The following is a 217576-nucleotide window of genomic DNA, read 5'->3' as shown; positions in this document are numbered from 1 at the left end:
TGACCCTGCGATCACGAAGCTCAAGGTCGCATTAGGGCGCAGAACGGCGACCTCGGCGGCGGCGCATTGCCGGGTCGTGAACGCGGCATTAGTCCGGGTCCTCCGATTTCGATCGGCGAAGTCGTGCACTGCGCTCGCGCGCCATCAGCAATCGGATCTCTGACGACGGAATTAGCCGTGGACATGCGATCGTGACCGATGGTGATCGCAGTCTAGCCCGAGCGGCCCGAGAATCAGTCGGGACAACGACGATTGCTCAATCGCATGCTCTCGAAATCCAGACCTGATCCTTTAACTCATCGAATTGCCGGCATCAAAGTGGAGGCATTATGCGCATCTGCGGTATCAAGCTGACGCATGACGGAGCGATCGCCCTGATCGAGGACGGTCGGCTCGTCTTTTGTATCGAGCAGGAGAAGCGGAGCAACAATCCGCGCTATCAGACGATAGACAATCTCGATGCAGTCGTCATGGCTTTGGCAGAGCACGGTCTGGATGCGCGGGACGTTGATCAGTTTGTCGTCGACGGCTGGCTGGGGCAAGTGGAAGCTCAATACCGACTCCGCAGCGGAGTAGCTCCTGTCACGCTCAAGGGGGCGTCCTATGTTGAACCTCATCCCGAGGCCCTCCTCACATCTCGCGATGGCTTTGGCCTTAGGCTCGACGGCAGGGATTTCCCCTATAAGAGCTATCCTCACGTGGCCAGCCACGTGGCGGCCGCATACTGCACCAGCCCGTTTGCCAAAGCCGGACAGCCTGCTTTCTGCCTCGTGTGGGATGGGGGCACCTACCCACGACTCTATCATGTAGGACGCGGAGGCGCTCGGTTCATCGACAGCTTATTCCCGCTGTTTGGGCACATCTATGCCGCTGCGGGCCTTCATTTTGGGCCATACAAGCGGGCTAATCGTACCAATTGGGACCTGGGTAAACCCGGCAAGGTGGATCCAGGCGGCGCCGGCAAGCTCGATCTAGGTGTCGCCGGCAAGCTGATGGCCTATATCGCCCTCGGCACCGTCGACGAAAACATCATCACGGTCTTTCAGGAGCTCTACAAAGAGCACTTTGAAGCTGACACCAAGCGCGAGAGTTACCGTACTGATCTCGGGAGCATGGAGTTTGAGCTTACGACCATTCACGACTTCTTCGACGCAAGTGCGCCGCGGTTGAAGGCCAAGGCCGCCGAGGATGTGCTCGCATCCTTTCATTGTTTCCTCGAGCGCCTGCTCGTGCACAAAATCGCGAATGCTTTGCAACGGCAGTCGGACTTTTCCGCTCGCAATTTGTGCATAGCAGGCGGCTGCGGCCTCAATATCAAATGGAACAGTACACTACGTTCGGCAGGGCTGTTCGATGCTGTTTGGGTACCGCCATTTCCAAATGACAGTGGCTCCGCGATCGGTGCAGCCTGTTGTGCAATGGTAGCGGACAAAGGCCTCATGCCGTTGCAGTGGTCGGTCTACAGTGGTCCGGCGCTGCAAGGTAGTGATGTGCCGCCTGAATGGGATGCTTCGCCCTGCAATATGCATGAACTGGCGACTATTCTCGCCAGCGACAAGCCGGTGGTTTTTCTTGCCGGCCGCGCCGAGCTTGGGCCGCGGGCATTGGGTAGCAGAAGCATTCTTGCAGCCGCAACATCGCCGGGAATGAAGGACTATCTCAATGACATCAAGCATCGCGAGCACTTCCGGCCAGTGGCGCCGATCTGCCTGGAAGATCGCGCGCCGGAAATTTTCGATCCAGGAACGTCGGATCCTTACATGCTTTTCGATCATCAGACTCGGACCGAATGGCGGGACAAAATCCCCGCGGTTGTCCATCTCGACGGATCTGCGCGACTGCAGACGATCAGCAGGACTTCTCAACACAAAGTTGCCGAGCTTCTGGTAGAATATGAAGCGCTGACGGGCATTCCGCTGCTTTGCAATACGAGCGCCAATAACCATGGGCGTGGGTTTTTCCCTCATCTTGCAGCGGCTTGCAAGTGGGGCCGCGTGGAGCATGTATGGTGCGATGGGATGCTATGGACGAAAACTCCTCAAGCCAGCGAGTCCTCCGTGAAGAACGCGGCTCAAGCGATGTTTTGAGCCGAGACAGTTTCAGCGAGCGCCCGGATAACGGCACGCAAGAGTTCTGCGAGCCATCGCAGGAGCAGGCCGAAGTTGTGGCCGGCCGCGGCGAGGACGGCATTGATGCAGTCGCCAACGCGGCCTTTGAGATAGTTGCGGTCCATGCGGTGCTCGGCCTTGACGTGGCCGATGACGGGCTCGACAGCCGCACGACGCTTCATCTCGCGCCGGATGGAAGCGGTGACGCGGCGGACCTGCCCCGAGATCCAGACCCTGAACCGATGCGGGTGGTTGTGGCCGCGGCGAGTCTCCACGCCGGTGAGCTTCTCCATGTCGGCGACCACCGGGCCGAGCGTGTGCCCGTCGAAGGGATTGCCGTGCAGGGCCTTGGCATGGAGCACGAATTGTCCGCCCTTCGGAGACGTCACGGGGGTGGCGATACTGACCTTGCAGCCGAACTCGTAAGGCGCAGGGGCTTTCCCGTTGCCGATGCACTCGACCTCCGGCGCATGTAACGCATAGACCTTGGGGCCGCGCTGATGCTGATCCTGGGTGCGCACCCTCTGCGCCAGATCGAGCAGCGAGCCGAAGCGAGCTTGCAACACCACATCGCCATCAATCTTGCGGCGGATGTCGCGGATGATCCGGCCAAGCCGCGTCCGCAGGAACTTGAGTTGGCGCCGGGCGCGCTTGAACTGGTGAGCGCGGGTATAGCGGCCGACCATGATGGCGGCGCGCTTCGCCAGGCGCAGATGGCTCTGGCGCAGCGGCACACGGTTGCGCTTGGCGAGCTCGACGAGCTTGGTGATGGCCCGATGCATCAGCTGTGCGTCGGTCGGATGCGCAACGGCCTTTGGCTGCACCGTGGAATCGACCGCCACTCGCTCCACGTCCTTGGGACCGATGGCGCCAGTCTTGTGCGCCACTGACAGACTTCCCTGGATCAGCGCGACGAGCTGCTCCTCACCGAGCCGCTGGCGCCAGCGCGTCATCGACGATCGATCGAACGGCAGCCGGTGGCAGAAGCTCAACTCGCCGCAGAAGTATCGGTAATAGGGGTTTTCGATCCAACGGGCGCACAGCACCTCATCCGAGAGATTGTGCATGTGCTTCAGAATGAACAGGCCGGCGACAAGCCGCGTCGGCAGGCCAGGCTGCCCCGGACCGGTTTGGCACACCGAACCAAAGCGGTCACCCAGAAACTTCCAGTCGATCAGCGTTGCCAGCCGCACCAGCGGGTGTCCCATGTCGATGATTTGATCGAGCGCAGGAAGCAACAGGTCCTTCTGGCGATCATCCCGCGGTTTGCTCATCTCTTTCCCCCATGCCGACGATCCGCCGTCAGGGAATCACGAATCGCTCGAAAGCAAAATCCCAAAACGCAAGAAAGCGCGGCCCGACACCTGGCTTTCCTGCAAAATCGAATACTTTATCGAGACAACTTCTGCCTATCTCTCAGGCCGATCTGCATTCTTCGCTGACGACTAACGACGTCGTCATCAGCAATGACGTACTTGTGCTTGGATACCCGTATCGATCGGGCTCGCGAACATTCCTCAAATAGACTACAAGCGTCCCCTGTTGAGGAAGGGACTTGTCGCAGGAAAGAACTCGAAGCTCCGAACCATCATTGCCGACTGCGAATCATTCCCCGGGATAGTGGCGGTCCGGTTGTCGAGGTTGAGCGTTACTTTGCCCAAAACAACCTCCGGGTGATCGGCTGATCAGCCAATTTGTTCCGTTTGATATAATTCTCGCATTCCTGGCTTGAGGAGCATTGCTGTGATGAACTCTGGATATTCCGTCGTGCCCCCGATGGACTCGGTCCTGGAATTGATCAGCGCCCGATAAAGTTGTCGCGTCTTAGACCAATTTTGCCATTGCTGCGTCGGCTGTCTTTCTGCGACTGGCTGCCTTTGTGTACCGTTCAACTTCCTCCAACGTCTGGTGTCCGGTAACAGCCATGATCTCGTGCGGCGGAGCACCGGACTCGGCGAGCGCGGTTGACGTGGCCTTGCGGACGCAGTGCGGAAGATCAGCCTGGCGGCACCAGGCTTTGAACTTGTTTCCAACCCGTTCGCCGTGAACGGCTTGCCGATTCGGCGATCAGGAACGTCATGTTGCCGCTCACCTCCGCCGCTGCAACGCTCACAGTAAGCGCCGGGTGCAACGGAATGTCGATGTCGATCGGATTCCGGTGCTCGCAATCGCGTCACGCCATGGATGGCTTCGCCTGGGCGGACAAGGGCATCGGCCGCAGCCTGGTCGGTCCGGCCGGGACCGACGTTTTGCATCCGCTGGCCGACGAAGTGCGCAGCTAGGTTGCGCGGAGCCTGTGACTCCGCATCAATGAGGGCGAATGTTCCGCGGAATCACGCAGTGATCTCGGATGCCGAAAATTGCTTTTCAGGTTTTGCACTGAAGAGATTGCAGATCATAAAGGCGGGCATACCCTCCCAGATTCGCCAATAACTGCTGGTGCGTACCCATTTCGACGATGCGCCCGCGATCCAACACGATGATGCGATCGGCGAAACGCACCGTTGCCAATCGGTGCGCAATAATCAGAGTGGTCCTGGCTTTTGCTGCCGCCGCGAGTGCCTGGATCACAGCCCGCTCTGAGACCACGTCCAATCCGCTCGTCGGCTCGTCAAGTACGAGGATTGGGCTGTTCCGCAGGCAGGCTCGTGCAATGGAAATACGCTGCCGCTGGCCGCCCGAGAGCGTGGTGCCCCCTTCGGAGATCTCCGTATCATAGCCGTCGGGCAGCGTGTGAATGAAATCGTGAGCTTTCGCCACGCGGGCTGCCGCGATAATCTCTTCGTCCGTCGACTCTGGTCGCCCGAATGCAATATTTTCGCGAATAGTACCGCTGAAAAGCAGTGAATCTTGCAGCACCATGCTGATCTGGCTGCGCACTGATTTAACAGAATGAGTACGAACATCCTGCCCGTCGATCAACACCGCACCCTGCACGGGATCGTAAAGCCGCGGGACCAGACTGACGAGGGTGCTCTTTCCGGTCCCTGTCGCTCCCACGATAGCCACGGTTTCCCCCGGATTGATAACCAGGTTGATCGATTCCAATGTCCGCGGCCTTCCGGGATATGCAAAGGAAACGTCCCGAAACTCGATTTCTCCCGCCCCAACCCGCAGGGGTTTGGCGCCGGGAAGGTCAGCGACGTCGCTGCGCGTCTTGAGCACCTCGGCAATGCGCTCAATTCCGACAAGCGCTCGCGCCGTCGAGTTCGACGATTTGGAGAGAGCTCGCATGGGACTGTAGAGATTTGTGACATATGCAAAGAATATTACGACGTCACCCGTCGTAAGCTCGCCGGCCATGACCCACGTAGCGCCAAACCACATAACGAGGCACAAACCGATCGCCGCGAGAATATCCACGATCGGCGCTACTGCGGCTTGGTATTTCACGCCATAGAGGTAGGCCTGCAAGCTTTTGGTGCTCTGGGCTGCAAAGCGTCTGTCCAGTTGGTCTTCCTGCGCCAATCCCTGCACGATGCGAATCGACGACAATGTTTCCTGGGCAAGTGAGGCGAGGTGTCCTGCGCTGCTCCTTGCCTGCCGCGAAGCGTTCTTGATGTGGCGTGTGTTATTATAGATGCTAAGGAACAGAATCGGTGCGACTGAAAGCGCAATCAATGCGAACTTCCAATTCAGCCATAACATCATGACGATCATACCAAGCAACAGAAACATGTTGCCCAGCAGTATGACGCTATTGTTTGCAACGACATCCTGGATGGATTGAACGTCGGACGTCAGCCGCGCGGTCAGGTCACCGGTGCGCTGGCGGTCGTGAAACAACAGTGACAGCCGCTGCATATGGGCGAATAGTATCTGGCGCAACGAGAACACATAACGTTGGGAAATCTCACCCATGGTCCGTGTATACCAGTAGGTGAGAAGCCCGGTGCCAATGGCAATCAGGATTGTCGTTGCGCAGGCACCATAAAGGATCGGCAGCCGTTCGATCGCTGGATCGCTCAACCATTCCCCGATGAAGGGTACGTGGATCGTCCTTGGTGACGGGGGAATGACGCGATCGATGACGACCTTCAATGGCCACGGTCTCATGACCGTTAACAAAGCGTCCAGCAGCATCGCGAAGACTGCAAGAGCGAGCAGCGGGACGTTAGCCGAGCCTACCGCCAGGAAATGCCGCGAGTCGGGAAGGCCAAGTTTCACCGCGCTGCCTCATCGTGCTTCGGCCGCGCGAGCTCGAGCCGGCCGACGCCATTCTCGACGCTCAACAGGGACCCGCTCGTGCCGGACACGTCGGCGAGACGGGCAAGACATCTCTCACTGGCTGCGCCCGTCATGAGCTTGGGCTGATAATTCACCCGAGGATCGCGATTCTTGATGTAGATCGGATAGAGCTCGATCATCGTCTTGAGCGACACAAACCGCACCGCAACCAAGAGACCTTCCGCCTTGCTGTTTCCTGACCCGAATGTGAAGTTGCCAACACTGTAGAATATGGCCCGGCTCTTGTAGACCTCGAACGGCTGAATGACATGAGGGTGATGGCCGATGACGAGATCGGCTCCCAGATCAATGGCCAGCCTGGCCTTCATACAGGCATCCGAGGTTGGAACCCGCTCGTAGGGGACACCCCAGTGGCAGGTGACGACCACCCGATCAACGATCTGCCGCAGTGCCTCAATATCCGATTTCAACCAAGCCGGAGAGTCAATTGCGCTGCCCGGTTGACGATGTGTCGCCGCCGTGCGCCTGTTCCAGTAGTAGCCGAGAATGCCGATCCGCACCCCCTCGGCATCGAGAATGGCTGGTGCGTGCGCCGATTTTTCATCCGTGCCCGCACCTATGGCATGGACCCCCGCTTCGGCAAGTGCATCGAATGTCTCCAGCACCCCCTGTCGTCCGCAATCCAGCAAATGATTGTTGGCAAGCGTGACGACATTGATGTTCGCGCGTTTGAGGGAAGATGCGAGCCTCGGATCGACCTTGTATGAAAAATTGCGGTCCTGGCGTTGCGCCTCGGCCGCGAACGGTCCCTCCAGATTCCCCAGAACAATACTGGACCGCCTGAGCAAGGGAAGCACGCCTGCGAAGGGGTAATCCTCTCCCCACCGATTGATCAGCGGCGTCGTCCGGTCACCGAGCATGATGTCGCCCGCTGCGATGAGCGAGAAGTCTCCATCGCCCCGGCGCGCGAGCTGGCTATCGAGCGCGGCTGACGGCAGGATGTCACCTGTTTCCGGTATCTCCTCCGCGGCGATTCGGCTCAGTCCTCCGCGCGATTGCGCAAGTTCACACCGCGGGGACACGTTCAGCGCGTCCGGTACCTGAAGGTGGATCTTGCGCTTTGCGAAGACGTCACGGATCAGTGCCGAATATTTCCCATCATGGAGCAACGCATCGGCCTTGAGGAGCTGCGAGAGCCCTGTTCGATAGTCGCTGCGCAGCCTGCGCGTGCGTTTAACATCCGGAACATCATCGTGGCAGGATCCGAGCAACGTCAGCATCTTCAGAACCAGGAGATCTGCGCTCCTCGCGCTGCCACCGTTGCGCGCGATCTCCGCCCGCATGTCCCACAGTGCGCTCCCCCAAATCGTTCCGTTCACATGAGGATCTGCCTTTGCCGAGGCGTTGAAGTCATCCATGGTCTTTTGCGAAACCAGGCTGCGTGGGTGCCAGCACTGGGTATCATGCCGCTTATGGAAGGCCCAAATATGAGGGGTGTCGAGCATCGTGGCTGCCCAATAATCGCAAGTTCCCTCATCGATGGCCGCTTTCCTGTTGTCCTGGCGCGCCGGGGGACGTAGGCGGTTTGTCCTGAAGTCGGCAGTGTGACGCGTGATGTGATGACCATACTCGTGATAAATAATGCCCGCGTTGTGCGAGGCATTGGCGCGGTAGGCGCTACCGATGTGTTCAACGAGGGCACCACCATCGAGTAGGGTTCTCCCAGGTCCCAGGTGGATTTCACCCTCCACTGCGATGGGATGATGCTCGGCGACGCTGTTCCGCTTGCAGGGCAAACGGTAATGTCCGCCTTGAAATGCGCAACAGAGATCATCCGCCTTGCGGAGGCCGTCCTTGAGGCCGTTGGTTTCCGTCACCCCGTGATGAGCATTTACGACGGTAATGACAGCTGGAAGCGGCGTTGCGCCCAATTCGCACAATAGCTCGCCGACATATTGTGAGAATTTGTGCAAGTGGTAGAACGTATTCACTTCGCCGAAATGTGCCGCCTGCACGTAGCGCCATTGAAAATCTTCGGGGGCAAACGGGTATTTGTCGAGCCGTCCACCGCCTTTGCCCGCTTCGAAGACAAAGTCGCCATTGCAGTCTGGCTCGGCGTTGCCGATCGCCACATCCTCGTAAGTACCGGCCTGCGAATCGCAGCGATAGCGGCGCCCTCCGTTGCGAACCTCGATCAGGTCGTTTCGTAACTGCGGCCGTCCCAACCCATTCAGCTTTAATGCGCCCAAGTCCACCATGCTTTTGGCGATGCTGCCGCCTAGCGGCAGGTTGGCATTGGGCGTCCATTCATAGACGAGTCCCCGGTTCATGCTGGCATCCGTAGCGGCGATGCTGCGTTGCGCGTTGACTTCCTGTCGAGCAGTGCATTGAGCGCCCCGTCCTTTATCTCCTTGGCGCGCAGGCAACTCACACCAGTGGCCGCATCAACTTCGCGGATGTTCAAGGAACTCATGGTCAGAGCGCCAGAAACGGCGATGGGCTCGACGCCCCATCCCCGCATCATGCGGACGCCGGATTCGGCAGCCATGGGATCGCCGCCGGCGAATATCCAGCTGTCGACGGTGCTGGTGAAGCTTGGGCTCTGCAGCAGCATGGCCGTTTCCCGCTGCAGCAGCCCATCGGCGATTTCAACGACCACGTACTCGGCAGATTGAGCGGCAGCGTAGCCGACCAGCAGGTGATGAAGCTGAAGGAGTTCGTCGTGTCCACACATGTAGGTTGACGGATAACCGCCGTCGACGAAGTCCAGCGCGACGGAGGCTCCGGCATCGAGCATGCTCCAGGTGTCTTTACCAGTTGCGGTGCCGGTCAATTTTATTCCGGCCACGTTTCGCCCCGCTTTGCTCAGGCCCTTGATAATGCTCATGGCGGTGTAGGTCTTGCCCGCGTTCATGGACGAGCCGCAGACGACGGCAATGTGAGGCCAGCGCTGCGCAGTCGCCGCTTTCAGATGATGGTCGCGCATTTTCAGCGGGCGACCGTGCTTGTCCGCAACGGCACCAAGAAGCCTCAGTCTCGTTGGCTCGGCCACCTTGCTGTGCTTGCTCTGGACGATCCCGCAAAGCCCGCCCATCGAAAGTAAATCGCAAGCATCTTCGTTCCTGCCCACCAAGCCTTCGAACTGCAATGTGGCGTAGCGGTTGCCAAACACTGCTGCGATAACGTCGCCCTCATGCAGCGAGGCGCGCCGTCCGTTATTCAATTCCAGTGTAGAGTTCTTGGCAACGTTTTCGACAGACGCCACGACGACATCGCCCGGCTCGGGCGACCGCGGAACATCCACGAGGCCATAGAGGCTGTCACATGGGACGTGACGGAGCGAATAGGGAATTCGCACCATTCTCATCAGTTGAGTTGCTGTCATTGGTTCCTCCAGAGCGTTATGTCTTGTCGGAGATTGGCTAAACATTGAATCAAGCGACATCATTTTCACGTCGATACGTTGCGGATCACGGTCACACGTGAACCGGCATCACCGGGAGGCGGCGTCCGCTAAGGGATCTGCCAGATGCGGAGCAACGACCGTAAGTTCCAGTTAACAGCGCATTTGCAAATGCGTGTAGCGTTTCAGCATTCTGTGCCCAGCCCTGCCCGAGCAGGTCCCCTGGCAGGTCACGCCCGATGAAAACAAGCCGTGTCTGGCGTCGCTCCCGCTCTTTCCAGAGACGCTGACTTCCGCCTTCAACGAGCATATGCACGCTCTGAACGACGAATTGCCGATCGTCATTTCTATTGATGCAATGCTCTTCATGCGCAGGATGTCCGTCCCGTAGCGTTGGGTGACATCCTGAATCCAAGACACGAATCTGTCGGGTTTCAGCGGTCGATCCGCGACAAGGGACAGGTCTAGTCCCAAGACCGGGGCTAGATCGATGTCGCAGCGGCTCGGTTCTATGAACCCTTGCATATGGATTAATGGCTCGGATCCGCCGTTCGGCTATCGCGAGGCTTCCCGCATCGACAAGATCGACCTTGTTGACGAGCACGATGTCGGCGAACGCAAGTTGCTCCTGCACTTCCGGGGCCCGATCGATCTGCTCCAGGAGATGCTTGGCATCCGTGACAGTGACGATGGCGCCGAGCTTCGTCTTGCGGCGAACGTCATCATCGACAAAGAACGTCTGCGCCACGGCGGGATCGGCGAGCCCCGTCGTCTCGACCACGATGCCGTCGAAGGCTCGGCTGCGCCGCATCAGCCCTGCGATGATACGAATAAGATCGCCCCGGGCGGTGCAGCAGATGCAACCGTTGTTCATTTCGAAAATCTCTTCGTCCGTGTCGACGATAAGATCGTTGTCAATACCGCCCTCTCCGAATTCGTTGACGATCACCGCGAACCGCTTGCCATGCGGCTCGGAGAGTATGAGGTTTAGCAGCGTCGTCTTCCCGGAGCTGAGATAGTCGGTCAGAACCGTGACGGGGATCTGGGGTGCAGCGTCGGGCATCGTTCTATTTCCCCTTCGCGGAGCGACAACGCTTTCTCGTAACCTAACAAAGTGATGCGCAAATGCGCGATTGCCTCGTTGCCATCCACATTGGCTTGCGTAAACGCGAGAGTGGAGAGCGTCGTTTCCATCCTGTGAATGTTCAGAGCCGCTCCTTTCACTCCCCTCTCGCTAAAACCAATTGTCGCGACACGAACATCGGCGAGATTGACGGAAGGCTCGATCCCGGATCAGTTGCCCATCTGGACCTTGTAGCCCAGCTCACCAAAAATCTGGAAAGTGCCTGCGTCGTAATCTGAGATCGTTACCACTTATCCCGCCATTTCACATCATCACATCTCACATCAGGAAAATGCGGCAGGGCCTTGCTGAGACGACCCTCATCTTCGAGATGATTGGGTCCAGTCGCTATCAGGACCTCTCATGAACTGCCTGTTAGTCATTTGCGCCAACATGCCATTGCTAAGCTGCCGCATTTTCATGCTCTACAACCTGACGCGACGTGCGGTTCAAGCCATTTCAACACTAATGCACATTCGAACGATGGTTCACGAGCTGGAGCGGTACGTGCGTCCGGCATTCTCTGCGCTACAAGGCCATCCGTTCAAGCGCAACCATCTGGTCGCAGTGTGCCCACACAGATTACCATCGCCCAGGCCCGATCCCGCGACGCCGAGCGCGATCGCTGGCGTTGTCCGCAGGCTTTCGTGGACGCGGCAAGGATTGTAATGGGCCACGTACAGGCTCACGGCTGCACCGTAGTGATTGAGCTTTTCGAGATTGCGAGTCGCGCGACTCCCGCTCTTGGCTCATGCAGAGCGCAAGGTGCTGCGCGTAGTCTGTCGAAATATTTTAGGATCGCATTCGAGACGGATCCAAGCGCGTGGCTAAACAATTCACTCGGCAAAGCTCGAATCCGACCCTTATTCAGGCAGATGAAGGCTTGACTAGCCATGCCGTGTTGGGCGCGACGATCGGCAATATGCTCGAAGTTTACGATTTCGGGACGTATAGCTTTTTCGCCATCCAGATCGGTCACACGTTCTTCCCCGCGAAGGATCAGTTCGCCAGCCTTATGCTGTCGCTCGCGACCTTCGGAGCGGGTTTCGTGACCGGCCCCATCGGGGCCATTGTGATCGGCTCGTACTCGGATCGAGTCGGACGTCGGCCCGCAATGACCGCCAGTTTTGTCATGATGAGCGTCGCGATAGTTGTGTTGGCTGTGATGCCCTCGTATGACACGATAGGGATCTCCGCTCCGATATTGGTTATTTTCGCGCGTTTGGTGCAGGGCTTCGCCCTGGGAGGCTAAGTCGGTCCGACGACCGCCTATCTGATGGAAGCGGCCCCGGGCGGACGCCGGGGCCTTGCCGTCTCGTTTCAGCCTGCCAGCCAACAAATAGCTGCAACGGCCGGCGCGCTGGTCGGAGAAGTACTCTCGCTCACCATGACAAGCGAGTCGCTGGATGCGTACGGATGGCGGATCACGTTTCTGCTCGGTGCCTGTACGCTGCCGTTCTGACTTTGGTTGCGCAGGGCCCTGCCCGAAACGCTGCATCGACCTGAAGCGCCGGCTCTCGCCGTCGAGCCCGCAAGGAAATTGCGTGCCAGCCGCCGCATGATGAGCTTCGGATTGGTCATTTTAGCCAGCTGCACGATTTTTACCTGTATCACGGAATATATGACGACTTATGCGCTGAACACCCTGCAAGTTGCTGCGCCTCTCGCCTTTGCGACCACTGTCGTCAGCAATGCGGTAGGCATTGCTGGGGCACTCCTGGGCGGTTGGCTCGCAGATCGGGCTGGACGCCGGCCCATCATGATATGGCCGCAAATCGCCGCGCTGCTGATGACCTATCCGGTATTCTTGTGGATCGTAGAGAGTCGCGGTCCCATGGCGCTCCTCTCAAGTCTCGGCGCGCTCACCCTCGTCGGAACGATTCCGTATAGCGCCTTCTATGTCGGTATGGCCGAGGGGCCCTGTGATGGGCTGGTTGCCTTGAACCTTTCCTGCGCGCTGACGTGCCCTCGGCCGCGAAACCTGCCTCAGTATCGGCCGGCTTCGCAGTCGCCGCCTCGACTGTCGGCGAACCGATGACCGAACTACGTTATGTTCAACCGGCCAGACAGATATCGAGCTCTCATCGTGCTATTTGATTGATGGACTTCGGCCCGATCTCGGCAAACCATCACTGACGCCGGAGCTGATCAAGATTTCAGCGTCGCGCTGCGGAACTCCAGTGTCAGCGGGCCGCCACGGCATTGTAGAAAATCGTATCTCGATCGACGTTTGTCGTTGGCGCGCTTGTTCGACACGAGTGATGCCCGTAATTCAAGACCTTGATGCTACGAGGGTGACCATCTCCTGGCTGTGCCAACTCCCCCACCGCCGGGACTTCAGACGAGTGACTGCCCGTGCTCGCGCCGCAGGAAACGCTGGTAGGCAACCCGGCTCTGGCCGAGCGGGAATCGCCTTTCCGTTGGATCACGCCCTCCGCTTCGAGCTTGCCGATGTAGGTGCGGCTGCAATCGACGTGCAGCGCCAACGCTGACGCTCTGACGGTCGCACGGTTCTTAGATAGCGATCGAGAGGCGGGATGAACCGTCTCAGCCATGTGTTCTCCTGTTACCATCCCCGCTTCATGTACATCCGGGATCGCCGAACGTTGCTGTCGTGTTGGCGACGTCGGTCTAATGAACGCTTCCCGCCAACGGCGACACCGTGCGGTGATCAAACACGCGCACAGAATGGCCTGTTGATCACCCCGTCGGGGTCTGCACGCGTCGCCACACGGAAGCATGGCACGTTGCGCAGAGGCCGCCCCGCAAATTCCGCGCCAGCAGGCCACTATTGGGCGCTGGCTGCGCCGAATGTCGGGATTGACACACGACTGTCGGGATTGAGGCAAATGTCAGTAAGTTGAAGCTACACCGCAACGAAGTGCCTGCGAGCCTGTCGAGTTCACTTTGGCGCGCGGTTTGCTCTGTTCACGACATCATCACCAACCGCAGCGCGATGATCTTCGGGACGGACTCGGCGCGCGCCGCCGTTAGCGTCTGGTCCGCCACGACGCTTTGCTGCGGCGATAACTTAAGGCACTCGGTTGTAAACCGAGCAAATGCGAGGAAGCATCGGATGCGATTTAGAGCTCTTTTGGTAGCCGGTACAATTGCGCTCGTTGCAAGGGGTGCAGCGAATGCAGCCGACCTTGTGCCAGAAGTGAGGCTGCCGATTGCCGTGTGGAGCTGGTCCGGAGGCTATATTGCGGGGCACCTCGGCGGCGGCTGCGGCCTAACCTCTTCAGCAATCCCTACGGTCCGTCGATTTATGGGGGCGCCGTCGATACCCCAGCGTTCTTGGCAAGCGGCCAGATCGGTTACAACTGGCAGAAAAATCGCTGGGTGTCTGGCATCGAACTCGATGCCAACGGGGCCGTCTCCGACGGTACAAATACCTGCCTTGCGGCCTCCGGCTTTATCTTGAGCTCAAACTGCAAGGCAGGCCCCAACGTCTTTACCACCGGGACGGGTCGCGTCGGTTACGCTTTTGGCGCGCTGGGCCACACGCTGGCCTATCTCCAGGGAGGCGTTGCCTGGTAAAACAATCGCGGCGACGTCGTCAACAATTTTGAAGGCGGCGAGCCACAGGAGAAAACCCATTTCGACTATGGTCGCCTCGGCGGCACCATCGGGCTTGGCGTCGAGCAAGCGCTTAGCCCTGTATGGTCGGTCAAAGCCGAGTATGATTACCTTATTTCGGTGGGCCAAGTGTCGCCACTCCGCCGACGGTGCAAAATCCTCCGTTCGCAATTCTTCCCGCGAACACAACGTCCCTGTCCAGCAACTATCACATCGGAAAAGTCGGATTGAATTACCATTTTGGCGCCGACCCGTGGACGCAATCGTCGGATGCACCGCTGTACGCGAAAGCACCCGCCGGCGCGCCGCCGATTGCTTACGCCGCTGGTTGGTCGTCCGAAGGCGGATCGCGGCTCTGGCTCAGCGGGGGACGATTCCAATGGAACACCGTCGGCTCGGCCCTAGATCGCAACATTCTTATATCGAGGCTCACCTATCATGGTCTCGACGGGCTTTCCGGAGAAGCATTTGGCCGTCTTGACAGGCCGTGGGGAATACTCCTGAAGGGCAATATTGGCCTCGGTCGCTTCAACAAAGGAAACATAAACAATGAAGATTGGGGCGTTTCGCACGGTGAGCAACCGTTTTCCTACGTTAACAATATGTCCGGCCAGGCAACTCCGGTTTGACGATATCGCAACAAAAGTCTAGCGCCTTGATTTCATTGGGTCGCTGGAAGACCGTAGCATGAACGAGGGGCGGATTTATCTGGGCCCTGTATGCGCTGCGCCTTTCCGCCTGAGATAAACGCCACGCGTACACACGCCGTGACTAGGAGATCGTCTCCCCGCCTGCATTCCTGCAGCAAGGCGATCGACGCGCCCCTCACCTCTTGCGGGACTGTGATGACGTCGAGCAGGTCGTCCAAGGCCGCTCGTCTTAGAAAATCGATTGTCATCGAACGGACAACGAAGGCAAAGCCGGGCGCGCCGTTCTGCGTTTCCTCGAGCAGCGCTTGCTGACTGGTTCCGAGTAGGCACAAGTAGTTCGTTCTGCCGCGTTCCATGAAGCGCAAAAATTTGCGTGATAAACAATCTGGCCGGCGTCGGTTCCTCGAAATAAACGCGGACCTGCATATGATGGCGGCCGTCGCGAATTTGGCCATCAAGAGAGGCTGTCACAGAATGGTCCCCGTTAATGCGCATCTGAGACCAATTGTCTTGCACAGAGGCACCTTCCTCAGCAAGCGCCAATCGTCTTGGGCTTGGGCGGCGCTATCCGCGCGCGAACCGAAAACTTCAGTTCTTTATCATTCGCGCGAATAAGCAATGCGGAGAAAATCGTCGCCGAGTGCAGCCGAGCAACTGACAATGTCGATCAGAAGCGCGCTTGGCTCAGCGATGTTCCCCTCGGTGTTTCAGCCGAGATCAGCGCAGCTCCACGGCAGCAATCGGCCTAGCCAAAGAGAGAGAGCATCTGGTTGGTTGGGCCGCCTGTCGCCACGACAGGTATTTAAGTCTCTGGAGGGGATCGCTTCGATCGCTTGGCTGAGCAGGCTGAACGGTCGGACTGCTACTCTAGGATCCGCAGCTTCTTGATTTTGTTGTAGAGGGTTTTTCGAGAAAGCCCGAGAGAACGCGCCGTCTTTCCGCGATGAAGCCTGTTTCGCTTCAAGCCTTCGATGATCCACTCCCGCTCCGAGAATGCATTTTTCGGCTTAGTCGGTGCGGGCGTATTCAACAGTGGCCTCAGGATGCCTGCGCTGATATGCGCATTCGGAAGCGTCACCAGCTGGTTCACGATCTGGCGCAATTCCCTGAGGTTGCCGGGCCAATCATGGCCAGCAAGCGCCAAAAATGCCGAATTTTCGAGCGCGAGGGTCTGGGCGTTCGAGTCCCCCTTTGCCTCGACCGTGAAATGCTGAACCAGCTGTGGAAGGTCCTCCAATCGGTCTGGCAAGGCGGGGAGCTTGATGTCGAACCCCGAGAACAAGCCGAGCAGGCGGGGACACAACACCGTTTGAAGGGCCGCTGCGCGTGCGATCGTGGCAGTTGCGATGATTCGAGCGCCAGAGCGTACAATGGATGCTCCGTTCAAGGGCGCGAAACTGCCGGTCTCGAGGTAATCGGCGAGCCGTTCTTGCCCATCACGCGAAAGCTGATCGAGATGCAGCAGCAATACAGTCGTATCGCTTGCACTTTCCAGCAGCGACAGTTGGCGTCTTCTGTTCTGGTCGCGCTCGGCCCCGAAAAGCGCACCGACCGTATCGATGGGCGGACCGGGTCGGCATTGAAATAGCGCTGCGTTCGCGTGCTTGCGATCGCTGAAGGCGTGGACCAGGCTGGCTATCCTTCGTTTGCCCGACCCGGGCTCGCCCCAAACGAGCACCGGACTTGAATGAGAGGCTAGACGCTTTGCGGTCTCAAGAACGCGTTTCATGACTGAGGACTGCGCGATGATGCCGTGCCTGAAGCCGCTCAACTGGAGCTGGCGCTCAAGGAGGTCGACCTTCTCCCGCAACAAGTGAAGAGTTTTAAATCCCGAGGTGATCTCAAGGACCGACATCTCCAGCGGGACGCGATCGAGCGAGGAGCCCCCGATGAAACCCTTGACGCCCGTCTCGCTGCAGATATCCAAAAGTTCGTCCGGCTTCGTTATCGGCCCGCCGCCAAGGAGGCAGATCACGTTTCGGTCGACGGATTGAGCCACACGCGCGACTGCGCTCGCGCGCGCTGCAAGCTCCGACAGGCTGATCGATGGGTCAGATGCGCTTTCAACGCCACGGTTGAGATTGAAATTGATGCAGATGGCCTGAGTACCGGCTTCAACCATGCGCCTTGCTTCGGACTGGGTCCGAGTATAGGCGATGGTCATCAGGCCACGTTTTGCCGCCTTCACCAGCAGCTCTATTTCGCGGGCGTAACCCAGCCCGGCCTTCTCAAGCAATGATCTCCTGTAATCATCAATGTGGATGACGGAAGGAAAATTAGTGACGCCCGCAAAACCCCATCTGCTGATCCGGTCGAGCCAACGATCAATGTCGAGCTGCGGATCAAAAGTACACGCACCGAAGAATACCGGCAATTTCGTGCTGGGCAGGATCTCGGTCCGACCGAAGCCGGCCACGAAATCGTTGGTATTGCGGATTGGCAGGATTGAAGCGGGCGAAGAGCCGCCCATCGCGCGAAATCGACCGGCATTGAGCGCGAGGACGAAATCCGCTCCTGCTCGCTCGGCCGCTCGTGCGGCCATGCCGGATCCGATGCCCGCCCCCAACACAAAGGAACGGGAATTCCGGAAGAACTGCTTGATACCGTCTCCCTTCACCTCACCCGCCCGCGTCTAACGACCGAGTTCGCTGCCGGCCAGCACCAGGTAAAATTAGCTCCATTTTCCAGGCGCTTGCAACCGTCGCAGCGCTTTTCCGTTCATCATGAACAGATGGCGGTCCGCCGGGGAGGCCGCAAGGCGAACCTTGCCGGATCCATTGAGCAGATCGGGGGCTGACGCTTTTGTCACGACAGACTCTTTTCCGACGCTGCCGTAAATGTGGGTGACGCTGCCGAGTCGAACGACCATCCCGAGGTTACGATCAGCCGCGTCAACATCGTCGACGACTTCATTGTCGATCAGCAACCGCCCACCGCCAATCCGCTCCAGCCCGCCAATCATGCGCAGCAGCGTCGACTTGCCGGACCGGGATGGCCCGACGAACACGACGAATTCGCCATGGTCGATTGTCAGGTCGATATTCCGCAGGATCCGGATAGTCCCGTAGGCCTTGCTGACGCCATCGAAACGACATCGGCCATCACGCTCTCCTCTGTCGCGGGGTTCCAACCGGCGCCGTCGGGACCTCAATCTCTGCCAAGCTCGATACGATGAAATCTGGTCGCGCGAGTGCGGGATCCTCTCGGGGCGGAACGCCGGTCGTGACCAGCACAGTCGGAAGACCAGCTCCCTTACCGGCCTGAATATCCGTCGCAATCTGGTCGCCGATCATCAGTGTGGCGCTGCGCACCGTCCCGAGGCGGGAAAGCGCAGTTTCGATCATGTGCGGTTCGGGCTTCCCAACGATCAGGGGCTTGGTCCGGGTCGCTGCGGCCACCGCGGTAATCATTGCTCCTGCCCCCGGCTCAAATCCATTGGCGGTCGGCACGAGGAGATCAGGGTTGGTTCCGATAAAGGCGGCCCCTTTTAAGATCGCCTCAACGGCGATCCGCATCTTCTCATGTGTGATGTGGCGATCGAGACCCATTACGACGATCTCGGGCTCTCGGTCAGTAACGTCCAGCCCGACCGCGGCGACCGCGTTCAAGAGCGAGGCCGCGCCGATAACATATACTCGTTTCGCGCCCGGGTAATTCGTTCGCGCGAGCTCTGCGGCCGCAATCGCGCTGGTAACCACTTCGTTCGGTCCTATCGCAATTCCAAACGCTTCTAGCTTGTGGACGACGTCCTCCGGCGTGTGCGTCGAATTGTTTGTCACGAAGCAGAACGGCAGTCCGGCCGCTTGCCATCGACCAAACGCTTCTATGGCATCGGCTATTGCGGCATCTCCACGATAGAGGACGCCATCGAGATCTGAAATGACCCCCGCGATAGGCGGCCAATTGAGATGAGAGCTTGGGCTAACCATTCATCAGCATCCCGCCGTTCACATGAACGATCTGCCCTGTCATGTAGGAAGCTGCAGGACTGGCAAGGAACACGGCAAGCCCTGCGATATCGTCGGGCACTCCAACGCGTCCCAACGGAATGCGGCCGCTGTGGCGCGCTTCGGTCTCCTCCCGCGGGCGACCGTGCATGGGAGTATCAATAATGCCGGGCGCGATCGCGTTCACATTGATGCTAAGGGGCGCACATTCGTAGGCAAGCAGTTTGGTCACGTCGTGAACGATTGCCTTCGAAAGACAATAGTCGCTTCCGCCAGCCTGATAGTTGAACACTGCGCCTTGCGAGGACAACGAGGAGCCGACATTGACAATACGGCCGCCCCTGTTTCTCATGAAGCGCTCAATAACGAGCTTTGAACAGCGCAGGACAGCGACCGAGTTGATCTGGATCGTACGTTCAATTTTCTCGGAGTTTCCACCGAGCAGCGCCTGGGCGGATTTAATGCCTGCATTATTGACCAGCACGTCCAGCCGACCAAAGTGTTTGGCAATGTCTTCCAGGACCCGCCCGATGTCTTCCTCGCGCGCGACGTCCATCGCCATGGGAAGTATGCCATTACCATAGGGCAGCCTTGGCAGAGTGTCTCTGAGGTTCTCTAAGTTAGCATCGGTGGCGACGACGTTCGCGCCCCCCTGGCGAAACGCATTGGCAATGGCAGAGCCAATACCGCCGCCGGCGCCGGTGACGAGCACCGTTCGGTCGGAAACTGAGAAGTGTTCGGTCATTCCAACTCCAAGATCGTTTGAGACTGAAGAAACTCGTCAACTGCCTGAGCCGTCGGCATTGAGCTTTGAGCGCCGCGCCGTGTTACGCACAAGGCTGCAACGGCTAGCGCCTTTCTAACCGCTTCCTTAAGAGGTAGCCGTTGAGCGAGCGATGCTGCGAATGCTCCGTTGAAGGCATCTCCCGCGGCCGTGGTATCGACCACCTTGACCGGAAAAGCTCGCAGAGAAAAGGAACCTGTACAGTCGGCATAGTAAGCTCCTTGCGCTCCGAGGGTGATCAGCGCGGCGCCCGGCCCGAGATCAAGCAGCTTTTCCGCCGCGCGTGCAGCGCTCTCGAAGTCGCAAACCTCAATTCCGGTTAACTCGAAGGCTTCCGTCTGGTTCGGCGTGACGAAATCAACGTTTCTCCATGCAGCCGATGGAAGACCTGGCCTCACCGGGGCCGGGTTGAAAATAAGATCGAAGCCTTTCTCACGCTTCATCTCGAACAGTCGATTGAGTGCGGGGATCGGCATACCCATTTCGGCGACGACGATTGCATCGCTCTCTATGAATTTGGTTGCGCTCTCGATCATGTCAGGCCCCACCTTCGAATTGGCGCCTGGGTCTATAACGATCATGTTGGAGCCGTCGTCAGCGACCATTACCACGGCCAAGCCTGAGACTTCGCCTGCACAGACCGTAATTGCCTCAGTGCGAACGCCCGCTTCCATAAGCGATTTTAAAAGCGACTGACCGGCATCATCATCACCGAGATACGTGTAGAAGTGTGGTTTTAGGCCGAGCCGGGCGGCCGCAACGGCTTGGTTGGCGCCCTTTCCTCCGGGGTGACGGGTCAACGCACCCATCAGGCTTTCACCCGGTGTTGGGAGCCGCTCGACATTGAAGCACAGATCGAGATTCGTCGTTCCAAAGAACATCAATGGTCTGGCGTTCATTTTACCGCACCGAAGGTTAGGCCGCGTTCGAGGTGATGCCCGTCAGCTTCTCGAATTCCGGCAACTGGGCTGCCACCGCGTCGGTATACGGATGAATGTTATAGGCCCAAACAATCGACGCGCCTTCAAACTGACGCCGGTTGATCTCGTCCGCCTTGACTTGGGTGAATCCTGTGACCGTTCCAGCCAAAGGCGCAACGCAGCTGAGAACGTTAAGGGCAAGCCCCATGTGATAACCGCGAAAGGCAGCGAGCTTCCTGTCATCATTCCCTCCTCTGGGCTCGTTGGCCCAAAAACCCGCGCGCCCTCCTCGCCCAAGGCCGAGGCGCAGGGATGCTAATCCGTCATTTTTTCGCCCTAAGCGGCTTTTCAAACGAATGTTGGGTAACATTGGGTAAGATTCAAGTTCGCGCTCAGTGCGGACGATCGACCCAATAACCGGTGTCTTCACCGCCTGCGCAGTGTGCAAGGGCCGGAATCGTCGAGATCGAGCTTGGCGGCGGCTGTCGCGTTTGCGTTGACCGTGACGCGGACGTTGAGGCACTGCAGCGAGTTCTTTAGCTGCTGCGGCGGCGATGATCCGCAGAGCGACAGTATTTCCATAAGTACGCAGAGTCGCACGGCTACCGCTGCTCAGGTAAATCAATCCAGATGTCCGGAGGACCATTCACGAGCACATTGTGGTCTGGAAGTAAATACTATCAAAGATCCTGGTGCCATAAGCCATTGCTGCACCGACAATTATGAAGGGGACCTTGACCTGCTCCAGATTTTCGAAGCTGTCAGCGTAAACGATCCGGACAAAATCGAGTTTGAATTTTCGGAAGGCTATCAGATCCCGCTCGGTCGCGGCGCGCGCTTTCGCCAGTGACAGACCTACCGCCGGCTAATTTGGAAACACGCGACCCACCGGCCGGCTCGTTGAACTCCTCGGCGTCGTGGACCACCTTGAGCATGGGCGTATCTTCCCGAGCCGTCGCTCCAACGCCGACCTGATCGGAGTGACGGATTGCAGATCTTGTTCGGAAGATGCGGCCGCTTCACGTCACCCCGCCGATGGCCGCCACAGGTTCTGATCATTGCTCCATCCTGCCGCGGCCCTACGTGGCCTCGTCAGCTTCTCGAAAGCTCACGCGACTAGGGGTCTGCTCAGGTGAGCTTGGAGGTGAGGCTAGCGTGAACCAGCAGAACTTTGTCCCATTCAACGTAACAGCTTGGTCGCAGGTGCAGCACGAAGTCTCGAATGAGCCACGGGCGGGCGAGGGCGGACAAGAAGGCTTTGAGCAACAATTGGCGGAGGCAAGTCAGGCCGCTCCCGCCGCCCCTAAGCCGGCTAATCGCGATGACCATCCGCATTTGTCTCAAGATGACCGGGACCTTATCGATAACGCGATTGCTCAACGGGCGGCTCAGAGGAATTTAAGTCCGTCCTCGGCTTCTATTTATACTCAAGCACTTCGCAAGCTCGTGAATGATCTCCGCGCTCGTGGCCAAACGACTAGTTTAAAGGACCATCAATCCCTGATCGATCACGTCAACACTTACTTTTCTAATCCCAGCACCCGAAGCACTATGTTGGTTGGGTTGAACGCCCTTGGTGCGTATCTCGATCCGGCCCGTAGTCGCTATCCACATTTGTCTGAAGAAGAACAGGACCTTATCGATAAAGCGATTGCTCAATGGGCGGCTCAGACGAATCTCCGCCCAAAAACAGCTGGCAATTATACTTCTGCACTTCGCCAACTCGTGAATGACTTCCGCGCTCGTGGCCAAACGACTGATTTAGGGGACCATCAGTCCCTGGTGCATCACGTCAACACTTACTTTTCCAACTTTCCCGTCGGAAAGACTATGTTGGCTGGGTTGAACGCTCTTGGTGCGTATCTTGATCCGGCCTATGTCGCTTGTCGCGCCGGACGGCCGACCATTGTCCCCTCAGCGGCCGACGCGCAGCTCTTGGATCGGCTTGATCTCAGCGGACTCACCACGAACAGCGTTGCTCTGTATGATTCAAGTTTTCGCAGATTCTCTAAAGCGCTTAACGTTGCGGGCCATACGATATCCGGGCTAGACGATGCTGCGCGCAAGAATTCGCTCGGAAGTTGTTCCCGCGAGACAGAAATCTAGTGCCGGCGCTAAAAAGGGTTCGGGATGCCGAGCACGATTCCGGTGCGGGCGCCTCTCAGGAGCCGGCCGGCCATGCTGTCCCGTCGCCCGAATTAGATGGGGTTCCCGAGAAGCTCTGGCTGCTGTTCGATGATGAAGCCGAGGAGTCGGCGACCGATCCATCGGAACTTGAGCGGCTGGAAAATGAGCTTCGCGGGGAAATTCAGAAAGAGCGAGATGACCGTCCCGTTCAGCCGCCCTTCCTCACGTTTAATCCGGAGGAGTTTCCTCCTATGAAAGTTCGCCGATTGCTGGATGATCAACCCGCCCAGCCAGCAGTCCCCGTCAGCCCAAAGGACCTCAATACAGGCGCTGGCGTGCTGACGCATGCTCCCCTCCACGAATTGGAGAGGCAGTCTACAATGCAGCAAAGCGGGCACGAACAAACTGCTGCACTGATCAGGAGCAGCGTCCTGCCGAGCGAGGACAGCCGACCGACCAGCTTGGTGATCGACACTGACCATTACACGGCGCTATTTGTGCCCGCGGGGATGACCCGGCTGAGCACCCCACTCTATCCGCCTAACGCCGCCAGTGAGTTCGGATCTCGATCGGAAAACGCCCCGCAGCCCGGCGCGCTGTCGGGGAAACAGGCCTCCCCAGCACTGCCTTCACGCAGGATGGAGCAAGCCGCCCCTGCATCCGACAGGGCTGAGGCAGTATCCCGAGCGCTCGGCGAGATTTTTGATGCGTCTTTGTCCGTTGATCTTCCTCCGGCTTGTCAGCGGCGAATTTGAGGCTTCACGACGCTCGCGCTCGCGAACCTCTCGGCACTGCCCGCAGGCATCGGGGTGGCTTTGCGATCGCCCACCAGTCTTCCATCAACTTGAACCAAATATATCGCATGCTGTTCTCAGCAATGTTCGACGACATTTCTGCCGGGTCGGCGCCCGGACGGCGCCAGACCTTGCTGGCGAGTTTCACTCTCTTTCATTTCGTTGATTTTCCCAGTCTCGAGAATTCATCACATGTATCTCAAGCTCATGATCGATGGCATGCCGCGTCGGCCATTCAGTGCAGTGACAATAGGGGTGTAATAGTGAAGCGTTTCGGATGTCGTTGCGTAAAGCGAATCACCTGATGTGCTTTAGGCATCACCAAAACTATTCCACAATCGGAGGATACTGCGACTGCGCACCAAGCTTGCGACGATCCCCTTTGTTGCCCCTAAAGCTGCCCGGGAGACCCATCAGTGCAGGAACCGCTGCTCGATTTGACCGTCGATGACGTTGCACCATCGGGCGCGAGTCTGACCGTCTATGACGAGGAGCACTTGGCTACATACTGGCGGCTGCTTGACGCTGATGCTGAGGGTACAGATTGGCGCGAGGTAGCGCGCGTTGTTCTTCACGTTGACCCTGCTCGCGACTGGGATCGGGCGCGTCGCGCTTTTGACAGTCATCTCGCTCGGGCAAAGTGGATAGCAGATGACGGCTATCGGCAGCTTCTCCGCAGTGGCGCTCGGAGCCAGACGAGTGTATCAACTCGCAACTCATGACGCGTCAAGCCGGCTGAACCGCAACATCGGCCTTTAAAGAGCATAACCCAATCAATTGAGCTCCAATAAGAACAACGATCGCTGTCCCCTAGGTTCGCCCTAGCACGGATCGGAATGCCCTTACTGTGAGCCCTTGCGGCCTGCACTAGGCACCTGTTCCGGCGGCATTGCGGATGACTGGATCCTGACAGGCTCACGGCTCGTGGCGGGCGTCGCCAAAATACTTCACGACGACCCGAGCCGATTTGGTCCGACTGTCAGCTACGCGAAATCCCGTCGATGTATCCGACGTCCGCTAGGCATATCGACGATGGCAACACGCTTGCCGCGACAAACTCATATGAGTCCGCACAGAAGAAGACGGGCCATCATTCGCTGAGGCGGACACGTTATTTTCCAGTCACCTACTAACCTTATCAATTGATCAAGAAGACAGACGCATGGCATGCATCCGCGTCTGTGAACCCCTCAAGAACGTTGAGCTCGGATTGGGTCGAGAAGAATGAAACTGCTGCTCTTGGGCACGATAGGCGTCATCTTGCTGGTCGCGGCTGTCGGCGGTCTGGCCGTGCGGCTCCGCGAGCGAAGCGGTTCTGATATCGGCCTCAATCGCGACGATGGCCGTCGATGCTGGGAATTCGTCGACGCCGGAAATGTGGTCCGTGCGCCACCGCCTGCCCTGACGTGTCCTGGTGCAACAGGAAGTCCGCTCGGCGGTGAAATCGGCTTCCGCTGGCAGATCGCCAAGTCGGTGCCTGGAATCGCGATGAACGGCAACTGCGCCAGTCCCGAGGGCTCTAACGCTAGATTCATTGTGCCGGGCCTTCTGGCTGCACGCAAAATTGTTACCCGCGGCCCCGTTGAGGACCCGCTCGGTTACGCCTGGAAGGACGTTCTGCTCTACGCAAAAGCCGCCACTGCGGCCGCCCGCAATAAATATCAGACCTGCGACCTCGCGACTCCGCTGCTGCTCGTCAACGCCAGCGACGGCCAACAGCGCTGTCCTGCAGGCGTGGACATAAAGGCTTCTTTCTGCCCAGCTTGCCGTCAGCGCTGAGTACGATTGCGTGCTCATCGGCCCTCCGATCGATGGCCTTTGTTCGATCGGAAGCGCAGGCTTTTCAACGAGCGGCCTCGTAGGAACTGCCCGCGTTGGGCAGAATATCAACGTCGGCTTGGTCCACGCGAAATAACGGCTGGATGTCGCGGGCGTCCTTGTTCGGTGTAAATCCATGTCGAGCGACAAGAGTCACTGATGTCCAGAATTTTGGCTGTTGGGACGGCTTTGCCACCGTTTCGGTTCTCTCAGGCCGACCTCAAGGCTCTAGCGGGTCACCACTTCGTCTCCAGAATGGAGAAGCTGAGGAGATATCTTACCGTATTCGATCATGCGCTGGTCGATCAGCGCTTCTTTTGCGTACCGCCCGAATGGCTTCTCGGCGAGCATCGCATAAGTGAGGCCAACCAGATATATTTGGATTGTGCGAAGGAGCTCGCATGCAAAGCGACGGTGAACTGTCTCGACCGGGCTGGCGTTAAGCCCGAGCAAGTCGATCGGGTTTTGTTCGTCTCGACGACAGGGATAGCGACGCCAAGTCTCGACGTGGACCTGATCTTCAAGGTCGGGTTGCGACCAGATGTGGGACGGACGCCGATTTTTGGCCTCGGATGCGCTGGCGGAGCATCAGGAGTTAGTTTAGCAGGAGCCCTTTGCCGAGCAACGAACGAACGCATTCTCCTCGTTGCTGTGGAGCTGACTTCCCTTACGTTCCAACCGAATGATCTCACGCCAAAGAACGTTGTCGCCTCAAGCCTCTTTGGAGATGGTGCTGCCGCGTTATTAATCGCTCCAGCTGAAAGCGGTGCTGGCAAGCTGGATATCGTGAGAAGTACGAGTTTGCTTCACCCGGACTCGACTTCTCTAATGGGCTGGCATTTTGGCGACGCGGGATTTGAAGTCGTGGTCTCCGAGCGCATTCCGTCAATGATTAGGAAATTGATGCCACGTGCAATGAACTCGTTGCTCGCGGAGGCTGGCATCCTTCCTGGCCAAGTAAGGAGCTTTATCTTTCATCCTGGCGGCAGGAAAGTATTGGAAGTCTGTGAGCGGGGCCTTGGCAGGTCCTCTGAGACTTTTTTTTCCAGCTATGAGACACTTCGACTTTATGGAAATATGTCTAGCGCAACTGTGCTATTCGTGCTGGAACGCGTGCTGGCGCATGAGGAGCAAGCGCCTGGATCTTACGGCATCTTAGGCGCCTTCGGACCAGGCTTCTCAGCCGAACTGACGCTACTGAAATGGGCTGACACGGAAGCACCACAGCCAAAGCCCTCCACCTCGAGCAGCTGGGCAACGAATTGAAGCGGGTTGCCTAGTCGTGATCGGCATCACCAAACTGACCGCTTGGTGCTGTCGAGCGCTCGCGTGGCCGAGATGCTGCCGCTGATCAGCTCTGTGCCACGGCACCCAGCAGCGTCCGCGAGACCGCTTGCAGTTACAGCATCGCTCCTGAACCGATCTGGCTGTCCCCTGTTAGGCAACCTCAGATGCCGATTCGATCAATTCGAAACTTCGCCACGATTTAATCGCTCATGCACTGCCCTGCTGGCCTTGAAGACCGCAAAGCGCTTTTGCTCGATTTTCAGGTACTCGCCCGTTCTTGGATTGCGGCCTATGCGAGCCTGCCGAGGGCTCACCGAAAATACTCCGAATCCCCTCAACTCGACCCGGCCACCGCGCGCCACCCCCTCGACGATCTCATCGAGGATTGCACAGTAGCAGCGTCCCGCCGAGCCAGGACAGCTGCCCCACCCGTTTCGTGGTTCACAATGACCGCTACACCGCGCTGTTCGTGCCCGCGGCGGAGATGAGGCGAACCACCCCGCTCAATCCGCCAGGCGCTGGCATTCGTCTCGGATCTCGGCCGGAAAACGTTCCGTGGCCCAGCGCGCGGCCTGCGAATCGGGCCTCGCCAGCGCTGCTTGGACGGTCGATGGAGCAAGCCGCTCCGTCGTCCGCCAGGGCTGCGACGACATCTCCGACGGCCCGCGAGATTTATGCTGCATCATTCGCCGTTCCCGAGGATTTTTCGCACGGCACCCAACCCGCCTCCGCCACGATGCTCTCGAAGCTGGGCCGCTGGGGCCTCTTGCCGGACGCGGCGCAACCGGTAAAACAATACGACATTCGCGGCGAGCGCTACTTCGCCATCATGGGGCCGGGAGGACCCAATGACGTTCGGCTCATCCATGAACCACGAATGGCGCCGACGGACGCTCCCGACGCTAGGAGCCCGTCCAGATAGCTTTGGTATCGGGCTTGTTAATGGACGATGGCTTGCTCCAGCGACTCTTACGAGCTTGGCGACCTTATGGGCGGTGCAGATGAGCGCTACCCGTCCCGATGAACTTGCGCACATCATCGCTCAGCGACTCCGCGTTCAACCGAATGGCGATTGCCTCTTGTTATCTAAGAGCCGGCCACCAAAGCTGCAAAGAAACGCCTAACGGCACGTTTGGCGGCATTACCCTTCGTAAGGCTCTCTCAAGCCCGGAAATATGGGAAGCATCCTCGGAGTAAAGAGGCTGCTTCCTACGTCCCATTGAAGCCCGGTCGACTGGTCGACTGAACTGGTGCTAACGGATGACGACGGGTCTGGTGGTCTATCAACCCCAGATGCCCATCCTGGTCGTGACCTTCCGCAGCTCCTCTGGCCAACGCCGTGTTGCGACGTCGTCGATCCGCCTCGAGTCTATCTGTGCCGTATCTTCGGGATCAGCAATGGCCGGGATACCGGGCGCGATCGCCATCGCTTTAGCGCCACCGATGACTTCCGCAGCTGAGCCAGTGCTGCGCCGACGTTGCCGCCAACACCATTGTCCTGATTATAGCTCTTGACATCAGCATCCAGCGCTTCCGCGGAAAGCCGGCCAGCAATGCCCTTCCCATTTTTTTGAGGCAGATAGTCGCTGAAACCTCAGAGAGCCGTTCATAGATCCTCCGAACTGCGCCACCGACGCTCGCTCAGTTCGCTGAGATCCTGATCCGACAGCAGCAACACCGAAAACAATCCAGAGATCGAAGAAAAATCGAACTTGTGGCGGAGGCGCGATTAAACGACCCTGCCAATTCTTGCAGGAGATTTGCGGTACTTAGGTCGGTTAGCTTGCTGGGTGTTAGTCACTTTTGGAGAAATTTCAGTGTTGATTGTTGAAACCATTTTGAAGCCAGACCGCTTTGGCGGCATCGGACTTTTCTCTGCTACTCTTTTACCTAAAGGCACATTAGTTTGGATTCATAATCCAATCGTTGACATTGCCGTGACGCCTGAACAGTACGAAGCCCTCCCTCCAACATTTCAAGCTCTACTTGACAAGCATGCCTATCCGAGAGACCGCGATGTTGATGATGGTGTCGTAGAGTACAATGCTGACAATGCCCGCTTCATGAATCACAGCAGTCAGCCAAACACATATCAAGACGATCATTGCCGAATTTTCACGGCCCGTGACGTACAACCTGGTGAAGAACTGACTTGCGATTACTTGTCTTTCGATGCAAGGTGCGACTTATCGTGGGTTAAAGAGCTCGCGCCGAATCCTGGAGCCGGAAGGCGCCAGCCGGCGTCGGGTTGACTTTGCGGTCTGGCGACGTTGATTCCGTCGGCGAATTTGCACCGGGGAGATGTTCGGAAGCGGTTGTCCCCATCGAGACGACGCGAGTTAAAGATCATCGTGAGCGCGGTCTTGTTCGACGTCCCTTGACGCGCACGAAAACGCTTTCGATGACGTTGGTAGCGCTCTACGTGGAGTTCACTACATCTGTTGCGCGAACCTAAGGCTTCGCCACTGACTCGATAATGTCCGCAACGCGTCCTGGCAGCGGAAACACTGGGCTGCTGTTACGATTCCTTCCCGAGTCTTTAAAGGAATTGGCGAGGCGCTCATGAAGAAGCAGATCGTGGGAGCGGACGCTGCAGCCACAATGCCTCGACGACTTGAGTGACGAGAGCAGCCCGGTTCACGTGATCGACGTATTTGTCGATGCGCTCGGCTGAGATTCCTGTCCGAGTTGTTCGCGGTCTTGAATTTGCTACCATCGCCAAGAAGGGCCTCAAGCCGCGATTCAAGTTGACCCCGCGGCTTCACCGATGCCAGAAACCAAACAGCCAGAACGCCTCGCGCCCCGGGCGACATCAAATCGAATTGGTGGGCGAGATCATCTCGGAATCCTGGGCGAGATCAAATCGGTACACTCGGGCGAGATCCTCGGCATCCGCAGTCAGCGTTGATAAACATGCTGCTTGCCCTCAAGAGATTCGCTCCGACATCCCTTGCGGACGTCAGCACCGGCGTTCAGGCAGGCTAGCTTCGATCGTAAGCGTCCCCCTCTTGTCGAGGAAACCTGGATTGAAATAACGTGATCTCATTGCTGTGCAGCACGCGGGACGAAATGCATTTTGTGCGTATCAGAACTTCACATTGAAGGTGGCATTCAGTCCGTTCTGGGTAATGCCTGAACCGAACTGACCCTGGTAGGCGATGCCAAGTGTGCTGTTGCTCGAAAGCTGGAAGTCCAAACCGGATTCGACGAGTGCCACGTCCTTTCCAATGGATAGGCCTGAAGCTGCAAAAGGGCTGGATCCAGCAGCAAAGCTAGCTGTCGACAGCGGAATAAGGTCGCCAATGGCATGACGCCAGCCAATATCGGCTCGCGCAGTCGTGGCGATCTCGCCAACTCGAAAGCGCGTGGTCGCGTAGGCGCCGAGAGTGGAGAGCGTCGTATCCATCGTGTTAGCGTGAACACTAAGCGCCGCCCCGTTGAATCCCCTTTCGAAAATTCCATCGGTCGCGACTCGAAGATGGGCGAGATTGGCATAGGGCTCGATGACGGAAGACTTGCCAAGATGGATTTTGTAACCCAGTTCTCCAAAGATCTGGAAAGTGCCGGCATCGTAATCCGAGATCAAGTTGTCGTTGAAGCCTGGGAACCGAACGTTGCGGCTCATCTCGAGATCGTGCCACGTATAGGCAAGGCCTGAGCGGAAAGCGATGGCTCCTTCCGGCACGGTCCACTCGGTGCCGGCATAGGTCCCGAACGTGTAATTGTTGCTGCGGCCTGACGAGGAAGCAGCGCCAACCTTGAAAGTGGAACGGCTATAGCCCGCAAGGACACCGACGCGCCAATCATCAAATATCGGCGTGTCGATCCCGGTCATGAGGCCGCTAATGGTGGATCTGGTGCTCGCCCCATTGCTGTCGCCCGATTGGGTGGTCCATCCGCCAAAGGCGGAAGCCCACGCTGCATACCCCTGCAGGTCATAGGAGGGCGGGCCAGAAGAAGCCGGGCCGACCAGGCCGGTTGCAGAGGCAGAATCGCGCGACCTCCTCTGCTCAGGACCATAACCCATCACCGCCATCGCCGAGGTTGGCGCGCCGCCAAACGCCTGTTCGAGACGGTTGTAGACTGCCGAACGCGCGTAGAAACTGTCGTTGACACGTCTGCCCTGCTCCGACGCATAGATGGACGGCGAAAGCTGACGCAGCCCAGATGTCACTGCCGCGCCGTCCGGCGCGGAAAAGTCGAGCGCCGCGACGAGTGGGTGCAGCCCTGTAGTCGCGTTGCCAGCTACTCGATCGAGCGCCGCGCCAACCTGGCGGCTGTTGGCGTCGGCCCCATAACGCGAATAGGCATCGGATGGGCGGGAGAGTGTCAAGGCGTAGGTGTTATCACCTTGAGCCGTGGCACTCGCCAGCAAGGTGGGTGATTGCAGGGCTGTCGTCACGTTCGCGAACGAGCCTGTGAGATTTGTTGCATTCAGCCACTGATCGGAGGAGACGTTAAAGCCTTTACCATACCAGCCACGCTGCGGGGTGATCGTGAGCGTACCATCGAGCGTCGCATTGCCATTCACCACAAGATGGCTGAACGCGCCAGCATCGTTTACGGCGACCTGCAAGCGACCGGTCGAGGTTTGCAGATAGTCGCCATACACCTTGATGCTGTTGTCAAGGCCGCCGATGAAGGGCGAGACAGCACCGCTGTTGGTGAAGCGACCACCAGCATTGAGCCGATAACTGCCGTTACCGGACAGGGTTGCAGCTTGCGCGACACTTGCGCCATACAACTCGTGATTGCCAGTTAACGTCGTGGCACCACCTCCGAACTGCAGCGAAAGATTGTTACGTCCGACGATATTACCGTCGTAGCGGGTTGCAAAATTTGCGTCGGGCTCCTGCGTTGAGTGACCGTTCGCATCAGGCTTCAACCCGAACGTCAATTTGGTCAAACGCGGAGCACCATTCTCGTCAACCTGGTTGTAGTCAGACAGGATGTGCCCCGACAGCATTGCGCCACGCATCACATTGATCTCGCCGACGTAACCACTGTTCGACATGTACATCGCTGCATGATTGCCAGCCAGGCGCCCGGTCAGATCGAACTTGCTGACGAGCGGACCGTCGATTTCGCTCAGCATCGGGGCCGGTTTGGTGCCAATCGTGCGAACATACGAACCACGATATTCATCGTCATTGCCCATCGTATTGTTACCAAAATCGAACCTTGTCGCGATGCCATGCTCTCCGAGAGCTTGTACGTCCCCGCGCTGAGTCAGCGTGTGATCCTTGCCATAGGCGAACATGACGCCGTGCCCATAGGCGCCGTCGGCGTAAACGCGGGTCCCAGGCGGAATTATGATCTGATTGTTTTCGCCGTCGACGCGGATGCCGGCGCCACCTGCTCCTTTCGAAAGCAGGTCGGCGCGCTGGACCACAGCGTTGCCGCTGCCATAGACGTGCAATCCCAGTCCGCGCGAAGCCATATTGTACGTATTTGGCAGATAGGCGGTACCGTCAGCATTCCGAGCGAAGAAGGGATTGTCGTTGACCAGATACTGGCCGTTTCCGTAGATGGAGTACCCGAACAGATTGCGCCGATCGATACTGTAACCTATATCTTGAAATGCGGCGATCTCCGCTTCCATTAGGGCGGTGTAGTTCCGGTATTGCTGATGGCTCATCAAACTGTTCTTCAGTTCGCTATGCGAGACAAAGGGGACATCCAGCCGGCCGTCCTCAGTCATCACTCGAACCGGAATACCTGGCATGGCACCGGCCAGCACTTCACCCACATGCTTCCCGGCAAAATAGCCCCGATCGTGGCGCAGGTCGAAAACGTCCTCAGCTGGCGGGTTCACGCACAGCGAGCAATAGATCGTCTGTCCAGGCTTGGCTTGTTTGCCGTTGTCGTCATGCAAATGCTCCGTCCAGGCGTTTAACTTTTCAGGGAAATGCGCTGATAGCGGCCCGTCGGGATATCCTTCATGGCTGATATTGCTCAGCATACCGAGCCCATGGCCGAACTCGTGGATCACAACGGGTGTACGACCAATCTCTGGAGTCCTTGGCAATTGCGAAGGAATGTATGCTTCGGACGAAAACCCCATCTGGCCGATTGTAACCACGCCGTGTGCGCCGTATTGCAGCTCGCCCGGCTCCTGCCCCGTGAGTGCCGCCTGAACCTTGGTGACGCCACTAGGAGACGTATCACTATAGGCAGATGCGTTGCGCTTGCTATTCCCACCGATGTTGACAATGGCCGGCAATTGCCCCGGAATAACCTTGATGATTTCCGCCCAATACCGAATCGCCGCCAGTGAATGATCTATTTCTGATTGTGGCAAGCTCCGCGTTGAACGCGTATCACCTTGCGCGTAAGCGCCATCGCCGGGACCAAATATCCGCGCCCGCATGAAGGGCATTCCATTCGGGTCCATGACGTCGTAGGTTTCAACCGCTCTACTGGGCGAATCCAGCAAGGCACTAGCCGCAAGCACGATAGTCGTAATTGTCTTCTTCATATTACAGATTCTGTTTGAGGTCTTGATTGCTGGCGTGCTTCGTCATCCAACTTGGCGCGCGCGTTCACGCAGATGCGCCAGCGAAGCGCAGCCGTCATTGATCGGACATCGGCCTCGCGCCTTCTTAGCCCGAGTCTGACGGTAGAACTTCAATTCGAAAGAAAGGCTAGTTCTCTGGAGGGAGGTCCGCCTTGATGAAGTCAAGTCAACTCACAAGCACGTCCCTCATTGCTGGTGACTTTGATTTCAACTTCCTCAAGCTCAAGCTCCGGCACCTCACGCTTGCCATTTGCGATCCGCCGAGCCGCGGTAGCCTGAGCGAAGATGACCGCCCGATGCTTCGCGGCCGTGGCCGATGTCGAGCGTTTTCATGGGCCCCGTTAACAATGCGAGCTCCTATTGTCTTTTGATCGCAGACAGATCCTGCATTCTGCCGCGCCAATCCCGACAAAGCAGGCGACTGCACGCAACTAACAAGCAGCGGAGCAAAAGTCGGGCCAAATCGCCTGATGCCTTCGCCGTGCGCAAACAGATGAACGCAGCAACGCCATGCGGAGGCCCTTCTGCGTGAAAACGCGCGATGCCTGTTCGTCGCCCGCCAATGTTGTCGCAAACTCGCCATTGCACAGGAGCAAAACGACTGCCCCGCCCGACAATTGCAGCGCGCCCCGTTCATCCTTGCTGGCGATCGCCGTGATCGGTTCAAGGTTTGAATGGGGCGCAAGAGGCAGGCGTTTTTGTTGCACTCATCGTCGTGAACTTCGCCCTGGCATGCGTCAGGCAGATGTAGAGCACCGGGACGTAAGCCCGGCCACCTCAAGCTAGACGACGCGTAGGGCAACTGAAATGCAGCGTGCGCGACCTGACTGGTCGAAATGCTCGGCCGGCGATTGAACTCCAGACGGATCGAGGATGGCTAGGCAGTCTACTGGGGAGAAGCCGGAACCCGTCCTCTTTTCCGGCAGACGAACGCTTGACCGGCCGCGCCGTGTGGGGAGCAACCATCGGCAATATTCTCGAGTTCTACGACTTCGGAACCTTTAGCTTTTTCGCCATCCAGATCGGTCATGCATTCTTCCCGGCAGGCGACCCGCCGATCGGGGCCATCCTGCTCGGCTCGTACTCGGATCGGGCCGGCCGCAGATCCGCGATGAGCGCCAGCTTCACCTTGATGAGGGTCGCCGTCCTCGTGTGCACCTACGCCCTCGTGCGAGACAATAGGAATTGCCGCTCAGCTGCTGGTCATTTCGCGCGTTTAATGCAGGGCTTCGCGCTGGGCGGTGAGGTTGGTCCGACAACCGCCTATCTGATTGAAGCGGCCCCGGCCGAAGCGCGCGGTCATGCCCAGGCTCTCGTAGCGCTGGGCTAGCGCCTTGGCCGGCATGCTTATCATCTGCGCGACCGCTTGCTCGCCGACCTGGGGCGTCTGCCAGACCTGCGCCAGATCGTGCCATACGCAATCTGGGTCGAACGCGCCCAAAAATATCGCTCGCCCAGGATCGTACAGGAGCGGGATAGTCCATTGTGACTCGCATGACATGTCCCCGCCCCAGTCTCCACTCTGAACTCAACAGTCTGTGACTTTGACGACCTCTCTACGTCTCCCAGAGCATCTGTGGGCTACATCTTCCCAAAAAGCCGGCCGCGGACGCTTGCCATTTGAATAATTCCTGTTGATCCTCCGACGCACGGACGCGTCACGCTGGGGCGAAGCTCTCGTTCAGCCGAGCCGCTCTTTTGGGCCTACATGCGAGCCGGCGCCTTCCACGATGCGCACTGCGTCTCATGGCTTGGAAACATCCCGCCAGTAGGATGCTTTGAAGGCGGCTTGCAGCGTATCCGCCGACATTGGCGCGATCCAGGGCAATCGCCCGAACCACCGCACCTGACCGATATCGCAAAATTGCTCTAACAACATCCGAACTGGTTTCGACAACGAAAGCCATAGAATGTCGATCTGGTGTCGTCGCAGCGCGTCTATGGACAGCAGTGAACGATTGATCGCTCCCAAGTTATGCTCGCCCAGAGCACGACAGGAAGTTACCATCTCTCCAAGACATCAATGTAAAGCGAACCGCAATTGAGCGGCTCCATGAGCCCGCCGGTCCCCGCGATCACTGGCGGCTGCCCTCCTGGGTCTCACACATTCTATATGCTGATGACGAAATCAAGACGGCCGACGGCGCTCACATGCGCGTGAGCGAGCCTTCGATCTCGCCTGCCTCGATAGCCGGGCATCTCGCTCGAAGAAGCCCTTGCCGAGATGCGCGTCGTACTGGACTCGGTTCAGTGCTGCTGTTCCCAACGCGACCGGCGCTTCCAGTAGAACAAAGCCGTCCGCCATTGTCTTGCACGAGCATGGCAGAGTCCTTTGGCAACTCCATTACTGTTGTCGCCGTGACAGCAGACAATGTCTCGGCGGACGGGCCAGAGCAGCGAATCTGGATCGCATTCGCCAAACCGAGCCAGGCCTCGACATTAGTGCTCACCGCAGTCCCCGAACGCTGAACAGCGGAGGTTGTGGACATGGAATTGATGGACAAACAGCGATGAACGTTCGAGGAAACTAACGTCAAGCTCGGCGATGTTTACAGATTGAGGAAGTATAGCCTGCTGCATCGCAGCTACCTATTCGACGCTTACGTCGTTTGCTCTCAGCCTGTTCGCGGCCTTAGGCTGGTCTGCGATGTGATCGGAGATGTCGCCTTCAGCTTGCAAGTCGGCCTGGATGTTCGGAAACCGAGCCCGTAATAGCGAGACTCAGCCCGTTCGTTGAATATCTCAAGTGCGGCCCGAATCGAGCTCCTCTGGAGCGATCGGGCCATCATAGCGGGAACTCCCTGAAGCGCGCGGGGCTGGCGTTGCTGGTAACCATGATCATCATCGGCGCGCCGATCATCGCGTTCCGGCAATTCTGGCGCCGGCGCCGCCGACGGCGATCATCGGCGCGATGATCGCGCTGTCGACATTGATACCCACGCCGACGATCCTCATCCTGCCGGTACCGGTGTTGGTCCGCCAGCGCTGGCCGGCTCGCACGCAACCCCTTAGGCTGAAAGTGTCAACGGTCGTTTATAAGACCGATGCGGCGAATAGCGGCGACTCTTATCGAGTCTGCCAATTTTTTGGGAAAGCCCTTCGGAAGGCCCTTTACCACTCTCGCAAAGGCGGCCTCGAAGTTTTCGACGAGATCCTCAAAGATTGCGTGGACTACGGCCGGCCCAACACCGGAGATTTCGGCGGTCTGTAGGAAATGACGCGGCAAAATATCAGTCATTCCATAGTGGCGATTTTTGCCGACCGACATTGCAAGTTTAAAAGCTTTGCGCTGAATTTGTCCGGCGTCGAGGCTTGGTTGCGCGCTCAAGACGTCATAAAGCGGCGTGAGTCGGAAGCGCCCACCGGGGCTCAGGAATAGGCTAAAATTCTTGGCGTGTCCGTCGGTTGCGCCGATGAGCCAGAACACGATGCTGGCCCGCAAAAATGTCGCGATGTCTTCGGTCGGTTCATCGCTACCCTTGAGCAGTTGCAGGATGTCTTTCACGCCGGGGCCGCCATCCGATTGATATTTCTGGGTGGTGGGTACGGATAGAGCCTGGCAGCAATCTTCCTGAGGAAGGCGCAGCAACCTTTTATCATTGGTCCAGCGCCTATCGAAGCGTTCGACAATCAACGTGCGGCGACCACCGAAATCGGCGATCTCGACGTTCGCCGTTGGCACGCCAAGTGCGGCCAGCAGCTTAAGGCAGAAATATTCGTTCTCGACGCTGTTCGAGAGATTGATCCCGTTCGGCAAACGACCGATTTGCGGTTTGAGAATGTGCGTCGTCGCTGTGGTACCAGTCGGCTTGTACCATTTGCCATCTCGCCGCAGCAGGGCGGTCTTCTCCTGGGCACCACCGATGGAAATCCGGAAATTGTCGTCTTCCCCCATCCCAAGTGGAGCGCTCGCAAGGTTCTTGATGATGGCGGCGACATCGCGGTCGGTGACAGCCTTCCCTTCGATCGTACCGGCAGGTGCAGGATCGACACGCTGTGGAAGAAACTGGAGTGCACCAACGCAATCATGCCCGAGTGCAGAGAGCATGCTGTAGGCGTCAGTACCTTTTGCCCCCACCCGCTCCGCGACTCGTTTGCGTATCTGTTCGCCATCGGGCAACAGGTTGTCAAAAACGGCGATTACAGGTGCGCCGATATAGCGGTCTTCGCGCAAGGGCAGCGATAGCGAGATTGGGAAGGTCGATTCCCAGGAGAGCCATTGCGGAGTGTAACGAAAATCGATCGCACCGCTGGACTCGCGTCGGAGCATGCCTGCCAGGCGTGCGTTGACGAACACATTCAGGGGCGCGTTTGCTGGAGGCCGGCCCATCAGAAAATGTCCTCGATGTCAGTCGAGGTGGCCTTGCTGCGGGTACGGACCACCAGTTCAAGATTGAGCGCGGCCAGCGCCTCCATGAGGGTGTGGAGCTGAATGGCAGGCTCGCCCGCTTCCAGTCGGGATACGGTGCCCTGACGCAGATGGATCTGCTTTCCTAAGCCTGACTGGGTAAGTCCGGCCTGTCGGCGGGCCCGCCGTAGAATGGCGCCGAGTTGCTTTTCCGTACGAGCAATATGCTGCGTCATGTGAATCTCCGCGTTCGATATACGCGAATCCGTATATATTATAAATATACGCAAATCCGTATATCATATAAATATACGCATATACGTATATAAGACGAATATACGCGATCGCGTATCGGCTATTCTCGATTGCGGGCCGTGCGGAGTGGTGCTTGGCAAGTCAGTGCAACATTCCAAAATGTCATCGATCGCCGCCATCAATGCTGCCGTACTCGAGGCGTGCTTAATCCGTCGTGCCAGGTGGTCGCAAAGAAGCATCCGCTGTTGGGATGGAAAAATGCGGCTTGCTCGTCCTTCTTGATCTCCTTGCGCGTGGCCCGAAGCAACTGAGCGAGACAGCGTCCCTCACCCGCATTGGCCAGAAAGTAGCCGGTCGGTTTGTCCTTGGGTTCGGGTTCGAGGACAGGAAATTGCAGCATTTCGAGGATGCGATACTGGCGGCGAGAACTTCGACTTCAGCCTTTCGAATTTGGCATCTTACGCGCATTCTTGGGCGACTTCTTCAGTTTGCCGCGCGGCACCATCACGACGGGCTGCGGCGGAGGTCTTGGTGCTGTTGTTTTTCTCCTTAAGGCTGAGTTTGTGCGCGGCAAAAAGCCGCCATAACCCCTGCCTCGCAGCGCGTAGCGAAGTGTGCAAGGCGTAAGGGCTGAAGGAAGTTGGAACAATTTTTTTGGGGCACCGCGGACCCTGGGGGAGCCAAAACCGAAGGCCTGTCCTTGCGCCGCGCCGAGGGGCGACGCCCCTAAGCTGCTGCTGCGGCAGCGGCCATACGATGCTTTATAGAACTAAAGGCGCGCAAGGCTTCCAAAGCCTCGGGAGAGTGGCGCTCCGGCCGCACCAGCCTTTGAGCGGCACCCGTCTGACGCGGCAGCGATAGCGACTGACCGCCGGGCCGCTTCAGCGAGTGCCCCGGCGAGGAGAACCTTATGTCTTGCGCGAGTAATCGTGCCCCGAGGCCGAGACAGCATGCTCGGTGAGCCGGCGCATAGACGAGGTCGTCACCGCGTGTAATGGCGATCCGCGCAGCGCCCTCAAGGTTCTCTTGCTCGTCAATGAGCAGTTTGAGCACATTCTAAACTGTTTGAACGCCAGATTGAACGAGCATATGCGGCGGCATCATCGACAGCAGGCGTTGCATGGCAGCGACAATCCCGACAAAGTAGGTGGTCGCACACAATTGGTAAGCAGTGGAGCAAAAGCCGGGCCAGTTGCCTGATCCTTTGCGCATACGCGCGCCGGCTGAACCCTGCGTGCATGCGCGGCCATCTACGTGAAAGCAGGCGCCTTCCGTTCGGTGCCCACCAATATTGTCGCAAACTCGCCATGCACAGAAGCACAACGAGCGCTGCGCCCGACAATTGCAACGCGCTTGCTCATCTTTGCCGACGATTGCCGCGATCCGGTCGAGCTTTGAAACGGGCAGCAAGAGGCAGGCATTCTTATTGCATTCATCGTCGTGAGCTTGGTCTGTCGGGACGCGGCCCAGCCCAGCTCGAGCTAGAGGACGTGCAGAGCAAGTGGAGTGCAATGCGCCTGAACTCGCTGGTCGAAATGCTCGCCGGCGATAGCGCCTCAGACGGATCGAGGATGGGCAAGCAATCTACTCGGCTGAAACCGGAGCCGGTCCTCGTTCCGGCAGACGAATCCTTGGCCCGGCGCGCCGTGTTGGGTGCAACGATCGGCAATATTCTCGAATTCTACGACTTTGGGACCTATAGCTTTTTCGCGATCCAGATCGGACAAGCGTTTTTCCCGGCAAGCGACCCATTCGCCAGCCTCATGCTGTCGCTCGCAACCTTCGGCGCGGGTTTTGTGACCAGGCCGATCGGGGCCATCGTGCTCGGCTCGTATTCGGATCGGGCCGGGCGCCGGCCCGCGATGACCGCCAGCTTTGTCCTGATGAGCGCCGCGATCCTTGTGTTAGCGCTCACCCCCTCATACGGGACAATAGGAGCTGCTGCTCCGCTCCTGGTCATTGTCGCACGTTTGGTGCAAGGCTTCGCGCTCGGCGGTGAGGTTGGTCCGACAACTGCCTATTTGCTGGAAGCGGCGCCGGCCGAGGGGCGCGGTCTTGCTGTCTCGTTTCAGCCTGCCAGCCAACAGATCGCTGCAACGGCCGGGGCGCTTGTTGGAGAAATACTCTCCCTGACCATGACAAGCGAGGCACTCAACGCGTACGGATGGCGGATCGCGCTCTTGCTCGGCGCCGTTACGCTGCCGTTCGGATTTTGGCTGCGGAGCGGCTTGCCCGAAACGTTGCACCGGCCCCAAACGCCGGCTCCGGGCGTTCACCCTGTAAGAAGATTGCCTGCCACTCGCCGTATTATGAGCTTGGGATTCGTCGTCCTGGCCAGTTGCACGATCATCACCTACGTCACGGGATATATGACCACCTATGCACTGAATACCCTGCAAGTTTCCGCGCCTCTCGCCTTTGGCACCACGCTCGTTAGCAATACGGTAGGAATTGCTGCCGCGCTGCTGGGCGGCTGGCTCGCAGACCGCGCGGGCCGCCGGCACATCATGATATGGCCGCAGATCGCTGCGTTGTTGATGACCTATCCGGTGTTCCTCTGGATCTCAGAGAGCCGCAGCGCCGTCGCACTTCTCGGGGGTCTCGGTGCGCTCACACTTATTGGAACGATTCCGTACAGCGCCTTCTATGTGAGCATGGCCGAAGGTTTGCCCAAGAATATTCGTGGTGGCGCCTTCGCGATCATCTACGCTTTTGCGATAGCGATCTTCGGAGGCACAGCTCAACCAGTTGTCACCTGGCTGATCTATCTTACCGGGAGCGCGCTGGCGCCCGCCTGGTACATGCTTATCGCTAGCGCGGCTGGGCTCCTTGCCATGCTCATGATGCCGGAGACGGCACCGCTCAAAATTAACAGCGCTGTAAACAAGCAAAGCACGCTATAGCGGGGCGAATGTGCTATTTTTCCAAAGTGCAGCAGCGCGTGCTGGGGCTATCTTCGGCAATGCTCAGCACAGCTTCTATACGTCGGAAATCTTTCGAAGCGTCCGTTCCAGCAACCGGCCTTACTTACTATTTGCGCGCCGCTGCAGAGCTTCCCAGCGTTTCATGAGCTGCTCAAACGGCTCAGGTTCGCCGAGAAGTAATCCAGCGTCGATCGTCTTTTGATAATCGGCCTCAAGGTCCTTACGCATCTTTTCGTCAGGAACTAACTGAAGCTTGCCGGATACCGCGGCATGATAGTCAATGACGTTGCCGTCGCGATCTTTCTCCCGGAAGAACTTGCTCTTCCAATCGGCGACTTCCTGCCCCAACACTTTGTCATCGAAGGCAGCTTGCGCAAATCCCTTATCATCGAGCTTCACGAGATCGTACCAATGGCGCGACACACGATCGCCCGCGATACCCTGAGCGCAAAGAACGTGGACGGCCGTTGCTTTCTCCCAAACGGTGCGCTTGGGAAGCATGATTTTTGGGGTCGCTACAGGAAACTCGAGTTCGGGCAGGGATTTCGCCGCATCGCAGGTGATCTTTCTCGTCTCGGACGGCTCACCGGTCGAGCGCGCACCGAATTCAAGCTTGATCCAGGGCGGAACATAGTCCGAGCCCTGGATCAGCTTTTCATAGTCGACATAGATGACATCGTTCTCAACACGGAACGTGACGTCGACTCCTGTAGCTGCTGCGTGTTTCTGTAGGGCAGGAAGGGTCTTGTCTTTGACCCAGTCGGTGAGCCGCTCGCGCGCAAGCTTTGTCCACTTGTCGGCCTGGCTTCGCGAAGCGGGTATGGGTGGGTCGCCCGTGGCAAGCTCAGGAATGATCCAGCGGATATCGTAAGTGAGATCGATATCCTCCGAGGAACGTTCGATGACGTCGTAACCTTTGGAGAGGGACGTACCTCCCTTAAAGACAAGATGCTCACCCAATTCAGAGTCAAAGAGTCCTTGCAGGGCCCAAACGGCCCAGATGTCCTTCTCCAAAAGATGGACCGGGCGGCCTGAGGCGGTGGCGGCAACGCCAAGTGCCTCAAGCCTTTCGTCACGAGAGAGCGTCAGGTAAAGTTCAGCCATGATTTAGAAGGGATTGGCTGACGGATTTCGACATCCACGGAGGCATCGCGCGACGCAGCGCGACGAGATCCTGCAAAGTGTCGTGGGGCAGCTTGCGCTTCAATACCTTAAGAGCCTCGCCCGCCTCTCGCTCGCCGAGCCAGGCAAGAGCCCGGATTGCCTGTCCAGCAATCGAGTCTGTCGGCAGAAGCATCCAGTGCGGTGCATGCCGCATCTCAACCGTCTGTGCTCCGAGACGAAACTGACGATCAGGACCGGAGGTCAAATAGACGAGCTTCGTCGGCACTTGCGTAGTGAGACCAAGTTTATTCGCGGCCGCGGCTCCGTGTGGAACGATCGTTTCCGCGTGCGTGGAAGCCAGCACTTCGATGACCTTTTCAGCAGCCGGCGCGCGTATGCCAAAGCGTGTTTTCACTGGCAGAGCGTAGAGCCCATGGGCAAGACGCATCAACTCGTCGCGTTTGGCGAGACGCTTCAAAGCTTGATCGACCGCAGCACGGCTTCCCAAATGCAAAACTTCCTTGGCACCGATCAAAGTGCCTTCTGGAAGTGCTTGAGCGTAACTCAAAATACGCTCGGCGACGGTTTGCATGGCTTCCCTCCGTTGTCAGAAACATAAGACAATTTCTGACAACACGCAAGGTTTGTCTAAACAACAATAAAAATCAATAACTTAGCCGCTGCTTGATATTACTTAGCAGGGGCCTAACGGCAAGTGAGCGTGTAGGGTCTCATTGCTCGAGGCATCGACGGTGGACTCAATCCTCAAAACCTCCGTCGGCAAACGAGATAGAGGCGGCAGAAGCGCGACGTGGAGGGCCAGGAAAAAACGTGATCGGACATCGCGAGCGCGATTCCGACTCTCCCTTGAACACTCTATTATGGGTGCTGGGTATCGAAGAAAACGACACTGAAAGATTGGCCGTTGCACACTTCAGCGGTTAGCAGGGCACAAACTACAGATCGCGACTACCTTAGCACCACGCCCGGCTTGGATACTCAACGGAGCCCTGCTCGTTCGTCAGCCCGGAGGCTTCCGTCCTCAATAGTTCCTCCCTAAGATCTCCGCGCCGACTACGGCCGAATAGCGGGGCTTTTTGTCTCATTGGACAACATAGCTTGCCGAAGTTCTTTGAACGGCTTGTCGACGAGCTCATCAATCGCGACACATATGCGCAGAATTCCGTCTGGTGCAGCCTGAATTCAGGACGAAGGAGCCTGTTCCGACCGCAAGCCCGCCGATCGCCAACTTAAGCCCGCCCCTGCCGCCTGGCGTCGCAGAGTGGCAATCGGCACCCTGGAATACTTCACAAGTACCGGAGCACAGGGCCCCGACTCCTTCATAGATGCCGAGGATGCTCTGTATGACGTGGGTAGCTTCTTGAACAGCGAAAGTATCTCGTCCGGCCATGCACCTTCTGTGCGGCGTCAACGCGCCGGGCCGATCATTCCCCTCGCCTATGTCACTGACAAGCCGCAGTCGGTCAGGTCGACCACGACGTCGCTTGTAGAAACGACGCCCTTGCGGTGAGTGATCGCCAGCACGGTCACATCTTTGGCTAGCGTACGGATATGGTTCATAATGCCCTGCTCGGTTTCTTCGTCGAGCGCGGAGCTCGCCTCGTCAAGAAGAAGGATCGCCGGCTCGCCATAAAGCGCGCGGGCAATAGCAATACGCTGGCGCTCCCCGCCGGAAAGCTTCAAACCACGTTCTCCAACCGCTGTATCAAATCCTTCAGGCAAGGCCTCGATCAAGGGGAGAATAGCGGCTTTTTCCGACGCAGCACGAAGGCGCACTTCGTTGCGGGGCCGCCCTAGCAGGATGTTGTCGGCTAGCGACTCATTGAGCAACATCACGTCCTGCGGCACGACAGCAACTGCGGCATACCAATCCGCGCGTTCGATGCCCGCTATATCGATTCCATCCACCAGAATACGACCGCGGTCCGGTTCAATCGATTTCAAGACGAGCCTAAAGATTGTCGATTTTCCAGATCCCGATTCACCGACAAGGAAGGTGATCCCACCCCGCCCAGCTACAAACGAGACGTTCGTAACGCCACGACCGTTGTCGTAGGCGTAACCAACGCCCTCGAAAGAGAGCTGGCCACCGGAGGGCGCGAAATCTTGAGCGTGAGATGGTCGCCGCTCTTCGGGTGCGGCCCATAGTCTAGCCAGAGGGATGAGGTCGGCTCGCGACCGCGCCGCGTCAGAGATGGCACGCGCAACCATCTCGAATGGCATATTGAGCTGGAGTAAAAGCGTGTTGAATAGCACCATATCCCCGATGGTGACCGCCCCGACCTGGTATTCAGGTATGAGAAGGAGAAACGTGACCGCAAATTGTAGCGCGACCGCTGGGCCGAGCACGGCGATGTAGGCAACGCGTTGCAACACATAGGCCCGCCAATTATCACGCACCTCCCGCGCCGTCATCGTAAAGCGCTGGCTCATCCAGGAATGACTGCCGAAATAGCGCAGGGTGTCCATGGAGCTCATGACGTTGCCAACGAAACGCGCATTGTTCTGTCCGGCTTCTCTGGCTCGTTCCAGGAACACGTACGCCCGACGCGTGGAACTCCACGTCAATGTAATCAGGACAGCCCCATAGACGACGACGATTGCAGCGATCTGCATATTGAGGAGCGCGCCGAGAGTAACGAACGTAAGTAGAAGTTGTGTTGCAGCAGGGATGAAGACCACGATCCCAAGCTGGACCAAAGCTGTCAGGGCGCTGCGCCCGCGCGCGGCCGCATTCTGTATTTCTACGGGATTGTGCTCAAGAAAAAAGGCTGCGGTTTTCCTCAGGATGCGATCAAAGAAGCCCGTTGCAGCGATGAAGCCCAGGTTCTCGGCTGTCATAAAGGACAGATACTGCAGCATGCGCTGCAATACGGAGGCTACCCCAAGTAGAACCGCATAGCCTGCGAAGCCCCACGCAAGCACCGACATGTCTTCCTCGCGCGGGAGGCGGTCAATGAGACACGAAAATACATAGGGCGTTGCGACGCTGGTCGCGCTTGAGATCAGCACTACTGCGACTACGACGAGAAGCAACCACCGGTCGGAACGCCAGTACGCATGCAAAATTTCGGAAACCGGTGATAACGTGCTGCCGTTCGACATATCTAGCGGATAGAGGAATGGGCTTTGCTTAGATTGGAAGAGCCGACATAGCCTTTTCGCACGATGATTCCATGCGAGCGCATGAAGATGCTCGATGAGGACTCGCCAGACTTTCCGTTTACCATTGCTTGGCTTCAAATCACTCGATCCAGCACGGTCATCAACTCACCAAGACTGGTAGGTTGTCGTCCGCCTTCCCACATGAGAAATCATGTTTTGTTGCGGGGCAGGCTAAAAGCCAGCTGCGAATTTTGCGATTCTTGTTTGGCGATTGCGAACTCGACGGAGCGCTATGGGATCCACCTTGAAGCGCGCCGAGGCAACGTTAGGCAGGACGTTTTAACTCAACGATTTTAGCCGCGGTTAGATCTCGTCGCGGCGTTGGTGACAAAGTGGACCTCAGCAGTGCTTCGTTGCCTAATCGTTGTTAAGCACCCTGTCCTTATCCGCGCGATGAGAAAGCTCCGGTGGCGAAACTAGAACAGCTTCAGAGACAGGAACGCAACGGCTTTGATCAAATCGCAATTGGCTTGGCCTTTGAACGGAGCCGGACGCACACACTACTCGGTAAGTTTTGATCTTTACCGGCAGGCGAGCCTTGGAGGCTAAGGGTGAGATAAATGTATTCGGGCGTTCTGAAGTTCGCGGCTATGTAGGAAAGTACGGCCCCCGGGGTGCTCAATCGGGAACGCCGAGTAGCGACGTCCGCCTGCCTCTTTGCCGAGTCGCCGGCGAGTCGAGACCGCTTTCAGCTTCTCAGATGGCTCTGCAGTGCCCGCCAATCGACGACGAGGTTCCTAGATTGAGGTCTGGCTGCGGACCTGCCGCTAATCGACTGACCAGTGCCCGGGTGCCATCAACCACGAAGACGCCGCAGTCATACTCATTTCTCCTGGCTTATGGGCGCGTCTTGCAGGTTGGCCCCGACCCGTTCAGCGATTGTTGCTGCAATTCTGTCGTTATATCCTAGAATTGAGTCATAGTGATAGGCAACCAGCCGGCCTCGTACGCGGCGATCCACCAGCAGAAACGACCAATGGGAGCCACGGCGATCGAGGTCTGTAGACCTAGCATCATTCACCGGCAAGAACAGGAAATCGGCTAAAGCCGGAGGAGGACGCGGCCGCTGTCCAGCGAGTCGCCGGCGCCTCTATCCTCGTTCTATTCTTGATTGTCTTCCGTCGTTAGTGCTGCACGCACGACGGATCGGTCAAACAGAAAAATAAGTCGCAGATACCATCCAACGGATCATCCGCGCATTGAGGATATGATGTATCGGCTACCTGCACCTTCGTGGCGACCGGTTGGGCGGCAACCTCCGCAACAAAGGTCGGCATCGCCGCCGTTCCGAGCGCGAGGGCGCTCGCAGTCACAATCACGAATTTTTTCATTCTAGAATCGCTTCCCCAGGTTGGCCCCAGCCCGTCCATCATGTCTATATGACCGCACCGCAAGTGGTAAAATTGATTTTCTTGATTGGGTCTATCTACGGAATGGATACGTTCAGATATCTCGGCAGGGCCTCGCCTTAAGTCGATCGGAGTCAGCGGAGCCATTTATGCTCAAGCTCTCGCCCAGCCATCGAAGCTATCGATGCAGCTGTCGAAGCAATCGAAGCACCCTCGTTTGTTGATCATGGCACACTGTGCGTTGCAATGGTTGGAACCGTGCGGGTTTCCCGACGACCCCTGCGTCCCCTTGCGATTAGTGAATACGCGATTTCTTCACGGACGACACGACGATTATGGGGATCGCTCTGGTTCCTCTTTGTTATGGCTTCGGTGCAGACACACCGCAAGGCTTGCTCGGCTGTAGTGCCAAGTCCGGTTGGCAGTTCAACGTCTCGATCGAAGCGCCTTAGTGGTGAGCGATACCCCAGCCGAGGAGCGCGAGGTATTATTTCTGGACGGGAATCTGGATGATTATCGGACCGCTAGCGAATCGAATCCGTAAAGAAAGTCAGAGACGAGAGGCTGAGGCTAAAGGGTGCGAGAAAGCGCGACATCTCTTGTCGCGCTGCTCGGAAGCAGCGTTCCGCAGCATCTATAATGCCTGATCTGGGTGGCCGGCGGGGGAGTTGATCGGGTAGCGCACGTCGACCATCAAAGTGTCCGCCGAGATCTGTACCGTCTTCAAATTCGTCGCACTTGTCGTCGGAGGAAAGCGAGGCATTTCGCTCGCCGATAGGCCACTATGCCCCCGTTATAGTCGCCAGAGCTTCCCGCTCGAATCCGCAAAGGCCAGCGGAGCACAACGAGCTTCCCGCCACGCCGACGCGGTCGTGGCCGTCACAGGATCAGTGTTTGCAGAGAAGCAGCTCCGCCCTCACCGGCTGGGACACTCCGAAGAACGAAAAGCCCTAGCACCTTCTGGGGGCCTGGAGGCCGGGATGCTAGGGCTCTCGTCGCCTTATCCAAGTGAAGCAAACGGACAGGCGGGCTCATTGTGCATTGCGAAGTCGATTCGTCAAACCAGAGCGCATGGTTTTCTTTTGGCATGCCAACCATCGAAGCAATCCCTCTGGAGGTTTACTTGTCAGTTGGCGGCGCACATGCCGGCCTTTCGCAACGAGCGCGACGGCATCCGGCCGTATCGTCTTCGGGATCACGCACATGTTTCTCCGGCTGCCGCGCTCAGCGGTTGGCTTTCGGCGCCACCAATGGCCTCATAGTGAGAGCTTACTTGCCCGTGATCGAAAATGATCCGGCTCTCCGGCCAACGAGCCTCTCGTGGATTTGGTGCGTGTTCTCTTCCTCCGAGCTCCACCCGTTGGGGAGGTGGAATCTGAAGAGCCCGGTGCGGCTCAGGCAATCCGCCGAGCCGACCTGGAGGCATGAAACCTGCCATCGAACGGCATACTGCCGCAAGACAAGAAGCTCACTAGATTCCCAGTCGCCCCATCTGCGCTGACACGTGCCCAGCATCGGAAAGGTGGTACAACGCCTGGCCGCCAGCTGCGGTGCTCAACAATGACTTGCAAAACGCAGGTGTGAGCTTGCCGCGGTGGATCACGACGTTATTGTGCCCCTCGGCGGCTCGAGCGTTCTGCCAGTGCCGATTATAGCCGCGCTGTTCATCGGACTTCACGTGGCAAGCGGCGAAGTCACGGTCCCCCAGCATTAGCAATTGCCAGGCATGTACCGGCCGCTTGGTATGGATGTGCAGCCACATCGGGCTTGGCCTCGCACCACTGCTCAGCGCCTTGGGCTGCAGCTTGACCTCGAACAGCTTCCCTGGCTCTCCCTGCAAGGCGCGCGGTGGATCGACTGGCGCCAACTCCCCCGCCCCCCGCAATTGTTCAAGGTACCTTTGCGACGGAAACCCATAGATCTTCATGCAATCGCTCGTTATTGCGGCCTTTCGCAAGTTCAATGAGTTTGCCTGCCCCTGCACCTCGGACCGCATCGCCTTGAGCCGAAATATTTTCTCGTGCACTTCGGGCACTTGCATCGGCGTGAGCAGGCCCCGGCGGCGAGGCTCCTCCAGCGCGACTACACAGGCCTCAATCTCGGCAGCCTGCGTCTGCAAGCGCTTGCTGACGAGATCCAAGACGTGGTCGGCGTCCTCGGGCTTCATCTGGCGCGCTTGCGAGATGGCACTTTGCTGAGCCGGTAGATCAAATTGCACCAGCTCGTCCAGTCGCTCGAGTAATCCCGCCAGCGCTTTCCTGGAGGGCGGAGCCTGCCACATCTGGAGGTGCTCGGTAGCAGAGGTTGACGCGCTCGCGCGTGCCTCCTCCGCGGTCGCGAGTTTTTTGGTACCGAGGTCCGAGAGCACGATAACCTTGCCGGTCGGGGCCGTGGCGGCATCGGGCCTGGCGAGTTGCGGCTCGGGCGGGCGCGCCGTCGAACTCCCCTCGCCTGCGGCCGCTGCGCGCTTTCCTTTGCCCTTTCTGCGCGCTCTGCCGCTTTCGCCCACCATGGCGGTATTTTCCGGCAGCGCAGCCCAGGCCGGCGGTTCAAGTGTGGCTGCCAATTTTGGCTGCACTGCCAGCAACCGCATGACTTCGTTCGCCGTAAGCCACGCACTTTCCACGATCTGGTCCAGCAACTGCAACGGAAGGTCAGCTCCTGATCCGCCTTCCCTCAGCGTGGCAACCATGGAACTCACCCCTGAAGCGAATTCCGAAAGCCGCTCCATGACACCTTCCAGAACGGCGCGATGCTCGGCGTCGAGCGGTGCCCCGTTGCTGTTCAGAACGGCATGGCCGGTCGAGACGAATGCTGGAAAAACATCTTCGATGAAGGTCCCGAGCAGACGCACCCGCCCGTTCTCGTCCATGAGGGCCTCGTGCGCGTCTGGTTCCAACGTGCTCGCTTGCGAGTCAATCAGGAGCTCCGCGAGAGCTATCCGGGTTTGCAGATACATGCACTTCGTATTGAGCGCATGACCGGTATGCAGCCTTAGCGCGGCCTCTTCGGCCTTGCGCATCGCGGGCGTAGCGCTTGGCAAGTCCGCAGTGGCTGCGCAGACAGATTGCATCCGCTCCAAGCGCACCGTCTTCTTTCCCCACCACTCCATGTGGGCCGCATAATGTTCCGCCACGCTTGTAACCGAGCGGCTCAGCTGGTGGGGCGTTGCGATGCCTTTCAACCTCTCGAGGCATCTCAACGCTTCTTTTCTCTTGTTCTCCAGTTGGTCAACAATCTGCCTGGCCACGGTGTTACATTGGGTGGCTGCGTCAAGCACGTCATCGCGGAGACGGCGGGCCCGATCGTCGGGCAGAATGCGACGCGCCAAATTTGGGGGCAGATCGGCGTAGTAGTCCAGAGCTGCTGAGCCTGCCCTGACGACTTGGTCGATCAGCTCTTGCGCCTCGGGCAAGTCCCGGGCACGCATGGCCGCTTGACGACAAGTTTCAAGCTCCTCAAGGAGACTCTCCAATCTTTGCTTTGCTGCTCTGATCTCGTGCCGCGTTGGCGCCACCATATCTGAATCTGGTGGCTGGCTCGCGAGCGGCACGGCCCGCTCCTCCGGCCCGGAGCGCATCCGCTCCACGACGGCGTCGAAGGATTGACTGCGTTCCCCCGGCACGACGCCGAGTTCCCCGGCGCTGTCGGCTGCTGCCGCCCCAACATGCGATTTCCCGGATCGGCCAATGCCCGTCATGCTTTATCTCCGATTAAGTCGACGATGTGCAGCCTGCCTGGATAGACCGCTTGGCTGACGAGTAGCTGACCAAGAGCGTTCTCCAGGGATACGCAAAAAAGCGTATGTCGCCTGTGGTTTCATTTCCCATCGCAGCTCCTGTGTTGCTGAAGTGGGGGATGACCGCGTATGTTGCCGGATAATCAGCTGAAGCACATGACCACGGACTGACCTGTGCTGGTCGTGATCTGCTTTTGCCGAATGCGATAGTACCGGCCGCGAGGCGATCCCTGATCATCCTGCCTCCTGGCCAGTGGTGTGTTCACACGAACTGGACGAAGCCATCCAAGTGCTGGAGAGCACCAGGCAACGCTGTGGTCGGGCAGAAATTGGCCAGCGAAGACTGATCAAGACCTACGGCCGCCCGGCACGCGTCTCACTATCCGGCAAGGAGACTTCGAGAAGAGTTTACGAAGCCAGCGGCCACGCACCGCCCCTGATGAAGCGTAGAAAGCCGATCAGCAACAGCATTAGCCCGGGCCGAAGCGAGCAGAACCGACGATGCGCAGGTCTTTTGCAACTACATCTCGGCGAAGCTGGTACCCATGCAGGCTCAGTCAGATCAGCCTCATAGACATACGGCAGCGAGCGTACCAAGCGCACCGAGCATCAACCCGATCAGCGAACCGGTCGTCGGAACGTCTCTAAAGAGGAGAAGAGTGAGTATCGGCTCCACCACCAGAATAGCTCCCACCGATATTGCGACAATGATCCAGATATTCTTCAGATGCATGTAGCCCAGCGCGTATCCGAAAACGAGAAGGATGCCACCGAAAGATATCAGGAGAAACATCGGCGGGAGCATTGTCACATCCCCGCCCGCCTTTCCAAACCGCCTTGAGGCAATCAACTCGGCGATGATCGAAATCGCTTCTCCAAGGAAAACCGCTGCCACCGCTACAATCTTCAATCTCAAGCTCGTCGGCTGTCCATGGCGGCCCGGATATGGGGAAATCGGAGCGCACCGTTGGCGTTGCTTTTTCGCTTGTCCGGCGCCTGCACGGCGCCGGGCCGGCTCACCTGTCGCTCCTTACGCGGGCTCGTCAACGCCTGCCTGATTACCGACAGGCTCGCGACATGCAGCGATTGTTTGGCGCCGATCACGCCGCTTTCGCTAGCGGCGTCAACGAATGCGGTTCAAGACGAGCCCAACCGCACCGCGTGCCGCCTGCCGCCGACGCGATCAGGGACTAGGCTGCAATCCGCACTGGGAGTGAGGAATAGCCGTGCACGAAATTAGATGCGATTCGCTCGGGTTCGCCGACAACGCTTACGTCTAGCCCGGCACGCAATATTTCGTCCCAGAGGATATTCAACTGCAGTTGTGCAAGATGCCGACCAACGCACCGATGGATACCAAATCCGAACGATAGATGCTGCCGCACATTCTTGCGGTCGATCACAAAGCTGTCGCCATTCTCGATGACTTCTTCATCCCGGTTGCCAGAGATATACCACATAACGACCTTGTCGCCTTTGCTGATCTGCTTGCCACCCAGAATGCAATCTGCCGCCGCGGTGCGGCGCATATGGGCGATCGGTGTCTGGTAACGAATAATCTCCGACACGGCGCTCGACACGAGCGCAGGGTTATCGCGCAGTTTTCGCAGCTCGCCGGGGTACTGATTCATGAATAAGACGCCGCCGGTCATCGAGTTGCGGGTAGTGTCATTGCCTCCGACGATCAGCAGGATTAGATTGCCGAGAAACTCATCCGGCTTCATATGCCGCGTGTCGGGCGAATGTGCCATCAAAGAAATCAGGTCCAGGCGCGGCTCGGCATTAATGCGCTCGTTCCAAAGTCGCGTGAAATACTCAAGACATCCGGACAGGATTGTCCTTCGCTTTTCCCAGCTGTCGATGGCATGGCCGGCTCTCGGAGGCGTAACAGCTACATCTGACCAATAGGTCAGGAGCCGTCGGTCTTCGAAGGGAAAGTCGAAGAGCGTGGCAAGCATCTGCGTCGTCAGCTCGATCGAGACCATATTCACCCAATTGAACGGATCATTGCGCGGCAACCCGTCCAGAATCACCCTGACCCGCGAACGGATCAGACTTTCAAACTTCACCAGGTTATCCGGTGCAACTATCGGACTTACGGTATTGCGCTGCCCGGCGTGTTTTGGAGGACCCATCTTAATGAAGCTCGGGGTCCAGTGCTCGTCAGGCACATCGACGATCGTGACACCCTGTTCTGATGAGAATGCCTTATGGTTTGTATCCACCGCGACAATATCGCGGTACTTCGTGACGGACCAATAGGGGCCATAGCCGCTGTCTTGGCAGTAGTGAACGGGATCTTCCCTTCGCAACCGCTCGAAGTACCCCCATATGCTATCATCCTGAAAGCGCTTGGCTTCGCTAACATCCAGCTTGCTCAGCGGGATACTCGACGCCTCATCGGCTCTACATGCCGATCTCGCTTTCATGATGGTCTCCGCAGATTTTGTTCATTCGAGAGCATACGGGTCCGCATAGTCGCTCTCCACGACCGCCCTGATGTGTTGGTTGCGAGCATGTCCTCGCTCCAACAGAGTATCTCAAACCGCGAGCCGGCCCCTCCTACCATTTCTGGCAGGACAGATCGCATTGACTATCCAAGTCGATCCAATCCAGTGGACCTTAGAACCATCACGGCAACGCTGGCATCGCCCGAGATCGACTATATCGTTGCTCGAAATCAAATAGCTGACTGCCACCATAGCTTTCCAGGTCTTGAAGATCTCAAATGCGAGCCTCTTTGCCTCCTCACGGCCGCATTGAAGCTATTTTTGGGCCGCAGCGCGTGCGGCGACAATCATTAGCGCTGCTCATCTTCCATGACACCACTTAGCCCTGCCCCCCTAGAGTACGCAAATGTTCTGTTCGACCCGACAAACGCCTGCTTGATCCAACATCCTGGCGGGCAGCCCAGCAACTGAACGAGACAGGAGCTCTCGACGACGATCGTCTCCGAGACTACGATGCTCAATCGCCATCCACCCAGTTCATGGCCGCGGAACCATTGGCAAGGACGATGGCTTGCGACAAGTAAAACGGATGGTCCGGACCCTGACACCGTCATAGGCAGAACTCCAAACAGCCCTTTCGCCCGTTCAGCTTCTGATCAGCATCGCCGCTGCTCGGCAAGCTCTGCGCGGACCATTGCGACGAGGAAGCCAGGCTTGGCACCCGGCTCACGCTAAAGATAGACGAGGATATCAGTGACAGCGAACGGTACTATGCGCAGTCAGCACGTAGAAAGCGGTATTCGCCCCCGAGAGATCGGTGCCACGTTCAGCAAGCGCGTTGTCGAACCCGGCGCATTGCCGAGCGCCCCTGCTCTCCTTCCAGCAGTTCCACCTGAAAGGATCAAAGAGAATGACGGCATATCCGACGACGTTGCAGAATCTGCGCGCGGCCGATCCTGGTAGCAAGGTATTGGAGATAACCACGACCACCGGCTGCATCGTCAGATGTTCTTATTGCTCCCAGGACAAGTTTGCAGATCGCCAAAGGCTCGTATCCCAAGCCAAGCATCTGGGTGTTCAGGATTTCAAGCAATGTCTCTCACGCGTACCGAGAGCTACCGGCATTAGTTTTGCCGGATATTCGGAGCCGTGGTTGCATCCGCATTGCAGCACAATGGTTGAGCATGCTTACGCACGCGGCCACGACGTCCGGATCTTCACGACCCTTGTTGGAATGAACGGAACTGACGTTCGGCGCTTGCAAGTGCTCCGGTTCAAGACTTTCGTCGTTCACGTACCCGACGACGGCACCTATATGAACAGCCGCCTCGTCGGAAAAAACTACATCAATGTCATGCGCCGATTGATTGAGGCAAACATTCCCTCAATTCAATTGGTGGTCCTGGGTAAAATCCATCCTGATCTAGCCGACGTAATCCCCGCCAAAAAGCTACAACGCTTGCGGCCGCTGAGTAGCAGGCGAGGACGTATAGATCCGAGAATGATCACCTCCCGGCAGCCGACCGCCGGCACTCTGACATGCAATGGGAAACAGCAGCATCGGAATGTCCTGCTTCCAAACGGCGATGTTACTTTGTGCTGCATGGATTTTGAGCGGCGTCATGTCCTTGGGAATCTTTTGCGCGACGAGTACGAAGATCTGTTCGAAGGACGGATATTTAGCGAAATCGCCGACCGCATGAACGGTACGGATGGCTTTCTGCTGTGCAGGACGTGTGAATTCGCCAAACCGGAGCCGGAATGAAGGAGCCCTGCCCGCGCGCTGTGAGAATGGCCATACCGATGGAAGCGCGCCGCACCAGCTGGACTAGTGCCAGAAGGCGGATCAGAGTCGCGCTTCGGCGAAATGCACGACCGGGGACCAGCCCTTAGGAGAGCTCCAAGAAATGTGTTGCGGGGGCCCTTTCCCCGCACAGAACAATATTGGCAATATCCGTCCCTCCATGGCCTGAGCTGTTTCAGCCACTTATCCGACTCGCCTTACGCTCCACTTGAGGCTGCGCCTCACTTGTGACTCAGGTACAATATGATGTCCAGGGGATGGACGCGGACGGGTGATGAAGGAGTTGATCCGAGACATCCAACGTTTGCTCGCACGCAAGTCCGTCGAGGTCGAGATCACTCGACTTTGCAAAAATAAAAACGTGTGCTGTCTCGATCGAAAAGAGACCAGCGACTTGATGATCCGCATTATCAGCACAGCGCAGTCAGTCACTCGCGGCTCCAAAATTGCAGGGTTGCCGACGACTGGAGCTCCGCGAGATGGATGGTTGGATAGTAACGGTCGCCATCGAGCATGACGACGACGACGACGCATTCAGGCACGTAACCTACGCGGTCGCGACTGCTGACCCTGCAGAAGCTGTGAAGCTGTGGCGCTGTGCGCCTGAAAGATTAGCGGCGGCAAGGCTGCAATGCTAATCTGCCCGATCGAAGAGGAGCAGGTGCAAAGGCTCGGCTTACAGCCCGGGGAACTAATCGCGATCCACGATGACGAGATTGATCCGATCAACTCGCGCTCGCAGCGGCACTAAGCGCGTTTGTTTCTTTGCCCGACTTCAATCATTTGCTTGCACGTGATGACGGGCATGTCCCAAAGCTGACACTGATTGACCGCGAGAAGCCTAGGGGCGCTGTGAAAGCACATCGTCTTCCCTCGAACATCCAATGACCGTCTGGCACGCAAGTTGCTGAGATATCGACGGCTTGGGTGCTTCTACGTTAGTGACCCTTACGAGACAACCAAGCCCTTTCGTAATCCAACTCGCACGGGCGGCGATCCACCCCACCGTCCGTGCGTCTTTTCCCGCGACAAGGCAGCCAAGCTCCAACTCGCGCGGGTGGTTCTTCCCGTAACCCCATGCGTCTTTTACGGTTGCTCGGTCTCAGCCATCCATCACAGGGAATCATGCCGTGGCCCGCGAAGAGGCTCTGACAAAGGCAATAGCGGCGCTTAAAGAATGGTCCGAGGGAAATATCCCGATGAGCGACGTGCTCGACGCGATTGTAGAGCTTCACGAGACTTTTCCGCCACCCGAGCCCCCAAAGCCAACAAAGCAGAAGAGTCATTCATAGCATTCCGCTCTCTATTGCTTGGGGGCGCACACACCAAGAGCGAGATGCAGCCGTGATCGCGCGCTCGTGCGTGCGGTTGTCGAAGAGCTATTCCGGAGAACCTGAACTCGCGACGTCCATCTTCATTTTGAAGGCTGGCCAAAGTACGTGATTTTGAATTCCGGGCTCGAGAACGGCGCAAGCGTTGCTCGACTAGCCGTTCTCTGGGACCTCAATCTCGATACTGGAGCGATTACACTGAACTCGAGCGGGGGCAATCTCGCGGTCGGCACCGATCGCGTCGCGCCGGAGGCTCTCCTCTCGCTCAAAGTGTATAACCCAGCCATCCAAGGTCAGCGGTGGGAATTTCTCAAGAGCTTAGCCTCCCGGATAACAGTCTGTGTATCGATAATAAGACTCGTGGCACGAGTGACGGCAACCCGGTTTGGCTGTTCAAGTTCAACGGCTCGCCCGCGCAGCAATGGAACTTCGTTCCCTTGATGAACCTGCGGGCCTTGGAAGTTGCGGAGAATGCGGCCTGACGCCGTTCGGCCGCATTCAACGCGACAATTAACGGTACGCGACAATGCGGCGGCGAGCATTCCGGTAGTGAATATTCGCCGCCACAGAACCGGACGCAGCGCAGCCGGCGACTCAACCCTAAGGTCGGCCGTTCGCGTGGTCACCAACTGTGTCGGTCTGCGCCCACCAACTCATTGACCTCTTCTCCGCTCGGAGGCGTCTGGATAAAGTTGGCTCCTTGTACTGCCATTGGCGGCGCGTTCAATGCTTTGGTGGCACACCACACCTCTCGATTGGACTAATGTCCCCGAACTCTTTCCGTCCGCGAGGCGCTCCAAACTCTCAAAGCCCGGGGTGTGAGGCTTGCACTGACAAGTTCCCTCCAGGACTTGCGCACGTTGATCCATCGGATTTTACGTGCGGGCAACGTATCAAGCAGCTTCTGCGCAAACGGTGCGAGGCGCGCAGCATCGGAATCGGGGTCATTCTTGGCATCTTCAACAACGCCTAGAGCGACCTTTTCGGACCGAGTCCACCCCGATTCAGTGAACCTGCTCTCCGCGAAATACTCAAAACAGCTCCGGAACGTCAATGCACGGCCAATGATCGTCTGGTTTGCTAGGTTCGTCTCACTCAGCCACTGCCGAAGATAATCACACCACGCTCGGCCGCCAAAGACGAGAAGATCATGACCTTCGAACACCAGAAGCGTCGCCATGCCGGCAGTCTCGGTTCGCACCTCTTCATCCTGTCGGTCGAACCAACCCCGGATTGCCTGCAATGGTGTTGCCGGCTGGCTCGCCATCGATATCTGTGTTGGGCCGGCGCGATGGAACTGGACCACGTTGTCCAACGGGGGTATGCGCGGCCAAGGCCTCCCCTCCGCGTCCCATAAGACCCAGCGCTCGGCGATCTTTCTTGCCTCTTCAGGAGACTGGGTTTGCCAAAGCTCCTTGAGTGCCTCGTTAACGTAGTGGGAGACGTCAGCTTTGAGGCCGCAGGTGCGGGCTATCGCTGCGAGGCGCCTGGCATCAATGAGCCGCGCCGCGAAGTTGTTCTCTGCGTTCATTTGTCGAAGCCTTTTGCGCCTTCTCGCCGTCCGTGTACCCTTCATGTTCATTCGGCTCGATGCAATCGAACCAGGAGCCCGGGGGAAATGCCGCGATACGCGTGGCAAAGAAGGATTTCGCCTCCCAATCCTGTCCCTCTCGTTTCTCGAATGCGATGACCCCGTGGCGGATGCAAAAATCGGGACCAGGGATATTGCAGTTCACCAAGAGCACAACGCACCAAGAATCACCTTTGGTGGTCTGCTCCTCATTGACCTTCGGCGAGTAATCCACGCCAACCGAGTCAACGATCGTACAGGAGCCGAGCCGCAAGAGATCGCCCAACTTGCCTTGTACCGCCGTCACGAAATTGAAATTGGCCTGATCGTGGAGGAAGCGACGGTTGACGTCCTTCTCGCTGTCTTTGATTTCATCAGCGATCAAGGAGAGTGCGAATGCACGCCAGCCTAGTTCTATCGGTTTGGCATAAGGCGAATCAATTTTAATCGTCCCGTCGGGCGCGGTCTTCCAAGTGATTGCGTATTCTTCGTGCGACCTATTGTTCGCGTGCCTGGTCCAGGAAAAGAGCACATATTCCGTTCCGTTGGCGCCTCTGGCGACACCCCACATGCGAGGGACGAAATGCGCCACCTTCGAGACGTTCGCGATAATTTTTTCAGCGCTCTCGCCATCTCGCGCTCGCCAGGTTGATTTAACCTTGTGCGCGAGCGGATCGTCGTGCACGAGCGGATCGTACTTGGCGCGAACAAGGCAGCTCATAATGGCCGGCTCAACCAGGCTGATCAACAATAGACCGAGACAGGACCAAAGCGCGGATCTTCCCACCATTTTCATCACCCCTGGGACTGTATGGCCTTATCAAGACATCTTAAGCCGACCAGCTCATACGATCCGAGCGTTGGAAGTTAGCGGCCGCCTGACCAGACGCCCGTCGGTGTCGGCCGAGCGGACGCCGTCCCGCGCCTCAAGTCACGCGCCGCTAACTCCGCTGGCCAGCCAAAGCTTCAACTTGCGATGGTAGCCATACCCAAGGGAGGGCGCCCTGGGTATGCCTGAAGAGCTGCATTCTTTGTGCCAAACAAAGCCCTGCAATTTGCACCGTAGTTGTGACAGCTTTGTCTGCTTTCCGACTTGTTTGTCATTCTTGTCACCTGGGGCTATCTCACGTGGCTTGATGTCAACGTCGCTCCTAGCAATCCGGCGGCGAGTACGTTCCGCCAATGCAAGCCGCCAACGCAAGGATCAATCAAGAAGGTTTGAGTTGCCGTTATCGACGCCGCTTGGGTCCGCGCCATTGCCACGATCTTCGCGTCCAAACCTGGTCGCGCTTTTGGCTTCTGGCCAAAGCTTCGAACGCAGCTGCTTGACGCTCCAACGCAAGCACGTTGCGTTCCTGGAGCTTGAGAGTGGCGTTCGCCAGTTCTACGTAGCGCCCCACATCCGCGATGATGCGAAACTGTTTTTCCAGGCGCTCCGTTTCAACATCGAGAAAGTCTTCGGCTTCAACCGGATAATCCGGTCCCGCGTTCGAACTTCTGCGCGGGCAATGGCACGTATCAACCTGCCATCTTCCCAATTCATGATTGGAGCACCCGCGCTTTTAACATCGCGTCGGCTATCGGGTGTAAGCTGTGGAACTCGCGGCGTTTGCTCTGTCCCGAGCCGGTCAATAATCTTGCGACCATTTGCCGGATAGTTTGACTCATGAACGGTTTCGCCAACCAGCCGAGTGCACCAACTGCAAACACATAAGTCGAAAACACACCGAGCGCACTCCAAACAGCGATTTTCATTCTGGTACTCCCTATTGCGTGGGCCGGTTCGATACGTGTGAGTAAACCCAATATGGCCAAAGGCCGTTCGCAGGGCTGCTACCGGAATCGGTAGGGACCTCGTTTTGAAGCGCCCACGCTGGTTCGCTGAACTCACCAGAAAGCAAATCCAGCGAGGTGTTCACACCTCGGTCAAACAGCTCGAGGCCGACATCCGTACCTTCATCGACCTGCACAACAAAAATCCGAAGCCCTTCAAATGGACCAAGTCTGCTGACCAGATTTTGGCTTCCGTCAAACGCTTCTGCCACAAAGCCCACCAGACTTTATGTGGTGAACTTTAGATTCACGTGACTAGCCTTGCCGAGTTTGATGCATGTTTCTTGGGTATCAGACGGAACCCAGCGGGGAATAGTGGCACAATGACACCTCCCTACGGTTCATCAACCAGTTTGCCGGAAACGTTAGAGCCGGCGTAAAACTGGCGAACGTTTTCCGGTCAAGCTCCTGACGACAAGGAGATTGGCACAAAGCCTTCGCGCAAAACCGAAATCGCACAAGCCTTCCTCCGCTGACCCGGACCTAAACACTCTACGATCCTTGGCCGCCAAAAACCCCGAAGTCCTCGAAAACTTTCACCAACTGGGGCGCCGGCTGGCCGGTGCGCTCATACAATCGGGCCACGTCGAACGCGCGGCAATGCTTTCGGTGTCCGTGGATCAATTCGAATAGTGAAGGTGGCCGCAGCGGTGCGCCCACCTCTTTTGACGCAATTGGCTTTCAATCTCGCAGTTGTCCGGCACCAGGTTCTTCGCATTTGACTGCCAATGTCGTTGCACGGACTGCCGGCGATCACCGTCATGTGCGTCAATCAGCTTAGCCCGCTCTGTTCAGTAGTGCCTGCCCGCTTCGCTTTTTGTCGCAGTCTCCCGTGTCTGGTTCGGTACTTTGAGGTAAGGAGTCGGACCTTGCCAGCATGAGCGACCCGAGTCTGGTGCTAACCAGATGCTTTCCTCGCGCTCGAATACAACTCCTGTGTGGCACACCGTTTGCTGAGTCAGCGACGGGATCAAATTCGTGCGGTCGTCAATGTCTCGCAATCGCGAGATGACACTCAAATGAGCCACCAGACGATGTGAGTATCATCCCTGCTCACACCTGGACGACCGACACCCACCAGAATTGAGAGGAACGTCATGGCCACCACAATCACAATCAACGTGCAGAACAACAGCCCTGCGCTTCAGAATTTCTTCTTCTTTCAGCAACCGGCGATCTACACCGGCGGTCCCGAGGTGTACACCAACAGCCTATACTCTCAAGCGCTGCTACCCTTCGAGACGTCAGGAGCCATCCTGACATTCTCGCTGGTGATACAAGACTACGCCGGCGTCCAACAACAGGTGACACCGCCGACCGTTGGCAAGCCGTCCGGACAACTCGCGGCCTCACAGGCAATCACCGTAACCCCCGCGGCCGGCGGAACGCCCACCAAGAACACGACGACCATGACCGTCAATCCCTCTCTTGGGCTATCGCCGCCGGTTTCCACGCCGGGCCCGCAGGCTGGCTCCTTCCGCATCATAACGCCGGTCTTTAACCCGACCTTGGAGAACTACAATGCCGGCTCTGCCTTACGAACTCTAACTGGCGGTGTCACACTCTCGAATTTCGTCACAGCCCAACCAAACACCAATTTGGACTGTCAGCCCATTCGCATTTTCTATGTTCAAACCGGCAACTATACGGCCGGCACGGTGATGAACTTCACCGCATCCTCGGCCACGGCGGCCGTTTGCGACGCCACGCCAGGATATTCAACCTTCAGCGTCGTGTACAATGCTAACGGTACGTGGACGGTCACGCCTTACGCGCTCGTCCGCGGGGCTAATGGCCGCGGTAGACTGGTCGAAGGTGCGACCGCTGTAAATGCCGAGGTCCTAAACGAAGCTGGTACAGCTACAATCTCGACGGGCTACGTTGCGGACAACGATTTCAGTCCTCCTATCCTCGTGCAGAATTTGAGTCACCCCGCAGTGATCAACGTGCTTGCCGACTATCAAGTTGGCCCTATCGGCGGCCCCAAACTTGGCACCACGTGCATCGAGAAGCAGGGAACTTCCGCTACGTTCGCCCCCTAGGCGGTCGCGCCGTATGAAGCTAGCGGAGAATTCTTGGCGGGTACGCTGCATGCGCCACTTGTTCAGCCGCACCAGGCTGGCTTGATCGGCCACATTGGGCTCACGATGCCAGGGACATTGAAGCACATGCCCTTGGTTGGACCACGTCAGAGCAAGGTACCGGCAACATCGTCTGCCGGTACCTATTTTCAGATACTACGCTGGCAAGGAGATCGTAATGACAATCGAAACCGAAATAAGTGATGAGATGAACCACGCATCCGACGCGTTTCAAGACCTCACTAGGCGAGCGATCGCAACGCAAACTGAGTTTTCGAAGAGATACCTCGAGACGTACTGGCACTGGCAAGAACGCATGCAGGCCGAGACGACGCAACTGACGGATCTCTACAAAAAGGTGTTTTCGACGCTTTCAACGGCCGATCAGATAGGCATCTTCCAAGTTTGGATGAAAGGTGCCACACAGCGAGCCGCGCGGGATTTGATCTATTCAATCGAATCCGCGAAGGCTATCGCGAAGGTCGAACCCCTGGCTTGAACGCTCCAGTCTGCGGATAGTACTTCCTCTACGCTCACCAGCGAACCGCGGTGGCATTTTGGCCTTTTGGCTACTCCGTTTGCTTTCAGTTGTGCGGCCAATGAAGCAATCGCCGTTAGCAAAACAAAGAAGCCGGCGGCGCGCTATCCGTCTGGGGCATCCGCACGGGACGAAACGGTGTTGCTTGGTGCGCCCGCATTGTGGGACATCAGTCGGAAGTTACCAGGGGAAGCCAAACGAAATGCCCCCTCCACCGCAGTGGAAGGGGCTGTCGTGGTTCAGACGGCGGATTGCCGCTGCTTCGATCAGTTTGATGATCACCATGTGGCCCTCGCGGGCCGCACAGATCAGCGCGGTGTCCCCAGAGTTGTCCCGGGCGTCGACGGCCGCACCTTTGGCCAGCAGGGCCTTACGATCGAGATATGACCGAACACCGCCGCTAGGATCAGGGCCGTGCGGCCATCGCTGTCACGGAGCTCGAGAGCGGTATCCTTGGCCAGCAAGGCCTCGACGATCGCGGGATGATCGCTGCAGGCCGCCCAGATCAGCGCGGTGTTGCCATCACTGTCCTGAAAGTCAGTTCTGCGCCTTCGGCGAGCATGGTCTTCACGGCCGCAAGGTTAAGGTCGTGGAAATCCCCGAGCGTTTCGACGGCCCAACGAAGAATTCGGATGGATCAACACTAGCCTTGCGGCCATCCGCTCGATGAGGTCAATCGTCGGGTTCTTCGATTCCCGCTCAAGACTGGCCAACTATCAGCGGTCAATCCCAGCGTTGTAAGCCAATTGCTCTTGCGAAATGCCGCATTCTACACGGATCCGACGCAAGTTCCAGGCAATGAGTGCGCAAACTTTCATGCAGCGAAGCATGCCGCTGCTCAAACAATCAGACCATTGGTTATGACCCAACGATTAGCATGGCTAGCGGGTGAGGAGTGGTAGACAAGAGCATACAGCCGACCGCAATCCAACGCCTCAACATCTGAAATCTTCGCCAATAAAGACGCGCAATGGTCGATCGCCCGCTTGACGCAGATCAAGGCAAAATCATCGATGCTGGAACAGTTTCGCATGGTGACGCAGATGGCTGTCGAATTAATACCCAGGGATCCATGATGAACAGCGAAGCTACACGTCAACCTGACGTGAAAGGTTTCTTCGATACCATTACGGGTACGGTCAGCTATGTCGTGTCGGATCCCGATACGCGGCGAGCAGCGATTGTCGATTCAGTACTCGATTATGACGCGAATGCTGCGCGTACGCGCACGCAATCTGCAGATGCGATTGTTGCCTATTTCAAGGAGAGACATCTTGTTCAGGAATGGCACCTCGAGACACATGCTCATGCCGACCACCTGTCCGCGGCGCTTTATCTAAAGGAGAAATTGGGCGGCCGGATTGCAATCGGCGAGAAAATTGCGATCGTCCAGGAGACCTTTAGGAGGATACTTAATCTCGAGCCCGCATTCGCGACCAATGGCAGCCAATTCGATCACCTGTTCAGGGACGGTGAGACGTTTCGGATTGGCGAACTGAAAGCTCGCGTCATCCACACTCCTGGTCATACGCCCGCCTGTCTGACGTACCTGATCGGCGATACCGCGTTTGTCGGCGACACACTGTTCATGCCGGATTGTGGAACCGGCCGATGCGACTTCCCGGGTGGCGATCCTCGCGAGCTTTATCGCTCGATCCGAAAGCTGTTCGCACTTCCGGCGCACACGCGGCTTTACGTTTGTCACGACTATCGGCCGGATGGGGGCGCTCCGCTCTGGCAAACTACGGTCGCAGAAGAACGCGAAAAGAACGTCCACGTTCATGATGGCGTCAGCGAGGAGGAATTTGTTGCGATGCGGCACGCGCGCGACGAGACGCTCGACTTGCCCGTGCTGATCCTGCCCGCCTTGCAAATCAACATGCGGGCGGGTCGGTTCCCAGCGCCCGAAGACAACGGCGTCAGCTATCTGAAGATACCGCTGAACCACCTATAGCGGGTTTGCGAGGGATTATTGGAATTTGCGTAAGGGCAGTGTTGACCCGAGACGAGATCCTCACGCAGGAATCAAGGCTAGCTGGCCCTAGACGGGCAGCACCTGCGACGACTCAGCTACGGTGAAGGGATAGTCCAGACTACGAACGCTCAATGGCGGCGGCGAAAGTCGAAGTAGTAAGAAAATCCGTTGGGGATTACCATGCCGGTTCGAGTCCGGCCGCCCGCACCATCACGGTAATCCGACCTCGAGACTACTTCCGAGACCTGGGCGTCCAGCTTTCGATCAAGTCAGACCATCACACGTCAGGACGGTAAGTGTTCGACCGTATTGACCAAGCCCCACAACATCTTCGTGCACTCGATAGATGCGGTTGCCTCCCATCCAATCGTTCAAGCGCCCATCATCACTATCTCGCTCGCCTACACGCGCGAAGGGAATGAGAGCTCCTAGGTTGGCGTACGTGAGAGTGCCGCTGGCAACAAGTCCCTGCAAACCTATGCCGACGGCATCTGGAAGGACGATCTCCTCGCGCTCAATGAGTGTTCGTGTCAATCGGCTTGCAAATGTGGCTCTGACGCAATTTTGGTGCAGCTCCGATTATTCTGCGCCGATTAGTCTCGCTTGAAGCAGATCGATTTTGCCGCGGCCGTACATTTGGCGTTTGATGAGCTTGAGGCGCGTGATCTGACCTTCAGTCTGGCCGTTAGACCAGGGCAAAGTGATTGCTGCTCGGACCGCCGTTTCGTCCCTGGCGACGCCGCTGGCGAACGAGGCGACGAGACTAGCGCGGGCGCGCTCGATCCACGTCATGAGACCCACCTCGATCTTGCGGCGGATCATCATGTGGAATTCGGCAATGATCTCGCGTGCCTCGACCAAGGTTGGCACGCCAGCTTCGATCGCCACGACCGTGACGGTCTCCGCTTTCGTGAGGGAGTCCCGCCCGATTGTCATGAGGCGCGCGATCGTCCTGGCCGACGGAATCCTCTGCAAGTTTTGTGTCGGCCCTTTCCGCTCGTCGTCTGCGGGTGGCCCACTCGCTGATGATGCGGAGCGAGCCTCGGAATCCAAGCCCTGATAAGCGGCGCCACAGTTCAGCTCCATTGCGGCAGCCGGACGCCCACTGCTCGTCCAGCCATGGCAAGTGCAGATCCAACGAACTTTGCCGGGTTCGGAAGACGTCGTGACATTCGCCGCGGACCACCTGTCGTATCAGCTTCCTGCTGTGGCCGGTCTGACGCACAATCTGCTTGATAGGTATGCCGTTCTTCGACAGTGCTAAGATGGCCGCGTTGGTCTCCTCGCGGCGCAGATAACCCTCATACTGAAGGCGTTCGGCGGCCGTGAGCAGCTTGGGGTTGATTGTGGTGGCGCCGATGACGGTGCGTATCTGGCGCATCGATTTGCGTACGGCGTCGAGGAAAGTCCGACTGGCGTTCTCCATCAGATCCCAACGATCGGCGACCTGTACTGCATGCGGTAGAGCCTTGGCTGCCGCTTCGCCATATCCGCCGCCGCGATCACGGGCGACGATTGCGATCGTGGGATGAGCAGAGAGCCACGCTTGGGCAGTTGCCGGTTCACGATCCGGCAGCAGGGTGACCACCCGGCGCCTTTCCAGGTTGCAGATGATGCTGGCGTATCGGTGATTGCGCCGCCAGGCCCAATCATCAACGCCGATAACCTTGAGCGGGTCAGTTGGACGACGGCTACGGCGCCGAACTACCCGAAGAAGCGTATCTTTGCTCACCGGCAGCATCAGCCGCTTTGCAAAGCCTGCTGCAGGTCGACCGCCAAGCGCCAGACCGAGGTGATGGACGATGGAGTCCAGGCTTGCCGTACGTCGCGCCGATGGCGCCAGTACGCCTTCGGCGAATCGCTCGGTGAAGATTTGGCGCCCGCATAGAACCGCGCCACAGCGAAAGCGGCGGGCGATTACCAAGAGCTGGACGATCCGCCCCGAGAGCGGCAGATCGGTCACGCGGCGTCGATAGCGGCGATGGACACTTCGGGAAACTGTTCCGCAAGATGGACACAGGCCGACGCTTCCGGACGCCCGAACCACCACCATGGCCTTATCACCCTCGTAGTAAGCACTCTCTACAACAAACCCACGCTGCACCAAACTGGAGCGGTGGAGTGCCTGCTGCATGGCGCTGATTCTCCTCCTATCCAAGCGCCAGTCGTCCCTCAAACTGCATCAAAAGTGAGTCAGAGCCCAATTTTGACCCCTTTGCGCGGCGAGCATTGCTGGTAGCGCTCGTCTCGTCGGAGCTGGCCGGGATAGCGGAGGCGAGACGAGCGCGGGTGGCGTGATCGTCGTCTCGGCTCTTGAATCGCCAACTGTCGTTGCCGGTCTCGACGATATCGCAGTGATGGGTCAGGCCACGTGTACGCGCGATTGCTGCTTATGCCGACAGATTAGAAACGGGGCGATTAAGTGGTTCCCGAAGAATGGGACGATTTGGACAAGAAGAACGGATCGAGCAGGTTACTTTCACTTTTCGCTTGAGCTTGCCCTCCGGCAAGGACGGGGGCTCAACGTCGGCTGCCGAGGAATGTCGAAACCCGTTGCATCTGAGCACTCGGGGCCCTAGCTAGAAGTCCGGGGATTTGCCCCGCTTAATGACCAGGGGCAGTGATCCGATTCACCAGATCCCCATGTGAGACTTGAGCGTATCGATCCGATCTCGGCACGGCGCAAGCGGCAGAAGAACGACTCGCGCCGTGCGTATCCCACGTCCGATAAGCAATGATACGCCCCCCCACTATTCCAGGGAGGGGGGCGAGCCCCAACCATGTGGCAGCATGAGCGGATAGCGTGTCCGATTCTCCGCCAGCGGTCCCGAGCTTCGGCTCACAAAATAGGAGTGGTTCATGACTCGCCGGATTACATGCATTGTCAAGCTACCCACGCATCAAGACCGCCATCGGCGCATTCAAGCCGTCGGCGGCTCAGGGTGGCAACACCCGGAAGAGACAGCCATCGCAAATGTCAAACGCGATCCGAAAGCTTATGATGTCAGCGAGCAAGGCAAGACGGCCTGGGTGATCGTCAGAAAACACGACGGTCGCGAGTACCTGAAGACCGAGAATGATCGTTTTCTCCCCGATAACCTTTTGAGCCTTGATGACTGCCTGCGACTAGAACGTTAAGGGGATTCAATCCGCGAGCCGTCGTATTTGCGGGGTCAGCGGCGCCCTGCTAACCGGCAATTCGACGCGATTGCGTACTAGCCCCCCCGCTGAGGCCCAGAACAATTACCGGCCGATTACTTAATCGAACTGTTTTGGCGCGGGACCATTAGGCGATGGTGGATGCGTTTCCCAGCCCCCAAGTTGGCGCATTCACTTTCGGGCCCAGCGCTCCTTCTGAGGAGCGCTGGGACTCTATTTGCCAACCGCTGTTTGGCCCGATCTCAGGACGAGAATCGGCGCCCCATCGGCTATTAGCCGGAGTCCGCGGGGCGGGCTGGCTATCCACGCCGGAGACTGATGATCATTTTCGCGGCGAAGTTGGTTACCGGACTGCCCCTCCAAGGACATAGCGCTGCGATCCCGGTTCACCTGCCTCTTTTTGCGCCCGGCTGATTCGACGAAATCTCGATCTCGCCCTTAAGCCCCGCCCCGTTCGTAAGCGCTCAGCCGGCTTTCAATGTAAGCGGCGAGCTGAGCTTTCAATTACCCACATCTGAAATCGGATTTGAACGGCGCGCGGCGGGCAAAATCTTGAATCGGCAGAATCTGTTGTGATTCGTTGTTGAGCACCTGATTCGAAGACGTGGGGTGCTCGATGGGCTTGGTGAAGGAACGCGCGGAGGCGCGTGCTCAGCGATTGACCGGCGGTATTGAGACTTAGGCGTGGGTTGATCGGGAAGCTGCGGGATGCGAGTAACGATGAGCGGCTTGGCCGCCGGTTCTGCAAATTGCTCGCACAAATCGGGAGCGACATGGGTCAAAGCATCCCGCTGGTTTGTCAGGACTGGGCCAACACGAACGCCGCCTATCGCTTCCTCTCGAACGAATGGGTCAACGAGGCAGATATTCTTTGCGGTCATTTCGAGGCGACGCGCGGGTGCGGAACGGCGACGAAGGGACCGATCCTCGCTCTCCATGACACGACGGAGTTCAGATTCAAGCGTGAGAAGCCGGATCTGATTGGCTTTACAGGCAAGACGGCGGGGCGCACGCAGTGCGGCATCCTGATGCATTCGAGCCTCGCCGTGACGACCGAGGGGCTTCCGCTCGGACTGGCGGCAATCAAGTTCTGGACACGCAAGAAGTTCAAGGGGACGACTGCGCTGAAGCGAAAAATCAATCCGACGCGTGTTCCGATCGAGCAGAAGGAGAGCATCCGCTGGCTGGAGAATTTACGGCAATCGACCAATCTTCTCGCGTATTGGCGATCGCGAGAGCGACATCTACGAACTGTTTTGCCTGGCCGAGGAGGTTGGAACGCATTTCCTTGTGCGAACCTGTGTTGATCGGCTTACCGGGGACGGCATTCATACAACTGCCGACGAAATGGACGAGGTTACGGTCAAAGGCCTGCATCGGATCAAGGTCAAGGATGACAGAGGCAACCCGGACGAAGAGCGTCTCGAAATTCGTTTCCGCAAGCTTCGGATTCCGCCGCCGATCGGCAAGCAGAAGAAATTTCCCGCACTCACTCTGACCGTGATCCATGCTCAAGAGCGGGGAACGCCGAAACGGCGAAAGAAGATCGAGTGGAAGCTCTTCCCCGATCTCCCGGTCCAATCGCGCAGGGATGCCATCAAGAAAATCGAATGGTACTCGTTGAGGTCGAAGATCGAAGTCTTGCATAAGATCCTCAAATCTGGCTGCAAGGCGGAGGACTCGAAGTTGCGAACCGCTGAACGTTTGGTCAATCTGATCGCCGTTTTTTGTATTGTAGGCGCGTCTTCTGGATGACGATGCTCAATCATTCCTCACCGAATGCCCTACCGCAGACGGCGCTGACAGATTCCGAACTCAGGCTTCTTGATCATTTGGTGAAAGACAAGGGTGACGATCGCCCTCGACGGCGTACGCTCTCGCACTATGTCGTCAAGATCGCGCGGCTCGGAGGATACTTGGCCCGAGCCAACGATCCTCCTCCAGGAAATACCGTCATCTGGCGCTGACTATGGCGGCTGACTGACATCGAACTGGGAGCCGCGATCGAGGCAAAGATTATGGGTAATTGAACAGTCTCCTTGCGGCTTACGATCGATGGCGTTCGAGAGGCCATCCAGGCAGTCGGAGCAAGCCTGCTCTATCTCCCGCCCTACAGTCCGGACTTCAACCCGATCGAGATGGCCTTCTCGAAATTGAAGGCTCTGTTGCGCGCCGCCGCAGCACGCACCATGCCCGACCTCTGGCAAGCAATCGCCAGCGCTCTCAAACGTTTCTCACCCGAGAAATGCCAAAATATCTCGTCGCAGTTGGTTACGACGCAAGGCGATCGGATGCTCTAGCTCATCGCTCCCTCTGACAGCATGATCTGGGGCTAGGCGCTGACGACGGACAGAAGTATGCGCTCGCGGTGACGTTCACTCGGAAGACTTGACATCATCGGGCAACACCAAGCCGGGTGGCAGTCATGGCACTAGCGATTTTTCGAGACTTCGATGTGACGGCGGTCGTGCATCTCGCTGGTCGGCGCCCGACCGGCAAACGCCACGCGTGAAGCTGTGGGCCGGAACTCCAACTATGCTCTCTGTCCGCGATCGAACATATAATTATTTAATGTGATCGCGCCTGCAGGATCTTGTAGTTGACCGGTATAGCATTCTCTGGATCAAATCGCGGTCAAACCCATCTTTGCCAGTCGTGAGCACTCAAAGCGCGACTGAAAGGAAGCAGAGCTAAAGCCATGTCTCCTCTAGAAGCAATTTGCCGCTGGCTGGGATCACAAGACTTAGACACCCAGCTCGATTTCGCAGCATACGCCGCACCTTCGATTTTTGAGGGCAGTGACATTCTCACGCTTGGCGGGCCGGAGCACCTCGACGCGCTTCTGCGCTGGTTGACCGAACCTGAGTTGGATCCAAGGGCCGCCGCAGGTCGTGCTCTGACCTTCCGAATCGTCTTCGAGTACTTTGCGCAGAGCAGAATCAGAGGGGATGGATGGAAACGAACCGAGGAACTAGAGCGCAAGATTCTGGAACAAGCTAAGTGCGACGGAAGGCTTGCGGCTGCACGCAAGACGCAAAGGAAGCTTCAACTGTTACCGGCTCGAAAAGAGAACTGGTATCGTGTTGTGAAATCCTGGAACAGACTGGCGGCGACTTATCTGACACGCGAGGCTCTCGCCAATAATGCCTCGCCACGATGGAGCCTAAGGGTCATTTCAACTGGCGACTGTCCTCCGACGGTTGCCCGCAGTCGCGAAATCTCAAGCGACCTAAGTTTTGTACGCATCCGGCGGCGCCGTCTTGTCTGACACGCTGCAATTCGCCAAGCGTGTGAACTTACCCGAGTTCTTCCAGCACACCTTCCCGCACGAGCGCCCGGACCTAAGCCATTGGCGCAAGCGGCTCGGCGACAAGCTGGAGCTGCTGCTGGCTGAGAGCCTGCGGGTGGCGCACGCGGCCGGCGCATTGCGGAGCCGGGACCTCAAGCGAGTCACAGTCGACACGACGGTGCAGCCGAAGGCTATCACCTTTCCGACCGATGAAAAGCTCTTGCATGCGGCCATTCAGGGGGCCCAACCGCCTGACGAGAAGGCTCGGCGTCAGGCTGCGGCAATCCTATTGTCGCGTGGCCAAAGCTGCGGCGATGATGGCGGGTCGCTACGCTCATGCAAAACAGTTCGGGCGGCATCAGCGGCAGTTGCGCATCCTGCGCAGCCGGCTAGGCCGGATCATCCGCGACATCCGCCGCAAGATCGAGGGCCAGCCAGCACTGGACGAAGCGTTCGCCCTGCCGCTTGACCGAGCCACGCAGATCCGCTTGCAGCAGCAGCGTCAGCGCGGATGGAAGCTTTATTCTTTGCATGCCCCAGAGGTGGAATGCATCGGCAACGGCAAGGCCGCTGCGCCTTACGAATTCGGGGTGAAGGCCTCCATCGTCACCAATAACAGCCGGGCTCCCGGTGCCTGTTCGTGCTGCACGCCAGGTCGCTGCCCGACAACCCTTACGACGGTCACACCTTGCATGACGTCGCACCGAGACACTCACTGGCTCGATCGAGCGGGCCTATGTCGACAAGGGTACCGTGGCCACGACGCGCAAAATGCCCGTCGCGTCTTCATCTCTGGTCAGAAGCGCGGCGTCTTCGGCATCATCAAGCGCGAACTGCGCCGCCGCCCGCGATCGAGCCCATCATCGGGCACATGAAAGCAGAAGGTCATCTCGGCCGCTGTTACCTCAAAGGCCGTGCCGGCGATGCCGCCAACGTCGTCCTCTCAGCCGTCGGCCACAACTTGCGCCGCATCCTCGCCTGGCGCAGGGAGCTCTTGCGCCCGTTCCTATGGCGAACGCTCGTCGGTTCCGCAAAGCTCAATCCGGCTTCTTAACGAACGACTACCCATTGTCCTTTCTTGACAAACACTGGACGCTTGTCATCGCAAGATGATGACGTCCACGTGGACGTCTCGGGCAATGCCTTCAAAGATCCTCGGAGCTTTTTGGAAAATACCGTTGGCTGATATTAGATTGACTCAAGTTACGCGTCGCATTCTCACGGCCACCCCTTCAAAATACCGCATTCAACCATAAGTTCCGGAGTTTGTTGGCCAGTGAGTATCTTCGCGTGAGAAAAGCCCCGGTCCAACGCTGATTGACATCCGTCGCACGTCTTCATCACCCGTTCCATGGATCAATCCACGACAGCCTTCCGTGAGTCGTTCCTCACTCATTCGCTCTCCTCGGCTATCCAAGAGAAGGCGAAGTTGGCCGCGGATCGAGCATCATCAGATGCAGACGAATTCTGCGCAGTTGAGACGTCGGACTTCTTCCCGCGGCCAAGTACCTACTAAGGGAGGTAGGCATGGACATGCTGGAGGTTGTGCTACCTTGAAATAGTTGATGATCGGAACTGAGCAAACAACCACGCGGGACATCGTCAATCCTTCTTCAAGTTAGGAGACACCGAATGCCCACGATTGCAACCGACGATGAGAACGCGAACGGCGAACACGCACAGCGCCCGTGCTGGCTGAGCCCTTCGTTTACGACGCATTGGCGCTGCGGAACCGGCCGCACCTGCGTCGCACATTTCGATTGGGTTTCTGGAATGGGCGACAACAACCCAAGCGACGACTAACGTTTTGGTTGCGGCAAGTGGTTCATCCAAGGCTCGACTATATTTGATCAGCTCAAAGTGCGGCCATCGTCTACAACGCGGTAATCAATCCGCCGAGCGTGAACAAGGAACGACAGCGCTCTATTCCCTCCGGAGAGCTCGCGAGATGCAGAGCCTGCACGATCTGCGACCTCGAACAGTGTGACCTTGCCGATCGCCGTCGTTATCAACTGTCTCGCATTCTAACGATCCAATTCATGTTCAACGTCTGACTGCAGTGTCACATTTGCTTGCCTCCACAAATTCGCCTCTAAGTTGCGCTAGAAAAGGCAGCTTGAATGTGATTGGAAGTCTCTCATGAAGCTCATACGTGTGGTCATTGGCTTGATCCTACTGGCCGGCGGCCTGTACGTCATCCTAGGTGAGCACTTCGCTGGGACTTCGGCTGATGCCACGGTAAATGCCCGACTTTACGTCGTGCGTGCCCCGATCGACGGCCGGGTAACGCTTTCCGTCAAGAGCATTGGAGCGCGCATTAATGCAGGAGAACTCGCGGCTGAGGTCTCCGATGAGCGATTTGATACCGCTCGGCTTCTTGAACTTGAGCGCGACCGCGACAATCAACGCATCGAACTCAAACGGATTGCCGGCCAGAGGGACGCGCTGTCGCGGTCGAGAGCCGGATTTGACGCGCAATCAACCGACTATCAGCGTGGCAGGATTCGACAGATCGAGGCGAGGATCGCTGAGACAAAGGCGGCGCAGGACGCAGCAGCCGCACGCCTGCGTGAGGCGGACGCCGAATTCAAACGCGCTAATGAGTTAAACAATCGCGGCGTTCAGACCGTGGCCAACCTAGATCGGGCGCGCGCGACATTCGACGTCACACAACAAGAATTGGAGAGTGCGCAGCAGCGGGTCAACTATTTCGAGACGGAACTCGCCTCAGCCCGCACCGGCGTCTTCATCGGAGAGTCCTATAATGATGCCCCCTTTTCGACGCAGCGCATTCGAGAACTAGATCAACGGCTTGCAGAGTCGTATGTCGAAGAGGAGCAAATCAAGGCGCGTATCGCTCTATTCGATCGGCAGATCGATGCGGAGCGTCTGCGCGTCAATCGGCTGACTTCCGCGACGCTCAATGCCCGGGTTCTAGGGCTTGTCTGGGATATACTGGTGGACAATGGCGAGTACGCCCGGCGCGGACAAGATCTGGTCAAGCTTGTCGACTGCAATAGCCTTGTCGTCACAGCGGGCGTAGCCGAATCGCTTTATGATAACTTATCCGCGGGGACGGCGGTGCAGTTTCGGCTGTTCGGCGACGAGCGAATTTTCGACGGAACGGTCACCCGGCTCGGCGGATCCGGTGCGGCGCCCCTCTACGCGAACCTGGCCGTTGGTCCGAGTCCGCAGCATCTGCAGCGCTTCGACGTGACAGTGACGGTGCCGGGTCTCGCACAACAACCCGATCTTGGCTGCGCCATCGGGCGCACCGGACGTGTTGTGTTTTCGAGCGGCCCGATCGCCCAATTCCGTCGCTTTTTCACACGGTACGGCTTCTGATGGCTCTGCTATCGCCACTCTTCGCCGCTCTAGCGGGAGCCGCCGTCATTATCGGGCTCCGCCTGACCGTCCTCCCGCTACTTAACCCGAACCGATGGTACTGGCGCACCCTTCTGCTTGGAACGGCAACACTTCTCTCGTGGCGCTACGTTGCGTGGCGGTTCACTGAGACCTTGGTGCCGCTCGACTGGACCCCGGATGCCGTGGTCAGTTGGGGCTTCGCAACGCTCGAGGCCCTGACTGTTCTCTCCTCTTCAATCGCATTCGTGATCCTCTCGCGGGTGAGAGAGCGCACGGCAGAGGCCGACGAACACGTAGGATGGTGGTCACCTGGAGAAGCGCCAAGCGTAGACATCTTCATCACGACCTACAATGAACCGCTCGAGATACTCGAGCGGACCATCATCGGGGCCAAAGCCGTGCGCTTTCCAAAGCTTGGCGTCTTTGTCCTTGACGATGGTCGCAGGGACTGGCTCCGACAAGCCTGCGAGCGGCACTCTGTCGGATACATTGCGCGCTCCGACAACGCGCATGCCAAGGCGGGAAACATCAACCACGCGCTTGCCCAGCGTGCCCTAAATCCAGATCGACCGGATTTTGTCGCCATCCTGGATGCGGACTTCATTCCACATGTCGATTTCATCGACCGCACAGTGGCACTGTTTTACGATCAAGGTGTTGGCCTAGTTCAAACGCCGCAGCATTTTTTTAATCCAGATCCAATCCAGCACAACCTCGGCATCAGCGCCGGGTACCCGGACGAGCAACGACACTTCTTTGACAATGTGCAATCGGCAAGGGATGCCTGGGGAATCGCGATCTGTTGCGGCACCTCATCCGTGATGAGAGTTCATGCAATCCAACAGATCGGCCTGCTTCCGACGCAAAGCGTGACCGAGGACTTCCTGCTCACGCTCAAGCTTGCCGAAAATGGATGGCAAACCGTCTATCTCAACGAAGCGCTGACCGAGGGCTTGGCTCCAGAGGGGCTCAAGGAATATATCGTCCAGCGCGGCCGCTGGTGCCTCGGCCTGATGCAAATTGCGCGCAACTGTTACAATCCATTTGGTTCGCATCGATTGGGTTTGATGCACCGGCTCAGTGTCATCGATTCCGTGCTCTATTGGCTAACCACCTTTCCCTTCCGCTTGGCGAGTCTGATCTGTCCGCTCCTGTACTGGTGGCTCGGCATTACGATCATGAATGCATCGCTCGTCGATATCACCAGATATTATATCCCGTACTACGTCATGGTCCTCGTGGCTCTGAATTGGCTCTCGAAGGGGTTGTTTATCCCCATCGTCAACGATACGGCGCAGCTGATTGCTGCGTGGCCGATTTGTCGGGCCGCGGCGCTCGGCCTCTTGACGAGAGGACCGCATCGTTTCTCGGTGACGGCCAAGGGCGGCGACAGAACGAGGATCGTTGTCCAATGGTCATTGATGCGACCTTTCCTGATCCTTTTTGGATTGACCGTTGGCGGCCTGATCGTGCCGCTAAATTCCGATTTCGTCTTCAATACCTCTTTAGCAGCCGGGGACGGCGTCGCCATCGTTCTGTTCTGGACCGTCTACAACGTTCTGGTCTTGCTGGTGGCGATCGCGGCGTGCATTGAACGCCCCCGATACAATAGGCCGCAGCGCCAGGTGCTTGAACCGATCACTTTGACGATCGGAGACGATCTGCACCGTGGCTGGCTCGTGAATCTCGGGCCGGAAGGCGCCCGCATCAGCGGACCGTTCGGCCTTTCGGTCGGGGCGACAGGCAATTTGACGATCCCAGCTATTGGCGACGTCGAGGCGCGTGTTCTTGCGTCAACTCGTGACGGTTACCGGTTAAAGTTTTCGCCGAGCATCGAGCAGCGGGCCCAAATTATCGAGAAGCTTCACACCGCCCGAGCTCTTCCCGGAGCCGATCGCGGGGACATCGTTCGCATCATCCGCGAATTGGCCCGGGCTCTTAACCGTTGAGGAGGCGTGATGGCGAACAGAGGGCTGAGCTTGCGCACGCTTGTGTTCGTCGGCGGCGCAACGTTGATGCTGGTGCCGGCGATCGTGACAGCCACACTGTACACCGCGGCCTTGGAGCAGCGCGGCGAGGAATTGCAGGTCGAGAAATTGACGACCCGCGGCGAACTGAGCGCGAACCTGCTGGCGCGGCGCCTCTACGGGGTTTGGATGGACCTAGCACGTATGGCCGACCTGATCGACCCCACCGACCCGGCAAATGCCCGTGAGCACATCCAATTCCTGAGCCGCTTGGATGGACGATACTCCTGGCTCGGCATAGCCGATCTCGAGGGCAAGGTACTGGCGGCCAGGGATGGGATGCTTGAGGGCGCAAGCGTTGCGCAGAGACCATGGTTCAGGCGCGGCCTTGATGCGCCAGCTGCGGTCGATGTTCACGAGGCCCAACTCCTCGCGAGCCTCTTGCCTGTATCCGCTGAGCCCTATCGCTTCGTCGATCTGGCCGCTCCCTTACGGCATGGTGGTTCCGTCGTCGGCGTAATCGGGGCACACCTCAATTGGAAATGGGTGCAGGAGGGGATGGCTGCTTTGCAGGCGCCCGGAATCGATGTGCTGCTGCTTTCGCGGGACCGAACCGTCCTTTTTGGTCCGACCGATCTCGTCAACAAGCGGCTAAGCGTCGGCTCAGCGCTTGCCGCCAGCCGCGTCACCAGAGCGTTTTCGAGCGAGCGGTGGCCTGACGGCAAGGACTATTTCACAGTGATCGTTCCGAGCATTGGTTTTGCTGACCTCCCGAGCTTCGGCTGGTCTCTCCTGATCCGACAGAACGCTGACGATGCTATGTCATCAACCCGAGAACTGATCCGATTGTTCTGGATCATTCTCGGCGCTGGCGCGGTTGTCGCACTCGCGCTACTCTTATGTGCCGCCCAATGGCTCAGAACGCCGCTGCGCCGGCTGTCGGAATCCGCTCAGGCCATCCTGCTCGATCCTGGCGCGCGTCCGCCGCACCAGGAGACCCGTTTTGAGGAAGCAGCAAGGTTGAGCGACGCGCTTGCCCACATGCAGTCCAAGCTGATGGGTCGTCGCTCCAATTCGTAGTTGCAGTCCCAAGAACGAGAGTGGAGCGCCGTGACTCGAACGATGATAGAAGTAATCTTCGTCAGGCGCGCCTGACATTGTGGGCCGCGGCTTTCGTTCGATTGCTCCGCATGGCGATCGTCGTGCTTAGCGACTGGAGGAGTCGTTTTCGCCTCGAAGCCGATCTGATCTGGCCAATCCGGCCTGCTCGCTTCGCTGACGCAGCACGCCGAAGGCACGTTCGAACCTACCGACGCCCCGCTCGGTGCCCAGTTCGAACTTGAGGGAACCCGGGCGCCGAGTCGGTCACCAAGACTAGCAGGCTGTTGAAAAAGGTGGTCGCCGCCGACCGACGATCATGATTCATTGGCTCCGACGAGATTCGGAGACGGTGCGTGCGCGGCGGCGACAATCGAACGGGCGATTTGTTCAGCTACGTCGACCTGGAAGCAAGGGTGCGGCGTGATCATCCGCTGCGAGGGATCCGGACGATCGTGAACGAGGCGCTGGCGGCGCTGGAGCACGATTTCGCCGCCCTTTATTCGCCGATTGGACGGCCGTCGATCCCGCCGGAGAAGCTGCTGCGGGCGATGCTGTTGCAGGCGTTTTATTCGATCGCTCGGAGCGACTTCTGATGGAGCGGTTGGAATATGATTTGCTGTTCCGCTGGTTTGTCGGAATCGGCGTCGACGATGCAGCCTGGGACCATTCGGTATTCTCGAAGAACCGCGACCGGCTGCTGCAAGGCGACATCGCGGCGAAGTTCCTGGCGGCGGTGCTGGCGCAGCCCAGGGTGAAGAAGCTTCTGTCGAGCGATCACTTCTCGGTCGACGGCACGCTGATCGGGGCGTGGGCCTCGATGAAGAGCGTCAAACCGAAGGATAGCTCCGGCGAGCCGCCGGCCCAAGGCGGCGGGCGCAATGCTGAAGCGAACTTCCATGGCCAGAAGCGCTCCAACGACACCCATGCTTCGACCACCGATCCGGAGGCCAGGCTCTACCGCAAGGGAAAAGGCAAGGAGACGAAGCTGTGCTTCATCGGGCACGGGCTGATGGAGAACCGCCACGGCTTGCTGGTCGACGCCTGCCTGACGCAGGCCGGTGGGCATGCCGAACGGGTGGCTGCGCTGCACATGATCGAGCCTCGTGCCGATCGACCGACAGCGATCACGCTTGGTGCCGACAAAGCCTACGATGCAGAAGACTTCGTCAACGAGCTGCGCTCGATGAACGTGACGCCGCATGTTGCGCAGAACACCAACGGCCGCAGCTCTGCGATCGACGGACGTACGACACGGCACGGCGGCTATGTGGTCAGCCAGCGCATCCGCAAGCGCATCGAGGAGGCATTCGGCTGGATCAAGACGATCGGCGGGCAAGACAAGACCCGCTTCCGCGGCCGCGATCGGGTCGGATGGGCCTTTACCTTTGCTGCCGCCGCCTACAATCTGGTGCGGTTGCCCAAGCTGATCGCGGAGGCCGGCTGATGGCCAAAGTGCCCGGCTTCGCCAAGGCTTTTGCCGGCCGCTGGCGCATCGTCGAAATGGACAACTGGGACAGCGACTTCCTCGATCTTGTCGGAGAGGCGCATCTCACCTTCCGGGGCAAGTCCGATGGCGAAATAGCGTTTGGGGCTCTCAAGGGCTTCCTGGATGCTCGCTACGGCACCCGCGACGGATCGGCCTGCGCCGAGTTCTCATGGGAGGGGCACGACGAGAATGATCCGTCCTGTGGTCGCGGATGGGCCATGATCGGCTCTGCCGGCAGGCTCGTTGGCCACTTCTACATCCACAATGGCGACGATTCAGCCTTCGTTTGCGAACGCGGCTGAGTTCTTCAACGGCCTGCTAGATGACGCCTTCGCAAATACGCGAACCTCGTGAAGTTTTGCACTCGGCAACACAAGTAAAGTGCCGCTTACGCTCGGGCAATTGCGCGGGACTATTCTCTTTATCGGGCGAGGTCGCGGACGCTCCTATCAGTATCAGGAGGTGATCTGCCCCCTATACGAGGTAACCTCGCTATCGCTGGTTTCGCGACTCATCTGCCTTGCTTGACGGAGGCTAATATGACAACGGTGGTAACGCTGGACGTGTTTTCGGGTAACGCGAACCCGAGTTGGCAGCTGACGGCCGCACAAGAGAAAGAACTTGACGAACGGATCAGAGCCTCATCGACGTTCACCCACTCGAGGCCGTCAGGGGTCGTCGGCGGATTAGGGTACCGCGGGTTTCATATCGCGCAGCACGTCGAAAGCTTGACCGGGCCGAAACGCCTGTTTGTGCACGAAGGCATCCTCGATCGAGGCCTTGGCCTTGCCAACTACGTTGCGGATTCCGACATTGAGGACTGGCTAATCACCACATCGGGGAGCGCCATAAACGACGAAGTCCGCCGGCACGTCACTTCGCGCACTGCCACCCATGCTCAGGCTAGGTTTGAAGGCAATTTGGCGGGCGCACCTTCATGCCCGCAATGTCGCGCCGTTGATGCGCCAGCCTACAACCCGGGCCTCTGGAATGTTCCCAACATTCAGCCTTACAACAACTGCTATAACTACGCGAACAACAACGCGACAAATACCTTCGCTCAGCCAGGTCGCGCCAGTGGACACCCCGCGACAGCCATGGCTTGCAGCAATGTGAGTGCCGCAGCTCAATCGGATGGATTGAAACCGGCAGCGAACTTCTCGAGTCCCTTGGCCGCAGGTTCCGGCTGGTACGTGGCTCTGGTCGTTTGGCCGAACAATGACTATCATTGGTATCGACAAGACAACGTTGGATGTTGGTCGCATAAGCCGGGCCAAACGGCAGCGAGGAACGTCGACAATGCTGGCGCTGCAATTTCGGATCCGAGGACTTGCAATCGCGGCCCTTATACCGATTTCTGTACTTACATGGTCACAAGCCGAAGCGTTCATATCCGATAAGGCTTGGCCCGAGCCCCGGCAAGCTAGGAACTCGATGGAACAGCTACCCGATCGCGCTCAGGTAGAAATTGACATTTTTTCTGGCCGTCCCAACCCAACGTGGAAGCTTGGACGCACAGATACGACTGCCCTTCTAAAACTGCTCAAAAAAGTAAGGAAAGTAGAGACTGCTGCCGGTGGGGCGGGCGAACTCGGCTTTCGCGGCTTTAAGGTGAGCTTTAAGACGGGGGGGTCTGGACGAGAACTCCGTGTCAAGGGCAACTCCGTGTCCGATGGCGCTCAACATTTCTCTGACGATCGTAGGATAATCGAAAAATTTCTTTTGGCGAAGATGCCGCGTGAGCTTCACGTTCGGTTTCTGAACGTCTTACCTCGTTAGCCCTCACTTCTCACGCCATCGATTGGCACGAAGTTGCTGTGCTAGCAGTCTAGTGGCGCGATGCGATACGCTGCGTCGTACACGCATGAATCGCCGGACGATCAATCTTCGTGTTTATTCCGGCAGGCTAGAACAATTTCCGATCACGTTACGTCGGCAGAGATCGAGCATAGTGCGCGCTGCGGCGACCCGCACGCCCCGTGACAACGTCGGTTAGGCTGATAGGAAAGTTTGTCAAGACGTTGCCCCCAAGCAGTGCAAACTTCTTTCGACATGCCGGGTACGCGTAGTGATCCACATACAGTTGAAAACGCTCCCAAGTCTCCTAAACTACCTCAATTTAATACACCATCAATTCAAACGGAGCACAGCTACGGCCTCGAACCTCTCGATCTCCGCCTCCGATGAGTGAGAGTATTGGAAGGGGGTCGAACATCTGGACGGCCCCGCCCTGTGAGCACACGTTGATGAAACCTCATCGTGCGCAGAGGATTTAAGTTACCCTGCAACTTCAACCTCGAGATCCGTAGCGCGCAGGCCCGATAGTGGTACCAAGTTCATAGACATACACCAAGATCGAGGCGAGAACGACGCCCTCAAAAAGAGCTATGGCATCTCTTGTGGCAGAACTACGCCAGTCGAACCAATCAGCGTGCAATACCCCTGATCGGGGCGTTCGCACACTCATGACAGCCGAACCTTCGCTGACCACGTCGTCGATATCGATCGTCGAGTGAATATTTTCCGCGTCCAGTCGACGCAGAAGTCACCAGAACGCTCCTCGAAACGAAGACTGTTGAATAATGCCGTACCAATCGCCGACATGACAACTCTCGGCAAGTTAGTGGTCCAATTCTAATATTGGCATCCTCCTGCGGCGAACTCATACGCGAATGTTGAAAATTGATGAATCACTAGCGAATGGCAATTTGAAGTCCTGGGTCCGAGTTGGAGAATGAAGCCGAGTAACTATCGTCACGGCGCGGAACGTCAGGGGCTACGCGCGTGAATGAACGATGGCCTACCCGACAATCACACGATTGCGTCCCTCAAATTTTGCGCGATAAAGCCGCTGATCGGCGACGTTCAGGAATCCGTCAAGCGTGTCTCCATCGCGCCCGAACTCCGACACCCCAACGCTGATGGTGACGCCAACCGACGGCTGGGCTCCGACGTCGAACGCAGCGCCTTCGATGGCTGATCGAAGGCGCTCGGCTACCGCGCAAGCGGCGTCGAGCGTCGCGCCCGGCAGCAACACCATAAATTCTTCACCTCCCACGCGCGCGACAGAGTCGTAAGGGCGGATCGCCTCCAGACACTTTCGGACGAATGCGCGGAGGACCTCATCGCCGACACTGTGACCACGTGAGTCATTGATATCCTTGAAATGATCGAGGTCGATCGACAGCAGAGATAATGGAGCTCCGCTTCGTTTGGCCCGCGTGATCTCGTTGCTGATTTGCTCGATGAAATGGCGCCGATTTCCGGCACCGGTCAGTGGGTCGGTGGCGGCAAGGCGTTCCAACCGTTGATTGCTCAGTTGCAATTGCTGGAGCGCCCTTTGCGTCTCGGCCATCGACTCGGCCAGGCGGGCAGTCATTTCTTCCTGGCTGTAGATGGTCGAGAATGATTGCGTCGTTCGGAAAGCCTGCGCAACGCCATAGCTGAGCAGGAAGAACCCGCCAGCGAAGATCGCGTGGGCGAGCCACCACATATGGTTCCAGGGCGCCGCCAGAATGAATGCGAGCGACGATAGGGCAAACCACGCGACCGAAATACCGAAAATGAGCATGAGCGGCGCCTGAATCCGTCGCATCAGCATGGCCGCAACGTTCAACGCGCTGAACACCAGTGCGCCACCTTCCATGGACAAGCGTACCGCGGCATGCCCCGCATAGGGGGAGTAGGCGATCAGGCCGACGGCGATGTCCATCGTCAGGAACAGACCGATCCACATCAGCCATGTGCGCGTATCGGAGCGCTTCTCGACCTCGTCTGAGGGCTGGTCATAGCTGAACAGCCCAACGAAGAGCAGAATCGACATCGCAAGACGCGACGCCGGCCCATAGAGAAGAAACAACCAAATATTGCGGTGTGCCATCCCGGTGAAGGCGCCGTGGGGCGAATAGATCAGCACGAAGCCGAGAAAACCCAGGGTCAACCAACGCAACAGAGGTTCACCTGAAGCTTGGTAGCAACGCCACGTCACATAGGTGACAAACAGCCCTTCGAGGGTGGCGACGGCAATCGCGAATTCGTGGAATAGGTGATTCTCGAATTTTAACGCGGGATCCTGCTGGAAAAACAGGTAGGCGATGAACTGGGCAGGCATCAGGGCGAAGGCGACGAGGAGAAGGCTCACGTACGCCTGTGTGACCAGCCGGAGCGTGTTGGTCGCTTCGTGCACCACAAGGTTGGTGCTCATATGCATATACCGTCTGTCATGATGCCTGCGGCCGTCTCATGAATTCTTGGCGTCTCGGAGAGATATGCTCCTCCCAGAGCACCTTCAGTCACTGCTGTACTTCCCAGATGAAAAACCATGATTCGTCGCGGCCGGAAGGCCAGTCAACAACTTGGCGCGCGCGATCACCGCTGCACTGTGCAGACCGATGGCAGGAACTCCAGCTTTTCGTCCATCTGTGCTGCACCCCGTCGAGCAGGCGGCGGCGCCGACAGGAGTGGCCAGCTCCCGCCGCCGTGGGATCAATGCGCCGTGGCCTGCGTTTACGTATACGCCCCCACCACGTTCAGGCCACCCGCTCCGCTGAAGGTCCGGTCGTCACGGTCTGTAAGGCGTTCGAGAACTCGCCATCGGAAGACGAGGAAATCACGAGCCCGTTGAGAAACGGACTCTGCGTAGCGTACCTCGACGGTCTGCCCGCCAGTAGCGCCACCGCGACGATCTGTCCGTTACTGATTCGGCTCCGGGCCAACACGCGTGATGAGCAATACGGCAAGCGTCGCAGCTTTGATTGACGATTTTTGTAGGCTCATCTGCAATCTCCTTAGTCTGGGATGTCCCCGCAGTGCTCGACCGAGGCCATTAGGATACTTAAGCTTGTTGTGTTAGCCGCCTGCCAACCCTTGTAGGTTGCCTGACGCAATCTGCAGACTTGAAGAAGGAGGAATTACTCGATACGGAATTACAACACGTTATGACGGAAAGTGCAGGATGGCGCGCAGATCCTCGGCCGGGGCATGAGTGGCTGGCAACACCATGTTTACGTGCGCGACTCGTCGTGTACCGATGATCAGGAGGCGCCGTAGCGTGCGTTCGCCCATCTTGGATGTTCCGTCGAACTTTTGCTTGCCACCTGTCGATCTTTGACGAGGCGTGAAGCCGAGCCAAGCGGTGAAGTCACTGCCCCTGGCGATGGTGTCGTCCGGCGGTGCCAGAGCGGCGATCGCAGTGGCAGAGATTGGACCGATACCGGGAACGGTCATCAGCCTGCGCAATACCTCGTCCTCGAACGCGTCGCGCGATCTCCTTGTCGAGATCTGCGATTTTACCGTTGAGGCCGGCGAGCAGAATAAGGCGTAGGCCGATTCGGGAAGCGAGCTGGCGTCGATCAGGTCGGCAAGCATCGCTACATGCGATGGACCTTGCGGGCGAGCCTCGCGCGATCCGGCATGATTGTACTAAGAACCTGCGAGACTTCGTTGTTCAGCACGACCGAGATGCCGCTCTTATGATCGCTCATGAGTCACTCGTCACTCAGCGATCCGCACGTCGCGCGCTCGCATCCGGCCCGATCGCGGGTCGAGCTTGACCTCGAACGAGACGCGCGCACCCACCTCGGGCACCGTGCTCAGCGGCAGCGCAGATGCATGGAGGAATACGTCAGCACCGCCATCATCTGGCGCGATGAAGCCAAAGCCGCGATCGTCAATCCATTTCTTAATCGTACCCATTGCCATCGTCGTTCAGTTCCTGAGTTGAAGTGGCCGCGCGTGTTGCAGTTCATCCGCGCTGACATCATGACACCGCGCCCGAATCGCGAAATATTCGCCGCACGGCGCATGTCGCGTCATCAGCCACGATTGCTGTCTGCTGCGGCGGAAGCTCTCATTCCGCCGATTTGAAGTCGCTTCACGAGCTCGACGAGCGGCGGCACCATCATCTTGACATTGTTGCCAAACCAATAGCGCGCCCCAGTCGCATCAAGTGGCTCACGAAGCAGGTCGTCATGCAGCGAGCTTAGATACAGCACCTGAACAAACCACGGTCTGGCTGCGCGCCCCCGCCTCAATCCGACAATTGCTGCGATACGCCGTCTTCGGCGGCGCGGATTTTGCACGACAACCCTTGAGCTGCTGGTGTTTGTCAATCGCCACCGAACGGAGCTCGACCAAGGCGCAACCGCGAACGTACCATGACGCAAAAGCAGATCAACATAACGGCCATCTTGGTAATGGCAGGCTGGACCGCATTCTGTCTCTATGTGGGCTGGTACTAACGTGAACTCCGTTATCATTCGCGATCCTAGAAGAGAATTCCGCTTCGCATGCCCGAGAGAGTGGCTGGTAACACCATGTTTACGTGTGCGACTCGTCTGATCTAGTCCCATATACGCCTTCAGGACCATCATGACTCCTTCTATTCTATCCGCCCCAACCCCTGAGTGCCCTGGGGTGTAAGCCTTGCACCAACCAGCTCTCTCGAAGACTTCCCCACTTTGATCCATTCGCTTTTGACCGGTCAAGTATCAAGCATTTTGGGCAATTGGTTCGAGACGCACCGCTGCGGAATTCGGGTCGCACTCGGCCTCTTGTGGCTATAGCCAGTGGTCTGAAGGGCTCCAAGACGCTGGCGAATGGTCGTAAACCGGAAATCATCATGCGCGAAGGCTGGTAATGTTCATCGCTTCACCGTCCAAAGCTACCGACGTCGTAGCAGGCCCAAGCCCAAGCCGTCGTATTGGGAGCAATTTTGCTCGCAGCAGCAACTGCTGCCACTCCAGCAATCCTGCAGTCTGATAGCGTCGCCATGTGGCCCTCTAGGATCGTTACTCTGCCATCCTCTTTCTGCATGTAGGCAACGATGCCTAACGCGCCCGACAACCCTTGCTGGAGAGTAGTGTCGTGGCAGACATAGGCGGCAGAAAAGCCGGGCTTCAATGTCGCAGCCTTGATCGCTGACTCGCCCATCTTCCGGCACTCATCTATATTTTCTGAGGGCTGAGCAGTGATGTTGATCGTGGCTAAAACGCCAAGGTGCGTCGAAGCGATGATTACGACGAGCGGCGGCATGGCGGACCTCACCTCAGTCATTTCGGCACGTTGGCGCTGAGCGCATTAGGCCGTCGAAGACGGATGGGGGCGGCCATTGCGCAGGCTTTTCGCCTTGGTCGATGTCTTCGACCGATCTATTTGACCGCATGTACAGCCGCCATGCTCTGCAGACCACATGAACAACAGAGACAGCCGCCTCCGCGATGAGAATGGTGTAACTTCGAGAGGTTGGGTTGATGATCATGGCCGTTGCTTTTCATGTGCGGCGTCGGAGATGATCGTAAGCAGCCTAAAGAGCGTGAGCGGATGCTTGCGTATGAGTTCGGTGCTCGCCACCGTAAACTCGTCAGGGCCGCCGCGCTCGCGAATGGTCTCTCGAAGTACGGCCAGTTTGGCGGGATCGGCAGAGCGAATGGCGGCCTCGAAGGCGGGTATGAATTTGAGCCTGTCCATTTTCTGCAGACCTCCCTGAGTGATTGTCAGAGCCAACCGAGGGCGTCTGTTCTGGTGGCTCGCTTCTCGCCATAAGCTCCGCGATCGTGGCAAGCGCTACGCTCATTTCGGTTCGCCCCTCAGACCATTCTCGCAGCACCGCAACAGCGTTCTCGAAGGCCTGCTCATAGGTCATGGCATGATCTCCGCGAAGGGCGCATTCAGCCGCGCGGGCATGTAGTCCTGCGGGGGACGCACGGACGGCTTAAAAGGCTGTCCGTGCGAACTTACGCTGGGCTCGGCGTCCCATGGGATGCGCGAAAGAAGAGCAGCCAAGCCCACGGCTCCTCAGCAAGCGCCGTGCCATAAGGTTAGGTGCAGGTGCGCGGCCGACTACTCGCACTTTCAGAAAAGCGCACGGACGACGTGAGGGCCGCCCGTGCGTGAAGTTGCTGTCGAGACCTGGCCGTCTTGGCGAGGGCATCACTCAAGCAGCCAAGCCCACAGATGTCTCAGCAACCAGCGTGCCAAATCGAACTAGAATGCAATGAAGGAAAGCAAATAACGAGATTGCAAGACTTCTGACGCGGATATCGTTCAAGCCGGCGTGATTGCGTTGGTCTTCTGCTTTGAGGGCCGTCTAGGTAGCGAAATGGTCCTTTGAAGCTCTGCAAGTGTATCAAGCACGTCGGTCATCGAGATGTTCCCTTCGCACCATTCGTCGAGCGCCTTTTTGGCTTTCTTCAAGGCCTCTTTACGGCTAATCACGGCAATTCCTCCGAGTTCGTACGGCTGAAGAAGATGCACGGGCGGCCGGGTCTAAAAACCGCCCGTGCGTGGCTGCGCTATGAAAGGCTTGGCTGTCCATGGGAGGTCAACGTATGAACATCCAGGCCCGTGCATGCCTCAGCAATCAGCGTGCCAAAGCCGTTGCAGGATGCATGCGGTAGGGATGGTGCACTTTCATCCCACGTCGGGCGCGGCTCACGGCCCATTCGTGACGAAATTCCGACATGGCCGTCATCAGTCGGACGCAACTGTATAAGATCGAACAACGAGACAGACAGAGAACTGTGCTCAGTGACGCCGAGGGCGCGGGATGATTGGATCAACCTCATCGCGGTTTAGAGCGATCAACTCACCAGGCTTTAAATCGAGCCGCTGCAACTGCCTCTCTTCGAGCGGGCAGTCTAGCATGGAGCTGCTGCCGGCTTCGTAGCCGCTCAGTTAAGCTAATCCCACCTTTCGCTCGAACTCAACCGGGCTGAGATTGCCGATCGCCGAGTGCCGTCGGGTGGCGTTGTAGAACCGCTCAATGTAGTCGAAGACATCTGCTCCGGCCTCATTCCTGGTTCGATAAGTTTTGCGTGCGGTGCGCTCCGTCTTGAGCGACGAGAAGAAGCTCTCCATCGCCGAGTTGTCCCAGACGTTGCCCGCTCGACCTCCTCGACCGAGCTTTCCCGCCTCCGGTAGCACTCGATAATCGCCGTTTTTGCAGGGCGACAACTAGAGTAGAAGCACTCTTTGTCGCGGCGACCAAGTCCCTCTTGGGAGTGCCAAGTCGCGCTGGCCCAGTCACCTGCTCAAGGACAGAACCGAATCGGCCCGTCGGATTCGGTGTGCGTGGCCGAAACTCATAAATGTTTGACCGCTCGAAGCAAGCCGGCAGATTTGCAGCGTGGTTAAAGTTAAAGCTAGTTCATGCGCCGGATCACTGCCTGGAATTTGATACCGTCGGTCCATATGGCATGAAGGATGACGGCCACTCTGCGAGCGAGAGCTTGGCCTTTTGGTACCGACGCATTTGGCCAGCTTGCTGCCCCAGTGGTTCAACTACCCATCTCTCCGTGCTTGCTGCGATATTGCCGTGATAGCGGCTTTCCCTGCACACTCGCTCCGAAGCATAACGCGATGGTTTTTGCGCTTACGTTGAACGTCACCACCTTCGGCCAGCTTAGCGCTATCTGCGCTGGCTTCAGTAACAGCAGTTCACCCCGCGCATCAGATCGCCCTCCAGGAGATGGTCGAGGCAGTTCGCTTCGAACGGGAGCGAGTCTAACATCTTGCGCAGAGTTGGTCGGCTGCCAGACTTCATGACGCAACAAGTCGGCCGGTAAGCGCCTCAATCGCGAGGCTGGCACGCAACTTGCTGCGCTACGCCATCACCGAATTCCGCTCAAACTACCACTCGCCCGGTGATGTAGGGCGAACTCGCGTCCGGCGAGTCCGCTTGTTCAAAGATGAATGCTGGTGTGTTCGCAATGAAACCACACGTTCGAGCTGCTGCGGCAGAAACCGCATTTGCGCACGGCCTCCGCCGGATATTATGAGCGTCTACGAGCATGAAACTCGTGGCTACAGTACGACGGGCGCCTCCGGACGCGGGATAGCGCGAACGTATTCGGCTACGATCCTTTTGTCGCATCGTTCTCCCAAAGGCGTGAAGCTCTAGCTTCTGGACGAATCCATAGCTCGGTCTCGCAGAAGACGACCGCAAGGTCCGCGGTCGTGAACCAGGATCAGGATGGGGTCTCGCGAAGATCATAACGGATGACCACTATCGTGCGTCCTCCGCGATCTCGCGAACTCCACCAAGCGCCCGCGGGGCGCTCTACCGGAGGATAATTAATGACTGAAATCAGAGGTATTCCGTTCGACGCGCCCCTTTATCACGGCGATGAAGAGCATGACAGCGCGTTTCTTAACTGCCAAGCCGTTCAAGCCATCTTCACAATTGCAAGCGACGTGGAGCGGCTATTACCAAAGCAGCTAGTTCCTGCAGCGAATCCCCCACTGGGCGTCGTAGGTATAGCAAGTTACGGCTCAAGCATCGTCGGACCATATCTGGAGCAGTATTCTGGAATCGAGGTTCGTGATCCTGGTGGGCAGACCGGCTTCTATATTCCTTACATCTATGTGACCGCGAACGATGCTGCCCTCGCCTCCGGACGAGAGGGGCTCGGAGCTCCCAAAAAGTTTGCACACATCGCATTGACTCGAGAGGGCGGCTTAATTCAAGGGACACTTGAGCGTCCGGCAGGCAAGCGTCTGCTGACCATAACTGCTCAGCCAGATTCGCGCCTGAGAACAGCAGCCCGACAGATGTGCTCGACACACACCAACTTCTATTCGATACGGCATTTGCCTCCAATAACGCCATCCGGAAAAGGAGCTGCAACACAGCTCGTCAAGTGGTGCACCGACCGAACATTCCGGCGAGATGAGTCGGGCGAAGAAGTACTATTCACGGGTCCTGTTTCTCTGACTTACGACTCTCCCTCCGTCATCGATCCCGTGCACAATTTGGCCGTTGGCCAGATCATGCTTGGCACTTACGAGGAGTATGATGCCAAGCTGCGATCTGTCGATCTCCTTTCGAACGCGTGAACCGCCCCCTCCCCTTCCGTTCAGAAGAAGCTCGCAAGATATGGCGAACTGAGTTCCGCCCGAGCTGCCGCTCGCTTCTTGCCTCCGTCTCAACCAATGTCCGGCTGAGCCCATGATGTCGGAAGTGTAACACGACGGCCGAGTGGGTCGCTGCGATACGATCAATGTAGCGGCCCGATTCGTCTAACCAATCAGCCTGCTTTTGGCATGCGCATTGCTCTTGTCGATTTGTTGCACATCGTTGGCAGCGCCGTACCAAGCTAACTGATCGATGGCCCCGGGCGAGGACCCTATCATGGGACGTGTGAACGAGAAGGTCATTCTGGTGACTGGTGCGGCGCGAGGAATGGGAGCGGCCCATGCCCGTTTGTTGGTTTCAGAGGGCGCGCGAGTCGTAGTCACTGATATCCTTGATGAGGACGGAGAGGCTCTCGCTTCCGAACTGGGAAATGCCGCCATCTATGTGCACCAGGATGTTAGCGAGCCGAAATCGTGGGCAATGGCAGTTGCGGCCGCAGAGAGCAAATTTGGCGCCTTACAAGGGCTCGTCAACAATGCGGGTGTCGCCAGCATGGCTCCGATCGAACAATTTTCACTCGATCAATGGAATAGGACTCTGGCGGTTAATCTTACCGGCGTGTTCCTCGGCATCCGGGCCGCTCTACCAGCAATCCGGCGCGCGGGCGGAGGTTCTATCGTCAACGTCTCATCGATCGAGGGGCTACGAGGCAGCCCCGGCCTTCATGCTTATGTCGCCTCCAAGTTCGGCGTGCGTGGTGTCACCAAGTCTGCCGCGCTGGAGTGCGCGGCCTCCGGCGTGCGCGTTAACTCGGTTCATCCTGGGCTCGTCGCCACGACGATGACTGAGAGATTGGACCCGGCCCTTTTCCCCATTCCATTGGGACGAGCTGCCCAGCCGATCGAAGTGTCTCAGGCGATCGCATTCCTGCTTAGCGACGAGTCAAGCTATATGACTGGTGCTGAGATAGTCCTTGATGGTGGCTTGACAATCGGCGTCCCGCATCAACACGCGGCGCCGGAGCACATGTTTTCATGACCCCCATGGACGTGCTGACCAAGCGGAGGAAACAAGCTATGTATTGCAGCAGCGGAAACTACGAAGCCTTTGCCCGCCCTCGTAAGCCCGTTTCTGTGGACAAGAAGACTGCTTGGTTCATCGGTGCTGGTCTAGCGGCACTTGCCGGTGCGGCGTTCCTCATTCGCGATGGACATATGCCAGGCAACCGAATCACAATTCTCGAACGGCTGACGTTGCCGGGCGGTGCGCTCGACGGCGCCAAGCAGCGAGAGAGAGGATTCGTCATTCGGGGTGGTCGGGAGATGGAGGACCATTTCGAGTGTCTATGGGATCTGTTCAGGTCGATCCCATCGCTGGAACTGGAAGGCGCCAGCGTGCTCGATGAGTTCTATTGGCTGAACAAGGATGATCCGAACTACTCGTTACAACGAGCGACTGTGAATAGAGGGCAGGATGCCCATACAGATGGCCTCTTCAGCCTGACCGGCAACGCGCAAAAAGATTTGATCGCCATCTTTCTTGCGGACCCTCGGGACATGGAGAAGAAACGCATCGATGAAGTCTTTGGGCAGGATCTTCTGAACAGCAATTTCTGGCTTTACTGGCGCACAATGTTCGCCTTTGAAGAATGGCATTCCGCGCTGGAAATGAAGCTTTACCTCCATCGATTCATCCATCACATTGGCGGGCTCCCGGATTTCCGTACACTGAAGTTTACAAAGTATAATCAGTATGAATCCCTTGTCCTGCCACTGTGCAACTGGCTGGCCAAGCAGGGGGTCAACTTTCAATTCGGCGTCAAAGTCACCGACGTCGATTTCGCGATCCGGCCCGAATACAATCAGGCCACGCGCATCAACTACAAAAGAGACGGGGCCAGCAACGGAATCGATCTCTGCGCCGACGATCTCGTTTTTGTGACAATCGGGTCTTTGACGGAGAACTCCGATACCGGCGATCATCACACGCCCGCCACGCTCAATGAAGGTCCTGCTCCAGCATGGGACCTCTGGCGACGCATCTCGGAAAAAAGCACAGCGTTCGGGCGGCCTGACGTTTTCGGCGGCAACATCCATGCGACTAAGTGGGAGTCTGCGACCATCACGACCTTGGACACGCGCATCCCAGACTATATTCGTAAGATCGCCAAACGTGATCCATTCGGCGGCAAGGTCGTCACAGGCGGCATCGTTACGGTGAAGGATTCGAGTTGGCTGCTTAGTTGGACGGTGAACCGCCAGCCGCACTTCAAGCATCAGCCAAAAGACCAAATCATCGTGTGGCTCTATTCTCTCTTTGTCAACAAGCTCGGTGATTTCGTGAAGAAGCCGATGCAAGACTGCACAGGCGCTGAAGTTACGCAGGAATGGCTATATCACCTTGGTGTGCCCATTGCCGAGATACCGCAACTCGCCGAGACCGGCGCAAAAACGGTTCCAGTCATGATGCCCTACATCACCTCCCTTTTTATGCCAAGGCGAGCGGGCGACCGGCCGGATGTCGTGCCAAAAGGAGCTGCCAATTTCGCGTTCATAGGACAATTTGCCGAGGCGGCCGAGCGAGATTGTGTATTCACAACCGAGTATTCGGTTCGCACCGCGATGGAGGCCGTCTACACCCTTCTCGACATCGAACGCGGGGTGCCACAGGTCTTCAACTCGACCTACGATGTTCGCACAATACTTGCCGCCATCGCTCGACTGCGTGACAGCAAGGAAATCCAAATTGAACCGGTGTCCTTCCGCAAGCTGTTGCAGGAGACGGTTGAGGCTCCCGTCCTGGGAGAATTGCTTAAGGGCATCAAGTGATCTCCAATTAGCGAGAGAAATAACGAAAGAAAAACAGTCGATTGTCTGGCTCAGGGCAGCGCTGCAGCTGGTAAAGCAAAGGTGAAGTTAGCCGCGGATCGAGCATCAGCTCGATGCGCCGGAGACAATCCGCCGCGGCAAGGACAGCGAACTCTGTCAGTGCCGTCATCCAAGACCTGCTTTTCGGTGAGTACCACGCCCCTATTCGGGTGGCGTCCATTGTCATCTAGGACGCGGACTCATTAAGGCGCAGCCATATCCTGATCGACGCGAGTTGAACGAAGGCAAGGTAGTTGGCGCCCAATCTGTCGTAGCGCGTCGCCACCCGGCGACATTGCTTGATCCTGTTGAAGAACCGCTCGACATGGTTGCGAGCGCGGTAGAGATACGGGCTGAAGCAGATCGGACCACTGCGGTTGCTTTTTGGTGGGATGTTGGCCCACGCACCCTTCTTCATGGCGAGCTCCCTGAGCCAATCGGCGTCATAGCCACGGTCGGCAAGCAGCATTGACCCGGATTTCAGACGAGACAGCAGTTTTCCGGCAAGTCGGACGTCGTGGGCCTCGCCGGGACTCAACGCCAGCCGCACCGGGAGACCATTGCTATCGACGACCGCATGGATTTTGCTCGTCAAGCCGCCGCGTGACCTTCCCATCGATTGGCGCCGGTTCCTGGTGATGCAGGCTCCATGCTGATGCACGCGGACAATCGAAGTGTCGATCATCTGGATAGCGGAATCATGGGCAGCGGCAAGCGCGTCAATGATGCGGCCCCAGACACCGGCTCGCCGCCACCTTGATGGCAGTCCATTCATAGTCGGTGAGTTCGTAGCGCATGATTCGAGCCCCGAGTTTCGAAGCTTGAATCATGGGCGTCTGGCAAAACGCAAACGCTTCCAGCTCCCGCTCGATATGCCGGGCAGATCCACCATTTAGTCTTGGCGGCGTACTCACTGTCGAAAGTGGACAAGAGGATTGGATGGTGCCGCTCGTAGCGGTCCAGATCCCACGCGGATTGCAGTAGTTGAAAATGCATGATGCGTTGATGCCTGTTTTATCGACCAGATATCTGATGGGACACGGCGGGCATCTATTTCAAACACTCAGGCCTTGTAGTAGCGTGGCCGTTCATTGCCCCGCTTAACCAACGGATCAACCAGTGACGCCGGATACAGCCACCCGCAGTCGGCTCAGCGCGCAGCAGGAAGCCATGCTTTGGCTGTCCATCGCGGCCATTCTTACAACCGCAATAGGTTTTTCCTGGAATCCAACTCCGTTCGCGCAAGCGCTCGCCGCAATATTTGTCGCCTGTGCGGGGATCCACGCCGTCATCGCCTATGGCACACAACAGGCCTTGATCCTGTTCATTGCTTGCAGTGCCATAGCATTCGCGGTGGAGAACCTTGGTACCGCTACGGGCTTTCCGTTCGGCGTCTATCATTTTGAGGTCGGCGCGGACCTTCCGCATATCGGCCTCATTCCGGTCATCGTCGGGCCGCTGTGGTTTGGCGCGGGCTATTTTTCGTGGACGGTCGCGTCAGTACTACTTGATGGCGCCGATCGTCAGCTCAATCGCCCCTTCAACTTCGTTGCCCTGCCTGTGGTCGCGGCATTCGTGATGACCCAATGGGACCTTGTGATGGATGCCCCCAATGCGACTATCGCCAAGGTCTGGATATGGCACGACGGCGGCGGAATGTTCGGCGTTCCTCTCTCCAACTATCTTGGCTGGCTACTTACGTCTTGGCTGATTTTTCAAGCCTTCGCGCTCTGCCTGCGCCGCGGCGGCGTCCGGCCGGATTCAAGGATGAATCTCAAGCTGCCTGCGACCGGTATCGTTTTCTATGTGGGCGCTGGCCTCACTCACATAGTTCCTTGGATAATGGGACAGACAGGTAAGGCTGTTGACGCTAGGGGGTACGGCTGGCAGGTCCACGACATCCGCGAGGCCACTGTCGCGATCCTGCTATTTACAATGGTCTTCACGGCGTTGCTGGCAGCTCTGCGCCTCCTGCGCCAAGCGAGTTCGAATAACGGGCCAACTACATCAAGCCAGGACGAGACCGCCTGACGTGGGGAGTCGGATTCGGCGACCTCATCCCGGCCGCTGCGTTCGGGGTTATCCCACTTGTCCCATCGTCGGTAAATTGCTCTTCGCGACTTTTGCCGCGTCCGCACAAGAGTGTTCGACAACGAATCGGACCTAGTCGAGATTTTATGAGTACACACCCTAATCTCGCGGCTGGTCCAGCCCCCCTGACTTAGCGTCATTTCCCCCAGACGATCCAATCTCGTTGTTAACGTGATTCCGCGGTGCGCTCGCGATCTGGCTATCATCGCCTGTGGCAGGAGCAAGCGAGCCGTCTGCTCGGACGACCATCTTGCGAGAGAGAGGCACGTCACGCGGCGGAGCAACTGATCGCTCGACTTTCAGCGGGCAGCAGCGAGCAAACGCTGCGATCAGGCGTTGGCGCTGGCGAGCCTTCTCGACAGCCGCCTCTATAGCCGCCTCTTTGGCACGTAGCGCGGCCCGGTGTGCCCTTTGGCGCTTGCGATACCAGACCTGTACTTCAGTTATCGGCCAATGCGCATCGCCGTTCAAAGCCGTCGCACGGGGAAAATTCGGCATTTGCGCCCAACGGGCGATCGTCGCTGGCGTCCTCCTAAATTGCGCAGCGAGCTCGGTCGCTGTCATGTACCCCCCCTCCAGGTCAATTGGAGGCTGTGCAACGTTCTTAGTCTCGATCCCGTCCGTCATTATGTGGATGCCATCACGCTTAACACGATATAAGAAGATCCAAGCTTGCGACGGAATGCACCTGATCGAATGCCACTACAAAGCGAGAAATCATGCTTGCAAGCACCTGGCGTATTAATCCAGACGACGATGGGATCGCCGTGACGGCGCCAGGGCATGCGGTGCGTCTCCAGCGAAGCGATTGGCGGCGACGTCTCGCATCCGACGTCAGGCGCTTGCATTTGACAAGTTCCGTAGGTTCCGGTTGATATCGTAACGAGCGTTAACGCCGCTGCTCATGCTGCCACTTCACCGCGCAACCAACGCAGACGGCCTCAAAAGCTTAAGTTGTAGCGATCCTAGAGGTAACTGCTTGTTCTGGTAGTAGGCAAGGCAGTCATCGCTTTGACCCGGCGCTTCGAACGTATGGTTGCGCGGTTGAGGGCTCAAGCAGCGATAGACGCGCCGAGTCTTACGGCCATAGCGTCAGCCTTCACGACGCAACAGGGCGTGAACCCGCCGATCATCTTGAGCAGCCTAAGGAGCGTAAGCGTATTCTTGCGCACAAGATGCTCGCCACCGTAAATTTATCAGGACCCCGCGCTCGCGGATGGCCTCTCGAAGTTCGGCCAGCTTGGCGGGATCGGCAGATCGAATAGCGACCTCGAAAGCGGGTATAAATTTGAGCCTGTCCATTGGCTGCAGGCCTCCCTGAGTGATCGTCGGAGCCAACCGATGAAGAGAGCGTCCGTTCTGGACGCCCTTCTCGCCATAAGCTCCGCAATCGTGGTAAGTGCGATGTTCATTGCGGTCTGCCCTCAGACCATTCTCGGAGCACCGCAATGGCATTCTCGAAAGCGTGGAACAGGTCATAGCATGATCTCCACGAAGGGGAGCTTTCGCCGTGCGGCTGACTACTCGCGCTTTCAGAAAAGCGCACGGACGATGGGGAGGTGCCGTCCGTGCGAAGTCTCCGGTCGTGACTTGGCCGCCTCGGCGACGACCTCACTCAGGAAGCCAAGCCACAGATGTCCCAGCAACCCACGTGCCATTCGAACTAGAATGCAATGGAGAAAGAGAACAGCGGCTACTAATCGCAGAACTTCCGACGTGGCTATCGTTAAGCCGGCGCGGTTGAGCTGGCTTTCTGTTTTCAAGACGGGCTAGGTAGCGATATGGTGCTTTGAAGCTCTGCAAGTTTGTCAAGCGCGTCGGTCATCAAGATGTGCCATTCGTCGAGCGTCTCTTTGGCTTTCGTAGAGGCTTCATTACGACTAATCACGGCAATTCCTCCGAGGACGTACCGCTGAAAAAAATGCACGGGCGGCCGCGTCGAAGAACCGCCCGTGCGAGGCTGCGCACAGAAGAGCTTGGCTGTCTCATGGGAGGTCAACGTATGAGCATTTAAACAATGCATGCCTCAGCAATAATCATGCTAAGCCATTGCAGGATGCATGCGGTAGGATGGTGCGCCTAATCCCGCGTCGGGCGCTGCTCACAGCCATTCTTTGGCGGCTCCGGACAGGCTGCCCGTCATCAGTCAGACGACTGAATGAGATCGCACGAAGGGATCGGCACTAAGCCGTCCCTCCTGGGCAGCCACGCAAGTTTGTCGAGGATGTTCTGCGGTGCTCCTTCTTTGATCTCTACGCCGTACCCGTAGACCAGCCCATCCTCGTTGGCGATCTCGTGTATAGTATACTCGATTTCATTTTGCTCATCGGGCTTGAGGTCGTAAGCGGCAAAGAGACCCCGTCGGGCGCAGGGGGTTGAGCAATCGGCTATCGGCTGCTGAGTTTGTGAGCCGATGAGCGCTTCTATGTTTACGCCTAGTTCTGGAACTAGAACCCTCCGTATGATCGAAGCGGTTGCCGACTGTCTTGAGGGAGCGCCGCGGCAGCTTCGCCGACGCTGGTCGTACGAGTTTAAGGCCCAAGTCGTGATTGAGGCGCTGGAGCCAAGCGCTAGCGTCTCGGCGATCGCCCGGCGGATCGGCATTCACCCGTGCAGCTGTTCGCCCGGCGTCGCGATGCTCGGCCCGAACGACATTATCGCTCGCGGCACTCGAGTTGCGAGGGTGTGGTGGTGTCTGCGACAGGCGCAGTGATCGAAATTGCTATTAGCGAGATGATCGTGCGCGCCGGCGCGGACGTCGACGAGACGCAGTTGCATCGGGTGATCCGGGCGGCCCGTTCGGCATGATCCCCTCCGGCGTGAAGGTGTACCTGGCCAGCCATCCAGTCGCCTTCCGCAAGGGAATCGACGGCCTTGTTGCGCGCTGGTGCGCGATGCGGGCTCAGATCCGTTCGACGGTGCGCTTTATGTGTTCCGGGCCAAAAAAAGGGCCGACAGAATCAAGATCGTATGGTGGGATGGCTCTGGCGTGTGCCTCTATTTAAAACGGCTTGAGAAGGCGAGGTTCTGCTGACCGCGGATCGGACATCATCGGGTGCAGCTGAATGCTGCGCGGTTGATGGCACTGGTGGATGGGATGGACTGGAAGCGGGTCCGGACCGCGGCGTCGAGCCGCCGGAGATTGTTGGGTAAAAGCACTGCGGCGAAGTGACCAGCGGCCTGAAAGGGCAAGAGAAGCGGAGCAAGATGTGCTCTGGTCGGGTTAATGACGCCGCCCGATCTCAGCCTCCCGAATGACCTAGAGACGCGCTGAAGGCCATGGTACTTGCCATGGCCGAGAAAGCGGCCCACGCCGCTGCTCTGGAGAACGAAGTCGCCGATCTCAAGGCCCGCAATGCCGATGTCGATACGCGCGAGCGACTGACGCAGATCCTGAAGGCTTTCGACCGCGCCCGGTTCGGCCGACGATCGGAAAAGCTCGGCGGCCACCGACGACGATGAACAACAGGCCTTCGTCTTCGAGAAGATCGAGACCGGCATCGCTGCGATCAAGGCCCAGGTCAGCAAAGGCCGTGCGCAAGCGGATAGTAAGCGTGCACCGCGTTGGCGCAAGGGCTTTGCGCTCCATCAGGAGCGGATCGAAACTGTCATTGAGCCGCAAGAGCTGGCGGAGCATGCCGGCAAGCAGAAGGTGCTGATCCGCGAGGACGTGTCGGAGCGCCTGGATGTGGTGCCGGCGAAGTGCCGAGTGATCGTCACGCGCCGTCCCAGGTATGCCTTCAAGAACGCGGACGGTGTGATCCAGGCGCCGGCCCCGGCCCACATCATCGAAGGAGGCATTCCGACGGAAGCGGTTCTGGCCCAGATCGCGGTCGCCAAACATGCCGATGGCCTGCCGCTCTATCGGCAGGAGGCTATCTACGCCCGCGACAAGATCGAGCTCGACCGCCAGCTGATGGCGCAATGGATGGGCAAGCTCGGCTTCATGGCCGACTACATCTCCAGCGAGGTCAAGAAGGCCGAAAGGTCTCTGCCGACGAAACCACCTTGCCGACGCTCGCTCCGGATCGACCAAGACGGCCTACTTATGTCGGGTGGACGCCCCGCCGACGGCATCGATGTGCCAAAGTGGAGTTGTTGAGAACCACTTAAGGGAGGCGCCCGTGTCAAAGGTTGTCACAATCGGTCTGGATATCGCCAAGCATGTTTTTCACGCTCACGGGGCGGATGGGCGGGGTTGCGCGATATTCAGCAAGCGGATCAGCCGGGGAAAGCTGCTGGATTTCTTCGCGGCGCAGCCGAGTTGCACGGTAGCGCTGGAGGCGTGTGGTGGAGCGCATCACTGGGCCCGTCAGCTTACCCAGCTTGGTCATAAAGTTCGGCCGATCCCACCCGCCTATGTAAAACCGTTCGTGAAGCGGCAAAAGAACGACGCGATCGATGCCGAGGCAATCTGCGAAGCTGCCCAGCGGCCGAGCATGCGGTTCGTGGCCGTTAAGAGCGAAGAGCAGCAGGCGGCCGGTCTAGTGTTTAGAACCCGAGACCTGTTGGTACGGCAGCGAACCCAGCTCATCAATGCGATCCGGGGGCATCTCACAGAACATGGCTGGATTGCGCCCAAAGGACCGTCGCATGTGGTGAAGCTTGCCGATTTGATCGAGGGGGAAGAGATGGCCAGTTCGCTTCCCGAAGCGGCCCTCGCCATGTTCCGATTGATGCTAGACCTGCTCGCGGGACTCATCTGCAAGGATTTTCACGGCTGCTTCTTTGGATCGCATCCACGCCGCTTCGGTGAACCTGCTCTCCGAGAAATACTCGAAACAGGTGCGAAACGTCAGAGCACGGCCGATGACCTTATGGTTTGGTAATCCCGTCTCACCGAGCCATCGGCGCAAATGGTCGCACCATTCCTTGTTGCTGAAGTCGAGAAGATTGCATTCTTCGAAAATCAAAAGCGCCGCCATGCCAGCGATTTCACATTGTACGTCCTCATTTTGTTTTTCGAACCATTCGCGGATTGCTTGCAAGGGCGTCCTCGGCATCTCGGCCGCGCCGGTCCGTTTGAACGGGACGACGTTTTCCAGTGGGGGCACGCGCGGCCAAGGCTTCCCCTTTGCGTCCCATAAGACCCAACGCTCTGCGATCGCTTTTGCTTCTTCCGGTGATCTGGTCCGCCAAAGCTCCTTGAGCGCCTCGTCGACGTAGTATGAAACATCCGTCTTCAGGCCACGTGTACGCGCGATTGCTGCTAGGCGTCCGGCGTCAAGGAGCCGGGCCGCGAAGTTGTTCTCTGCGTTCATTTTCCGAGGTCTTTCGCGCCCTCTCCAGCGCGTCCCCTTCATTCTGCTCTAACCGTACAAGCCTGCAATTCACCCCGTTGAAAGTTAGCGGCGACGTGACAAGACGCCCGCCGGTATCGGCCGAGCAGACGCCGTCTGCCTTATGTTACGCACTGCTAACTTCAGTGGCCAGCCACGGCCGCAACTTGCGATAGTAGCCATGCCCGGAAAGCCCCTGGGCATGGCTAGGGGTGTGCATTCTTTCGTGCCAAGCAATAGTCGACAGTTTGGATGACGTTTGAGTTGGGTTTGTCTGCTTCCCGACATACTAACGTCTCGATGCTAGCAGTAGAGCTTGTCCGCAGCGGGCTCATCTTGATGCTGCCGTCTTTGCAACCACGCGAGCGACGTCGCTGGTGGATCAAAAAGCCTTCTGTTTTCGCTTTTGGCGCTTTAAATCGGCACCCCTGCAACAGCGCTGGGTTCCCTCATGGTTAGTTTAGTCCGCCCAGTTCGTAAAAAATTCCTGCTCCAAGCTGGTTGCGGTCACTCTTAGCCGGAACCGCCGATCTTCCGATAACCGAGGTTTAATGAGGATCGATGGCCGTCATACGATACCTTGAGACAGCAAGTTCGTGCATTCGATGCGCTTCAGGAAAAGACGGCCAGAAACAATCTGGCCGCCTCTCACGATCGAAACCATCCGCCATGACCTGCGAAGGTGTTTGCACGGTTAAAGGATCAAGGTTTCGAAGCGCGTCCCCCTGCGCTGTTCTCTTCGTTTACCAGATGAACTTAGCGCCATCCGGCAGTTCGCAGATGAATTCGCCCTGGTTCACGAGTTCGGTGGTCCCGACGACAAGCTTCGAAGCCCGCACCGTGAGCCTGCCTTCGCGGCTCAGGCTATGGCGGATGTACTCGGTCACGGCATGCCCGGAGCTGTCCACCGTTTGGTGGGCGTTGGCGAAGCTAATGCCGTTCTGGGGGGTCACCCTGAAGGCATTGATGACCAGACCAGCCTGTGTTGCCGACGCAGCTTTGCCACCCTCCGCGGCTGTACAGTGGCTCATGTCCAGTACGAGCTTCACATTCTTGCCGGTCTGCAGGGCATGGAGCACCTCGGTGTATTTCGGCGAGGGCTCATCGGCTCTCGTCATCGTGCTCACGCCTACGGTCGAAAGCAAGGACAATACGATCGCCAGTCCTTTGCCACTACACTTCATACGCTCATCTCCCTCGATAAGTACCACAGATCGCACGTTGCAAGACGTCGTGTAAGCCGATTGGCGGATTTAAGACATCAAGCGTGCCTGCGACAAAGACAATTTGCCGCAACTAGGCGCAAGTGGTTGTAACGGCTATTCCGACGTCACAACCTCGTAGGTCAGGTTTGCTAAAGCGGCTCGCCCTCGTGCAAAATCGACTAGCTAGAACGATTCGATCGAGCGTCGGCCGCTTGGAAACTACAAAACGGTAACCGGTCGCGCTCGTCCATTGCAGGTCCGACGGCTCCGAGAGGATGCCGTTCTTGCATCTTTGTAAGCAAACGACTTGAAAAGAACACGGCGGCCCGTCGCATCCGCCAGCTTGTCCATGTGATAGCCGGGCAAGGACTGCTGCCCCAGAGGGCGTACCCGCAAAGAGGTGGTGGTGGAGCGAACCTGGCGCGGCGGTCCGAACGAGCTCAGTCAAAGGACACGATCTCGGCCCACTCGAAACAGCAACGACAGAGAGCACGAGACAGCGCCGACTTGTGATCCCTGGCTTTGCGCGTCTTCCTTCTGGCTGACGATCGCCTCACTGACCAAATCCATCCGGCTCCCCTCAAAGGCCGAGGCAAATGGCTTCTTTCCTGGTCCGTCAGCTTCTCGAAAGCTGCGCCTGCAATAGTTTGCGCCAATAGCCGGCACTCGAATGGAGACTGAAATGAATGTTGATCCCCGGAATGCCGCCGACACTCCATTCGGGGTTCACGACGTGCTGCAGCAGCCGAGCCGGATCGACAGGCAGGCTGGCATATGCGCGGCCAGACGACCACATCTGCCTTGGTATCGTTGGTCGAGGATCCGGAAACATTCGCCGTTTCGTGCGATACTTGGGCGAGAGCGATCGCCAACAATGCGGACGCGCTGCACACCTATACGGTACCGACGTCCGCGGTCTGAACGCCTGACGACGTACTGAGCAGCATCGGTCTTGGAATGAATGCCGACGATCCGGACCACATCGACGGGGACGTCTATTTGATGTGCTCACTCGGCAGAACTCCAACCCGAGAGACTGAGCGCCTGTTCCTGGGCGGCAACTTGGAGAGCTACCGGGCCGCCAGCGAAGCAAATCCCTACAAGCGCGGGAGTAATGCATCGATACTCTGTCGACCGCGCCATTTAGTATGGTTCGTTTTGGTTCATGCACCAAGACAACCACCTCATGGTAGACCTGGAGCACGGCACACCTCACGCGTAACAGTTTGAGCAGGCGTGGCGCGACCGATGTCTGATCAACTCGCCGATCGAACGGGGCAGCCCCCTACGCAATGCGCTACGGGCGGTGAGGGCTCCGAGAGAGAAAGTCGCACTACGACGGAGGAGCTGGCCGTTCGGGGCATCTTGGTATCTTGGCTACGTTCCGACATCGCACTGCATCAATTTGTTAGTGGCCATCACGCGTGGCCGGAGGCGTGACGAAGTAAACCTCTGAACGCGAAGTATCGCCCCTTTTAGCTAGCACGACCTGACATTGAAGCGCGATCAACGCTTTGGCCGCGACCGCTTCAGCTATTCACTCGTCTGCGACAGGCGATACTGTTGCAGCAGGGCCGATCCGTCACCTGGATGTGTTCCATCAAAACAATCGATTTTGCTGATCGCACCAAAGCCCCTCATAGTCGACCGCGATCTATGGAGGCAGCATTCAAAATGACGTCTGGCAATCGATTCTCTCCTCAGTTCCTTGATGATCAAATTGGCTCGCGCGATCGCTCGTCCGCATCTCGGCTGTTAGCCCATGCCCGTCACGCGAACGCATACCCGCCCCGGTCTTCCCGCAATATTGCCACGCATGAGGCGGATCCGTCGATCGTCCGATTGTGATGCCATGGCTTTGCCCAAAGCCTGGCACGAACGACTGGCTCTTCGTGCACATCCATGGCTCTGGCGCTAAGCTTGATCGGACGGCGAAATGCTCACGACCTGGATAGCGCAAGACCGCCATGCGCAGGTCGATGGTCTGGTCTAAACTGTATCGCCGCTATCTCACGAGGCTTTCGAGCCTGATGGCGCCGCTACAAGAAGTCGTCAAAGCGCTTGAATCTCACCTAGCGTCAGATTGTAGGATTTACGACAGTCTCGCGACAGAGCCCGCTCGCGTGAACTCTTCCTGACAGGTAGCAAGAATTGCGAACGTCTCAAAAACTCAATGCACGGCCGCTCCGCCTCGTTACACTCGATGGCTTCTCTTCAGAGCGTACATCGTGCATCGCTTCTGCGCACAGCGTAGGACGACTCGCCCCACGCGTAGCCAGGCCAGGATCCAGCGGGCGAGAAGAACGCGAGCAGTCACAATTTTGTCTGCCGGTCATACGCCGAGTTCCGGATCAGATCATTGTCTCGTGGTTTAGCCGTGTGACGACACGGAGCCTGGGCAACCACCTCAGGCGATGCGCGCTCGCAACGCCGGACTCGATTCCTCCTTCGTTCGCTGCATTCGCTCCGCGGCGGCATGGGAGGACTCCGGCGCGACCGCACTTTGGACGATTGGCACCTCGCGCGGCAATCACCGGCCAACGAGAGGATGTCTATCCAGCCAACAGGCGTATTGATCTTTCGTCGTGCATCTCGGCTTCTTCCAACACATCGGCCAGATGCACAGCGCGTGAACTGTCTTAAAAAACGCGAAAAACCTTGCATTGCCGTGGCTTGACGACACTACAGGCTCAACAGCCTAGCAGGACCGACCGCGGATTAAGACGAATTGAGGGAGTTTCAAAATGTCAGCTTCGCTAGTTTGTTCGGCCAATTCAGCCGCTCTCACTTGCGATTTCGTTTCACTCGCGCGGTTTGGCGTAATCGCTCCTGCCGGCGGCGGCCTCGGCCCACAGATGCATCAGCGCGCTGCCAAGGCTTTCAACCTTGTTGGAAATAGCGGAGCTCTTGCTGACACGCAGGGTCTTTTGAACGGTGTCGCCGGCGGACGCGATGCGCGGCAAGCCGCCTATCCGATGACGATAGACCGGCAAACATTGATCGCCTGCCACTATGCTCCATCCTGGCATTTCCGACTTTTCGAATTCACGTCAAAGCGGCCGCCCACCGAGCCACATGGTCAACCGTGACACGCTCAAGTCCTGCCGAGGATGGACGAGAGGCAATGAATGCGAATTCTCCTGGTTGATCATCATGCGGACTTTGGCCGCGCCGTGAAGGAAGCGCTCTTGAATTGCGGCTTCGCCGTCGATGTGACGCGCACACTGGATGAGGCGTCGGCCGCGCTGGAATGCGCGAACTACCACATGGTCCTGCTGGAATCTGTCTTGCCCGACGGAGACGGACTGGATTGGCTGAAGCAGTTGCGGCGCGAGCGACGATCAATGCCGGCGATGATGATGAGCAGTCTCAATGATCTCAGCCGCCGAATTGCAACTTTCAATGCAGGTGCGGATGATTTCCTGCCCAAGCCCGTGTCTATCGACGAACTCATCGCCCGCATGCGGGCCATCCTGCGACGATCGACGCAAATGACGGCGCCGGTGGTGACATTCGGCAATCTGCATTTCGACCCTATCGCAAGGCAAGTCTCGGTTGGCGGCCGGATACTGAGAATTGCGCGGCGCGAAGTGTGCATTCTCGAACATCTGCTCAACCGCGCCGGCCGCACCGTGCCGCGCACATCGCTGGAAGATAGCTTGTATGCGTTTGACGACGAGGTCTCGACCAACGCGCTGGAAGTCGGGATCTATCGCTTACGCGCGCATTTGAACCAGGCCGGTGCGACGCTCAGGATCAAGACCGCGCGCGGGGTCGGCTACACCCTTGAACTCGTCGGCGCGGCATCGGCTGCCTAGCAATCTAACTTGAAAGCAACAATCCCTTGAAGGTCGTCAAGAATGCTGCCGGCGCCAATCTGCCGCTCATGGTCATGATAGCGCAACGCTCTGCCGCTCTGCCGCGCTTGTGCTATGTCCTGTGCGGACTTGCTCTGCTATTTCCGCTTGCAGGCGCAGCCGAGACAAAACGGGACAGCAAAGGAGAGCCGCCACATTCGGCGCCTGGCAGCACCACCGGCACGCTCAATCTCACCTCCTCACAGGGCAAGACGGTTCATCTGAACGCGCCGGCAGCGAGCATTTTTGTTGCCGACCCGGCGATCGCCGACTATCAGGCGCCATCGAGCAGCACGATATTCGTATTTGGCAAAAAATCCGGACGAACCAGCCTGTTCGCGTTGAACGAAAACGGCGAGGCTCTCGCCGAGCTGCGCGTCGTCGTCACCCAGCCGATCGAGGACCTGCGTGCCACGCTGAAGGCTGAGATCGGCGATTATCCGATCCAGGTCAGCTATACCCCACGCGGCGCAATCCTTGGCGGCACGGCTCCCAACGCCGATATCGTCGAGACGGCCAGGAAGGTGACCGAGCAGTTTCTCGGTCCGGGTGCGCTGGTCGTCAATAAGATTCAGGTGGCAGGTTCGCTGCAGGTGAATCTGAGTGTGCGGGTGGCGGAAGTCTCCCGCAGTGCCGTCAAGGACCTCAATATCAACTTCACGGCTTCCGGTCCGAACGGCGCTTTCCTTGCCACGGGAAAAAGTGGCGGTTCCGGATCGGCCCGCGGCGGCGGCACGATCGGCATCGGGTACAGCGCTGGCAATATCAACCTGAGCGCTGTTCTCGACGCACTCGCCAGCGAGCACCTCGCCTCGATCCTGGCTGAACCGAACCTGACCGCCATGTCCGGGGAATCCGCAAGTTTTCTGGCAGGTGGCGAATTTCCGATTCCGGTGATGCAGGACAACCGGCAAGTCTCGGTCCAATTCCGACAATTCGGAATCAGCCTGGAGTTCATCCCAACCGTCCTCAGCAATAATCAGATCAATATCCATGTGAAGCCTGAAGTCAGCGAACTGTCGAAAGAAGGCGAGGTCAGCGTCAACGGAATATCGGTGCCCGGCCTCTCCACGCGTCGTGCCAGTACTGTCGTTGAGCTTGCCAGCGGTCAAAGCTTCGCCATTGGGGGGCTTATCAGGCGCAATTTCAGTACCGACATCGGCACTTTTCCTTGGTTAGGCGATGTTCCGATCCTTGGTGTGCTGTTTCGCTCCTCTTCATTTCAGAAGCAGGAGACCGAACTGGTCATCATTGTCACTCCCTACATCGTCCGACCGGGATCTAGCCCGGCCAAGATGAGCGCTCCAACTGATCGCATCGGGCCGCCTTCGGACGCAGGGCGCACCCTGACGAATACGCTGGCTGGTTCGTCGAAGGGCCGTGAGGCGGCGCCCGCCACGGCCAGATCGGGTGCAACCGTCGGTGCCGGCTTTATCATAGAATGAGGACTGCCAATGACCTTGCGACACCTATGTCTTTTGATCCCAGTTGCGGCGGCCCTTGGCGGATGTGCAAATAGTGCTGCGATTTCTTCCGGACCGGCTGGACAAGCGGCTCGGGTGGAGCAGAAGACCAGTGTCCTGCTGCTTCAAAATCTTCGTCGCAACGATAAGTACGGCCTGCGGGACTTCATTGCGAATGCCAGCCGCGGCCGGCGCGATGCACTCCAACTCGACGTCGCCGGCTCACCGCGGCTCGTAGCGCAGGTTGCCCATGAGGCGCGCGCGATGGGCGTTGCCCCCTACAATATCCGCCTGTCCGCCTCTCCCGTCGATCTACCCGCACATTTCGGGGTCCGGATCGAGGCAATTACCTACGAGGCACATCCTGCCGTCTGTCCGCCGCTCGCTGTCACGGGCCCTTCTCTAGGCGACAATTCGTTTGATCCAACGCTTGGCTGCTCAGTCCGCAATAACCTCGCCGTCATGGTCAACGATCCTGGCGACCTGCTAGGCAATGGCGCCGTCATGCCGACCAGTGGTGATCGTGCAGTGCTTCCCATCACAGCTCGTGGGCCCGCGGCGACCGGCAATCGCAGCAATTTGGAGGATGGAACCCAAAACAGGGGGGCGCCAGAAACCCAATAAGAGGCTCGCAACATCCGGGCAGGACGAACGACGCTGGACACTCTGGTTTCCATATCAGTCTTGCGATGGGCCGACGACGCTCCTGGAGTCCTGTCTTTGCTCAGCCGTCGTTTTTGGATCGCGCAGCTTGTACCAGGTTCTGCGACAATAGGGTCTTTGCGCGAAGGTCTGAGCGTATCGACACTATACAAAGCCGGCGGCAAACACCGCCTTTGCGACTCTCTCAAAACAATCCATCGGAACGGCCTTACCCATCCCACCTTTGCGGATCAGCTGCCGCGCCAACACATGATCCTCGACAATGCTCAGACGCTGGGCGCGCGCCTGCGCCAGTAACTGTGCCGCCACCGCGCCTTCACCACGGCACACCAGAACCGGGACGCCTGTCTCGCCCCGAACGTAGCGCAGGCCAATCACCGTCGCCGGTCCACTCAATATCAATGTTGCCCGGTGGATGCCGAGCGGAGACTCGTTCGCCGACTCGCGACGGATCCTGCGGTGTTGACCCTTGATGTGCGGATTACCATCCTGTTCCTTGGACTCGCGCTTGGCCTCGCTCTGCGTCATGCGCATGTCGCGCAGGAACAACCAACGCTGAATGAGCAGATCGGCCAGCCCACCAATCAAAAAGGCGCCGGCAGCAATCGTTATCAGTACTTTCAGCTCGTTAAAGACAACACCAAGGCAGCTCAAATCGCACACCGGCAAATAGACCAGTGCCCTCCAACCTGCGAGCACAGTGAAGAGGAACGTGGCACCAAGAACCAATACTTTGACGAGGGCCTTTCCAAGCTCGACAAGCGAGCGCTGGGAGACAATCCGCTTCAGCCCTTTCACCGGATCCAATTTCTCAAAACTGAGTTTCAACGGCTCGACGGAAATCGTCAACCCGCCGTTGGCCAAGACGCCGGCCAAGACGGCCGCAACCAACGCCGCACCCAGGATGGGAGCTACGGCTGCCATAGAAAGGTCTACCAATCCGACCAACGCCGGCCCGACCGCGCTGTTGAACGGCTGGCCCTGCAGCTTGTCGGTGAGCTGCACGGCTTCGCGCCATGCGTCTACGATCGGCCCCCCCCTGAGGCAAAGGCAGCCGAAACCAGCGCAAAGGCTTGCCGCGGTCACAAAATCGGCGCTGCGCGGGCTCTGCCCTTTCTTACGCGCGTCCCTCAGCTTCTTGTGGCTTGGTGGAAGCTTTTTCTCTTCACTCGTGTCGTTCATTTCAAGAACTTCTCGAGCCACTCCAGCACACCGTCGAACTGAACGATCTCGGCTCCCATATATTCGATCAGGAAGACGGCGTAGCTCACCATGATGATGCCAAAGGCGGCATTCTTGATAGTCGGAGAAAGATCGTTCAGCTTGATTTGCGGCGCAAAGCGCCCGAGCAGCATGAGGGATACGTCAATCAGAAGCAGCAGAGCCAGCACGGGCCCGGCGACCACGAGGGTCGTGTGCATGATATGGTCGAGAAGCTTGATAAACTCCATTGCCCCCTGCTCGGTCAGGGGCGGTAGCAGTCGATACACGGGCCAGATCAGATAACTTCCGTAGAGGCACCTGATCATTGTGTTCAGGCCCCCCGATACAACGAAGATCGTAACCGCCGCAGTTCCGAGAAAGAGCCCCATTGCGGAGGTTTGACTGCGCGTCGCAGGATCGTCTACGTGGCTTGAGATGCCGCGCTGGGTATCAATGATGTCACCAACTGCTTGGATGCTCCAAAGTGGTATGCTGAGCAGAAAGCCGAATAATAGGCCGATAAATATCTCCTTCACGCCGAGGAGCGCGACCGCAATCATACGGGTGCCGGGATCCAGCGTCTGCAAGCCGCTCTTGATTTGCATCAAGCAAGGCAATCCAATCACAACCGTCGCGCTTGCACGGATCATCCCGCTAATGTGCGGCCGGGTGAATACCGGATGAACCAGCATAATGCCAAGCGCCCGGGCCGCGCCAAGTCCGGCCGCAACGACGAATTCGACGGCAGTCTGAACCAGACTTTGCGTCTCGGTGGGTGACAACGCATCCATTTGAGTCCAGCTCGCCGCTCGCTTCAAGCCAATCTAATCGCCCGTGCCTCGCCATGATGCAAGGCGTCAAGCACTCTGCTGGTCATCTACCTCGTGTCCTAGCGGTTGCACAGCGACATACCTAGCGCCAGGCCAGGTCGTGCGCTTCAACTCTCAGCATCCACGGCTGTCGCCAATAAGGTATGACCATTTCAAGATAGGACCCGCCGAATAGCGCCGCTGCAAGGCCAGCAACCCAAGCTCCTTCGGGTCTCACTGGCCGCAGGGCGGTGCTGATGATCTGGCGCTTCGGAGCTTCCATCAATTCAACAGTTTGTGGCGATCAGTCTCGGGCGGCACCTTCATCGCGGCATGATCCATCAGAACGTCAAAGCCGTGCGGCCGCTTGAGATCAAAGCGGTTCGCCTGTCTCCTAGTTGATAACTCGCCAGGTTAGACATCGAGGGCCAGGCCTTACCGCAGGTCATTCCATCGTGAGCAAGATTTGAATCGAGTGGATGTCAATTTCAGATGAGATCATTCTTCCTCCGAAGGCCCATCGAGCCGAACAGGAAAGTTCGGATTCATCTGTCCCATGCTAGTGAGGCGAGCTTTCGGTAAGCTGACGAAACTCCCCTCTTCTGGTCACGGTTCACAATGAGGACAGACAAACGCGACGCCATAGCTTTAGGCTTGGTCAGCCTTGCGTTCCCGCACTAATACCTCGCTGTGAGCGCGGGGAACTCAGTGAAGATATGCTGGGCTTGTTCGATTAGCGGCGCGCTCAGCACCGGGGCAAACAGAACGAGCACCGCGACGACAACGAGGAGCTTGACTGTCAGTGGCAAGGTTTGATCCTGCAGCTGGGTTGCTGCCTGCACGATGCCGATACCCAATCCCGCCACGAGAGCTGCCAGGAGCGGCGGCAGAACCCAGATCATGAACAGGACAAGTGATCGGCTCACGTGGGTGAGGATGCTGGCTTCGTCCATCTCAACCTCCGGGCGTTGCGTAGCTTAACACCAATCCGTGCATGAGCCGCGACCAGCCGTCGATTGTGACGAACAGAAAGAGCTTGAAAGGAACGGATATCATTGTTGGTGACACCATCGACATGCCCATGGCCATCAGAATTGTCGTCACGATCAGGTCGATCGTGATGAACGGAAGATAGAGAAGGAAGCCAATCTCAAATGCACGCTTAAGTTCCGAGATCAAAAAGGACGGCACGAGAATTGCTAAATCATCGGCTGATGCGTTGCCGCGCATCTCATCCGACCAGATATGTTCCGTCGATGACAGGAAGAACGTGCGCTGTTCCTCAGTGGTGAACTTTTTGAGGTGGGCGCGCAGCGGCTCGCTGCCCTCCTTGGCGGCGATCACCCAGTCGTCGGCGGTCTGATAGCGAAGTTGCGGATCGGTCACGCGATTGTAAGTCTGCTCGAACACTGGAGCGCTTATAAACACGGTAAGAATCAATGCAGCGCCATACAGGACGATATTCGGCGGTATGGACTGAGTTCCGAGCGCGTTGCGAACCAGGAAGAGAACGACAGAAACCTTTATGAAGGCGGTCGTTGTGACGACTGCGAATGCCAGCAGGCCAAGGCCGACCGTCGCCGCGAGAAGCGCAAGGACGCTCGGTTGAATGTCAACCATTGACTGCCAACCTGCTACGTAGCCGGATCCCAAGCGCCTCACCGATGCGCACGATGTCGCCCCGGCCGATCAATTGACCGTTGGCTACAATATCGACGGGACCGTCCAGCGGCCGCCCAAGTTCGAACACGTATCCCTCGTTGATGCTTCTCAACGTACCCAGCGGGATAGGCAAGCGGCCGCATTCAAAGACAAGCGTGATCTCAACACTGTCGATGTCGGCTTCCGAGGGCAGGATTGCTTGTTCCGTTTGGGAGCGTATCGTCATATCTACATACCTTAGAGGATGGGGCTGCAGGCGGAATGGTCCGCGAAGGACAAGTTTGTCGTCTGCGGCCTGCGCCGGCGCCCACAACTTGTCCGCCGTGAGGATCAGCTGGCTATGGGCAAACGGAATGACGTCGGGCAGCAGTGCGTCGCCGGGCTGTGCTTGGCGAAGGAGCATGACAGGCGCCCGCAGCGAGCCGATCTCTCTCGCAATCACGACCGGCAATTCCGACGAAATCTTGCCTTGCTCTCGCGGTAATTGGCCAATCAACTCGCCCAACAAGCGGAACGCAGAAGGAATCAGACCGTCGAGAGGCGCGAACAAGAACAGGCGGGCTTTTCCTGCCAGCGCTCCGATGGCAACATCGAGCTCCAGATAGGGGCCTTTCGCCGTTGCGTCTTCGATGCGGATCAGCTGCACATTCGATGCGAGCACGTTCTCTAATCCAACGATCCAGGGTGCCAGCGCAAGCTCTAGAACGAGCGAGCAGGTTGGGTCGGAGGGTAAAGTAAGGCCCTGCTGGACTGTTGAAATCAGTGTCTCGACGAGAAGGCGAGGCAAGGACAAAACAGCTGTCTCGCCTCCGGCCCGAAATACGCAGTCGACCATCGACATGGCATATGGCTCGGCCTGCCAAACAAGCCGGCTCACGCGGATGGATAGCGGCTTGTCGCCAAGGCGGCTCTGCAGGACGCTGCGCCGTGCGGAGATCTCGTTGACCCACGAGACCACTTCATGTGCCAGCTTCACCGCTGGCTGAAAGAGTGCGGGTTCAGCCACGGCACTTACCGACAGGTTGCACGGGCGCAGTTCGCGACGTCATAACTGAACCAACCATTAGAATGCCCCGCCGATCGTCTGGCTGCGCGAACCACCCTGATATCGGAGCAAAACTTCATCGTCGGCGTCGATTTCGGCCGCAGACTCCGAACGGACGGCGGTCGCGCGCTGGATATTTCCCTCAATCTCTTGCCATTTCTGGCTCGCCGCCGAACGCCCGGCCCATAGTGCCCGCGCTTCATTCACCGCCCGCTGGGTCTCCTCGTGCGCGATGCGTGCCTGCACAAGCGCCTGACGCGCCGATTCGACCTTTGCTGCCAGTCGCCCAAGGACGAGATGACATCGTCGATCGAGTTCGGTCACGGACGTTGTCTCGAGCTGCGCCAGTTCCCAATAAAGTTCAGCTTCGACCTTAGCGCGATGCCTCTGCGTGGCTTCAAGATCCTCAGACGCCCGCTGCAGCGCGTCGGCTGCAATTCGGCGCTTGTGTTCCAAGCTCGACAATTCACGAAGCGCGCTTCGTTCCCTCATGTCTTTCACCAGCCGCAATTTCGACGCTTGCACGGGATTCAGGCCGTGAGACGCGACATCCATGAAACGGTCTCCTCAAAGCTGGATGGCTCGTCCTGGCCCTGACGCAAGAATGCGCGCAGTTCCTCGATTGACTCGATTGCCCGATCAGTCAGTGGGTCGCTGCCGGGCTTGTATTCACCGACCTTGATCAGGAACTCAGCTTCATTGTAGCGCGAGAGCAGATCGCGGAAGACGGAGGCCGCCTTGCGATGTGGCGCGGAGGCGACCGCATCCATGACACGACTCCGGCTCGACAGCACGTCGATAGCGGGAAAATGCTCGCGCGAAGCCAGTGCGCGCGAAAGAATGATATGACCATCGAGAATGCCGCGCGACTCTTCGGCGATCGGATCGCCCGTACCGTCACCTTCGACAAGCACTGTATAGAATGCCGTGATGGAGCCCCGCTCCCCCATACCGGCCCGTTCCAACAGACCGGGCAGCAGCGCAAAGACGGAAGGAGGAAAGCCGCGCCGGGTCGGAGGTTCTCCCGCGGCGAGGCCGATTTCGCGCATGGCACGGCTAAAGCGCGTCAGCGAGTCCATCATTAGGACGACCTGCAGTCCTTGATCACGAAAATACTCCGCGAGTGCGGTCGCCATATGAGCGCACTGCGCCCGCTCCATTGCGGATCGATCGGATGTCTCAACGACAACGATCGTGCGCGCAATAGCATCTCCAAGATGACGCTCAATGAATTCACGCACCTCACGGCCGCGCTCTCCTATGAGTGCAACTACGGTGACATCAGCGGCCGCCCCTTTTACAATTTGCGACATCAGCGTCGACTTACCGCACCCAGCATCTCCATAGATTCCGATCCGCTGACCTTCGCCACACGTCAGAAGCCCATCCAACACGCGAACGCCGAGAGGAAATGGTTGCTCGATGCTACGCCGCTTCATCGGGTTGGGTGCCCTGCCGCGGAGCGGACAAGCATGGACCGTCTTTATGGGCCCCTTGCCATCGAGTGGACGGCCGAAGCTGTCGATCACGCGACCGAGCAGGCCGGGCCCGACTGACACTTCCTGCATGCGCCCGGTTGGGACCACTTCCGCGCGGTGTGACAGGCCCACCATATCGCCGATAGGCGTCAGCAGAACCCCATCCGGCAACAAACCGATGACTTCGGCCTCAAGCGCCCATCCGGATGCGTGATCCTGCAACAGGCAAAGTTCTCCGACACGGGCCCCTGGTAATACGGCATGAAGTAACGTGCCGATCGCCCGCGTGATCCGTCCCCGCACAGCACGCGTATCGACGTCCTTTGCTGCGGACCTTACCGATGCCAGCGCCGCACGCAAATCTGCTTCTCCGGCCGCTTGATCATGGTCTGATCGTTGCATCGTCACGATTCGCCTTCCTGAGAGGACGGATCAAGCCTGAGACGTAATTTGCGGAGCTGTGCGGCAAGCCCTAAATCCACATTGCCGAACTCGCTCCACAGAACGCACTGGTCAGGCCCCATAGCCGGGTCCGGATCAATTCTGACTCTCGGCCGACCATCCGTCCCGTCGAACGCCTGGAATTCATGTCTTAGTGCATCAGCGTTCACAGGAGACACGTGAAGGCATACTTCTGCGCTGCCATATCTTTGCTCGACGGCGTGACGAATGGTTCTTACCAGCATCTCGCCGGGATCAAAGGAGCCCAACAGGTCGGTCAATATCTCAAGGACGAGCTGTGGCAACTCCTGCTGCAGAACGGCTTTTCGCCGAGCCACATCGGAAGCAGCTCGGGCGATCAGCTGTGCCATTTCGTCCGATCCTGACCTAAGACCCTCGCTGTGGCCGCGCTCCCGCTCTTGCTGATGGGCTTTGCTTGCCCAGCTGCGGACCTGCCGCAGATAGCGGTCGGCTCGCGCACGCGTCTGCACCGCATCGTACCAGATGCCCAGTTCCGCGGCTGGTATGAGTGGACCAAGCGGCCGTAACCGTGGGCTATCTGGCCGGGCTATTTCATCGGCCGTCATGCCGCTGGCGCCTCGCTGGTCAAGTGGGCTACCACCAATGACAGCAAACGACTCGCTGCGTTGTGGTGTTCGGCTCCTGGGGATTCGGCGGCGGTCCCCACAGGTAAACGGAAAAGGACCCGCACACGGTCAAGCTCTGATGCGTCCTTGAGCCAGGCACCAAGGCACGCATGTCCGTCATGTTCAATCTGGCTCGATAGTTTATGCGGATCGACAATCGATGTGGTCGCGACCGCGCCAGATAAGTGTCGGATTGAGAACGCATGCGCTTCCGCACCAATATTTTCGATCAGAATCGCCACATCATGCTTTGACACAAGCTTCAGCACCGAGCGGGCGTGCCAGATACTGCCAGCGAGCAGGGCCGCCCGACGCGGATCATGCCCGAGCAGAACGTCCCTGCCCCAGTCAGTTCCGTTCGAGGCCTCCTCACTTTTCAGTAGCAATTCGGCCAGTCGTTGCTGCAGCCTCGGAGTCTTCTGCAACTGCAGTACTGTGGCCTCCGACAAGAGCCCATCAAGATGGCCGGCCAAACGGCTGGGATGGATCAAGGCGGCAAGCTCGCGCAGGCGATCGGAATGCGCGTTGAGTAAATGATTTTGGTCGGGGGATACCATCGATACGGACCTGAATGCCTGCCTACTTCGCATCGGAGGGGAGCTTTTTGCCAACGGACTGGACCGATGGCTTGCTTGCACCACTGCCGCGATTCATCAGCTTGCGCCAGGATTGGCGAAGTTGGCCACCACGTACGCTCAGCAGTACGCAAGATAGGATGCCCAATACACCGAGCGCACCTCCTGCGCCGATCGCAATGGGAGCCGAGACGAACCTGGTTGACTCGTGCGAAGCCGCCGCTGGCGTAACCGAGACCTCATGCTGAGTCCGCTCAACGGGCACGAACACGACCGCCACCTTGTCGTATGATAGACCTTCGATGCTGTTGGCGACGAGCATCTTTATCTGCGGCAGCAAGGCCGAGAGCTTCGCGTTGGAAGCGTGCCGAATGAAAACCGACGCCGAGGACGGGGTTGCATCCTGCCGCAAAAGATCATTCTTCGGCAGAACGACATGAACACGAGCGGAGAGAACCCCATCAATATCGTTGATCGTGCGCGACAATTCTTCGCTGAGGGCATAGACGTAGCGAGCCCGCTCCTCGACCGGAGAGGCAACGAGCCCCGACCCCTTGAACACCTCGCCAAGGCTCTTGAAGGGCTGGCGCGGCAAGCCCTGGTCATTTAGCAACTCGATGGAATAGGCGAGCTGCTTTTCTTCCACCTGAATGGTGCTCGTCCCATCCTTGCCGATAACCCGGATGGCATCGACACCCCTGCTCAGCAGCAGCCCAAGCATCTCGTTGGCGTCACGCTCCTGAACTTTGGTATACAGATCGGTTTTGCAACCGGTGAGCATCGGTAAAAGCAGCAGCAGAACAAGAGCATGAAGCCGCTTGCTCGCGGGCCGACCGTTACCGATCTTGCCTTTCGTCAAGACAGCCACCGGCTCGCTCAGCCTGCCGATAGAAGCTTATTCAGAGATGAACTGACGGCACCTGTCCCTTTGGAGATGAGCGAAACCTGGACGACGCCGTTGTAAACATCGCGCAAGTTCGTCAGCGCCGAATCGAAATGATCCGCACCTTCCGGCTTGCCCGCCGAATGCACCTCGACTTGCTGCGGCCGAAGGAGCGATTGCGCGGCCGGCCCAAGCTGAAAACTCTTCGCGGGATCAGGGTCGCCGACGAGCGTCGGCGAAACTGCACCTCCAGGAAATGGTTTGCCCTGGTGGATAGCAGAAATGCCCTGAAGGACGCGATCGCCAAGCGGGCTCGCCGGCGTGACTGCGCGCTGCACTTCCGGCACCAATGACACCGGCGCGCGCTCGGTCACTGAAGAGGCCCCCCCCTGTTTCAAGGCGGCCTGCGCGAGACTCTCGTGAAACTGAGCGTGTGCCAGCGAACAGCCGCTGGAGGCACACTCGACGGGGTTGGCGGAGACCGACGCAATTCCAAGCCACATGGGAGAAATCATTTCTGTCACGTTGTGAGATTAGCCATTCGCTCGCATGAATGGGCAGGTACCCTAGAAAGGCAAGCTGACCAAAAGCTGACGAGCATCTGTCATCGAATGATCACGGTTGGCTTCCAATTTCCGGCGAAGCATCGTCCTCCAAATTTTGGGACAAATTCCAGTGCTTAGTCTCAAGTAGAAGAAAATCGCAGAACTGCTCATCTCGTCTACAAGGCTGCATATCTTGAAGAAAGTTCTCTATGTTGGTGTTTTCATTTGCTTGGGCGCCATCAAGGCGCTCGGCGCCCCGCTGGCGCTGCCGTCGACGCCGTATAGTTACACAGTGCTGGATCAGGACCTCGCGGCCGCGCTGCAGGAGTTCGGCAACAACCTCAATATCAGAGTCGATATCAGCACCGGGGTGAAGGGACGAATTCGGGGGCGAATGCCGGATCTCCCACCGCGCGAGTTCCTCGAACGGTTGACCAATCTCTACAATCTTCAATGGTACTACGATGGGCTGGTGCTCTACGTATCTGACGCGCATGAAGTGCAAAGCCGCCTTCTGGTCTTGAGTCCGATCAGCTTTGACGCATTCAAGGCGGCGCTCGACGCACTCAACATCTCGGACGACCGCTACCTCGTGAGAGCCGTGCCGGGAGATGGCCTTGTCTTCGCGTCCGGTCCGCCTCGCTTTATCGTGCTTGTGGAGCAGACACTCAAAGGACTGGTGGCGGAGGCACAAGCGCGACGAAACCCGCGCGGAGCCGAACAGCCACCGCATGAGTCGGTTTTGATGCTGTTTCGCGGATCTTCCAGCGTGGTCGTTCGCGAAGGACGCCCTAATGACGTTCCTTCGCCCGCACTACCACATCAAGACGGCGCGGTTCACGCACCTGATACTGGTAAGAAATGAACGGATGATAACAGAAAGGTTGGGAAGAGGTCTAACCTCTACTTATGCCCTCTGTCAGCTTTTCGAAAGCCGGTGCTGTTATGATTAGAGGGCGGCCGTCCAGCGGCGATGCCGCAGGCCAGGCAATAGACGTCCGGGCCCGCACCACGGGATGCGCGAGCCGGATCCGGGCAAGCAGTATCCGTGACCTGCTTTGCAGCCTTAGCGCTTCATGCGAAGCCTTTGAGATGCTCTACGAAGTCCGTCATGGACTTCGTCGCGTCGGTTGAGAGCCGTTTTGTTGTGCAAAAGGAGAAACAGGATGGACTTCAATGCGCTAAGCGGAGCAGACAAGAGCCCACCACGCCACTCGGCCTCATCGCCCGCCGATCGAAGTGCGTTTGAGCGTGAACTGATGGCGTTGCATGAAATGCCCGAATACAACCAGGACCTGATTTGGCAGGAGCTGGGAGGCCAATCATCGCGCTGCGAGCCGTCATTGATCGACGGCGAGCAGTCCAATTCCCAACAAGCGGCCGCTCAAGATCGCGCGGAAGCCTCCGATTTCGGCAACGACCCTGTTTGGCAAGATCTTGCGCCTGGACTCCTACGGGCGGGGTCGCCTCACGCAGGACCGTCCCAAGCGGGACCCGCGCTGCCTGCACGCGGCGCGCCGCCGGAACTTGGCGATTTCGTCATGGCGAACGGATATCTCGCCAAGGACAACTGGGTCTTCATCGGCCAAACAGCTACGCCTACTCAGATCGAGATGTTGAGAGGCCGTGACGTCATGCCGAGCAGAAATGTCCGGAGTACAACGTTCACCATCCTGGGTGTGCCTCACACGGCGCAATGGCGAGCAGAAGGGTTCATTCGCCTCGAACCGTCGCTTGACGCCGCCTTTGGGCCTGCAGGTTCGGGCGAACACCCGCCAGGTGACCAAGCACAATGACATTGACTGATGCAGAGGTGCATCCGAGTTCCGAGGCGTCCGCAGTACCATGCGCCGCTCAACTTTTGGCGATGGATCGATTCGTGCGTCCACCCCGGCAATCTGATCCGATCATGCTGCATCGTCCCGATCGGGCAGATGCCAACACACTTCTTTGACACACAGGCGCGAGCTGGCTGAGCGCTGGTGAGTTGCCGAGCGATGCTGCGGAAGCGGGGATGTGTTGCATCAATCAGCACACGCGAGTCCTGCGAAGAGCGGCAGACTCGTTGACCTGGCTGTCGCAGAGGCGAGCGACCGAGCACCCAAGCAAGCCGATGCCGAATTGAGGACACGTCGTCGCCTTGAGCGACGCCATTTCGCAACTTTTTGTGAAATCCTTTGAGCGCCGTCAGCTTCTCGAAAGCTAATCGCTTCTACCATACGGCGTGAATATCTAGACGGCGATATGCCCATAGATTGTAGCCAAACTGAGCGCTGGGAGCGCTGTGCAATCGGAAGCAAGCGGTAGGAGCCGTTGAGGCCTATCGACATTTCTTGCTCGTTGTTCGCCGCGATCTCAGGCTGCGCCACATAGCCAGCTTGTGGTGCGATCTCAAATCAGAGGACGTATGATGTCAGTCAACAATCTGCCGCTAACCACCAGCTCGAATTTGGCTTTGTCGGGGCTAGCTTCCGGGCCCTCGCCGGCGCGTGACTTTTCAAGCTTCGAGGCGGTGCTGGTCAGTTTGTCGTTGAAGGGCACGACTGACGAGCATTCCCCACCGCAAGGTCCGGCGACCGAGGACTCGGCCAAGCAACTGACGGAGGAACTCACGCAAGAGGTGCGGAACATCATCCCGCCGGAGATTAAGGCCGCACTGGACGCATGTCAGGAGACCCCCGAGCCGTCCTCTGAGGAAGCCTCCTCCGCTGCGAACGCCCCAAAGATTGCAGAAGCCCCCGTACAAAGCTCCAGAATTACGTGGAACAGCGGCACCCCGACTGAGGCCGAGCTGCAGATTGTGTCGGTGCTGATCCGACACAAGGACAAATGCCCGCTGGATTGGAAATCTCTGGGAGATTTGGCCAACGATCCCTCCACACCGCCGGATCTAAAGGCGGCGATCGAGGCACTGCAGCGAGACCCCGAGCTCTTCTACGCGATAGGCTCGCAAGGCGACGGCCGCTGCGGCGGCAAGATCAAAGCGGGTGATCTCTCCGGCTTCTCCGATCACCACCCGCAAGTTGCTGAGTTCCAGGAGCAGCGGGCAAAGAACTATACGCAAAACTACATCCCCTCCGACGGCAGCGGCAATGGCGAGCCGTCGGTTATGCTGCTGACCGATGCATTGCGCGAGCTCTATCGCTATTCCGACCACCTGCCCAAGAACCTAAGCCTTTCGGATTTCAAGCAGATCGTCGACGGCGAAGCCAAGACGGGCAAATGCCCGCCGCAGGTTCTCGCGGCCGCTCAATACTTCCTCGACCATCCGAATGAATGGAAGCAGTTGTATGGCAGCTCGACAGACAAGGTCCACAAAGAGGACTTCCTGCAGGTTGCTTCATCATCGGTGAATCTCACGAAAGCCGAGCTCGATACGCTCGACACGATCAGCAAGAACCAAAGCGCCTTTTTCGGGAAGGGCGACCTGACGCGGGAAAAGCTGGCGAGCATGGCCGACGACAAGAGCCTCGCGCCCGAGGTGCGAAAGGCGGCATCCCAGCTGCTGTCCGACCCTGTGCTGTTCGGGTTGATGAACAACGCGATTACGGGCTACAAAACCCACCACAAGTTCTTCGACTTCGGCGGCGGCCATACGGTCGATTCCGGTAATATCAGCAGGAGCGACTTCAACCAGTTCTTCAGCAACATGTCCGGTGCGAACCGCACCGTTCAACATGTGAAGACGCATGCCGCCCGAACGACCGCCGATAAGGACGCGGTCGCGGACATGACGATGGGCGTGGCAGACCAGCCCGACGTCAAGTCTCCCAAAAAGAACGGTGGCGCCTTCATGCACGCAATCAATGACGTGCTCAAGGTTGGCTCTAAGGTACTCGACTGGGCTGCGACAGCAGTCGGTGTACTTAGCTTCATTCCAGGCTTGGGCGAATTGGCCGATCTGGCGTCAATGGTGCTCGAAGCCGAAGCGCAAGCTGCAAATCTTCTTCACACGGCGATCAGCGGTGGCAACATAAAGCAAGCGCTCGAAGAAGCCGGCCTGAGCCTTGCGGCACAGGCGGTAGGCTGCATCGGCGGCCCTGAGGTCAAATTGGCAATGCGAGAAGGCTTGGTGAAGCAGGCAATTCAAGAAGCGGCCACGGCGGGGATCAACCTCCCGGTTTCGGTAGCCCAGTCCTACGCGGAGGACTACCTGAGCAACTTGAAGGCTCGCATCGAGTCCGAACGCATGCAAGCTGCAGGCGCTAACGCCTAGTCAAATCACACTATCTAGCAAGATAAGGCTGAAAACGCCGGTCGAGCTTGTGCGGCTTACGCGCGGTCGGGTCTCCCTGCCGAGCAGTCGGTCGCGCAAGCTCTACCATCCTCGATGCCGTGCGCCGGATCCGAGGAACTTGCTCGCTCTTCACGGCTCGCAATTTATGTAGGCAGCGCCCGATTGCGCGAGGGCCGACCTCAAATCCAGTGTACGCATCCGGCCAGCACCCCGGGCAGGCGCGCCGGTCAGCCGTGGCGCTCAGGCGGCCGCCGCTTTGGAGTGTCGGGTCGCCTTCCAATTCCACGGGAGCAGGTCGGCGACTCTATTGATAGGGTAATCCGGAAGCCTGGCCAGCACGTCAGCGAGCCAGGCTTGCGGATCAACGTCGTTCATCTTGCAGGTTTCGATCAGGGTATAGACAGCGGCGGCACGATTGCCGCCAGCATCTGAACCGGCGAAGGTCCAATTTCGTCTTCCGACAGCCACACCGCGTAACGCTCGTTCGGCAGCGTTGTTCGAGATGCAGACACGGCCATCGTCCAGGAAGCGGGTGAACGCCGCCCAGCGGTTGAGCAGGTAGTTGATCGCCTTTGCGGTATCATTGCCTGAGGAGAGCAAGGTCCGCTGCCTGCGCATCCAGATCTCGAGATCAGCAACGATCGGCGTGGACTTCTCACGACGCACCGCAAGTCGCTGTTCCGGCGTTTTGCCGTTGATGGTGCGCTCGATCTCGAACAGGATATCGATGCGTCGCACGGCCTCGCCGGCAATCGGCGCCTCTCCAGATTTCGCCAGATCGAAGAACTTTCGGCGGCCATGGCTCCAGCAGGCCGCTTCAAGGATCGGAGCCGGCTTCCTTTGGGCCTTGTAGAGCTGGTTATATCCATCAAAGGCATCGGCCTGCATCAGGCCGACGTAGCCGGCAAGATGGGTTTGCGGATGCTCTCCAGCCCGGTTGCGTGAGTAGTAGAACAGAGCTGCCGGAGGGTCCGTGCCGCCAAACGGCCGATCATCGCGAACATAGGTCCAGATCCGGCCGGTCACCGTCTTAAGCTTGGCCAGTACCGGCACCGTCGTATCGTCGGCGTGGATGCGTTCCGCGCTCATGACGTGGATCCCGATGGCCTCAATAATGGGATCGAGTGCTACCACGCAGGCGCCGACCCGATCCGCCAGGGTCGAGACGTCGATCTCGATCCCCTCACGAGCATAAGTCTTGCTCTGCCGGTTCAGCGGCTGATGCAGCAGGAACTTGTTGACCAGCACCATCGCCAGCAGGCTCGGCCCGGCAAAGCCTCGCGGGATCGGATGGGAGGGCGCCGGCGCCTCTGTGATCGCCTCGCAATCTCGGCAGGAGAACTTTTCGCGGACATGCTCGATAATTTTCCAGCGCCGCGGCTCGCATTCCAGTGTCTTTGACACCACCTCGCCGAGCTTGTGCAACCGTTCACTGCCGCACTTGCCACACGCGCAAGGCGCGGGTTCGACGATACGTTCGATCGGCAGATTATCTGGCAGCGGTCGTCGGGACGCTCGAGGGGGTTGTACGCGCTGTTTGGTAGCTTCCGGCGTTGCGATCTCGGCTTTGGTTTCCTGCTCCGCCTGGGTCTCTTCAAGATCCTCGATGGCGAGTTCGAGCTGCTCGACCAGCAGCTTGCCGCGCTCAGAAGATTGCCCGAACTGTTCACGCCGTGCCTTGGCCAGCATCAGCTTCAGTCGCTCGATCTCCAGCCGGCCGACGGTCACCTCGCTCTTCGCCAGCGTCAACTGCTCGCGCTGCGCAAGGATCATCGCGTGTGCTGCGGCAAGGTCGGCGGGAAGCTGATCGGAAGGCGTCGTCACGAGGACGAATCAACCATATTCGTTGCAAAAAATCCCGCTCGATTTAACCGGAAGCCTGGGGACGCCAGGTTGCCTGCGGCATCCGCCAGTCGATGCCGGACAGGAGATAGGAGAGCTGCGCAACGCTGATCGTCACAACGCCGTCTGCCAGTGATGGCCACAAAAAGCGGCCGCGCTCCAGCCGCTTCGTGAACAGACACGCGCCCTGGCCATCATGCCAAATAATTTTGATCAGGTCGCCGCGGCGGCCCCTAAAAACGTAGAGATCACCAGCGTGCGGATCACGCTTCAAGCTCTCCTGGACCAACCGCGCAAGGCTTGGAAAGCCGCGGCGCATATCGGTGTGACCGGTCGCAAGCCACACCCGCACATTACCCGGTATGGCAATCATCGGCGCTCAAGCACCTCGAGGACCCGCGCCAGCGCTTCCGGATCGACGTGCGCGTCCACTCGGATGCGTCGCCGGTTCCCAAGGTCGATCTCGATCAATCCAATACGCGCGGCCACCACAGACCGCCCTCGGCTATCACCCGCAGGTAAAAGCTTCGGAGTTTCCTCCGCTTCCGTCGCGGCGATCTGCACCGGCGCAAAAGATGGTACGACCTGCTCGGATGTCCGCGCTTGTCGACGCCAGGTAAACACCAGGCTGGCCGCCACTCCGTTGCGACGCGCAACCGCAGTCACCTTTGCGCCCGGCGCCAACGTCTCCTCGACAATCCGTGCCTTGTCATCCTGCGACCAGCGCCGCCGACGCTCTAGCCCGCCCAAAACCTCGACCCGCATCGCCTGATGACCTTAAAGCTAGACTTAAGGCCACACGCTTGGCGAATTACAGCGTGTCAGACAAGACGGCGCCCGCCGGATGCGTACTGAAGGCGATGCTTACGGCATCTTGTAGACGTCTCTGGGCAGGGCTCTCCCAATGTCCACCTTGCGTCGGCAACCAAGGTACTGTCGTCCGAATGGTGCGGCCTTGTCGCCGATCAATGCGTCCAACTGTTGGGTGGCCGAGGGTACGACGAGGGGACGCCCTTAGCTAAAATCTATCGTGACGCCCGTATTCTCCGCTTCTTCGAAGGTCCGACGGAGACGCTTTTATCCCATCTTGGCCGCTGTCTTCTTTACAGAGCCACGCGCGACGAAATAGCCGATCTCTTTGTCTCTCTGGGTGCGGCGTCAGTCCATGCGGACGCCATTGAGGAGCTCCGCGGCCTCGATGAGACAGACGGTGCCGTGCTAATCTATGCAGGTTGGCTCACCACATTGGGATTAGCGCAAGCTGTCATGACTGATGGCACTTTCACTGCCTCGGACTGTGCTACAGCGGCGACTGATCTGGTCAGCACCGAACTAGCTGCTGTGCGTTCTAGCGCGCCGACACGCCTAAGTGTCGAACGCCGCACTCGTGCCAGCCAGACGCGGGCCACTTTTTCTTCAAGACCCGGCCTGCTCCATCCGTTCCCCTGTTCTCAGAGACGATTACCTTAAATTGGTACAATATGTCTAACGTCCAGCGACGAGGTGTAGCGAAGGCGATCTGACACGCAGGCATTGCGGATGCGCCGAGTCTCACCTCGACCATGACCTGACCTTGTCAGTTACAACAAGCCGCTGACCGCGCAAAGCTGCCGGTTCATGATGGCGCATCGCGTCAGCCTTAAGATGCTCCATCACCGCCCCGCCGGACGAAGGATCCACGATCGCCCGGCGGGGGACTTTCCGTTGAAAACGATCGGGTGGCTCCTGCAGCATTTTCGCTCTGGACCGTCTCAGCGTCCGCATTTGAGGCGACGTTGAACGGCATACGCTTCCTAGACTAGGCTCGTGCCCGCGCAACAATCCCTACTTCACTGAATCGATGCTCAAAATCGACTTGCATTTCTTCTTTTCTGTTGATGCCTACGACGAAGCAAGCGTCGCTCCTCTGCTGCCCCTTCTGCATGTCGCGTAAGACGAACGCGAATAACCTTCACACCCGCTGGTTACTGAAATGAAGGAAGTTACAGATGTCAAAGTACATTGCCTCATTCAAGCGGAATCCAAATGCTGATATTCGGCTCGTCAGAACACATGGATCGAAAGCTAACGCCTGGAAGCCGTTCGAGCAATCTAATCGGACGCAGTCATCTGTCCGCTCCACGGCCTGAACGTTTATCCCGCAACGATCATAATATTCTAGTCGCGCCGCGGTCGCTGTCTCGCTGGTTGAAAAGAGCGACAACGCGAGATCAAAGGGCGTCTGGCACATTACCGTGAGAAATTCCATTGGATGATCCATGGTGCCAAGAAAATTGAACGGCAGAATGCACAGCACTCTTCCGTCATATCGCCGCATGATCTCACCGACCAGACGCCTTCTTTTAAAGAATTTGTTGGCCTCGCAGCGGACAACAGCCCCCTTGTCCTCCTTCAATCTGCGTGCACGAGGTGGATTGATGTCGATACCAAGGTAATCACAGTCATCGTTCTTGACACCGATAAGGCGGTAGCAACTGCAACCGACCTCAATAATTAGCCGGTATGTGGTCGAACGCAGGAGCTCATGACAGAAGGCTCTCTCACATTCATGGAACTGACGCACCCGAGCGGTGAAGTAGCCCGGACGCATGAGACGCATACCTTCGCCGTCCAGATAGATCGCTCGATTCACTTGACGAGATCCGAACGCAGAGGAGTTCACTGGCGCCTCATCTCATCCCGCTTGGCCGAAACATAAAGTCTGTGACATCGGAGTCCGATCGCCGTGGTCAATTCATCGCTCAGCATGTTCGCGGCCAACGCCACATCTGCGACGGTCTGCTCGGGGCAGATCAGGTCGACCATTGTACCCGGCGCAGTCGAACTCTCGGGCAGATCCGTCACATCGATGCTCATGAGATCCATCGAAACGAAGCCAACGATTGGCGCGCGAGCACCATATATGAAGACATGACCTCGATTGCCGAGGCTACGCGGGAACCCATCTGCATAACCAATAGAGGCGGTCGCGACACGCATCCGTCTCTTCACCGGGTATGACCTGTGGTATCCGATCGCTTCTCCGACCTTTACGCTGCGACATTGAATGATTCGCGTTCGCAGGCGGACGACTTGCGATGGCCTGAAGTCGGGATCACCGGATATGGCAAGGCCGAGAATCCCTCCCCCCGACCGTATGAGGTCGAAATGAAATTCACATCCGGAAAATAGTCCCGCGGAGTTCGACAGCGAAAGGATGGCTTTGGGAAACAGATAGGTAAGTTTACGGAACTGATCCAATTGTTGCCGACTGATTTCGTCGCGCCACTCCGCGCAGGCGAGTTGGCTCATGAACAGAACGACAGGCAGATCCGACAGCACCCTTTCGCTCTCAGCGGCTTTTTGCAGTTCGTCGATGGGAAACCCCAGTCGAGACAAACCCGTGTCGACATGGACACCTGCGGGTAACAGCCGGTTGCGAAGGCGGCAATGCCGAAGCCAAGCATCCAGCTGTTCCCTGCTGTTCAGGATCGGCAGCAAATCATGGCGCTCAATAGCCGCCTCCAAACCGGGCATAGCTCCGTGAAGCACGTAGATCTTCGCAGATAGTGGCAGCACCTTGCGTAAGGCCGCGCCTTCTTCCACATCGGCCACGAAGAAATGCCCGCAGCCAAGCCGCGCAAGAAACGGCGCTATGCGCAGCGCGCCAAGGCCGTAGGCGTCTGCCTTGAGAACTGCGCCGCAAGCGCTTTGGGGCGCCAGCATCCGAAACTTCCGGTAGTTAGATTCTATCGCGCCGAGATCAACAACCATGGTCGATCTCGATGTGTTGGCATAGCCGGCATCTGACGGATTATCAGAGAGATTGGAATTGAGACCAATCACATCCGGCATAAGCCGACCCTCATGTCGCCGTAATGGCGTGTCGATCCGCAGCATATAAGGATCGTACTGCCTCTTCCGCACATGCTGGTCCAAAGCGAAACCCATTACCCGAGCCACCGCCAATCACATGCAAACCTGCGATATCTTTCGCAGGACGGGAAAACGGGACACCATCCGCCGAATAGCAGTCGCAGAACACACGTGCTGACTTCACCGCCGGCACCTTGGAGGAACACCACTTGGCCAGAATTGCGTTGGCACGCGCGAGATCATCCGAACTGAGCCGCAGCTCGTCGGAAACCGGCTTCACATCCCATTCCTGCGAGGTAAAGCTGAACAGCCAGTATCCTTGCTCGATCATGGGAATGAGGAACGCGTAGTCATCGAAGAGCCCAATCATTGGACAGTTCGGCGTGGGCCGTACGGCCAAATGGAGCGCGACGACCTTCTTGACTCGCAACCCCGGTTCGTCTGTTAGGTGCTGACGCAACGGCGACTCCGGTAACCATGGCCCGATTGCGAGAATCACCCGCTTCGCCGAGAGTTCGCTGTTATCAGAGGTCTGGAGAAGAATATTGCGTGGCCCCTTCCGTATTTTTGTAATCGATGTACTCTCTCTTATCGACACTCCCTTGATCTTGAGCCTTTGAGTCAGATCCTGAACGATGGAATCGACTTGACAGTACGAACCACGATCCAACACGACGGACACATCGTCGGGAACCACGAACTGCTCCAGCGATAATAGCCTCTCGACCAGAGCGAAGGATGTTGATGGGCTCAGCTGGCCCGCGCTGCCCTGTTTCGCCAGTTCGCCGGGATTGCGCGTCAACCAAAACACATCACAGTCTCGTCCCTTGGGCCATTGTCCGTCGGGATAGATCCCGCGCCAGAATTTCGAACCACAGTCGATGAGGCTTCTTTCCTTCTGGTTACGACAGATGTTGATCTGGATCCCAGGCGCAAACCCGCTCGTACCAGATCCAACGATATCTCGTTCGGCGATGACTATTCTTTTTTCCGGGCCATCGCTCGCTGCGATGAAGGCAGAACTGAGGCCCATAATGCCAGCCCCGATGACTGCGAGGTCATAGATCTTGTCAGTCATTGAGTTTGTTTCCAGGAGATGGACAAGGCGCTCAGCACTTCGCTGCCACTATTCCGCAAATGATGGGTTTGATTTGGTCGCAGAAACACCAGATCGCCGGCCTTCACGGCCAACTCACCATCGTCGGTCACGACCTGACCGCGCCCGCTCGTGATCCGCCAGATCTCGGTGGATGGATGAGAATGAGGCGTCGACACCGCGAGTGGATCGAGGCGGAATTCGATGAATTCAACCGGAACGGTGATCTCCGGATCATTTATCCCTTTGACGTCCTGTACCAGTACGCCGGGGCTGTAGACCGTTACGTCCCCTAAAGTCATCAGCTGAGCATTCTTCACGGTGTATCTCCAATCATGCAACTCGATCAGACATGCTGCGCATTGCCGATCCTCAGCGGGCGCTCTCAGGCACCGCACCATGCCACTTGAGAGCTCCTGTTGCAGGCCCGCAATCGTAAGCTACCCGACCAATGATCGAATTGAGCACCGTTGCGGCGCGCCAAGGAACCAAACTCAGGTTTGTGTCGGCGATGCCATGTTGAAATCGTGCGCCATTCTGGACGTATAAGCGGCAGCTTTCGGGGCCATCAAACCGGGCCCGGAACTCCTTGCCGACCACGATCTCCCGAGAGCCGCCAGGCGCACTCACAATCGAAAGCCGGTTTGCGACCGGCTCCAGAAAGGAAGGGATTTCGGTCCGATAGCCCGTGGCCAGCACGATAATGTCGGCGACATGTTCTGTGCGAACGCCGGTGGCCTGCTGGCGCACCCCCAGGCGAAATGGAGATATGGCACGGAGCTCTTCGGCCATGGTGTCGACGCGTATTTCCACCTGAGCGGGATACGAACCTCGACGAACTTCGCGGTCGTAAAGTGCGTTGTAGATCGCGCGCAGTGTCGATGGGTTGACGCCATCGCTCGCCAAAGCCTGCCGTTCAAGGGTTTGCTCTCTGACGGCTTCGCTTTGTTCAAGGAACCATCCGTCATACTGTGGAAAGAACCACTCATTGACGAAGGGACTATCTTCGAGAGCAAATATGCTTGCGCGGCGCGTGACCCAGGCCAAGGCTCCCAGCGCACCGCATGCTCCGGTTAGCAGATGAAGAAATAGTTCTGCTCCGCTTTGGCCACCACCTACCACAACAACACGCTTGCTGGAGAACTCACGGCGCCGCAGGAGGAAGGTACTCGCGTGAAACAGCTGATTCTCCGGTGCATTTCTGCTCCAGTCGGGAACAAAGGGCACCCGGCCTACGCCGACCACTGTCGTACGGGTCTGATAATTGCGGCGATTGGTAGCGATACTGAACGCCTCGCCGCGTAGTTCGACTGCAATGACCTCTTCGCCGAATTGAACGTTCGCAAGCTTTTCGCCCGCCCATTTCAAATAATCTTCAAATTCGCTCCGGCCAACCGAAGCGATACCTCGAACCATGGCTTGATAAAGCCGCTTTTTCTCGTGCAGGTAGGCGAGAAAACTATATGCACTTGTCGGATCTGCCGGTGTTACCAGGTCCTTTAAGGGGCTGGTTTGCATGAAAGCCCCATCTAGAAGCAAACCCGGATGCCAACTTAGCGTCTCCGATCGTTCTAGGATATGTACGGAAATTTCCGGAATCGGGGCCGCGAGCGCTGCCAGGCTCAGATTCGCCGGGCCTGCGCCGATTGCCGTTACCTGATGGCCGCTGCCCTTCTTTGACATCACGCTATCCGCAAGATCAGCCACTTAACATTCCCGGCGGGTCGAAAACGCTTGAATTGCTAGAACGATTCCATTGCCACCGATAAGCGTCATCATGCTCTTCAGCAGGTCATCGAAGCTGTGGGCGCTCACGATCTGCCCGGCGATATATGGAAATCCGAATAGGCCAACGAAGTAGGAAAGCGTGAAAACCTGAGAAGCAACCGCCAATGATGTCCCGTCTGTACCTGCAATGAGGACAACCATACCATTCAGAGTCGAATAGCTAAGTCCGTATCCAAGGGCGAACATCGCTGTACCGAGGATGTAGATCTCCGCACTCCCTGCATTCATCAAAAGCAAGAATAGTCCCGCCATGGTGCACAAGATGAGAAACGCAGCGATCCACTCAAGCCGGACTTTTCCGATGACCGGCGCCACCGCGAAGCGCATGAAAACGGCTGTCAACGTGAAGACGAGAAAGAATGTATCGGCGGATTGCCCCCGCGATGAAGCGTAAAGCGTCTGGAACGTGGACAGACCGGAAAACACGCATGCGCCGATTCCGATCATGACGATCGGATAACGCGTATTCGACTTGAAGGCCTCCCGCACGCCCTCAAACGTGAGTCGAACAGCCGCCATTTTGATCTGAGGAGCCTGCGCCAGTGCCCTGCTAGCAAACTCCAGCAGCATGGCGCCAACGAGACATGCAGCCGCGAATAGAGCGTACGCTGCGATATAGGTTCCGAAAATCTCCACGACCGTGCGCCCCAGGGGAACAGCAAGTCCGATCCCCAGCATCTGGGATCCGGAAAGCAAGGTGAGATATTTGACACGAGCCGCAGGCCGCACGCGTTCTAGGATTTGAAGCGGCGCCAGCATATAGAAGATTGACCATCCAATGCCGAGCGAGAGCCCGCCGAAATAAGCGAGGAACAGAGAAATTGGAGCCGCTGCAAAGCAGATCATTGCAATTGCCATCACCACGGCGGCAAGGATGATCGTTCGCATCAACCCGCATGAATCGGCGATCCGGCCAGCCACAAACGAACATAGTATTGTCGCGACCGTACCGGTCGAAATAATTGTTCCTGCTATGGATGCGCTCTGTGGAGCCGAGCGGAGAGCATCCACGAAAAAAAAGCTCGCCCCATAGGACGCGGCCACATTGATGCTACCAAGCATGAATGGAATCGAGACATCGAGCGGCACCTCATCGGGCAAATTCTCGGCGGTGACAATGTTCGCTGCGGCTCTCATGGTGCAACTATTCCCGGGAGGCATCCATCAATGTCTGCGGCCGTCAAGCTGCGCCCATCGATTCTTGGTACCCTTCCGCTTCGTACGGATGAGGGTCGCGCAGCGCAGGCTGCGATGGGATGTCCTTCATGGCCGAGCCAGTGCCACAGAGCTTCCGTTATCCTCGGCATCAGCGGCCAGCCCAGTATGCTGAAGCCCATCAGCCATGTGTAAGCGATCTGATAGTGCGGATTGGAATCAAGACAATCGAGCCATTCGGTTACCGATCTGGACACGTGCGACACGCGCAGACGATCTAGCGAGAGGGCTGAGCACTGTTGGTTGTACAGCCGGTTCAGCGTGAGCATCATCGCATCATCTACGTGACACGCGGCAGAAGACGGCATCGCGTTGATGATGTCCGTACAACGATTGAAGACCACAGCGCTCTTGTCGAGAATCGCATTGTAGCGATCAATCAATTGCTTCGGGTTCAGATCCGTCTCCGCTTCTTCGGGGCAGATTTCCGACAGACACACTCTGAGAATATCGATAGATATATCCGGCACCTGAGCGATTTCACCCGCCCATATCACGTGGCCGCGACTGGTAGAGAACTTCGATCCGTTCAACAAAAGGAAATGATTGAAGAAAATTCGGTCAAATTGACGAAAGGACTCCTGACCCAATGCACATCCGGTAACTCCCACGAGCATCGGGATTGTATTGTCGATACCGGTCGCGCCGATCAGGAAAGTATCGGAATTGCGCGCAAAGGCACTTGGCGTGCCGGATGCCTCCGCATCTTTATGCCCACAATAGAGGGAATGAGCGTAGAGCAACGAGGAGTAGCTAAACAGGATCTGACGTGTGTTGAACTGCTGCGAATTCCAAGCCATTCCATGCAGGCCAGGAACGGTCAACCGCATTCGCTGCCCTTTACGTGCGATATATCGCCTCCCTATCTCCACAAAGCCAGGTTCGATAGCCGCATCGTCCCACGCCCGGACGAGTTGGTCGTTTCGTGTAATTGTGAGAAAGGCAGAGATGTTATCTGTCCATTCTACGATCCGTCCTCGCCTCGACACCGGATTTCGTGCTTCGTCTGGCTCGAAATGATCTCCACACTGTTCGCAGAAGAAGCTCCCTGCGGATGCTCCGCATACGGGGCAGGTTCCGCCAAACCAGCCTCCAATGCAAAAACGCTCTTCCGTTGGCGTCAGAGCAGAGCCGGCATCGTCGACGGGTAGCCGCGCTGCGCGAAACTCCAGCGATCCTGCTGCAGATAGCGCCTCCATGAGCGCGTTGCTGACATTGGAGAACCGCTGAAGATTTTTGCCATGGGCTGGATCATCGAAATGATCGAAAACGATCCCTAGTGAGGCGAGATCACGAGCAATCTCGACATGGAAGCCATGAGCCAAGTCCGACGGGTCGATGTTCTCGCGCGCTGCTCGGACTAGAACATGGTTTTCGAAACCGTCGGTCGTCAGACCGGAGCGAACATGATGCCCTGCCCTCTTCAGGTGCCTTTGTACGACGTCCATTCTGAGAAATGGCCCGGCAGCGTGGCCAAGATGTGCCCTGCCGTTAGCCGTCAAGTTGACGGGCGAGATATATACGTCAGCCGGGTTCGCATTCGCTACGCTTAGCGGCGCGATGATTGGGCTTCTTCTCATATCTGCACATGACATCCAGTAACAGATCCTGAAAACACCCGAATAGACATCCAGATAGCCCACCACGGCAACGGGAATACGCGCGCGGCTCGATAGGTTATGGATCCCATCGGGTGCGGATTTCGAGTCAGAATGTTCAAAGCGTGTCACATACTCTTTGAGTACTTGACGCTCTCCTAGCTGGACGGTTCACGTATCGGTTCACCTCAGCTCGCAACCTGCGCCAACCTCTTCACCTTTGCTTAGTCAATCGAACTGATCGCTCCTGGAACGATCGAGATGTCGCCGTGAAGAAGCAAGTGACGCGCCAATTTAAAATCGTTGATTTTGCCCTTGCCGCGGCCTGCATTTAGGTCGACTACCGACATCTGGTCACGAACTCGACAGGCGGCTCGGCCGGGCCGGCAGGAGTCCGCCATAGGTTCTTTTCCCTTCACTCCCTTAAGAGCAACGGCGATCCGTGGGAGGGGTAGCCGGCCCCGGCCAGGCGACTGCGAGTTCACGATCTATGCCAGGCGACCATTCCTGCCCTTGCAAGGTTGCTGATGATCCCCGATCTGTGGACGAGCGCGCAGCGATCAAATAGGCCCGCGCGAAACGGATGCACGAGCTCTCACTGCCAAGAATCCGATGGCTTGCTGCGAAAACTGCAGCGTGCCGACCAGCCGATTGCGCCTGGGAGTAGGTAGTTCCGAGCGTCGCGGAGAACCGGCCGGCCGGCGAACATGCCGACACTCGGAGGGTCGACGAACCCATTGAAGTCAACCGCAGGAGCTTAGCCCCTGTTTTTGAAAAGTTTAGACGGGTTCAGCCCGGCGCCTCGTGGGCGCTCCAATCAACCGAGACCGTACGACAGATAACGTTATTGTGCCTTACCGAGCCGCACAATCCGGGCGCAGGGCAATTCAACCTTCGAAGAGCGAGGCAGGCGTCCTCCGTCGTGCGTGAGCTGTCGGCCTCTTCCAAGGAAGCAAGACCATTTCCAAGTAAGCAAGGCCATCTCGCTAACGTACAGCGCTTTCTCCGCAGAGCTGTCCGATCTCCGCCAAGCTGCGACACCTTCGGGGCACCACCGGGACGAATTTGCGCGGTCGAGAGCAGCAAATTCGACCTTCGATGGCTTCGGTGGTGCGCCTCAAACCAATGCAGCTTCCGATCTCGATCGCCATTGTCAGGCAAAGGCTTCGCGCCAGCACATCGGACCGACCTCCGAAGCCTCGATTTGCTCACGTCATGCTTTGCGTGACCACCATAAATATATCAAGCCCGTTCACGTTACTGTAACGGTCGCCAAGGCTTTTGAACAACTCGCCCATCTGGTTTGACCGAACGGAAAATTCTCCATAATTTGGATCAAACAGGGTCGTCATTCCATTCGATGTCGAGGTCGCAATTGTATGCGCGCCACGCGGTTTAAAACGCAGGCCGATCAGATAGTCCGATGGATCGTGGGTGACTTCATTCACTATCTGGGCAATTCCGGAGGACGTTCCAAACTCATATCGAGTCTGATTGTTCGCAGGCTCTAATCCCGCCTCACGCAACATTGCGGTTTTTGCCTGAAGGTTGGTAGAATCGTCCGGCCTGTCAATTCGCAACAACGCCTTGAGCTCTTCATACCGTTGCTGCCGCACTGCCGCCGAGGCATGGCTTTGAGCGCCCGGTATCAGCGCGCTCATTCGGGACGAAGGGCTGCTGGCGAGATTGAGGAGCCACTCCGCCGCCAAGCCGACGCAGATGCCATCGACATTGGCGCCAGGCAATTCGGCAGTTCTGTATTGGAATAAAGTCTGGCTCGGCTCCGGTCTGCTGCAGCAGAGCCCCATTTTATCCGACAGCGCTTCGGGAGGCTGGCTCTCTTCCTGCGCGGGATCCGTAAGCGCTTGCTCGAAGTTGCTGTTGTCCGCCGACTGAACCCAGTTCATCATCTTGATCGGCGCGCGCGTGGCTTGGCCACTTACCGGATTGAACATGGCGTTCGCGTGCCTCTAGCGTATGCTTGCCTGGACGGAGTGGGGCTGGCGAGCCCTACCTGCGAATCATATCGCGACAAGCTGACGACGAGCTGACGAGCAAGAACGGGTTGGAGAAGCGGCCGCAGGGCGTCTCTTGGATGGCCACCTTTTCTGCTCAGCCAGTCCCGGCCGGAATGCCGGCGCCCTGGTCGACGACTCCAAGGATACGGAGTGGTCGGACACAATCGCCGGAGGATGCAATTTCATCCCGAGCTCGAGTTTGGCGCGGCTCTCCAGACAGATTTGACGCGGCGATGGTTCGATTCTGATGCTGTGTTCCGTCAATTCGCCAGCACCGGGCTCGCCGAGCCCGTGCGTCATCATCACCTCGTGCTTCGCTGGGCTGGCAAGCCCGCGACGTTAGGCAAACGGAAGAGCCGACACTTTCCGTTGCGGTGCGGGCTGACAACAGTGCCGAACCACTACTTTTCATCTGCCACGCGGACAATCCTTAGCCTACCTCATAATGCGGTCGCACTCATGCACGCAAACCACATTGCCGCCTCTGATGGGCCGAGCCCAACCACGCCTACAAAGCCCGGTGGCGGCATTGGGATGTCCCGATGAGTTGGCCTCCACAGATGCAGGCAGTACCGACTGTTATTTACATATTGCGAATGTGGGGGATGCAGTTGCATCACGCATTCCTCTTCATCCCAGAACAGGTCTTTGACGAAGCACATCTCTTCCCAATTCGGACAACGTCGCGGCGTTGAGACAGCGACATGCTCCCAGCCAGGACGGATTAATCCACTGATCCTCAGTTCACAGCCGCAAGGCCCCTGTACAACGAACATGCCACAAGGACCTGATCCTGGATGGCTGGCAAATTGGCCGTATTGTACGCGACCGGCCTCCAGCTTCTCAATTATTTTCGCCCGCACGTTTCCTCCTTCGCCTCGTGGACCGCCTTGAAGTCGATGTAGATGACATTGTTGCTTTTCAACTCGCGACTTAGCGCGTGTTCCGTCCTATTTGGGACGGCGCTCCAATACCATTCTTCGGCGAACCACCTGCTGAGAAAGCCGCAGATGTCCATCACTTGTTCTCCTCTTTTTTTGGCCGCTGGCGCCCTGCCCAGGACGCTTGCGAATTCTTGCGAGGTCTTGATTGCCCGCAAGATCCGCTCGATGATGACCCGGCGCACAGGTTGCGAATTTCCTATCTGGGAGGCTCCGCGGGCATGAGGACCCGACATCTCGATCACAGCACGAGGCCCATGCGGAGCGCCTTGCTCATTGACTGCAGGTACACCGCCGAACAACGCACGCTTCAGCACATGATGTGGCCTCGAGCTTTCACGGTTGAAGCACAATGTTTCGTTGTGTGCGCCGCGTTGAGGTCTCGCGGAGATGTGCTTGATCCTACGGAGGCGTCGAGAGCCACCACCTCATCGCCGCCGGATCGATCGCCATTCTTGGCATGCGCTCCGAATTGCCTGACATCTACATTCCCTCATCGTCCGCAATACCACAGCGTAATTCGCATATTCTCGCTCAATGCTTGGCAAGGGCGATTGCTGCCTCACCAACTGTCCTGCGGTCATTCGCCGCTTTCTGCTCGCCGAGTCTGAAACAGGGCCAATGCGTCATCTATGTGGCCGTGATCGATTCGTCCGGGAGCAACATCGGAGCGGGCTAGCCTCACGTCGCGATGGCTAGGCATAACGTGTCGCTAACCGATAACATCCACGGGTTGATGAGGTTTCGTAAGCTTATGGTCAGAGAAGCTGATTAGTCTATCTCGAGGCACTGCAATCGCGCTGCGGTTGGCGGCGCCTTTGCCACGTCCCTACATGCAACTCCGAACCCCTGTTCGCTAAAAGTCGCTAGCGAGCTCTTGCCTTCTTTCGATGCCGATGGCGCCTTCCGGACGACAAGGTCGCAACTCCGACCATGTGCAGCGAGCTCGTGTCGCCAAACCAAGCGGGCGGCTTGCTTCGCATCGAGGCTGCGCCGGCACCAGTCCGATCGTGGCATGCTGATTGCTCTAGTGAGTCCAGATGTCACTCATCTGGCTATCCTTTAGTTCTGAGCGAATTCACTGCCCGGCGTCCCTCAGCTTTGGTAGCACCTCGTCTAACCGCCCACTGCATGAGAAATACCATCACCTGGATACAGGTCGCACGGCAAACAAGAATCCGATAACCCGAGCCATGAAGGAAGACTTCGAGCTTATGAACGATACGATGCATCCGGAGAACACCCGCTCCCCACGGACCAGTGCGGCACGTGGTCCATGACTCATTGGCGCACACCAAAGGACCCGATTGTCAGGCCTTACGACGCCGATTGCCGTTGTTTGCAGGCGCAACGGCGATGGAATCTATGGCCGCTGGCCGCGCTCCTCCTGGGTGCGCTGCTCTGGGCCAGCATTTACTGGATCGTCGCAGCGGTCTTCTTATGAGCCAAAGAAGCCCGCGGAACTGACAAATCACAAGTAAAGCTACGTCGGATGGCACGCGCGCGCGCCTCCCGACCTTGGCGATCCGATGGTAAGCCAGGAATATCCCCACCGTCAGTTGGAAGCGGACACTTCTTTCACAGGTCCGCTTTGTGCGTCGGCGCGGCTAGCAGAACATGAATTCGTAACTGAGGCAGCAACACGCCTCCAGGACATGCCGAACCAGCTTCGAGGTCACTCAATGTGCCTCAAAGCCGCAAAGCCTATCGTGGACCAAAACGCCAAATCCAGCGCTACTTGCTTGGATGCGCCGATTGCCGAGTGACATTTGCTCCGCGATCGGCGCTGCGGCCGTCCAGCTGAGGCACGGCTTATCGAGGCCCGGCAAAGCCCTACAGCTCTCGCTCTGACCATGTTTCATCCTCACTTCTGTGCGTCTGCCACTCTTGGGCACGCCGAGCCAGCTTATCGTACTCGATCGCAACGTTAAGAAGCCTGTCTCTGGGTTTACCATAAGCGAGTCCTTCCGCCTTTCTTCGCGTTGCTTCCGCGCGGCTTCGCCAGTGGTCGGGCTGGTAGAGTTTACTTTTCGGATTCATGCCGTGAGCATGCAATTTGGACATCAAAGAAATGCGACACCGGCGCTCCGTATAATCACCTAAGGGCTGGCGGCCACCAAAGCGCCATTTGCCACCGTAAGAGGTGTCGGTCGATTTGATTCAAGAAGGGACTTGAATCGCACGCAGCGTCAGATTGTACGATCCTGGACAAGTCGGGACCGCATCCGACAATCCAGACGCTTCCTGCGGACAATGAGAATAGCGAATGTGTCAAACATCTAAACTCATCTGGCGAGAGTCGCTCGGGATCACTCGCTTCGGCAGATACGTACCTGCGCACGCGTTATCCAAGGCTACCTCGGCCGGTAGCGGAAGAGATCGAGCCCTTCGATATTTCTACAGAAGGCGCTCTCATCCCGAAGGCCGTCTCCGGATTAATGTGGAGCACAGGCCGACTACACTAAAGATGACCTGGAGGCGTCTCATCTGGATTCGCTACGCAGGATCAATTGCGTCATTAACTATGGTTTGAGCGCATCTGGCTTTTGCTCATCTCATGCCTCGATAAGGCCGGCACCAGGCCGCAGGACGTGTTCGATCCCGTATCGCGCCGACCGTGGCAGCAACTATTGGCCGTGAGGTGGGCTGTGCTCAAACACCTCAACGTGCCACGCCGAATACTTCAAGACATCCAGGCATACCAGAGTCGGCGATACGGAACTCGCAGGCATTGCACCTGGCGCTACACGTCTATTGGCCGACGGACAGACCATCTTGCGCTTCGCTCAAAACATCGCAGATCTATCAACCTTAAGGAATGACATGACTCAAGACCAAGGGGCCGGTTTGGCTTCGCTCCTCAAATCCTGCCGCGCCATCGCTCTAGCTGCCGCAGTGACTGCTGTAATCCCGTGGCAGGTCAACGCGCGAGATCAAGCTCCGACTCCCGAGGAGAGACAGGCGTGTATGGAGGACGTGTTCCGCCTTTGCAGCAATCACATACCGAGCCACGTCGCTATCCTTGCTTGCCTCAGATCCAAGTACGCCAGCCTCAGCCAGCAATGCCGTTACGTGATCTCCTCGCGAGATACGGGCAAGAACGGCGGCATCTCGAAGTAGAGGGTCGGGTGGCCTGTTCGCCCGCCTCACGTTCCGAGATAACCCACCTAGCACGCAGGACGTTCACACGACGTCGGCTGGAGGCAACAAGCACGGTCACTCACGACGGTTTGGTCCCCTTCATGCTTATTTGGATAGGCAAATGCCACAATTGCCCTTCGATACCGTACTGATCGCCAACAGGGGCGAGATAGCCGCCCGCATCGTCAAAACGTTACGTAAACTTGGCCTCCGTTCTGCAGTTGCCTATCACGAAATAGACGCGAGAACACCCGCCGTCTCCATGGCCGACCTGGCCATTCAGATCAGCGGCAACACGCCGATCGCAAGTTATCTCGATACTAGGCAGATCATCGCGGCCGCCGACCAGGCGCGCGCCGGCGCGCTGCATCCCGGTTATGGGCTGCTTTCCGAAAATGCGGAGTTCGCCAGAGCCGTGACAGACACCGGCATTGCGTTCATCGGTCCTCTTCCGGATACTATCGAACTGATGGGGGACAAGATCCGCGCACGCAATTTCGTTCAGTCCAACGGTTTTCCGGTCGCCCCCTGCGTCATCGAAGAAGATGATCCGGCGACATTTGCCTCCAGAGCGCAGGCCATGGGAGCTCCTCTGCTCGTGAAGCCATCGGCTGGGGGCGGCGGTAAGGGCATGCGGATTGTACGCGACCTTAATACCTTGGAGGCAGCCATCGAGCAGGCGCGCAGTGAAGCGGGCCGTTACTTTGGAGATGCCCGACTCTACGCCGAACGACATCTCGAATACCCACGACACATCGAAGTACAGGTGCTCGGTGATTGCTTAGGAAACGTCGTGCATCTGTACGAGCGCGAGTGTTCCGTGCAGCGCCGCTTCCAAAAGATTATCGAGGAAACGCCCTCGCCTGCGCTATCCCAAGAATTGCGGGCTCGAATTTGCGATACGGCGGTTCGCATCGCTCGTGCAGCGAACTACCGGAATGCAGGAACGGTCGAATTTCTCTTGAGCGGAGACGATTTCTACTTCCTTGAAATGAATACACGACTTCAGGTCGAGCATCCGGTCACCGAGATGATTACTGGCGTCGATCTGGTGGCGGAACAGATCTATGCGGCAGCGGGCCGCCAACTTGCATTCTCCCAGTCCGATATCGTTTCGAACGGCCATGCAATCGAGCTCCGGCTGTACGCTGAGGCTCCTGAACGCGGATACGCTCCGACCACCGGAAAAGTACTTCTTCTCGAGTATCCCAATGACGTACGGATCGACAGCGGCATCATGCAAGGCCAGCACATCACGCCGGCGTTCGATCCGATGCTCGCCAAGATCATCGTGCATTCACCAAGCCGCATGGAATCTGTTCTGAAAGCCCATCGTGCAGTCCGCGAATTGGTTTTGCTGGGGTGCGAGACCAATGCGAACTTGCTCGCCCGGATCGTTTCCGACGAGGCATTTCTCGGCGGTCACTTCCACGTCGGATACCTTGAACAAAACCCGCATCTCGCAGCGGGCAATTTTTCTGCCGGAATGTCTGCGTTCCTCGCATCCGCCGCTCTCCTGACGAGGCCGGTCCGCGACTCGGCAGATGCCGTGCCAGAGCTTCATTCAGCGCTCGGCAATTGGAGAAACTGAAGTGTATCACTCGTTCGAGGTTGACGGCGTAGATCATACATTGTGGCTTTCGGCCAGCCGGCATGGCTACCGCCTTCATTTGCGAGACGAGGTGATTGCGCCCGTCGCATTCACCGAGCGCAGCGACAGCAGCGGTATCCTGACCATTGCCGGGCAGAGCGAACCCGTCAGGTTCGTGATCGACGGGGAGCTCATTCACCTCCATATCCGCGGCAGAACGCGTACTTTGCGCTACATCGATCCGCTAGGGGCCTACGCTGCTGGGAATGACGGGACTTGTCCCCTCGTAGCCCGAGCGCCAATGCCTGGGAGGGTTGTCGCGATTACAGTTTCGCCTGGTGACTCAGTCTCGGCGGGGACGGCGCTAATGATGATTGAAAGCATGAAGCTGGAAACGATCATACGATCACCCCAGGACGGCATCGTCGAGCGGATTCACGTCAAGGAGAACGAGAGCTTCGAGCACGACGCCGTACTCGTAACGCTGTCTAAAGAAGGGTTCTGAAATGCAGCGGATCGGTTCTGCGGCGGATGTCGATTCGCAGGAGTTTCGTCGCAACGACCTCCACAACAGACAACTGGCTGCCGAATTGAAGGAGCGCCAACGCTTGGCCCGGTTCGACAGACCTGAGAAAGACATCGAGCGGCTGCGTCGGCAGAACAAGCTGTTTGTTCGCAACCGCATCGCAGCCTTGCTGGATCCGGAAACTCCTTTCCTGGAGCTTTCCACGCTGGCTGCCAACAAGGCTTACAACGGAGAGGTTCCGGGTGCCGCGCAGGTGGTCGGCATCGGCATCGTTGCGGGTCGAGAAGTGATTGTTCACGCTGACGATTCCAGCGTGAAGAGCGGCGCATGGTATCCACTCTCGGTCAAGAAGATCGTGCGGGCCTTGGACATAGCCATCGAAAACCGTCTGCCGGTGGTTCATCTATGCGACTGCGCCGGCGGTTTTCTGCCTTTGCAGGCGGAGTTCTTTGCTGATCGATACCATGCGGGTCGAATTCTGCGCAATCAGTCGATACTCTCGAGGATGGGAGTACCGCAGGTCGCCATCGTCATGGGCCAGTGCACTGCGGCAGGGGCCTATGTCCCCGCGCTTAGCGAATACAACATTGTGGTCGAAGGCACGGGAGCCATTTTTCTTGGCGGCCCTCCGGTCGTGAAGGCTGCCACTGGCGAACAAGTCTCCGCCCAAGAGCTCGGCGGTGCCCTCATGCATACGAGCGTGTCGGGCACCAGTGACTATTTCGCAACTTCCGAGCTCCACGCAATCGCGATTGCGCGCAACGTTGTCGCGCGCTTCCATCAACCGGCGAAAACCTGCATCGATCGCGTAGCGCCCGAGCCGCCCGCCTATGATGCATCCGAACTCTACGGCATCATTCCAGAGGACGCGCGAGCGCAGTTCGACATGCGGGAGATCATCGCTCGTCTGGTCGATGGCAGTCGATTTGATGAGTACCAGCCGCGTTATGCGACATCACTCGTGTGCGGCTTTGCCCGGCTCTATGGATATCAAGTCGGGATTGTTGCCAATAACGGCGTTTTGTTCGGCGACAGTGCGCTAAAGGGTGCTCATTTCATTCAAATATGCGACAAAAACCGAACGCCCCTGCTCTTCCTGCAGAACGTCACAGGCTTCATGGTTGGCCGCGAATATGAGCGCCGTGGGATCACCAAGGACGGCGCAAAGCTGATCATGACTGTGTCCAGCGCGTCAGTCCCGAAGTTTACGATCATTTGCAACAGCTCTCATGGCGCAGGCACTTACGCCATGTCGGGACGCGCGTTTGATCCTCGGTTTGTGTTCAGCTGGCCGAACTCTCAGATTTCCGCGATGGGCGCCGAGCAGGCCGCCGGCGTTCTCACCCACGTCAAGGCGAGACAATTGGCCCGCAACGGAGGGCGGCTCTCTGAGCAGGAACTGGCAGGCATTCGCGAACCGGTTCTTGAAGAATATCGCGAGCGATCAAGCGCCTATTATGCAACGTCCGAGCTCTGGGACGACGGCATTCTTGATCCTGTCGATACCAGGACCGCCCTTGCAATCGCGTTGAGTGCTTCACTCAACGCACCGATCGACGCGCCGCAGTACGGCGTGTTCCGAATGTAAGGCAGGACCGAGCACTTAGGCGCTGACCCAAGCCGGACCGGGAGCTCTCCGTTGCGGTAGGATGCTTCCGGTTTCGCCGTATGCACCTTGATTTGCAGTCTGGCGGGTGGCTTGTAGGGGGCAGATCAGCACTGCTCCGCCCAAAGCACGTGAGAAGCGACTACAACCGACAGGACAGCGGTGCCGACAAGCCGCAAGATTTTTCCACGTTTCCGGGCGCTTCGGCTGAATCCTCGTGATCAAGAAGTCGCCGCTAAGGCACATGCGCGGCAGTAGACCTCGCCATCTTTGCTGGCGCAGCAACTGCACTGCTCTCATCGGTCGGCGATCTCTTGACGGCATTACGACATGAAGAGCTTGACCCTCACGTAGCGTCAGGTTGTAGCCTTGCCGAAATGGCGGTGCCCTACTCAACCGATCACTCAAACGTCGACCCTCGGCCGTGCCGCCGATGGGCTTGATAGCTTCATCAAGATGGCCGGTGCCGCGTCTCTTCAACAAAAGCCTCCGATGAAGCGGGACACTCGTCAGATTCGGTCAAATGAACGTGTAAAGTCGATGGAAACGCTGAAATCAATTATTGGTAAAGTTGCCACCGGCGCCACTCTGACGCGCGAGGAAACTGCGTCAGCATTCGACGGCCTGATGTCGGGTCATGCGACTCCGTCGCAGATCGGCGGCTTGTTGATGGGTTTGCGAGTCAGGGGCGAGACGATCGAAGAAGTCACCGGAGCGGTCTCCGCGGTACGCGAGAGAATGCCGCGGGTCGAGGTCGCATGCAATCCGATCAATATCGCAAGTACGAGCGATACCGTTGCGTATTCGGCCAACGTGATGACGTGCGCCTCATTTATCGTCGCCGGAGCCGACGTTCCTGTTGCCAGACATGCCAACAGCGATACATCTTCGGGTCCTAGCACCGCGCAACTATTGGCGCATCTCGGTGTCAACGTCGACCTCAAGCCTGAGGCCGTTGCGCGCTGTGTGCATGAAGCCGGAATCGGCTTCTCATTTGCGTCAGCCCATTATCCGGCGATGCAGCGCGTCGGCCAGATCCGCACCGCACTTGGGACCCACACCATCCTTAACCTCATCGGGCCCCTGTCCAATCCGACCAGGGTCAAGCGGCAGATCGTTGGGATATTCGCTCGCGAATGGGTTCAGCCTCTGGCTTACGTGCTGAAGAACCTTGGCGCCGAATCGGCATGGGTGGTTCATGGCTCTAACGGGCTGGGCGAGGTTACCCTCACCGGGCCGACCTTTGTTGCTGCGCTTGAGGCCGGCACAGTGCGCACCTTCGAAGTGACACCGGAACAAGCCGGGCTTGCCCGCTGCGACAAGGAGACGCTGGAGAGCGGCGAAGCGAAGGACAATGCCGTCGCCTTGCAAAACGTGCTCGACGGCGTTCCGGGTCGATTTCGCGACGCTGCAATTTTGAATGCGGCGGCGACATTGATCGTGGCCGGCCGCGTCGAGACGCTGCAGGAGGGCGTCGCACTTGCACAACATGCGCTTGACAGTGGCAGCGCAGCCGTTCGACTGAAACGCTTGATTGCAGTGTCCAACACGTAACAGGGGCCGGACCATGGTCCCGAGGAAGCCGATTCTGACAAGCGGCTATGCAATAGCAGCTGCGACTGTGCGCCTATTCCTTCGAAATTTCGATGAGCATGTGCCGCGTGCGCGCGCCGTTCAAAGCAGTCCTCGTTAAGAACGCGGTACGAGAGCCATCCCTGTTCATCGGCGAGAGTCTGCTCCAGCCCCTACTGCCGAGATACAGACCCGCGGCATGCGCTGCGTTCCAAAGGAGATAGTCAGATGATGTCATCACAGAAGTTGGAGGCACTCGGATCCATCGCAATGATAGAACACATCATCCGAAAGTTTCGTGAATTGATCGACACGGATTGCTCGATCCCGCCCGAATTGCGGGGTTCGCTGCACGCGACGCTCGATGTGCATCTTCTGGATGCAAAAAAGCGTGTTCTCTTACGCGTACATTGAGCGATAACCTTGGGCAGCACTCTGGTCGTCGCGCGGAGGACATCAATGTCGTGTTCGGTCTCATCATTGCCCTCTAGACACGCGGTTTTCCGAGACTGCGCGCCCAATTGCGGCCGCGAGATGAATCCGAGCCTGCCCAAGCTAACGAAGCATCAGAGTGGGGTATAACCGCAAAGGCAAATCATGACACACTGGTCATCCCCCGTGGTTGGGAATATGCCGTCTATCCAGCCGGCCGATTTCCGTCAGGCTATGCGATATCTGGCAAGCGGTGTCGCCATCGTGACGACCGGAACGGCCGGCGGACGACGTGGACTGACGGTGAGTTCTGTGACGTCCATCTGCATGGAACCGCCGTGCTTGCTCGTTGGCATCAACGCCCAATCTGAAGCGCATGACGCGATCCTCGCTAGCGGCAGTTTTGCAATCAATCTTCTCCACAGCGACCAGAAGGACCTGGCCCTGCGTTTTGGCGGTCAGGAGGGAGTAAAAGGTGTTCATCGCTTCGGCACGGCTTCCTGGACTCAGGGCGTGGTCAACGTGCCGCTATTGTCCAACGCACTTTGCGCGATCGAATGCGTTCTCTATGACCACAAGATCATTGGCACACATAGGATCTTTATCGGACGAATTGTCGCGGCTGGGGCTGGCCATGGCAATCCATTGATCAACTTCCAGGGCGCGCTTCGAACCTTTCCCGTTGCCAAGTACTGCGCAGAATGCCGTTAGAATGGAATACGCGTTGACCGGACGACTGGTACTGGAGCGATCTTTATCGGCCAATCATCCGGCAGCTCGTGGACGACTTTGGTTCTTACGGACTCACCTCGCGTTGAAAAGCGCGCGTAACTCACGGCGTAGACCATCCGACCGCACGCTGGACCGGCATAGCCCCGACGTAAACTACCAGCTTTGGTAGCTCAGTTCTCCTCGGCAGGCGCGTAGTGTCGCGGCAGGATCATCGTTTAAAGGCACACTGCGTCACAATGCCAGCCAAGCTAAGATCTTCGTGCTCAATCCTGAAGCGAGCAAGCGGGTCGTACCATGGGCTTGCGCGGGTGATGAAAGTCGAGACTCGAGGGGCATCCGACAAATATGTCCAGTTACCCGTTTGAAACTTCCGCGATCCTCGATGGCATCCGTCGCTGGGTCGAGATCGAGTCCCCGACGGAACGGCCGGATCAGCTCAACAAGCTGGCTGACGTCGTCGCGGGCGGCTATCGCGACCTGCCGGCTGCCATCGAGCGCATTGCGGGACGTGAACGTTGCGGCGATCACCTGATCGCGCGCTCGTCATGGGGACAGGGCGTGCCGGGCATCCTGGTGTTGAGCCATCTCGACACCGTTCATCCGATGGGATTCATAAAACGACTACCGTTCAAGACCAACGGTGACAGCGCGTTCGGCCCGGGTGCCTACGACATGAAGGGCGGCGCCTATTTAGCCTATCACGCATTTCGGCAGATCTGCGCCGACGACGCGCGCCCGCCGCTCGGCATCACCCACCTCTACGTGTCGGATGAGGAGATCGGCAGTCCCACCTCGCGGGCCCTGATCGAGGCCGAGGGTCGCAAGGCAAAATATGTGCTGGTTACCGAACCGGCGCGCAACGGCGGCAAGGTCGTCACCGGGCGGAAGGGTGTTGGCCGCTTCGATGTCTTCATCAAGGGCGCGCCGGCGCACGCCGGCGAACGCCCCGAACACTGCCGTAGCGCGATCCGGGAGCTAGCCAATGTGATCCAGACGCTCGAGGCGATGAACGATCTTTCGCGCGGCATCACCGTCAACGTTGGCGTCGTCCGCGGCGGCACCAAGCCAAACGTAATTGCCGAACAGGCCCATGCGGAAGTCGACCTGCGCGTGCCGGCTATGGCACATGCAGACGAGTTGGTGTCGAGAATTCTCCGAATCACCTCGCGCACCGATGGCGTTCGCCTGAAAGTATCGGGCGGCTTGAACCGTCCTCCCTATGAGAAGAGCAAGGCCGGCGCCACGCTATACGAACACGCCAGGCAACTTGCCGCTGAGATTGGTTTCGAGCTGCTCGATGCGTTCAGCGGCGGCGGCTCCGATGCCAATTTCACCGCGCCGCATACCGCAACCCTCGATGGCCTCGGCGTAGACGGCAAGGGCGCGCACACGCATCATGAGCAACTCTATATTTCATCGATCGAACCTCGCGCGCGGCTGCTGTATCGCCTCTATCAGACACTGCGATAATCCACGCATCGGTAGGCGAGCGAACTTAAGCGGAGGGCGTCGCGCAATCCGCTCTTGGTAGCGAGCACTCGATCGCTGGACGTGGCAAGCCTTTTCGACAAGGCCCCTGCCATCCGCAGAACCATTCTGATGGGAGCGCCACTTTTTAACGCAGATCGCCGCGCTGGGAGCTCTCTACCCGTCGCGGAGGTCCGTCCCGACATACCCTTGGCATGTTCATGCGAAGTTGTCAGAAAGGGCTTGAATCGGACGTAACGTTAAGTTGTACGATCTTACGGTTGGCACGCATCTTCATCCCCGCCGCGACTGGAAGGATTGACGAATGTCTGAGTTGGTCAGAACAACCCCGCACTGGTTGGTCATGATCTTCATCCCCGACGGCCTTCCGGTCGAAACAGTGACGCAGCGCGTCTTGACCGCAGCCTTACGGCTCGCGGCTAGTTGCAAATGGTTGAGCATTGCAGAACCGCAACACTTTGGCTGCCGCAAGCCGGGCCTGCAGCGAGCAGGCGACGTCGGACAAGATCAATGCAGGGTTCGGTGCAGCGCCACTGCAGGGCGCGGCCTTTTCCCGATATTGAACCCGCCCCGCTCTTCTGGCGGGAGACAGCCCCAGAAGCAGTCCGCCGAATGGGCTCTTCGCTCCGCTCATGCCGGCCTACCGGCGCATTCTCGTGCGCAGATGTGCGACAGGCCGTGAGCCTCCTCGACAGGCCGTGAGCCTCCTCGACAGGCCGTGAGCCTCCTGAGGTTTTCATAGGGCCTTAGCTGCGGGTGTCACTCGGCGTGACCGGAACAGCACCGGAGAGATTGCCTGGTATCCTGGAGCAACAAGTTGAAAGAGCCTGACGGCGTCAACAAAGTCTTGTTGATCGACCATATTGAAGGCCAATGCCGGGCCATCATCGGCGTCAAGGATGGAGATACCAGAGCTGCCTATATGTGCGGCGAGCCTGTCTGTCAAAGACCGGGCAAGAAACAGTCGTCATGGTGCGCCTACCACTACGGTCAGATGCACACGACCGCCGCCGAGCCGAACAGAACGAGTAATCAGTCGTCAGCGATTCGCCAGGCAATATCCGTTGATCGCAACCATCGCAACAATCAATAGCCACGTTGTCCTGCCGAAGGGTGTGATTATCGTGCAACGGGCAGCGAACCATCTGGTGGGCCTCGCGAGCGCGTTGCGATACCTGTTCGAACCGTTGCGCGGAGCTGATTATATGGAGATTTAGTTGGACCTCTGCACCCTAGTTGAACGCAACGCAGCGTATGCTCCTGATAAAACCGCCATCCGTTTCGAGGGGCAGACTCTAAGCTACGCGAGCCTCAGTCACCGGATAGGGCGGGCGGCTTGCGCCCTCAAGAGCCAGTTCGGGGTAGAGCGAGGAGACCGGATCGCGATCCTTAGCCTGAACCGACCAGACTATCTCGTGCTGCTGTATGCGTGCGCGCGGCTCGGCGCAATTCTCGTACCTCTAAATTGGCGCCTCGCGCCCGCCGAGCAGCTGTTCATTCTGTCCGACTCAGGAGCAAACGTGTTGCTAGTCGAGCGGTCCTTCGACGCAGTCCTGCCTATTGTCGCGACGCGGCTGCCTTCTGTTTCTGTTGTCGGGCTAGACTTCGCACCTATCGGCGGAAACAAACTGGACGATCTTTTGGACGCAGACTGTGGTGACGGACGCAATCCGGGTGCGGACCTGTCTTGCCCGCTTTTGATAGTCTACACTTCGGGCACAACAGGACGACCGAAAGGTGCCGTACTGCGTCAGGAAGCGCTGCTCTGGAACGGCGTCATGAGTCAGCACATGCATGACCTCACCTCGGCCGATCACGCCTTGACTGTCCTGCCACTGTTCCACGTCGGTGGACTAAACATCCAGACGACGCCCAGTTTGCATCACGGCGCGACGGTTACTATTCACAGCCGCTTTACAGCGGAGACCACTCTCGACGCGTTCGAGCGCGATCGACCCACTCTGGCAGTTTTGGTGCCAGCCATGATGCGAGCCCTGACCGAGAATGCCCGATGGGATAGCACCGATCTCTCCGCGCTCAGGGCAATCTGTACCGGATCTACTATGGTGCCCCACGATCTTGTCGAGCTCTTTGTCGCGCGCGGCGTGCCGGTCCTGCAGGTTTACGGTTCGACGGAGACCTGCCCGATTGCTGTGTATACTAAGCTCGGCGGGGGTCTCGTGCCCGAGGGATCGAGCGGCCTCGCAGGTCTGTGTTGCGAAGCTGCGATCATAGATGATGCTGGGCACACGCTGCCGGCCGGTGGCGCAGGCGAGATCGCCGTACGCGGGCCCAACGTCTTCTGCGGATACTGGGAAGATCAAGAGACAACCCGCAAGGCTCTGGACGGTGGCTGGTATCGCACCGGCGACATTGGTAGTCGCGACGCCGACGGGTACTTTTGGGTGCATGACCGCAAGAAGAACCTGATCATTTCCGGTGGAGAGAACGTCTATCCGGCCGAAGTTGAACGTGTGCTTGTTGGTCATCCGGATGTTGCAGATTGCGCCGTCATCGGTCGACCGCATCCGCGTTGGGAAGAAGTGCCGGTCGCTTATGTAATCAGGCGACCGGGCGCCCGGATCGAAGCAGAAGCGCTGATCGCGCATGTCCGGTCGCAGCTCGCCCGTTTCAAGGTACCGCACGAGATCATTTTCACGCCAGAGCTACCGAAAACTGCGTTGGGCAAGGCCCAGCATTTCATGCTGAAGAAGGCTGACGCGAGATCAAGCTACAAAGCAAATGGCAATTGAGTTCGGCGGATTGCACGCTAGCTGTACTTCTCAGCGACCCGCAGGTGACATCGTGACGGCGCAAAATGAGCTTTTCCGCCTGGGCATCAACAGGCTGTGCTGCAGCGACTTCGCCACTGTTGACCGTCTCTCGCTCTGATCACATCCCAATGCGCAAAGGTCACTGATGCCGCGGATCATAATCATGAATGCCGGCACGGCGCAAATGTCGGGCTCCGATCTGGTAGCAGCTCAACTTTCGCTCGCCGGCAACTCGGTTTACCGTTCGGCGTGGTTTGCTCAGGAAGGCGATCTGATAGTGTCCCCCCTATCTATCCCGACGGATCTGCTCTCCTACGTTGGCGCGACGCTGAATTTCGACGCCTCCAGTCTTTCATTGCTTGTACCTGGAGACGGCCGCGAAGCGCCGATTCTCAACGATTACGCACTGCTGTCTGACAGTATGGTTGAGCAAATCAACAGGCATATTCGTCAGAAATCATCCTGGAGCATCTATCCCTGCTACTCCAGCGAAGGCGTGGCGCGGCTGGCGTCCGTGCTGGGTATACAGCAGACTGGCGACGAATTCGCTCTACAGCGTGGGCCTGATCTATTGAACCGCAAGAGCCACTTCCGTCAACTGGCGACAAGTGTCGCGCTTCCGTTGCCCAATGGTTCCATAACGACGAATTCGAACGAACTGTTCCGAGCGGTCAACTCGCTCCGGCACGAAACCGGCAGGGTCATTGTGAAGCTAGACAATGGGGCCGGCGGGGTCGGAAATGTCATTCTGAGCAGCAATGAAGACGGTCCGCTACCCGGGGCGAGAGAGACCCGACAGATTGCCTGGCCGTCGTTTGATTCGGATGTACTTTGGTCTGAGATCACAACTGCGTCATGCAAGACGCTAGTGGTCGAATCGTACCACTTGGCGCGAACTCCGTTCTATCTCGAGTATGAAATCGAGCGTGATGGCTCAATCACTTTCATCAACAGTGGAAATATTCGACTACGCCAGAGCACCGATCGATCTGAACGGGCTCTGATCTGGACAGGACTTGAGCTTCCAAGCGATCTGGGGAATGAGCAATGGTTGACTGCGCAGGCGCATGCCTACCGATTCGTATCTCTTGTACGCAATCTAGGATATCGCGGACCAATTAATATTGACGCAATTTTCGCGAACGACGGACGGCTGCTATTCAATGAAGCGAACGGCCGCTGGGGTGGCGGCTCGGTGTTGCATAGCATTGCCGTCCGGCTCCTGGGCTTCGACTACTCCGGCTCCTACGTTATTTCATCCGTGAGGAACGTTCGATCGAGTTCGCTCCGGACTGCACATGAACGTTTCGCCAAGGAGGGTTTTCTATTCGATGGCACACGCAAGCAGGGCGTGATACCGCTTGCCGTTGACGAAGAGGCTGGCACGGTGGAGTGCCTCGTGATTGCGTACGACCGGGCCGCCGCCGTCGATCTGAAACAACGGCTCCTCACACTGGTTTGATTGGAATCACAGTAACCACATCTATCCTGCCACTCCATTCATTCGAACTTGCCCCTGCTTCCGGTAGTGTGCTGGAGAACGGTATCTGGGAGGTGACCCGAAATCCGCGTTCGTCTCGCATGATGCGGATATCCGTTGCCGGCTGCGCTGTTCAGCCGGAGACTGATCCGGGCGAAAACCGGTGGTCCGATGGAGTCCGTCAACGCAGGCTGCGATCAGTCCTGGGGCGATCCCGAAGTGCCGGTCGATCGGCGATGAGGCGCTCGAGGTGCAGCGGCTCACGGTCCGGCCGCTCTCCTTGCGCCAATCGTCTGACCGGCGCTCGCGTCGCGTCCACCACGAAGACTCGGCATTCATAGCCGTTCTGCTGCTGGGCCATCCGTCCCGCTTGAAAGCGGGAGCCGAGACGTGCTGCGAGCTATTCTCCACGGCGCTGTTGCAAAGCCCGGCAGAGTCATAGTGATAGGCAACCGCTGCTGTCGGCACGCGCCAATCAACCAGCAGCAGCGACCAATGCGATCCGCCGCCCTCAACTCCAGCATCATTCACCGGAACGAACAAGAAGTTGGCCACATCTGTATCTTCCTCATTGAAGATCTGCAGCACGATCGGCAGGCGGTCGCTCTCACTCGGAACCAGGCGCAATAGCTGGGCTTGCGCCGGCTGTACGAATCCGGTCTGGCGAGCAAGATCTGGATTGTTCCAATACAACTCCTCTTCAACCAGGGCGTAATCGGGGGCGATATGTTCGTCCTGCAAGCATTCGGTCAGGCCAAGCCGCTGTCCGCTGTGCCCATCCACCGAGGTTGTGGGAGTCACGCCATCGGTCCCGGCATCAGTTGGCGTGCGTGATGGCGCAAGCTGGCCTTCATCACGCAATTCTTGAGACAGCAAATCAATCAGGGCCTCGACCCCCCCCTAGACATCAGACGAACGCGTCTCGACAGCGGATGGCGTTGCCGGCAGCATGCTCCAATCAAAGTCGGGCGACGTCGGCAGCCACCAGCTCGAGGGGGATCCAGCTGTTACCGGCCGTGCTACTTGCTCTGCCTCCGGCGCGTGCTCGGGGCTGGCTAACCCGGACCACGCCGGAAGGTCTTCCAACGCCCCCCAGAGCTGATCCTGATCGTAAACCGCCGGCAGAAGCAATGGCCAAATGACAGGTCCCTGCGGCGTTCCTTGTTGCGAAGCGGCGTCCACAACGTCCCCCGAGGCAGCTTGCGGCGCCGTCCGGCAGCCTTGTCCACTCTGTTCCTGTGAAACAGAAGCATCCGGCTGATTGGCTGGAGGCTGCGCCAATGCTTCGGCTACTGAAACGCTGATCTGGGTCGACTACCGCTCGAACGCGCCGTTTTGCGGAGCATTGTCGATCCTTTGCCTCTTCGCCGGTCTGGCGCCCGCCGCCTCGTGCTCATCATCGCCAAAAACGCGCTCGGTGGAGAGGAAATCGCCCCAATCAGGTGCATTGATCAGCCCGTCCGCGGAAAATCGCATTCTCGTAGTTCTCGCTCAAGGGGTCTACGTGCTCACCGGGATCTGGAGCCTCGTGAGGGTACGGAATCCGCGCGAGCGGCGAGAGGGTGCTGGCTGCAGGCGGTAACGCCGAGAGTAGTCGTACTCTTCCGTGGCAACATCCGCATGCGAATTGGCGGCTCCTAGTGGTGCATTGTCAGGCGCAGCTTATCAGCCGTGCGCCTGAGTTCCACGGCGCGAACACCTGCGGCCGATTTGGCCAGATGTGCCAGTGCGGCACTGGACTTTGCATGACCGCCGGACCTCTTGTAGGTCTCGACATCCTCATCCAGCGACTCGTCGGATAGTCGGGCGGCAATGCTCTGCTTGTGGTTTTGGCGCAAGTAATTGCTGAAACCGACAAGGAAAGGTGCATAGTTTCTGGCAGTCGGCCGGGATTCTGCGGCTTTGTAGTCTTTGATCAGGTCCGCATCTTCGGGATAAGGGCTGAGCTCAGCACGGGGCTTCCTTGGCGCAATCCCGGCAGCCGACTGAGAGGCCCGCAGATGAGCCAGTGACGCCGTGATCTGCTGCTCGCCCCCATTCGCCTTAAATGACGCGGCATCTTTATCAAGCGACTCCTCTCCGGTCCGGGCGGCAATCGCCGGTTTGTTATTTGCTAATAGCCACTGGCTCAATTTGCGAATATGACGGGCGATCGCTTGGGCGCTTGCTTCTTCGTATCTGGCTGCGACGAGTGCCTTCTCGAGCGCCGAAACAAGCTGCGCGTCTTCGGGATGGAAGAGGTTCGCGACCGTTTTGGCGCGACTTGCATTGGGTGCAATTCCGTCTGCCGACTGTGAGGCCCGCAGATGTGCCAGTGCCGTGAGAGCGCGCCGTTTGCCACTCTTGTCAAAAGCTGCTGCGTCCTTATCCAGCGACTTATCGTAAAGCCTGGCAACAATGGCCAGCTTTTCATTTGCAAAAAGCCATCGGCTGAATCTTCGGAGAATCCGCCCATTGGTTTGGGCGGTGATCTTCTCGAAGCTCGCCTTGATGAGTGCGTCCTCAAGCGCGGAAATGAGCGGCGCATCCTCAGCATGCAGAGATGCAGGCTTTCTCGCACCGGTCCGCAAATGCTTTAGCGCGGCACGGATTGCCCTGGAGCCACCGGATCGCCGATAGAGATCCATATCTTCGATGAGCGACTGATCCTTATCTAGCCCATCCTCGTTGAGGCGAGCGGCAATGCCCTGCCTGTTGTTTTCGCGCAGGTAGCGACTGAAATCGGTCATAACACTTGCATAGGTCCTGGCAATCTTTGATGTGCCAGCGGTCGCCGCGTCTTCCTTGTACTGCTTGATGCATGCCGCGTCGTCCGGGTAGGCCTTTAGGTCAGGTTGGCCTGCGACCGGCGCCACTCCGCCCGCCACCTGAGAGGTCTGCTCCGGCACGCCACTACCCGCATTGGCGATCTCTCCCGGCTGTTGTTCGAACGCCGCCGCGTCCGCCGAGGGGGAGACCGACGAGTTGTCTTGCGCGCCCACGCTGCTCGACTGCTGAAGCGCGCGACCAGGAGAGGGATCGTTCATTCGCTGTCACTTTCGACGGTGAAATATCTGGTCTCGGCTGCCGCATGGACAATCGGGCAATCAATCGAGGGCGATTAGAGCATCAGCTAACCGCTTTTCTTCGCTGCCTCTTGCACTAAACCCCGGCTTCGCACCCACCGTCCCAAATGGTCCTAGCATCTGCCTGTCTTGCTAGGCCGGACAGCTGTCGAGAACCTGACGAGCCCGCAGCTTTCTACGAGCGGCGCGACAACACGGTCGAGCACGCGCCAGAACACCCGTAGTTCGAAAGCAGTGACGAGGTCGTGCCGCGATGTTGCCCCGGTATTCTTATGAGACAAGTTGTGCGATCATGGTTTCTTCCAGGGCTCCGTTCAGCATTTCGGCAGCCTGGGCGAGGAGCAGCCTGTCCGCGTGGGTGTTTGCGCCGCCCCCCTTAAGCCAGAGCGATTTCGGTCGCTGAATTCCACCATCTACGGCCACGCTCATTGCGGCGGGCGGATCAGCTGACGATCGGCGCCCATCGAACGCATCTCCGCACTGGCCCTCCAAAACAGATGGACCCAGCAAAAACGTGTTCACTGCTCGAAGCGCCCGGTTCCCACTTTGACCAACGTCTTCGTCACCTCGTTCCGGTGGAACCTAAAACGGCCGACGTCCCCTTTGTGCGCGCGAGCTCGCTGCGGGACCGTGACGGGTCACCACGTCATTCCTCCGAATGGCTCTCGCCGACGGTCTTCGGCGGATCCCGATTTAACAGCGCGTTCCGCAGCGACAAACCGCTTCGCAGGACAGATCTTCTGCAAGATGGGTGCGATCTGCCGAACTCAGCGTGAGACCTCCGCGCCACTCAACTTACTCGCAGCTAACTTGCTTCATGGCCGCTGGTAGAGCTTTCGATGACGCGCCGGTTTGTGCCGCTGCGCTTCGAACAGAAGTAGACCAGCGACCGTCGCTCCCCGGCGGATACAGGCTTCACCTCATGCCGCAGCCTACATGTTGTGACAAGCACCGCTCCAAATGGTGGTCGAAATACCTGCTGCTCGTACGCGCTCGGATATACGACGAATTCGCCACCCTCAAACTCTTGCGCGAGCTGCACAATTACGGAGTACTCAAAGTCTGGATCGCTCTCGGCATCCAAATGGATGCCGACAAACGAACCGGGAGGCATACGATGCAACTGGCATCTGCGAATCACGTAATCTGACGATGCTCCCAGGATCGTTTTTAACGCGAATCCGCGCTCTTTCCTTTCAAGCAGATCGATGATTTGCCTCGGCGCTGCGCCATCCACATTGCTGGGACTACGGCCGGGCGGATCCACCCTCACGCGCTTGACAAAGACGTTGTGCGAGTCGCCAGCATCTCCCAACCGCACCTCTTCTTCGGGAATCTCAGCCTGCAGCTGATTGATCCTCGCCAGTTCATCCTGTGTAAATAACGTCTGGGAGCCGATCACGATCGTACCCTTCACCAAGAGCTCTACGCGGAATTTCGTGAGAGCCTCTTCCGAAAGTAGGCCCTTTTTGTCATTTGCTGAACGCGCCATTGGCTTCACTCCGGGGTTTGTTCTTCGGTGCAGAGTTTGGGTCCTGGTTGCATCGAGCCGAATGCTTGTTCCCAATGCTCGCCATCGAACTCGTCAATTCTGATGCTTTCGATCGTTGTTTTATCCAGGCATCGAACATTGATGCTGAATCCGGCTGGGTTCGACCGCGGCCGATAGAATGGCTTGACCCCGCAAACCCGACAAAACGTGTGCCGGGCGATGTTCTTGTTGAACTGGTAAGTGATGAGGAACTCTTCGCCACATTCAATCGTGAGCCTATCGCCAGGCACCAACAAGTGCATAAATCCAGACATCTGGCAGATCGAGCAATTGCATCGAACTGCAGAGAGCTGCCGCGGCGCCCGGACACGGAATTTGACAGAGCCACAATGACAATGGCCACGGTGTTCGATTTCAGATCGGTCGTTTTGTTCAAGTGAGACAATCCGGAGCAGATCGTGGCACCACTGCAAGTTCAGTCGATAGGCTCGATCGAACTCGTCCAAAAAGAAACCGTTGCGAGCAGCCGGAACAAGTTCGCCAATGAGGCGGCTTGTCATTTCTCCATGATACCGCTCGGCTGGATCTTTTCCACCGACGTGGCTCCGGAAGTACTCAAGATCGTCGGGGCTCGCATCAAAGGTTTTGACCGTAGTGGTCCACAGCGCCTGGATCATGTCCGCAGCATGCAACTCAAAGGCGACCATGTAGGCGCAACGCACCACGGGGTCTTTCGCTGACAACCCATCATAGAGAGAATGCAGGTACCGCTTTGTCGTGGCGCTATAGTTGGGACGTATTGCTCTGCCGAGCAGTCGCGATGCATCCCTTCTAAACAGATTTGAGTGAAAATTTTCGGTCAGCAGAATATCGGGTAGCGCCGCCTTGCCACCCTGGAGAACTCGGCCATAGCCGCCCGTCTCATCCCAACAAATGAAATTTGCGACGACGCTGGTCAGTTCAATATCCCTGGGAAGATCCCGATTATGATGCATTGCATCGAATATGAGATCTTTTTGCGACCCTGCCTGCAGGTGGGGAAACGCCTGTGACATCGCCAGGTATTCAGGCAGCAGGCTACCAACCTGCTCTTCGGACAGCTCCTCAGCAAAGGGATGCGCGCCAAACAGAGCTCGCGCACGCTCAGTCAAATGCGCGCAAAAACTCTGCGGAGGCTGATCCGGTGAAAATCGAGAAGCTTGAGAAGACGTCATTTGGACGATAGCCATGAGGGGAGAACGAGCCCTGAAGAAGCGAATTCTCGTCGGGACCAGCTATTGGCCAGTCGAGACAGAGGAGCTGGTTGGCGCGATGGCGCTCATGATCGCCGTCGCCTCCGAGGCGAACTCTACTCTTTGCATCCTCGCGGCCCCCTTAGCCGGGCGTCTTGAGCCCAATCCTGTTCACACTTGGAGCACGCCCATTGATTGAAGCGGCTATAATTCTGTCGGATTACGATCCAGATCAGCCCAATTCCGCGCATGGCTGGCGCCTCCAGGCATCACGCGCAGATTCATGGTGAGTTATCGGCCCGCCCAAAAGCATCGGGATTTTGCGTCACAGGAGCGGGCTCTGTTTGCGCGATCGAGCCTCGCTTGACGTCGGTCGCAAGATGCATCGAATCCCTGCGGTTTCTGCTCATTGCTCATTTTTGACTGTCTACGCGCTTGGGACAGCGCTGCTAGATGGAGGCGTGTCTACCGCGCGCTTAGGAGCTTCCGCCGCGATCTGCGCGAGATGTCGGCAGCTCGCCCCCACGAGCGTCTGAGAAACCACCGCCGCTGCTCTTACCCGTTCCGCCTGCACTCGTCCGCTCCTGTGGTCTTGCACGTTTCCAGCAATCGCCGTGCCAACCCTGGTTTCGGGCCATAAGTTTCGAAATAGTTTGGTAAATCGTTCATGCCGGCTCGTCAGGACAGGTGTCTTGAGTCTGACACGGGTTGCATGGCTGTCGGAAATCGAGCAGCGAATAAGTGCCAGCCTCTGCCCACGAGGGGCATACGTCCTTGACCGCCAGATTCCCCCGAATAAGCCTCATAGCTGCCGTGAGCCGGCAAACGAGTCGCCTCAGGTATTCGTCAATTCTTGTTTGAAGTGAAGTGAGCTTGCGGCAATTGGCGTTGAGATCTGCGGGTGCTCCGCGAACTGGCGTTGAAATATGTGCACTAATCTAATTATCGCCGAAAATACGCCGAAAAGATCAGGCGCCTTCCGCTCGGTCGGTAATGTCACCAATGACAAAGTCACGGCCTGATGCAATTGGGCTGGCGTGAGGTTTTCCGAACCGGCCATTTTTGACGGGAAGGAAACTCGCTTGTCACAGACACTTAGTCAGCACGGGACAGTTAAATCGCGCGTCAATGCGATCCTGCGTGCAACCAGCGGCAATTTCCTCGAGCAATTCGACTTTTTCCTGTTTGGCTTTTACGCCAGCGCTATCGGACGAGCCTTCTTCCCATCCGAAAGTGAAACAGCCTCGTTGGTCAACACTTTCGGCGTGTTCTGGTTGGGTGCCTTAATGCGTCCAGTAGGCGCAATCGTCCTCGGCGCCTATATCGATCAGATCGGCCGTCGAAAAGGCCTGATCATCACACTATCGATCATGGCGATCGGCACTGTCATTATCGCTTTCTGTCCCAGTTACGCGACCATTGGCATTGCAGCCCCGATTATCGTTCTGGCTGGACGGCTGCTGCAGGGTTTTTCCGCCGGCGTCGAGGTCGGCGGCGTTTCAGTCTACCTGGCGGAGATCGCAACCCCAGGCAATCGCGGCTTCTATACATCCTTTCAATCGTCTAGCCAGCAGGTCGCGATCTTCGTCGCGGCGAGCGTGGGCTACCTGCTGAACGAGTCGATGCCGGCCGAAACCGTAGCCTCCTGGGGATGGCGCATTCCGTTCTTTCTCGGCTGCCTTATCATCCCGCTTATCTTCGTTCTTCGTCGAACACTGGAGGAAACGCCGGAATTTCTGGCGATGAAGAAGCATCCGAAAGCCCGCGAGATCTTTGCCTCGGCACTGGTCGGCTGGCGCATAGTCGTTCTCGGAATGATGATGGCGATCCTGAGCACGACGACCTTCTATTTCGTCACCGTTTACACGCCCACTTTCGGCAAGACGGTCTTGAAGCTGTCCGCTCAGGATGCTCTCCTGGTGACGCTCCTGGTCGCCATGACCAATTTCATCTGGAATCCAATTGGCGGCGCCGTCTCCGACCGTATCGGCCGAAAGCCAGTTCTGCTCGCCATTGCCGGCCTTGCATTGATGAGCGCGTATCCGGCCTTGAACTGGCTGGTAAGCGCTCCCACCTTCGGCAAGATGTTGGCGGTCGCGATGATGTTCTCGTTCTATTTTGGCACCTACAGCGGAACTATGTTGGGCGCGCTCGTTGAGATCGTGCCCGCGCATGTTCGCACAACTTGCTTTTCCCTGGCCTTCGCACTCGCTGCCGCCTTGTTTGGGACCTTTACGCCGTTGGCCTCGACCTGGCTCATTGAGCGGACCAACGACAAGGCTTCACCGGCGTATTGGCTGATGTTTTCAGCCACGCTCGGCATCATCGCGGCACTGACCATCTATCGGGGCACCGCCAAACCGTCGAGAACCGCGGACCGTTCACACCTTGAACCAAATGACAGCACCTTGGGCGTGCAAACGGCATCGCCCTAGCATGGTGCTCCCGGATACAGACAGGTTTCGCCTCGTCGTCACCGCAGTCTCGAAGCTGGACTTGTGTTTTGGTCTGACCGACCTTCTATCCAGATCAACCATCACGGGCTGATACTGCAAGTTCGGCTTCGAGCTTGGGTTGATGCTTGAAAATAGCGTCTATCAGTGCCTGCGCGGGTTGCTCGGTGGCCTCAACCAAGGCCGCCTTCTCAGCGCGTGCAGAGGGGGCGAACACTCGCTTGACGACGGTCGGTGAGCCCTTGAGACCGCATTTGGAGATGTCCTCAACGCCTGCGTCGTGCGCGCTCCATTTCACGATCGGCGCCCGTGCGGCACGTAAGGCATCCGCCATCGCGCCGCGCCGAATCTGGTTTGTCGCCTCCAGCATGGTGATGAGACAGGGCAGCCTCGTGTGCAGGACCTGGACACCACCTTCGGAACGTCGTTCGGCTTCGATTGTGTGTGCGGCGAGATCCAGGGATCTGACCTTGGCGACGTAGGTAAGCTGCAGCACGCCCAGGCGCTTTGCGATGCCGGGCCCAACCTGCGCGGTATCGCCGTCGATGGTCTGCTTGCCTGTGAAGATGAGGTTTACCGGGCCATATTCCTTACCGATCTTTCGGATGGCTGTTGCCAGTGCATACGTCGTGGCAAGGGTGTCGGAGCCCGCAAAGCATCGATCAGTGAGCAGTACGGCGCGATCGGCACCATAGGTCAGCGCCTTCCTCAAAGAGTCTTCCGCCGACGGCGGGCCCATTGTAAGCACGGTTATTTCGCCGCCAAACCGATCGCGCAGTTCCAGCGCGGCCTCAAACGCAAAGAGGTCATATGGGTTGATGATGGTCGGCACACCCTGACGCATGATCGTATTGGTAACGGGGTGCACGCGAATCTGTGCAGAGTCGGGAACCTGTTTGATGCAGACGACATTGTGCACGGAGTTGCTCCAGAAGTTACGGCACTACGAAGAGAACAGCAAGTCTCGTACCACAACGACTCTCCTTGGACTGTGCTCGCCATCACAAAGGCCTGGACGGAGCCGATCGAGCGACCTGACCCGGTTTTGTGAGGGACGAATACCGACATGCGTCGAAGCCCGCGACAGCGCCGTGCCGCCGCCGGGCACGTCAGGTAAGTGACGCCAAGGTCCTTGCGCTCAAAACCGCTTGATCTCGATCCCGTATTTCCTCAACGCGTAACCAATCTGACGCGGCGTTAGCCCCAGCAAGCGCGCTGCTTTTGCCTGCACCCATCCAGATTTTTCCATGGCTGCAATGACTCGCTCGCGATCGGCGATCTTCGCGCCACTTACGAGGACCGTGCCGGGAGGAGCAGCCAGCGAGGCCAACTCGCTGCGGCCTGGCGGAGCCGGCGCGGTCGCTTCAGGTAGCGGAGTGATCGACTTAGCCAGGACCGGCGTGCTCGGGACCGCCGGCATGATCATCTCCTCCGATGTACTTTTCCACAGCATGGCGGAAAGACATTGGCCGTGGCAACAAGCGAAATCATTTCTCACGATCGCTGGCCCGGCGGACAGCGTCGCCGTGCGCTGAATGCAGTTTTCGAGCTCTCGGACATTTCCGGGAAAGCCGCAATTCATCAGCACATCGATCGCGCTCGCATCCAAGGTGAGCGTACGCCCGTTCTCGTTATTGAAGTTCCTGAGAAACTCGTTGGCCAGCAGCGGAATATCACTGCGCCGCTCACGCAGCGGCGGCAGGAGCAAAGGAACGACGCTGATCCGATAGTAAAGGTCTGCGCGAAACTCGCTCTTTGCTACGGCCTCTTCCAGGTTCCTGTTGGTCGCTGCTATGACACGAACATCGACCTTGATGGTCTGGTTGCTGCCGACGCGCTCGAACTCCTGCTCTTGCAGAACTCGCAGCAATTTCGCCTGGAACGGCGCCGAAATCTCGCCGATCTCGTCTAGAAATAGTGTCCCTTTGTCAGCAAGCTCGAAGCGCCCCTTGCGCGAGCTGAATGCGCCGGTGAAGGCACCTTTTTCATGGCCAAACAATTCGGACTCCAGGACCGTCTCAGGCAGCGCCGCGCAATTCAGTTTGACGAAGGGCCGCTTGGCTCGAGATGACGACTCGTGAATGGCTTTGGCTACCAGTTCCTTTCCGGTCCCGGATTCACCGCGCAGTAGAACCGTGCTGTTCGATTTGGCTACGATCGCGATCTTATCGAGAAGCCCACGGAGCGCCGGGCTGTCGCCAATAATGCCATGAACTTGGACCTTCTTACGATCCCGTGCAGGTTGCCTAAGCTCAAACAATTGCTTTTGTAGCCGGTCCTTCTCCACCATCAGCCGTTCGCGGTCGCAGGCGAACAAGCGGTGCAGCTTCACTGTCTGTCCCACCAGATTGGCGATCATGGCAAGCAGCCGTGTGTCGTGATCGAGCCGCAGACTCGACCTTTCGTCGCGGATACGGTCGACTGTCAGCGTACCCACGACCTTGGGGTCGATGCGAATTGGCACTCCGATGAACGAGACGGGTGTATTATCCGAGGCACCCAGCACCTCGAGGTCGGCAGCGCTGAATGCCGGCTCGGCTGCCACATCCTCGGCGACAAGAGGCCGGTCCTCCGCGACGATTTGATTGATCGCCTTTCGGGGCAAGCGCATCCGGTACCGTTCGTCGCTGCCTTCGCTCCAGCCGTCGCCCACGGTGATGTCTGGCATCCCGTCATCGTCGAACAGTGAGACGATGCCGTGTCGCATCTGCACAAACGATTGCAGAAGCTCGAGAACGTTGGCCAAGGTGACTTCAAGCCGGCAAGGAGCGGTCAGTATCTTCGATATTTCGAAGATGCCGGTCAGTGCGCTCTCGCGCAATGGCTCGACGGAGAGCTCGCGTTGCGGCTCCACTTCTGAGGCAGGTCTTTCGCGTGCGGAAGCGATATGCAGCATGAGGCGGTCTCCGTTGTTTTGGTCATCCGCCCTGGCGACTTGTTCTGGTTTGCGAGCTTCGTTAGGCATGACATTCTCGATCTAGGGCCAAGTGTTGACGAGACGCCGTAGAAGCGTAACAGCTTTTCGTGGCACGACGATAAACTTTCAGTGCGTTTCTTTTGCGGAATGGATGCCCGACGTCAGCGTAGAACGTAGGTTCCACTGCTGCAGCTCAAGTCAGCTGCCTCGCAAGGCGAGGCCGATCACAGATGTTGCCCACCGTTGATCGGCAGCTCGGCTCCCGTGACGTAGCTCGCAGCATCTGAGCACAGGAAGAAGATGACCTTGGCCACCTCATCGGGCGTTCCCACTCTGCGCAGCGGGATAGTGGGCACAAGACGCGCCTCGGTTTCGGGCGACAACATGTCCGTCCCGATTTCGCCGGGAGCGATCGCATTCACACGAATGCCGTGCGGCGCGTAATCATGTGCCATTTCGCGTGTGAGACTTGCAAGCGCCGCCTTCGACGTCGCATAGGCACTTCCAGCAAACGGATGCACCTTCGATCCGGCGATCGAAGTCACATTGACGATCGATCCTGACCCAGCTTTCAGGTCGTCAAACAAACCCTGCGCCAGCAGGATCGGAGCCACGAGATTGAGATGGAAGACCCTCATCCAAGTCTCGGTGGACGTCGTCAAGGACGTTAGCCGGTCACCATTAGGTGTTTTCGGCGAAATCCCGGCATTATTCACCAGGGCGTGCAACACTCCGCCGCTCAAACGTTTTTTCACCTCGCTCACCGCGCTCGGCAGCATTCGATGGTCGCTGAGGTCGATCTGGACATGATCCTCGTTCCCTGATTCCCACGGGCAGCGCTCGCCGTCAAACGGCTGGCGCGCGCAAGAAATGATACGCCAGCCGGCTTCTGAAAACAGCTTGGCAGTAGCGTGACCAATTCCGCGCGATGCGCCAGTTAGAAGCATCGTCTTCCCTTCTCCTCGATGCGCGCCGGCTTTATCGGCATGAAACGGACAAGTCGAGTGCATCGCCAGCAGCGGGCTCGGGATCAGATCGTCATTTGGCAAATCGAGAGCCACGCCCACCTCCTCTCCTGTTGCGTGCTCGCGCACTCCAAGCAGGAATTGAGCCACCATAACCGAGGCAACGCCGCTCCGGCTTTGCGGCCTGGTGTCGCAGAACGCTTGGCAGGTTCGCAACGGCGCATTCGCTTTGCGACAACAATGGCATGTTAGCAACAAAAGCGTCGGAACCACACGCTCGCCTAAATGAATACGGGCCTGGAAGCGGCGCGCCCTTTTCTGTTTGCGCAATCCGCGAAAGCGACAGCTGGGCAGCATTTGTCGCGGAGCAACGATCGGTCGGTAGGGTCAGGCCTGTTAAGCCGCGCCGTTCAGCGATCCGAAACTGACGTTATCATCCTGGCACGTCCGATTTCCTTACAGCTGCCCGACCTGTCACGCACAGGCCCGTTTGACGGTCGCATATCGCCGCGAATTCCTTTCGCGTATCGTGAACCGGTTCGCTGATTGTTTGAACGGGTCCCCGGTCGCGCCTGCGTCAGTTGGGCGAGCGAGCGGCAGACGGCCTTGAGGACTGTTGCGCCAATCGATCCTGGCCAACAGATAGTCCAGCTACGCCGGAGAGATCGTTTCCGGTTCACCCGCGACCGATGTCCCGATGATTCTTTCTTCTCCCTAGCCTTTTGGTGAATAAGTATACTCCCTGCCAGGCGTGCCAGACACCTTCACAAGATCGCTGCGGCGACAGCGGAAGACGAAGATGCGCGCTCAGCGGGTCCAGCACCTTCTACGTCCTACACTTCAGCTGCTAACGGCGGAAAGCTCCTGGCATCAGACTGTCGCACCCGCGCCTTCGAGGTTCTCGAAAGGAGGCACTGTTGGCTCATTTTTCAGTGCAAGGCGCTGCTCGACCTGCCAAGGAGCAAGCATCAATGCATACCATCCCGTCTAACGTCGGCCGCGGTGATATGAGAGTGCAGTCTTGTCCGACGTAAGGACCAACCAAATTCCCAAGGTTCGCGCGAGGCGAAGACGGAGATTGGCGCGCACCTTTTTAGCGCGGCGAGGCAATTGTTGATCGACGTCGGGCTTCGCACTTCCGAGGGTTAGCGTCCTCCAGGAGGACCTCGCTGCCAGCGGCCACTTCGCCAACGATTTTACGCCGGGAAGACACGTGATAGCACTTTTTGATGCAAAGAGCGGCCATCAAATCAGTGATAGCAAGCTCGACGTTCATGTCCTCACGACCTCTTGGGAGGCTTCTTCAATCAAGATTAGTCGGCTCGGATCGTTTAGGTCGAACTCTATGACGCGTGGCGCAAACAGGCGTGCATAGCGTGTGAAAGCGCTTGTCGGAGGAAAACGAATTGCAGTGTCGCACCGCGCAAGGAGATACATTTCGGTAAGGGCGGCAAACCCGCCCTCGGCTCCGAGCGCCCCGCTGTGCAACGGTCCGGCCTGAGGGGGCTTGAAGCGCTTGGGAATCGTGAAAACATCGGGAAATATTGCCGAAACCTGCTCAAGGACGTGCGCGCTGTCCGTGCACAGGAACGCCCTCACTGGTTTTGTGTGCGGCAACGCCTTGGCCCTTTCGATGGCATTACAGACCTGTCGCAGGGCGCGCTCCGGATCGGTCCAATAGGGAGCATGCCCCATAATGTCCTCGCCGTTGCCGTGTCGAACATGAATGCCGATCATACTGTATGGCTCAAAGTGCTCGCGATAAATGGCATCAATCCGGGCCTGACTCTCAGGGCGTGGTTTGATGCTCCGAAAGATTTCCCGTTCTGCTTCTTGATCGCAGCGCCACATCAGGCAGGCGTCACAAACGACAGTGTTCGCATCGCAGTCTTTCTGGCCTTGAAACAGTTGATCGAGTTCGTCGCGCTCTCGGAAAATTTGCTCGTCCGGCCGATAGACGCAGTCGATCGATGGCTTATTCCACCAACTCGGGAAGAATGGTCCTGGAAACGAGCGCTGATTGATCTGGTCGTCGCAAATCACCCGTACGCCGGCAATGTCCTGAACTGGTTCAAAGAACACTGGAAAGGCATTGACGAAGGGTTGGTCGAGATAACAAGACCCCCGCCAATCGATGACCAGGTTACGCCCGGTCCGCTGTGCAAAACGCCAAGCAGCCGCCAGCGACCACAGGCAGTCGCCGAATCCCGTACGTCGTCGGGACACTACGAACCTATCATTCTTCGAACCGCTCTGCATGGCCTCCTCCCGGGCTCCTGGTTGGACGAAAGACGCCATTGCAGACATCTCATGTATCATCTCGTCCGATGTCGCGGTCTGAAATTGCGGTGCCGGCGAGCTGCGTCGGTAAAACTTCATATCAGTGCTATCCGTGATGCGCCGATATCTCGCAACACCTTCCCTCTTTTCTTGAGCGGTGTTGCAGCGACGTGCCGATTTCAGCCAAATGCCCGATGCCCGCTCCGTGCGTCGGACGGCCTGGCCTCCTCACATGCAGGCATAGGCATGGCCATGCTCATGAGTTACGGCTATGCTTTGCTTTACACTTTATTGCGGTCTCGGGCCGCGCGCAGCGGAAGCAGACGAATGCCTCGCCGCTCCCACACGAGCCGCAATTCCTTCACGAGATCTTCACGCTTGGCCTGGCCCAGCATGGTTGCGTCGAGCAGCGAGCCGAGCGACGCCTCGCCCTCGATCCGCATCAACATCTCGAACAGCTCATGTGAGATGCGCATACTATCGTGGGCGGAATGTCCCGTGCGGATCTCGCAGACCGTCTCCTGACGATCTACCGCTACGTGCGAGCGGACACGATGAAGCGATGCGTAGGGTGGCAATGAAACGCCTAATGCGCTCCAATCCTGCAATGTTGCCGTCCGCTTCTTGACCAAGAACGGCCCGACCACAAGTCCGTCCAAATCGGTCGTCAAGAACGCAACAATCGCGTCTGACACCGAATCAACGATGGGCTCGGCATTGTTGTTAAACGACGTGTTTAGAAGAATCGGTATTCCAGTTCGCTTTTTGAACTCGTTGATCAAATCCCAATAAGCAGGGTTTGTCTCGCGCGACACCGTTTGCAGACGAGCGGTCCCGTCAACGTGCGTGATCGCACCGAGCACGCTGCGCTGGGCTTCACGCACGCGAACCACAAAGTTCATGAACGGCAGCTCCCTCGTGCCGCTTGGAAGCTCGAAGAACTCGCTCGCATGCTCAACCAGTACAGACGGCGCAAATGGACGATAACTCTCGCGCTTTTTGACCATCTCGTTAATTCGGCTCTTGTTATCGGCTGGGCGCGGGTCCGCAAGAATGCTGCGGTTACCAAGCGCACGTGGGCCGAACTCAGAGCGGCCCTGAACCCAGCCGATTACAGCGCCATTTGCCATCCAGTCTGCCGCACTGGATGCTATGTCATCACTTCGTTGAATGTCGAGGTGGCCTGACCATGCGTTGAGCTCACGCTCCACGGCTTGCTCATTGCCGAGATCGGGCCCCCAATAGACGTCCGGCAGTCGCTCGCGCGGCGCCGGCCTGCCCAGCTCATTTGACACGATCAATGCAGCGCCGAGCGCGCAACCGGCGTCGTGCGCCGCAGGTTGAACAAAGATGTCGTCAAACAGCCCGGAATAAAGCAGTTTACCGTTCAGCGTGCAATTATGGGCTACCCCTCCAGCCAGGCACAAGCGTGCTATACCTGTCGCTTCACGATGGTGCCGCAGGATGTGAAACACGATCCGCTCCAGCGCCTCCTGCAGCGAAGCGCTGACATCTCGATGTTGTTGGGTGAATGGCATTCCTTTTCGCCGAACCTCGATGTGGCGGACCAGGGCCGGCGCGATACGATCCAGGTGAACGCGATAGCCACCCTTGTCCAACAACTCGTAGAACTGCGCGAAGAGTTCGCGATAGGGAGCGGGATCGCCATACGGGGCAAGCCCCATCACTTTGTACTCGTCGAACAACCCGTAGCCGAGATATCGGATTGTCTCGAGATAGAACAGCCCCAGGGAGTTACGTTCCGGGAAGCTTGCAAGCTGCGCAATTTCGATGCCAGACCCCACCGCCAATAAGCCGGAGAGGAAATCGCCACTACCGTCGACCGCGAAAATGAGACTTTGTTCGAACCCCGACATGGCAAACGCGCTCACGGCATGGGCTTCGTGGTGATTTACGAAGGAAAGCCGCGTCGGATCGATCTCGGCGTCGAACTCCCGTGCCAGCAGCTGGCGCATCAACAGTTTGGCGTCCAGCGGCACGGGCTTGGAAACAGAAAGACGCTCGAGCATTGTATTGCAGTAGGCTTCAGTCGCGTAGAACGCGATACGGTCAATCTCGCCGAGCTCAACTCCTGCGGTAGAAAGGCAGTATCGGATGGAGTTACTCGGCAACTTGTTGGAGTGCTTGACGCGGTTGAGCCGCTCCTCTTCGACGGCAGCAATCACGCGGCCATCCTGCACAAGAACCGCAGCACCATCGTGAAGAAATGTACCCGGCAGCTCCGGCGAGCTTTCATAGATTCTGTCAAGACCACCACTTATTCCTAGGCACAACATCCAGCTCTCCATTTGATCATGGCGGAACGACAACTGCGTTCCACCTATCCAATCTGTGCGGTCACGCTCCGTCGGGCTCGCGAGCCAGACAACACCATACAAATTTGCAAATCCGTCTTGGCGCTTCGCGACAGGCGGTCAGAATGTAGCGGTGCACCCGTCCGCACCGATCGACTCATCAGACGGCCAGAGACCTTGCTCGATCGCGGCCTCTCAAGTCCATTGTAGCGACCGCTGCGATAGACCAAGTCATTCCGAGCTCCGCACGACGCATCTGACTGTGACTTTCTCCATTCTCGCTGAACTCACGTCAACGCAGCAGACGGCGCCGAAATACTGCTATCGACGCAAAAAAGGAAAAGACCGTGTAAACGCAAAGCGCAGCGACATGCAGGACAGCACCGTCGACACCGCGTTCAAGCATCGCTGGACGAATAAGGTCGACCGAATGTGCGAGAGGTAACAAGCCGACGAAATGCTGAAATGAGCCGGGCAGTTGGCTCGTCGGAAAGACAACGCCACACAAGAACACCATAGGACTAAGAACAAGTGTTTGGTAAAACACGAAGTAATCGTAACTTGGCGCAAGAGATATGACGACCATAGCCAGGCTGGCGAAGACAAGGCCAGTAAGGGCGATTGTTGGCATCGCATATAGAATGGATAGCCATGATGCATAACCTAGCGTGACCGCGACGATCCCGATCGCTGTTCCGGCCAGAACGGACTTACTGGCCGCCCACACCAGTTCACCCAAAACGATATCGCCAAGCGTGAGCTCAGTGGAGAGGATTGCTTCCCAGGTACGCTTGGCGTCCATGCGTGCAAAGGCTGCATACATGGTTTCAAAGGTCGCGGACGTCATGGCACTGGTCGCGACCATGCCTGCCGCCAGGAACGCGATGTACGACGTCCCCTCAACGCGCCCCACGATCAGCCCAAGGCCAAAGCCGAGGCCAAACAGATTGGTCAAGGGATCTGCGAGGTTGCCGAGAATCGATGCAAGCGCCACTTTCTTCCATGCTAGGAAGTTACGACGCCATACCGCGATCCAGTTGTACGCGTTAGTGGGCATCACCGCCGCATAACTTTCACCCATCACTCACTTCTCCATCTCGCGCCCGGTCAACCGCAAAAACACGTCTTCGAGATTTGGAGGTCGCTGCAGAACACGAAGTCCCGCTTGCCCCCGCAGTTGCACGCGGACCTGCTCCGGATATGGCGCATAACAGAAGAGCGTCTCTCCACTCACTTCGATGTGCCGCGCATGGGGCCTGATCAGCTCGCGGAGCTGATGTGGATCACCTCCATAGATTTCGACCACGTTGCAGCCAATATGCTCGTCGATTAGCACATCTGGCTTGCCCTCGGCGATCTTGCGTCCACCCTCGAGGACACACAGCCGATCGCACAGGCGTTCGGCCTCTTCCATAAAGTGAGTGGTCAAGAGAATCGTCTTGCCCCGCGCCAGTAGAACTCGCAGACGCTCCCAGATCAGGTGGCGGGCGTGCGGATCCAAACCGGTCGTCGGCTCGTCCATCACGAGCAGATGCGGGTCATTTATTAGCGCGCGTGCCAAGGTCAGTCGCCGCTTCATGCCACCCGACAGTTCTGAGACCCGTGCGTCCGCCTTGGTTTCGAGCCGCGCGAACTCGAGCAGCGACGGTAGGACGGCCTCGATCTTGCGGGCGCTCATGCCAAAATAGCGACCAAACACCAGCAGATTCTCGCGTACGGTAAACTCAAGCTCAAGGTTGTCGAACTGCGGTACGACACCGATCCGCATGCGTGCGACACGAGCGCGCGCCGGTACAGGTTCATTGAGTACCATTATCTTGCCTGCGTCCGGCGAGATCATGCCAAGGAGCATACGGGCGATCGTGCTCTTGCCGGCTCCATTTGGCCCGAGTAGACCAAAACACTCTCCCCGGGCAACCGAGAACGACAGTTCATCGACGATAGTTCTGCCGCCAAATGACTTTCTGACGCCGGCAAGGTCGATTGCTACCGTGGACATGCTCATCTTAGGCCGATTGGAGACGTTTGGCCGGCGGTTGCTTCCTCATGACCGGCTTAGTCCAAAGCTGGCCGTCACACCACACATGCTCAACGCGCCCCCATTGACAGGCCGCCGCGGCATCCGGAAAGAATCCACGCCCGTTCAAGTTCGCGCTCGTGTTGCAGAGCAACGGAAGCCCCGTAAGGCGCTCGAATTCGACGAGAAGCTCAGCGACTTTGTGTGGAGAGCTGCGGGAGATTGTCTGCAGTCGTGCCGAACCGTCCAGATGGATGACAGCGGGAATCTTGTCGCACCATTCCGCCCTGGTCTGATGATCGAACAGCATGTAGGGGTCCGGCATACCTGGGTCGAATATGTCTGGCGCGCGATCCTCCAAGCAGATCGGCGCCACCGGTCGGAAGTGCTCACGACACTTGATGTCGTTGAGATGATCCTTCATAGCCAGTGACGTCGGAGCCGCCAGAATACTTCTGCCGCCCAACGCTCGCGGTCCCAGCTCGGCGCGCCCGGACAGGAACACTACCGGCTTGTTGTCGGCGAGAATGGCGGCAAGCTCACGCAGACTGCACGGCTCGGCCTCCCATTCCGACACCCCCTCGGTGGCCTGCAGAGCCGGACCGCTGTAAACAGACCATTCCAACGGTCCAAACCCATTTCGCGCCGCCATCGCCGCGCAGGCAGCACCTATTGCCGAGCCGCTGTCATTCGGGAAAGGCGGTACCCACACCTCATCGAACAGGCCCGTCGCGCGAAGCGCACTATTCCACTTGATGTTGAGACCGCACCCTCCTGCCACACATAGATTTCGCGCGCCCGGAAGAGAGGAGTGCTGCAACATAACCATCGCGATTTCCCGAACCAGAAGACGTTCCAGGAACATATGGAACGAGGCGAGGATGTCCTCCGCTCGTTTGCCCGTAAGGCGCAATGCGCTTGCCTCGAAAAACCCGTGCGTGGCCGAAAGTAAGGCCTCCGGATTGTGGATGTCTGCGCGGTAGCGACGAGTCTGCTCCGTGTCCGCGGCAAAGCGCTTCTCGTAGAGTTCTTGAAACACTGCGACAATGCCTTCGTCGACAGAGCCAAGAGCGATGTACGCCATCAGCTTGCCGGCGATGCCCAAATCCCAACTGGTGCGGCTCGGCTGCCTGTAAGGCCCGAAGTGAAGGCCGGCGGCAGCATAGGCCTGACCAATCATGGGAAACAGGGAACCCACGAGCCGCGCGCCGCGAGGTTCGACATAGTAAAGGCGGGGAAAAATGGAGCCGTCCCATACCAGACAGAACGCCGGTTTTCCGGTACTGGCAAAGGGGCTGGTGCTATAGGCTGACGCAACGTGGCCCGTGACGTGCGAGTAACTTTTATATGGAAAAACCTTGTCGCCGAGGATCAGGCCAAAGCCTTCGACGGAATCAAGAAGGCCCTCAGCATGACGCTCGACATATGGCCCCCCTTTCAGCGTGATCGGCACCGCCCCACTAAGGACCTGGAACCGCGACTCGATCTCTCCGTCCCAGCCATCGATGACGAACTGATCAATGTCTCGCGGATCAAGACCATGCTCCGCCAACACACGCACGACATCATCGAGGTTGTCGATGGATTGATAGCGTGCGTTGTTACCGCGCTTTTCCTGCTCGGTGCAAAAGACGAGCCGCCCGTCCTCGACGAGAGCAATTGCGCCGTCATGTGTTAATTTGATGCCGCAGATGCGCATAGGACCCCCTGATCTAATGACAGACAATCGAGTGTTTTAACGACTGCCCCGACTTCCGGAACAGGACGAGCAAGCAGTCTTCGTTGACCGATGTGGTTTGGCAGTGCAGACGCTCCACCTCCAACAAGCTCTCCTTGAAGAGAGAGATCACCGTCTCGGCACCAGCGGCATGACCCCAGTGTCGACAAGTGGCATCACGCGCGGACCCGAACACCAGAGCGCCGTCTGGGGCAAGCATGCTCACCAGGTTGCGGACCGCCGCGTGCATCTCGGAAACGTCATTGAGATAGTAGAGGACCTCGGCGACGACGATCAGATCGAACTTCTCTGTGGTCGAAAACTGCTGAATATTGCACGTTATCCAATTTATATGTGACCGATGCCCGGTCCGCAGGCGCGCCCGTTCGATCGCCTGCGGCATGACATCGACCACCGTTAGGCGTTGGCAACGCGGTGCAAGCATTTCCGTGAATGCCCCGGCTGCGCATCCGACCTCGAGGGCATGCTCGACACCCCCATTGCAAGACGACATCCGGAGTATTTGCGCGTACCGTTCCTGCTCGAACGCACTGCTGTCGAGATGCCATGGATCATCCCCAGCGAGCTCGCGTTCCAGTAATTGATGGTTCTTGTACACAGTCATGCGCCGATCGACCTACTTATACCCGCTCGTTTATTTCCGACCGCAAATACTCTCCGGCGCCGCCAAGCGCGATGGACGGTGAGGAACCACCGGCTTCGGAATTGTGCCCGAAGCCAGCCCTGTAGCCACAGGACCTGCAGCACTGTTCGGCGCCTGCAGAACCGCCCGCTCATCTCCTTCAGTCGGCTCGCTGACGATCGTGCGCGACAGCCAATCGCTGTTGCTCAATGTACAAAGGGCATAAGCTTTGAGCGGCAGTAAAAGAAAGATGTTTATCGGTGTGTGGAGCGAGAAGCCGAGAAACCGCAATTCCCCCGCCCGCAGTGCAGCTACACTGCACCGAACCATCGTCATCGCCGCGATGGTCAGGCCCGTCCACCAAGGTACAGATCCGCCGACTGCGAGCTCGGCAAGCGCAGCCAGTGCTGAAAGAGCGAGTAGCAGTGGGCCAAGATTCTGCCCGACAACGTCCAATGTGAGGTAGCCATCGAGTTCCGGCAGCAGACGCAATGCGAGAAACGTATCGCGAAAGGTGCTGCGCGCCCAGCGCAGCTGCTGACGAAGGTATGGCCCGAGAGTGTCAGGGACAACTGTTGCCGCAATCGCGTCCGGAACATACTCGGTTCGAAACCCCGCCTTGAGCATGAGAATCGTCAGATGGCGATCTTCGCCGAAATCACTCGGCTTGCCGCGAAAGAATTGCGTTTCGTACTGATCAAGCAGCAGGGCAAGCGCAGAGCGACGATACATCGCACATGGACCGCAGCAGCACATGACCGCACCGAAGCGAGCTTGCGCCGCGCGCTCTTCGTTGCACGCCAACCAGTATTCCATGTCGATCAGACTGGTCAGCCATGTATCGTTGCGATTGCTCGCTACCAACTGGCCCATTGCGGCACCAATGTCGGGGTCCCGCATCTTCGCCGCAAGCTTGGTGACCACGTCAACGGCCAGTATCGTGTCCGAATCCACGTTAAGCACCAAGTCACCGGACGAGCCGCGTATTGCGGCGATCTGCGCTTTGCGCTTGCCAACATTCCTGGCAAGCAAGATGATGCTGAAGCGCGCATCGTTGGCATAGATCTTATGTATAGGCCCCACAACGTCGCGATTTGCCGAGCCATCGTCGACCACATAGACCCGCAGCTCTCCTTCGTAGTCTTGCCTGGCGAGCGAATCCAAACACTGGGCGAGCGTGCCCGGCTTCTCGTTGAAGCAAGGCACGATAATATCCACACTTGGCAGAGCCAGCGCAGATTGTCCTAAATCGTTCCGGAACGATGGGGTATTCTCCCGCTGCGCGTACAGCGCTTGCGCGCTTTTGTAGATGGTCGAGAGCAGCGCGTAAGACGAAACCGCGACGGCGCTGGTTGTAGCGAGCAGGTCCATAGGGTGCCAGTTGTTGTTCAGTGAAGCTGAGGGAGCGGGCGGATCACGAAGCCGCGGCGTTGTAGTGCTGGAACCAGGTAAGAGAGCGCTCTAACCGTCTGATCTCGCCGAGTTGCGTCAGCGCACGTCGCGTCCTCATCAGGAGGATATCCATCGTGCAGGAGAACAATCGAACCCGGTCGAACGGCTCCGAGTACCGAAGTCACAATTCTGTCCACCCCGGGCTGGGACCAATCTCTCGGATCGACCGACCAGTGCACAGCCGTAAGGCCAGCCTGCGCCGATGTAGCAAGCACCTCTTCGGTCCATTTACCGTAGGGGGCCCGCATGTGCCTGGGCGCGGCCTGCCGACACGCCGAACGAATCGCCTCGCTGGCCATTAGCACCTCACCGCGCACCTGAACCGGCCCGCATCTGGACAGATCCGGATGCGTCATCGTGTGGTTCGCCACCTCGTGGCCTTGCGCGATCATCCGCCGAATGAGCTCGGGCTGCTCGGCTGCGTAGGTACCGATCACAAAGAACGTCGCTGGCACCCGATGTTGCGTCAACACATCGAGAACCTCTGGCGTGCAGAATGGATTTGGCCCGTCGTCGAAGGTCAAATAGACGGGGAAGCTTCCGCTCACATCAGCGTAGTCGCAAGGAACGGCAGACACGGGGATAAGCTCCTTCACAGCTCGGGCCCGTTCCGATCGATCATTGCGCCAGCGGGCCACTCGCTGATCGCGCTTTGAACCGGGAACACCACCACGATCACCTCTTCGATGCGGATCGGCGACAAATTGGGATAGACATCCGGATGCGTGGAGCGGACGCGAAGGCCCGACATGAGGGTCGCGAGGCCCTGTCTTTGCACCAGTCGAGTAAGATGCTTCTCAAGCGCGGGCCGGACCGTCCCGAAGCCAAACGGGACTCCAAGTTCGTGCAGTTTGGGATACATCACTCGCATCGCGTGGCTGATTCCCAGTCCCTCGAGATCCGGCCGCACGGCATACAGCCCAAGTTCTCCCACGAGTAGATCGACCTCACCGATCTTGATGAAGCGGCGCAGTAGTCCGACGTGCGCAGCTACGCCATGGGCGTCGCGACCAATCACGCGGACCTCAGGCCTAGCGCCGGCCCAACTTCTGTTGCCTTCAAATGGCTGCGCATTGAAAGCACCGGTCGGCCCGTAACTCTTGCGAAAAAATTCGGCGAGCTCGGCATGCTCAGTCAGCCGCAGCTCGTTTTCCCAGCGAATGCTCCAATGAACTTGAGTACGCGCGGAAGGAGATTCCGTGGCCCGAGATGCGACAATGTTCATGGCAGGCTTACCTACGCGAGTAATCTCTAGAGGGGGGTCTGTCACACAAACTCACTCACCGGACGCAGATCGATCGAGAAATGCGCCGTCGCGTTTTGTTGGATGCCGGTTCTTCTTTGCGCGCCCGGTGCCGGAGCAGATCGCTTGGGGTGTCACCTTTGTGTGCGATCAGATGATCGCTCCATTGAGGCTTGTCATTCCGACCGAATGCTGTGCCGAAGGCGTACGGACGGGGCCATTTAATCGTGCAGGTGTTATCTGCAGTATGAAGCCCTTCTGCCTCATCTATTGCGGCTATCGGCGCTTTGCCGCTAGTGAGCTGATCATCGATGTGGACCACCTCGTTGACGGAGCGTCGCAGTGACACCAGATCAACTTGATTCTCATGCATCTTCGACACGCCCCGAATGCGATTGACAGTCGAGCCGATAGACTGTCGCCAGATCTATTTGGCATCCGCAATTTGCGCCTGCCGCTGTATCGCGACACTAGGGCGATGCTGATCCGGCCCTCAAGTGTACGCGGGTAAACCGCCGATATGGAAAGGGTTGGAATACACATACGAAGGTTTACCGAACGCTTCGCGTTGCAACGGATACGCGGGTTGTGCCGGCCAAGACCGACGCCACTCGTACGCCTTCGCCTTGAATGACCACCCAAGGATCCGACAGCAGCCGCTTGCGTTCAAGGTTTGTCCAGAGTCCACGCACGACCGACAGCCATTCTGGTGTTCCGACCATTTTCCAAACTGATGTTTGCTATCCAACATCCCGCAGTTTGGTAAAATCGATTGTTTCGATAGAAAGCATCCACACGATGGATAGACTCAAAAGATGCGATTCAAAGGACTCGATCTAAACCTGCTCGTTGCGCTCGATGCTCTGATGACCGAGCGCAACCTCACCGCCGCGGCGCGTAAAATTAACCTGAGCCAGCCCGCTATGAGCGCGGCAATCGCGCGGCTGCGCACCTATTTCAGCGATGAACTTTTCACGATGCGCGGTCGAGAGCTCGTCCCGACACCGGGCGCGGAAGAGCTCGCGGGTCCCGTTCGCGAGGCCCTCTTGCACATTCAAATTTCGATTATTTCGCGAGATTCGTTCGACCCTGCTCAGTCCAGCCGTCGCTTCAGGGTCATTCTCTCCGATTTCATGACAATCGTTTTTTTTCGACGAATTATGGACCGTATCGCACAGGAAGCCCCGGCTGTGCGCTTTGAATTGCTGCCCTTTTCGGATGAGCCCGACGAGTTGCTCCGCCGGGGCGAGGTCGACTTTCTCATTCTGCCGGAGTTGTTTATGTCGAGCTCTCATCCCAAGGCGACGCTGTTCGACGAGACTCTCGTATGCGTGGGATGCCGCACGAACAAGCAGCTGTCACGACAACTGACATTCGAAAAATACCTTTCGATGGGTCACGTTACGGCCAAATTCGGACGAGCGCTGAGGCCCAATCTGGAAGAATGGTTTTTGCTTGAACACGGCCTAAAGAGACGGATCGAGGTGGTAGTGCAAGGCTTTAGCCTTATCCCACCCATAATATTGGACACCCGCCGTATCGGCACGATGCCTTTGCGACTCGCTAGGCACTTCGAAAAGCGGATGCCCGTGCGGATTGTCGCCCCCCCCTTGCCTCTGCCCACATTCACTGAAGCATTGCAATGGCCTGCGTTCCACAATACCGACCCGGCGAGTGTTTGGATGAGGCGAATATTGTTGGAAGAGGCGTCCAACATCGCATCGGGCCATCTCGAGACATCTACTCGTAGGCGATGCTAAGTTCAGCATAAGGCCATTCCGGCCGTGTCTCGAGTATTGCGGCACGCCATAATCCTCCGCCGAGGTCGACGGACGCCCAACGTTGCTGCGGGACATAATCCGCATTGGTGTGCAAATGTCAGGCACGTTCAATTATTCGCTTGAATCCCACGCTGCGTGAGGTTGTAGGCTGCGCGCCTTGGCTCGCGCTGCGTTAAGCGGCGGTCGACCGGGCGCACAGCCGAACTCACGGCTTTGGCGGAACAACTTGGACTGGTGCCAATAGTTAAGACCGGGTCTTGTTACGAGGCGCGCGGGAGCGGCGAGCCTATTACGGGCTGGTAACGGCTTCCAGCCTCTGACGTCCGCCAACGGCCGAACCGTCCACTGTTGCGGTGATTCCGCGACCTTCCTCTCGCGAGAGCAAGGTCGGACGAAACCGATTCGGACCAGCCGGTAAGACCGCCTCAGACGTGGCCGCGGCCGGTCGTTTAACACCGCAAGCACGTTTGCGCCGGACAAGAAGATATGCGCTTCAAAGGACTGGATCTTAATCTTCTCGTCGCGCTCGATGCTCTAATGGCTGAGCGCAGCCTGACTGCAGCGGCACGTAAGATCAGCCTTAGCCAGCCCGCCATGAGTGCAGCTGTCGCCCGACTGCGCTCCTATTTTGGTGACGAGTTGTTTGTAATGAGAGGACGAGAACTTGTCCTGACCGCACGCGCGGAGGGACTCGCCGCTCCGGTTCGTGAGGCGTTGATGCACATTCAGCACTCGATTATCGCACGTGAGGCCTTCGATCCTGCCCGATCGAACCGGCGGTTCAGGATCTGCCTGTCAGATTTCATAACCGTCGTATTCTTCCGCCATGTCGTGGAGCGCGTCGCGCGAGAAGCACCCAATGTTAGGTTCGAGCTGGTGACGCTCAACGATGAACACGATGAGCTACTTCGGCGCGGCGAGGTCGATTTTGTCATCCTGCCGGAACTATTCATGTCCGGTACACACCCCAGAGCGGCCTTGTTCGAGGAGAGTTTCGCTTGTGTGGGCTGTCACACGAATAGTCACTTACTGAGGCGGATGACATTTGATCGGTATATGTCGATGGGCCACGTTGCGGTCAAGCTCGGAGGCGCACGCAAGACCTTCGTCGAGGATTCCTTGTTACTCGATCTCGGCCTCAATCGGCGCATCGATATTCTTGTGCAGAGCTTCAGCATGATTCCACCCCTGCTAGTGGGCACAGGCCGCATAGGGACCATACCCTTTAGGCTCGCAAAGCATTTTCAAAAAGCCGCGCCGCTTCAGATTGCCACGCTTCCCCAGCCATTCCCCACCTTCACCGAGGCAGTCCAATGGCCAGTCCTTAATAACAGCAATCCAGAGAGCATCTGGCTGAGAGAGATATTGCTGCAGGAGGCAGCTCGCATAGCAACTGCGCGTGAAGAGGCATTCAGCATTAGCGCTTCGGAACAAGCGGATGATGCCGGCCCCTTCGCACGATCGGTCTCGCCGTTAGCGTAAGGACTTTAGCAGAGGTCAGCGAACCCGCCGCCCGGACCGTGTCCCAACGTGCAATTTCGGCTCGTCTCGCTCGAACTGATTGTCTCTCGTCAAAACCCCTCATAGTTGGCGACCGTCACAAGCCCAAGGCCGTCCTTCTCGCACCGGCGAGAGCTCGACGTAAAGCGGTCGCTCGAGCATTGGCCCGGCTTTGAGAGACAGAGAGGTCGCTACGTGCTCGCGCCAAAGCTACGCTGGCATTGCAAGCCCGGCTTGCGGCCGCGTCGATCTCGAGAGGGCCGAATCGGCTCGGCGGCTAATCACATCAAGGCGGCGAATCGGTCGTGGCGCTCGCAATGAGCGGACGATCCGGACTTGTCGGAGATCCAGCACCACAACGAACGCGGTGCTGATTGATTGTGCATATGAATGTTGGACTCGCTCCGTCCAAGCAAGGCATCGCACGCGCGTGTTGCTCTGTCGCATCACCCGAGTGCGCATCGCTTCTTCGTCTCTCTGCGCCCCCGGTCTGACTTCTTTTGGCCGTACCGCGGCCAAACGTCTTGACGAGGTGCGCTATGCCGACGCAATGACGAACAAGGAGCCGTACGTTGGAGCAATACAGTGGAGTATTCGATCCCGAAGAGCTTTCTGTCTTAGGAAGTCTTTTTGACAGGGCAGTCTCCGCGCTGCCGCCATCAATGCGAACTTCGGAAAATCGGACGGCGATCGCCAAACTCATCCTGGAGCGTACAGCGGCCAGCGACGCTCAGCTGGCATGCTTAACGAACCTGTTGATCACCATTTCCCCTCAGGGTTGATCGCGCGCCGTTCTAAGGATAGTCACCACTCCTGCGCTGGAATGGAAGACGATCCAGCTAGAGCTTTGAAATGACTTGAATCCAACGTGACGTCAGGTTGTAGGCTTTGAAATTGAACAACATGAGCAAAGCTACACCAAGACGGCGTCGATGGCGCATTGGCGAACTTGCGGAAGCGACCGGAGTGACGGTACGCACGCTGCATCATTATGAACACACCGGCCTGTTAGCCGCTTCAGAGCGCACGGACGGCGGCCATCGGATGTACGACCGCGAGAGCATCCAGCGGGTCCATCAGATCCGGGCGCTACGTGAGCTTGGCTTCTCCCTTTACGAGATCCGTAAAGCTATGGAGGGCACGACTTCGCTGACCGACCTATTGCGCAAGCATTTGGAGCGAATAGAGCTTCAAGTTGCTCGAGCAACGCTGTTGCGAGATCGATTGCGCGACATGACGACCGACAGTGACGTTCAGGTCAGCGTAGATGAGCTGCCTGCCACCTTGGACGCCATGTCGCGGATTGAGACGCGTAGTCAAACATCCCGATGCACATGCAAATTGGCTGCAGAACGCGAGGAGCGATGGCGACGCATCCGGGACGACCTCCGCGATTGTATGGATCGCGGCGAACACCCTTGCGGCGAGCGCGCGAAAGCCGTCGCGATTGCCGCGCGCCTGCTGATCGGCGAAATCGCTGGAGCGGATTCCCGGGTTTCGACGATCCTGAAGGTCCTCGCACGCCTAAGCGCCCCACGCAGTTTGGCTGGTTGGGATCCCTGCCTCATGCAATATCTCGATCTTGCCCTCTCCGGCCTAGAGGATCAGCCATACTGAGATCACTAAGGCGGCTTCGGACGGCTTGACCAGTCCGCTTGGCCGGCTCGATCGTCATGGGGGTTCAGCGTGATCCGCCGGCTTTGATGCCCGGCGGCAGCTTTACCAATCACCGGTCAGATTTTCTGCGAGGGTCTCGGCGATCCGCCGCTTTCTCTGATGCATTGAGCGAAGCTCCCGTTCAAGAAAGACTTGAATCGTACGTAACGTCAAATTGTAGGCTCCGCCATGGTCGTTGCCCGAGCTGACACATGCTTCGCTTGGCGATCCTTAAGCGCGGGCCCGTGCTGGCCGCAGACAGTTGGACTTTAGATCGAGCTGAGCACTAGGAGATCTGCAGTGTTGAATAGGTTTTACACTCCAGCTGCAGGTGCAGCCTTCCTTTTCTGTGCCCTCGCCTCGACTGCGCGGGCTTCGGACGTTCATATTGCCGTGGCCGGCCCAATGAGCGGAAGCAGCGCGGCGTTCGGCGCGCAGATGCGCAACGGCGCCGCCGCGGCTGTCGAGGCGTTGAACGCTTCGGGCCAGCTTCCCAACACCAAGGTGATACTGAGTGTCGCTGATGACGCCTGCGACCCGAAGCAAGCGGTCGCCGTTGCAAATAAGCTCGCAATGGCTCAGGTGCGTCTGGTCGTCGGCCATTTTTGCTCGTCTTCGTCCATCCCAGCCTCCGACGTCTATGCCGAAGCAGGTATCATCCAATTATCACCTGGTTCGACAAATCCTCAGCTAACGGAACGCAACATCCAGACCGTGTTTCGGATCTGCGGCCGCGACGACCAGCAGAGCACCGTTGCGGCTGAATACATTCACCGACATTACCACAGCGTCAAGATCGCAGTGCTCGACGACAAGAGCACCGCCGGCAAAGGTATCGCCGACGCGGTTGAGGCACAGCTTCAGGGATTCGGCGAACCCGTCATTCGGCAGAGCTATATAGCCGGGGAAAAGGATTATACGGCGCTGATCTCTAGATTGAAGAGGGACGGGGTACGCCTCGCCTATATCGGCGGTTATCACACCGAGATTGGGCTGATCATCCGTCAGGCATCAGAAGCAGAGGCCGGTCTTACCGTCATGGCCAACGACCCGTTGATGACCTCCGAATTCTGGGGCATCACCAGCAGCGCGGGAAACGGTACGCTATTTACCTTCATGCCCGACATAGCAACGAATGCCAATGCGGCTGACGCCGTGGCCTCACTCAAGGCTTCCGGGCTGTCGTCCGAAGGCTACACACTTTACGCCTATGCCGCAGTTCAGGCGTGGGCAGAGGCGGTGAAGCGGGCCGGTTCCCTCAATGCTGCGCGGGTCGCAACCGAACTCCGTTCACGGCCGATCGAAACAGCCGTTGGTCCGGTCAGGTTCAATACCAAGGGAGACAATGCAGGCCCAGGCTTTGTGGTTTACCGCTGGCTCGACGGGCGTGTTGAAGTGCTCGACCAGAACTGATCGACGCGATCCACAGCCGTTCTCCGCCAACACAGCCACGACACAGATGATGAAACGACATCAGGACCTTGCTGCCGTTATACTCGCGAGCTCTCTTGTGCTCGCGGCTTTCGGAGCGCTTATCGCCCTCGCTGCAGCGCTCGCGGAATTACCAGACGTCGACGTACAGGAGGAGCTACGTCCGATGGTAGACAAATAGCATTCCGATTAAGGCCAGTTCTTGCGACGCTTCACTGCAGACATCCGCAACAGTCTGATCGGGAATGCTGCGCAGTTCCGGCCGTTCCGCTCATGCGACAACAGCCATGACAACCAAACCGCCACGGCAATCTCTCCGTCGACCGCGCATGCTGACAAATGCAACTGTACTTCGCAACTTCCGGTACCCCACATTGCGCGAAACGCGATTGCTATCCAACCGCTGTTTCGCCAGCGCGTTCCTCGTCAATTCTGCCAGCGCCTCGACCGCTCCCAAGCGACTTATGTCAGACTTAAAGTCTGTGCGAACTCGATCCCACCAACGGCCAGCTTGATGCGACACCGCTCGTTGTGAAGCGAATTGTCGATAACAAGCTCACATTGATTCCAGCAGGCGGCGGCAACAGGCGTGACGCCACGACAATCGGGCAGAGTTACAACATTGAGAATATTATCGACATGACTTCGATCAGCTCTCCTATCGGAATGCGCATCCCTGGACGTTGTCCTACTTTCGGGCACAGCCGCCGATCCATTTGGCATGAAGGATGGAACGCGCCATCTGACATCGCGGATATTCGGAATATTTAGTGCGTGTTTTGAGCCAAGCTCGTAAGGGCGCCAGATGATGTCACATTGCATATTGTCTGCACTTCGAGTGCAAGTGCTGTGCAAGACGGAACGGACAAATGGAACGACCGAGATTCACAGAAGAGCAAATTATCGCGATACTGAACGAGCATGGGGCTGGTGCGAAACCGGCTGATCTAGCTCACAGACACAAGATCTCTGAAGCGACAATCTTCGATTGGAAGGCCAAGTTCGGCGGCATGGACGTTTCGGCCGCCAAGCTGTTGAACGCGCTGGAAGAGGAAAACGCGAACCTAAAGAAGCTTCTGGTCGAGCAGATGCTTGGCGTGGATGCACTTCGCGAACTCCTATCAAAGTAGTCGCGACCATTATGCAGGTTCTCACGCCCACGCTGCATGGCGCAAGCCCAGAGCGTTAGCTCCCGCAGAATAGCCAGATCGGCCAAGTGATGCGTTCCACGTCCTTGAGGCCGAAGGCACAAAGCAACCAGGACTCCCATTCCAAAATCGGAGATGATCGAGTGAAAAGCGGCCTTCCCTCAAGACTGAAATGCGCAATCTTTGACCACTTGGACGACGACGGTCGCGATATTGCGCGACAGTATGAAGATCGTCTCAAGCTGGCGGAGGCGTGTGATTCTCTGGGCTTTTACGCTTATCACCTAGCGGAGCACCACTGCACCCCTCATGGCAGAGGGCCCTCGCCGAACCTGTTTCTAGCAAGTCTTGCGCAGCGCACCCGCAGGCTCCGCTTTGGTCCGCTTGTTCTGCTGCTCAACCTCTATCATCCGTTGCGCGTGTTCGAAGAGATCTGCATGCTTGATCAATTGAGCGGCGGCAGGCTCGAACTCGGTATCGGTCGCGGCTCCCAGCCGATCGAATGGGGCTATTTCGGCATCAGCGCAGGCGCGGCGCCAAGCCGCTATATGGAAGCCAGCGAAATCTTAAATGTTGCGCTGAAGGGCGATACGTTATCCTACCAAGGAAGCCATTTTGAGCTGAACAGTGTACCCTTAACTTTGAGGCCTCATCAGCGACCTTCTCCACCGACCTGGATCGCCAGCAATCGGCCCGAATCAGCGGAATGGGCCGCGGCAAATGGTGCAAATCTGGCGTGTGTCGGCCCCGCCTCTGCTGTCCGAAGCATTACGGATGCTTTTCGTTGCCGTCGGGCGCGCTGCACAGCCGCGGACGATCGAGAGCCGTTCCTGGGGTTGGCTCGTATGATCGTGATTGCGACATCTGACGGAGAAGCTCATGCGGCTGCCGAAGCCGCTTATGGACAATGGCTGGATAGCTTTAAGTTCCTTTACGAGCTAAACGCCACTCCGACGCCGCCGGCTCTGCCGCTGTCGTTCGATGCAGCGCTGGAGAGCCAATTGTGCGTCGTCGGGACGCCAGCTTCCGCCCGACGGCAGCTTCTTAACCAGATGGAAGAGGCAGGTACCAACTACCTACTCTGCCAGCTTGCATTCGGGAGCCTTCCGCTCGACACTTCACTATACACCGCGAGCGCGATCAGAGCCGAAGTCATCGATAGCTTTGGCTGAGAATGTCTATTCAACTTCGCTACTGTGGGACGCCCGGCCCCTTCTTGGCATGCCGTACGTGCCCATTGACGTACGATCAAGGCGTTCTCTCTTGCTCGACGGGAGATCCCAAACTCATAAGGATATAGGCGCGACCTCAAGCATCACGTTGCCGGCCGCGCAGCCGATGTCGTCGGCAGCGACATGAGACGTTGAATAGCGTTGGCATCACAAAGTGGCTCAACCCGTATGCGAGCTTGTCTTATGCGTCGTCCAGAGCAGGTCAAGGATAGTCGCGCGCGCTATCCGCGGACTGGATGCATCCCATCAAAACTTTCGATTTTACGGATTTCAGCCAAATGCACCATAGTCGCTCACCGATTTCCGGAAAGCATCTTTGACGAAGCTCGTGTGACCATGGACCCCCTTTGCTTTCTGCCAAGTCGCAGGCCGGCTCAAGCCTTTCGCGCCCACATCACCAACGATATCCCTCGACCTTTGAAACCGCGCCACCAGCGGTCCAGCTTCAGCCGGATGGCTCGCCGAACCGTATTGCCCTCATTCGAAGTAGCCGACAGCAATTTCGTCATCCTGAAGGCGTCGCCGAAAATTAGGTGCTTCTCACGCGCATTGGTCGGGTTGCATGCGTGCGTCGCATAGAAGCCAGGCAGTCGCACCGGCTCTTGCGCCAGCCTCGGCAAGACTTGTCGGCCTGACCAGGCGGACAGCCCCGTTACTTTCGCGATGTTGCGATTCTCAAGCAATGCAACGTCAGCCATCTGACCTTCTCAAACACAAAAAGGACGCGCTGGTATCAGCGGCGCATACTGACTTCGATTTCGGCGACGCGAAAGGCCATGCGACAACACTAGCCGCCCACTTACGCCCTTTGCTCGCGGGGCTCTCATGCCGCCCATCCGCTCCACGCTGTTTGGTGTGTTCCGCCTATGCCAACGGCGTTCCCGCGAGGTCGGCCAGCGTGGAGTACGCCGGCTCGATAGCTCAATCAAAGACGGGCGTTTCTACCAGGCAGCGCACAGCGCTCTATAGCGACCATACCTTCTTCAGGTCTTTCTGCGAGGCCAGCCCGTCCCTTTCTTTGGTTGCACATGCGCGAGTTGTCTTGTGCAGCGGAACTTTTGTGGCTCACCGCATCGGCTGCCTCGCAAATCGGAACGCACACAAAACTACATGCCAATTTCGTCTAATTAATCTGGAGCAACACTGTGGAACTTGACCCTTCGAATTCACGTATGCAGGACCTTGAGGATCGCATCGACCTGCAACTCGATATCGTGGCCACTCTCGTACGCGAAGGAAGCAACGAGCTCGAGGCAATCCAGCTGCTCAACGCACTCACGAACGAAATGATATCAGCGGAACTGGCGCTCGGCCAGCTCGGCGATACGAGCACCGGTGGCTTTCCTGGCGACGGGCGAGCAGCGCGAATGAGACGGGACCATGGCGTTTACGATCCAGAAGAGCTTCAAATCTTGGGGCGCCTTCTCGATCAGGCAGTGGCCGCCTTACCGCCTGCACTGCGCACTCCAGCCAACCAGACGCAGATTGCCAGATTGATTCTGGCACGTGCGGCGGGCTGAGGCCGCTTCGCTCCTCTGCGATCGACGGCCGCTCAGTGAACGCTTCATTGCTGGGCTGACCGTGGCTGTGCTCTCCTGCCCACGGATAAGGCCACTTCGAGACCGTGGCTCACCGCTAGGTGAGTGAGCTGCTTCCACGTGCTGATCATTTCGCCTCGAGGAGCGAGACATTCATCCGATTTTCGCTGCACTACACTTCAAACGCTTGATCATGGCATATTACACGCTCGCAGTTTGCTCCAGGGCAGATAGGTGGACGCGCGATCCGCGATATTCGTGCGAGGCACCGCACGGTTGACCGCGCCTTCCGATATTCGGATCTTGGCAGCACAAGCTAGCCCCTGATCGCGGCCGCATTGTTCTAAAGTTGCGGGCCACCTGATATTTCGTCGCCAGAACGAGCTCCTGGCAGATCAACGCAATTGTCGCGATAGCTTGTCCGGTTTCTTTGGTGCGCCCCATCCGGAGTAGAATCGTATCGCAAACGAGGTGGCGTGCGCAGGAACCCGCGGATGCGGCCAGGCTATTTGACGCATGTCGGGGAGCACGCGAACGGATTGTCGAGAACGAACCACACAGCTGGACGCGACATAAAGAGCGCATACGACATAACCCAGAACACGTCTTAGCCTTGACAGTTTGGAAGCTGGCGAATGGCCTGCACCGTAAGACGGCTATAGTTCGACTGACTCTTGGGAGTGTGGGCCCGGCGAACGGCGAAGGGCGAAGGGCGGGCAACAAGATGCGCGGCGCAAAGAGGCAAATGTCAACGCAGGGTCTCTTCAGCCAATTCGGAATCGTGCGACCTGCGCTGGCACTTCGACATTCGGTCATCCGGACTTCAACAAACGGCACTATAAAGCTCGCTGTAACGCCGCGAGCAGATCGACACACATTTTGGCTGTGGCTCCGACTTCTTGCCGCTCAAGACAGGCCGCAGCTCGTCGGCACGCTTCGGACGAAACTTTTACCTTGTGCCAGGAGTCGAGGAGTTTTGAGATGGATCAGGTCATATCCGGCCAGGTGCAACCGCCAGAGGCTATCGTAAGCATCGCATTTGAAAAAGCGTGGCGCTTTGTCGAGAAGGACCCAGTTCTGGCGCATCATCTCAAGACGTTCCTTCACCGCCGCTTGCGAGCATTACTGGAGTGCTCGATCAGGACCGGCGAACGGAATACCCTGCATCTGGCAAACGAAGCGATACGCAATTTACGAGCGGAGCTGGCGTCGCCGAGCAAACAGTAGAGGTTCGTCCCTCCAGCTGACCGGTACCCTTGTTATCGGCAGGAACGAGACGGTATCGTCAACTCCCGAAGGGGCAGGTCGTGGTCGATCTGAGTTTTCCCTGCTCATCTTCTACGCCGATGACAGCATCAAGGAGCCTGCTTGTGCAGCTCTCGTGGTCCCCACACCAGGAGGATAGAAGCGGGAGCACACCGGCAACGAAGGCGCGACAAACACGCGCTGTCCCGACTTGACACAATGCGCACCGTATCTGGCAGCTTGGCGCGCGTCTCGGCAATTCGATGCGGGCTTCATCCGGCGCGGTGACCAACATCCTGCGGCAAATGATCTTGACGGCGCACCAGCTTGATTGGCTTTCTTGTCGCAGCAAGAGCAGTTACAGCGCGCCCGATGCCGCTCCGGATCTTGAGGATGGCCGAATTTCGATCGATCAATGCCTCTGATGGATCATTTCCGACGTTACCACAATTTTAAGTCGCCACACGACTCCTGACTCAGGATAAATTCAACTCTCATCCCGATAAGGACGCCTTCATCTGTGCGGCTCATGACGAAACCCGCTGAACGACGCGCAGCCGGATGTATCGCCAGGAACCTGGTTGTGGCGGTGCTTCAGCAAATGCGCTCGCAGCATTGCGCCGCGCAGTGCCATCACGATCGCATCGCCTTCAGGTAAAGGCGCCACGAATGTCGCTGCATTTTCGTCGAGGCGTCGCAAGTTAGGCGCCTCACAACCTGACGCACCGTGCGTTTCGACCCATTTGTTGCGGAGGAATGTTGTGCCTCAGTTACAGCAATTCGCAATCATGTTGTTAAGACGCACGGCGCCGGGGGCCATCAAAAGGAATGACACTGGAATGAAGAATTTGCTGATTCTGATCGCAAGCATCGCACTCGGCGCTGCAGCTCCCGCATTCGGCGCAGACCTCGCCGGGCAGCCTGTCAACATCAAGGCCCCCCCATTTCCGGTGGTAGCCCCGATCAACGACTGGAGCGGCTACTATATCGGTCTCAACGGCGGCTGGGGATCGAGTCACAATTGCTGGGATTTCAACGGCGGTACTTCCGAGGGCTGCCATAATTCGACCGGCGGCACCGTCGGCGGACAGATCGGCTATCGCTGGCAGATCTTCAGAACGGTGTACGGCATCGAAGGTCAGGGAAACTGGGCCAACTTCAGCGGCTCCAATGTCAGCAGTGCCTTCCCAGCGGACACCATTAGCACCAAGACAGATGCATTTGGATTGCTCACGGGCCACGTCGGCTACGCGTTCAATGCCGTGCTGCTTTACGCCAAGGGCGGTGCGGCGGTGACCAGCAACACCTATCACGTCAACTCAGTGGCCAATGGCACCGAGCTTGGCAGGAATAACGATGTGCGCTGGGGTGGCGCGCTCGGCGCTGGTGCGGAAGTCAGCCTGACGCCGAACTGGTCGGTTGGCCTTGAGTATGATCACTTGTTCATGCAGGGCAGCAACGTAAGCTTCCCCACGGCTATTGGCTTCGATCGCGTTCACCAGGACATCGATCTTGTCACGGCGCGGCTCAACTACAGGTTCGGTCCGACGTTGGCAAAATAGCGAACCCCACGCGCGCAAGCGTTAAATCGAGAACCCCGACTAACGGTCGGGGTTCTTTCTCGAGATGCTCTACCGCCTCGCAACCAGCCAGCGCAACCGGCTCGAGCTCGCCTAGGCTTAGATCACTGACTGGCAGAGCAAACCGCAGGCACACCCGAGGGCACCAAACCAGTCGGCTTTACATGCGTCGTCGAACTCCAGAACCTCAACGAAGCAATGTTCGAATGACATGAGCCTTGCCAGGGCTTGGCGTCAATCGCACTTCCTGGCAGTGAGGATGGGATCTCAAAGAATATTGAGGCGAATGGCGATAGCTGTCGCCTGGATCCGGGTGGTCGCACCCAGTTTTCGCATCGCATTCTTGATATGGAAATTGACCGTATTAACGCTGATTCCTAGGATCATGCCGATTTCCCAGGAAGATTTCCCTTCTGCAACCCACCGCATGCAACTGATCTCCCGTTGCGATAATGCAATTTTTTTCCCACAGCCGCCATTGGTGGATCGAGCTATCTCGCCACAGGCGCTGTGAAAGAGCGAAGCCAGGGCGTTGAGATGACCGATGCGATCCTGAGGATCAGCATCGTCGGACGGAGACGCAAACGACACCACAGATACTTGGCCCAACGGGCCAAATAGGGGCACGCTCATGCCATGCTTCAGGCCAGCCTCCCTAGCCTCATCCAGTACACGTCTCTCGTCCGGTTGAAGCTGATAATGATCAGCGAGTTGATCCCACAGAAACGGACGCGAATGCATCGGCGTCCGCCGGACCACCGGATCGATGGTGTGGTACTTGCGTTTGAAGTATCGATCGCACCAGGCTGGCGGCCAATTCACAGCGACAGTCGGCGGCGGATACTCAGCCAACCGAAGCGGCTCGACGAAGTTGATGGCGCCGTATGCAACTTCACTGAATCCTTCCTCGGTGGCACGGTTTACAAGAAGATCGAACAACGCTCTCAGCGAATGCGTCTTGTTTGCGCACTCGGTGAAGCTAAAAAGATCCACGATGGGCGCTTCGGCTCGCCGGTCCGGCTCGCCATCGCTGCGTTCGCTTGCGTTTGTTTCCGGCGGATCCAAATTCCGTTCCATGAGCTGAACTCGTGAGGCTGGAGCGCGCGCTGCGTCAGACGCCATTCCCGAATTTGTCGCCTTCCGCCAACTGCGGCGCGATAATTGTCCTGTCATGCGGCGGGGTCCGGCCGCTATCCTCGTCGGACACCGGACGGCACGCCACGACCGAAGCGTCGTCGAATTCCATCCGATTGATTTCGCTCGCCGATGACCAGAAGGCTAAGCAGGCGATTACCGCATTGTCGTTCGTGTCGATGGTCTGTGCCCTAGACGCTGCCCCAATGCTGAATCGCTTTTGATACGACGGCCATGGCAAACCCGATGACCCTTGATATCCAGCTGGCGACACCAACAAGCTATGAATGACAAGATTGTCTCTGCCCAAGGAGCGACTGTGCTGCCCGAAAGACGCGTGGCTTTGCCTCAAGATCGAGCACGATGATATCCTGAACGTTGAGCTTCGCGATTTGGGCGAAATGGAGCACGTTGGCCAACTTGACGGCGCCGGGATCGACCTTCGCAGTCCCGACATCGGCTTTCTGCTTCCTCCCGACGGAAAGGTCATATTTCTTCCCCATCCTGCGAATTTCTGTCGCGGATTCTTCGCGGATCCTTCGTCCTTCGACGGCGTCGGAAACGCAATCGGCGACCAACACGGAAGAGCCGAGCCAGCAGGTGACCGCGTGATATAACGGCCCCTCGCCTGATCAGGGGCGTTAGAGAGGTCCAGCGCACCTGAATTGAAGGCACAGATGATCCGCGCGCCAGGCGAGCAACTGGAGATACGCGCCGAAACGAGACCTGCCGGCTGCAGAGGACGCCTTGCATACGCATCTCCATAAGGGAGAGGACCTAGCAGCGCATCAGCAAGTGTTGTACCAACTGGAGACCTCTCCGAATCAAAACAAGAAATTCAAGACAAGAGCCGTTCGGCGCACGCGCGCTTGGAGCAATAGCGACATCTGGAGGAAACGCGACAGCGCCACTTGCGCAACCCTCCCGCGGCCTGGAAAGAGTGCCGCTCGGCGCGGCGCCCCCCCCCAAGCGCCTTTCAAACAGCCAGGCGCTGGCGTACCACTTTCACGTCCTGGTCAAGTACCAAGGCTGGCAATTGAAGAAGCCGACCCACAAATGGCAATCGTCTGGCAACCTTAGCCGGTGCCAGGTGCGGCGCGCGGCCTCCGATTAAGCGCTCGCTTGGACTTCTTCCCTCGTGGAAAGACAAATTCGAACTCCATGGAGCTAGGTGCAAGGCAGGCGAAGAACTTTTCGCAGGGTAGATGAAGTATGCTTTCTCTGTTCTTCGCAATTATCTCGCTCCTCTATGCAATGGTTGGTCAGGCGGGTGGAACCGCGTTCCTAGCGCTCATGGCGTTTTCCGGCTTGCCTTCTACAGAGATGCGCCCGACGGCGCTTGGCCTCAACATTGTTGTCGCGAGTTATTCCACGTGGTTCTTAAACCGCAACAAAGTCATCGACTGGATAACGCTCCGGCCGCTTCTATTGTCATCAATGCCGGCAGCACTTGCCGGCAGCTTGCTGGTGCTCGGGGAGCACGTTTACAGGACGTTGACCGGTCTTGTGCTCATTTTGGCGAGCGCTGTGATGATTGTTCGGCGTGGGAGCGTTGCCCATCGTGTTTGCGAAACTCCGCTCTGGGGAAGCGTAAGCATTGGGGCGATCATCGGGTTGGTTTCTGGTCTGACCGGCGTGGGCGGCGGAGTATTCCTGGCGCCCGCGCTCATGACATTGAAGTGGGCGTCAGCCAGGCAAGTCACCCTGCTGTCGCCTCCGTTCATCCTAGCGAACTCCACAGTGGGCTTCGTCGGAGTTCTTTTCACAGGCCAGCTTCCGTGTTCGGATTCGGCTACTTACGCAATCGCTGCACTAGGAGGAGCCGTCGCAGGAACGGTTGTCGGCCTGAAATGGCTGAGCGAAACAGCTATCAGGTTGATGCTCGTGGCGGTTCTTCTCATTGCCGGCGTGCAGTTGGTTCGCACCTAAAAGCTGTTCGATCTGCCTTTGCTGGGGGCTTTCGTTGCGATCATCAGGGCTCATGACGACAGCCGGAACGGTTCCAAAACGTCGACCTAATGCCCTGAAGCAGAACAGATGCGTATCGTCGGACCTGGACGCGCCAGCGAGCGCGGAGGGTGACAATGCCCGCTCTTTGCGATTCCGGCACAGCCTGCAGCCTGGTTGGGAATTGGTGAACTCGCAGCGCTCACAACGGCGGGACCGAATTAAAGCGCCCCGACGCACCTGCCGGGGTTGGAAGTGCGCCGGGGCAGCCCCAACATCATCAGTACATCCGTGACGATGCTTGGCGCAATGAGACAAGCGGCGTGGCGGAATTGAGGCTCATCCATACTTATGACGTGGAGTGCAAAATATTTTTCACCGCCGGTTCGACGGCTCTTGAACCTCACGCTGCGTCACGTTGTACGATCTCGCACCCTGAGTTTCATCAACCGGGACTCCTTGTCTGAAATCCCAGCCAGAAGAGCTTTCTGCTCGATGCATCTTCGCGGAGGCGCCGCGCCAAATTCTTTCCCGGTCCTCGTTCGCGTGTACCATTTTATCCTGCACGACTAGGCAACTCGGAACACTGTATCGCTTCCGAAAGTAATTCCCGCCCAAGTCGCGGAAACCATTGCAAATGGGTTCAGATCCCGTCTGCGCAAGTTGAACAGGCCTGACCGACAAAGATGCGGCAGATTGTCTAGCTTCAATGGCAGGCATAACCGCGGCGAGAAGCGACGACTATCGCTCCTCGACGAGCCTTTCTGCCGCAAGAAAACAACATCGACGCCGAGACCCGCTGGCGCTTTCTCCACCAATACGTGCAAGCGTGTGGACGAAGCTATTGCGCGAGCCCAGCGGCGGTAGCACGCCCACCTGTCAGTTCGAACGGGATGCGGGAAATCAAGCTGAAAGGAGCCAACTCCGCGTCGCTTTTGATTATGAAGCTTTGCGTTCCGATTGGGCCGAGCATTCCAGCAGCGGTGCATCGAGGCTCGGGATTTCCGGCATCGCCTTGCCGGCGATCGCCTGAAGGTCACCAACCATGCCAACGGTAGATTCGATGACAGAGAGGATTTGCGTCTCGCGCTTGGCCCATTGGCGGCCCATGAACTTGCGCTCCTTGTCGAGATCTTCTCGCATGTCGTTGAATTTTTCAACGACAGCTTCTACCCGCTGGCGGAACCTGGTGCCGGTCAGATACCGGTACACCTGCTCCATTTTGGTTTGCTGGCCTTGCTGCACCAGGCGCGAACTGCTCAAATCAATCAGCCCCTGACGGAGCGCGATCGCGACCGCAACAGCACAGCGGGGATGAGCACCCATATTCCGTCGATCAGATCGAAAAATTCGACGTGCTTCGGCAGCGCCTGTGAAATGATGAGAGCCACATCTGCGCCACACCGCCTTTGGTCGTCGCGCAGTTTCCCGAGCCAGCCGTCGCTCCATGCCTTCGTACGCTTGGTTTCCCAAAGGATGAGGCCCGCAGGATGACCGATTGAACCGTTGACCTGCTGGACCACGTCCGCACCCAGCTCTCCCTTGCCGATCGGCTCGATTGTATCAGTGGGAAAACGGCTGCGAAGCAGCTCTTCGAGCTCGAGCTCAAGCACTTCGCCCTGAGATTGCTGCGAGCCCTGCTCAGCCTTGCGCTTCAACTCTTCGATCGTCCTCGCCATGGATTCGATCGTTTGATCCTTCTCGAGCACTCGAAAGCGGGCGGCTTCGTCCGCTTCATGCCTGGCTTTGGCCCGGATATCCGCGATTGAGGCCTGCACGCGCTTTTCGATGGTCAGATCGAGTTCACGTTTCTCTTCGTCAAGGGCACGTTGCCTGCGGATCAGTTCGGCCTGCGCCTGCTGCGCCTCAGCAAGTTTGGCATTGTTGGCCTCCAGGCTTTGACGAAGCTCGGCCGCTTCGGCAGCTTTTGCCAGCAGCTCGGCCGCCGCGGCCTGCCGAGCCTTCTTCGCTTCCATGGCGACGAGTTCGGTGCGCTCGGCCGCCAGGCGCGCGGCCACCTGATCCTCGATCTGTTCGCGTTGTCTCGCCAGTTGCTCCTGCTCATGGCGCAAGGCCTCGGCCTTGCGGGCGACCTCGGCATCCTTGTCCGCCAATTGTCGCTGAAAACGTTGGCGAGTTTCCTCGATCAGGGGAGCAGCAAGAGATTCGGTGAGGTGAATCTCATGATTGCAGTTCGGGCAATGGAGAATAGGCTGATGCGCGGCGCCCGCCGCGGGTGCTTTCAGGTTCATGAGCCCTCCTGGCCGATTGGCCCTGTGCTGCCGGCCCAGCGTGGCGCGGACTACCACTCGGATTTAGCGTGATTTCCTGACTCGATCGAACGCCTGGGGCATCCACTCCAGCTTTTCCACCGAAAACACCTTGAAAAGTTGAGGTCGACTGGTTGGCCGCCGGCAACGTACAAAAGCCCTGCGTTGGAGAATGCAGACAATGTGCGCTTCGATGAATGATTGTTCCTGCGCACAATGATTGGGCGGATCGAGCTCGGGCGGCCGAGCTCATGTGAGCCATTTGTTCTCTTACCGGGTGCAAATGATGGCTGGCGCCTGACTTTCTCACCGCTCCCAGTTCGCAGGCTGTCCTGGCAGCTACATAGAAGAAGGGTCTCGAGCTTCAGGAATCAGGGCAGTGTTTTTTGACTCAAAGCAAAGACAGAGCAGAGGATATCCGTCAGCCTGATAGCGTATCAGCGCGGAAAGGTGAGCGTTGCAGACCTCACTCCTGAACAAGTATTGCGATGCTCGCCTGCCCTGGTACACCATCTACCCAACGGTAGCGGATTTTTCTGCTGCGGTCGGCGCCACGACCTGTGAGGCGTGGTTGCGGCGGCTGCCGCCAGACGAATCCGTATCGCTCTACCTTCACGTTCCGTTCTGCCGGTCGATCTGCTGGTATTGCGGCTTCCCAACAAGCCTCACTCACAGCGAGCGGTCGATTCGCAATTACCTGCTGACGGTACGTGAGGAAATTCGTCTGGTCACAGAGCGAACGCCTCACGGTCTTCCAGTGAGCGACCTGCATTTTGGCGGCGGCACGCCGACTACCATCCCACCGGCCGATTTCTTGGCTCTGATGGAGCTTTTGCGCCGCTGCTTCGCGTTCAGCAAATCGACCGCGCTCGCCGTCGAGATCGACCCCCGCACGTTCACGGCCGAGATGGCGGAAACCTTGGGAGTAGCGGGCGTCAGCCGCGCGAGCATCGGCGTACAAAGCTTCGATCCCGTAGTTCAAAGGGCGGTCAACCGTCTCCAAAGCGAAGCGCAGGTCGCTTTTGTCGTCGAACGCCTTCGCCAGCATGAAATAAGCCGTATTAATTTCGACCTGCTCTTCGGATTGCCGCATCAGACCGTGCAATCCTGCGTGAACTCAGCGCAGACGGCTTTGACTATGCGGCCCGACCGCCTTGCGGTGTTCGGCTATGCCCATGTTCCCTCCTACATGAAACGTCAGCGCCAGATCGACGAGGCGGCGCTGCCCGACAATGTTGCGCGCGCCGAGCAAGCTGCAGCCATGGCAGATACGCTGGTCTCCGCCGGATATCGCCAAATCGGGCTCGACCATTTCACCCTCCCGGACGACGAACTCGCGCACGCGCAGAAAACCGGCCGGCTGCGCCGCAACTCGCTGGGCTATTCGGCCGATACGTGTAAAACGGTGATCGGCCTTGGTCCGTCAGCCATCGGCCGTCTGCGTGACGGTTACGTCCAGAACGAGACGGCAACAAGTTCCTATTGCCGGCAGATTAGTACTGGCCATCTGGCAACCTTAAAGGGCCACTGCCTCACCGCCGAAGATCGCCTTCGGGCTGAAATCATCGAGCGGCTGATGTGCGACTTGCAGGCCGATGTGGCGGCAATCTGCGTCGCCCACGGATTTGATCCAATTCCTTTTCTTGATTCAGCCGACCGCCTGGAAGCGCTTGCCGAAGACGGGATACTGGACATCCAACAGGGTTTTATCCGGGTCAAGCAGAAGCACCGTTTTGTCATTCGCGCCGTTGCTGCCGCGTTCGACGCTCACCTCGACCGCACACCCTATTAACAAGCTACGTATGTGAGCAGATCCACAATATCAACGCGAATGGCCAAGGAGCAATCGGCGGAGCGCCTGTGGCAGCCAGGCGAGATAGTCATTATGAGGCGTAGCAATCAATTCCAAACTGAGGCCGCAAACTCGAGTCGCCCCCTTGTCGCGACGACCTCAAGCGACGAGTATGATATTCTTCCTAGAGAAATGGTCCTGTTGTGGAGCTTGACGGCTTCTGTTTAGGCCTACTGGAAGCGGTACCCCGAGTTGACGAGAGACGCAGATTGCGCGGTTCTGCGGAGCGCTTCAGTAGTACATCGGCCTCATTTTGTGCGGCTCTCGAAGGGGCATCGGAGCGCGATCACCATCACTTCAGACAGTGCGTCAACGGCAATGATCTGACTACAAACACTTGTCCCGCGGATTTGCCGTTCAGGACCGCTATGCGAAACGCACTCTGCCCACCTGCCAATAATACCTTTAAATGTCGTTGGCAAGGAAGCGAACCCTGGCCTCCGGAAAGCCCGGCGCCGTCGCGGCCCTTAGGTCTGCAAGCTGCATCGCAAATGCGGGTGCAAACCGTGGGCACGGTTGGGGTTATGGCCAAGCCTGTAGCCGATCGAGACATCAAGGTGCGCTTGCCGTAGGTGCTGCGATCACTGGCGCGCCCCCAACGGAAACAGGTCCTTGTGGTGTGGATTGCCCAAGGCGTTTCTTGGCTCGGCTCGAAGCAGCTTGGGCCGATGGTTGGGCAGAAATGGAGGGCGTAGAGGCGCCAGGCATTGAATTCCGCAGCGACTCGATCTGCGCAGTCAGCACGCTGATCTGGTCCAGGATCCCTTTGAGGTCATTCCGCGCGGCATCGATCCTGCGGTTCAGTTCTGCGATCTCATCGCTAGCCTTCAGCTGTGCCCACTTTATCTCGGACAAGGCGGCTTTGTCATCCATTGACGACCTCATGATTGAAGCGACTTGGTGAGTTTCCGGGGTCACGACAAACTCTTCGAGGTCAGCCCAAAACCAGGCGCCAGCAGCACTGGAACCGACGAGGAAAAGGAGAAGCACCAAAACCCGGACAATGCGTCGAGACCGCCCTCGCAACAGCGGTTGCAAATCCGAAGCGACCGCATCGTCAATCATCAACATCGCCCCTCGTCCAGCATTCTTCTTTCGGCCGGCTCGCTTCGTCGATCCGAGCGCTTGCGGTGTCCGCGCGCTCCAGCGATCTCGACTGCCGATAATGTCATACTTCGCGGACCTCCTCGTCCGCTCGCCCGTCTGCTCCCTGCGAGGCGCCCGTGTGCCCACCGAGTGGCCTTGTGCCGGGCTCCTGTATCATAGCGCTGGCGGCGAACATCGGTCCTCGTCTTCGCCGCCGATCGTGCAGTATTTTGCCCTCATCCATAACAACCCTTCTGATTTCCCTTTCTTGGTGCCTGCCGAATGCAAACAGCAACTCGTTTCCGAAAGCGTGTTTGACTAGAGCCGCCTGACGCGCAGCTTTACTCAAGACGGGCCGCTTAAGAGCGACGGCTGAGCCGCAATCCCTCATTCGGAGGGCAGTTATTGCGCATGATCAACTACCAATCTCAGCAGGTTGATCGAGATCACGGGCACATGCCAAGCGGGACCAACAAAGGTCGCGCAAGTGAAGGACCCGCAATGCAAGACAGATTTGGACGCCCCAACTATTTCAATGGAGCTAGTTGCGCGCCCGCCGCCACCAAAGTGGTTCGAAGGTTGTTTCGTCCATTCACCTGGGACGTCCATGACGGGCGTCGTCGTGCGATCTGCGAGCGCATACATTCCAGGGCGGCGAGTTCCATATCCCGTCGATTGTCTGGCTCAACGACATCACAAAGCGCCATGAGCCCATGCCTCGAGGCTCACGAGATTTGCTTGCTGGCGCCTGCCACATCGTCAGTCAAAGGGTTCTTCCAGCAAGGTCCCCCCAACGCCAGCCCAATCTGTCGCATGGCGAGCAGCGAGGCTGTTGTCAGAAGGTGAGACCGAGGGTCTCAGCCTTTCGCCACACCAAAACGCGCTGCTCTTTTGCGGTGCCCCGGCCTGATGCGCAAGTCAATCGCGGAGCAGCTCATCTGCTCCCTCCTCGGGAGCGAGAATGTTGAGATGCCACTCTCGGCCAATCAGGCCGGCGTTCTTTCCAATCATGACTGGCTGACGCGGATCTGAAGAGCGCATGCGTGATTGGTTTCTTGCGGCGACATCGTTTCGAACGTCTTCGGCCGCCTTGGCATCTGCTTTCCCGTTTCGGCCAACCGGCAAACGATATATCGCAGTTTCGCTGGCGGCTTGCCTGTTCGGAAACTCCGCGCTGGCGCAAACCGGTGACGAGTTCGATTCCGGAAACGACACTGTGGATCAGGCCAGCAAAAGAAGACGAGCTTCCAGTCCGGCGACAAAGTCGCGGACCGGTGTGATACGTCAAGTCGTCCAGCCTCGGCATCCACGGTCAGCTGTACGTGCCGACATGCCTGCCGAAAGGCGCAACAATGTGGATAGATCTGCTCATACGCGAACGCAAAAACCAATCGGCCCCTTCGCCAGGTACGACAATCTACGTGAAAAAGGATTGTGGCTCGCGATACCTGGTCCTGCAGATACGATTGATCAGGAGAATGGCGGCGTTCGGTCCGCGCTGGCTGATGTCGGCATTGGTTATATCGGCTGGACACATAACACGTTTGTAGACAATCAGCTGCCAAATGCAGCGAGAAGCCCAATCGCAAACCAGCTTTACATGGGGCAGAACCCGACCTTCGCTTCGGCGAACTTCTTGATCGTCACGTACGATCTCACCCGGTTTGGCATTCCCGATGGCCAGATTGTCGTCGGAGCCGAGCAGCAATACTGGACGTGGGATCGCCCGGGGCCTGACAGAGTGGGGCTCAACACGCTCGCCTATTACCAGACTTTTCTCGACAGGAAGTTCGAACTGAAATTTGGTTACCTGAGAAACCAGAATGAGTTTACCGGCACATTGTTCGGAGGGATGACCGGATCGAACATGTTCGCCTTGATCCAGGCAGGGGTGAGCACCAATGCTACGCCCACGCCGGCGGTCAACCTGAAGTACAATTTTGACGATCGTTTCTACAACAAGATTTCAGTGCAGCGTTCGATCAGCCCGGATGGTCCCTATGCCGAGATAAGACAGAATCCCGCAGGCGTGGACTGGAGCACGGCCAATGCGGGCACGCTTCTCATCGATGAAATCGGCTACAGGAGCAAGGCCGCTCCTGGATCGCCCGACACATGGCTGCGGGTCGGCGCTGGTTTCAACACCAGCCGCTACAAGAATTTGGCGGACCCGGATCAACAGCGAGTGAGCGGCAACAATTTCCAGTACATCGCTGCGGACCGGCAATTTTGGCAAACTGATGCCGTCAGGTCGCCGTCTCGCGGACTCTATGGCGGATTCTCTATCATGGGAGCTCCGCCTGACCTCAACAGAATTAGCCAGTATTACGAGCTTCGTCTTTATACGAAAGGGCCGTTTGACGGTCGTCCCAAGGATTTGATTGCTCTTGTCGCCAGCAGCACGACCTGGAGCAAATTCGTCGTGGATGCGGCCTTGGCTAAAGGTCAGCTCACGCATCGCGATACCCTAGCGATCACGGGCACATATACTGCCCATATCGCTCCGGGTATCTATGCAAGCGCCGGACTGTCATACATCCACAACCCGACAAGCGTCACGCATACGCTTCAGACGGAGCACGCCCTCAATCTGCTGCTGTCTACGCTGGTATTCTTCTGATTATGGCAAGCGTCGTTCTGCTGTCACCTTCGCGCGGCTCAAGCTGCCCTCCACCGCATTGAACGGTTCTCTTTTCCGGGATTCTCAGCTTTCGTTGGCAAAGCACCTTGAAAAGCCATGGACGAGCGTTGTAATGCCACGGAGCAATGACAAATCTGTCGGCCGCTTGGGAAGTCTTACAGTTCGAGGCCGCGCTCTGCGAGCACATTGGAGTGTGCTCGGAAGTGGATCAGGCAGGTTGGCCAATTGATTGCTGCTCACATTGAGTTCAATGAGCCGCGACGGGAGGGACTCGGGCAGATCGGTCAACTGATTGCGACCGAGCGCGAGCGAGGTGAGCCCGCTCGGGAGAGTGTCCGGCAGGCTGGTTAGCTGGTTGTCGTTCGCATTCAGGATCTCGAGCCCAACCGGAAGATTTACCGGCAGGCTGGTCAATCTATTGTCAGCGACTTCCAGCTCAGAGAGGGTCGCCGGAAGACCATCCGGCAAACTGGTCAAGCGATTATGGCTGATGAGAAGACGCTGGAGACCGGGCGTCAACATAGCGGGCAGGCTGCTTAGCTCGTTGTGCCGGGCGCGCAGTTCCAGCAACCTTGGCGGCAGGGCGCTGGGCAGAGTGGTCAGCGAGAGCCACGATAAGTCGAGCAAGCGTGAGCCTGTGTTCTCCGTATTCCTGATTCGTGTGCGCCCCTGCCGCCGATTCTCGGTTTCGCCCTGCCCTTCTTCGACAACCCAATTGTCCAGCATCTGCGCGCGCGCGGAAGCCACGGTCCGATAGCCCGTCACGGTTTCGACCAAATTCGCCACGGCGCGGTTGAAGCCGCCGAGGTAGCTTTCCTGGTCCGCCCCTTCGGAAAGGCCCGAGGAAGGACCTGCACTCCACTGTGCCTGCCCCGCGTCCCTCAATTTCTCCATTCCAGAATCAAGAATACTCTCAAGCTTGCGAAACAGGCGGTTGCACAGCGCGAATGTCACTCGATCACCGCTATACGTGCGCTGCGTCCCCGTCCGACTTAAGTAGGCACGGATTCGTACAAGCCCTAGCGCGGCAAATCGATCGATACGGCTGCGAGTTTTGCGGTCATTTGGTTGACCAGATAAGTCCGGCAGGACTTTTTTGCGGGCAACGTTTTCCCGTGAGCAGGCTTACCTGTCGATTAGCTGACGAGTATCGCTGCAACCCTCAGGGTCGCTCGTTTGCCACGGGGTGAGCAAAGCAATCCAGCTTACGGGTGAACCGCTCAGGCTTCGCAATGACCAGTTCGGCAGCACTGCCTAGGCATCTGAGAATGTCGGGCGTGAACTCGGCGCTTCGGACCGCCTGCCGTCCTTCATTTCTCGGTACTCGACCGAAACGGCTCTGCTGGTCGTCGTTGCGCTCTATAGCGAAGCCGCTACCGCCTTGCCTATCCGCCACCGTTCCAATCGTTGTAGCGACGATGGTGCCGGCAGCTGCGTTGCCATCGTTGTCAGCGTCGACAGGCTATGTCAGCTTATCGAAAGCTAAATGCCCTAGGCTCTCAAATGCGTAGTCGTGGACTGAGTCTGCTCAGTCTTTAGGGGGAGTAGGATGGATCCTTTTGAGGCAGGACAGGTTCAACGCCACGGCGGCATGCCTTCCGCATCTTCCGAACAAGAGGGCCGGCAAAACGAGACCGCGGCGCAGTGGCAGGGAATAGCGGCGGGCTACGCAGCTGCAGATTCAGATCATGCGGAGGCTAACGAGGATCAGGCGCTTGAGAATTGGGCTGCTGAACCTGAGGTGGGACCGCTTGAGGATCGCGAAGAAGCGGTCAGGCGAGTGAATGCTCGGGGTGAGGCCCCCACACTGGATCTCGAATCGCTTTTCCTGACCGGTTTGCCCAGGCTTCCGGATGATATCGTCGTGCTCGATATTCCCTTCAACCGGCTTACGGGTCTGCCCGATGACCTCCCTGCTTCGCTCCGGCGTCTCAACGTCAGTGCCAATCAACTGACCAGCCTCCCTGCGCTTCCAACCGAGCTCACAGGGCTCGACGCGAGCTCTAACCGGCTGACAAGCCTGCCTGAGGTGCTACCTGCTGCGCTGCAGTTTCTCGACGGCAGCTACAATCAATTGACAAACCTGCCCGAACTCCTCCCTGCGCCGCTGGGATTTCTCGACATCGGCCACAATCAGCTGACGAGCCTACCGGAGGTCCTTCCAGCTTTGCTCCATTTTCTCGATGTCAGCGACAACCGATTGACGGGTCTGCCGGAGGCCCTCCCTGCTACGCTCCGATTTCTCGACGCCAGCGACAACCAGTTGACGAGTCTGCCCGAGGGTCTGCTGACGCGATTGGGCGCTGATGCCAGTATCGTTCTGGTTGACAATCCCCTTCCTGAGCAAGTGCTGACGAATTTAGATACAATTTTGGGCGCTGATGATTACGGCGGTCCGACCGTCCAGCTTTCGCGCGAGGACGTAAGTGAACTGTCCGGAACAGACGACGAGCAGGTCGAAGCTCTCACTGAAACAGTCGCGGGCTGGCTCAGGGGCAATCCGAAGGAGGGCGACAATGAGGTGCTGGCGGCCTGGCAGACTTTTGAAGAAGAGCCGGGCGCCCGGGAATATGCGCTTTTCCTCGACAAGCTGCGAGGATCCGTCAACTCTGACAATGACGAATTCCGCCAGTCGGTCGCCAATGATCTGCGGCAGGCGGCGTTAAACCCGCAATTGTGCAAGCGCTACTTTCAACTGGCCCTGGACGCCAACCAGAGCTGCGAGGATCGCAGAACTTTGACCTGGAACGGCATGCAGACCGCACGCCTCATCGCTGACGTCGAGAACGGCGCCTATAACAACAAGGCCCGGCTTCCCGATCTCATCGATCTGGGGCGGGTCATGTTCCGCCTGGACGCGCTGGAGAAAATTGCGCGCGAGAAGGTTCGCTCGCTAAGCTCGGGCAACGACGCCGAAGGCATCGACGCCATTGAGGTTTTTCTTGCTTACCAAAATAAACTCCGCGAGCGGCTGGGATTGCAACACGTCGCGCCGGACATGCGCTTCTTTGAAGTCTCCGGCGTCACCGACGCTGACGTTGATAGCGCAGAGACATCCGTGCGGGACAAGGAGGCGGCGGAATTCGCCGACTATTTGGCGGTGAACTGGCAACCTTGGGACGACGTTGTGCGTCACATCGCACCCAAAGACCATGCCACGGCGCACGACGAGCTCATTGCTGCAATGGGGACGGAGTTCGCCAGCCGGCTGCAGCAACAGCTCACCGACAAAGGTTTGATCGGGGTCGGATCGGACCTTGTCGAGGACGCGAAGGTAGAGTTGGGTGCCGCGGTTCGCAAGGAAATTGCCCGCGAGATCAAGGGCGCCCTGAGAGACAAGGTGCTCAACGACCACGGCCTGAAGCTGTGAAGCGGGCTTTGGCTGCAGTAGGCTTAATTCCTGCCTGATGGCGTCGGTCATCGGCCGAGAGCCTTGCGCGGCAAGCGTAGAACCAGACGGCGGAGCGCCGATCCAGATATCGGCGTTGCTCGACTTCTGTTTCATTCCGACGGCTCGCTCGGCAGCCAATCTGTGGCACCCCCGAAGAACACCTTCAATGACCATCTCACAGCTTCGCGATCCGTCAGTTGATGGGAGTGAGGCTCGCGGCCAGAGGGATTTGCCCCGATTCCTGAGGATTTGTATTCAGCATAATAGCTCGTCCTCAACGCGTTGGTCTTGCCCGGATCCCATTCACGCCAGCCTTCCGCGATGATGGGTACATCTATCTTCGTCGACAGGAAGACCACAGTGGCATACGGACGCCAAGGCCGGCCAAGCGCAACGTAGCGCGCAGTGGGCTCGGCAGTCAGCCTGCAATGATCGAAGACGTAAGCACTGTCCTCCTCCGGCGCCTCTTTGCTCTGGGCAGTATACACGACGGCCTGATTGGCGATGCCATGCAACTCACAGTTCCGGAAGTAGGCCTTGGCGTTGCCGAATATGAAATCGACATGCCCCTCGATGTAGCACTCCGAGAAGTATTGTCGTGACATTCGGCCGTTCGGCCCCTTGCCGGCAAACAGCGTGTCCTGAGCGCCGAGCAGGCGGACGCGCGTAATGACGTCCCTGTCTCCCGTAACGGACAGCGCTACTCCTTGCGATGGAGGATTGGTTGGATTGAGCGCGTAGTCGTTCTGGATGGTCAGATTTTCGATCCGGACGTCATCGCCAGCGGCATCCAGTGTAGCCGAACGCGCGGTTCCTCCCGCATTGATTGCGCCGTCGCCATACACAATGACCGTATCCTCCGGTTTGCCGCCAGTCCCTACGATATGAATACCGGATTTGGAGGTTTTGACCTTCTCGCGATAGGTCCCCGGCGCGATCCGAATTTCCCCGCCTTGCGCCGGCAACGCGTCGACGGCTTCCTGCACGGAGCGATAGTCCGCGTTTGCGGCATGCGACACCGATATTGCCTCGGCGTATGCTGCCGGGATGCAGAAACATCCAGCCAGAAGCGCGGCAGACGTCAGGAACATTCGCATTTGATCTTCCCCTTGGTGGCGTTTGCGGCGCGTCCGATGCAGTCGATGTAACGCACCGCCGCGCTATAGCCTCGCGGATGGTCGATACTTTCCTCGCCGAACCAGAACCTGTGCGTAACTCTGGCGATGTCAGCCCTTGCAAACCAATCGCGCAACGGGCGCGGGCCATCAGGCTCACCTTCCGCAATCTCGCCAGTTCGAGCCTATCGATGCGGGCTCTCCCCTGCCGGCGCCGGACTCGTAGCGCCTAGCGGTTAGCGTCTCGGAATGCCCTAGAACAAGTGTCCGATCCGCGCGACAACGTCTCTGCAGCTTGCCCCGGCAGCGGCGGCGACACGTCAGAGTGATCGGCGGTCACCTTTGCATGTTCGAGCTGCCAGATCGCGGAACTGGCAAATCGGACATCCTCGAGTTTCACGTCAAGGACATGCCGCTCGTCTACGCCGCGCATCACCAGTGCGCCATCGTCGCCACGCACATGGCGCAGAACAATCTGCCGATAGACCGGAATCCTCGAGCCCTGCGCGCGCGGATCGTATTTCGCATCGAACGCCAGCGGCCACCGGTTGCCCCTCAGGCACACGCTTTCATAAGTCACGCGCTCGACCAAGCCACCTCGACTGACATCGCTCTTGATGCGCAGACCAGACGTCGTTCCATCCAGCGTCAGATTACGCACCAGTATGTCGCTGGCCCCGGAATTCACCTCGCTGCCGATCGACATGCCGTGCCCCCAGCCGAAATAGTTATCAATGATGGAGATATGGCTGCTTGAGCCATTATCGCCAGCCTTGATAGCGACGTTGTCGTCTCCCGTTCGGATGAAGCTGCGGGTGATGGTCACATCCTGGCTCGCGCCAGGGTCGATACCGTCGGTATTGCGGGCGTCCGCTGGGGCATCGATCGTGAGGCCCCAAAAAGTGGCACCTTCGACCCGGTTCATCGCGATATGAAAATTAGGTGCATTGCGCAAGGTGACACCCGTGAACGTGATGTCTTGCGCATGATCGATCTGGATCAAGCGCGGGGCATTTTGGTTGCCGCCCTCGACTTGGGCGCGGCGGGCCAGTTGCCACCAGGTCTCGGCGCTCCCGACCATGGTTGCACCGCCTTGACCGTCGATGATGCCGTCCCCGTAGATACCGCCGCCACGGGTTTTGGAAAAGCTAATGAACGGCCGGCAACCATCGCCCTTGCCGGAGATGCGACCACACTGTCCGCGGCCCTTATCGTAAGCAGCTGGTTGGGGGATGGCGATGAGCTTGGCGCCTCGTCCGATCCATAACGTCACGCCCGATTTCATTTCGAGCGGACCCGACCGGAACTCGCCCCGCCCTAAATATACGGCGGCCCCCGACGGACATTGGTCGATGGCATCTTGCAAGGTGACCGTATCTTGCTTGCCGGACGGCACGGGCCGGTCGCACACCGTCTGTGGTGCAATAGGTTCGGTAACGGCGCGACGATCTTGCGCGTTGGCGGCCGGACAGAGAATGATGCAGGCAATGATGGATAACAGACTGCATGCTCGAAAAGGCTGTTTCATCGACCTCGTCTCTTTGCCGCGTGGAACGATGCGGCCTAACACTTGCGCACGCGAACCGATCCGCCGCGGCTCGCCTCACTCGCCGCGTAAGATGACATTTGTAAGACGCAGAGGCTGCAGAGCTGCTCGCAGCAGCATTGCTGCAAGGGGCGATGAACGGCCCTGCAAGGGCACGCGATTTCGCCGATCAGCTCATAGCTGACAGAGGCTTGCGCGCGGGTCACACCTGCGACCTAGGTAGGAAGACTTACAAAAATCAGCCTGAAATCCGCCATCGACGTTTTCGGTCATGAACTGAGAGCTGATCACGTGCCGACAGGGAACATACTCTGCGCTACAAATGCATCCTCATCTAAAGCTCCTCCAGTTCTTCGGAAAGACTTGTTCGATAAATTTGGACAAGGCGGCATCGCTCGTTCCAGCAATGGTCTGCCGCGGACCCTCACCCCGCCGCGCGGCTCCTGGAGAGCCCGCACTGCAACACCTACATGCTTGTTCTTCTTGAACACCCTCTCAGAAAGCTCACTCAACGTCTTGTTATCACTTCTTTCGAGCGATTGGCCTCTCTCGCCCGGGTAAGCTGCCACCTTGTAGAGCATCTGAGTATGCTTCTCAGTCGACGCGTGTGACAGCTTTCGGCGCTTGCTGACGCCCTCCATCATGGCCCAAATGTAATCGCGATCCGTACCAGACACATTGGCCGACGGTTTGCGGTCGGGATGCCGGTGAAGGCGGCCGCTATCGGCCATCCGCGCTGCATCCAGCTGTTGCTCAAACGCGTCTTGTTCGGCCCGAGCTTGCTGCTCTTCCAGATCGGCGTTCTGTATCGGTGCTGAAACTGCAGAACCAGAGCGTCGAAATCATGCGAGTCCACGCACAAACCTCACCTCGCAGCCTATCCACGTTAGTTCGTATTCGTACAAGCTTTCGAGAAGCTGACGAAATCGCTGTCCGCATATGGCTTTCGACGTTCCTCGACCCCTCTTTTTAGCATCCGCGAGTTCAGGTGATTGCCATTATCAGTCCCCGCTCAAGGACCCTGAGGAACATTGTCCAAACAACTCTCATCAACATCCAGGCGGAGCCAAATGAGGCTGGTCAGCTTCCCCGATCACGGGGGCGTGACGTGCCTTGATCTTGGCGAGCGATCACGGCCGATTAAGCACTCTGGCTTTAGCGCTCTAACAAAGAGATTGAACACCTCCGCGTGAGCGCCCTATCCGGAAACATGGTGTCCCATCGGAACCGCGGACGATACGTCCTCTGTCAGCGTGACCAATCAAAAGCGCGTCCGCCGGCCAAAGCACCGCGAACAACAAAAAGCGAAGCCGACAGAAGAGCCGCATCTTGACATCCATTCGGCAGTCGGTTCGCAACACGATAGATATTGGAGGCTTTGAGCCTCCGGGTTCACGAACGTCCGTTGCATCTAACGGTCCCAGGATCGACTCGTGAACGTGGCAGCCAGCGGGTCGACAGGATCATTGACGCTCCAAGATTTGCGCGGCCGCGCCTGACGCGCTGCAGTGTCTGCCGCAGATCTCTGCTGGCGTTCATCGGTTGGCGCCGACACTGATAGACAGTCAAGCCTACGCTCAAGCTCCGCCAATTCTGCCTTACATTCGGTTATGACCGATTGGGCACGAAGCAACTTGACCCTAAGCTCGTCCCGTTGCTTGAATAATTGCTCAGGATCCCGATCATCCTGCATCGGCTCAATCATCTGCCAGCGCAAGCCGCGATGTGTCGTTGTCGCTCAGCTTCAAGTGAACGGCTGCTCGCCCGAGATGACCGATAGAAGAGCTCAAGCCGGGCTCATTGGAGGGGGTGGATGGCGACCGTTCGGAACGCGACCTGAAGGTAACAAACGTCGCCATGCAGGAGCGCGCGCTGTAGAGCGCACCTGCAGAGACTTCTGACACTAACCGATCCATCTGAAAACCCGAATGTGTTGCTCGAGAAACATCATGGCCGCATGATCTTCTCGCATCTTCCAAGCAACCCACATGCCAAATTCGCTTGACAGTTTTCTATTGGGGAATGATGCGCATCTCGCGGCATTCACTCGCTGCAAACGTTCTGTCGTTGCGGTTGAGACAAGCGGCGTCTGAAGCGAGACAGTCGACGTCGCAAGCACAACGCTCAGAACAGCGACTGCCTTCCTGGCCAAAATGCTCTCACCATTTTTGAGCGGGGCGTCATTGATTGAGAATATGCTATCAACAATGAGAGTGCCGATGACGCGGCCGTGATCGCGCGAATTTCGCATCAGCGGGTCGATTGGCTGAAACGCGCAATCCGGAGCGGCGGCATTCGATGAGAAAGACTGGGGACGCCACGCACCGATCGTCATGACCTCACAGATTGGCCAAATGGGAGGCTTGCCACCACCTCAGTGGCGAACTCGCCGCAACAGCGACACTCGCGACCCCGATCGCACTCACGCAGCTTGCACAGATCGCGATGATGGCGACGGATCTGGCCTGGATCGGCCACATCGGCACCGAGGCCCTCGCGGCTGCCGCGCTCGCCGGTATGATCTCATCGGTTGGCCTGACCTTCGCAGCCCGCGTGATCTCGGCAGTAGGGCCGCTCGCGGCGCAAGCACGTGGCGCGGCAAACCCAGCCCTAGTACGGAGATCGCTGCGCATGGGGCTATGGATTGCACTCGTTCTATGGGCGCCGATCGTGATTTTGCCGGTGCGAGGCGAACAAATCGTGCTTGCGCTTGGCCACGAGCCAGCTATCGCGCGCTTAGCTCAGCAATATCAGCTTGGGCTCACCTGGGGTATCTTGCCGGCGCTGTGGTTTTTGGCGATCCGCAGTTTCATGGCAGCGGTCGATCGCCCGGCACCGGCCTTGTGGATCACGCTCGCGGCCATTCCGACCAACGCACTGCTGGCCTATCTGTTGATCACCGGCAAATTCGGCTTGCCGCAGCTTGACTTGTTCGGAGCCGGCCTTGCGACGAGCCTGGTGAACAGTGGGACCTTTCTGGCCGGTATTTGGTTCGTTGCATGCTGTCGTCCTTTTCGCGACTACCAGGTGCTCCGATATCTTTGGCGGTTCGATTGGCAATTGATGCGCGAGTTCCTTGTGGTCGGCACGCCGATTTCGGTCACGATTTTCATGGAATCGGGCCTTTTCTCTGCGACGGCGCTCCTGATGGGTGCGATCAGCACCACAGCGGTTGCCGCCCATCAGATCGCATTCCAAGTTGCAGCCGCCCTGTTCATGATCCCGTTTTGCATCGGAATGGCGGTGAGCGTGCGCATCGGACACGCACTCGGCCGCAACGATGTATCAGGTATCAGAGAGGCTGGTTTCGCCGCCATGGTGCTTGGAGTCCTGATCGCGGCGATCGCTACGATTGCGGTGGTCGGCACGCGCTTTGAAGTCGCCGAGCTGTTCGTCGACCAGTCAGCCAGCAATGCGGACGCCACGATCAAGCTGACTGCAGCTCTCATCCTCGTCGGAGTGAGCTTCTTCATTACTGATGCACTTCAGAGCATTGCAGCCGGTGGCCTGCGCGGCTTAGGGGACACGCGCGTGCCGCTGTTTTTCGCAGGCATCGCTTACTGACTGATCGGTCTTTCCGTCAGCTACGTGCTCGGCTTGAAAACTGGCCTCGGTGCCCTCGGTATCTGGATCGGCTTGTCCATCGGCAAAGCCGTTTACGCAGCCCTCCTCGTGATACGCTTGCGTCTTTTGGCGAACAGACCTCCCGTAGCAGCCATGAGCCAGGCTTCAGCTCGAGCGGTGGGCCAACCATGAGCCGAAGCTCCAGCGCGACCAGAAGATGCGCGTGAAGAACAGGCTCTGCAATCTGGGGAGCGCCATGGGGCGGTTCCTCATTCTCTTCGGATACGGGCAGCTGGCTCTCACCCTGCCCTTCGGTCAAGTTGGCTTCAGGGATCAGAGCCCAGCAAACGTTGCGCCTGACGTAGAGGAGCCCGAGCTGGACACAGGGCCCTCGAGGGAGGAGAGGCTCCGGACCCTATGGCGTCGGCGGCTGAAGCCCAGCCGAGGAGACCCAATCGTCAATGTCAGCTGCAATTTCCGCGGTGCGGGCTCGCCTGAGCAGACTATCCCGCTCCGCGCCTTCTGGCATGCTCGCCGCCATTTCCACAAGATTCCTTGCAAACGCAGCCAGGCGGTCCTGCAGCGACATTGTTTGCCTCACATGATTTCTCTTTTTCTTCACTGAGGCGCTCATCGTTTCAAGCGTCGTCGCTCTGCGGATCTTTGATCAAGATAACCTCCCACGACACTTTTACCATGCCAACCTAAGTTTAGTTGTGACAACTCTACAACGGTTCACGTGCAGCAAAGCAGATAGTGGGTTTCTCGGCAGGCGCTTGCGGTCGACGAAAATCCATCCGCGGCGAATACGATGCGCCGCTGCCTCCGCGGCATTGAGGACACCCGGGCCGCAGATCGCGCGATCTAATGTGCTGGCGCTGGTGATTGCAGCACCCCGTCCACGAAAACCAAGTACAAGGATCGGTACGCCACTTTTTGTGGCCGGGCAGAAGGCGCCGTCAGCTTCTCGCAAGCTTGCCGGCGTAGCTGTTCTGCCACCATCTGCGGAGTGAGGTGAGCGTGGATAATCCTTTCCCATCCAGTCCGGCAGCTTTGATGCAGGTACAACAGGCCGCCGCGGAACATCGTGAGGAAGGCGAGGCGTCGCAGGAGGCCTTCGAGCGGCAATTGGCAAATGCCGGCGAGCCTCACGAGGCGACCGAGGCTGTACGCCAGACCCCGCCTCCCGAGCCGGCTGCGAATATCCAAAGCGTCATCGAGCGCGCGGTCCAGGCAGAGCGGACGCGCCGGAATCTAAGCCAACGCACTGCGCGGGGATATACTGAGGCACTTTTCAAACTGCAAAAAGATCTGAGGTCTCGTGGCAAAACGATTGCTGCACTGGACCACGACGCTCTGGTAGCGCACGCTGCCAAGTTCATGGCGCGTGACAAAGCAATGGGGCCTGCGTTAACAGCGCTTCATAGGTATCGAAATACCAATGCACCTGACGGCCCGCGCCGGCGCTATGTTGTTCCCTCCGTAAAAGAGCCTTCTCCCGTCAACGCCGCCGTGCCTTCGGCGGATATCTATCCGCACCTGTCCGAGACCGACCGTACTCTCATCGACAACTTCACCCGCTTTGTCGGCGGTGGTCTGCAGAAAAGTACCATCTACGAATACGGCCGATCGCTTCGTATCCTGGGAAATGATCTCGGCACTCAGGGCAAGACAATTGGCGGGCTCGATCACGAGGCCTTGGTCTCGCACGCGAGAGTGTCTCTTGGTGAGCCCGCGAGTTTGCTTTCGGCATTGAGCGCGCTGCGAAAGTATCGTGATCCTGATCACGTGCGGCAAGACTTTCTCTCCGAAGAGGATGAAAGCCTGATCGACGGCGCCGTCCAGGCAGCTGCCGCGCGTCGGACGTGGATACCCAACAGAATCGAGATATATTACAAGGCTTTTCACAGGCTGGCGAAATCTCTAAAAGCCCGCGGACTGACAATTGCAGCGCTGGATCATCATGCGCTTCTTGCGCATGCCAAGGCAGCACACGAGGGCGACAAGCAGATAAGCTCCGCGCTTGAGGTGCTTCTCGAGTATCGTGACCCAGCTATCCTGGAAAGGCGCACCCCACTCGATTATCCTCCCTCCGCGAAAGACAAGAGTCTCATCGAGGACGCGGCTGCCGTCAGTAAACGCCCCAGGAAAGCCGTCGAAGCCTCCGTCAAGAATCTCGTCAAGTTTGCAGGGGCCCTCGCCGCCCGCAGCCTCGAGATTGATCAGCTAGACCACATCGCACTTCTCGAGCTTGCAAATAAGCTGTTTCCCAGCAATAAGAGCCTCATCCGCGGGCTCGGCATGATCCGTGAATATCGCAATGCCGAGCGCACTTCCGGTACGGACGGAGCTGCGCTGGCAGATGATGTTCTGGCCTGCTCGCCGATCTTAAGTGTCGACCCGGAGGAGCTTCGGCGGCTCCTGGATGACGAACCGACATTCTCGCAGACGATCGACAATTTGGCGGAGCGTCAGGACGGTATGGCTCCGGTTGATCAGCTGCCAACCGAAAGTCTCGATACCGCAGAGCTTATGGGGATGCTCGCTTCTCCTGGCCATTCGCCAGAAGACGAAGTCACTCAGCCGGATCCGGTTGGTCCCCGGCTGTCGGACGCTGTCGATCCTGGGGACATCTGGTCGGGCGCGGAGCAGGCTGGCTTGTTGCCCACTGAGAGTCTGGATACGGCGAAGCTCCTGGAGATGATCGCTTCAGGCGGCCATTCGCCGACGGACAGCGTCGATCAGCCCGACGCGACCGTTCCCTCGCTGCACCAGAACGTCGATCCCGACAGCATTTGGCTCGAGGCCGAGCAAGCCGGGCGGCTGCCGACCCAAAGCCTGGATACTGCCGAGCTTCTGCAGATGTTCGCGTTCGCTGGCCATTCGCCGGCGGACAGCGTTAATCAGCTAAGTTCGATGTCGTCATGGGATCTTGAGAATTCAACGGCCGACGCGGCGTTCCAGCCGGCGCAATCGCAACCTATGGTGCCAGCACTCGAGTTGTATCTTCCGCAAGGATGGGAGCATGGTGAGCAGTGGGCGAGCGAAGATTTTAAGGAAGGAATGCGGCTGCATGGTGTGCTCCCGAACGAAATTCGGCCGGAGACAACATTGACCATCCGCGGATTGGACTACATAGCCAGCATTGGACCGCCAGGCCTGGAGCAGGAGGTGTTTCTTCGCAGAGCCTGACAGGTCGGTCAGAGCAGCCATGCATGGCGCCTTCATAAGATTGCACGGCCTCCCCTTCCGAGAGGCGGCTCGCTGGCGCACGTATATTGACGAATATCATGGGCAGCACGTGAACTGGGGCCGCGCTCCCAGGGAGTTCGCCCAGCGCAACGTCTCAATGCCCTCGCCATAGCTCCACCGGTGAATCGAGCCCGACGCTCGAAATCGCATCGCTTGCCCAAGGATTTCGACCTTGACGGCCTGAAGAACGACAAGGCGACTGACTGACCGCAGCGACGCAGATCGGGACCAATGGGAGCCTTCCTGACCAGCTTCGCCATCGTTCACCGGCAGCTACAAAAAATTCGCCTCGTTACCATTGTGGTCCCGGACGATTCCCCCCGAGCGTTTCTTCGACGTCGTTCCTGTTCCCCGCCAACCGCAACAGTTGAGCTGGCGTCGGCGGCACGAGCCGGATCTGCGTTGCCGGACCAAGGTTCGCCCTCTGCAGTTCTTGCTCCAGCAACGCATAATCCGCGGTATATGCTCGTCGCCCAGCCATTCCTCGGTGCCGAGCACGAGCCTGCGTCCCCGCAGCGAGGCCGTGGACTCCAAGGCCTGCCTGCGAGCATCCGGAACTTTGGTCGAGGGGCGGCGATAAAGTCCCATCATGCAATAGGTGCGATGTGGAGGGCAGATCAACCGGAGCCTCGGGGCTGGCGTGGATGCCTGACGATTGAACCCTTGCTGATGATGAGGCGACGGCCTGTACCTGCTCCACGATCATACTCGGGGCTCCGCATTTTGAGAGCCCGGCGCATCAGGAAGCTCCTGGAATAAGCCGGCCTGCCCAGTCCCCTGCCCTGTGTCGCACAGATAGGCGTGTAGCGCCGTCATGCAAGCATCCGCACTCTTGAGATCCCGCCGGTGCTGCGGGGCGATCGTGAGATAGGTAAGCCGATAGATAGAATTGTGCGCCTGCATCAGGTCCGAGATGGTCCGGTCTTGATCGGAGGTTCGCAGCTTGGGACACTTGATGTTGTGCTTCAGGTTCGGCCTGATCACGTCCTCGTTGGTATTGAGCCAGATCGAAATCGCTTTCCGGCCGCTATGATGCCGGACGTCATCGATCATGAATGCTCCGCCACCCGAGTACGGCGGGCCTTGCTCGAGCGCGCGCTTGATCTCATTCGCCTCAAGATTCCTGAAATGCGCCTCGCGGACCTCAGCGAAGATTCGGATTGTAGACTTGCCGGTCTTTGCCTCGATCTGCTTATCGGAATCGATAAACCTCGACTCCAATCGCCTGGCGAGCGCACGGCCAAGACTGGATTTCCCTGCTCCCATCATGCCGACGAGCACGGTCGGTCGCGCGCCGAGGGCACCAAGACTCTCCCTTGTCATCGCGAAGTGCGCCGTGCGCTTCGGGGCGAGCACTTTCCGCCGGCGAGTCAGGCTGGCCCGAACTGCACGCGGAACCACGGTTTATACTCATTCTGCAACGTCAGTATAAATCGCTGGCAGTGAGTTCCATGCCTCTTATACTCACTCCGCAGACTGAGTATAATTCTGGCAGACGACCATGCCGGCCCCTTCCCTGGTTTCCCAGACGACCTATGCCGAGCTCCTCGAGCGCACCGCCAACGCGGCCTTCCAGGAAACATTCGCGGAAGACGGCGCCTTCACCTCCAAGACTGTCAATCAGCGCAAGTACTGGTACTTTCAGACCGGCACTGGCTCCGAGCGGTCGAAGCCGTGATAGCGGCTTCGTCGACATGTCGACGAGGCCCGCTCGCCCGCTGCGGTGCCCTCTTGTCCCGATCGGCGTGCTGATGCTGCTGCTCGGCAGCACCGGCAGCCCCCCTATCCGGTACTGGCCGAAATAGGCCACTTGCGGGAACAAAACAGGCCACCGGAATCGAAAGGGGCCGCCTCACGCGAGCGGCCCCTTGCCGGTTTGAATATCGGTCCGTGCTGAAATCTAGCCCCGGCAAGGCGACATTAGAGTTTACAACAACATTGTTGGATTCCGGGAAACTACGGTGATTGCCCACCTACTGCTACTGCCGGAAGGCAGGCACTGCTGACCATCCGGAGGCGTCACGCGGCTCACCTTCAGAATATCGACGATCCAAAGTCAGTTAGGCGCGCTCGGCTCGACACCATGCCGAGGGGGCTTCGTCAGCTTTTCGAAAGCTTGCTCTGGTAGGATGTCCGTTCAGGTGATCTTGGACGTGAGGCTACGTGGACCCGCACAATTGTGACCCATCCAACGTAACAGTTTGGTCGCAGGTGCAGCATGCCACCTCGGAAGAGCAGCAAGAGGGTCGGCGAGGCACCAGGCGTTTGAGCCGTCCTTGGCGACGGCGCTCCCAGCCGGCAGCGGTACATGCCCTCATCAGTCTGAAGAAGACCGGCGCCGAATTGATGATGCGACGAATAATGCGGCGGCTCGGACTCATTAAAAGGCGCACATTAAGCCTGCATACTACCGAACTTGACCGATTGCGGGCATGTTCTCCGCTTTCGACGTCGAGCGTTTGACCTGCGCAATCGGCAATCCTATCGGTCACGTCAGCGGATTCTAATAGCCGAAGGATGAAGGCGCCGTTGAGCAATCTTCGCGATTGCTGCGAGCCCGACGCTCGCCGTGCGATCGCCCAGGCCCCTCAGAGAACGACGAGAGTTTCATTGAAATGATGACTCGTGCCAATGGGCGCGGTGAGGCCGCCCTTGACCCGTATCACCCTGCTCTTCGTAGATTCTCCGAGGCGCTTCTTTTAGAGGGCCAGACGATATCTGGACTGGACCATGACGCGCGGGTCAAGTCCGCTCGGAGGCTGTTCCCGCACGACAAGGCTCTCATCTCCGCGTTGAATTTGTTTCGTGCTGCGGAGCTCTGCGCTAAATTTGGATCGTGATGCGGAGCGCGCCTCAGGTCCAGCTGAGCGTTGCAGCTTGGCGGAGTAGTCCTCCACAGTCCTTTGCCAGCTTCGGTTGGCTTGGGCGACGCGGCACGTGACCATTTTTTGCCTTCAAGAGTATGTCGCTCTATGGAAACTCGCTATTGCCATGGCAGTGGCAATGAACTCACCGTCCGATTCAGCCGGGGCGATCGGCTCGCTCTGTCCGACAGATGACAGACGATATCCAGGTACGCCGCATCGGCGCCCACGAAGTGGATAAGCGTTTTGAGCGTCTCGCCACATCCTCGTTGACTGCGTCGCCCACCGCGAATCGGTCAGCTTTCTGCCACCGCCAACTCGACGACTTGCGCTGATGTACTGGCGTAGCGTCGCAGACGCGGTCATTTGCAATGGATGCGTGTGACTAGCTGCGGAAGATGGCGCAGGTCAGATTGTTGGCACGACCCAGATGATACCTGCCGCGTCTGAGAACCCAATTGCATAGCGCCCGAGTCGTCAAAGTCCTGGTTGACACAAACGCACGCCGCCGCGGCATCGGGCGCCGGCTCATCTCGGCTGTCAGCGATTTAGCACGAAAGGAGGGAAAGACGTTGTTAACGCTCAGCACTGCCACAGGTTCTGCTGCCGAGCGTCTTTACGCCAGCGAGGGATGGCAGCGGGTGGGTGTCATACCCGGGTGTGTGCTCGCCCCTGACGGACATATCGCTCGGCGACCTTCTTTTACAAGCATCTCTAATGCTGCGTAGCTGAATTGGCGCTTGCTATTCACCGACAGATCTGTCCGGTCCCGTCCTGATAAATCATCATCGTGGGGGAACATCACCGACATTACCGCTGTATCGTATGGTTTTGTGAACAACGACGGCTTTGGCTCTCAAGATAAGAAATCGAACGGATCAGACGGTAGATCATTCAACCGCCGAACGGCCTGTCGGCACAATGGCGAGCCGACGATCGAGAAAGTGACCTCGATTTTCCGCTCTCGATATCGTTCAATGTCCATAGCGCGAAGGCCTCGGAGCCTGAAGCAATCCCTATCATTGCGCTTGATATACTGACCCCGCTCCTAACGACCTCGCCTTGAGGCCAAGATAGCGGGCATGTCGCCGCGATCTCACTACGCGAACGCCCTCTACGAAGCCGTCGGATTATTTTGCTGCTCGGGCAGCCGTTGTAGCCAGGCGAACATCCGCCATAAACTTTCGTATCGTCAGGTGCTCCACTGGAGGTGCCGAATCTTTACCAAGGTTCGATTGAGCCGATGATCACGATCATCTTAGCTGCATGTGCGGCTGGCTACAGCGACAACTCATTCGTCTTCGCCGGTTTCGTCGACTGATGGCTGATAGGAGGTCGCGAATTCTATTTTTCGTCGGGATGGCAGCCTTTGCCGAAATGTGGATAGAGATACTAATGGAACCATTCGAGCTTGCGTGGTGCGAGATCGAATACCAACGGGCTCTCAGATTTCTCGAAAAGATCGATAACAAGGCGGATGATGTCGGTTCCCAGACCGGGGAATTCACCCATTCTGATCCGCCATGCGGAAGACCTGTGGGCCAAACAGCTCTATGAGAGCACACGGCTACGAACGCCAAGAGCCGCGATACAGCGATCGAAAGCTCGCTCAAAGAATGGGCATCGTGGGTGCGATACACTTAGCCGAACGGCTAGAAACACCTACGGGACAAGTCGGAGCGAAGGGCTACACACACTGGAGCTAGTGCTAGCCGCCTGCGCGGTTTTCCTTCGACCGAAAAGAAACGCGCGAAGGAGTTAGTATCGATTGCTTTCGGGTGCCGGCCTGATTTTGGAGCGGCACGTCCACTTCATTCGGCCGCGAATACGCCACCCCGATTACATTCTTGGAAATAATTAACTCGAGTGAAAACGTGCGATTTGCCTTGGACACGTGTCCTGATCGCGCAAAGATGTCAATCTCCACGTCCTGGAACTGAAGAAACTCGCGATCCATCGGAAAACACGCCTTATACACCGCCTCTTTCAAAACGAAGACATCGCGCCGCTTGAGCGTGTGTAGATCGTACATCCGTCGCTCGCTAGCAGTGGCAATCAATGCGATCAGGTTTTCCGGCAGAGGTTCATTCGGCTCGATATCGATGCCGAGAGCTGCAATCTTTCTCGTTCTTGCAATAGCGGCGGCCGCGACCATATCGTGGTGCGCCCAAGATCCGACCACGCCCGTCGGCCAGATCGGAACACCAGATTGCGTCTTCGGAATCGCCATTGGTGGAAATCCCAATTGCCCAAGAAGTGTTCGGGCGGCTGCTCTTGCGGCACCGCTTTCGCGGCGGACTTTGGCAAGGGCGCGTCCCATAGACATAACTTCGGAAGAATCGGCTACACCCGAAAGGCCTACCGAGCCCTCCCGGCGTCTAAGGCACCTCAAAACTGCGTAAACTTCAGTTCGCGACTCTGAACTTCGATGTGTCCTGCCAGGAATTGTTCATTTGTTGGAAGGACGGCGGAGTACTTGGGCAAAGGATCGTCCTGACCAGCCTCGCCTCCGACATGGATGAAAGTGGGCTGCCATCGTCGGCGCTGTTTGGATCGCTGCCCGCCTGAAACATTTGTCAGTGATCAGCCGTTTGGGATCCGTAGTACTGCTCGAGCGAGGCGTCCGACGCCGCCCCTCAAGCCCCAGGAGCGTGTTGCGCTGGAGCGTCAGGCCGCCATGTTGGAAGCCATGCTCGCGTGCGCCCAACGGCGGTGCCAAGGGTGGGCATCACCTTGCTGCAACGTCGGCAAGCTGGACGTGGCGGTCAACGGCAGCAATGGAACCTGTCTTCAGGGCGCCCGTCGCCATTGGACGAGGATTGATACTGAGTCGGGCCTTCATGAAAGATCCGCCGAAGAACCGCACCTCGATGCAGGATTCAACACACGCTAGGCCGCTCTTTGCATGAATGGGCACCAGAACATGCGTTAGGTTGATTGTTTCCGATCCAGCTCGTGCCGCATAGCGAGATCAACGCATAAGGCTCATTGATGACTGAAGGGGGTTTTAGGCAACGAGAAGACATTCTCCCCGGAGACGACAAAGCATCCGGGGACGGTTTGTCAGCCGCGAGGAACGGCGTTTGCGTGGATAAGCGGCGCACACGAAACGGCAGCAGGCTCGGCGGGATGATCGCCATCTGGCTGCGCCGCTCGACCTTGCCCGGGCGTCGCAGATTCGAGCGATTTCCCTCACGGTCCTGGTTGAGAAACGATATCGGCTTAACCGAACACGTTGGACAATTGGCGATGGATCGAGCTGACGAGATGAGATTGACGCATGGTGGATGGTTTTAGCTGCGCCCGACAATTAGTTTGCGGCAGGCCACTGGCTGGTTTGCATGGTCAAATGTGATCAGCAATCGCATGCCGCACTTTCTTCGCCCGGGAACTTCCGCGCCCGGCAACGCGCATTGTGGCGAAGGCCAATAACGGATTCGGTGGGTACCCTCACCATCACCGCAAACCCAGCCAACACGGCTGAGTTTTTGCCCGTTGGATCGCAATAATTTGGAGGTTCCGCCGGCAGGCGCGAATCAGAAACGCCCGGTCAACGCTCGCCCATCATTCACCACGGTATCCCCAGCCAAGCGAGCTCGACAGCGAGCATCCACGGAAGCAATCACTAGATCAGGTATCTGCAGGGTAAAACTTATTCACTCGCCCGCACGGAACTGCGCAGTGCCGAAATGACGGATTCGGTTCATGCCCTGCGCTATGGAAAGTCTCCTTGCGATGCCTTGCCAACACCTCTTCCGCTCGGTGCATGGTGCAAAGTGCCCGCCGGATCTGGGAAGCGATTGAAGCTAGGTTGGTGGGAAAGAAATCGATAAACCATCATATAGCTCGTTTCGCCCTTTTCCTTTCGGTATTTATCGCAAAGTCAGCTATTGGAGTGCAGACTCTCCGTGGCAATTGTCTCCGCCGTCGTCGGACAGGATTTGTGGCGAGCTGTGGATTCGGCTGATCGGAAAAGTGTGCCGAGTTGTTGATACATCATGTAACAGCAAAGATTATGCCTGAGACAGCCCACGATCGCGATCTCGCTTTGGACTTCACCAAAGGAGTGCTCATCATTTTAGTGATCGTCGGTCACCTGATCCAATATATCCTCTATCAAAATGAAGGGTTTTGGGATTCGGCAATTTTCAAATGGATCTACATGTTCCACATGCCCCTCTTTATGGGAATAAGCGGTTATCTTTCCTGCCGAGCGCTGCTGGAAAAGTCCTTCATGCAAGCCATGGGCGATCGTGCGATGCAGCTCCTGGTGCCTATGCTGTTTTGGTTCTCTCTCCTGGCGACATTAAAGTTGGCCATGTTTCCCCGACTGGCGAGCGCACCAGACAACGTTTTGCAGTTCCTGAATGATTTCGCCGGCACCTACTGGTTCGTCTGGGCCGCGTTCATTTGTT

Annotated in this window: 158 protein-coding genes and 20 pseudogenes (1 of these 178 running past the window's edge); 77 read left to right on the top strand and 101 right to left on the bottom strand. The window is 58.0% G+C overall.

What is annotated here, in order from left to right; all coding sequences use genetic code 11:
* Window positions 1-329: 329 nt before the first annotated feature.
* Complete coding sequence (gene nodU / locus CK489_RS13535; RefSeq protein ID WP_095732623.1) at window positions 330-2087, top strand: nodulation protein NodU; 1758 nt, start codon at window positions 330-332, stop codon at window positions 2085-2087.
* Here nodU (CK489_RS13535) and CK489_RS13530 read toward each other — a convergent pair.
* Together CK489_RS13530 and CK489_RS42910 are read right to left on the bottom strand one after the other, a co-directional pair.
* Complete coding sequence (locus tag CK489_RS13530) at window positions 2072-3382, bottom strand: IS5 family transposase (protein WP_095732622.1); 1311 nt, start codon at window positions 3380-3382, stop codon at window positions 2072-2074. The two genes, nodU (CK489_RS13535) and CK489_RS13530, sit on opposite strands and share 16 nt — an antisense overlap.
* A gap of 550 nt (window positions 3383-3932) precedes the next feature.
* Window positions 3933-4076 (bottom strand): annotated as a pseudogene (locus CK489_RS42910) (tyrosine-type recombinase/integrase); the annotation flags it as partial.
* A gap of 167 nt (window positions 4077-4243) precedes the next feature.
* On the opposite strand from CK489_RS42910, the gene CK489_RS41315 reads away from it, so the two are divergent.
* Window positions 4244-4390: a hypothetical protein gene (locus CK489_RS41315; protein ID WP_157348619.1), complete on the top strand. Its 147-nt coding sequence runs from the start codon at window positions 4244-4246 to the stop codon at window positions 4388-4390.
* Window positions 4391-4475: 85 nt separating this feature from the next.
* On the opposite strand, the gene CK489_RS13520 is transcribed toward CK489_RS41315, so the two are convergent.
* The 4 genes and pseudogenes from CK489_RS13520 to CK489_RS13505 all read right to left on the bottom strand — a co-directional run.
* Window positions 4476-6275, bottom strand: a complete 1800-nt coding sequence (locus tag CK489_RS13520; RefSeq protein ID WP_050399973.1) for an ABC transporter ATP-binding protein — start codon at window positions 6273-6275, stop codon at window positions 4476-4478.
* Complete coding sequence (locus tag CK489_RS13515; RefSeq protein WP_095732621.1) at window positions 6272-8626, bottom strand: CapA family protein; 2355 nt, start codon at window positions 8624-8626, stop codon at window positions 6272-6274. The genes CK489_RS13520 and CK489_RS13515 overlap by 4 nt, the downstream gene beginning before the upstream one ends.
* A complete protein-coding gene (locus tag CK489_RS13510) occupies window positions 8623-9681 on the bottom strand; it encodes a P-loop NTPase family protein (protein ID WP_063695681.1) in 1059 nt (352 codons plus the stop codon). Before CK489_RS13510 ends, CK489_RS13515 begins: the two co-directional genes overlap by 4 nt.
* Before the next feature lie 217 nt (window positions 9682-9898).
* Window positions 9899-10762: pseudogene (locus CK489_RS13505) on the bottom strand (CobW family GTP-binding protein); the annotation flags it as partial.
* 883 nt (window positions 10763-11645) lie between these two features.
* Between CK489_RS13505 and CK489_RS13500 the strand changes: the two are divergent.
* A pseudogene (locus CK489_RS13500) lies at window positions 11646-12737 on the top strand (MFS transporter); the annotation flags it as partial.
* 1511 nt (window positions 12738-14248) lie between these two features.
* Here CK489_RS13500 and CK489_RS42240 read toward each other — a convergent pair.
* Window positions 14249-14470 carry a hypothetical protein gene (locus tag CK489_RS42240; protein WP_245350359.1) on the bottom strand — a complete coding sequence of 74 codons (222 nt, stop codon included), beginning with the start codon at window positions 14468-14470 and terminating at the stop codon, window positions 14249-14251.
* Between the two features lie 158 nt (window positions 14471-14628).
* Between CK489_RS42240 and CK489_RS42235 the strand changes: the two genes are divergently transcribed.
* The gene (locus CK489_RS42235; RefSeq protein ID WP_245350358.1) at window positions 14629-15030 is read left to right on the top strand and encodes a hypothetical protein; all 402 of its coding nucleotides are present in this window, start codon (window positions 14629-14631) and stop codon (window positions 15028-15030) included.
* 32 nt (window positions 15031-15062) lie between these two features.
* Here the strand turns inward: CK489_RS42235 and CK489_RS13490 are convergent.
* From CK489_RS13490 to CK489_RS42230, 7 genes and pseudogenes are all read right to left on the bottom strand, one after another.
* Window positions 15063-15522: pseudogene (locus CK489_RS13490) on the bottom strand (YbgC/FadM family acyl-CoA thioesterase).
* Between the two features lie 391 nt (window positions 15523-15913).
* Window positions 15914-17668, bottom strand: a complete 1755-nt coding sequence (locus tag CK489_RS13485) for a phosphoenolpyruvate hydrolase family protein (RefSeq protein ID WP_143278149.1) — start codon at window positions 17666-17668, stop codon at window positions 15914-15916.
* A gap of 246 nt (window positions 17669-17914) precedes the next feature.
* A pseudogene (locus tag CK489_RS42905) lies at window positions 17915-18181 on the bottom strand (ATP-binding cassette domain-containing protein); the annotation flags it as partial.
* The gene (locus tag CK489_RS13475; protein WP_095732619.1) at window positions 18153-18980 is read right to left on the bottom strand and encodes an HAD-IIA family hydrolase; all 828 of its coding nucleotides are present in this window, start codon (window positions 18978-18980) and stop codon (window positions 18153-18155) included. The gene CK489_RS13475 and the pseudogene CK489_RS42905, both read right to left, overlap by 29 nt.
* Window positions 18973-19743 (bottom strand): SDR family NAD(P)-dependent oxidoreductase, encoded by a 771-nt coding sequence (locus CK489_RS13470; protein WP_095732618.1) that lies wholly within the window; start codon window positions 19741-19743, stop codon window positions 18973-18975. The genes CK489_RS13475 and CK489_RS13470 overlap by 8 nt, the downstream gene beginning before the upstream one ends.
* The gene (locus CK489_RS13465; protein ID WP_095732617.1) at window positions 19740-20681 is read right to left on the bottom strand and encodes a ribokinase; all 942 of its coding nucleotides are present in this window, start codon (window positions 20679-20681) and stop codon (window positions 19740-19742) included. The genes CK489_RS13470 and CK489_RS13465 overlap by 4 nt, the downstream gene beginning before the upstream one ends.
* A gap of 16 nt (window positions 20682-20697) precedes the next feature.
* Window positions 20698-21327, bottom strand: a complete 630-nt coding sequence (locus CK489_RS42230) for a hypothetical protein (protein WP_245350357.1) — start codon at window positions 21325-21327, stop codon at window positions 20698-20700.
* A 530-nt stretch (window positions 21328-21857) separates the two neighbouring features.
* On the opposite strand from CK489_RS42230, the gene CK489_RS40765 reads away from it, so the two are divergent.
* From CK489_RS40765 to CK489_RS13425, 5 genes are all read left to right on the top strand, one after another.
* Window positions 21858-22808, top strand: a complete 951-nt coding sequence (locus CK489_RS40765; RefSeq protein WP_158226441.1) for a hypothetical protein — start codon at window positions 21858-21860, stop codon at window positions 22806-22808.
* The gene (locus tag CK489_RS40760; RefSeq protein ID WP_143278147.1) at window positions 22808-23584 is read left to right on the top strand and encodes a hypothetical protein; all 777 of its coding nucleotides are present in this window, start codon (window positions 22808-22810) and stop codon (window positions 23582-23584) included. The genes CK489_RS40765 and CK489_RS40760 overlap by 1 nt, the downstream gene beginning before the upstream one ends.
* Window positions 23585-24039: 455 nt before the next feature.
* Complete coding sequence (locus tag CK489_RS13435; RefSeq protein WP_083992386.1) at window positions 24040-24345, top strand: DNA -binding domain-containing protein; 306 nt, start codon at window positions 24040-24042, stop codon at window positions 24343-24345.
* Between the two features lie 502 nt (window positions 24346-24847).
* Window positions 24848-25402, top strand: a complete 555-nt coding sequence (locus CK489_RS13430) for a hypothetical protein (protein ID WP_095732615.1) — start codon at window positions 24848-24850, stop codon at window positions 25400-25402.
* Window positions 25403-25600: 198 nt separating this feature from the next.
* Window positions 25601-26707 (top strand): type III polyketide synthase, encoded by a 1107-nt coding sequence (locus CK489_RS13425; RefSeq protein ID WP_095732614.1) that lies wholly within the window; start codon window positions 25601-25603, stop codon window positions 26705-26707.
* Window positions 26708-26904: 197 nt separating this feature from the next.
* Here the strand turns inward: CK489_RS13425 and CK489_RS13420 are convergent, their stop codons facing one another.
* Window positions 26905-27090 (bottom strand): HU family DNA-binding protein, encoded by a 186-nt coding sequence (locus tag CK489_RS13420; protein WP_430649143.1) that lies wholly within the window; start codon window positions 27088-27090, stop codon window positions 26905-26907.
* A gap of 1455 nt (window positions 27091-28545) precedes the next feature.
* On the opposite strand from CK489_RS13420, the gene CK489_RS13410 reads away from it, so the two are divergent.
* Window positions 28546-28980, top strand: coding sequence for an SET domain-containing protein (locus CK489_RS13410; protein WP_083992385.1), 435 nt, complete (start codon window positions 28546-28548; stop codon window positions 28978-28980).
* Between the two features lie 833 nt (window positions 28981-29813).
* On the opposite strand, the gene CK489_RS13405 is transcribed toward CK489_RS13410, so the two are convergent.
* Window positions 29814-33206: an autotransporter outer membrane beta-barrel domain-containing protein gene (locus CK489_RS13405; RefSeq protein WP_245350356.1), complete on the bottom strand. Its 3393-nt coding sequence runs from the start codon at window positions 33204-33206 to the stop codon at window positions 29814-29816.
* A gap of 973 nt (window positions 33207-34179) precedes the next feature.
* Between CK489_RS13405 and CK489_RS13400 the strand changes: the two genes are divergently transcribed.
* Window positions 34180-34575, top strand: coding sequence for an MFS transporter (locus CK489_RS13400; RefSeq protein ID WP_143278146.1), 396 nt, complete (start codon window positions 34180-34182; stop codon window positions 34573-34575).
* Between the two features lie 414 nt (window positions 34576-34989).
* Here CK489_RS13400 and CK489_RS40750 read toward each other — a convergent pair whose 3' ends face one another.
* The 5 genes from CK489_RS40750 to CK489_RS13375 form a co-directional block, all read right to left on the bottom strand.
* Entirely contained in the window at window positions 34990-35217 is a 228-nt protein-coding gene (locus CK489_RS40750; protein ID WP_143278145.1) for a P-loop NTPase family protein, read from the bottom strand.
* Window positions 35218-36101: 884 nt separating this feature from the next.
* Complete coding sequence (locus tag CK489_RS41310) at window positions 36102-36245, bottom strand: hypothetical protein (RefSeq protein WP_157348228.1); 144 nt, start codon at window positions 36243-36245, stop codon at window positions 36102-36104.
* A 22-nt stretch (window positions 36246-36267) separates the two neighbouring features.
* Entirely contained in the window at window positions 36268-37575 is a 1308-nt protein-coding gene (locus tag CK489_RS13385) for a type II toxin-antitoxin system HipA family toxin (RefSeq protein ID WP_095732613.1), read from the bottom strand.
* Window positions 37575-37829 (bottom strand): helix-turn-helix domain-containing protein, encoded by a 255-nt coding sequence (locus CK489_RS13380; RefSeq protein WP_050399954.1) that lies wholly within the window; start codon window positions 37827-37829, stop codon window positions 37575-37577. Before CK489_RS13380 ends, CK489_RS13385 begins: the two co-directional genes overlap by 1 nt.
* A 197-nt stretch (window positions 37830-38026) precedes the next feature.
* Window positions 38027-38248 carry a hypothetical protein gene (locus tag CK489_RS13375; protein ID WP_095732612.1) on the bottom strand — a complete coding sequence of 74 codons (222 nt, stop codon included), beginning with the start codon at window positions 38246-38248 and terminating at the stop codon, window positions 38027-38029.
* Window positions 38249-39419: 1171 nt separating this feature from the next.
* Between CK489_RS13375 and CK489_RS13365 the strand changes: the two genes are divergently transcribed.
* Window positions 39420-40751, top strand: coding sequence for an MFS transporter (locus tag CK489_RS13365; RefSeq protein WP_198960924.1), 1332 nt, complete (start codon window positions 39420-39422; stop codon window positions 40749-40751).
* A 120-nt stretch (window positions 40752-40871) separates the two neighbouring features.
* Here CK489_RS13365 and CK489_RS13360 read toward each other — a convergent pair whose 3' ends face one another.
* The 8 genes from CK489_RS13360 to CK489_RS13320 all read right to left on the bottom strand — a co-directional run bounded on the left by CK489_RS13360 (window position 40872) and on the right by CK489_RS13320 (window position 52579).
* A complete protein-coding gene (locus tag CK489_RS13360) occupies window positions 40872-41876 on the bottom strand; it encodes a nucleotidyl transferase AbiEii/AbiGii toxin family protein (RefSeq protein WP_095732610.1) in 1005 nt (334 codons plus the stop codon).
* Window positions 41869-42468, bottom strand: a complete 600-nt coding sequence (locus CK489_RS13355) for a DUF6088 family protein (RefSeq protein WP_095732609.1) — start codon at window positions 42466-42468, stop codon at window positions 41869-41871. Before CK489_RS13355 ends, CK489_RS13360 begins: the two co-directional genes overlap by 8 nt.
* 866 nt (window positions 42469-43334) lie before the next feature.
* Entirely contained in the window at window positions 43335-45002 is a 1668-nt protein-coding gene (locus CK489_RS13350) for an ABC transporter ATP-binding protein (RefSeq protein WP_095732608.1), read from the bottom strand.
* 1184 nt (window positions 45003-46186) lie between these two features.
* A complete protein-coding gene (locus tag CK489_RS13340) occupies window positions 46187-46393 on the bottom strand; it encodes a hypothetical protein (RefSeq protein ID WP_095732640.1) in 207 nt (68 codons plus the stop codon).
* Window positions 46394-47882: 1489 nt separating this feature from the next.
* On the bottom strand, window positions 47883-50111 hold the full coding sequence (locus tag CK489_RS13330; protein WP_095732607.1) for a T3SS effector XopP-like protein: 2229 nt from the start codon (window positions 50109-50111) through the stop codon (window positions 47883-47885).
* A gap of 607 nt (window positions 50112-50718) precedes the next feature.
* A complete protein-coding gene (locus tag CK489_RS13325) occupies window positions 50719-51060 on the bottom strand; it encodes a hypothetical protein (RefSeq protein WP_245350355.1) in 342 nt (113 codons plus the stop codon).
* Window positions 51061-51062: 2 nt separating this feature from the next.
* Window positions 51063-51254, bottom strand: coding sequence for a hypothetical protein (locus CK489_RS40745; RefSeq protein WP_143278144.1), 192 nt, complete (start codon window positions 51252-51254; stop codon window positions 51063-51065).
* 86 nt (window positions 51255-51340) lie between these two features.
* Window positions 51341-52579, bottom strand: a complete 1239-nt coding sequence (locus CK489_RS13320) for a cytochrome P450 (RefSeq protein ID WP_050399942.1) — start codon at window positions 52577-52579, stop codon at window positions 51341-51343.
* A 931-nt stretch (window positions 52580-53510) separates the two neighbouring features.
* On the opposite strand from CK489_RS13320, the gene CK489_RS13315 reads away from it, so the two are divergent.
* A complete protein-coding gene (locus tag CK489_RS13315) occupies window positions 53511-54365 on the top strand; it encodes a radical SAM/SPASM domain-containing protein (protein WP_095732605.1) in 855 nt (284 codons plus the stop codon).
* Between the two features lie 2130 nt (window positions 54366-56495).
* Here the strand turns inward: CK489_RS13315 and CK489_RS13300 are convergent.
* The 3 genes from CK489_RS13300 to CK489_RS40740 form a co-directional block, all read right to left on the bottom strand.
* On the bottom strand, window positions 56496-57266 hold the full coding sequence (locus tag CK489_RS13300; RefSeq protein WP_095732604.1) for a hypothetical protein: 771 nt from the start codon (window positions 57264-57266) through the stop codon (window positions 56496-56498).
* On the bottom strand, window positions 57229-58095 hold the full coding sequence (locus tag CK489_RS13295) for a nodulate formation efficiency C protein (RefSeq protein ID WP_245350354.1): 867 nt from the start codon (window positions 58093-58095) through the stop codon (window positions 57229-57231). The genes CK489_RS13300 and CK489_RS13295 overlap by 38 nt, the downstream gene beginning before the upstream one ends.
* Before the next feature lie 749 nt (window positions 58096-58844).
* Entirely contained in the window at window positions 58845-59060 is a 216-nt protein-coding gene (locus CK489_RS40740) for a response regulator (RefSeq protein ID WP_143278143.1), read from the bottom strand.
* A 116-nt stretch (window positions 59061-59176) separates the two neighbouring features.
* On the opposite strand from CK489_RS40740, the pseudogene CK489_RS13290 reads away from it, so the two are divergent.
* From CK489_RS13290 to CK489_RS13280, 3 genes and pseudogenes are all read left to right on the top strand, one after another.
* Window positions 59177-59383 (top strand): annotated as a pseudogene (locus CK489_RS13290) (IS630 family transposase); the annotation flags it as partial.
* An 852-nt stretch (window positions 59384-60235) separates the two neighbouring features.
* Window positions 60236-61180, top strand: coding sequence for a hypothetical protein (locus CK489_RS13285; protein WP_050399937.1), 945 nt, complete (start codon window positions 60236-60238; stop codon window positions 61178-61180).
* 217 nt (window positions 61181-61397) lie between these two features.
* Window positions 61398-61718 carry a hypothetical protein gene (locus CK489_RS13280; protein WP_050399936.1) on the top strand — a complete coding sequence of 107 codons (321 nt, stop codon included), beginning with the start codon at window positions 61398-61400 and terminating at the stop codon, window positions 61716-61718.
* A 219-nt stretch (window positions 61719-61937) separates the two neighbouring features.
* On the opposite strand, the gene CK489_RS42615 is transcribed toward CK489_RS13280, so the two are convergent.
* Both CK489_RS42615 and CK489_RS41705 read right to left on the bottom strand, forming a co-directional pair.
* Entirely contained in the window at window positions 61938-62120 is a 183-nt protein-coding gene (locus tag CK489_RS42615) for an ankyrin repeat domain-containing protein (RefSeq protein ID WP_244486442.1), read from the bottom strand.
* Window positions 62066-62287: pseudogene (locus CK489_RS41705) on the bottom strand (ankyrin repeat domain-containing protein); the annotation flags it as partial. The pseudogene CK489_RS41705 and the gene CK489_RS42615, both read right to left, overlap by 55 nt.
* A 440-nt stretch (window positions 62288-62727) precedes the next feature.
* On the opposite strand from CK489_RS41705, the gene CK489_RS13265 reads away from it, so the two are divergent.
* Entirely contained in the window at window positions 62728-63711 is a 984-nt protein-coding gene (locus CK489_RS13265) for an MBL fold metallo-hydrolase (RefSeq protein ID WP_347336851.1), read from the top strand.
* A gap of 453 nt (window positions 63712-64164) precedes the next feature.
* A pseudogene (locus tag CK489_RS42225) lies at window positions 64165-64257 on the top strand (DUF3892 domain-containing protein); the annotation flags it as partial.
* Between the two features lie 54 nt (window positions 64258-64311).
* Here CK489_RS42225 and CK489_RS13260 read toward each other — a convergent pair.
* A pseudogene (locus tag CK489_RS13260) lies at window positions 64312-65866 on the bottom strand (ISL3 family transposase).
* A 16-nt stretch (window positions 65867-65882) separates the two neighbouring features.
* Window positions 65883-66098, bottom strand: a pseudogene (locus tag CK489_RS42770) (hypothetical protein); the annotation flags it as partial.
* 493 nt (window positions 66099-66591) lie between these two features.
* Here CK489_RS42770 and CK489_RS13250 point away from each other — a divergent pair.
* From CK489_RS13250 to CK489_RS40715, 14 genes and pseudogenes are all read left to right on the top strand, one after another.
* A complete protein-coding gene (locus CK489_RS13250) occupies window positions 66592-66870 on the top strand; it encodes a DUF3892 domain-containing protein (RefSeq protein WP_050399935.1) in 279 nt (92 codons plus the stop codon).
* A gap of 794 nt (window positions 66871-67664) precedes the next feature.
* Complete coding sequence (locus CK489_RS42220) at window positions 67665-68198, top strand: transposase DNA-binding-containing protein (protein ID WP_244486438.1); 534 nt, start codon at window positions 67665-67667, stop codon at window positions 68196-68198.
* A gap of 40 nt (window positions 68199-68238) precedes the next feature.
* Window positions 68239-68646 (top strand): hypothetical protein, encoded by a 408-nt coding sequence (locus CK489_RS42215; RefSeq protein ID WP_244486437.1) that lies wholly within the window; start codon window positions 68239-68241, stop codon window positions 68644-68646.
* 305 nt (window positions 68647-68951) lie between these two features.
* Window positions 68952-69208 (top strand): annotated as a pseudogene (locus CK489_RS42210) (transposase); the annotation flags it as partial.
* Between the two features lie 381 nt (window positions 69209-69589).
* Window positions 69590-70159: a hypothetical protein gene (locus CK489_RS40725; RefSeq protein ID WP_128089705.1), complete on the top strand. Its 570-nt coding sequence runs from the start codon at window positions 69590-69592 to the stop codon at window positions 70157-70159.
* 34 nt (window positions 70160-70193) lie between these two features.
* A pseudogene (locus tag CK489_RS13235) lies at window positions 70194-71234 on the top strand (IS5 family transposase); the annotation flags it as partial.
* Between the two features lie 578 nt (window positions 71235-71812).
* Window positions 71813-71983: a hypothetical protein gene (locus tag CK489_RS41305; RefSeq protein WP_157113713.1), complete on the top strand. Its 171-nt coding sequence runs from the start codon at window positions 71813-71815 to the stop codon at window positions 71981-71983.
* 336 nt (window positions 71984-72319) lie between these two features.
* A complete protein-coding gene (locus CK489_RS13230; RefSeq protein WP_050399933.1) occupies window positions 72320-73525 on the top strand; it encodes an HlyD family secretion protein in 1206 nt (401 codons plus the stop codon).
* 176 nt (window positions 73526-73701) lie between these two features.
* Complete coding sequence (locus CK489_RS13225; RefSeq protein WP_245350353.1) at window positions 73702-75495, top strand: glycosyltransferase; 1794 nt, start codon at window positions 73702-73704, stop codon at window positions 75493-75495.
* Between the two features lie 9 nt (window positions 75496-75504).
* On the top strand, window positions 75505-76593 hold the full coding sequence (locus tag CK489_RS13220) for a cache domain-containing protein (protein WP_050399931.1): 1089 nt from the start codon (window positions 75505-75507) through the stop codon (window positions 76591-76593).
* Window positions 76594-76967: 374 nt separating this feature from the next.
* Window positions 76968-78058 (top strand): annotated as a pseudogene (locus CK489_RS13215) (IS5 family transposase).
* Window positions 78058-78402 (top strand): hypothetical protein, encoded by a 345-nt coding sequence (locus tag CK489_RS13210; RefSeq protein WP_050399930.1) that lies wholly within the window; start codon window positions 78058-78060, stop codon window positions 78400-78402. The pseudogene CK489_RS13215 and the gene CK489_RS13210 overlap by 1 nt, the downstream one beginning before the upstream one ends.
* A gap of 237 nt (window positions 78403-78639) precedes the next feature.
* Window positions 78640-79500: a hypothetical protein gene (locus CK489_RS40720; RefSeq protein ID WP_128089703.1), complete on the top strand. Its 861-nt coding sequence runs from the start codon at window positions 78640-78642 to the stop codon at window positions 79498-79500.
* Window positions 79501-79534: 34 nt separating this feature from the next.
* Window positions 79535-79879 carry a hypothetical protein gene (locus CK489_RS40715; protein WP_143278142.1) on the top strand — a complete coding sequence of 115 codons (345 nt, stop codon included), beginning with the start codon at window positions 79535-79537 and terminating at the stop codon, window positions 79877-79879.
* A gap of 1021 nt (window positions 79880-80900) precedes the next feature.
* Here the strand turns inward: CK489_RS40715 and CK489_RS42610 are convergent.
* The 3 genes from CK489_RS42610 to CK489_RS13195 all read right to left on the bottom strand — a co-directional run bounded on the left by CK489_RS42610 (window position 80901) and on the right by CK489_RS13195 (window position 83794).
* A complete protein-coding gene (locus CK489_RS42610; RefSeq protein ID WP_050399929.1) occupies window positions 80901-82304 on the bottom strand; it encodes a GGDEF domain-containing protein in 1404 nt (467 codons plus the stop codon).
* 731 nt (window positions 82305-83035) lie between these two features.
* Window positions 83036-83467, bottom strand: coding sequence for an IS110 family transposase (locus tag CK489_RS42900; RefSeq protein WP_050631661.1), 432 nt, complete (start codon window positions 83465-83467; stop codon window positions 83036-83038).
* A gap of 126 nt (window positions 83468-83593) precedes the next feature.
* On the bottom strand, window positions 83594-83794 hold the full coding sequence (locus CK489_RS13195) for a cold-shock protein (RefSeq protein ID WP_244486440.1): 201 nt from the start codon (window positions 83792-83794) through the stop codon (window positions 83594-83596).
* On the opposite strand from CK489_RS13195, the gene CK489_RS41700 reads away from it, so the two are divergent.
* The gene (locus CK489_RS41700; RefSeq protein WP_162240542.1) at window positions 83711-83965 is read left to right on the top strand and encodes a hypothetical protein; all 255 of its coding nucleotides are present in this window, start codon (window positions 83711-83713) and stop codon (window positions 83963-83965) included. The genes CK489_RS13195 and CK489_RS41700 overlap by 84 nt on opposite strands.
* A gap of 783 nt (window positions 83966-84748) precedes the next feature.
* Here the strand turns inward: CK489_RS41700 and CK489_RS13185 are convergent.
* The 3 genes and pseudogenes from CK489_RS13185 to CK489_RS13175 all read right to left on the bottom strand — a co-directional run.
* Window positions 84749-85132, bottom strand: a complete 384-nt coding sequence (locus tag CK489_RS13185; protein ID WP_050403032.1) for a hypothetical protein — start codon at window positions 85130-85132, stop codon at window positions 84749-84751.
* Window positions 85133-85354: 222 nt separating this feature from the next.
* Entirely contained in the window at window positions 85355-85567 is a 213-nt protein-coding gene (locus CK489_RS13180; RefSeq protein WP_095732600.1) for a hypothetical protein, read from the bottom strand.
* Window positions 85568-86773: 1206 nt separating this feature from the next.
* Window positions 86774-86986, bottom strand: a pseudogene (locus CK489_RS13175) (IS3 family transposase); the annotation flags it as partial.
* A 1188-nt stretch (window positions 86987-88174) separates the two neighbouring features.
* On the opposite strand from CK489_RS13175, the gene CK489_RS13170 reads away from it, so the two are divergent.
* The 3 genes from CK489_RS13170 to CK489_RS13160 all read left to right on the top strand — a co-directional run bounded on the left by CK489_RS13170 (window position 88175) and on the right by CK489_RS13160 (window position 91780).
* Entirely contained in the window at window positions 88175-88933 is a 759-nt protein-coding gene (locus tag CK489_RS13170; protein WP_083992225.1) for an acetoacetate decarboxylase family protein, read from the top strand.
* Between the two features lie 295 nt (window positions 88934-89228).
* Entirely contained in the window at window positions 89229-89990 is a 762-nt protein-coding gene (locus CK489_RS13165) for a glucose 1-dehydrogenase (protein ID WP_050403065.1), read from the top strand.
* 38 nt (window positions 89991-90028) lie between these two features.
* Complete coding sequence (locus tag CK489_RS13160) at window positions 90029-91780, top strand: oleate hydratase (RefSeq protein ID WP_050631670.1); 1752 nt, start codon at window positions 90029-90031, stop codon at window positions 91778-91780.
* Window positions 91781-92006: 226 nt separating this feature from the next.
* Here CK489_RS13160 and CK489_RS13155 read toward each other — a convergent pair.
* Window positions 92007-92576, bottom strand: a pseudogene (locus CK489_RS13155) (IS5 family transposase); the annotation flags it as partial.
* A gap of 362 nt (window positions 92577-92938) precedes the next feature.
* On the opposite strand from CK489_RS13155, the gene CK489_RS13150 reads away from it, so the two are divergent.
* The 5 genes and pseudogenes from CK489_RS13150 to CK489_RS13125 form a co-directional block, all read left to right on the top strand.
* Window positions 92939-93850: a carotenoid biosynthesis protein gene (locus tag CK489_RS13150; protein WP_095732599.1), complete on the top strand. Its 912-nt coding sequence runs from the start codon at window positions 92939-92941 to the stop codon at window positions 93848-93850.
* 2473 nt (window positions 93851-96323) lie between these two features.
* Window positions 96324-96623: a transposase gene (locus tag CK489_RS42895; RefSeq protein ID WP_083992226.1), complete on the top strand. Its 300-nt coding sequence runs from the start codon at window positions 96324-96326 to the stop codon at window positions 96621-96623.
* Between the two features lie 174 nt (window positions 96624-96797).
* Window positions 96798-96944: an IS66 family insertion sequence element accessory protein TnpB gene (gene tnpB / locus CK489_RS42890; protein WP_157860898.1), complete on the top strand. Its 147-nt coding sequence runs from the start codon at window positions 96798-96800 to the stop codon at window positions 96942-96944.
* 192 nt (window positions 96945-97136) lie between these two features.
* Window positions 97137-97990 (top strand): annotated as a pseudogene (locus tag CK489_RS13130) (IS66 family transposase); the annotation flags it as partial.
* Window positions 97991-98034: 44 nt separating this feature from the next.
* Window positions 98035-98610: pseudogene (locus CK489_RS13125) on the top strand (IS110 family RNA-guided transposase); the annotation flags it as partial.
* On the opposite strand, the gene CK489_RS13120 reads toward CK489_RS13125, so the two are convergent.
* From CK489_RS13120 to CK489_RS41300, 3 genes are all read right to left on the bottom strand, one after another.
* The gene (locus tag CK489_RS13120; RefSeq protein WP_198960925.1) at window positions 98590-99171 is read right to left on the bottom strand and encodes a hypothetical protein; all 582 of its coding nucleotides are present in this window, start codon (window positions 99169-99171) and stop codon (window positions 98590-98592) included. The pseudogene CK489_RS13125 and the gene CK489_RS13120 overlap by 21 nt on opposite strands.
* 761 nt (window positions 99172-99932) lie before the next feature.
* A complete protein-coding gene (locus CK489_RS13115) occupies window positions 99933-100307 on the bottom strand; it encodes a VirK family protein (RefSeq protein ID WP_244486019.1) in 375 nt (124 codons plus the stop codon).
* Window positions 100308-103195: 2888 nt separating this feature from the next.
* A complete protein-coding gene (locus CK489_RS41300; RefSeq protein ID WP_158226440.1) occupies window positions 103196-103357 on the bottom strand; it encodes a hypothetical protein in 162 nt (53 codons plus the stop codon).
* Window positions 103358-103522: 165 nt separating this feature from the next.
* On the opposite strand from CK489_RS41300, the gene CK489_RS13105 reads away from it, so the two are divergent.
* Genes CK489_RS13105 through CK489_RS13095 form a run of 3 tightly spaced genes read left to right on the top strand, consistent with a single transcriptional unit; the run spans window position 103523 to window position 106338 of the window.
* Window positions 103523-104212: a response regulator gene (locus tag CK489_RS13105; RefSeq protein WP_050403022.1), complete on the top strand. Its 690-nt coding sequence runs from the start codon at window positions 103523-103525 to the stop codon at window positions 104210-104212.
* A gap of 26 nt (window positions 104213-104238) precedes the next feature.
* Window positions 104239-105696, top strand: a complete 1458-nt coding sequence (locus tag CK489_RS13100; RefSeq protein ID WP_095732597.1) for a type II and III secretion system protein family protein — start codon at window positions 104239-104241, stop codon at window positions 105694-105696.
* Between the two features lie 9 nt (window positions 105697-105705).
* Window positions 105706-106338, top strand: coding sequence for a CpaD family pilus assembly lipoprotein (locus CK489_RS13095; RefSeq protein WP_050627251.1), 633 nt, complete (start codon window positions 105706-105708; stop codon window positions 106336-106338).
* 183 nt (window positions 106339-106521) lie between these two features.
* On the opposite strand, the gene CK489_RS13090 is transcribed toward CK489_RS13095, so the two are convergent.
* The 11 genes from CK489_RS13090 to CK489_RS13040 all read right to left on the bottom strand — a co-directional run bounded on the left by CK489_RS13090 (window position 106522) and on the right by CK489_RS13040 (window position 115623).
* Window positions 106522-107559 carry an EscU/YscU/HrcU family type III secretion system export apparatus switch protein gene (locus tag CK489_RS13090; protein WP_095732596.1) on the bottom strand — a complete coding sequence of 346 codons (1038 nt, stop codon included), beginning with the start codon at window positions 107557-107559 and terminating at the stop codon, window positions 106522-106524.
* Complete coding sequence (sctT, locus tag CK489_RS13085; protein ID WP_050403017.1) at window positions 107556-108371, bottom strand: type III secretion system export apparatus subunit SctT; 816 nt, start codon at window positions 108369-108371, stop codon at window positions 107556-107558. Before sctT ends, CK489_RS13090 begins: the two co-directional genes overlap by 4 nt.
* Window positions 108372-109066: 695 nt before the next feature.
* Window positions 109067-109342 (bottom strand): EscS/YscS/HrcS family type III secretion system export apparatus protein, encoded by a 276-nt coding sequence (locus tag CK489_RS13080; RefSeq protein ID WP_050403016.1) that lies wholly within the window; start codon window positions 109340-109342, stop codon window positions 109067-109069.
* 1 nt (window position 109343) lies between these two features.
* Window positions 109344-110009: a type III secretion system export apparatus subunit SctR gene (sctR, locus tag CK489_RS13075; RefSeq protein WP_050403015.1), complete on the bottom strand. Its 666-nt coding sequence runs from the start codon at window positions 110007-110009 to the stop codon at window positions 109344-109346.
* The gene (sctQ, locus tag CK489_RS13070) at window positions 110002-111057 is read right to left on the bottom strand and encodes a type III secretion system cytoplasmic ring protein SctQ (RefSeq protein ID WP_095732595.1); all 1056 of its coding nucleotides are present in this window, start codon (window positions 111055-111057) and stop codon (window positions 110002-110004) included. The genes sctR and sctQ overlap by 8 nt, the downstream gene beginning before the upstream one ends.
* A 57-nt stretch (window positions 111058-111114) precedes the next feature.
* The gene (locus tag CK489_RS13065; RefSeq protein ID WP_095732594.1) at window positions 111115-111651 is read right to left on the bottom strand and encodes a hypothetical protein; all 537 of its coding nucleotides are present in this window, start codon (window positions 111649-111651) and stop codon (window positions 111115-111117) included.
* Window positions 111627-112982, bottom strand: a complete 1356-nt coding sequence (gene sctN / locus CK489_RS13060) for a type III secretion system ATPase SctN (protein ID WP_095732593.1) — start codon at window positions 112980-112982, stop codon at window positions 111627-111629. The genes CK489_RS13065 and sctN overlap by 25 nt, the downstream gene beginning before the upstream one ends.
* Window positions 112979-113602 (bottom strand): type III secretion system stator protein SctL, encoded by a 624-nt coding sequence (gene sctL, locus CK489_RS13055; protein WP_095732592.1) that lies wholly within the window; start codon window positions 113600-113602, stop codon window positions 112979-112981. The genes sctN and sctL overlap by 4 nt, the downstream gene beginning before the upstream one ends.
* The gene (locus CK489_RS13050; protein ID WP_095732591.1) at window positions 113599-114219 is read right to left on the bottom strand and encodes a nodulation protein NolU; all 621 of its coding nucleotides are present in this window, start codon (window positions 114217-114219) and stop codon (window positions 113599-113601) included. Before CK489_RS13050 ends, sctL begins: the two co-directional genes overlap by 4 nt.
* Before the next feature lie 22 nt (window positions 114220-114241).
* A complete protein-coding gene (gene sctJ, locus CK489_RS13045; protein ID WP_198960922.1) occupies window positions 114242-115018 on the bottom strand; it encodes a type III secretion system inner membrane ring lipoprotein SctJ in 777 nt (258 codons plus the stop codon).
* A gap of 95 nt (window positions 115019-115113) precedes the next feature.
* Entirely contained in the window at window positions 115114-115623 is a 510-nt protein-coding gene (locus CK489_RS13040) for a nodulation protein NolB (RefSeq protein WP_158226439.1), read from the bottom strand.
* Window positions 115624-115858: 235 nt separating this feature from the next.
* Between CK489_RS13040 and CK489_RS13035 the strand changes: the two genes are divergently transcribed.
* The 3 genes from CK489_RS13035 to CK489_RS13025 all read left to right on the top strand — a co-directional run bounded on the left by CK489_RS13035 (window position 115859) and on the right by CK489_RS13025 (window position 119881).
* On the top strand, window positions 115859-116530 hold the full coding sequence (locus tag CK489_RS13035) for a nodulation protein NolW (protein ID WP_095732589.1): 672 nt from the start codon (window positions 115859-115861) through the stop codon (window positions 116528-116530).
* A 301-nt stretch (window positions 116531-116831) separates the two neighbouring features.
* Entirely contained in the window at window positions 116832-117461 is a 630-nt protein-coding gene (locus tag CK489_RS13030) for a hypothetical protein (RefSeq protein ID WP_143278141.1), read from the top strand.
* A gap of 614 nt (window positions 117462-118075) precedes the next feature.
* Complete coding sequence (locus tag CK489_RS13025; protein ID WP_198960921.1) at window positions 118076-119881, top strand: HrpF/NolX family T3SS translocon protein; 1806 nt, start codon at window positions 118076-118078, stop codon at window positions 119879-119881.
* Between the two features lie 261 nt (window positions 119882-120142).
* Here the strand turns inward: CK489_RS13025 and tnpC are convergent, their stop codons facing one another.
* The 3 genes from tnpC to tnpA form a co-directional block, all read right to left on the bottom strand.
* Window positions 120143-121675: an IS66 family transposase gene (gene tnpC, locus CK489_RS13020; RefSeq protein WP_143278058.1), complete on the bottom strand. Its 1533-nt coding sequence runs from the start codon at window positions 121673-121675 to the stop codon at window positions 120143-120145.
* A gap of 94 nt (window positions 121676-121769) precedes the next feature.
* On the bottom strand, window positions 121770-122117 hold the full coding sequence (gene tnpB, locus CK489_RS13015; RefSeq protein WP_028344503.1) for an IS66 family insertion sequence element accessory protein TnpB: 348 nt from the start codon (window positions 122115-122117) through the stop codon (window positions 121770-121772).
* Window positions 122114-122509: an IS66-like element accessory protein TnpA gene (tnpA, locus tag CK489_RS13010; RefSeq protein ID WP_095730859.1), complete on the bottom strand. Its 396-nt coding sequence runs from the start codon at window positions 122507-122509 to the stop codon at window positions 122114-122116. Before tnpA ends, tnpB (CK489_RS13015) begins: the two co-directional genes overlap by 4 nt.
* 138 nt (window positions 122510-122647) lie before the next feature.
* Between tnpA and CK489_RS42885 the strand changes: the two are divergent.
* Window positions 122648-123214: pseudogene (locus CK489_RS42885) on the top strand (acyl-CoA dehydrogenase family protein); the annotation flags it as partial.
* 481 nt (window positions 123215-123695) lie between these two features.
* Here CK489_RS42885 and CK489_RS13000 read toward each other — a convergent pair.
* The 10 genes from CK489_RS13000 to CK489_RS12955 form a co-directional block, all read right to left on the bottom strand.
* Window positions 123696-124376, bottom strand: a complete 681-nt coding sequence (locus CK489_RS13000) for a hypothetical protein (protein ID WP_245350352.1) — start codon at window positions 124374-124376, stop codon at window positions 123696-123698.
* Between the two features lie 26 nt (window positions 124377-124402).
* On the bottom strand, window positions 124403-125623 hold the full coding sequence (gene alr / locus CK489_RS12995; protein ID WP_095732587.1) for an alanine racemase: 1221 nt from the start codon (window positions 125621-125623) through the stop codon (window positions 124403-124405).
* Complete coding sequence (locus CK489_RS12990) at window positions 125589-126677, bottom strand: NAD(P)/FAD-dependent oxidoreductase (RefSeq protein WP_095732586.1); 1089 nt, start codon at window positions 126675-126677, stop codon at window positions 125589-125591. Before CK489_RS12990 ends, alr begins: the two co-directional genes overlap by 35 nt.
* Window positions 126674-127015 carry a cupin domain-containing protein gene (locus CK489_RS12985; RefSeq protein WP_095732636.1) on the bottom strand — a complete coding sequence of 114 codons (342 nt, stop codon included), beginning with the start codon at window positions 127013-127015 and terminating at the stop codon, window positions 126674-126676. Before CK489_RS12985 ends, CK489_RS12990 begins: the two co-directional genes overlap by 4 nt.
* A gap of 52 nt (window positions 127016-127067) precedes the next feature.
* On the bottom strand, window positions 127068-128402 hold the full coding sequence (locus tag CK489_RS12980) for a lysine N(6)-hydroxylase/L-ornithine N(5)-oxygenase family protein (protein WP_245350351.1): 1335 nt from the start codon (window positions 128400-128402) through the stop codon (window positions 127068-127070).
* Window positions 128403-129620, bottom strand: coding sequence for an MFS transporter (locus CK489_RS12975; protein ID WP_063781794.1), 1218 nt, complete (start codon window positions 129618-129620; stop codon window positions 128403-128405).
* On the bottom strand, window positions 129617-131428 hold the full coding sequence (locus CK489_RS12970) for a class I tRNA ligase family protein (protein WP_128089450.1): 1812 nt from the start codon (window positions 131426-131428) through the stop codon (window positions 129617-129619). Before CK489_RS12970 ends, CK489_RS12975 begins: the two co-directional genes overlap by 4 nt.
* A 1076-nt stretch (window positions 131429-132504) precedes the next feature.
* Complete coding sequence (locus CK489_RS12965) at window positions 132505-133251, bottom strand: YopT-type cysteine protease domain-containing protein (protein ID WP_095732585.1); 747 nt, start codon at window positions 133249-133251, stop codon at window positions 132505-132507.
* A 503-nt stretch (window positions 133252-133754) separates the two neighbouring features.
* Window positions 133755-134090 carry a DUF7694 domain-containing protein gene (locus tag CK489_RS42880; protein WP_430649144.1) on the bottom strand — a complete coding sequence of 112 codons (336 nt, stop codon included), beginning with the start codon at window positions 134088-134090 and terminating at the stop codon, window positions 133755-133757.
* A 71-nt stretch (window positions 134091-134161) separates the two neighbouring features.
* Window positions 134162-134572: a hypothetical protein gene (locus CK489_RS12955; protein ID WP_143278140.1), complete on the bottom strand. Its 411-nt coding sequence runs from the start codon at window positions 134570-134572 to the stop codon at window positions 134162-134164.
* A gap of 2945 nt (window positions 134573-137517) precedes the next feature.
* Here CK489_RS12955 and CK489_RS12940 point away from each other — a divergent pair.
* The 10 genes from CK489_RS12940 to CK489_RS41295 all read left to right on the top strand — a co-directional run bounded on the left by CK489_RS12940 (window position 137518) and on the right by CK489_RS41295 (window position 149579).
* On the top strand, window positions 137518-138987 hold the full coding sequence (locus tag CK489_RS12940) for an acetyl-CoA carboxylase biotin carboxylase subunit (protein ID WP_095732583.1): 1470 nt from the start codon (window positions 137518-137520) through the stop codon (window positions 138985-138987).
* Window position 138988: 1 nt separating this feature from the next.
* A complete protein-coding gene (locus CK489_RS12935; RefSeq protein ID WP_095732582.1) occupies window positions 138989-139492 on the top strand; it encodes an acyl-CoA carboxylase biotin carboxyl carrier protein subunit in 504 nt (167 codons plus the stop codon).
* Between the two features lies 1 nt (window position 139493).
* Window positions 139494-141101, top strand: a complete 1608-nt coding sequence (locus CK489_RS12930; protein WP_050404900.1) for an acyl-CoA carboxylase subunit beta — start codon at window positions 139494-139496, stop codon at window positions 141099-141101.
* 558 nt (window positions 141102-141659) lie between these two features.
* Complete coding sequence (trpD, locus tag CK489_RS12925) at window positions 141660-142673, top strand: anthranilate phosphoribosyltransferase (RefSeq protein WP_050404931.1); 1014 nt, start codon at window positions 141660-141662, stop codon at window positions 142671-142673.
* 246 nt (window positions 142674-142919) lie between these two features.
* Window positions 142920-143105, top strand: coding sequence for a hypothetical protein (locus CK489_RS12920; RefSeq protein ID WP_050404901.1), 186 nt, complete (start codon window positions 142920-142922; stop codon window positions 143103-143105).
* Window positions 143106-143321: 216 nt separating this feature from the next.
* A complete protein-coding gene (locus tag CK489_RS12915; protein WP_095732581.1) occupies window positions 143322-143834 on the top strand; it encodes a flavin reductase family protein in 513 nt (170 codons plus the stop codon).
* A gap of 366 nt (window positions 143835-144200) precedes the next feature.
* Window positions 144201-145325, top strand: coding sequence for a M20 family metallopeptidase (locus CK489_RS12910; RefSeq protein WP_050404903.1), 1125 nt, complete (start codon window positions 144201-144203; stop codon window positions 145323-145325).
* Window positions 145326-146160: 835 nt separating this feature from the next.
* A complete protein-coding gene (locus CK489_RS40705; RefSeq protein WP_128089451.1) occupies window positions 146161-146436 on the top strand; it encodes a hypothetical protein in 276 nt (91 codons plus the stop codon).
* Window positions 146437-146560: 124 nt separating this feature from the next.
* Window positions 146561-148096 (top strand): class I adenylate-forming enzyme family protein, encoded by a 1536-nt coding sequence (locus CK489_RS12905; RefSeq protein WP_050626575.1) that lies wholly within the window; start codon window positions 146561-146563, stop codon window positions 148094-148096.
* Between the two features lie 184 nt (window positions 148097-148280).
* Window positions 148281-149579, top strand: coding sequence for a preATP grasp domain-containing protein (locus tag CK489_RS41295; protein WP_245350350.1), 1299 nt, complete (start codon window positions 148281-148283; stop codon window positions 149577-149579).
* A 21-nt stretch (window positions 149580-149600) separates the two neighbouring features.
* On the opposite strand, the gene CK489_RS40700 is transcribed toward CK489_RS41295, so the two are convergent.
* From CK489_RS40700 to CK489_RS12885, 5 genes are all read right to left on the bottom strand, one after another.
* Window positions 149601-150473 carry a hypothetical protein gene (locus tag CK489_RS40700; protein WP_143278139.1) on the bottom strand — a complete coding sequence of 291 codons (873 nt, stop codon included), beginning with the start codon at window positions 150471-150473 and terminating at the stop codon, window positions 149601-149603.
* A 438-nt stretch (window positions 150474-150911) separates the two neighbouring features.
* The gene (locus CK489_RS41290; RefSeq protein WP_158226437.1) at window positions 150912-151073 is read right to left on the bottom strand and encodes a hypothetical protein; all 162 of its coding nucleotides are present in this window, start codon (window positions 151071-151073) and stop codon (window positions 150912-150914) included.
* Window positions 151074-151234: 161 nt separating this feature from the next.
* A complete protein-coding gene (locus CK489_RS12895) occupies window positions 151235-152623 on the bottom strand; it encodes a hypothetical protein (protein WP_095732580.1) in 1389 nt (462 codons plus the stop codon).
* 844 nt (window positions 152624-153467) lie between these two features.
* Window positions 153468-154154, bottom strand: coding sequence for a 2OG-Fe(II) oxygenase (locus CK489_RS12890; RefSeq protein WP_050404908.1), 687 nt, complete (start codon window positions 154152-154154; stop codon window positions 153468-153470).
* A gap of 5 nt (window positions 154155-154159) precedes the next feature.
* The gene (locus CK489_RS12885) at window positions 154160-155383 is read right to left on the bottom strand and encodes a GFA family protein (protein ID WP_245350349.1); all 1224 of its coding nucleotides are present in this window, start codon (window positions 155381-155383) and stop codon (window positions 154160-154162) included.
* A gap of 1085 nt (window positions 155384-156468) precedes the next feature.
* Here CK489_RS12885 and CK489_RS12875 point away from each other — a divergent pair.
* Window positions 156469-157821, top strand: a complete 1353-nt coding sequence (locus CK489_RS12875) for an MFS transporter (RefSeq protein ID WP_050626579.1) — start codon at window positions 156469-156471, stop codon at window positions 157819-157821.
* 94 nt (window positions 157822-157915) lie between these two features.
* Here CK489_RS12875 and CK489_RS12870 read toward each other — a convergent pair whose 3' ends face one another.
* The 12 genes from CK489_RS12870 to CK489_RS12815 form a co-directional block, all read right to left on the bottom strand.
* Complete coding sequence (locus tag CK489_RS12870; RefSeq protein ID WP_050404911.1) at window positions 157916-158758, bottom strand: electron transfer flavoprotein subunit beta/FixA family protein; 843 nt, start codon at window positions 158756-158758, stop codon at window positions 157916-157918.
* Window positions 158759-158977: 219 nt separating this feature from the next.
* Window positions 158978-160735: a nif-specific transcriptional activator NifA gene (gene nifA / locus CK489_RS12865; protein WP_245350348.1), complete on the bottom strand. Its 1758-nt coding sequence runs from the start codon at window positions 160733-160735 to the stop codon at window positions 158978-158980.
* 245 nt (window positions 160736-160980) lie between these two features.
* On the bottom strand, window positions 160981-161817 hold the full coding sequence (locus CK489_RS12860; RefSeq protein ID WP_095732631.1) for an SDR family NAD(P)-dependent oxidoreductase: 837 nt from the start codon (window positions 161815-161817) through the stop codon (window positions 160981-160983).
* 1176 nt (window positions 161818-162993) lie between these two features.
* Window positions 162994-164100, bottom strand: a complete 1107-nt coding sequence (locus tag CK489_RS12855; protein ID WP_095732578.1) for a nodulation protein NodZ — start codon at window positions 164098-164100, stop codon at window positions 162994-162996.
* A gap of 182 nt (window positions 164101-164282) precedes the next feature.
* Entirely contained in the window at window positions 164283-166298 is a 2016-nt protein-coding gene (locus CK489_RS12850; protein WP_095732630.1) for a carbamoyltransferase family protein, read from the bottom strand.
* Between the two features lie 310 nt (window positions 166299-166608).
* Window positions 166609-167397: an ABC transporter permease gene (locus CK489_RS12845; protein WP_050404912.1), complete on the bottom strand. Its 789-nt coding sequence runs from the start codon at window positions 167395-167397 to the stop codon at window positions 166609-166611.
* 3 nt (window positions 167398-167400) lie between these two features.
* A complete protein-coding gene (gene nodI, locus CK489_RS12840; RefSeq protein ID WP_083992275.1) occupies window positions 167401-168321 on the bottom strand; it encodes a nodulation factor ABC transporter ATP-binding protein NodI in 921 nt (306 codons plus the stop codon).
* A gap of 1 nt (window position 168322) precedes the next feature.
* A complete protein-coding gene (nodU, locus tag CK489_RS12835; protein ID WP_095732577.1) occupies window positions 168323-170032 on the bottom strand; it encodes a nodulation protein NodU in 1710 nt (569 codons plus the stop codon).
* A gap of 13 nt (window positions 170033-170045) precedes the next feature.
* Window positions 170046-170675, bottom strand: a complete 630-nt coding sequence (gene nodS, locus CK489_RS12830; protein WP_050626581.1) for a nodulation methyltransferase NodS — start codon at window positions 170673-170675, stop codon at window positions 170046-170048.
* Window positions 170676-170705: 30 nt separating this feature from the next.
* Window positions 170706-172064, bottom strand: a complete 1359-nt coding sequence (gene nodC / locus CK489_RS12825; RefSeq protein WP_143278138.1) for a chitooligosaccharide synthase NodC — start codon at window positions 172062-172064, stop codon at window positions 170706-170708.
* 17 nt (window positions 172065-172081) lie between these two features.
* Window positions 172082-172741, bottom strand: coding sequence for a chitooligosaccharide deacetylase NodB (gene nodB, locus CK489_RS12820; RefSeq protein ID WP_095732576.1), 660 nt, complete (start codon window positions 172739-172741; stop codon window positions 172082-172084).
* Window positions 172738-173370 (bottom strand): NodA family N-acyltransferase, encoded by a 633-nt coding sequence (locus tag CK489_RS12815; protein ID WP_095732575.1) that lies wholly within the window; start codon window positions 173368-173370, stop codon window positions 172738-172740. The genes nodB and CK489_RS12815 overlap by 4 nt, the downstream gene beginning before the upstream one ends.
* Window positions 173371-174203: 833 nt before the next feature.
* Here CK489_RS12815 and nodD1 point away from each other — a divergent pair.
* From nodD1 to CK489_RS12780, 6 genes and pseudogenes are all read left to right on the top strand, one after another.
* Window positions 174204-175148, top strand: coding sequence for a transcriptional regulator NodD1 (gene nodD1 / locus CK489_RS12810; RefSeq protein WP_050404917.1), 945 nt, complete (start codon window positions 174204-174206; stop codon window positions 175146-175148).
* Window positions 175149-175655: 507 nt separating this feature from the next.
* Window positions 175656-176651, top strand: a complete 996-nt coding sequence (locus tag CK489_RS12805; protein ID WP_095732574.1) for a LysR family transcriptional regulator — start codon at window positions 175656-175658, stop codon at window positions 176649-176651.
* Between the two features lie 921 nt (window positions 176652-177572).
* Window positions 177573-178286 carry a MerR family transcriptional regulator gene (locus CK489_RS12795; RefSeq protein ID WP_198960920.1) on the top strand — a complete coding sequence of 238 codons (714 nt, stop codon included), beginning with the start codon at window positions 177573-177575 and terminating at the stop codon, window positions 178284-178286.
* 444 nt (window positions 178287-178730) lie between these two features.
* Window positions 178731-179738 carry a branched-chain amino acid ABC transporter substrate-binding protein gene (locus CK489_RS12790; protein WP_244485963.1) on the top strand — a complete coding sequence of 336 codons (1008 nt, stop codon included), beginning with the start codon at window positions 178731-178733 and terminating at the stop codon, window positions 179736-179738.
* 887 nt (window positions 179739-180625) lie between these two features.
* A pseudogene (locus CK489_RS12785) lies at window positions 180626-180883 on the top strand (transposase); the annotation flags it as partial.
* A gap of 164 nt (window positions 180884-181047) precedes the next feature.
* The gene (locus tag CK489_RS12780) at window positions 181048-182076 is read left to right on the top strand and encodes an LLM class flavin-dependent oxidoreductase (RefSeq protein ID WP_198960916.1); all 1029 of its coding nucleotides are present in this window, start codon (window positions 181048-181050) and stop codon (window positions 182074-182076) included.
* A 434-nt stretch (window positions 182077-182510) separates the two neighbouring features.
* Here the strand turns inward: CK489_RS12780 and CK489_RS12775 are convergent, their stop codons facing one another.
* The gene (locus CK489_RS12775) at window positions 182511-182834 is read right to left on the bottom strand and encodes a hypothetical protein (RefSeq protein ID WP_095732571.1); all 324 of its coding nucleotides are present in this window, start codon (window positions 182832-182834) and stop codon (window positions 182511-182513) included.
* A gap of 474 nt (window positions 182835-183308) precedes the next feature.
* On the opposite strand from CK489_RS12775, the gene CK489_RS12770 reads away from it, so the two are divergent.
* Both CK489_RS12770 and CK489_RS12765 read left to right on the top strand, forming a co-directional pair.
* Complete coding sequence (locus CK489_RS12770; RefSeq protein ID WP_245350347.1) at window positions 183309-183656, top strand: NolY; 348 nt, start codon at window positions 183309-183311, stop codon at window positions 183654-183656.
* Window positions 183657-184655: 999 nt separating this feature from the next.
* The gene (locus tag CK489_RS12765) at window positions 184656-184901 is read left to right on the top strand and encodes a hypothetical protein (protein ID WP_095732569.1); all 246 of its coding nucleotides are present in this window, start codon (window positions 184656-184658) and stop codon (window positions 184899-184901) included.
* A gap of 532 nt (window positions 184902-185433) precedes the next feature.
* Here CK489_RS12765 and CK489_RS40695 read toward each other — a convergent pair.
* Window positions 185434-185619: a hypothetical protein gene (locus CK489_RS40695; protein ID WP_143278137.1), complete on the bottom strand. Its 186-nt coding sequence runs from the start codon at window positions 185617-185619 to the stop codon at window positions 185434-185436.
* Window positions 185620-185758: 139 nt separating this feature from the next.
* Here CK489_RS40695 and CK489_RS12760 point away from each other — a divergent pair, with 139 nt between their 5' ends.
* Window positions 185759-186481 carry an outer membrane protein gene (locus CK489_RS12760; protein WP_198960915.1) on the top strand — a complete coding sequence of 241 codons (723 nt, stop codon included), beginning with the start codon at window positions 185759-185761 and terminating at the stop codon, window positions 186479-186481.
* Window positions 186482-186766: 285 nt separating this feature from the next.
* Here the strand turns inward: CK489_RS12760 and CK489_RS12755 are convergent, their stop codons facing one another.
* The 3 genes from CK489_RS12755 to CK489_RS12750 form a co-directional block, all read right to left on the bottom strand.
* Window positions 186767-187492, bottom strand: coding sequence for a LuxR family transcriptional regulator (locus CK489_RS12755; protein ID WP_050399921.1), 726 nt, complete (start codon window positions 187490-187492; stop codon window positions 186767-186769).
* Window positions 187493-187610: 118 nt separating this feature from the next.
* Window positions 187611-187745: a hypothetical protein gene (locus CK489_RS42605; RefSeq protein WP_283807266.1), complete on the bottom strand. Its 135-nt coding sequence runs from the start codon at window positions 187743-187745 to the stop codon at window positions 187611-187613.
* 169 nt (window positions 187746-187914) lie between these two features.
* Window positions 187915-188214: a hypothetical protein gene (locus tag CK489_RS12750; RefSeq protein WP_143278136.1), complete on the bottom strand. Its 300-nt coding sequence runs from the start codon at window positions 188212-188214 to the stop codon at window positions 187915-187917.
* A gap of 631 nt (window positions 188215-188845) precedes the next feature.
* Here CK489_RS12750 and CK489_RS12745 point away from each other — a divergent pair.
* Complete coding sequence (locus tag CK489_RS12745) at window positions 188846-189562, top strand: sulfite exporter TauE/SafE family protein (RefSeq protein WP_095732566.1); 717 nt, start codon at window positions 188846-188848, stop codon at window positions 189560-189562.
* Window positions 189563-190519: 957 nt separating this feature from the next.
* Here CK489_RS12745 and CK489_RS12740 read toward each other — a convergent pair.
* Window positions 190520-191832 (bottom strand): annotated as a pseudogene (locus tag CK489_RS12740) (DUF2130 domain-containing protein).
* Window positions 191833-192307: 475 nt separating this feature from the next.
* On the opposite strand from CK489_RS12740, the gene hemN reads away from it, so the two are divergent.
* The gene (gene hemN / locus CK489_RS12735; protein WP_095732565.1) at window positions 192308-193642 is read left to right on the top strand and encodes an oxygen-independent coproporphyrinogen III oxidase; all 1335 of its coding nucleotides are present in this window, start codon (window positions 192308-192310) and stop codon (window positions 193640-193642) included.
* 612 nt (window positions 193643-194254) lie between these two features.
* Here hemN and CK489_RS12725 read toward each other — a convergent pair.
* Window positions 194255-194773 carry a hypothetical protein gene (locus CK489_RS12725; RefSeq protein WP_095732563.1) on the bottom strand — a complete coding sequence of 173 codons (519 nt, stop codon included), beginning with the start codon at window positions 194771-194773 and terminating at the stop codon, window positions 194255-194257.
* Window positions 194774-195827: 1054 nt separating this feature from the next.
* Between CK489_RS12725 and CK489_RS12715 the strand changes: the two genes are divergently transcribed.
* Entirely contained in the window at window positions 195828-197408 is a 1581-nt protein-coding gene (locus tag CK489_RS12715) for a carbohydrate porin (protein ID WP_095732562.1), read from the top strand.
* Between the two features lie 84 nt (window positions 197409-197492).
* Here the strand turns inward: CK489_RS12715 and CK489_RS12710 are convergent, their stop codons facing one another.
* On the bottom strand, window positions 197493-198383 hold the full coding sequence (locus CK489_RS12710) for a leucine-rich repeat domain-containing protein (protein ID WP_245350346.1): 891 nt from the start codon (window positions 198381-198383) through the stop codon (window positions 197493-197495).
* Between the two features lie 595 nt (window positions 198384-198978).
* On the opposite strand from CK489_RS12710, the gene CK489_RS12705 reads away from it, so the two are divergent.
* Window positions 198979-200799, top strand: coding sequence for an NEL-type E3 ubiquitin ligase domain-containing protein (locus tag CK489_RS12705; RefSeq protein WP_095732561.1), 1821 nt, complete (start codon window positions 198979-198981; stop codon window positions 200797-200799).
* A 131-nt stretch (window positions 200800-200930) separates the two neighbouring features.
* Here CK489_RS12705 and CK489_RS12700 read toward each other — a convergent pair whose 3' ends face one another.
* From CK489_RS12700 to CK489_RS12680, 4 genes are all read right to left on the bottom strand, one after another.
* Window positions 200931-201917 carry a pectinesterase family protein gene (locus CK489_RS12700; RefSeq protein WP_095732560.1) on the bottom strand — a complete coding sequence of 329 codons (987 nt, stop codon included), beginning with the start codon at window positions 201915-201917 and terminating at the stop codon, window positions 200931-200933.
* Window positions 201918-202164: 247 nt separating this feature from the next.
* The gene (locus CK489_RS12695) at window positions 202165-203463 is read right to left on the bottom strand and encodes a glycoside hydrolase family 28 protein (protein ID WP_095732559.1); all 1299 of its coding nucleotides are present in this window, start codon (window positions 203461-203463) and stop codon (window positions 202165-202167) included.
* Window positions 203464-203768: 305 nt separating this feature from the next.
* On the bottom strand, window positions 203769-204212 hold the full coding sequence (locus CK489_RS12690; protein ID WP_143278134.1) for a hypothetical protein: 444 nt from the start codon (window positions 204210-204212) through the stop codon (window positions 203769-203771).
* Between the two features lie 1172 nt (window positions 204213-205384).
* Complete coding sequence (locus tag CK489_RS12680) at window positions 205385-205816, bottom strand: hypothetical protein (protein ID WP_143278133.1); 432 nt, start codon at window positions 205814-205816, stop codon at window positions 205385-205387.
* Between the two features lie 11 nt (window positions 205817-205827).
* Here CK489_RS12680 and CK489_RS12675 point away from each other — a divergent pair, with 11 nt between their 5' ends.
* Window positions 205828-207045 carry an MATE family efflux transporter gene (locus tag CK489_RS12675; protein WP_349626927.1) on the top strand — a complete coding sequence of 406 codons (1218 nt, stop codon included), beginning with the start codon at window positions 205828-205830 and terminating at the stop codon, window positions 207043-207045.
* 1020 nt (window positions 207046-208065) lie between these two features.
* A complete protein-coding gene (locus CK489_RS12665) occupies window positions 208066-210237 on the top strand; it encodes a hypothetical protein (RefSeq protein WP_143278132.1) in 2172 nt (723 codons plus the stop codon).
* Window positions 210238-210999: 762 nt separating this feature from the next.
* Here the strand turns inward: CK489_RS12665 and CK489_RS12660 are convergent.
* Window positions 211000-211698, bottom strand: coding sequence for a shikimate kinase (locus tag CK489_RS12660; RefSeq protein WP_244485965.1), 699 nt, complete (start codon window positions 211696-211698; stop codon window positions 211000-211002).
* 100 nt (window positions 211699-211798) lie between these two features.
* Here CK489_RS12660 and CK489_RS41285 point away from each other — a divergent pair, with 100 nt between their 5' ends.
* Both CK489_RS41285 and CK489_RS42195 read left to right on the top strand, forming a co-directional pair.
* Window positions 211799-211975 (top strand): hypothetical protein, encoded by a 177-nt coding sequence (locus CK489_RS41285; protein WP_157860868.1) that lies wholly within the window; start codon window positions 211799-211801, stop codon window positions 211973-211975.
* Between the two features lie 1644 nt (window positions 211976-213619).
* Window positions 213620-213889: a GNAT family N-acetyltransferase gene (locus CK489_RS42195; RefSeq protein WP_245350345.1), complete on the top strand. Its 270-nt coding sequence runs from the start codon at window positions 213620-213622 to the stop codon at window positions 213887-213889.
* A gap of 980 nt (window positions 213890-214869) precedes the next feature.
* Here the strand turns inward: CK489_RS42195 and CK489_RS12640 are convergent.
* Window positions 214870-215481, bottom strand: a complete 612-nt coding sequence (locus tag CK489_RS12640) for a 4'-phosphopantetheinyl transferase family protein (protein ID WP_245350344.1) — start codon at window positions 215479-215481, stop codon at window positions 214870-214872.
* A gap of 1695 nt (window positions 215482-217176) precedes the next feature.
* On the opposite strand from CK489_RS12640, the gene nolL reads away from it, so the two are divergent.
* Window positions 217177-217576: the 5' end (the start) of a nodulation factor fucose acetyltransferase NolL gene (gene nolL, locus CK489_RS12635; RefSeq protein ID WP_095732552.1), read on the top strand. The gene runs 707 nt beyond the window's last position; only the first 400 of its 1107 coding nucleotides appear in the window; it begins with the start codon at window positions 217177-217179; its stop codon lies off the right edge, out of view.

The sequence above is a fragment of the Bradyrhizobium sp. UFLA03-84 genome, from assembly GCF_002289535.1.
GTDB classification, from domain to species: Bacteria; Pseudomonadota; Alphaproteobacteria; order Rhizobiales; family Xanthobacteraceae; genus Bradyrhizobium; species Bradyrhizobium viridifuturi.
This window is presented reverse-complemented; position numbering and strand designations above follow the sequence as displayed.

Bases quoted from the DNA above. Each gene is read 5' to 3' on its own strand.
- tnpC (WP_143278058.1), bottom strand. From the start codon at position 121,675: ATGATCCTTGCGCAGCGCGAGCAGTTGACGCTGGCGAAGAGCGAGGTG.
- CK489_RS12715 (WP_095732562.1), top strand. From the start codon at position 195,828: ATGCGTGATTGGTTTCTTGCGGCGACATCGTTTCGAACGTCTTCGGCC.
- CK489_RS12805 (WP_095732574.1), top strand. From the start codon at position 175,656: ATGCGCTTCAAAGGACTGGATCTTAATCTTCTCGTCGCGCTCGATGCT.
- CK489_RS13090 (WP_095732596.1), bottom strand. From the start codon at position 107,559: ATGAACGACACGAGTGAAGAGAAAAAGCTTCCACCAAGCCACAAGAAG.
- CK489_RS13095 (WP_050627251.1), top strand. From the start codon at position 105,706: ATGACCTTGCGACACCTATGTCTTTTGATCCCAGTTGCGGCGGCCCTT.
- CK489_RS13470 (WP_095732618.1), bottom strand. From the start codon at position 19,743: ATGACCGAACACTTCTCAGTTTCCGACCGAACGGTGCTCGTCACCGGC.
- CK489_RS42895 (WP_083992226.1), top strand. From the start codon at position 96,324: ATGAGCGCTTCTATGTTTACGCCTAGTTCTGGAACTAGAACCCTCCGT.
- CK489_RS13355 (WP_095732609.1), bottom strand. From the start codon at position 42,468: ATGCAAACCGTCGCCGAGCGTATTTTGAGTTACGCTCAAGCACTTCCA.
- CK489_RS13180 (WP_095732600.1), bottom strand. From the start codon at position 85,567: ATGGACAGGCTCAAATTCATACCCGCCTTCGAGGCCGCCATTCGCTCT.
- CK489_RS13210 (WP_050399930.1), top strand. From the start codon at position 78,058: ATGGCCAAAGTGCCCGGCTTCGCCAAGGCTTTTGCCGGCCGCTGGCGC.
- CK489_RS42215 (WP_244486437.1), top strand. From the start codon at position 68,239: ATGGACGAGGTTACGGTCAAAGGCCTGCATCGGATCAAGGTCAAGGAT.
- CK489_RS13465 (WP_095732617.1), bottom strand. From the start codon at position 20,681: ATGAACGCCAGACCATTGATGTTCTTTGGAACGACGAATCTCGATCTG.
- CK489_RS41295 (WP_245350350.1), top strand. From the start codon at position 148,281: ATGAATGCCGGCACGGCGCAAATGTCGGGCTCCGATCTGGTAGCAGCT.
- CK489_RS12765 (WP_095732569.1), top strand. From the start codon at position 184,656: ATGGATCAGGTCATATCCGGCCAGGTGCAACCGCCAGAGGCTATCGTA.
- nodU (WP_095732577.1), bottom strand. From the start codon at position 170,032: ATGCGCATCTGCGGCATCAAATTAACACATGACGGCGCAATTGCTCTC.
- CK489_RS13380 (WP_050399954.1), bottom strand. From the start codon at position 37,829: ATGACGCAGCATATTGCTCGTACGGAAAAGCAACTCGGCGCCATTCTA.
- CK489_RS13405 (WP_245350356.1), bottom strand. From the start codon at position 33,206: ATGAAGAAGACAATTACGACTATCGTGCTTGCGGCTAGTGCCTTGCTG.
- CK489_RS12790 (WP_244485963.1), top strand. From the start codon at position 178,731: ATGAGCGGAAGCAGCGCGGCGTTCGGCGCGCAGATGCGCAACGGCGCC.
- CK489_RS12895 (WP_095732580.1), bottom strand. From the start codon at position 152,623: ATGAACGATCCCTCTCCTGGTCGCGCGCTTCAGCAGTCGAGCAGCGTG.
- nodC (WP_143278138.1), bottom strand. From the start codon at position 172,064: ATGGACCTGCTCGCTACAACCAGCGCCGTCGCGGTTTCGTCTTACGCG.
- CK489_RS12815 (WP_095732575.1), bottom strand. From the start codon at position 173,370: ATGAACATTGTCGCATCTCGGGCCACGGAATCTCCTTCCGCGCGTACT.
- CK489_RS42605 (WP_283807266.1), bottom strand. From the start codon at position 187,745: ATGGAATTCGACGACGCTTCGGTCGTGGCGTGCCGTCCGGTGTCCGAC.
- CK489_RS41305 (WP_157113713.1), top strand. From the start codon at position 71,813: ATGCCCACGATTGCAACCGACGATGAGAACGCGAACGGCGAACACGCA.
- CK489_RS42610 (WP_050399929.1), bottom strand. From the start codon at position 82,304: ATGAGCACCAACCTTGTGGTGCACGAAGCGACCAACACGCTCCGGCTG.
- CK489_RS12975 (WP_063781794.1), bottom strand. From the start codon at position 129,620: ATGAGAGCCGCAGCGAACATTGTCACCGCCGAGAATTTGCCCGATGAG.
- CK489_RS13515 (WP_095732621.1), bottom strand. From the start codon at position 8,626: ATGAACCGGGGACTCGTCTATGAATGGACGCCCAATGCCAACCTGCCG.
- CK489_RS12920 (WP_050404901.1), top strand. From the start codon at position 142,920: ATGATGTCATCACAGAAGTTGGAGGCACTCGGATCCATCGCAATGATA.
- sctJ (WP_198960922.1), bottom strand. From the start codon at position 115,018: ATGCTCACCGGTTGCAAAACCGATCTGTATACCAAAGTTCAGGAGCGT.
- CK489_RS13510 (WP_063695681.1), bottom strand. From the start codon at position 9,681: ATGACAGCAACTCAACTGATGAGAATGGTGCGAATTCCCTATTCGCTC.
- CK489_RS13165 (WP_050403065.1), top strand. From the start codon at position 89,229: ATGGGACGTGTGAACGAGAAGGTCATTCTGGTGACTGGTGCGGCGCGA.
- CK489_RS13320 (WP_050399942.1), bottom strand. From the start codon at position 52,579: ATGAAAGCGAGATCGGCATGTAGAGCCGATGAGGCGTCGAGTATCCCG.
- CK489_RS13065 (WP_095732594.1), bottom strand. From the start codon at position 111,651: ATGGATGTCGCGTCTCACGGCCTGAATCCCGTGCAAGCGTCGAAATTG.
- CK489_RS12990 (WP_095732586.1), bottom strand. From the start codon at position 126,677: ATGACTGACAAGATCTATGACCTCGCAGTCATCGGGGCTGGCATTATG.
- nodU (WP_095732623.1), top strand. From the start codon at position 330: ATGCGCATCTGCGGTATCAAGCTGACGCATGACGGAGCGATCGCCCTG.
- CK489_RS41700 (WP_162240542.1), top strand. From the start codon at position 83,711: ATGGAGGAATACGTCAGCACCGCCATCATCTGGCGCGATGAAGCCAAA.
- CK489_RS12855 (WP_095732578.1), bottom strand. From the start codon at position 164,100: ATGAAGTTTTACCGACGCAGCTCGCCGGCACCGCAATTTCAGACCGCG.
- CK489_RS41290 (WP_158226437.1), bottom strand. From the start codon at position 151,073: ATGCGATTTTCCGCGGACGGGCTGATCAATGCACCTGATTGGGGCGAT.
- CK489_RS13300 (WP_095732604.1), bottom strand. From the start codon at position 57,266: ATGAACGCAGAGAACAACTTCGCGGCGCGGCTCATTGATGCCAGGCGC.
- CK489_RS13365 (WP_198960924.1), top strand. From the start codon at position 39,420: ATGGGCAAGCAATCTACTCGGCTGAAACCGGAGCCGGTCCTCGTTCCG.
- CK489_RS42220 (WP_244486438.1), top strand. From the start codon at position 67,665: ATGGGTCAAAGCATCCCGCTGGTTTGTCAGGACTGGGCCAACACGAAC.
- CK489_RS12745 (WP_095732566.1), top strand. From the start codon at position 188,846: ATGCTTTCTCTGTTCTTCGCAATTATCTCGCTCCTCTATGCAATGGTT.
- CK489_RS13170 (WP_083992225.1), top strand. From the start codon at position 88,175: ATGACTGAAATCAGAGGTATTCCGTTCGACGCGCCCCTTTATCACGGC.
- CK489_RS13120 (WP_198960925.1), bottom strand. From the start codon at position 99,171: ATGAACGCAGAGAACAACTTCGCGGCCCGGCTCCTTGACGCCGGACGC.
- CK489_RS12940 (WP_095732583.1), top strand. From the start codon at position 137,518: ATGCCACAATTGCCCTTCGATACCGTACTGATCGCCAACAGGGGCGAG.
- CK489_RS13185 (WP_050403032.1), bottom strand. From the start codon at position 85,132: ATGCCGCCGCTCGTCGTAATCATCGCTTCGACGCACCTTGGCGTTTTA.
- CK489_RS13285 (WP_050399937.1), top strand. From the start codon at position 60,236: ATGGCCACCACAATCACAATCAACGTGCAGAACAACAGCCCTGCGCTT.
- CK489_RS12760 (WP_198960915.1), top strand. From the start codon at position 185,759: ATGAAGAATTTGCTGATTCTGATCGCAAGCATCGCACTCGGCGCTGCA.
- CK489_RS12965 (WP_095732585.1), bottom strand. From the start codon at position 133,251: ATGTTCAATCCGGTAAGTGGCCAAGCCACGCGCGCGCCGATCAAGATG.
- CK489_RS12915 (WP_095732581.1), top strand. From the start codon at position 143,322: ATGCCGTCTATCCAGCCGGCCGATTTCCGTCAGGCTATGCGATATCTG.
- CK489_RS13360 (WP_095732610.1), bottom strand. From the start codon at position 41,876: ATGGCTGAACTTTACCTGACGCTCTCTCGTGACGAAAGGCTTGAGGCA.
- CK489_RS12705 (WP_095732561.1), top strand. From the start codon at position 198,979: ATGGATCCTTTTGAGGCAGGACAGGTTCAACGCCACGGCGGCATGCCT.
- CK489_RS40725 (WP_128089705.1), top strand. From the start codon at position 69,590: ATGTCTCCTCTAGAAGCAATTTGCCGCTGGCTGGGATCACAAGACTTA.
- CK489_RS13330 (WP_095732607.1), bottom strand. From the start codon at position 50,111: ATGACGGGCATTGGCCGATCCGGGAAATCGCATGTTGGGGCGGCAGCA.
- nifA (WP_245350348.1), bottom strand. From the start codon at position 160,735: ATGCTGCATATCGCTTCCGCACGCGAAAGACCTGCCTCAGAAGTGGAG.
- CK489_RS13040 (WP_158226439.1), bottom strand. From the start codon at position 115,623: ATGTGGCTTGGAATTGCGTCGGTCTCCGCCAACCCCGTCGAGTGTGCC.
- CK489_RS13475 (WP_095732619.1), bottom strand. From the start codon at position 18,980: ATGGTTAGCCCAAGCTCTCATCTCAATTGGCCGCCTATCGCGGGGGTC.
- CK489_RS13220 (WP_050399931.1), top strand. From the start codon at position 75,505: ATGGCGAACAGAGGGCTGAGCTTGCGCACGCTTGTGTTCGTCGGCGGC.
- CK489_RS12700 (WP_095732560.1), bottom strand. From the start codon at position 201,917: ATGCGAATGTTCCTGACGTCTGCCGCGCTTCTGGCTGGATGTTTCTGC.
- CK489_RS12690 (WP_143278134.1), bottom strand. From the start codon at position 204,212: ATGGCCGATAGCGGCCGCCTTCACCGGCATCCCGACCGCAAACCGTCG.
- CK489_RS13425 (WP_095732614.1), top strand. From the start codon at position 25,601: ATGTCCAGAATTTTGGCTGTTGGGACGGCTTTGCCACCGTTTCGGTTC.
- CK489_RS12930 (WP_050404900.1), top strand. From the start codon at position 139,494: ATGCAGCGGATCGGTTCTGCGGCGGATGTCGATTCGCAGGAGTTTCGT.
- CK489_RS12890 (WP_050404908.1), bottom strand. From the start codon at position 154,154: ATGGCGCGTTCAGCAAATGACAAAAAGGGCCTACTTTCGGAAGAGGCT.
- CK489_RS12640 (WP_245350344.1), bottom strand. From the start codon at position 215,481: ATGGGACGCGCCCTTGCCAAAGTCCGCCGCGAAAGCGGTGCCGCAAGA.
- CK489_RS13315 (WP_095732605.1), top strand. From the start codon at position 53,511: ATGACGGCATATCCGACGACGTTGCAGAATCTGCGCGCGGCCGATCCT.
- tnpA (WP_095730859.1), bottom strand. From the start codon at position 122,509: ATGCGGGTCGAGGTTTTGGGCGGGCTAGAGCGTCGGCGGCGCTGGTCG.
- CK489_RS42880 (WP_430649144.1), bottom strand. From the start codon at position 134,090: ATGTTCGTTGTACAGGGGCCTTGCGGCTGTGAACTGAGGATCAGTGGA.
- CK489_RS42900 (WP_050631661.1), bottom strand. From the start codon at position 83,467: ATGCTTGCCGACCTGATCGACGCCAGCTCGCTTCCCGAATCGGCCTAC.
- CK489_RS12775 (WP_095732571.1), bottom strand. From the start codon at position 182,834: ATGGCTGACGTTGCATTGCTTGAGAATCGCAACATCGCGAAAGTAACG.
- alr (WP_095732587.1), bottom strand. From the start codon at position 125,623: ATGCTGCGGATCGACACGCCATTACGGCGACATGAGGGTCGGCTTATG.
- nodD1 (WP_050404917.1), top strand. From the start codon at position 174,204: ATGCGATTCAAAGGACTCGATCTAAACCTGCTCGTTGCGCTCGATGCT.
- sctL (WP_095732592.1), bottom strand. From the start codon at position 113,602: ATGACGGCCGATGAAATAGCCCGGCCAGATAGCCCACGGTTACGGCCG.
- CK489_RS12695 (WP_095732559.1), bottom strand. From the start codon at position 203,463: ATGAAACAGCCTTTTCGAGCATGCAGTCTGTTATCCATCATTGCCTGC.
- nodS (WP_050626581.1), bottom strand. From the start codon at position 170,675: ATGACTGTGTACAAGAACCATCAATTACTGGAACGCGAGCTCGCTGGG.
- CK489_RS13340 (WP_095732640.1), bottom strand. From the start codon at position 46,393: ATGAAAAAATTCGTGATTGTGACTGCGAGCGCCCTCGCGCTCGGAACG.
- CK489_RS13050 (WP_095732591.1), bottom strand. From the start codon at position 114,219: ATGGTATCCCCCGACCAAAATCATTTACTCAACGCGCATTCCGATCGC.
- sctT (WP_050403017.1), bottom strand. From the start codon at position 108,371: ATGGATGCGTTGTCACCCACCGAGACGCAAAGTCTGGTTCAGACTGCC.
- CK489_RS13030 (WP_143278141.1), top strand. From the start codon at position 116,832: ATGGACTTCAATGCGCTAAGCGGAGCAGACAAGAGCCCACCACGCCAC.
- CK489_RS13530 (WP_095732622.1), bottom strand. From the start codon at position 3,382: ATGAGCAAACCGCGGGATGATCGCCAGAAGGACCTGTTGCTTCCTGCG.
- nodI (WP_083992275.1), bottom strand. From the start codon at position 168,321: ATGAGCATGTCCACGGTAGCAATCGACCTTGCCGGCGTCAGAAAGTCA.
- CK489_RS41315 (WP_157348619.1), top strand. From the start codon at position 4,244: ATGTCGATGTCGATCGGATTCCGGTGCTCGCAATCGCGTCACGCCATG.
- CK489_RS13160 (WP_050631670.1), top strand. From the start codon at position 90,029: ATGTATTGCAGCAGCGGAAACTACGAAGCCTTTGCCCGCCCTCGTAAG.
- CK489_RS12845 (WP_050404912.1), bottom strand. From the start codon at position 167,397: ATGGGTGAAAGTTATGCGGCGGTGATGCCCACTAACGCGTACAACTGG.
- CK489_RS12885 (WP_245350349.1), bottom strand. From the start codon at position 155,383: ATGGCTATCGTCCAAATGACGTCTTCTCAAGCTTCTCGATTTTCACCG.
- CK489_RS13250 (WP_050399935.1), top strand. From the start codon at position 66,592: ATGACTCGCCGGATTACATGCATTGTCAAGCTACCCACGCATCAAGAC.
- CK489_RS13295 (WP_245350354.1), bottom strand. From the start codon at position 58,095: ATGGTGGGAAGATCCGCGCTTTGGTCCTGTCTCGGTCTATTGTTGATC.
- tnpB (WP_028344503.1), bottom strand. From the start codon at position 122,117: ATGATTGCCATACCGGGTAATGTGCGGGTGTGGCTTGCGACCGGTCAC.
- sctR (WP_050403015.1), bottom strand. From the start codon at position 110,009: ATGGTTGACATTCAACCGAGCGTCCTTGCGCTTCTCGCGGCGACGGTC.
- CK489_RS13105 (WP_050403022.1), top strand. From the start codon at position 103,523: ATGCGAATTCTCCTGGTTGATCATCATGCGGACTTTGGCCGCGCCGTG.
- CK489_RS13025 (WP_198960921.1), top strand. From the start codon at position 118,076: ATGTCAGTCAACAATCTGCCGCTAACCACCAGCTCGAATTTGGCTTTG.
- CK489_RS12910 (WP_050404903.1), top strand. From the start codon at position 144,201: ATGTCCAGTTACCCGTTTGAAACTTCCGCGATCCTCGATGGCATCCGT.
- CK489_RS13430 (WP_095732615.1), top strand. From the start codon at position 24,848: ATGAAACTGCTGCTCTTGGGCACGATAGGCGTCATCTTGCTGGTCGCG.
- CK489_RS13265 (WP_347336851.1), top strand. From the start codon at position 62,728: ATGGTCGATCGCCCGCTTGACGCAGATCAAGGCAAAATCATCGATGCT.
- CK489_RS41285 (WP_157860868.1), top strand. From the start codon at position 211,799: ATGCCGGCCCCTTCCCTGGTTTCCCAGACGACCTATGCCGAGCTCCTC.
- CK489_RS12795 (WP_198960920.1), top strand. From the start codon at position 177,573: ATGAGCAAAGCTACACCAAGACGGCGTCGATGGCGCATTGGCGAACTT.
- CK489_RS13230 (WP_050399933.1), top strand. From the start codon at position 72,320: ATGAAGCTCATACGTGTGGTCATTGGCTTGATCCTACTGGCCGGCGGC.
- CK489_RS12850 (WP_095732630.1), bottom strand. From the start codon at position 166,298: ATGTTGTGCCTAGGAATAAGTGGTGGTCTTGACAGAATCTATGAAAGC.
- CK489_RS12725 (WP_095732563.1), bottom strand. From the start codon at position 194,773: ATGTTGATGATTGACGATGCGGTCGCTTCGGATTTGCAACCGCTGTTG.
- CK489_RS13280 (WP_050399936.1), top strand. From the start codon at position 61,398: ATGACAATCGAAACCGAAATAAGTGATGAGATGAACCACGCATCCGAC.
- CK489_RS13080 (WP_050403016.1), bottom strand. From the start codon at position 109,342: ATGGACGAAGCCAGCATCCTCACCCACGTGAGCCGATCACTTGTCCTG.
- CK489_RS13350 (WP_095732608.1), bottom strand. From the start codon at position 45,002: ATGTCGAACGGCAGCACGTTATCACCGGTTTCCGAAATTTTGCATGCG.
- CK489_RS40740 (WP_143278143.1), bottom strand. From the start codon at position 59,060: ATGAAAATCGCTGTTTGGAGTGCGCTCGGTGTGTTTTCGACTTATGTG.
- CK489_RS40720 (WP_128089703.1), top strand. From the start codon at position 78,640: ATGACAACGGTGGTAACGCTGGACGTGTTTTCGGGTAACGCGAACCCG.
- trpD (WP_050404931.1), top strand. From the start codon at position 141,660: ATGGAAACGCTGAAATCAATTATTGGTAAAGTTGCCACCGGCGCCACT.
- CK489_RS13195 (WP_244486440.1), bottom strand. From the start codon at position 83,794: ATGGGTACGATTAAGAAATGGATTGACGATCGCGGCTTTGGCTTCATC.
- CK489_RS40715 (WP_143278142.1), top strand. From the start codon at position 79,535: ATGGAACAGCTACCCGATCGCGCTCAGGTAGAAATTGACATTTTTTCT.
- CK489_RS12680 (WP_143278133.1), bottom strand. From the start codon at position 205,816: ATGACGATCGGTGCGTGGCGTCCCCAGTCTTTCTCATCGAATGCCGCC.
- CK489_RS13115 (WP_244486019.1), bottom strand. From the start codon at position 100,307: ATGACGAGAGCCGATGAGCCCTCGCCGAAATACACCGAGGTGCTCCAT.
- CK489_RS12770 (WP_245350347.1), top strand. From the start codon at position 183,309: ATGCAGGACCTTGAGGATCGCATCGACCTGCAACTCGATATCGTGGCC.
- CK489_RS13375 (WP_095732612.1), bottom strand. From the start codon at position 38,248: ATGCTGCAATTTCCTGTCCTCGAACCCGAACCCAAGGACAAACCGACC.
- CK489_RS13385 (WP_095732613.1), bottom strand. From the start codon at position 37,575: ATGGGCCGGCCTCCAGCAAACGCGCCCCTGAATGTGTTCGTCAACGCA.